This is a genomic window from Pseudomonas sp. PDM30, assembly GCF_019218985.1.
Lineage (GTDB): Bacteria > Pseudomonadota > Gammaproteobacteria > Pseudomonadales > Pseudomonadaceae > Aquipseudomonas > Aquipseudomonas jessenii.
This window is the reverse complement of record NZ_JAHUWM010000003.1, coordinates 401,292-631,977: the sequence shown is the minus strand read 5'-3', so window position 1 is coordinate 631,977 and position 230,686 is coordinate 401,292. Positions and strand designations below refer to the sequence as shown.

The following is a 230,686-nucleotide window of genomic DNA, read 5'->3' as shown; positions in this document are numbered from 1 at the left end:
GCGGGTGTGGCGTGGCAGACCCTCGCGGGTCCAGATGTCGCCCCAGGCGTGGCGGGTGATCATTTCCTGGAACTCCGAGTTGAACTCGGTCAGAGTGGTCAGGCTGCGGTCGACGTGAGCATCGCCCAGTACCGCGCGACGGACTTTCATGCCTTCGTCGTAACGTTGTTTCTCGTCCACGGAATATCCCTCAACGAGCCTTCAGAAAGGCCAGAACACATTCGCTGAAATCAGCGCCAGCCTGCACGTTGGACAAGTGCGCAGCGTAGAACTCGGCGTACTCGGCGCCCGGCACATGTTCCTGAATGAAGTGCCCACCCGACGGCGGCGTGACCGCATCCTCAGTGCCGGCGATCACCAGCAGCGGCGCCTTGATCGAGGACAACTGATCGCGGAAATCGGCATCGCGCACAGCTGCACAATTGGCCGCGTAACCTTCTGGCGAAGTCGCCGCCAGCATGTCGGTAATCTGCTTGGCCGCCGCCGGGTTGGCTTCGGAGAAATCCGGGGTGAACCAGCGGGCAATCGACGCATCGCGCAGGGCAACCATGGCCGCCTGACCATCGCGCAGCACCATTTCAATGCGCGGGTTCCACACCGACGGATCGCCGATTTTCGCTGCGGTGTTGCACACGATCAGCTTGTTCAGTCGATCGCCGGCGTTGATCCCCAGCCACTGGCCAATCAACCCGCCCATGGACAATCCGCAGAAATGCGCGCGTTCGATGTGCAAGGCATCCAGCAATGCGAGCACGTCGCGGCCCAGTTGCTCGATGCTGTAAGGCCCCGGTGTCACCAATGACTGGCCATGGCCGCGGGTGTCGAAACGCAGCACGCGAAAATGCTTGGAGAACGCCGGGATCTGCGCGTCCCACATGTGCAGGTCCGTGCCCAGGGAGTTGGACAGCACCAGCACCGGCGCATCGACCGGTCCATCGAGTTGGTAATGCAGTTCGCCCTCGGCGAGTTGTACAAAAGCCACAGCAAGTCTCCTTCAGGCAGTCAATGCAGAATGTTCAGCCACCGCCCTCTCGACCCAGGTTTTGGCCTGGCCGAGGTAATGGGCAGGGTCCAGCAGATGATCGAGCTCAGCCGCCGACAGTTCGGCGGTCACTTGTGGTTCGTCGCCGAGGACCGCACGCAGGTGACGTTGTTCGGCCACGGCGCGTTTGCAGCATTGCTCCAACAGATGATGCGCGGTATCGCGCCCAACCCGCTGCGCGAGGACGATGCTCACCGCTTCGGCGAGCACCAGGCCCTGGGTCAAATCGAGATTGCGCGCCATGCGCTCGGCATCCACTTCCAGCCCTTGGACGATCAACAATGCTTGATGCAGGCTGCCCGACACCAGGCAGCAGATTTCCGGCAGGGTTTCCCACTCGGCATGCCACAGACCGAGGCTGCGCTCGTGCTCCTGGGGCATGGCGCTGAACAGCGTCGAAAGCAAACCGGGTACGCGAGTCGCCGCGCCGATCAACACCGCCGCGCCCACCGGATTGCGTTTGTGCGGCATGGTCGAGGAACCGCCCTTGCCCGGCGCCGAAGGCTCGAACACTTCGGCGGCCTCGGTTTGCATCAACAGGCTGATATCACGCCCGAGTTTGCCGAGACTGCCGGCGATCAGGCCGAGCGCAGCGCCGAACTCCACCACGCGATCGCGCTGGGTGTGCCACGGTTGATCGGGCAAAGTCAGTTGCAGTTCTTCGGCCAGCGCCTGGGCAATCGGCATGGCCTGGTCGCCGAGGGCTGCGAGCGTTCCGGACGCGCCACCGAATTGCAGCACCAGCAGACGCGGTTTGAGTTCAACCAGTCGCTGACGGCTGCGCGTCACCGCCCCCAACCAACCGGCGATTTTCATGCCGAGGGTGACCGGAGTTGCGTGTTGTAACCAGGTACGCCCGGCCAACGGCGTAGCCGCATAACGCTGGGCCTGGTCAGCGAGGATTTGCCCCAATTGCGCCAGATCGTTTTCGATCAGTTCCAGCGCCTGCCGCAGTTGCAGCACCAGGCCGCTGTCCATCACGTCCTGACTGGTCGCGCCCAGATGCACATAGCGCTCGGCTTCGGCATCGGTGGCCGCGATCTGCTTGCCCAGCGCCTTGACCAACGGAATCGCCGAGTTACCCGCCGTGGCAATGGCCTCGCCCAACGTCGCAAAGTCATAAAGCCCGGCACGGCAAGCTGCTTCAATCGGCGCGACAGCACTCGACGGAATCATCCCGACCCGTGCTTCGGCCCGGGCCAATGCCGCTTCGAAATCGAGCATGGCCTGGACCCGACCCTGATCGCAGAACACCTCACGCATATCGCGGGCCGTGAAATAGGCATCGAACAATTGATTGCCCGGTCGCTGGTTCATAAACAATTCCTGGAGGCGCGGGCCTGCGGTCCGCGCGTGAAGATCAAAGGTCGTGATGCAGATACTTCGCCTGTTTCGGCAGACGCAGGCTGAACAGGAACGCTATCGCCATCATCACCGTCACGTACCAGTAGAAGGTGTTTTCCATGCCCACGGCCTTGAGGCTCAAGGCCACATACTCCGCCGAACCACCGAAAATCGCATTCGCCACCGCATACGCCAGGCCGACACCCAATGCACGCACCTCGGGCGGGAACATCTCGGCTTTCACCAGGCCACTGATGGAGGTGTAGAAACTGACGATTGCCAGCGCCAGGGTAATCAACACGAAGGCCAGAAACGGACTTGTCACGCTTTTCAGGCTCAACAGGATCGGCACGGTGCACAGCGTGCCGAGGGCGCCGAACCAGAGCATCGAGTTACGCCGGCCGATCTTGTCGGCGAGCATGCCGAAAATCGGCTGCATGCACATATAGAGGAACAGCGCGCCGGTCATGATGTAGCTGGCGGTCTTGGCCGGCATGCCGGCGGTGTTCACCAGGTACTTCTGCATGTACGTGGTGAAGGTGTAGAAGATCAGCGAACCACCGGCGGTGTAACCGAGTACGGTGATGAATGCGGTTTTATGGTCGCGAAACAGGGCACTGATGCTGCCGGCATCCTTGTTTTCGCGCATTGCCTTGCTGGTGGTTTCCTTGAGCGAACGACGCAGATACAGCGAAACCAGCGCCGCCATGGCACCCACCACGAAGGGTATCCGCCAGCCGTAGGCACGCAGGTCATCTTCAGTGAGGAACTGTTGCAGGACCACCACCAGCGACACCGCGAGCAATTGGCCGCCAATCAGGGTCACGTACTGGAACGAGGCGAAGAAACCGCGCTGGCCCTTGAGCGCCACTTCACTCATGTAGGTTGCGGTAGTGCCGTACTCACCGCCCACCGACAAGCCTTGCAGCAAACGGGCGAACAGCAACAGGATCGGCGCCCAGACCCCAATGCTGCTGTAGGTCGGCAGGCAGGCGATAAGCAGCGAGCCGAAGCACATCATCAGAATCGAGATCAACATCGAATTCTTGCGCCCGTGCTTGTCCGCCAAGCGCCCGAAAATCCAGCCACCAATCGGCCGCATCAGGAACCCGGCGGCGAACACGCCAGCGGTATTGACCAGCTGCACGGTGGGGTTATCGGACGGGAAAAAGGCCGGTGCGAAATAGATCGCACAGAAGGCGTAGACGTAGAAGTCGAACCATTCAACCAGGTTGCCGGACGAGGCACCGACAATGGCGAAGATCCGCTTGCTGCGTTCTTCGCCCGTATAAAGAGCTATAGGCGCTGTGGGTGTTGTCATTGTTTTTCACTCAATGGGGAAAGTGAGAGTCTAGACACACTTTGCAACACTCCCGTTCCGCAGATAAATCAGCAACACAAATCCCCTGTGGGAGCGAGCTTGCTCGCGATAGCGTCAGGTCAGTCACCATTTATGCTGGATGTGACTCAGTCATCGCGAGCAAGCTCGCTCCCACAGGTTTTGCAGTGCTCACTTAATAGTCGAAGAACACCGTCTCGGCATCGGTACCCTGCAGAATCACATTCCACTGATAAACACCCGACGCATCCTTCTTGGCCAGCAAGGTACTGCGGCGCTCGGCCGGCACGCACTCCAGCAACGGATCGTTGACGTTGGCCGCCTCGCCTTCAAAGTAGATCCGCGTCAGCAGGTGCTTCACCAAACCACGGGCAAACACCAGAACGACAAGGTGCGGTGCCTGGGTCGTGCCTTTGAGCCCCTCGACCGTACCGGGCTTGATGGTGGTAAAGCGAAAGCGTCCTTCGGCATCCACCGGCACCCGACCAAAGCCTTCGAAGTTCGGGTCCAGGGGTTTGTCCTGGTCGTCTTCCGGGTGGTCATACTTGCCGGCGGCGTTGGCCTGCCAGACTTCCAGCATCGCGTCGTTGACGATGTCGCCATTGCCGTCGACCACTTGCCCGGTGATCGCTACGCGCTCGCCCAGGGTTTGTTCGACGGTCAGGTTTTCGCGGTTCAGCCAGGTCAGGCCGATGTGGTAGTACGGCCCGACGGTGTGGGACGTGGTCGCAGTCAGCGTCATCTTATTTCTCCATCGGCGTGGCGTCGCGGCCGCGCAATACGATGTCCCAGCGATAACCGAGGGTATAGGAAGGGATGGTTTTTTCCAGATCGAACGTCGCGATCAAGCGCTCTTTGGCGCTGGTATCGGGTACGCAGTTGTAGATCGGGTCGTACGCCAGCAACGGGTCGCCCGGGAAATACATCTGCGTCACCAGGCGCGTCAGGATGCTCGGCCCGAACAGCGAGAAATGGATGTGCGCCGGGCGCCAGGCGTTGTGGTGGTTACCCCATGGATAGGCGCCGGGCTTGATGGTCTGGAACTGGTACCAGCCATCGGCGTCGGTCACGGTGCGGCCGGTGCCGGTGAAGTTCGGGTCCAGCGGTGCGTCGTGCAGGTCGCGGGCATGGGCGTAGCGACCGGCGGCGTTGGCCTGCCAGATCTCCACCAGAATCCCCGGCACCGGCAGACCGTTTTCATCCAGCACACGGCCGTGGATGATGATGCGCTCACCCTGAGGCTGCCCCTCGTGCTGGGCGGTCAGGTCGTTATCCTTCTCGTTGATGCGCTCGGCACCGACGGTAGGACCGGTGATTTCCGACAGCGAATGCGGCAGGAACACCAACGGCTTGGACGGCGAGCGCAGGTTGGTGGATTGATAGGTCGGGTGCAGGTACTCCGGCTGGGTGCCTTCCTGCGGGCGACGGTAACCAGGCTTGTCAGTCATGAAACATTCCTCAGTTCGTATAAGTCTTCAGAGCGCGTCAGACGCGCTCGATCGCCAGGGCCAGACCCTGACCGACACCGACGCACATGGTGGCCAGACCTTTCTTGCCACCGTTTTTTTCCAGCTGATGCAATGCGGTCAACACCAGCCGCGCGCCACTCATGCCCAACGGGTGACCCAACGCAATCGCACCACCGTTCGGGTTGACCTGGGCCGCGTCGTCCGCGATCCCCAGTTCACGCAGCACCGCCAGGCCTTGGCTGGCGAAGGCTTCGTTGAGCTCGATCACGTCGAAATCGCTGACCGCCACACCGAGGCGCTCGATCAGTTTACGCACCGCCGGCACCGGGCCAATGCCCATCACCCGCGGGGCAACACCGGCGCTGGCCATGCCCAGCACTTTGGCACGGGCAGTCAGGCCGTGTTTCTTCACCGCTTCGGCCGAAGCCAGGATCAACGCGGCGGCGCCGTCGTTTACACCCGAGGCATTGCCGGCGGTGACGGTCTTGTCGGGGCCGTTGACCGGTTTGAGTTTGGTCAGAGCTTCCAGGGTGGTGTCGGCGCGAGGATGCTCATCCTGGCTGACCACGGTTTCACCCTTCTTGTGGGCTATGCGCACTTCAACGATTTCTTCGGCGAAGAACCCGGCGGCTTGTGCGGCGGCCGTGCGTTGTTGACTGCGCAGGGCGAACGCGTCCTGATCGGCGCGGGACACCTTGTAATCGTCGGCCACGTTGTCAGCGGTCTGCGGCATCGCATCCACGCCGTACTGGGCCTTCATCAACGGGTTGATGAAGCGCCAGCCGATGGTGGTGTCTTCGAGCTTCATGTTGCGCGAAAAAGCGGCATCGGCCTTGCCCATCACGAACGGCGCACGGGACATCGACTCGACGCCGCCGGCAATCGCCAGCTCCATCTCGCCGCTGGCGATTGCGCGGAACGCGGTGCCGATGGCATCCATGCCCGAAGCGCAGAGGCGGTTGAGAGTCACGCCGGGAATGGTTTCCGGCAGGCCAGCCAGCAGCAGCGCCATGCGCGCCACGTTGCGGTTGTCTTCACCGGCCTGGTTGGCGCAGCCGAGGAACACCTCGTCCACCGCGTTCCAGTCCACCGACGGGTTGCGCTCCATCAAGGCCTTGATTGGCACGGCAGCCAGGTCGTCGGCACGCACCGTCGACAGGCCACCACCGAAACGGCCGATAGGGGTACGAATCGCGTCGCAGATATAAACGTCACGCATCACGCTTCTCCGGGGGCTTGGCCGTGTGCGGCAGCGGTACGGGCTTCGAGGTCGCGCAGCGCGGTCAGTTCGACTTCAGTCGGCTCGGTGGTTTGCTCAACCTGGTCGGCAAAGCGAATCGCCCAACCGGTGGCATCAACCACTTGCTCGCGGGTCACACCCGGATGCAGTGCAGTGACCACGAACTCATGGGTACCGGCTTCCGGCTCCATGATGCACAGATCGGTGATGATCCCCACCGGTCCGGCGCCTGGCAGACCGAGACGCTTGCGCGAATCGCCGCCCTCGCCGTGGCCGACCGAGGTAATGAAATCGAGTTTGTCGACAAAGGAGCGCGACGACTGCTTGAGGATGATCAACACGCTCTTGGCGGAACCGGCAATCTCCGGCGCGCCACCTGCACCCGGCAGACGGACTTTCGGCGCGTGGTAATCACCCACGACGGTGGTGTTGATGTTACCGAAACGGTCGACCTGCGCCGCGCCGAGGAAACCGACGTCAATGCGCCCGCCCTGCAGCCAGTAACGGAAAATCTCACCGGTCGGGACTACGGTGTCAGCGGTTTCCGCCAGTTCACCGTCACCGATCGACAGTGGCAATACACTTGGCTTGGCACCGATCGGGCCCGATTCGTAGATCAGCACCACATCAGGCGAGGAAGTCAGGCGCGCGAGGTTGGCCGCTTTCGACGGCAGGCCGATGCCGACGAAGCACACCGAGCCGTTCTTCAGGCGACGGGCAGCGGCAACGGTCATCATTTCATTGGTGGTGTAAGTCATTACTTCGCCTCCGAAGCGGCGGCCAGTTTGGCCTGGAACTCGCTGAAGTCAGCGCTGCCGTGGATGTATTCGTTGATCCACGCGGTGAAGGTTTCACGGTCGCGGGCAATCGGGTCCCAGGCCTGGTAGAAGCGGTTGTCGCGTTCGTTGTAACCGTGGGCGTAGGACGGATGCGCGCCGCCAGGTACGTGGCAAACCGCGCTCAAGGCCCAGGTTGGCAGCACACAGGAGTTCATCGGCGCATTGAGGTCGTCGACGATTTCCTCAACGGTGACGATGCAGCGCTTGGCCGCCAGCGCAGCTTCTTTCTGCACGCCGAGGATGCCCCACAGCAGCACGTTGCCCTTGCGGTCGGCTTTCTGCGCGTGAATCACGGTAATGTCCGGGCGCACCGAAGGCACGGCGGCCAACACTTCGCCGGTGAACGGGCAGGTCACGGATTTGATCAGCGGGTTGACCTTCGGCAAATCGGAACCGGCGTAGGCACGCAGCACCGCGAACGGCAGGCCGGATGCCCCGGCGACGTAGGCGTTGGCCAGGTCGGCGTGGCTGTGTTCTTCGATTTCCAGCGCGTGGGGCCACTGTTTCTCCACAGCGTCACGCAGGCGATGCAGGGAGCCGACACCCGGGTTGCCGCCCCAGGAGAAAATCAGCTTGCGGGCACAACCGGCACCGATCAACTGGTCGTAGATCAAGTCAGGGGTCATCCGCACCAGGGTCAGGTCTTTCTTGCCCTGGCGAATGATTTCGTGACCGGCGGCCGTCGGGATCAGGTGAGTAAAGCCTTCGAGCGCGACCGTATCGCCGTCGTTTACGAATTGCTTCACCGCGTCGTGCAGCGAAAGGATTTCAGCCATTGGGGCAGGCTCCCGTTTATTGTTAACCGACAGTGGAAGAAGGCGCCGATGCGCAGCGCCGGAATGACTGAAGGTTAAGCTTCTGAAAAAGGCCAAACAATCCGATAATCGACTGAGCGTTCGATTATCGAACACATTGTTGTCTGGCTACCTATCCCAAAATGCATCGCGAGCAGGGCTCGCTCCCACAGAGGATTGCAATCAACTGTGGGAGCGAGCCCTGCTCGCGAAGAGGCCATCTACATCACACGAGATTCCGGATCAGACTGTCAGGTCGCATCCGCATGACTGACCATGCCCTTGATCACCACCGCCGTCGTCGCCAGCGCCGCCGGAATCACCAGCGCCGTCAGCACTTGCTCGAAGTTCCAGCCCAGGCCCAGCAGCGTCGCGCCCATCCACGCCCCGAGGATGGCGCCGAAGCGGCCGATCCCGAGCATCCACGACACGCCGGTGGCCCGCCCCTGAGTCGGATAAAACCGCGCAGCCAGTGACGGCATTGCCGATTGCGCACCGTTGACACACATCCCGGCCACCAGCACCAGCGTCGCCAACAGCGCGATGTTGCCCAGGCTCTGCCCTACCGCGTAGGCAAACACCCCGGCCAGCAGGTAGAAAGTGCCGATGACCTTGTGCGGATTGAACCGATCCATTGCCCAGCCCACGCCCACCGCACTCAGCACGCCACCAAACTGGAACAGCGCGCCGATGAAGGCGGCCTGCTCCATGCTCGCGCCACTGTCACGCATCAGCGTCGGCAGCCAACTGGTCAGCAGGTAAACGATCACCAGGCCCATGAAGTAGGTCAGCCACAAGAGCAAGGTGCCGGTGCTGTAGGTGCCGGAGAAGATCACCGCGAACACATTGCGCGCCTTCACGGTTTTCTGTTCCGGCACACTGAAACTGGACGCCTGGGCCACCACCGTCGGGTCAATCGGCGCCAGTGCCTTGCGTACTTTTTCCGTACCGCGGTTGCGCACCACCAGGTAACGCGCCGACTCCGGCAGCCAGAACAGCAAAACGACGGCGAGGATCAGCGGCAGCACTCCACCGATCAGCAGCAGGCTGTGCCAGCCAAAGGCCGGAATGAGCTTGGCCGAGATAAATCCGCCGCCAGCCATGCCGAGGTTGAAGCCGCAGAACATGCTGGTCACCAGCAGGGACTTTTTGCGCTCAGGGGTGTATTCCGACAGCAGCGTGGTGGCGTTCGGCATGCCGGCGCCCAGACCCAGGCCGGTCAGGAAGCGCAACACCAACAGCTGATCGACATTGGTGCTGTAGGCCGAGGCCAGGCTGAAGGCACCGAACAACAGCACCGCGCCGACCAGTACGACTTTTCGCCCGAAGCGGTCAGCCAGAGGGCCGGAGCCCAGTGCGCCGAAGACCATGCCGATCAACGCCGCACTCATCACCGGGCCGAGACTGGCGCGGTCGATACCCCAGTCCTGGGACAGGGCCGGGGCGATGAAGCCCATGGCCGCGGTGTCGAGGCCATCGAGGAAGACAATCAGGAAACACAGGATCACCACGCGCCACTGGTAGCGCGAAATGGGTTGGGCATTGATGAAGGACTGCACGTCGAGGCAGTTACCTACAGCAGACTGAGGCTGGTTCATTATTTTTATCCCACGGATCGCGGTCGAACGATGTCAGCAGATGCCGACGAAGCCGCGACAGTAATGATCCGGAGGAAACAGCGTCAATTCGATAAACGCGACTCTGTGCGTTTATCGAACGGCTTAGGCAAACAACTGGGCGCTGAGGTCGCGGCTGGCGCTCAACAAACCGGGCAGGAACCGCTGTTCCAGTTCATTGCGGCTGACTCGCCCGGCGTGAGTGCTGACATTGAGGGCCGCAACCACCTGCCCGGAAGCGTCGTACACCGGGACGGCAATCGAACGCAGCCCTTGCTCGAGTTCCTGGTCGACGATGCACCAGCCTTGCTTTCGCACCTCTTGCAGGCATTCGAGCAACGCCTCGGGGGTGTGGATCGTGCGGCTGGTCTTGGCTTGCAATTCGGCGTGGTCGAGGTATTCGCCCAGCGAGGTGTCATCCAGCGCGGCCAGCAGGATCCTCCCCATCGAGGTGCAATAGGCCGGCAAGCGCCCGCCCACCGACAGGTCCACCGAAATCAGCCGCTGGGTGGTCGCGGAGCGCGCGATGTACAGAATGTCATCACCCTCCAGCGTGGCCATGTTGCAGGCCTCGTGCAGTTGCTCGCTCATGCGGTCCAGGTAAGGCTGGGCGGAAACCGCCAGCGGCGTAGATGACACATAGGCATGGCCGAGGGTCAGCACTTTGGGCAGCAGCGAATAGGTGCGGCCGTCAGTGGTGGCGTAGCCGAGCTTGATCAGGGTGTGCAGGCAACGGCGCACGGCGGCGCGGGGAATTTCCGTGCGGTGACTGATCTGGGCGATGGTCAGGTGTCGTTTGCGCTCCTGGAACGCTTGCACCACGGCCAGGCCGCGGGCCAGGGACGTCATGAAATCCGGGTCGCCGGTCAGTGCCTGGATCCGTTTGGCAGGTGAGGCAACGATGGGAGGCGCCACTGAAGCGAAGGAATTGCGCATTTGATCGTTCATACAAGGTCCTTTTACCCATTCGGATCAGCGACTATTACAAAGGGCGAGCCTGGCGCTCAAGCCCGGCCCGCCAACTCCGTGCGATTATCGAACGCTCGACCGATAATCGCAATCCGTCGTGTAAATCACATGCGCTGATGCCCGGTTTTCGCTGACTTGCGCCCCCATGTTTACGCCGACTCGACACAGGACTTAATGGGGCAATCCAATTACCGTAACTTGCCTGATTTAATGGCGTCAGAAAGGCATCGCAGCAATGCGGTATCCGTCGACGTTCTAGTTAATCGCAAAGTTTCGAGCAACAAAACGGTCACACACCAAGATTCACTTTTAACTCTTTGGAGATAGTGTTCTTCAAATCGGCCGCTATAATACAATTCAGTAGCGCTTCGGTTTTTTACTTGCCGAACCCGCTGCCCGGCCAGGCGATGTTCCATCGCCGTTGCCCGTTGCAAGCGCCAGATCCGCATTGCACAGCCTTGCCATCGCGCTTGCCGAAACAGGAAACTGAAGCTACGTCAGCTGTTTATCTCTGGTGTCGTGGCCGCCTGTGACATGGAAGTATTGATCACGTTGTTGCCAAAAAACGATGCCTTGACGGGCATTGCCCACTCGACGAACGTGATCAAACGATTTGATGCAGCGCGTTTTCACCAGAATTTATCCCAACTCAATCAGGTAGCACTGTGACGAAAGACGAACTGCGCGCGGAACTAGAGCGCCAGGAACAACGTTACAAGGAAGTTTACGGCGGAGAAGTCACCACTTACGCCGCTCAACCCGAACCGGAACGCAAACCCTGGCGTAAACGCGCCACCGTTCAGGATCAGGTTTTCCAGCAAGAACTTCAAAAAATGGAAAAGGAACTCAAAGCCGAAGAGCCGTGACTGCTTCGGCCTGATCCTTACAAGGGCCTGCCTCTGCACCCGTTAAAAGCGGGATGTATTGATGTTGCCTTTCGCGCCCGCTACGAGCGGGCAGCGGCCATCACCGTCGTCGAATCAGGCAGATTTCCGGTATCTGACCTATTTCTCAGATTTTTCTCACAACCGTTCAAGCCCCTCCTGCCGGGCGGTGAAGGTTTTGTGACAGTCTATTTTTTCAATAAAATCAATGACTTAAAAAACACAGCAAAACCGTGGGTTTTCAGGTCCTGCGGCAAAAAAATTCGTTGAAGAATGTTACCGATGAGCAGCTAGTGCATTGATTAGCAGTCTTTTCTGGCATAATCGCGCCCCCTTATGACCGGGTCAGAAAACCTTCATGATCGATTTATTCAGCGGACTGGATGCTTGGGTGCTTGTGAGCCTCTTGCTCGCCCTGGCCTTTGTCCTCGCCTTCGAGTTCATCAACGGCTTTCATGACACCGCTAACGCGGTGGCGACCGTTATCTACACCAAAGCCATGCCGCCTCACCTGGCAGTGTTCTTCTCCGGTGTGTTCAACTTCCTCGGCGTACTGCTGGGCGGGGTCGGCGTGGCGTATGCCATCGTCCACCTGCTGCCGGTAGAACTGCTGATCAATGTGAACACCGGTCACGGACTGGCCATGGTGTTCTCGTTGCTCGCCGCAGCCATCACCTGGAACCTGGGCACCTGGTACTTCGGTATCCCCGCCTCCAGTTCCCACACGCTGATCGGCTCGATCCTCGGCGTGGGCCTGGCCAACGCCCTGATCAACGAAATTCCGTTGGCCGACGGGGTGAACTGGCAAAAGGCGATCGATATCGGCATGTCGCTGGTATTCTCGCCAATGGCAGGCTTCCTGATCGCCGCGCTGATTCTGATCGGTCTTAAATGGTGGCGTCCGCTGTCGAAGATGCACAAGACGCCGGAACAGCGCCGCAAGATCGACGACAAGAAACACCCGCCGTTCTGGAATCGCCTGGTACTTGTGATCTCGGCCATGGCCGTGAGTTTCGTGCACGGTTCCAACGATGGCCAGAAAGGTATCGGCCTGATCATGCTGGTCCTGATCGGTATCGTGCCGGCCCAGTTCGTCCTCGACCTGAACAGCACGACCTACCAGATCGAACGGACTCGCGACGCTACGTTGCACCTGAGCCAGTTCTACCAGCGCAATTCCGAAACCCTGGGCGAGTTCCTGGCCCTGGGCAAGAGCTTGAACGGCGACTTGCCGGAGAAATTCCGTTGCAACCCGCAACAGACCGAACCGACCATCACCGCCCTGCTCGGCACCCTCAAGGGTGTAGCCGACTACCATTCGCTGTCGGCGGAAAGCCGCATCGAAGTACGTCGTTACCTGCTCTGCCTGGATGACACCGCGAAGAAAGTCAGCAAGTTGCCAACGCTCGGGGCCCGTGAAAAGGCTGACCTGGACAAGTTGCGCAAAGACCTGACCACCACCACTGAATACGCCCCGTTCTGGGTGATTCTGGCGGTAGCACTGGCCCTGGGCCTGGGCACCATGGTCGGCTGGAAACGCGTGGTACTGACCATTGGCGAGAAGATCGGCAAGCAAGGCATGACTTACTCCCAAGGCATGTCGGCGCAGATCACCACCGCCAGCCTGATCGGCATGGCCAACATCTTCAGCCTGCCGGTTTCCACCACCCACGTGCTGTCCTCGGGCGTGGCGGGCACCATGGTCGCCAACAAGAGCGGCCTGCAAGGCGGCACCGTCAGAACCATCCTGCTGGCCTGGGTATTGACCCTGCCAGCCACCGTGGCCCTGTCGGCCGGGTTGTTCTGGCTGGCCTCGAAGGCGCTGGGTAGCTGATACAGCGGCATCGAAAAAGGCGCGCTCCGCAAGGACCGCGCCTTTTTTATTGCCGCCAATCGCAAAAAATCACTGTAGGAGCGAGCTCTGCTCGCGATGACCGCAAGGACAACGCGTACATTCAGGCAGCCCGCGTCATCGCTGGCGTCCATCGCGAGCAGAGCTCGCTCCTACAGGGTTACGTGTTTACCGATAGTTTTTTACAGGCAAAAAAAAGGGCAACCGAAGTTGCCCAAAATGCCTTGCGTGCTCATTACATCCAGAAAGAACTACGGTTATTTCCGCTTGTGCGAATCCTTCCAGATAAAAAGTCCGAACCCTGCAAAAAATACAAACATGAGGCTGACAGTCAGCACTCCGGCGATCACCACGTTGTCGAAAAACATGACGCGTCTCCTGTACCTGCCCTGTTGCGATAGGGCTAAGTTAACCAAACGGGCAGGAGAGAATATTGACCGGGATCAATGTCGCCCGAGACTGGGCAAGAGGAAGGGAGAAGTTTGACCCGCATCAATGAATGCGGGGGATTTCAGCGCTTTTTCGGTTTGTTTTTCGGCTTTTTTTTGGCCTTGCCCAATGGCATGGCCTGCTCGAACGCCTGGCGAACTTCATTGAGCCGCTTGTCATTGAGGTCATGAACACGCTTGGCGCGCTCGGCATTGAGGTCAATCAGTTTGTCGTCTTGGCTCATGGCAGTCAGTGCATCGCTTGAAATGAGTTTAAGCCGCCGTAGCGTTCGGCAACCCTGCGCCAATAATGCGGCCTGACGGCCGTGCTGACCAGCCTGTGCTCAAATCTCGATATCGACCCACAACCCTTGTCGCGGCTGATCTTCCATCAGCGGCGCCACCGGCACGGTGTTGTCGGCATTGAGCTCATCCCCGGGAATCGCCAGGTGAGCCTGCGGGTCATTATCAGCTTCGTGGCGACGTCGTTCCTGCTCCTGCCTGCGGCGCTGTTCCTCGCGCAGCACCAGTCCATCCTCCTCAGGGTTGCGCTTTTGCAGGTCGATCGTGCTTTCACTGGAGCTTTCCTGCACCGGCACCACCGGAGGAATATCCGGACGCTGACGGATCGGGTCGGTCTGTGAAGTGATCGGCACGGCACTCAAGGGGAGCATCGGTGGCAGCATGGTTTTCAGTCTCCTGTCAGCAGGCTGTCGGCTGCGGGGATGGCGACTTGAGCCATCGGTCGCAAACTGTGACTCATTTGGCACTCATTAGTGCACCGGGCGGCGCGTCATGCACAGGTGGGCTAACGTATGACTGTGAGTTTTTCTGAGAGTCCTTTGGCCCTGAAGCCCTCATTCCGTTAAGATAGCCCGCTTTTTCAGGTGGGAGTCAGGCAGCATGGCGCAGCAGTATCAACCGGGGCAACGCTGGATCAGTGACAGCGAAGCCGAGCTGGGTTTAGGCACCGTTCTGGCACAGGACGGCCGCTTGTTGACCGTGCTCTATCCGGCCACTGGCGACACTCGCCAGTACGCGCTAAGGAATGCGCCCCTCACCCGTGTGCGGTTTTCGCCCGGTGACTCCATCACTCACTTCGAAGGCTGGAAGCTGACCGTTCGCGAAGTCGACGACGTCGATGGCCTGCTGGTTTACCACGGCCTCAACGGGCAGAACGAAGTGGTCACCCTGCCGGAAACCCAACTATCGAACTTCATCCAGTTCCGCCTGGCCAGCGACCGTCTGTTCGCCGGCCAGATCGACCCGCTGGCCTGGTTCTCCCTGCGTTACCACACACTGGAACACACCAGTCGCCAGTTGCAGTCCTCCCTTTGGGGTCTGGGTGGCGTACGTGCGCAACCGATCGCGCACCAGTTGCACATTGCCCGCGAAGTCGCCGACCGTATCGCACCACGGGTTCTGCTGGCCGACGAAGTAGGCCTGGGCAAAACCATCGAAGCCGGCCTGGTGATCCATCGCCAATTGCTCTCGGGCCGCGCCAACCGCGTGCTGATCCTGGTTCCGGAAAACCTGCAGCACCAGTGGCTGGTCGAGATGCGCCGCCGCTTTAATCTGCAGGTCGCGCTGTTCGACGAAGAACGCTTCATCGAAAGCGATGCCAGCAACCCTTTCGAAGACACCCAGCTCGCACTGGTCGCGCTTGAGTGGCTGGTGGACGACGAGAAAGCCCAGGACGCGCTGTTCGCGGCGGGCTGGGACTTGCTGGTGGTCGACGAGGCTCACCACCTGGTGTGGCACGAAGATCAGGTCAGCCCTGAGTATTCCCTGGTCGAGCAACTCGCCGAGACCATTCCCGGCGTGCTGCTGTTGACTGCCACCCCAGAACAACTGGGCCAGGACAGCCACTTCGCTCGTCTGCGTCTGCTCGACCCGAACCGTTTCCACGACCTGCAAGCCTTCCGCGCCGAGAGCGAAAACTATCGCCCGGTGGCTGAAGCCGTTCAGGAGTTGCTGGACAAGGGACGCCTGTCGCCGCAAGCCCACAAGACCATCCACGGCTTCCTCGGCAACGAAGGCGAAGCCCTGCTGGCCGCCGTCAACGATGGCGACACCGAAGCCAGCGCGCGTCTGGTGCGTGAATTGCTCGACCGCCACGGCACCGGCCGCGTGCTGTTCCGCAACACCCGCGCTGCCGTGCAGGGTTTCCCGGAGCGCAAGCTGCACCCGTACCCGCTGCCGTGCCCGGACGAATACCTCGAACTGCCATTGGGCGATCACGCCGAGCTGTACCCGGAAGTCAGCTTCCAGGCCCAACCGGACGCCAGTGAAGAAGAACGCTGGTGGAAATTCGACCCGCGCGTCGAATGGCTGATCGATCAACTGAAGATGCTCAAGCGCACCAAAGTGCTGGTGATCTGCGCCCACGCCGAAACCGCCATGGACCTGGAAGACGCCCTGCGCGTGCGCTCCGGCATCCCGGCCACGGTGTTCCACGAGGGCATGAACATCCTCGAGCGTGACCGCGCCGCCGCCTATTTCGCCGACGAAGAATTCGGCGCGCAGGTGCTGATCTGCTCGGAAATCGGCAGTGAAGGTCGCAACTTCCAGTTCTCCCATCACCTGGTGCTGTTCGATCTGCCGTCCCACCCGGACCTGCTGGAACAACGTATCGGTCGACTGGACCGGATCGGCCAGAAGCACATCATCGAACTGCACGTGCCGTATCTGGAAACCAGCCCGCAAGAGCGCCTGTTCCAGTGGTACCACGAAGCACTGAATGCGTTCCTCAACACCTGTCCGACCGGCAACGCCTTGCAGCACCAGTTCGGCCCGCGCCTGCTGCCGCTGCTCGAAGAAGCCGACGATGGCGAGTGGCAAACGCTGATCGACGAAGCCCGCACCGAGCGTGAACGTCTGGAAGCCGAGCTGCACACCGGCCGCGACCGTTTGCTGGAGCTCAACTCCGGTGGCGCTGGCGAAGGTGATGCACTGGTTGAAGACATCCTCGAGCAAGACGATCAGTTCGCCCTGCCGATCTACATGGAAACCCTGTTCGACGCCTTCGGCATCGACAGCGAAGACCATTCGGAAAACGCGCTGATCCTCAAGCCGAGCGAAAAAATGCTCGACGCCAGCTTCCCGCTGGGCGACGACGAAGGCGTGACCATCACCTACGACCGTAACCAGGCGCTGTCTCGCGAAGACATGCAGTTCATCACCTGGGAGCACCCGATGGTTCAGGGCGGCATGGACCTGGTGCTGTCCGGCTCCATGGGCAACACCGCCGTGGCGCTGATCAAGAACAAGGCGCTGAAACCTGGCACCGTGTTACTGGAACTGCTCTATGTCAGCGAAGTGGTTGCCCCGCGCTCGCTGCAACTGGGTCGTTACCTGCCGCCGGCCGCCCTGCGCTGCCTGCTCGATACCAACGGCAACGACCTGTCGGCCCGCGTGTCGTTCGAAACCTTGAACGACCAGCTTGAAAGCGTGCCACGTGCCAGCGCCAACAAGTTCATCCAGGCCCAGCGTGACCAACTGACGCCACGGATCAACGCCGGTGAAGCGAAGATCCTCCCGCGCCACACTGAACGTGTCGCCGAGGCGCAGCGTCGCCTGGCCGCCGATACCGACGAAGAACTGGCGCGCCTGACCGCCTTGCAAGCGGTCAACCCGACCGTGCGCGACAGCGAACTGGTGGCCCTGCGCAAACAACGCGAGCAAGGCCTGGCCATGCTCGACAAGGCTGCGCTGCGACTGGAAGCGATTCGGGTGCTGGTGGCGGGTTAACAACCCTCCTCCACCGCTATGAAAAGAAGGCCCGCAGCGATGCGGGCCTTTTTTGTTTACTTCAAATTCAGTAGTGCTGCTGATGACCTCATCGCGAGCAAGCTCGCTCCCACATTGGATCTTCAGTGCCTATGAGATACCTGTGGGAGCGAGCTTGCTCGCGATAGCGGTTAAGCAGTCACCGCAGAACTGTCAGGCTCAACCACCACCACCAACCCGTCCTTCATCCGCTTGGCGTCCCTCACAAAACACCGCGAAGCCAGGAACAGAAACACCACGGTGAGCAACAACGCCACCGGTATCAGGTACATCGCGTCATGCAGGCCGACCGCTTTAAACGCCTCAGTCATTTGCTCCGCGCCCGCCGCAAGCATCGCCGTGTGGGCGAAGTGATCCGACAATGCCCCGACCACCACCGGCCCCAGGCCACCGCCCAACAGGTACAGCCCGGCAAAGAACAGCGCCATCGCCGTTGCCCGCAACCGCGGCTCGACCACATCCTGAATCGCCGTGTACACGCAGGTGTAAAAGTTGTAGGCGAACAGCCAGCCCATACTGAATACCGCAACAAACACACCGATCTCGATTCGTCCGGAATGCAGCGCCCATGCGGTGCAGACCGTCGAAATCACCAGGCTGAAGGCGGCAAACAGGAGCCGCCCGTTGGCGATCCGCTGGTGAATCTTGTCCGCGATCCAGCCACCGAGGGTCAGGCCGACCAGCCCGGTCACACCGACAATAACCCCGGTCGCCACTGCGGCATCCTGCAACGGCATGAGGAAGTAGCGTTGCAGCATCGGCACCAGAAACGAGTTACAAGCATAGGTGGCGAAGTTGAAACACAGGCCGGCCATCACCAGCCACAGGAAGGTTGGCACTGCCAATACCCGACGGATCGGCCGATCGATTTTTTCCTGCGAAACCTGAACGCTCTCGGCAGCGCCGCGCTTCGGTTCCTTGATGAAAAACATGAAGACCGCCAGGATCAGCCCGGGCACCGCCGCGATAAAGAACGGTGCGCGCCAGCTATCGAAGGCCTTGACCATCGCGCCAATGGTGAAGAACGCCAGCAACAGCCCCAAGGGCAGCCCCAGCATGAAGATCCCCATGGCCCGCGCCCGACGGTGCGCCGGAAACAAGTCGCCGATCAGCGAGTTGGCGGCTGGCGCGTAACTGGCCTCGCCGATGCCGATGCCCATGCGCACGATCAGGAAGCTCCAGAAACTGCCCACCATGCCGTTGACGGCGGTCAACCCGCTCCATACCGCCAGCCCCCAACCCATCAGCTTGCTGCGCGATCCGGTATCGGCCATGCGCCCCAGCGGCAAGCCGGCAATGGCGTAGACGATGGTGAATGCCGTCCCGATGATCCCCAACTGGAAGTCACTGAGGTGCCATTCCATGCGAATGGGCTCGATGATGATGGCCGGGATGGTGCGGTCGAAAAAATTGAACAGATTGGCCAGGAACAACAGGAACAGAATGCGCCAGGCATTGGCCGCTTGGGTCGAGTTCTGCATGGGTCCGTCTCTTTTATTGTTTTTGGGGCGTCACTGCCCCCGGACTTTGCAATCTAGACAGGCCGGCCGCGCCTGTCTTTCATTATTCGCCAGGCTGATACCAACCCATGGGACGCAACCTGTAGGAGCTTTCGCGGGACGGGTATTTCGCAGTCCGTCCGACCGATGAAAAATACCTTTCAGCCCCCCTTCCCAAGCCGTTGGCGAAGCCTAGAATAGCGGCCTTGTTTCCCCCCTGTGTCTCCACTCCTCCTTAGATAATCGCCCATGTCCGAAGCCAGTCCGTGTCTGAATTGCGGTGCCTGCTGTTCTCATTTTCGCGTGTCATTTTTCTGGGGTGAATGCGCCTCGTCCGGGGGGACGGTACCCGATGAGCTTGTCGAGCAGATCAGCCCCAGTCGGGTCGCGATGCTCGGAACCGGCTGCAAACCCGTGCGCTGCACCAGCCTGGTCGGAGACGTGGGCAGTACGGTGCAGTGCTCCATTTACGAAAAACGCTCCAGCACTTGTCGGGAGTTCGACGCTTCGTGGGTCGATGGCCTGGCAAATCCCGATTGCGACGCGGCCCGTGCCGCTTTCGGCTTGCCGGCCCTGCAACCCGCGTTCGAGACGCCTCAGAAGCAAATCGCCTGAGTCATAGCACTAATCGCTATTAGGCTAATATCAAAAAAATTGGCATCAATGTGCCACTACCGCTTGCGCTCCATCCACGCCCTCTATACTCCACGACATTCGCCGACGCTCCTTGCGCCGACCTGAAGCTTAACGATGGGGCATGCTATGGAGTGGCTTGGTTTGCATTTCATTACCGAGCTACCAGAGACTGGGCAGGTCATACTTAATTGCACACATGACCCGTTTCTGGTGCTGCTGGCTTATCTGGTCGCCTGTGTCGGCGGTTTCGCGACACTGGACATGGCCGAACGGGTTGCTCACGCTGAAAAATCCGCGTCCCAAACGCTCTGGCGCTGGGTGGGCAGCGGATGCCTGGCCGGCGGCATCTGGGCCATGCATTTCGTCGGGATGCTGGCATTCCAGGCGCCTATCGATCTTCACTACCAACTGCCTGTCACGGTGTTCTCGCTAACCATCGCGCTGTTCGCCGCATGGCTGGCGATGCGTACCCTCAGCCTTCCTGAGCTGAGTTTTCGACAGTGCCTCACGTCATCGGTCGGGATCGGCCTGGGTATCGCGACCATGCATTACGTGGGCATGACGGCCATGCACTCCAATGCCTCGGTCTATTACCATCCGGGCCTGTTCGCCCTTTCCATCGCGATCGCGATCGGTGCCGCGCTGGCCGCCTTGTTGCTGGCATGGTATCTGCGCGACGGTGCAGGCATGCTGCATCAGCTTTTCAAATTCGGCGCCAGCCTGGTGCTCGGGGCGGGCATCCTCGGTATGCACCTCACTGCCATGGCCGCCTTCAACATGGTGATGCCCAGCGACAGCCTGCCAGCGCAAACCGGCGAACATCGCCATCTGCAACTGGCGCTGACCGTGACGGTCATCACCCTGCTGATCATCGGCAGCAGCATCAGCGCGGCACTGGCGGACAAGAAGCTGCAACACAAGGACCACGACCTGCAACGGGTCAACTCCCTGTTAAGCCAACTTGACCAGGCGCGCATGTCGCTGCAACAGCTGGCGAACTACGATGCGCTGACCAACCTGATCAACCGCCGCGGGTTCAACCAGGTCTTCGCTGAAAAACTCATCGAGAAAACCAACAAAGGCGGGATGCTGGCGGTCATGTTCCTGGACATCGACCATTTCAAGCGGATCAACGACAGCCTTGGCCACGATGCCGGTGACGAACTGCTCAAAGTGCTTGCCGGGCACATCAAGAGCTCTGTTCGCAGTCATGAGGATGTGGTCGCTCGCTTCGGCGGCGACGAGTTCTGCCTGCTCATCGACCTGCGTGATCGTGACGAAGCGCGGCAGATGGCCCAACGCATCATGCTGAAAATGAAGGAGCCCATCGAGTTGGCCGGCAGGCGCATGGTCATGACCACCAGCATCGGCATCAGCCTGTTTCCGGAAGACGGCAAGACCTGCGAGGAACTGTTGAAAAACGCCGATCTGGCGCTGTATCAGTCCAAGGGTGGCGGCCGGAACGGGCTGAGTTTTTTCAGTGCAGACCTGAAAACCCGCGCCACACTCGAGCTGCAACTGGAAGAAGAGTTGCGCCACGCCCTGCGTGAAGACACCGGCCTGATGCTCTATTACCAGCCCATCTATGACCTCAAGACCGGTCAGGTGAGCAAGCTCGAAGCCTTGATCCGCTGGCAACACCCGGTCCACGGTTTCCTCGTACCGGATCGTTTTATCGCCATCGCCGAAGCCAATGGCCTGATCGCCGAGCTGGACAACTGGGTGCTGCGCAAGGCCTGCGAGGATCTGGGCGAGTTGTCGCGCCAAGGCTGTGAAGACCTGAAGATCGCCGTGAACTGCTCGCCCCTGAACCTGGCGCGCGAAGAACTGGCCGATGAAATCGAGTACGCATTGCGGGCCTCCGGTGTGGAGCCCCACCGTCTGGAACTGGAGGTCACCGAAAACGCCTTGATGGGCAATATCGCCGACACCCTGGTGCTGCTGCGCCAGATACGCGCCCTCGGCGTTTCGCTGTCGATCGATGACTTCGGCACCGGCTATTCATCCCTGGCCTACCTCAAGCGCTTGCCGCTCAACACACTGAAAATCGACCGCTCGTTCATCCAGGACATTCCCAAGGCGACCCAGGATATGGAAATCGTCCAGGCGATTATCGTCATGGCCCATACCCTGCACCTGCAAGTGGTCACCGAAGGGGTCGAAACCTTCGAGCAATACCAGTTCCTGGAAGACCATGGCTGTGACTTCGTTCAGGGCTATCTGCTGAGTCGGCCGGTGCCACTGGCCGAACTGCATCCGGTGCTGAACGAAATCAACCAGCGCAAGCACGCCTACACCGTCACGACGCTGAGCCTGGTTCACGGTACATCTGTACTAATGTAGACGGGTCCTTTTCAAGAAACCCCTGACTCCCATGCAGGCGCATCAACTGCGCGGCCAGACCGCTGATCGGTGTCGCCGAGCCTTGTTCACGGGAAAACTTCACCGCTGTATCCAGATCCTTGAGTAACGTCCGTACGTGCCACTTGACCGGTTCGAATCGATTTTGCGCCATCTGCGGAGCCAGGATCTGCAAGGGTTTCGAATCGGCAAAGCCGCCGGCCAGCGCTTCGGCGATCAGGCTTGCATCTACCCCGGAACGTTCCGCCAGCGCCACCACTTCGGCAATCACCAATGCATTGCAGGCGACGATCATCTGATTGCACGCCTTGGTCACCTGCCCGGCCCCGACGCCGCCCATATGCGTCACACGCTGCCCCAGGCTCAACAGGACAGGCCGGACCCGCTCCAGATCCTGTAGCTCACCGCCGACCATGATCGCCAGGCTTCCAGCCTCGGCACCGACCACGCCACCGGACACCGGCGTATCGAGCCAGCCCATGCCGGTTTTAGCGGCAAGTTCTGCAGCCATTTCCCGCGTAGCGTTGGGCTCCAGGCTGGAGAAATCCACCAGCAGCTGGCCTTTTTTGGCACCCTCCACAACACCTGCCGGACCAAACACCACCTCGCGTACGACCGAGGTATCGGCCAGGCACAGCATCACCACATCAGCGTGCTGGCACAGTTCAGCCGGGCTGGCGACCTGGCGCGCGCCGGCCTCCACCAGCGGCTTGCACTTGTCCGGATTGCGATTCCATACCGCCAGCGGATAACCCGCGGCCAGCAGGCGCCGGCACATAGGCAGCCCCATCAGGCCGATCCCGGCAAACCCTAGCGAAGGTAGCGTTGACATCATTTTGCCTCTTCTTGATTAAAGATCACCGAATATTGGCCGATTCATCATGACTCAGGAAAGGATTCACTCCGAGCAATGCTCAGGCTAAAGACCAAGGCATGGTCCAAATACGCGCTGAAAAAAGACGCGATTGTATTCCGTGACGGTTCGACGACAGTGAGTCGGCCAACCAATCAGCCCAGGTAGATGGCGAACTATGACTTCTAAAAACAACCCGGCCACTGCGGTAACCGATCTGACGTTGAGCCCCGCGGCCAACAGCCCGTCATCACCTAAGCCATTGATTCAATCGCGCCCGTTGGCTACCCAGCAATACCTGTACTTCACCGAAACCAACACCGACCGCATCCTCGACAACCTCGACGGCCTGCGCGACATGGTGTTCCCTCGCGCACCGCACCTGGAAGGCGACAGCGAACAGCACAGCGATCAGGAGTTCCCGTCGGTATGCCTGATCGGCCTGGGCCGCTGTGGCTCGAACATTGCGCTGGACGTGGCGGAACTGGTGTACAACGCCCGCAAGTTCTACCTCAATGAATTCAATAACGAAGATCGCCTGTCGCCGGACAAGCGCTTTGCCGAAAAGGGTTACAGCCCGGCCCAGTGGATCCGCAACAACCTGCGCCTGGGCCAGAACAAAAACACCAAGCCGGTGTTTCTGGTCGAGCCGCTGGTGATGCTCGGCGACCTGGACAAGGACATCGCCGGGCGCATCCGTTTCTCGCGCAAGGGTGAAAAAAGCGGCTTTCTGCGCGACTACAGCAAGATGAAGATCATGGACCTGTCGGAAGTCCACGCCGGTGGCGCCGGTAACGCGCCGATCCTCGGCCAGTACCTGGCCAAGATCATCCTGAACAAGGACACCCAGCGCTTCTCCAGCCCCGACTGGAAAATGATTCACTCGTACCTGATCGACAGCTGCGGCATCAAGGCCAACCAGTCGCGCCTGTATTTCTCGATCTTCAGTGCCGGTGGCGGTACCGGCTCGGGCATGGCCTCGGAGTTCGGCCTGGCTCAGCAGCACTCGTACATGAACAAGACGTTCGACACCAAGCCGATGGACGAGCACGACAGCAAGAGCGGCCACTCCTTCGTCTTCGAACCGATCTTCACCAGTGGCATCTGTGTACTGCCGAACATTTCAGATCACCGCAGTGAAATGTCCGAGGCGCTGCACATCAACGCCGGTCGCCTGTTGTGCAAATACCTGTCGGAAGAGTGGGACTTCTCCTACAACTTCGCCAACGAAGACAGCAGCGAAGCCAGCGTCATGGGCCGCATCCGCCCATGGAACGCGATGATGCTGATCTCCAACGACATCATGCGTTACGCCGAAGAGAACGATGACGGCAATATCCAGAACATTGATGTCAATGCCATGGAAAAGCATGCCAACCAATACATCTCGCAGCAGATCTTCAACATTCTGACGGCCCAGGCGGTGACCACCGACTACGACCAGAACTATTTCCGTCGTGCCGGCATCGACATCGGCGAAACCATCCGCCTGGACGCCAACGACCTGTTCATGAGCCTGGCCGGCCCGGTGGCGATTGCCTACGCCGAGTCCGTGGTACCGGAAACCCCGGCACCGAGCAGCGACAAATTCAAGGTGTTCGAGAAAGAGCCGCAACGCCTGAACATCGACGACCTGTTCTTCCGCTCGATCGACCTGCCGCACTTCAACAAGGTCACCCAGGCCATCGAGGGCATTAGCCTGTTGCCGATCGAGTCCAAGCGCTATCGCGCGTCACTGGAGCAGTACAAGAACTCGGGTTACGACGCGGCGGCCCTGCATGACCTGCACTTCTTCAAGAATTGCTCGTCGGTGGTGTCGATCGTTTCGTTGCCGAAGGACTACAAACTGTCCTACATGGATTTGAACCGGTTGAAGACTCATCTCAACAGCCTGTTCCCCAACACCACGCTCAAGCGCTACGCGCTGGTGATCGGTGCTTCGGCCAACCTGTCGCTGACCACCCTGATCGCCAAGAGCCCGTGCCTGTCGGACGATTTCCTGACGCTGATCGTGGCCTTCATCAAGCGCTGCTTCGCGAAAAACCCGTACCGCTTCGACGAGACCCTGGACAACTCGATCCTGGACTTCATCATCAACGAACAGTTCGATGAAGACCGGATTGACGAACTACTCAACGAATTCGAGAACCCGGCGAAGATCCTCGATACCAACTGGTACGCGATCAAGCCGATGTACGAGAAGAAGTACCGTGAGCTGATCAACGACAAGGACAAGTTCGTCTCGATCAACGACATCCGCCTGTCCCGGGATTGCGTGAAGAAATCGATCAAGTACCTGCGCGAGATCTACCGTCACCGCATCGGCAAGACCAAGGTTATTTCGTTGAATAACCATACGGGCAAAACGGCTTAACAAGACGCGAAAACTCACCGTCCCTATCGCGAGCAAGCTCGCTCCCACAGTTGACCGCGTTCTATTTGAAAGAATGCGATCCCTGTGGGAGCGAGCTTGCTCGCGATGGCGGCCTTGAATTACTGCAAATCAACATTCAGAAACAATTGAGCAGACGTTCAGTTGCCCTCCCAACTGTTCCCGTTACGTTTACGTCACCGTGAGGCTGTGGCCTTTCTCTACGGCAACATGCCATCACGCTACTCGGCTACACACTTTTCCCTCAGAAATGAACGCACCAATCAGGTGCAACCTTTTAAGCCTGCGCCCTTTCCTGGATCAGAATCCACGGCGAAACAACCACGGCCCACAGCTGTGGATCACGTTCAAAAAGATCCAGCGCCCGCGTTTCAGAGAGCTTGCCGAGCTTGTCGGCGGCCAGCCAGGCAGCCACTTTCTCCCCTTCATCCTGGGCAACGGCCTCGGCGGCGGCGATCAGATCCAGGCCAGGATCGACCCACAATAGGGCACCCTTGGCGAAGAACGGCTCCAGCTCTTTCCAGGTAATAGATGCGGTTTCACCAAGCAGCTTGGCATAGAGGGTGCTAGGTTCTTGATTCATGGGACTGTCCGGAAAAGAAATCGACGCGAATGATAACGTCGGTGGACTGGCAGAAAAACCCGGATGCAATTGAGTGACCGAAATGAAAAGCGCAGGAAAGCCAGGGAATGCACTGAATACGGCTATAAGCCCCTCAACACCCCGCCGCAATTCTGTCTTTTACTTTCAATAAAGCGACACTTGCAGGTTTTGTCCCCCGGCGCTGCCTTCCCAGGCTGACAATCGGCGCTCTACACTGTACCGGTACAGTTGCCGAGGGACTTTTCCGGGGAATGTCGCAGATATCCGACCCGGTTCTGCTGCTTTCGGCGCCAGGACTATAAAAACTACAACAGTAAGAGTGGAGCACTATGACTAAGGCTACTAAGCAGATTTCCAAACTGTTTGCCGCTATGGTTCTGGCCGGGGTTGCCAGCCATTCGTTCGCAGCTGACACCATCAAGATCGGCATCGCCGGCCCTAAGACCGGCCCTGTAGCCCAATACGGCGACATGCAGTTCAGTGGCGCCAAAATGGCCATCGAGCAAATCAACGCCAAGGGCGGCGTGGACGGCAAGAAACTCGAAGCCGTTGAATACGATGACGCGTGTGATCCGAAACAAGCTGTGGCAGTCGCGAACAAGGTCGTCAACGACGGCGTCAAGTTCGTAGTCGGTCACTTGTGCTCCAGCTCCACTCAACCGGCTTCGGACATCTACGAAGACGAAGGCGTGATCATGATCACCCCGGCTGCCACCAGCCCGGACATCACCGCCCGTGGTTACAAAATGGTGTTCCGCACCATCGGTCTGGACAGCGCCCAGGGCCCTGCCGCCGGTAACTACATTGCCGACTTCGTAAAACCGAAGATCGTTGCTGTTCTGCACGACAAACAGCAATACGGTGAAGGCATCGCCTCTGCCGTGAAGAAAACCCTGGAAGGCAAAGGCGTCAAGGTTGCCGTGTTCGAAGGCGTCAACGCCGGCGACAAAGACTTCTCCTCGATGATCGCCAAGCTCAAGCAAGCCAACGTCGACTTCGTCTACTACGGCGGCTACCACCCGGAGCTGGGCCTGATCCTGCGTCAGTCTGCGGAAAAAGGCCTGAAAGCCAAGTTCATGGGTCCGGAAGGCGTGGGTAACGACTCCATTTCGCAGATCGCCAAGGACGCTTCCGAAGGCCTGCTGGTGACCCTGCCGAAATCCTTCGACCAGGATCCGGCCAACGTTGCCCTGGCTGATGCGTTCAAAGCCAAGAAAGAAGATCCAAGCGGTCCGTTCGTGTTCCCGGCCTACTCGGCTGTGACCGTGATCGCCGACGGCATCAAGGCTGCCAAGTCCGAAGACTCCGCCAAAGTGGCTGAAGCCATCCACGCCGGCACCTTCAAGACGCCTACCGGCGACCTGAGCTTCGACGAGAAAGGCGACCTGAAAGACTTCAAATTCGTGGTTTACGAGTGGCACTTCGGCAAACCAAAAACTGAAGCCAAGCCTCAGTAAGGCGTTGCCAGACTGACTGCCAATAAAGCCCACGGCGTGCCGTGGGCTTTGTTTTACGAACGTATCTGGGCCGCGCTGGCGTGATCCGCCAGTCTCCCCACCTGAAAATCTCAAAACCGTCATCAGCGGTTCGCTGGCAAACCCCGAATTCGAAGTGGATGCAGATCCACGGGGCTCGGGCGGGAAAATGACTCCACCAGTGAAATGCGTATCAGGTTTTTAGGAGCGCTGTAATGCCTGACATCTATCACTTCTTCCAACAGCTGGTTAATGGCCTGACCATTGGCAGCACGTATGCCCTGATCGCCATCGGCTATACGATGGTCTACGGCATCATTGGAATGATCAACTTCGCCCACGGCGAGGTGTACATGATTGGCTCCTACGTGGCGTTCATCGCCATCGCCGGGCTGGCCATGCTGGGACTCGACAGCGTGCCGCTGTTGATGACCGCCGCTTTTCTCGCAACCATCGTTGTAACCAGTGCCTACGGCTACAGCATCGAACGGATCGCCTACCGCCCCTTGCGCGGCAGCAACCGTCTGATCCCGCTGATCTCCGCCATCGGCATGTCGATCTTCCTGCAGAACACCGTTCTGCTGGCGCAAGACTCCAAGGACAAATCCATCCCCAACCTGATTCCGGGCAACTTTGCCTTTGGGCCAGGTGGCGCACATGAAGTGCTGATTTCCTACATGCAAATCGTGGTGTTCGTGGTGACTCTCGTCGCCATGCTCGGCCTGACCCTGTTCATCTCCCGCTCTCGCCTGGGCCGCGCCTGCCGTGCCTGTGCCGAAGACATCAAGATGGCCAACCTGCTGGGTATCAACACCAACAACATCATCGCCCTGACCTTCGTCATCGGTGCGGCTCTGGCAGCCATCGCCGCCGTGCTGCTGAGCATGCAATACGGCGTGATCAACCCGAACGCCGGTTTCCTCGTCGGCCTCAAGGCCTTCACCGCCGCGGTACTGGGCGGTATCGGCAGTATTCCGGGCGCCATGCTCGGCGGGCTGGTACTGGGTGTGGCGGAAGCCTTTGGTGCCGATATCTTCGGCGACCAGTACAAGGACGTCGTGGCGTTCGGCCTGCTGGTTCTGGTGCTGTTGTTCCGGCCAACCGGCCTGCTGGGCCGTCCGGAGGTTGAGAAGGTATGACTAGGAATCTTAAACAGGCGCTGTTCAGCGCTTTGCTGGTGTGGGCCGTGGCCTACCCGGTACTCGGTCTGAAGCTGACCATCGTCGGCATCAACCTCGAAGTTCATGGCACCAGCGACGCCACCCTGATCACCATCGCGGTGTGCTCGGTGCTGATGTTCCTGCGTGTGCTGTTCGACCAGCAGATCAGCTCGGCCTGGCGCTCTTCGCCGAGCATGCCGCTGATCCCGGCCAAGGCCAGCAACTTCCTGACCCTGCCGACCACTCAGCGCTGGATCATCATCGCGCTGATCGCCGGTGCCCTGGTCTGGCCGTTCTTCGGCTCTCGCGGTGCGGTCGATATCGCTACGCTGGTGCTGATCTACGTGATGCTCGGCCTCGGCCTGAACATCGTGGTCGGCCTGGCCGGTCTGCTCGACCTCGGTTACGTCGGTTTCTATGCCGTCGGCGCCTACAGCTACGCGCTGCTGTCGCACTACTACGGCCTGAGCTTCTGGATCTGCCTGCCGATCGCCGGCCTGATGGCGGCCACCTTCGGCTTCCTGCTCGGTTTCCCGGTGCTGCGTTTGCGTGGTGACTACCTGGCGATCGTGACCTTGGGCTTCGGTGAAATCATTCGTCTGTTCCTGCGTAACCTGACCGGCCTCACTGGCGGTCCGAACGGTATCAGCAACATCGAGAAGCCAACGTTCTTCGGCCTGACCTTCGAACGAAAAGCCGCGGAAGGCCTGCAAACCTTCCATGAGTATTTCGGCCTGGAATACAACTCGATCAACAAGGTGATCTTCCTCTACCTGGTTGCGCTGTTGCTTGCCCTGGGTGCGCTGTTCGTCATCAACCGTTTGCTGCGCATGCCCCTGGGCCGCGCCTGGGAAGCGTTGCGTGAAGACGAAATCGCCTGCCGTGCCCTGGGCCTGAACCCGACCGTCATCAAACTGTCGGCCTTCACCCTGGGTGCGAGCTTCGCCGGTTTCGCCGGTAGCTTCTTCGCTGCCCGTCAGGGTCTGGTGACGCCGGAGTCCTTCACCTTCATCGAGTCGGCGATCATCCTCGCCATCGTGGTGCTGGGTGGCATGGGCTCGCAGCTGGGCGTGATCCTCGCTGCCGTGGTGATGATCCTGCTGCCGGAAATGATGCGTGAGTTCAGTGAGTACCGCATGTTGATGTTCGGTGCCTTGATGGTACTGATGATGATCTGGCGCCCTCAGGGTCTGCTGCCCATGCAACGTCCTCACATGGAGCTGCGCAAATGAGCCGCGAGATCCTTAAAGTAGAAAACCTGAGCATGCGCTTCGGCGGCTTGCTGGCGGTCAACGGCGTAGCCTTGAGCGTGAAAGAGAAACAAGTGGTTGCGCTGATCGGCCCCAACGGCGCCGGCAAGACCACCGTGTTCAACTGCCTGACCGGCTTCTACAAGCCGAGTGGCGGCAGCATCCTGCTCGACGGCGAAGCGATCGAAGGCCTGCCGGGCCACAAGATTGCCCTCAAAGGCGTGGTGCGCACCTTCCAGAACGTGCGGTTGTTCAAGGACATGACGGCGGTCGAGAACCTCTTGATCGCCCAGCATCGTCACCTGAACACCAACTTCCTGTCCGGCCTGTTCAAGACCCCGTCGTTCCGCAAGAGCGAGCGCGAGGCCATGGATTTCGCCGAATTCTGGCTGGAAAAGGTCAATCTCAAGGAGTTCGCCAACCGTCCGGCCGGCACCCTGGCCTACGGTCAGCAACGTCGTCTGGAAATCGCCCGTTGCATGATGACCCGCCCGCGGATCCTCATGCTCGACGAACCGGCTGCCGGCCTGAACCCGAAGGAAACCGAGGACCTCAAGGCGCTGATCAGCATGCTGCGTGAAGAGCACAACGTCACCGTGCTGCTGATCGAACACGACATGAAGCTGGTCATGAGCATTTCCGACCACATTGTCGTGATCAACCAGGGCACGCCCCTGGCCAACGGCACGCCGGAACAGATCCGCGACAATCCTGAAGTGATCAAAGCCTACCTGGGGGAAGCGTAAATGCTGCAGTTCGAAAACGTTTCCACCTTCTATGGCAAGATCCAGGCCCTGCACAGCGTCAACGTCGAAGTCCGCCAGGGCGAGATCGTGACCCTGATCGGTGCCAACGGTGCCGGCAAGTCCACGCTGCTGATGACGCTTTGCGGTTCGCCGCGCGCCCACAGCGGCAGCATCCGCTACATGGGTGAGGAACTGGTCGGCCAGGACTCTTCGCAGATCATGCGCAAGAGCATCGCCGTGGTGCCGGAAGGTCGTCGGGTGTTTTCCCGACTGACCGTTGAAGAAAACCTGTCCATGGGGGGTTTCTTCACCGCCAAGGGCGACTATCAGGAACAGATGGACAAGGTTCTCGGACTTTTCCCACGCCTGAAAGAACGCTTCAACCAGCGCGGCGGCACCATGTCCGGCGGCGAACAGCAAATGCTCGCCATCGGCCGTGCGCTGATGAGCAAGCCCAAGCTGTTGCTGCTCGACGAGCCATCGCTGGGCCTGGCACCGATCATCATCCAGCAGATCTTCGACATCATCGAACAGCTGCGCAAGGACGGTGTGACAGTGTTCCTGGTCGAGCAGAACGCCAACCAGGCGCTGAAGATCGCTGACCGAGCCTACGTTCTGGAGAACGGCCGGGTGGTGATGACAGGCACCGGTGAAGCGCTGCTGACCGACCCGAAAGTGCGTGATGCGTACTTGGGCGGCTAAGCCTTATCGGTAAACAAAAAAACGGCCTTTGCGGGCCGTTTTTTTATGTCTGCCAACCTCCCTGACTACGCAAACCCTCTTCTGTAGGAGCGAGCTTGCTCGCGAAGAACTGGAGGGCGCCGCGTTCATTCAGACAGCCCTCGTCATCGTTAACGTCCATCGCGAGCAGGCTCGCTCCTACAGGACATGCGTGTGAAGACTTACAACCGATCCAACACCTCCCCACTGCGCTTGAACCACCCGATCAGATAATCCGCCAGTACCTGCGTGCGCTTGGGCAAACCACCCTGATATGGATGCACCAGATACATCGGCATGCTGCGGGTCTGATAATCGCGCAGCAGCCATCGCAAGCGCCCGTCCGCCAGCTCTGTTGGCAAACAGTAGGATGGCAGGCGCGCAATACCGGCGCCGACCAGTGCGGCTTTCTTCAACAGGTTGTAGTGGTTGCTGGCGAACGGCCCCGACACTCGCACCCGCAACAACTCGTGCTGCTGGTGATACAGCCACTCTTCGCGGCCGCTGTAATGACTGTTGAGCAGGCAGCGATGCTCGGCCAGCGCCTGGGGGGTTTGCGGTTCACCGTATTGCTCCAGATAAGCCGGGCTGGCACAGGTCAGTTCTTGCCACGCCAGCAGTGGACGCGCCACCAGTCGCTGGTCAATGGCCACGTCGGAACGAATCGCCAGATCGAAGCCGTCGCGAGACAGGTCGCGGTAGCTGTTGTTGAGCTCCAGCTCGATCTGCACCTGGGGATACCTGGCCGAGAACTCCAGCAACAGGCCATCGAAGAAGGTTTCCCCGAGCGACACCGGCACCGTCATCCGCACCGGGCCGGCCATGTCGTCCTTCAGGCGCGCCAGGGCCTGGCGCGCCCGCTCGACTTGCACCACCAGCGCCTGGGCCTGGGGCAACAACGCAGCACCGGCGGCCGTCAGGCTCAAGCGGCGGGTGGTACGTTGCAACAACACCACGGAAAACTGCGCTTCCAACTGGCTGATGCGCTTGGACAGCTGGCCTTTGCTGCAACCAAGCTGCTGCGCCGCCAGGGTAAAACTCCCCGCCTCGATCAACACCGCGAACGCCGCCAGGTCATCCATCTCGCTCATGGATTGTTTCCATTTGAAAACCAAAGGTTGCCTATTAGTGCGCTTATCCGGAGAAAAAACCACCCTAAACTGAAACCTCGTTCAACCCATACGAGGATCAGCTCCCATGAAAATTCTTTTGATCGGCGCAGGCGGCACCATCGGTTCGGCAGTCGACAAGGAACTGTCGCAACGCCACGAAATCATCCGCATCGGTCGCACCAGCGGCGACTTTCAGGTGGACATCAGTGACAGCACCTCGATTCGCAAGCTGTTCGAGCAGACCGGCAAATTCGATGCACTGGTGTGCGCGGCCGGTAACGTGACCTTCGCACCGCTCAACGAGATGACCGAAGAGAGCTTTGCCCTGGGCCTGAAAGACAAGCTCATGGGCCAGGTCAATTTGCTGCTGATCGGCCGCGACTTCGCCAATGACGGCGCTTCGTTCACCTTCACCACCGGCGTGCTCAGCCACGACCCGATTCGCAGTGGCGCCTCGGCGGCGCTGGTCAACGGTGCACTGGACAGCTTTGTCCGCGCCGCCGCCATCGAGCTACCGCGCGGCCTGCGGGTGAATTCGATCAGCCCGAACGTCCTGGTCGAAGCCATGGGCAAATACGCGCCGTACTTCCGTGGCTTCAAGCCGGTTCCTGCGGCGGATGTGGCCTTGGCCTACGCCAAGAGTGTGGAAGGCCTGCAAACGGGTCAGACCTTTCACATCTGAAGATGAAAAATCGCAACCTGCGTCCGCGCCAATACAAAGTGGAGACGATAACCGGTTGTGATGAACGGTCAGGCTGAGTAACGTGGCGGCACCTGTCAGGAGACCCCAAGATGCGTGTTGCCCGTTCCTTAGTCCTCGTTGCCCTGCTTCCGCTGTTCGCCGCTTGCCAGTTGTTCGAGGGTGAGCGGCAGAACGCCTCCCATGTCGGCCAGACACGCATGCAAGGCCAGTTGACCGCGGCGGACGGCAAACTGCTGTTCCAGCCGTGCAACCAGACAAACCGCTACGTGGTCAACGACACGGGCGGTACCAGCGTCCTGCAGCAGGCCGCAAACCTGGCGGACAAGCAGGGCAAGCTGTTTGCCGACGTGCGCGGGCGGGTTGTGGCCGGCGGCGGTGGTGACGGCCAGCTCGATCTGGAGCAGTTGTACCGCGTCGAGCGCTCGGGCACCGCGTGCGACGATCCGAATTTCAAGCTGCTGATCCTGCGCGCCGCCGGCCACACCCCGGAGTGGAGCGTGAAAGTCAGCGGCAAAGGCATGGTCCTCGACCGGGCCGGCCAGCCGCCGTTGGCCGTGCCTTACGTCGAGGAGCAACTGGGCGATGGCCGTTTCAACCTCAGCACCGAAGCCAACAACCAGCACATCGAACTGTGGGTTGCACCGCAACGTTGCGTCGACAGCAGCACCGGCAGCATCCAGCACATGAGCGCCGAGCTGCGCATCGACGGTCAGGTACAGCGCGGCTGCGGGTATTTCGGCGGATCGCGCGACGACTGATCGTTTAAGCCTCACGGGCCTGCGCCTTTGAGGCTTATAATCGCGGGTTTCAAACGCCCTGGCGCAGTTGTGCGCCCCGCGAACCGGATCCCGCCATGTTACGAATCACCGAACTCAAGTTGCCGATCGACCATCCCGAAGAAGACCTGCGCCCTGCCATCGTGCAGCGCTTAGGGCTTGCCAGCGATGACCTGCTCGATTTCACCTTGTTCAAGCGCAGCTACGATGCGCGCAAAAAGTCCTCCGAACTGTGCTTCATCTACACCATCGACCTTGAAGTTCGCGATGAGGCGGCGGTACTGCACAAGTTTGCCGATGACCGTAACGTCAACGTGGCACCGGATGTCAGCTACAAGGAAGTCGGCCAGGCGCCGGCCGATCTGAGCGTGCGGCCGATCGTCGTCGGCTTCGGCCCGTGCGGGATTTTCGCCGGGCTGCTGCTGGCGCAAATGGGCTTCAAGCCGATCATCCTCGAACGCGGCACCGAAGTACGCCAGCGCACCAAGGACACCTGGGGCCTGTGGCGCAAAAGCGTGCTCAACCCGGAATCCAACGTGCAGTTCGGTGAAGGCGGCGCGGGGACGTTCTCCGACGGCAAGCTCTACAGCCAGATCAAGGACCCGAAATTCCTCGGCCGTAAAGTCCTGCACGAATTCGTCAAGGCCGGTGCTCCGGAAGAAATCCTCTACGTCAGCAAACCGCACATCGGTACGTTCCGTCTGACCGGCGTGGTGGAAAACATGCGTGAGCAGATTCGCGCCCTGGGCGGTGAAGTGCGCTTCCAGCAGCGCGTCACCGACGTGTTGATCGAAGATGGCCAACTGGTCGGCGTCGAACTCAATGGCGGCGAACAGATCCACTCGAAACACGTGATCCTGGCCCTCGGCCACAGCGCCCGCGACACCTTCCGCATGCTTCACGGCCGTGGCGTGTTCATGGAAGCCAAGCCGTTCTCGGTGGGTTTCCGCATCGAGCACCCGCAGTCGCTGATCGACCGTGCGCGCCTGGGCAAGTACGCCGGCCACCCGAAACTGGGCGCCGCCGACTACAAGCTGGTGCACCACGCCAAGAACGGCCGTTCGGTCTACAGCTTCTGCATGTGCCCGGGCGGCACCGTGGTGGCGGCGACTTCCGAGCCAAACCGCGTGGTCACCAATGGCATGAGCCAGTACTCGCGTAACGAGCGCAATGCCAACTCCGGCATCGTCGTCGGCATCACGCCGGAAGTCGATTATCCGGGCGGCCCGCTGGCCGGTATCGAGCTGCAGGAACGCCTGGAGTCCCACGCATTCGTGCTGGGCGGCAGCAACTACGAAGCGCCGGCGCAACTGGTCGGCGATTTTATCGCGGGCAAACCGTCTACCGAACTGGGCAGCGTCGAGCCGTCCTACAAGCCGGGCGTTGCCCTGGGTGATCTGGCGCTGGCACTACCGGCATTCGCCATCGAAGCAATTCGCGAAGCCTTGCCGGCATTCGAGAAGCAGATTCGTGGTTACTCGCTGCACGACGCAGTGCTGACCGGGATCGAGACCCGCACTTCGTCGCCGCTGCGCATTACCCGTAACGAGTCGTTGCAGAGCCTGAACGTGAAGGGCTTGTTCCCGGCCGGTGAAGGGGCCGGTTATGCGGGCGGGATTCTGTCGGCGGGTGTTGACGGGATTCGCATTGCCGAGGCTGTGGCTCGGGATATCCTTGGCCTGGAAGCCTGATACGCGATCCCGGAAATAATGCAAAACCCTGTGGGAGCGAGCTTGCTCGCGATAGCGGTAAATCAGTCAACATAGGTGTTGAATGTTATGCCACCATCGCGAGCAAGCTCGCTCCCACAGGGGTATTCAATGTCTGAAAGATCTCAGATATTGGCGCGCAAAACCGAGTCCGGCAACGGCTCACCCCGCGCCACCGTCGCTGCCACCGCAGCCATCAAACCACTCAGCTCATACCCCTGAGCCTTGAGCCAGCCCTGATCGTAATAGGTCGTGGCATAGCGCTCGCCGCTGTCACACAGAATCGCCACCATCGACCCCGTCTCCCCCGCCGTCTTCATGTGCTGGGCGGCCATCAGTGCGCCGATCAGGTTGGTCCCGCTCGACCCGCCCACATGCCGTCCCAGACGCTCCGCCAGGTAGTGCATGGCCGCCAGCGACAAGGCATCCGGCACCTTGACCATCGCGTCGATCACCTTGGGCAGAAACGACGCTTCCACGCGCGGCCGGCCGATGCCTTCGATACGCGAGCCGTGGTCCAGTCGCAGGCTGGCATCGCCGGTCTGGTAGTAATCGAAGAACACCGAACGCTCGGCATCGGCACACAGCACGCGGGTGCCATGCTGGCGATAACGCACATATCGGCCCAGGGTGGCCGTGGTGCCGCCGGTACCGGGGCTGGAAATCAGCCAGCTCGGTTCGGGATGCTGCTCGAAACGCATCTGCTGAAAGATCGACTCGGCAATGTTGTTGTTCGCCCGCCAGTCGGTGGCGCGCTCGGCGTAGGTGAACTGGTCGATGAAGTGCCCGTCGTGTTCACGGGCCAGGCGCTCGGACTCGGCGTAGATCTGGGTCGGATCGTCCACCAGGTGGCTTTGGCCACCGTAGAAGGCGATCTGCGCAATCTTCTCCTTGGACGTGGTCGCCGGCATCACCGCAATGAACGGCAAGCCCAGCATGCGCGCGAAGTACGCTTCGGAAATCGCCGTCGAACCGCTGGATGCCTCAATCACCGGCGCACCGGGCTTGAGCCAGCCGTTACACAGCGCATACAGGAACAGCGAACGGGCCAGGCGGTGCTTGAGGCTACCCGTGGGGTGGCTGGACTCATCCTTGAAATACAACTCGATGCCTGGAAAACCCGGCAGCGGCAAGGGGATCAAGTGGGTGTCGGCGCTGCGCTGGAAATCGGCTTCGATGATCCGAATCGCTTCGCGGGACCACTGTCGGTTGTCGCTCATGATGGTTTTCTCGTTGTATCGGGCAGGAGTCGGCCTTTTGACAAGGCTCATCCAACAAGCTTAGGAAAAATCCTGCATCCAGCACAGGTACAGATGAAATCCAATACGCCCGGCAACTGCTAGGCTCAGGTCGGTGCCGAGGGATCACTCTGTAACGGTATATAACAAAAAAGAATATAACTTTTGTTTTAACAACTAACGGTACTTGTTAGGGTGTAACACCTTTTGAATTCATGGATGGAGAGCGACCTTGCCTCTGCGTAGCACTTTCACGCGTTTCTTTCAGTTGGAAGCTGCCAGCGGTCTGTTACTGATCGCCGCTGCCGTTCTGGCTCTGATCATCAACAACTCGCCGCTGTCGTGGCTGTACAACGGCCTGCTGGACACCCCCGTGGTGGCGCAGATCGGCGCACTGAAAATCGCCAAGCCCTTGCTGCTCTGGATCAACGACGGCCTGATGGCGCTGTTCTTCCTGCTGATCGGCCTGGAAGTGAAGCGCGAAGTCCTCGACGGCCAGTTGTCCAAACCGTCGCAGATCGTCCTGCCCGGTGCCGCCGCCATTGGTGGCATGGTGGTGCCGGCGCTGATCTACTGGTACCTCAATCGCGACACGCCAGCCGCCCTGAACGGCTGGGCAATCCCGACCGCCACCGACATCGCCTTCGCCCTTGGCGTACTGGCGCTGCTGGGCAAACGGGTTCCGGTTTCGCTGAAACTGTTCCTGATGACCCTGGCGATCATCGACGACCTTGGCGCGATCATCATCATTGCGATCTTCTATTCCGGCGCGCTGTCGACCCTGTCTCTGGCGCTGGCCGCGACCTGTATTGCGGCGCTGATCGGGATGAACCGGCTTGGCGTGGTCAAGCTCGGGCCGTACATGATCATTGGACTGATCCTCTGGGTCTGCGTGCTCAAGAGCGGTGTCCACGCCACCCTGGCCGGCGTGACCCTGGCATTCTGCATTCCGTTGCGCACGAAAAATGCCGAACCTTCGCCACTGCTTGCCCTGGAGCATGCCCTGCACCCGTGGGTCGCCTACGGCATCCTGCCACTGTTCGCCTTTGCCAATGCCGGCCTGTCCCTGAGCGGTGTCACCGTCGAGAGCTTCACTCACCACGTCCCCATGGGCATCGCCATCGGGCTGCTGCTGGGCAAGACCGTCGGTGTCTTCGGCCTGACCTGGCTGGCCGTGAAAACCGGTATCGCCGCCCTGCCCCAAGGTGCCAATTGGGGCCAGATACTGGGCGTGGCGATTCTCTGTGGCATCGGTTTCACGATGAGCCTGTTTGTCGGCTCGCTGGCCTTCGAGCCAGGCGTGAGTGATTTCGCCGGGATGGACCGCATGGGGATCTTGACCGGTTCGATTCTGGCTGCGCTGATCGGTTATGTGGTGACGGCGATGGCGAGCCGCAAGAACAGCGCGCTGGCTTCCTGATAAACCGCCATAACGGCCGGCATCAATCAGGACTCACCTGCTGAAAAACAAAAAACCCGATCAGTCACCTGATCGGGTTTTTTGTTTTTCAGCAGGTGTTTGCGCTTAGTGCGAAACGCGGCTGGTGCCATTCACACTTGCGATGCGCACACGTTCGCCAACACGGAACACTTCGTTCGGCTGAACTTCCTGAACGTAGGCGCGCATGCTGCCATCGTCTTCGCGCACGGTGATTTCCACACCCTGGGTGCGGGTCAGGCCTTCTTCAGCGGCTGAACCGAGCAGGCCACCGGCCACGGCACCAATAACCGCTGCAACGACGCTGCCTTTGCCGCCACCGATGGCACTGCCGCCAACGCCGCCGACCACTGCACCTGCAGCGCCGCCGATCGGGGTTTTGGTGCCTTCGATTTTCACCGGGCGCAATGCTTCGATGGTGCCCATGCGAACGGTCTGCACGCGACGCGCCTCGTCACGGGAGTAGGAGTCACCGGTCAGGCTCGATTGGCAACCAGTGAGCAACATCGCCATCGTGGAAAAGGAAGCAACCAGCAGAACAGACTTACGCATAGCATCAACTCCAAAAAAACAGTTGTTCATTAAACTCCGCTGCTTGACGCCTGTCACGGCATCGCCCGGGTAAAATTGGTTTGATTCAGGCTCCGTTAAGGCGCTTCCACGAACTCACACAGTAGCGGCAAATTCGCAAAGCCGCCCCACTGGCCAAGGATTTCCATGGATTACTTTATCATCGTCGTCACGACTGTTGCCGGTTTGTACTTCCATTAGTGGCTGTACGTGCGGATCAAACGCTGGATGGACCGCGACCTGGCGCTAGCGCTGGCGGGCAAGGACGAGCAGAAAAAAGCCTTCATGCTCGAACGATTGGCGAGTGCTCAGGCGCAGAAGATCAAGCGTCGAGACCTGCCGAAGTGGCTGGAGGCCGCTGCGGCAGGCTATCCCGATCGGTAGACTGCTCAGGGTGCCAGACGTTCAAGAATCCAGTCGGCGCCCTGCTGGCGGTAATTGAGGCGGTCGTGCAGGCGGCTTGGGCGACCCTGCCAGAATTCGATGCGTTCCGGCAGCAGGCGATAACCACCCCAGTGTTCCGGGCAATGGGGCTGGGTGTCGCTGAAACGTTGCTCGGTGTCCTTGAGCAGCGCTTCGAGCTCGCTACGATCGGCGATTACCTGGCTCTGCGGCGACGCCCAGGCTCCCAGGCGACTGCCCAGTGGACGAACCTGATAGTAGGCGTCGGACTCTTCAGGCGTCACCTTCACCACCCGCCCTTCGATGCGCACCTGACGCTCGAGCGCCGGCCAGAAAAACGTCATGGCCGCGAACGGATTCGCGGCCAGATGCTGGCCCTTGGCGCTTTCGTAGTTGGTGAAAAAGGTGAAGCCCAGTTCGTCCAGGCCCTTGAGCAACAGAATGCGACAGTGCGGTCGACCGTCCTGGTCAACGGTGGCCAGGGTCATGGCGTTGGCTTCCACCGGGACCTGTTCGGTTTTCACCGCGTCGGCGAACCATTGGTGGAACAACGCAAACGGCTCGGCCGGGGCTTGTGCCTCGGTCAAGCCATCACGGGTGTAGTCACGACGCATATCAGCCAGGCCCTGGGTCATGGCGCATTCCTTTTGGTTAACGAATCACTGCTTTGCAGTATCAGTGGCGGCGACTTTCTTGTCAGCCGTCGAGGCTTTGGCTGGCGTGGTCTTTTTTGCCGGTGTTGCGGTTTTCGCAGGTGTTTTCTTGGCCGGGGCTTTCTTCGCCGAAGCTTTTTTCACCGCTGGAACCGCAGCCTTTTTAGTCGCAGGGGCCGGTGTCACAGGCTTGGCGACCGGCTTGGCGTCCGCGGCAGCAACCATGCTTACCGGGGCGGGAGCCGGCATGTTGTACTTGCTCAGCAGCGCGACCATGGTGTTTTGAGGGGTCACCAGCAATTCCACGCGACGGTTCAACGCACGACCTTGCACGCTGTCGTTGGCGGCACGCGGCGCATCACCGCCCAGGCCACGCAGCATCAAGCGATCACGCTGCAAACCACTGAGACGGAAAATCGCCGCAACGGACTGGGCACGCTCCTGGCTCAGTTTGACGTTGGCAGGCACAGCGCCGGACGTATCGCTGTGGCCGAGGATCAACACAGCAGTCTTTGGATCGGCTTCAAGGATCTTGGCAACGCGGGTGAACGGACCGAGCGTGACCGGCAACAGCATGGCCGGACGATCAGGGTTGAACGAACCTTCGACCGGCGCAGTCACCACCAGCACGTTTTCGCGGCGCTCGAGTTGCATGTTGCTGCCCTTGACCGCCTCCCGCAGACGCGGTTCATAGTCGTCAAGCCAGGCCTGGGTGACTTTCGGGTCGGGCATCGGCACAGCCTTGGCGGCGCTCTGCTCGCTACCGCCGAACGGCCAGTACCACTTGGCCTTGGCCACCGCAACCGGTTTGACTTCAGGTTTCACCTCCGGCTTGACCACAGGCTTGCCGGCACTGTCGTCGGAACTGAACGGCCAGTACCAGTGGCTGCCGCTTTCAGTCTTGGCGACAGGTGCCGTCACGTCTTTCTGTGGAGTCTGTGCGCAACCGGTAATAGCGAAGCACAGGGCCAAGGCGAGGGTTTTATTGGATGACATTGGATATCCACAAGAATGAAGTCAAAAAAATCAGGCCGCATTGGCCGGTATAAACAAACACTTTGAAACTGAAAAGGTTATCGGGTTCCAGCCCTGGAACCCGATAGCCGTTTTTACAGACAAGTGGCCAGAGCCCGCACCAGCTTTTGCGCACGCGGGTCCATCAAGACGTACGGCCCCAGGGTATTTGTCACAAATCCGAAAGCCACGTCGTGCTCCGGGTCGGCAAAACCGATGGAACCGCCGGCACCCGGATGACCGAACGCCCGCGGGCCAAGGCCGAAGGTGGCATTGGCAACGTCCGGTTGATCGAGCATGCAGCCCAGACCGAAACGGGTCCGGGTCAGTAAAGTCTTGTCCTCGCCGAGGCTGTGCTCGCGGGTCAGTTCATCGAGCATTTCGCTTTCCAGCAGGCTGCCGTCGAGCAGGCCGGCATAGAACCCGGCCAGGCTGCGGGCATTGCCATGGCCATTGGCGGCCGGCTGTTGCATGCGTCGCCACTCGGGCTTGTTGGTGCTGGTCATGATCGACGGAGGGTTGGTGAACGCCCGGGTCGTCATGGCCGCTGGCTCACGCATGGTCACTTGCAGCAGGCGCTGGGCGGCGGCATCGCCGACATTGCCCTTGCCCCGCGCAATGTGGGCCACGCGATGGAACTCTTCGTCGGCCAAGCCCACATGGAAGTCCAGCCCCAACGGTTTGGCGACCCGCGCGACAATGGATTCACCCGGCCCACGACCGTCGGCACGGCGCAGCAATTCGCCGATCAGCCAGCCATAGGTGATCGCCGCGTAACCGTGGCCTTCGCCCGGCGTCCACCACGGCGTTTCGGCGGCCAGGGCGTCGACCATGGTTTGCCAGTCGTAAAGGGCTTCGGGGGCCAGTAACTCGCGCAATGCCGGAAGGCCGGCCTGATGGCAGAGCAGTTGACGCAAGGTGACGGACTCTTTGCCGGCAGCGGCAAATTCGGGCCAGTAGCGCGCGACCGGGGCATCCAGTTGCAGCTTGCCTTCGGCCACCAATTGCAGCGCGGTGACAGCGGTAAAGGTCTTGGTGCAGGAGAACAGATTGGCGATAGTGTCGCTGTGCCAGGCCTCGGTCCCGTCCTTGTCGGCAGTGCCGGCCCACAGATCGAGGACGGTTTCGCCGCCGACCTGAATGCACAACGCTGCGCCACGTTCCTGGGGATCGTCGAACAGCGCCGCGAACGCCTCTCGCACCGCTTCGAACTTAAGCTCGTAATGACCCTGAATCTGCACCCGCAACTCCCCCGGATTAACGCTCTACAAAGTGGCGGGCATTGTTCCAGCCCTTGAGGGTTTTGGGAACAGGATTGGGCCGGGCGGTTGTGGCGAGGGGGCAAGCCCCTCGCCACAGAGTTTCAGCTTTTAATGGCCTTTGCCGGAGTGCCCGCCAGCACCCTTCCCCGGCCCCTTGCCGGCGTCGGCCTTGCGGCCGCCCTCGGCGTCGTGGCTGGCTTTGTCGGCGGCGGCCGCAGCCTTCTCGGCCTCTTTGCCCAATTGCTCGACTGTCGCCAGGTTACTTTTGCGCACGTTGTCGACAAAACCCTGGAACGGCAGATCAGTGATGCCCACCAACCCGAAGTGACCGTTTTCGCCGTCAAGCAGGCGCCCGGTGACCGGTTGATCGAGGTACTGGAACCAATGCACGCCAACAATCGACGGCTCGCTCAATGCCTGCTTGAGGAAGTTGGCGTACGCCGGACCGCGGTCTTCCTCCTTCACCAAAGGCGTAACGCCGCCCCAGAACGGGCCACGATCAGCCGAGCCGAAATTGAACTCGGTGATCAGTACCGGTTTGTCGAGACTGCGCAGCCTGGTGAAGTCGTAACCATCCTGGGGTTGCAAGGTGTACATGTTGAAGCTCAACACGTCGCAATACTGGGCGCAGGACTCCACGGCCTCCGGCGTGCTGATGGCGAAACGGCCGCCGAGCAATAGCTGGTTCGGTGCGTGCCACTTGAGCGAGTCGGAGATGGTCTTGAAGTAAGTGTCGGCAAAGACCTTCTGGAAATATTTGAAGTCGGCTTCGATTTCCGGGTGCTCGGCGCTTGGCAACGGCGGCACGAATCCCGGATCTTCCATCAGTTCCCAGGCCGCCAGATCGATGCCCCAGGCTTTCGACAAGCCAGCCTGATTGCGGTACTTGTCACGCAGCTGCTTGAGGAATGCGCGCTTGGCCGGCACGTCGGTGGTCATTTTCAAGGTGCCGTAGGCCAAGGCATACCGGGCTTTCGGGTCATCCCCGGGACCGGCCCAGGCCAGTTCGTTGTCGGCGTAGTAACCGATCAACCACGGATCGTCACGATGATCGCGGGCGGCAATGGCCACGGCACGTTCGGTGGCCATGGCGAAACGCGGGTCGAAGGGGTCGGGCATGCCGCCCCACCAGTCGGTACCGGTGCTGATGCTGGCGTAGTCGCCGACGATCGACAGCGGCAAGGTGTAGGGCACGCGATCAGCGTCGCCCAATACGGGTGCGCTCCAGTTGCCAATGGTGTTGAAGCCCCAGGCCTGCAAGCGATCAAGGGTGTGACTGGCCCAACGCTGCTCGTCGAACAGCGGCTTGCACGGTTCGGCGGTTTTTTGCTCGGCGGCTTTCGCTACCGTCGCTTCAGTCCTGGCCGCTTCGGCGACACCAGACTCGGCAGTTGCTGGCACTACAGGTTGCTCCGCCGCCTTGGCCGCGGTCGCCTCAACTGCATCCGCCTTGGCCGCCGCGGCGACGCCCGCCTTGGTATCGCTGCCCTTCACACACGGGTCGCCATACAGGCGCTGCAGGTTGGCACCGTAGAAGTCGTACCAGCGACCGGCATTGTAGCCACGCCCTTGATCGGCACCGTTGCCGCCACGGTTGTCGCCTTCGCCGTAGTGGCTGGCGAGTGCGTCATCTGCTTTGGGCAGGGATTCGAACATCCACTCACGACCGGCAACGTAGGTCGGGTTGACGTCTGCAGCGACGGTGTTAACCCCGAGCGAATAAAACGGATGGCCTTGCGGCGTCACCAGATACCAGCGTCCATCGCGTTTCTCGGTGCGGAAAAAGCCACTGGCCTTGAAGGACGGGCCTTTGGTCAAACCACCGAACTTGTCCAGGGAGGACTTCTCGCGCTCGGCCAGCCAGGTTTTCAGTTGCTGCTGCTCCTTGCTGGCGGCGCTTTTCAGTTGTTCGTCACTGCTGATTTTTTCCGGCCATTTGTTTCGGGTCGACTGGCCGTAGGCATCCACCAACCCGCCATACACGGCGTGGGTTATCGATTCACCGTCCTGCACACCAAAGCGCTCCAGCAGGATGCTTTGCGCGGCTTTGGGCTGGTCCATCGACAGGCTCACCGACACCACCCGGCTGCGATCCAGCTCACCGGCGCTGCTGGCCAGCAACACTCGCTGCCCCTCAACGGTCATCGGCATCGGCGGGCCAGCCTTCATGCCCTGGCTCAGCGGTGATGTCGCTTGCAAAGGCACCAACAGGGTTTGCGCAGGCCCCGCCGGCAGATCGACGCGGCTGACCAGTGTCTTGCCGTCGTTGCTCTGGATGGTCACGTACAGGGTCAAGGCCCAGTTCATGGCGCTCTGGATCCGCAGGCTCATGACGCCCGACTGCGACCAGTCCCAGGCGCCGCTTTGCGGGGTCAGGCGCAACGTCGGCCGGGCGACCGGGTTGAATGTCACCCGGCGCAGCACTTCGCCCTCGGGAGTTTGCTCGGCGTTGGATTGCGGCAGGCTGGCGTCCTGAGTCGCCACCTGGACCACGTCGGCGGGGCGCACAAAGTTGAACAGCGTCTGCTGGCTGGCGGGGGCGGCCAACAGCGGTGTTGCGAACAGCAGGGTAAAAACAGCAGGCAACGAACGGCAAATCATGAGAACGAAATTCTCCCTAACGACCTTCAATGGGCCAGTGGAAAAGCGATGGCAGAGAGATAGACAACGCGGCGGGCAAAACTGCCCACCGGTGCTTCAGGAAATTTCTCGACGGAACGGCGGCAACGCGTTGAGGATGGCTTTGCCATAGCGCTGGGTCACCAGGCGCCGGTCGAGCAAGGTGATGGTGCCGCGGTCTTCTTCGGTGCGCAGCAAGCGACCGCAGGCCTGGACCAGTTTCAGCGAGGCGTCCGGCACGGAGATTTCCATGAACGGATTACCGCCCCTGGCTTCGATCCATTCGGCCAGCGCCGCTTCGACCGGATCATCGGGTACCGAGAAAGGAATCTTGGCAATGACCACGTGCTCGCAATAGGCGCCGGGCAAGTCGACCCCTTCGGCGAAGCTCGCCAGGCCGAACAACACGCTGGAATCGCCGCCATCTACCCGCGCCTTGTGCTTGTTCAGGGTTTCCTGTTTCGACAGGTTGCCCTGGATGAACACTTGCTTGCGCCAGTCGCGGTCCAGGCCGTCGAACACGTCCTGCATCTGTTTGCGCGAGGAAAACAGCACCAGCGTACCCCGCGAACCTTCGACCAGCTCAGGCAAGTCACGAATGATCGCGGCGGTATGCGCCGCTGCATCACGGGGATCGGCGTTCAGGTTCGGCACCCGCAACACACCGGCGTCGGCATGATGAAAGGGGCTTGGGACCACGGCGGTCACGGCTTTTTTCGGCAGGCCAGCGCGCATGCGAAAGCGATCGAAGGTGCCGAGGGCCGTCAAGGTCGCCGACGTCACCAGGCAGCCATACGCCACGTTCCACAGGTTGCGCCGGAGCATTTCCGCCGCGAGGATGGGGCTTGCATTGACCTCGATATCGAACAGCGAGCCGCTTTCGGCCAGGGTCAGCCAGCGCGCCATGGGCGGGTTGTCTTCCGGGTCTTCGACGGTGAAGGCGGTCCACAACTCCCAGTTGCCGGAAGAACGCGACAACAAGCTGCCGAACAGCGGATACCACTCCTCGGCCTGGTTGCTGGCGATGCCAATGTTGACCTCGCCGTCCATGCCTTCCTTGAGCAACTCGGTCAGACGGGTGAACAGATCGGTCAGCCGCGCGAAGCCTTTCTTCAGCTCGATGCCCATTTCACGCATGTGCTCGGGAATCACCCCGCCGACGAATCGGTGACGCGGGCGCTCGCGGCCTTCGACGTCTTCGCCGGGCTTGAAATCGGCAATCTGCTCGCACGCGGTGAACATGAACTGCTGCTGGGTCTTGATCTCCCGCGCCAGTTCCGGCACCTGCTCGATCAACTTGCCCAGGTCCCCCGGCAATGGATGCTGGGCCAGAAGTTTGGTGAGGTTCTTGGCGGTGGTTTCCAGCCAGTCGGCGGTGGAGCGCAGGCGCGTGTAATGGGCGAAGTGGCCGATGGCCTTGTCCGGCAGGTGATGGCCTTCGTCGAACACGTAGATGGTGTCGCGCGGGTCCGGCAGCACGGCGCCGCCGCCCAGGGCCAGGTCGGCCAGTACCATGTCGTGGTTAGTGACGATCACGTCGACCTTGCCCATGCCTTCGCGGGCCTTGTAGAAGGCGCACTGGCCGAAGTTCGGGCAATGACGGTTGGTGCACTGGCTGTGATCGGTGGTCAGGCGCGCCCAGTCGGCGTCTTCCAGGGCGGTGGACCAACTGTCGCGGTCGCCGTCCCACTTATTGCCGGCGAGTTTTTCGATCATGCTGGTGAACAGCTTCTGACTGGCCTCGTCGACCTCGATCTTGAAACCTTCTTCTTCGAACAACTGAGCGGTGGCGGTCTGCGCGTGGCCTTCCTGGAGCAACATGTCGAGCTTGGACAGGCACATGTAGCGCCCGCGCCCCTTGGCCAGGGCGAAGCTGAAATTCAGCCCGCTGTTGCGCATCAGGTCAGGCAAGTCCTTGTAGACGATCTGCTCTTGCAGGGCCACGGTGGCCGTCGCGATCACCAGGCGCTTGCCGGCGGCCTTCGCCGTGGGAATCGCCGCCAGGCTGTAGGCCACGGTCTTGCCGGTACCGGTGCCGGCTTCCACCGCGACAATTGCGGGGTCGCCACTGCGCCGGCCTTCGTCGTCGGTGTCGATGTCACCCAGGACCTTGGCGACTTCGGCGATCATCAGGCGTTGGCCGTAGCGCGGCTTGAGGCTCTTGGCTTCGAGAAAACGCGAGTAGGCGCCCTGGATCGTGGTTTTGAGTTCAGTGCTGATCATGGATTGTCGGGCGCAAAAAACGCTGGATAAATTTTCAGTAGTTCGGTTCGGTCGCTATCATACCCCGCTAATGAATCCCGCGCAGAACGGAGTAACCCAATGACACCTTTTAGCCTCATTTATAGCCTGCACCTACTGGCGGCCCTGGTCTGGGTCGGCGGCATGTTTTTCGCCTGGATGGTCCTGCGCCCCGCCGCGATCAAGGCACTTGAAGGCCCTGCCCGGCTGAAGCTGTGGGTTGAAGTGTTTCAAGGCTTTTTCCGCTGGGTCTGGGTGGCGGTGGTGCTGTTGCCGGTCAGCGGCGTGGGCATGCTGCACATGCAGTTCAATGGTTTTGAAGCCGCGCCGCGCTATGTGCAGGTAATGATGGGCTTGTATGTGGTAATGACCGCGCTGTTCATCCGCATTCAGGCGCTGATGCTGCCGGAACTGCGCACCGCCGTGGCCGAGCAGGATTGGCCAGCCGGTGCAGCAGTGCTGGGACGGATCCGCCGGTTGGTGGGGATCAATCTGCTGGTAGGGTTGGCTTTGGTGGTGATTGCCGCGGCCCGGCCTATGTTTTGATTCTGCCGAACTTTTGTGGCAAGGGGGCTCGCCCCCGTTCGGCTGCGAAGCAGTCGTAAACCAGACACCACTAACCTTCGCGAATGCCGGAAATGGGGCTGCTTCGCGGCCCAACGGGGGCAAGCCCCCTCGCCACAGGGCTTTCGGCGCTTCTTACAACCGCTGCACCGTCACCGAACCAGCGGCACCTTCTGGCCCAGGCTGACCATCAGCCCCGGGTTTACCGCTCTTGCCACCATCGGCCTTGTAAATCAGGCAGCCCTTGGCCTTGCCACCCGCGCCCGGTTTGCCGCCCGGGCCGGCCAGGCCACCGGCGCCGCCAGCCACCTGAACCTTGATCCGGTCTGCCGGGAAGTCGTGCGGCACTGCCAGTTTGACCAGCGCCCCCGGTGCTCCCGGCTGACCATTGCTGCCATCGCTGCCATCGGCACCGCGACCGGCCTGCCCCCATGTGCAGCCCGGTTCCTGGCCGTTACCCCCATCAAGACCAACGAACCCCGGTGCACCCGCACCACCGCGAGCATCAACGGTCAATTGCGCTGCGTTCAGTGTCTTGATCTGCAAATCAAGGCTGCGCCCGGATCGAGCGGCCTTCTGGTAGGTCCCGGGTGAGCCACGGGAGGTGATCTGGCTGCCTTCGGACAAATCAGCGCGACGGACCTTCAGCGCCAGCGCCTGTTCCCCCGGCACGATGGCAATGCGCGCTTCACGCCCCAGATGCAATTCACCCACAGTGACTTCGGTGACGTTCGAAGGAATCAGCAAGGTGCCGTAATCGGCCACTTCCAGGCGTTCCAGTTGCAGGGCGCTGGCGGTGTTGGGCAAGCGCATCAGCGAGTTGGGTTCGACACTCACCACCTGTGCGCAGGCCAATGGGCTGATGAGTGCGGCGAGCAGACAGAGTTTACGCATGGGAAGCCTTCGAAGCGGTGGGGGCTGGAATGGTTTGCAGGTGGAATACGCCGAAAATGACGATCTTCAGGCGGTCAAGCCAAGGATGGGCGCGACCTCGAAGGCTGCGATAGCACAGCAACGCTTCCAGAAGATGGATGAACCCCAACAGGCCGCAGGCCAGGTTGACCAACGGGTGCAGCGGAAAGACAAACGGTGTGAGCAGATTGACCAGCACTACCGCCCAGAACAGCAAGGTCAGTAATCGCCCCAGTCCCCATATGACTTTCATACGCGCCCCCGATGAGAATTATTGTTTGCGCGCACAGTAACGGCTTCCACGCGGGATAAGCCAGAGGGCAAGGGAAAATTCTTCATGGAGGCCGCCGAACGGCCGTCGCAGCGATCACACCAGTCGCTCGACGGCTCTATCTCTTGGCTCAGCGGTTTATATGCAGTTCCACGCGACGGTTTTTCGCACGGCCTTCTTCGGTTTCGTTGTCGGCAATCGGTTGGCTCTCGCCCTTGCCTTCGCTGGTGATTTTGTTCGGCGCCACACCCTGGCTCAACAGGTATTCCGCCACGCTGCTGGCGCGCCGCTCCGACAAGGCCTGGTTATAGGCATCCGAACCGACACTGTCGGTGTGGCCGACCACCTTGATGCTGACCACATCGGCATCCTCGAACTTGCTCATCAACGCATCCAGTTGACTCTTCGCCGTCGGGGTCAGCTCGGATTGATTGAAGACAAACAGTACATCGCTCAGAGTAATGACTTCGGATTGCGCAGGCTCGACCTGGACGCTGTCCGGGTACTGCGGCACCACGCAACCGCGATGGTCGACCGGGGTATTGGCAGGGGTATCAGCGCAACGGTCGCGTCGGTCGAAAACGCCGTCGCCATCTTCGTCGCCATCCTGGGCATAGCAGATCAAGCCGCCGGACAAGATACCCAGCGCCGCCCCACCCCCGGCCCAGGCACTACTCTCGATTGCGCCCAGACCACCACCGACCAGACCGCCGATGAGGCTGCAAATTGGCCAGGTGCGTTGATTGAGGGGGGCGGTGCCATCGCTGTGGGTCGCGCAGCCGGTCAAGAGGCTGCCAAGTAGCAGAACCGGCAAGACGGTCCTTGTGAGAACGATCATGTTGAAAGCTCCTGTGTCCCCGGCCAATACCGGTTACACAGGAGTAAAGACCCGCATCCGCGACTGCACAAGGCGCGGATGCGAGGGGGGCCTAACGCTGGATTTTGATTTCGGTACGACGGTTCTGTGCACGACCGTCAGCGGTTTTGTTGTCAGCAACCGGCTGGCTTTCACCGGCACCGACAACCGACACGAAGTTGCTGCGAGGTACGCCTTGATCGATGAGGTATTCAACCACCGAGTGGGCGCGTTTATCCGACAGTTTCTGGTTGTAGGCGTCGCTACCCACGCTGTCGGTATGGCCGGTTACGGTCAGTTGAGCAGTCGGGGCTTCGGCTTTCAGGCGAGTGGCAATCTTGTCGAGTACCAGTTTGTCGGACGAGGTAAGCGTGGCTTTATCAAACTGGAAGTGGACATCGCGAATGACGATGGTTTCTTCCTGGACCACAACCGCTTCTTCGACCACAGGCGCAGGTGGTGGGCAACCGTTGGCATCGACTTGAACGCCTTTAGGCGTGCCTGGGCACTTGTCGCGACTATCCGGCACACCGTCGCCGTCTTCGTCGCCATCACCGTGCACCCAGCAATAAGCCGCTGCCGTACCGCCGACGAGCAGAGCACCATACCCTGCCCATGCCGAGCTTTCGGTCGCTCCGAGGCCCGCACCCACGACACCACCAACAGCCGCACAGGTCGGCCAGTCGGTTTTCTGCAAACCTGCGCAACCAGTCAAGACACTGGTTAGCAGAACCAAGGGTAATGCTGTCCGAACTATGCTCATCTAGTTTTCTCCTGAAGGATCGGCTTAGAACCGATTCAGGTAGTAAAGACCCGAGTTTTAAACTCCGCCAGCAATAGGCCATGCTGTTTATTCGCGTATTAACGGCAGCTTGGCGCTTTTGTCGCCAAGGCGCTCTAGGCCCGAACGTAAGGGCAGGCTAGTCTTGGCAGATCTGATTGAGGATCTTCGATGACTGCAGGTATTTCTTCACGCACGCCACAACAGGCACTGGCCGCGTTACTCGACCGATATGCCCCCGCACGTCTGTTGTTGATCGGCGCCAGCGAGTTCCCGGCACTGGAGGCTTTCAAACTCGCTCACCCGGACAGCTGCGTCGCTTTCGCCGCCCCCGGGCCGTTGCCCGACGAGTTGGCGGCCCGCCGTTTCGACCTGGCCCTGGTGGTCGATTGCCTGGAGCATCTGCCCAAGCGCGACGGCCTGAACCTGCTGGGTGGCATCCGCAACCTCAACGCCAGCCGCATCGCGGTGCTGGCGGATCTGCCGGCCTGTGGCTGGCAGGAAACCGACTTTTTCTCCCTGGCCCTGCAAGCCAGTGAACGCTTCCAACGGGACGAACAGGTCCTGACCCTGTTTACCTACGATCTGCTTGAATACAAACAAGTCCCCGACTGGCTCAATTCGCGCTTCTGGGCCAATCCGGAAAACTTCGGGAAATACTGGTGGTAATGCAATGAGTACATCCATTTGCCCTTGCGGCAGCGGCACCCTGCTCGACGCCTGCTGCGGTCACTACCATGCCGGACACCCGGCGCCGTGCGCGCAAACCTTGATGCGCTCACGCTACAGCGCCTATGTGCTGGGGTTGGTCGACTATCTGGTGGCCACCACCCTGCCCGCCCAACAGGCCGGCCTGGACCGTCAATCGATCAGCGACTGGAGCGCGCAAAGTACGTGGCTGGGCCTTGAGGTGGAAAGCTCCGAAGTGCTGGGCGGCCAGCCTGAACACGCTTTCGTGACCTTCACCGCGCGCTGGCACGACAGCAATGGCGAGCACAGTCATCGAGAGCGCTCATCCTTCGTACAGAACGCCGGGCGCTGGTATTTCATCGACCCGACCGTGCAACTCAAACTCGGGCGCAATGACCCTTGCCCGTGCGCGAGTGGGCAGAAGTTCAAGAAGTGTTGTGCGGGGTACTTCAGCAGCTAGTACATGGAATGACTGACCACCACGCAGGAGCTGTCGAAGGCTGCGATCCTTTGGGTCTAGACTGGAGCTCAAGGGAGAAACACCACGATGATCATCCGCCGCTGCGCACTCTGTCTGCTCACCTTGTTCCTGACACTGGGACTCGGCGGCTGTGCCTCGTGGTTCGACGACGACTTGCCGGACCCCGAGGTCCATCTGGTGAAGATCGAGGTGGTCAACGCCAAACTGCTGGAACAGAAACTCCTCCTGCATTTTCGCATCGACAACCCCAACGACAGCGACCTGACCGTGCGCGGTCTGGAGTACCGCGTTCACTTGGGCGACATACTGCTGGCCGACGGCGAGTACGAACACTGGTTCACCATCAGCCCCAGGCACAGCGCTTACTTCAAGGTACCGATCCGCACCAACCTGTGGTCCAAGGTCCGTGATCTGGCCAAACTGCTGAAAAAATCCGATCAACCCATTCCCTATCGTCTGGAAGGTGAACTGGAAACCGGTATATTCATCACCCACTACGTGCACCTGACGCGCAATGGCGTGATAATCGCCGCCGATTTAATTCCGGAGCAACACCGATGACCCAGCAACCCCATGTCCACGGCCCTGACTGCAATCACGATCATGATCATGACCATCACCACCATGATCACGACCACGGCCATGTCCACGGTCCGAACTGCGGCCACGCTCACCAGGAACCGGTGCGCAATGCCCTGAAAGACGTCGGCCGCAACGATCCGTGCCCATGCGGCAACGGCAAGAAATTCAAGAAGTGCCACGGCGCTTGATGCTTCGGGCGAAGACTTGCTTCGCCTGTTGAATCGCAATCCTCTCCTGTGGGAGCGAGCTTGCTCGCGATGACGGCAGCACATCAACTATCAATGTGTCAGTCAGACCGCTATCGTCGGAACGCCGCCCGGAGCAAGCTCGCTCCTACAGGTTTTTCAGTCAGCCGTTAAGACACATGCGGTGCTGACCACCGTCGCATACTCGCCGTGCAAATTCCCCAGCGACATCGCATGCACCACTTCGGCGCTATGGGCTTGGCCAAAGAAATCAGCCTTGTCGAAGGTAAAGCACGCATCCTCGGCCACCCACGTATCAAACCCCAGGTTGCCCGCGGTACGCGCCGTGGACTCCACCGAGTTGTGGGTCGCGACACCGACGATGATCAACTGCCCGATCCCCGCCTCGCGCAACTGCGCCTCCAGCCCCGTCGAACAAAACGCATCCGGCACCTGCTTCTGGATCAAGCGTTCACCGGCCATTGGCTCAAACCGTTCCTGAAACTCCACCCCCGACTGCTGCGGCCAGAATACCGAGTCCTCCGAGCGGGACAGGTGCTGCACATGGATCACCGGCCTAGCGGTGCATCGCCAATGGCCAAGCAAGTCCAGCATGCGCGCTTCGGCCTCTGGATTATTCCTGCGGCCGAGCCTGGGATGCAGGATGCCTTTTTGTTGATCGATGATGATCAGTGCCGCGTTTGCCTTGAGCTCCATGCCGACTGTTCTCCTAGATTGTTGAGCGTTTCGCACTTCAACATCTCCCATTGCGACTGACAAGACTGCGATCTTTCCGGTTTATCAGACAAATCCTGAAATAACCTTGTACCCCGCTTGCGCGGCCACCTCCCGCTCACTAACGTAGCGCCTTTATTGCGCGCCGCCGCCTCTACCCCCGCAGGAGCTTTGCCATGGCCTCGCCAGCCCTTACTCATTTTCTACCCCGGTTCGGCGTTGCCGCAGCAGTGGCCGGTGTGTTGAGCCTGACCGGTTGTCAGAACTTCAACGCCCAGGACACCCTCCCGCCGACCTCCGGCGTACAACCACTCAAGGGCCTGGCGCAGAGCGTTTCGGTGCGCCGCAATGCCATGGGCATGCCGCTGATCGAAAGCAACAGCTTCCACGACGCGCTGTTCACCCTCGGTTACGTGCATGCCAGCGACCGCATCACCCAGATGGTCACCCTGCGCCTGCTGGCCCAGGGCCGTCTGGCCGAGATGCACGGTGCGGACCTGCTGGATGCCGACCGTTACATGCGGGCGGTCAACCTGAAGAAAAGTGCTGGCGAGCTGTACAAGGCCTCTTCACCGCGCCTCAAGCGTTTCTTCGAAGTCTATGCGCGCGGGGTCAACGCCTACCTGTTCCGCTACCGCGACAAACTGCCGACGGATCTGGCAGCCACCGGCTACAAGCCTGAGTACTGGCAGCCGGAGGATTCGGCGCTGATTTTCTGCCTGCTGAACTTCAGCCAGTCGACCAACCTGCCGGAAGAAATTTCCTCACTGGTACTGGCCCAGACCGTCACCACCGACAAACTTGCATGGCTGACGCCGTCGGCTCCCGACGAAAAACTGCCGGTCGCCGAAAGCGAAAAACTGCAAGGCCTCAAGCTCAACGGGCAAATACCGGGGCTGGCCGAACTCAGCAAAGCCACGGGCCAACTGTCGGACCTGAACCTGTTGGGCGCCACTTCGTCGAACAACTGGGCCATCGCTCCACAACGCAGCCGCAGCGGCAAGAGCCTGCTGGCCAGTGACAGTCATGGCCCGCTGGGCGTGCCTTCATTGTTCAGTTACGTGCAGATTCGCACGCCGAAGTATCAGGCATCCGGCGTGACCATCGCGGGTCTGCCGATGGTGCTTGGAGGTTTCAACGGCAAGGTGGCGTGGAGCATGACGTCCGTGATGGGCGACAACCAGGATCTGTTCCTGGAGAAGATCAAGCGCCAGAGCAACGGGCTTACCTACGAAAACGCCGGGAAGTGGCAGCCGGCGATCGTGCGCAACGAAACCTATTTCGTCAAAGGCCAGCGGCCGATTCGCGAAGCGGTGTACGAAACCCGCCATGGCCCGCTGCTCAACAGCGCCCAGGGCACCACGCTGGCCAATGGTTTCGGCCTGGCCTTGCAGACGCCGAACTTCACCGACGACAAGACCCTGGACGCGCTCTTCGACCTGTCCCGCGCCCAGAGTGTCGAGAAAGCTTCGGATGCCAGCCGCGAAATCCGCGCCATTGCGATGAACCTGGTGTTCGCCGATGTCAGCCACATCGGCTGGCAAGTCACCGGCCGCTACCCGAACCGTCGCGAAGGCGAAGGCTTGCTGCCCTCGCCGGGCTGGGAAGGTCGATACGATTGGGACGGTTACGCCGACCCAATGCTGCACCCGTACGATCAGGACCCGGCTCAGGGCTGGCTCGGCACCGCCAACCAGCGGGTCATTCCCCATGGCTACGGCATGCAGCTGTCCAATTCCTGGGCCGCTCCGGAGCGCGGCGAGCGCCTGGCCGAACTGGCCGGTGCAGGCAAACACGACAGCCGCAGCCTGATCGCCATGCAATACGACCAGACCACCACCTTCGCTGCCAAGCTGAAGAAAATGTTCGAAGCGCCGGGTATGGCCCAGCCACTCAAACAAGCCATGGACGCCTTGCCGGCGGCCGATCGCGCCAAGGCACACGAAGCCTACAGCCGCTTGATGGCGTTCGACGGCAAGCTCGGCCCGACCTCCACCGATGCGGCCATCTACGAACTGTTCCTGCAGGAAAGCACGCGGCAGATCTTCCTCGATGAACTGGGCCCGGAAAGCAGCCCGACGTGGAAAGCTTTTGTCGCCGACGGCAAGTTGTCCTACGCGGCCCAGGCCGATCACCTGCTCGGGCGTGAGGACAGCCCGTTCTGGGATGACGTGCGCACCGCACAGAAAGAGGACAAACCGGCCATCCTCGCCCGCAGCCTCGCCGCCGCGATCAGCGCCGGCGACAGTCAGTTGGGTGGCGATCACAAAGCCTGGCAATGGGGCAAACTGCATCGCTATGAATGGAAAAACAGCAGCGGCCAGACCGTACGCGGACCGTTGCCGGCCGGTGGCGATCACACCACTCTCAACACCGCCGCCTTCGCCTGGGGCCAGGACTTCAACACCACGCTGGCGCCAGCCATGCGCTTTATCGTCGACTTCGGCCAGTCCGAACCGCTGATGGCGCAGAACGGCACCGGCCAGTCCGGCAACCCGGCCAGCCCGAACTACCTCAACAGCATCGAGCCGTGGTTCAAGGGCCAGTACATGAGCCTGCCGATGCAGCCGCAGAACTTCGACAACACCTATGGCAAGGCGCGGTTGACGCTGACACCCGGTAAATAACCCAGCCCTTTACTTGCCCGCGATAGCGGTCTGACATTCAAAATAGAGGTTGAATGTTGAATCGTTATCGCGGTTGCGCTGACTCAAGGACAAGTCATGTAACGAGGTGGAGTGCCCGGCCCTGCGAAACCTGCTCGGTCAATCCGTTCTTTTGTGGCGAGTTGATTTGGTGCACCCATTTCCCTGCGCCCGTTTTCGTGCATAAATCTGTCTCCGGCCATTTCCAAGCACCTAAATAAAACGCTTGTTCGGCACTCTGGTTCGGAAATTGCTACTTTCAACAGGTCTTACGCTTTCCAGTAACAATAATTCTGCGCCACAAGCGCTCATATTGGTTTTTAGGGATTGAATAATGAAAAAAGCATTGCTGACCCTTTCTGCACTGGCGTTGTGCATGGCGGCTGGTTCCGCCATGGCGAAGGAGTACAAAGAACTGCGTTTCGGCGTTGACCCTTCCTACGCACCGTTCGAATCGAAAGCGGCCGATGGCAGCCTGGTAGGCTTTGACATCGATCTGGGGAACGCGATCTGCGCCGAACTGAAGGTCAAGTGCAAGTGGGTCGAGAGTGACTTCGATGGCATGATTCCGGGCCTGAAAGCCAATAAATTCGACGGCGTGATTTCGTCGATGACCGTTACCCCGGCCCGTGAAAAAGTCATCGACTTCTCCAGCGAGTTGTTCTCCGGCCCAACCGCCTACGTGTTCAAGAAAGGCTCCGGCCTGACCGAGGACGTCGCTTCGCTGAAGGGCAAAACCGTAGGCTACGAGCAAGGCACCATCCAGGAAGCCTACGCCAAAGCCGTTCTCGACAAGGCCGGCGTGAAAACCCAGGCCTATCAGAATCAGGATCAGGTGTATTCCGACCTGACTTCCGGCCGTCTCGACGCAGCGATCCAGGACATGCTGCAAGCCGAACTGGGCTTCTTGAAGTCACCAAAAGGTGAAGGCTACGAAGTCAGCAAGCCAGTCGACAGCGAACTGCTGCCTGCCAAAACCGCGGTCGGTATTAAGAAAGGTAACACCGAGCTGAAAGCACTTTTGGATAAAGGTATCAAAGCGTTACACGATGATGGCACCTACGCCACCATTCAGAAGAAACACTTTGGCGATCTGAATCTGTACAGCGGCAAATAATGCCCGGCGCCCATCTTTCGATGGGCGCTTTTTTCATCCGATCAGGTTGCTGATTTATGTTCGAAACCTTATTAGAAAATCTGGGGCTCTCTGCCTTCAGCCTCAAGGGCTTCGGTCCGCTGCTGATGCAAGGCACCTGGATGACGATCAAGCTGTCGGCGTTGTCGCTGTTGCTGGCCGTGCTGCTCGGGCTGCTCGGCGCCAGTGCCAAGCTGTCAAAAGTCAAACTGATGCGCGTGCCTGCCCAGCTCTACACCACACTCATTCGCGGCGTTCCGGACCTGGTCCTGATGCTGCTGATCTTCTACAGCCTGCAAACCTGGCTGACCTCGTTTACCGATTACATGGAATGGGAATACATCGAGATCAACCCGTTCAGTGCCGGGGTCATCACCCTGGGTTTCATCTACGGTGCGTATTTCACTGAAACCTTCCGGGGCGCGATTCTCGCCGTCCCACGGGGTCAGGTCGAAGCAGCCACCGCCTATGGTCTCAAGCGCGGCCAGCGTTTCTGGATCGTGGTGTTCCCGCAGATGATGCGTTATGCCCTGCCGGGTATCGGCAACAACTGGATGGTGATGCTCAAGGCCACGGCCCTGGTGTCGATCATCGGCCTCGCCGACCTGGTCAAGGCTGCCCAGGACGCCGGTAAAAGTACCTATCAGCTGTTTTATTTCCTGGTGCTTGCCGCGCTGATCTACCTGGTGATCACCAGCGCGTCCAACGTCATCCTGCGCTGGCTCGAACGTCGTTACTCCGCCGGGACCCGGGAGGCCGTACGATGATCGAACTCCTGCAGGAATACTGGAAACCCTTCCTCTATAGCGACGGCAACAACATCACCGGCCTGGCCATGACGATGTGGCTGCTCAGCGCTTCGATCTTCATCGGTTTTATCGTGTCGATCCCGCTGTCCATCGCCCGTGTATCGCCGCACTTCTACATCCGTTGGCCGGTGCAGTTCTATACCTACCTGTTCCGTGGCACGCCGCTCTATATCCAGCTATTGATCTGTTACACGGGGATCTACAGCCTGGCCGCCATTCGAGCCCAGCCCGTACTGGACGCGTTCTTTCGCGATGCGATGAACTGCACAATCCTGGCCTTCGCCCTGAACACCTGCGCCTACACCACGGAGATCTTCGCCGGGGCCATCCGCAGCATGAACCACGGCGAAGTCGAAGCGGCCAAGGCTTACGGCCTGACCGGCTGGAAACTGTATGCCTACGTGATCATGCCATCGGCCTTGCGTCGCTCGTTGCCGTACTACAGCAACGAAGTGATCCTGATGCTGCACTCGACCACCGTGGCCTTCACCGCGACCATCCCGGACGTGCTCAAAGTTGCTCGGGACGCCAACTCGGCGACCTTCCTGACCTTCCAGTCGTTCGGCATCGCCGCGCTGATCTACCTGACCGTCACTTTTGCGCTGGTCGGCCTGTTCCGCCTTGCCGAACGCCGATGGCTGGCCTTCCTCGGGCCGACCCACTAGGTCTCAACCTGCTTCAGGAACAACAGATGCGCCACCAGAAACATGACCTGCTGGCCCCGCTGCCGGGGACCGCGAGACAGATCCACAGCTTTCACTTCGGCCCTCAATCGGCCAACGGCAAGATCTACATCCAGGCCTCCCTGCACGCCGACGAAATGCCCGGCATGCTGGTGGCCTGGCACCTCAAGCAACGCCTGGCGGAGCTGGAAGCCGCCGGGCGCCTGCGCAGCGAAATCGTGCTGGTGCCCATCGCCAACCCGGTGGGCCTGGAACAGGTGCTGATGGATGTGCCGCTGGGTCGCTACGAGCTGGAAAGCGGCCAGAACTTCAACCGCTGGTTCGTCGACCTCAGCGAGGAAGTCGGCAACGCGATCGAAGGCAAGCTCGGTGACGATCCGCAGCACAACCTGCAATTGATCCGCAGCAACCTGCGCGACGCGCTGGCCCGGCAGACCGCCGGCACCCAATTGCAATCCCAGCGCCTGACCCTGCAGCGACTGGCCTGCGACGCCGACATGGTGCTCGACCTGCATTGCGATTTCGAAGCGGTCGCGCACCTCTACACCACACCTGAAGCCTGGCCGCAGGTCGAGCCGCTGGCCCGTTACATCGGCGCCCAAGCCAGCCTGCTGGCAACCGATTCCGGTGGCCAGTCGTTCGACGAATGCTTCACCCTGCTCTGGTGGCAATTGAAGGATCGCTTCGGCGAGGACTTCGACATTCCGCCGGGCAGTTTTTCGGTGACCGTCGAACTGCGCGGTCAAGGCGACGTCAATCACCCGCTGGCCAGCCTCGATTGCCAGGCACTGATCGATTACCTGATCCATTTCGGCGCGATCGCCGGCGAACCCGCGCCCCTGCCCGACCTGCCCTATCCGGCGACACCGCTGGCCGGTGTTGAGCCGGTGGCCACGCCCGTCGGCGGCCTGCTGGTGTTCACCGCGCGGCCGGGCCAGTACCTGGAAGCCGGGCAACTGATCGCCGAGATCATTGATCCGGTCAACGATCTGGTCACTCCCGTTCATTGCGCCACAGCCGGGCTGATGTACGCCCGCTCGCTGCGCCGCATGGCCACTGCCGGCATGGTGATCGCCCACGTCGCGGGCACCGAAGCCTATCGCAGCGGCTATCTACTTTCGCCTTGAGGATGCACGCCCCATGTACAAATTGACCATCGAAGGCCTGCATAAAAGCTACGGCGACCATGAAGTCCTCAAAGGTGTTTCGCTCAAGGCCAAAACCGGCGACGTCATCAGTCTTATCGGCGCCAGCGGCTCGGGTAAAAGTACCTTTCTGCGCTGCATCAACTTCCTGGAACAACCCAACGATGGCGCCATGAGCCTCGACGGGCAGAACATCCGCATGATCAAGGATCGTCACGGCATGCACGTGGCCGACGCCAATGAACTGCAGCGGATTCGCACCCGCCTGGCCATGGTGTTCCAGCATTTCAACCTGTGGAGCCACATGACGGTGCTGGAAAACATCACCATGGCGCCACGCCGGGTGCTGGGCTGTGACAGGAAAGAAGCCGAGGATCGCGCCCGGCGCTACCTCGACAAAGTGGGGCTGGCCCCCCGTGTGGCTGACCAATACCCGGCATTCCTGTCCGGCGGTCAGCAACAACGGGTAGCGATTGCCCGTGCACTGGCCATGGAGCCGGAAGTGATGCTGTTCGACGAACCGACTTCGGCGCTGGACCCGGAACTGGTGGGTGAAGTGCTCAAGGTGATCCAGGGCCTGGCCGAAGAAGGCCGGACCATGATCATGGTGACCCACGAAATGAGCTTCGCCCGCAAAGTGTCGAGCCAGGTGTTGTTTCTGCACCAGGGCCTGGTGGAGGAAGAAGGCGCACCGGAAGAAGTGCTGGGCAATCCGAAAAGCGAGCGGTTGAAGCAGTTCCTCAGCGGCAACCTGAAGTAACACCTGACAAAAAACCTGTGGGAGCGGGCTTGCTCGCGAATGCGGTCTGACATTCAACATTTGTGTTGTCTGGCACACCGCTTTCGCGAGCAAGCCCGCTCCCACATTTTTTGATCTGTAGTGTCTGGATTATCAGACTACTGGCGCAGGCGGCGGCTCATCCGGCAGCGTAGGCTCGCCCGGCTCATTAGGCTGCTCGTTCGGGGTATCAGGATCAGGCTGGCCGGGAATACCCCCTGCCATGCTGACGGGCGGGTGTGCCAACAAGGACCAGGCCAGAACGCCAACCTGATTGGGTTCAAGCCTTGCCAGTTCGGCACTGATTCGCGGATCGATCTTCATTCGGCACTCCTGAGCGATGACCCGACCCACCTTGCGCGGATCGGAACAGTACACCCCATAGAGTGTACGCCCGCTCAGGAATTCCCGGCATTTGCCAGACGGTTGACTCAGGTGCGAGGCAGGGTCACGCCACGCTGGCCCTGATACTTGCCGCCACGGTCCTTGTAGGACACTTCACACTCTTCGTCAGACTCAAGGAACAGCATCTGTGCCACGCCCTCGTTCGCGTAGATTTTCGCCGGCAGATTGGTGGTGTTGGAGAACTCGAGGGTCACGTGACCTTCCCACTCAGGCTCGAGCGGTGTGACGTTGACGATGATGCCGCAGCGCGCATAGGTGCTTTTACCCAGGCAAATGGTCAAAACATTACGCGGAATGCGGAAATATTCGACGGTGCTGGCCAGGGCGAAGGAGTTCGGCGGAATGATGCACACGTCGCTGTGGATGTCGACGAAGCTGCCGGCATCGAAGTTCTTCGGGTCGACGATGGCCGAATTGATGTTGGTGAACACCTTGAAATGATTGGTGCAACGCACATCGTAGCCGTAGCTCGACACGCCGTAGGAGATCACACGGCTATCGTCGCTGCCGCGCATCTGGCGCTCGACGAATGGCTCGATCATGCCGTGTTCCTGCGCCATGCGGCGAATCCACTTGTCCGATTTGATGCTCATGGCGGGTGTCCTGAATAGCGAGGTCGAAAAATTCTGTCCGGCATCTTACCGGGCGCGCCGCCGGGTTCAAAGTCCGCGGTGCAATTCTCGCCGAACAGGCGGGAATTACCTGCGCTGGCGACGAACCGTCACACCGCCGATCCTTAAAACAGAGAAACCTGTGCAAGAAGCATTGGCACGTTCCGGAAAAAGGGTTAAGGTGGCGTCACTGTGCTGCTTGTGTCACTGAGAATCTCTACACGATATGTTGAATTTCGATCCAACCATCTACAAGAATTTTTCCTGCTCTTTGCACTCAGTCTCGGCCAGGGTTCTTCCTGAGTCGCAGTTATCTTTGTTCAAGGAGTTACACCATGTCTAATCGCCAAACCGGTACCGTTAAGTGGTTCAACGATGAAAAAGGCTTCGGCTTCATCACTCCACAATCCGGTGACGACCTGTTCGTTCACTTCAAAGCTATCCAGTCCGACGGCTTCAAAAGCCTGAAAGAAGGCCAACAGGTTTCTTTCATCGCTACCCGCGGTCAGAAAGGCATGCAAGCTGAAGAAGTTCAAGTTATCTAACTTGTACTTGCTTTAGTAAAAAGCCCCGCCCTCAACAGCGGGGCTTTTTTGTGGGCGGGTGTTTTGTCCACACAAAAAAGATCGCCGCCTTCGACAGCTCCCGGGTTGCCCCTGCAGGCGCTGTCGAAGGCGGCGATCTTTTGATGCTGTTACCAGGTCACGCCAAACCCTGCGGTGTAGCGTGTCTTGTCCAGATCCGCATCGTCGGCGCCGCTGATGATATCGCGTTCCGCCTTCAGGTTCAGCGAAGCCCAGTCAGTCACCTTGTAGCGCAACCCCATCTCGGCATCGAGCGCGTAGTCGGCCACGCCCGACAGCGGCTTGCCGACCTCACCATTGGTGAAGAACTCGACACGTTTGCCGATCAGGTAGCGGTTGTAGTCCCACTTCATGGCCAAGGCGTAGAAATTTTCCTCGCTGCCATCGGAGAATTCATAGTCCGTGCGGTTGACCAGCGAGCCCAGGGAGAACGCCCCGAGTTCGTTATCCCAGAACTGATAGCCGGGACCGGTACCGACGGTGCGTTGACGGGAAAGGTCTTCGACCTTGTCGCGTTTGTAGACCAGGCGCCCCTGCCAGAACCATTGCTCGGTCAGGAATCGGTCGATGGAGTATTCCGCCCGCCAGTTGTCCGTGGTCACCACGTCGTCCTGGAACTCACGGTTGTACTCACCTTCAGCGGTGTGCCGCCAGCGCCCGTGTCGCGCACTGGTCTTGAAGTCGATGTCGTAGTCATCGGTGTCGTTTTCCGCCCGCTGATAATCCAGCGCGACATCGACGTTGCCTTTCCACACCAGATCCTCGACCACCGGTTTTGGCTTGAGAATCTGCTGGATGCTCGCCAGTTCGACCGTCTTCGGTCCCTCGCCGTTGGCCAGCGTGACCTTGCCGTCGTCCGCCGCTTTCAACGATTTGGCTTTCTCACCACTGTAGGCATCCTGCTTGACCAGCAACTCCTGATCGCTGTCCAGGGTCTTGACCTGTTTCCAGTCGATCGTCACCGCACCGGCGTACTCGGTCTGGATCAGCAGCTTTCCGCCATCGAACAGCGTGATCTTGCCGCTCAGCTTGTCACCGTTCTTCAACCACACGGTATCGGCCAGCAAGGGAGAGGATGCGCCAAGGACGGCGAGACACAGCAGGGATCTGGACAACATAAACAAAATACAGGCTCAGGCTTGCGAGAAAAGTCGGCATTATCCGTAGGAACAATGCCCTGACAAGGACTGACCCGACTATTTCTGTTGAGTTCATTTCTCAACTTCCTGCGCAGGAATTACTCTACAGATGGTAAGGCAAACTTCTTCAGGACTGACGGACGTGACCGATCCAACCGAAGACCCCGAGAGTGCAGCGCAAATCCGACGCACGGCGCTGTATTTGACACTGGCACAAGTACCCGAGGGCAAAGTCGTCAGCTACGGCCAGTTGGCCGAGCTCGCAGGACTGGGTCGCGCCGCCCGCTGGGTCGGGCGCACCCTCAGTCAACTGCCCGGCGACAGCAAGTTGCCCTGGCACCGTGTTCTGGGCGCAAACGGGCGTATCAGCCTGCCGGTCGGCAGCCCTTCGGGTGATGAGCAGCGCGCACGATTACGCATGGAGGGCATCAGTGTCCTGAATAATCGTGTTGATATTCAGCGCCATGGCTGGCGTCCGGTAGAGCACAGCGGTTAGAGTGCGCGCTTTGTTTCCGTATTTCTTGAGGCAGACTCCAGCCCATGCCCCGTAAAACCTGGCGCGCCGCGCTCGCCGCTTATGCCAGCCCCTCGACACTCGTGCTGTTGCTGCTTGGTTTCGCCGCCGGCCTGCCCTACATGCTGGTGTTTTCGACGCTTTCAGTCTGGCTGCGTGAAGCCGGCGTGGCGCGTGAAACCATTGGCTATGCAAGCCTGATCGGCCTGGCGTATGCCTTCAAATGGGTCTGGTCACCCCTGCTCGACCAATGGCGACTGCCATTGCTCGGCAAACTCGGTCGACGAAGGTCCTGGCTCGTGCTGTCCCAGGCACTGGTTATCCTTGGCCTGATCGGGATGGGTTTCTGCGACCCGCAAAAGCATTTGTCCTGGCTGATCGCCATTGCCGTCGTCGTCGCTTTCGCATCAGCGACGCAGGACATCGCGGTCGATGCCTACCGTCTGGAAATCGCCGAAGACAACCGCCAGGCCGCACTGGCCGCCAGTTACATGTCCGGTTACCGGGTCGCCGCGCTGCTGGCTACCGCAGGCGCGCTGTACTTCGCCGAAGGTTTTGGCTCCACCGGCTTCAACTACAAGCATTCGGCCTGGGCCGGCACTTACATCCTGTTCGGTGCCCTGATGGTCCCGGCACTGCTGACATCCCTGTTCATGCGCGAGCCGCCAGTACCATTGCGCACGCAACTGCAGGCCGGGCGCTACAGCTTCGTGCATCAACTGGCCTCGGTGTTCGTGCTGATCGTATTGCTGGTGTCCGTGCCGGCCATGTTCACCCAGCTCTACAACACCGACTTCGCCAGCGTACTGTTCGAAGGCGAGAGCCTGCTCGACCTGCTGCTGGAGGACCGCGCCTTCCTGCGCGCGATTCTCTATACCACCCTCACCGCCCTGTGCCTCTCGGCCATGGGCCGCCGCGGCCTGGCGCCAGTGCTGACACCTGTCAACGACTTCATCCTGCGATACCGCTGGCAAGCGCTGCTGCTGCTCGGCTTGATCGCCACCTATCGGATGTCCGATACGGTCATGGGCGTGATGGCCAACGTGTTCTACATCGACCAGGGCTTCACCAAGGACCAGATCGCCAGCGTCAGCAAAATCTTCGGCCTGATCATGACCCTGGTCGGCGCCGGCATGGGCGGCCTGCTGATCGTGCGTTTCGGCATCCTGCCGATCCTGTTCATCGGCGGTGTCGCCTCCGCGACGACCAACATCCTGTTCCTGATGCTCGCCGACATGGGCCCCAACCTGAACATGCTGGTGCTGACCATCTCCCTGGATAACTTCAGCTCGGGCCTGGCGACCTCGGCGTTCGTCGCCTACCTGTCGAGCCTGACCAACCTCAAATTCTCCGCCACCCAATACGCCCTGCTCAGCTCGATCATGCTGCTACTGCCACGCCTGATCGGCGGCTACTCAGGGGTCATGGTGGAGAAGTTCGGTTATCACGACTTCTTCCTGATTACCGCCCTGCTGGGCGTCCCGACCCTGCTGTTGATCGCCTTGCACTGGTTCCAGGAGAACCGCCGTGAAGGTCCGACACCTACACCGGAACCGGTGCACACCCCGGTCGCCGAAGAATCGTAGGTTCTTTACGCAGGAAGAATCGCGGAGGGCCGAGTGAATCGCGCCCTCCTGCCACACCACCGACCGCACGCCTGTACGCCAGCGGATCTCGCCCGTACAATGCTCCGTCATATCTCGTCATCAGCAATCGATAACGGCCAACCATGCGCACCAGTCAATTTTTGCTCGCCACACAAAAAGAAACGCCTTCCGACGCGGTCGTGATCAGCCACCAGCTGATGCTGCGCGCCGGCATGATCCGCAAACTCGCCTCAGGCCTGTACACCTGGCTGCCGATGGGCTTGCGGGTAATGCGCAAGGTCGAAGCCGTCGTTCGTGAAGAAATGAACGCTGCCGGCTCTCTCGAAGTGTTGATGCCAAGCACGCAACCGGCTGAGCTGTGGCAGGAATCCGGGCGCTGGGAAGAGTACGGCCCTGAATTGCTGCGCTTCAAGGATCGCCACGGTCGCGACTTCTGCGCCGGCCCGACCCACGAAGAAGTCATCACCGATCTGATGCGCAACGAATTGAGCAGCTACAAGCAGCTGCCGATCAACCTGTACCAGATCCAGACCAAATTCCGTGACGAAATCCGCCCACGCTTCGGCTTGATGCGCGGCCGCGAATTCATCATGAAGGACGCCTACTCCTTCCACGCCGACCAGCCTTCGCTGCAGGTCACCTACGACCGCATGCACCAGGCCTACTGCAACGTGTTCACCCGTCTGGGCCTGAAGTTCCGCCCTGTAGAAGCCGACAACGGCTCCATCGGCGGTGCCGGCTCCCACGAGTTCCACGTACTGGCCGAGTCCGGTGAAGACGACATCGTGTTCAGCAACGGCTCCGACTACGCCGCCAACATCGAAAAGGCCGAAGCCGTGCCTCGCGAAACCTCGCGTGCCGCTGCGACCGAAGAGCTGCGCCTGGTCGACACACCGAACGCCAAGACCATTGCGCAACTGGTCGAAGGCTTCAACCTGCCGATCGAGAAAACCATCAAGACCCTCGTGGTGCATGCTGAAGAGAAAGGCAAGCTGATTGCCCTGATCATCCGTGGCGACCATGAGCTGAACGAAATCAAGGCCGCCAACCAGCCAGGCGTTGCCAGCCCGCTGGTCATGGCCTCGGAAGGCGAACTGCGCGAGGCCATTGGCGCTGGTGCCGGTTCCCTCGGCCCGTTGAACCTGCCGCTGCCGATCATCATCGACCGTTCGGTCGAGCTGATGAGCGACTTCGGCATCGGTGCCAACATCGATGATAAACACTACTTCGGCGTGAACTGGGAACGCGACCTGCCTGTTCCGACCGTTGCCGACCTGCGCAACGTCGTGGCCGGCGACCCGAGCCCGGACGGCAAGGGCACCCTGGAGATCAAGCGCGGCATCGAAGTCGGGCACATCTTCCAGCTGGGCAACAAGTACAGCAAAGCGATGAAATGCGAAGTGCTGGGCGAGAACGGCAAGCCGGTCACCCTGGAAATGGGCTGCTACGGCATCGGTGTGTCTCGCGTGGTGGCGGCTGCCATCGAGCAGAACAACGACGAAAACGGGATCATCTGGAGCGACACCCTCGCGCCGTTCCAGATTGCCCTGGTGCCGCTGCGCTATGAAACCGAGCAGGTTCGCGAAGCCACCGACAAGCTGTACGCGCAACTTACCGCTGCCGGCTTCGAAGTGCTGCTGGATGACCGTGACAAGAAAACCAGCCCGGGCATCAAGTTCGCGGACATGGAGCTGATCGGCATTCCACACCGGATCGTGGTCAGCGACCGCGGCCTGGCCGAAGGCAACCTGGAATACAAGAGCCGTACCGAGGCCGACGCACAAGCGCTGCCGGTCGCCGACGTACTGTCCTTCCTTCAGGCCCGCATCCGCCGCTGATAGCAGATATAGAGACGTCATGTTCAAGCGAAACACCTTAGGCCTCGGTGGTGCCGCCTTGTGCGGCGCCCTGCTGGTCAGCGGCTGTGCCAATCAAATGTCACAACGCAGCGAGCACGAGGAACGTGTCGAGCGCAAATTGCTCGATCACAGCCTGCAGATCGATGTCGGTGAGCCCAAGGTGCTTGAGCTTCCGCAACGGCGGGTGAAAATCCACGAGCAGAAGACTTTCGAAGTCACCGAATACGAAGTCACGCGTCACTATGACCGCTATACGCCGTACCAACCCTGGCGGGAGATTTACGAAATCCCGCTGGGCGCGGTGGCCGTGGTAGCGGGTGTCGGTGCCAACGTGGTCAATGTGTTTGCCCTCGGCAATTTGCCGGACAGCGTGACCAAGGACTGGCTGAGCTACGGTTTCGCCGGGCTCAACCCGTTCATGAACGTGCAGTCCCATGGTCGCGCGCAGCAGAACCTGGCCGGCATTGATGAAGTCCAGCGCGACAAGCGCACGGAGTACTCAAGCCTGCCCTGGAGCGAGCGCCCGGTCGAGGTCAAGGCCGGCAAGGAAACCTTCGAACTGACCACCGACAAAAACGGCGTGTTGCGCCTGAATCTGTTGGACAACCCGTTCGCCGAACATGACATCAATCACCTGAGCCGATTGCTGATTCGTGTCGAGGATGCCAAGGACGACGTACACACCGACTCCTCGCTAGCCGTCAGCAGCACCTTACGCAGCAAGCTCTATGAGGCCCACGGGCTGATTTATGACGATCTCGAGGGCGACGAAGTCAATCAGTGGGTCCACCGGGTCAAGCGCCTGTCGGAGCTGGGTCTTGAAGAGGAAGCCAGTGAGCTGGAACAGAGCCTGATCGAACTGACGCGCAATGATCCCGAATTGCAGACTGAGTTCCTGAAGTCACTGGCCCGCAATGGCGAGCGACTGGTAGCGAATCCGGGGCTGAACTAAACGCGAGCAGGCTCGCTCCCACATAGGATTTCAGGTGTTCACAAATCCAATGTGGGAGCGGGCTTGCTCGCGAAGGGGCCCGCACATTCACCACAAAACTACCGCTCAAACAACTCCATCTGCTCGAACCCACCCCGCAAGTCCTCCAGCCGCACCCCGACACCCAACAACCGCACCGGCTTACCGCCGCGATTGAAGGCCTGGGTCAGCATCAACTGATAACTGCCCAGATCCCGCCCTGCCCCGGCCTGCTCCAATGTAGTCTGGGTGAAGTCGTGGAACTTCACTTTGACGAACGGCTTGCCCGGACGATAGCTGCTGTCGATCCGCGCCATGCGACCGGCCAGGGTCTCCAGCAGCTCGGGCAACTTGTCCAGGCAGCTCTTCAGGTCCGGAAGGTCAACGTCGTAGGTATTTTCAACGCTGATCGACTGACGACGACTGTCGTTGTGCACCACACGGTCGTCGATCCCACGGGCCAGGCTCCAGAGTCGCTCGCCAAAGCTGCCGAACTCACGCACCAGCGCCAACTTGTCCCACTCGCGCAATTGCAGGCAATCGGTGATACCCAGCTTGCCGAGCTTGTCGGCGGTGACTTTGCCGACCCCGTGCAATTTGCTCACCGGCAAACCACTGACAAAGTCCTCGACCTGGTCCGGCGTGATGACAAACAGGCCGTTGGGCTTTTTCCAGTCACTGGCAATCTTGGCCAGAAACTTGTTCGGCGCCACACCCGCCGACACGGTGATGTGCAACTGGTTGGAGACCCGGCGCCGGATGTCCTGGGCGATTCGCGTTGCACTGCCTGCGAAATGCGCGCTGTCCGACACATCGAGGTACGCCTCATCGAGCGAGAGCGGCTCGATGATCTCGGTGTAATCGCGAAAGATCGCATGAATTTCCCTGGACGCTTCTCTATAGGCATCCATGCGTGGCTTGACGATGGTCAGGTCCGGGCACAGCTTCAAGGCATGCCCGGAGGACATCGCCGAACGCACCCCGTACGCTCGCGCCTCATAATTGCAGGTGGCGATCACCCCGCGCCGGTCCGCCGACCCACCTACCGCCAGTGGTTTACCGGCCAGGCGTGGGTCGTCGCGCATCTCGATGGCTGCATAGAAGCAGTCACAATCGACGTGGATGATCTTGTGTTGGGTCATAGCAAAGCTGTGTTCATGGCAAGGAAAAGGCGTCATGGCGTGCCGGACAAACAGTATCTCACCGACACCTGTATATAGCACCAGTAGTCTGAATGTTCTTTTCCAATTGTAGGAAGAGTCGATTGTGAATTTATTTTTTCAATCGAAAAAATACTTTCAATAGACTCGCAGGCCTTGTCCTGCCTGCCTCACAGACCGGCCGACCTCCCCTTTTGAACGCTAAGCGATTGAACGGGAAGAGGTTTTATCGGAATTGGAGGTTGACACCCGAGCGCATCTCTATAGAATGAGCCACACAGACGCGGGATGGAGCAGTCTGGTAGCTCGTCGGGCTCATAACCCGAAGGTCGTCGGTTCAAATCCGGCTCCCGCAACCAAACATCAAAAAAGGCTACTCGAAAGAGTGGCCTTTTTTGTGCGCGCTCGTTTTGTAGCACCGAACGCAGGAACAAGACCTGGACGCTCAACGAAACCGAAACCGGAAATCGTTCTGATTCCGAAACTTAGGCCATCCCTGCGACCGTTTGCCGCGATTCAACATTTATTTGACCTGCTTCAGGATTAACGGTTGACACCCCGGCGCATCTCTATAGAATGCCGCCACACAGACGCGGGATGGAGCAGTCTGGTAGCTCGTCGGGCTCATAACCCGAAGGTCGTCGGTTCAAATCCGGCTCCCGCAACCAAACATCAAAAAAGGCTACTCGAAAGAGTGGCCTTTTTTGTATCTGTTGAAAAAGTCCTTTCGCAACAATGACCTGTCACTGTGTAGCAAGCCGCTTGGGGATCACCCATGCGCCGGGTTCAGACTATGCTCTATCACAGGCTGAAGCCTCCGCGACTGATAACGCGCCATCCCTGTTGCCGGGTGATAGGCGTTAAAATTTGTGATTATTTTTTTCTACAGGGATTGGTAACTTGGCTGGATACCTCCATCCTGTCGCGCACGATCCAAGAGGTGATTGATGCGCGCCAACTCGTCTGATTCACAAGACACTGTCACAGCGAAACAACCGATCAATGCCGAGCGCCTGCGCCTGCTTGATCGATTGAGCAAATACCGTCAACCCATTGGCCTGGCGGTCACCCTGCTGCTGTTCGCGATCGCGCTGATTGCCTGTCGCCACCTGTTGAGCGAACTCGACCTTAACGCCCTGCACGACTCGATCCTCGACGTTCCAAAACCTGCCTTGATGGGCGCGCTGGCTGCAACTGTGGTGGGCTTCATCATTCTGCTCGGCTACGAATGGTCAGCCAGCCGCTATGCCGGGGCGAGCCTGGCACCGCGCACCCTGGCCCTGGGCGGTTTCACGGCCTTTGCCATCGGCAACGCCATCGGTCTTTCAATGTTGTCGGGAGGCTCGGTTCGCTATCGCCTCTATGCTCGTCATGGCCTGGGAGCGGCAGAAGTCGCCCGCATGACTTTGTTCGCCAGCCTCTCGCTGGGTTGCGCCCTGCCACCGCTGGCTGCCCTGGCGACGCTCAGCGACCTGCCAGCGGCGTCCTCCGCCCTGGGACTCTCCGAGACGTTGCTGGGCGTGGTGGCGACTGCCGTGCTCGTGCTGTTTTCAGTGCTGGCCATCGGTATCTACCGTCGACGGCTGCCGGAACAGCCTTACCCGGACAACCTGCTGGTCAGGATCGGGCGCCGCACCTTGCGTCTGCCCGGGCGTCGCCTGACCTTCCTGCAATTGGTCATCACCGCCCTGGACGTAGCCGCCGCCGCGACCGTGCTCTATCTGCTGCTGCCGGAAACACCACCCTTCGGTGCGTTCCTTCTGGTTTACCTGCTGGCGCTGGCTGCCGGCGTGCTCAGCCATGTGCCGGGCGGTGTCGGGGTGTTCGAAGCCATTTTGCTGGCGGCGTTTTCCGACACCCTGGGTGCTGCGCCACTGGCGGCCGCCCTGCTGCTCTATCGCTTGATCTACGTGGTCCTGCCCTTGCTGGTGGCCTGCCTGTTGCTGCTGATCAACGAAGGCCAGCGCCTGTTCCAGACACGCCAGACGTTGCGCGCGGCCTCGGGTCTGGCGGCTCCGATACTGGCGGTGCTGGTGTTCCTGTCCGGTGTTGTCCTGCTGTTCTCCGGCGTCACTCCGGAAATCGATACGCGCCTGGAACACATCGGTTTTCTGATCCCCCATCGACTGGTCGATGCTTCGCACTTTGGCGCCAGCCTGGTCGGCGTGCTTTGCCTGTTGCTGGCCCAGGGGCTGCGCCGCCGGCTGTCGGCCGCGTGGATGCTGACCACCATTCTGTTACTGGTCGGCGCCCTGCTCTCGCTGCTCAAAGGCTTCGACTGGGAAGAAGCCAGCCTGATGGTGCTGACGGCAAGCCTGCTCGGGGTATTCCGCCGCTCGTTCTATCGCCCCAGCCGACTGACCGAAGTACCGTTCTCGCCGCTGTACCTGGTGGCCAGCCTGTGCGTGCTCGGCGCCTCGATCTGGTTGCTGTTGTTCGCCTACCAGGACGTTCCATACAGTCACCAACTCTGGTGGCAGTTCACTCTGGACGCCGATGCCCCTCGCGGCCTGCGCTCGCTGCTCGGGGCTGCCGTGCTGCTGGTGGTGGTGTCCCTGACCTGGCTGCTGCGCACCGAGCGCCCGGTCATTCACCTGCCCACCCCCGACGAACTGGAGCGCGCCAGCAAGATCCTCATGGCATCGGCCCAACCGGATGGCGGCCTGGCCCTGACCGGCGACAAGGCGCTGCTGTTCCACCCCAACGACGAGGCGTTCCTGATGTACGCCCGCCGTGGTCGCAGCCTGGTGGCGTTGTATGACCCGATCGGCCCGGGCCAGCAACGGGCGGAAATGATCTGGCAGTTCCGCGACCTTTGCGACATCCACCACGCCCGCCCCGTGTTCTATCAAGTGCGTGCAGAGAACCTGCCGTACTACATGGACATCGGCCTGACCGCGATCAAGCTCGGCGAAGAAGCCCGGGTCGACCTCAAGCGTTTTGATCTCGAAGCCAAGGGCAAAGAGATGAAGGACCTGCGCTACACCTGGAACCGTGGCACCCGCGACGGTCTGTCCCTGGAAATCCATGAACCCGGCCAGGCGCCGATGGATGAGCTCAAGGTAATTTCCGATGCCTGGCTGACCGGCAAGAACGTCCGGGAGAAAGGTTTTTCACTGGGTCGCTTCAGCGATGACTACCTCAAGCATTTTCGCATCGCGGTGATTCGTTTCGAAGGACGCCCGGTGGCGTTCGCAAACTTGCTCGAGACCTACGGCCATGACCTGGCCAGCCTCGACCTGATGCGCGCGCACCCGGATGCTCCGAAGCTGACCATGGAGTTCATGATGGTCGGCCTGATTCAACATTATAAAAATCATGGATACGCGCGTTTCAGCCTGGGCATGGTGCCGTTGTCGGGGTTGCAACCCCGTCGCGGCGCACCCTTGACCCAGCGCCTTGGCTCGATGGTATTCCGCCGTGGTGAGCAGCTGTACAACTTCCAGGGCTTGCGCCGCTTCAAAGACAAGTTCCAGCCTGATTGGGAACCCCGTTATATGGCCGTGCCCGCCGGACTCGATCCGCTGGTTGCGCTGGCCGACACCGCTGCCCTGATCGCGGGTGGCTTGACCGGATTGGTGAAACGCTGATGATTCAACGCTCCTTGCGGTATGTATTGGGCACACTGGTGATAGTGGCCCTGATTCTCGGTGGCGGTTTCTGGTACCTGAAACGCCCGGCACCGGAGCCGACCCTCGAATTGCTGACCCCGGCCGATGGTGCGGCGATGACCCGTGTCATCCCCGGCACAACGCCACGCGCCCAGGTGCTGGTGGCGGTCAACGAAGACCAGAAACTCAGCGACAAGCAATTGATGACCCTGAGCCGCAGTGGCGCGGCGCAAATTGTCCAGGTGATCCTGCCCAAGGATTGCCTGCTGCAAAGCCGCGCCCTCCAATCGGGCCTGCGCGAACTCAAAGGCCCGGCGACCCTGGTCAGCGGCATCGGCCCTGGCGCCGTGCTGGCCTGGCGCTGGTTGTCCGAGCAAAAGAACGACAAGGCCCAGGCCGTCTCGGTCGACCTGGCCCTGGAAAAGGGCGGCTGCACTCACCTGCTGCCCAAAAGCGCGGCCCACGGTCACTGGCTGGTCGCGTGGAACGACAACCCGGACGACACCAGTGCCGGCTTCGTGCGTGATCAACCGAACGCCGAAACCAGCATCAGCGACTACGACATCAACCTGCCGCAAGTGCTGAACAACGAACTGCGCAAGATCCTCGTCGGTGGCGACAAAGCCGCTGGCGGCCTGCAGATCCCGGTGGTCGAAGTGCCAGCGGGCCAGGCCAGTGACACCGTGACCCTGTTCCTGTCCGGCGACGGCGGCTGGCGCGACCTCGACCGCGACGTGGCGGGCGAGATGGCCAAGATCGGCTACCCGGTGGTCGGCATCGATACCCTGCGCTACTACTGGCAGCACAAGAGCCCGGAGCAAAGCGCGCTGGACCTGGCGGAACTGATGCAACACTACCGGCAGAAATGGGGCACCAAGCGCTTCATCCTGACCGGTTATTCGTTCGGCGCCGACGTACTGCCGGCGATCTACAACCGCCTGGCCGAATCGGAACAGCAACGCGTCGACGCGATCATCCTGCTGGCCTTCGCCCGTACCGGCAGCTTCGAGATCGAAGTCGAAGGCTGGCTCGGCAACGCCGGCAAGGAAGCCGCCACCGGCCCGGAAATGGCCAAGCTGCCAGCCGCCAAAGTGGTGTGCATCTACGGCGAAGAAGAAACCGACGAGAGTGGCTGCACCGACAAGACGGCGGTGGGCGAAGCCATCAAGCTGCCTGGCGGCCACCACTTCGACGAGAACTATCCGGCGCTGGCCAAGCGCCTGGTGGATGTGATCGAGAAGCGTCAAGCCAAAGAAGCAGAAGCTCAAGAGTGATCTGAGCCCCACAAAAAAGCCCCCGCTGCCGCAAGGTAACGGGGGCTTTTTCATTCAACACCACAACACACTGTAGGAGCGAGCCTGCTCGCGATGGACGTCAACGATGACGCGGAAATCCTGAATAAACGCGGTGCATTTGAGACCATCGCGAGCAAGCTCGCTCCTACAGGATCAGGTTTACATTTCGACCTGCGTCCCCAGCTCAATCACCCGGTTCAGCGGCAGATTGAAGAAACGCAGGTTGCCGTTGGCGTTCTGCAACATGAACGCAAACAGCGCCTCGCGCCAGCGCGACATGCCTTCGAGCTTGGAGGCGATGACCGTTTCGCGGCTGAGGAAGTACGTGGTGCGCATGGGGCTGAAGTCCAGCTCTTCGAGATGACACAGCTTCAGCGCCTGCGGTACGTCCGGCTCATCGGTGAAGCCGAAATGCAGGATGACCCGGAAGAACCCTTCGCCATAGGAGTCGACCTCGAAGCGCCGATTCGGCGGCACCCGCGGGATGTCTTCGTACACTACCGTCAGCAGCACCACTTGCTCGTGCAGTACCTGGTTATGCAGCAGGTTGTGCAACAGCGCGTGGGGCACGGCATCCGGCCGTGCCGTCAGGAACACGGCGGTGCCCTGAACACGATGGGGTGGTTGTACGGCAATGCTGCTGATGAAGATCGGCAGCGGCAATCCACCCTCATCGATACGCTCGACCAGCAACTGCTTGCCGCGCTTCCAGGTGGTCATCAGCACAAACAGCGCGAAACCCGCGATCACCGGGAATGCACCGCCCTGAACAATTTTCGGTACGTTGGCGGCGAAGTACAGACCATCGACCAACAGGAAGCCGAACAATATCGGAACCGCGAAGATTGGTGGCCACTTCCACAGCAGCAGCATCACCGCCGACACCAGGATGGTGGTCATCAGCATGGTGCCCGTTACTGCCACGCCATAGGCCGAGGCCAGGGCACCGGAGGATTCGAAACCGATCACCAGCAGGATCACGCCGACCATCAACGCCCAGTTCACCGCACCGATGTAGATCTGGCCCTGTTCGGCACTGGAAGTGTGTCGGATGTGCATGCGCGGAATGTAACCGAGCTGGATCGCCTGGCGGGTCAGGGAGAACGCACCGGAAATCACCGCTTGCGAGGCAATCACCGTGGCCAGGGTCGACAGGCCGACCAGCGGGATCAACGCCCAGCTCGGCGCCAGCAGGTAGAAGGGGTTACGGGCCGCTTCCGGATCACCTAGCAGCAGCGCGCCCTGGCCGAAGTAGTTCAGCACCAGCGCCGGCAGTACAAGGATGAACCACGCACGTGCGATCGGCTTGCGGCCGAAGTGGCCCATGTCCGCGTACAGCGCTTCGGCACCGGTCAATGCCAGCACCACGGCGCCGAGAATCGTCACGCCCATGCCCGGATGGACCATGAAGAAACGTACGCCCCACATCGGGTTCATCGCTTCCAGGACTTCCGGATGCTGGCTGATGCCATAGACGCCCAATGCACCCAGCACGAGGAACCAGGTGACCATGATCGGCCCGAACAGAATGCCGATTCGCGCCGTGCCGTGACGCTGGATCAGAAACAGCGCGACCAGCACCACCAGCGACAGCGGCACGACCCAATGGTCGATACCTTCGAACGCCAGCCCCAGGCCTTCAATCGCCGACAGTACGGAGATCGCCGGGGTGATCATGCTGTCGCCATAGAACAATGCCGCGCCGATCAGTCCGCAGACCACCAGCAACATGCGCAATTTGGCATGCCCCGCCGCCGCCCGCCGGGCCAGTGCGGTCAAGGCCATGATCCCGCCTTCGCCCTGGTTGTCGGCGCGCAGCACGAACATCATGTACTTGATCGACACGACCCAGATCAGCGACCAGAAAATGAGCGCAAGAATCCCCAGCACCCCGTCATGGTTGACCGGCACGCCATAGCCTCCGGAAAATACTTCCTTCAGGGTGTACAACGGACTGGTGCCGATATCGCCATAAACCACCCCGACTGCCGCGACCAGCATGCCGATCGGCTTCACCGCCGAATGCTCGGCATCGGTAGCCTGACTACTTGCCTGACCCATCCACCACTCCTACTTCTCAGACCCGGGCTTCTTTGAAAGAAGCACTATGCTTTGTCGTGCAGCATGCGCTGTTTTACTTCACGTTACAGACGTTTTGTTGACAGTAAAAAATCTGTAAGGCGTAACGGCGCGAAGCATAGCGCAGCACTCGTCGTATTTCCCCGCATAAAGCTGGTCAAGTGAACGACTCATCGCTAGAATTGCGCACTTTTTGATCAGAGGCGCAGTTCAAGCGCCCGTCCGTCGGTTTTGCCCTGCCCGGCAAGCGGCGTCACAAAATACCGAGGTTAGACATGTCCACCACTCCTGCGCCGGCCAATCCAAAGGTTGGCTTCGTATCCCTGGGTTGCCCCAAAGCACTGGTCGACTCCGAGCGCATCCTTACCCAGCTGCGCATGGAAGGCTATGACGTGGTGTCCACCTACCAGGACGCCGATGTCGTGGTAGTCAACACTTGCGGCTTCATCGATTCGGCCAAGGCCGAGTCCCTGGAAGTGATTGGCGAAGCCATCAAGGAAAACGGCAAGGTCATCGTGACCGGCTGCATGGGCGTCGAAGAAGGCAACATTCGCAACGTACACCCGAGCGTGCTGGCGGTGACCGGCCCGCAGCAGTACGAGCAAGTGGTCAATGCCGTGCACGAAGTCGTGCCGCCGCGCCAGGACCACAACCCGCTGATCGACCTGGTGCCGCCACAAGGCATCAAGCTGACCCCGCGCCACTACGCCTACCTGAAGATTTCCGAAGGCTGCAACCACAGCTGCAGCTTCTGCATCATCCCGTCGATGCGCGGCAAACTGGTCAGCCGCCCGGTGGGTGATGTGCTCGACGAGGCCCAGCGTCTGGTCAAGTCCGGCGTCAAAGAGCTGTTGGTGATCTCCCAGGACACCAGCGCCTACGGCGTCGACGTGAAATACCGCACCGGTTTCTGGAACGGCGCGCCGGTGAAAACCCGCATGACCGAACTCTGCGAAGCCCTGAGCACCCTCGGCGTCTGGGTTCGCCTGCACTACGTTTACCCGTACCCGCACGTTGACGAGCTGATCCCGTTGATGGCCGCCGGCAAGATCCTGCCGTACCTGGACATCCCGTTCCAGCACGCCAGCCCGAAAGTGCTCAAGTCGATGAAACGCCCGGCCTTCGAAGACAAGACCCTGGCGCGGATCAAGAACTGGCGCGAAATCTGCCCGGACCTGATCATCCGTTCGACCTTCATCGTCGGCTTCCCGGGCGAGACCGAAGAAGACTTCCAGTACCTGCTGAACTGGCTGACCGAAGCCCAGCTCGACCGCGTCGGCTGCTTCCAGTACTCGCCGGTTGAAGGCGCACCGGCCAATGACCTGGACCTGGAAGTCGTCCCGGACGACATCAAGCAGGACCGCTGGGAGCGCTTCATGGCGCACCAGCAGGCCATCAGCTCGGCGCGTCTGCAAATGCGCATCGGCCGTGAGATCGAAGTGCTGGTCGATGAAGTCGACGAGCAAGGCGCGGTCGGCCGCTGCTTCTTCGATGCCCCGGAAATCGACGGCAACGTATTCATCGACAACGGCAGCAACCTCAAGCCGGGCGACAAGGTCTGGTGCAAAGTGACCGACGCCGACGAATACGATCTGTGGGCTGAACAGATCTAAACGCAAAAAATACGCAAAGCCCCGCTCTCTTGACGAGATGCGGGGCTTTTTTACGGCTATCGTTTGCACATGGAAGGATTCCTATCAACCACTGCATAAGAGGCAGACGGGCATGCGTCAGCATTCGGTCATCCACACGCCGAAACTCGGCGACTACGAAGAATTGACCCGGGTCTGGGAGGCCTCGGTACGCGCCACCCACGACTTTCTGCCAGACAGCTACATCGAACTGCTGAAGAACCTGGTGCTGACCCGCTACCTCGACGCGGTGATGCTGATCTGCACCAAGGATTCGAACCAGCGCATCACCGGGTTCGCCGGCGTCGCGGCGGGCAAGATCGAAATGCTCTTCATCGACCCCGACCATCGCGGCCAGGGCCTGGGCAAGAAATTGTTGCACTATGCCCTGGAACACCTGAACGCCGACGAACTGGACGTCAACGAACAGAACCCGCAAGCCCTCGGCTTTTACTTCAAGCAAGGCTTCGAGGTCATCGGTCGTTCGGAGGTCGATGGCATGGGCCAGCCGTATCCGTTGTTGCACATGCGTTTGCGTCAGGACCAGCAAAAATCACGGCATGGATGACACAACACAGATCAAATGTGGGAGCGGGCTTGCTCGCGAAGGCGGTGTGTCAGCCAACATACATGTTGAGGCTGATGGCCCTTTCGTGAGCAAGCCCGCTCCCACAAAAAGCCTCACTGCGTAAATGGAACCGGGATTAACCGGCGCCAGGCAGGTACAATGCCCACCCCCTTTTTGTTACGGCCCTGACATGACTGACCCGATTCGTCTCTCCAAACGCCTCATCGAACTCGTCGGCTGTTCCCGTCGGGAGGCTGAGCTGTTCATCGAGGGCGGCTGGGTCACCGTCGACGGTGTGGTCATCGACGAGCCGCAATTCAAGGTCGACACCCAGAAAGTCGAGCTTGATCCAGAAGCCAAGGCCACTGCGCCGGAACCGGTGACCCTGCTGCTCAATGTGCCCGCAGGCATGGACGCAGACACCGCCTTGGCCACCCTCGGCGCCGAGACCCTGAGCGAAGAGCACCGCTACGGCAAGCGCCCGTTGCGCGGGCACTTCCTGCGCCTGACCGCCAGCACCGACCTGCAGGCCAACGCCAGCGGGCTGCTGGTGTTCACCCAGGACTGGAAAATCCTGCGCAAACTCACCGCCGACTCCAGCAAGATCGAGCAAGAGTATGTGGTCGAGGTTGAAGGCGAGATGGTGGCCCACGGCCTGAACCGCCTGAACCACGGCCTGACCTACAAGGGCAAGGAGTTGCCGGCGGTCAAGGCCAGCTGGCAGAACGAGAACCGTCTGCGCTTTGCCATGAAGAACCCGCAGCCGGGCATCATCGCCCTGCTCTGCCAGGCGGTCGGCCTCAAGGTCGTCGGTATCCGCCGTATTCGCATCGGTGGCGTGTCCATCGGCAAAGTGCCGGTGGGGCAATGGCGCTATCTGTCCGGCAAAGAGAAGTTCTAAGGCTTTTCTGGCCGCCATCCATTTCGGCGCCGCGCCTGGCCGCGACGCTCACAGCTGAATATCAGGACTGCACACATGATTCATAACGACGTACTGCGCAGCGTGCGCTACATGCTCGACATCAGCGACAAGAAAGTCATCGAGATCATCAAGCTCGGCGGCCTGGACGTGACCCTGCCGGACCTGTTGACCTACCTCGACAAGAAAGAGGAAGACGAGGAAGGTTTCGTACGCTGCCCGGACGAAGTCATGGCGCACTTCCTCGACGGTCTGGTGATCTTCAAGCGCGGCAAGGACGAAAGCCGCCCGCCGCAGCCGATCGAAGTGCCGGTGACCAATAACATCATCCTGAAAAAGCTGCGGGTAGCGTTCGAGCTGAAAGAAGACGACATGCACGCGATCCTCAAGGCTGCCGAGTTCCCGGTGTCCAAGCCTGAACTGAGCGCACTGTTCCGCAAGTTCGGTCACACCAACTATCGCCCGTGCGGCGACCAGCTGCTACGCAATTTCCTCAAGGGCCTGACCCTGCGAGTGCGCCCGCAGTAAGCTCGAGACACATCTGTTTTCTGTAGGAGCTGGCTTGCCAGCGATGGTCGCAAACGATAACGCGTGCTGACTGGATGAGCGCGGCGGTCTCTCATCCTTCGCTGGCAAGCCAGCTCCTACAGGACCGAATGCCTCCCTATTCCGCGCAAAAATAGTGGCTCCGCTTCTGGCGGCTGACGACTAGGGTGTAAAGACCTCAGTTCTCAGGATTCGCCATGCATCCCTACTTTTCCCTGCAAGGCCGCACCGCCCTGGTGACCGGCGGCACCCGTGGTATCGGCAAGATGATCGCCAAGGCCTACGTCGAGGCGGGCGCCACCGTATACGTCTGCGCCCGCGACGTCGAAGCCTGCCAGCAAACCGCTGACGAACTCGGTGCACTTGGCCGCTGCCGCGCCATCGCGGCGAACCTCGCCACCGAAGAGGGCGTCCTGCAACTGGCCACGCGCCTGGGCGAGCAGATCACTCATCTGGACATCCTGGTGAACAATGCCGGCACCACCTGGGGCGCACCGTTGGAGAGCTACCCGATCAAAGGCTGGGAAAAAGTCATGCAGCTCAACGTGACGTCGGTGTTCAACTGCATCCAGCAGTTCCTGCCCCTGCTGCGCAAGGCCGGTTCCGAAGCGAATCCGGCGCGGATCATCAACATAGGATCGGTGGCAGGGATTTCCTCCTTCGGCGAGCAGGCGTATGCCTACGGGCCGAGCAAGGCTGCGTTGCACCAACTGTCGAGGATTCTGGCGCGCGAACTGGTGAGCCAGCACATCAACGTCAACGTGATCGCCCCGGGGCGGTTTCCGAGCAAGATGACCCAGCACATCGGCAATGATGAACAGGCGCTGGCGCAGGATACGGCGTTGATCCCGATGAAGCGTTGGGGCCGCGAGGAGGAAATGGCGGCGCTGGCGATCAGCCTGGCGAGTACTGCCGGGGCTTATATGACCGGGAATATCATTCCGCTGGATGGTGGGTTCAGCCTGTAGATCGGCGGTGCGGCCATCGCGGGCAAGCCACGCTCCCACAGGTTTTGAGACGGACACAAATCTTGTGTGCGCTCGAGAACCCTGTGGGAGCGTGGCTTGCCCGCGATGACGGACTGATAGGCGCCACCGGGCCAAAGGCCGTGTGGGTTATCATGCCTGCCTTAAATTCCACCTCGACCCCAAACCATGACCTACAGCGTTTCCCCCATCGGCTTCGTGCGCTCCTGCTTCAAGGAGAAATTCGCCATTCCGCGCCAACCGCAACTGGCCCCGGCTGCCCGTGGCGTGCTGGAACTGGTGGCTCCGTTCGATCAAGGGGACGCGGTACAAGGCCTGGAGCAGGTCAGCCACGTGTGGCTGCTGTTCCTGTTCCACCAGGCCCTGGAAGAAAAACCTCGCTTGAAGGTCCGCCCACCGCGCCTCGGCGGCAACAAGTCCATGGGCGTGTTCGCCACCCGCGCCACCCACCGCCCCAATGGCATCGGTCAATCCGTGGTCAAGCTGGACAAGATCGAAGCCAATCGCCTGTGGATATCCGGTATTGACTTGCTGGACGGCACGCCGATTCTCGACATAAAACCCTACGTGCCTTACGCCGACATCATCGATACAGCCACCAACAGCATCGCCAGCGCTGCGCCGCTATTGATTCCCGTGCAGTGGACGGACGCAGCGCTGCAACAGGCTCACGAGCACGCTCAGCGTCTTGAAGAGCCTTTGGTTGAGTTGATCGAGCAATGCCTGGCGCAAGATCCACGCCCGGCCTATCAAATACCTGCACCCGAGCGGGAATACGGCGCGCAGTTCTGGGATCTGGATGTGCGTTGGCATTACCCGGAAACAAACGTGATCCGGGTCCTGGAAGTTATCCCGGTTAAATAAACCCGGCAACGAAAAAGCCCGCATGACCTTTTCAGGCCATGCGGGCTTTTCTTTGTGCTGCGTACCTACTGTAGGAGCTGGCTTGCCAGCGATGGGCTCGAACTCACCGCGTTAAACCAGAAAACGCGCGTTATCGTTAACGACCATCGCGAGCGAGCTCGCTCCTACAACGTGACCTGCGGTCACTTCTCGACGAACGCTCGCTCGATCAGGTAATCACCCGGCTCGCGCATCCGCGGCGAAACCTTCAGGCCGAAGCTGTTCAGCACTTCACTGGTCTCGTCGAGCATGCTCGGGCTGCCGCACAGCATGGCGCGGTCGTCCTGCGGGTTGATCGGTGGCAGACCGATGTCGCTGAACAGCTTGCCGCTGCGCATCAGGTCGGTCAGACGACCTTCGTTCTCGAACGGCTCACGGGTCACGGTCGGGTAGTAGATCAACTTGTCACGCAGCGCGTCACCGAAGAACTCGTTCTGCGGCAGGTGCTCGGTGATGAACTCGCGGTAAGCGACTTCGTTGACGTAACGAACGCCGTGGCACAGGATCACTTTTTCGAAGCGCTCGTAGGTTTCCGGGTCCTGGATGACGCTCATGAACGGCGCCAGACCGGTGCCGGTGCTGAGCAGGTACAAATGTTTGCCAGGCTTGAGGTCATCCAGTACCAGCGTGCCGGTAGGCTTCTTGCTGATGATGATCTCATCGCCTTCCTTCAGATGCTGTAACTGCGAAGTCAGCGGACCATCAGGCACCTTGATGCTGAAGAACTCGAGATGCTCTTCCCAGTTCGGGCTGGCAATCGAGTAAGCGCGCATAAGCGGGCGGCCGTTGGGCTGTTGCAGGCCGATCATCACGAACTGACCGTTCTCGAAGCGCAGGCCCGGATCACGGGTGCACTTGAAGCTGAACAGAGTGTCGTTCCAGTGGTGAACACTGAGGACACGCTCGTGGTTCATGTTGCTCATGTACGTGGGACTCCTGGAGATTTGTCTGCGCGTGTTCGGCGCCTGCTCTGCAAAAAAAGCCAGCTCTGCGCAATTGCATCGCATTCTAAAGGCAGAGACAATATCTGTTAAATGGATTATTAAGATAAGGGTTATCGGTTATATCGATATGCGATTTACTCTCCGTCAACTTCAAGTATTCGTCGCCGTCGCCCAGCAGGAAAGTGTGTCCCGTGCCGCGGGCCTGCTCAACCTCTCGCAATCGGCGGCGAGCACCTCGATCACCGAACTGGAGCGCCAGTGCAGCTGCCAGTTGTTCGACCGTGCCGGCAAACGGTTGAGCCTGAACGCCCTGGGCAAACAGCTGTTGCCACAAGCGGTGGCGCTGCTGGACCAGGCCAAGGAAATCGAGGACCTGCTCAATGGCAAATCCGGTTTCGGCTCGCTGGCCGTGGGTGCAACCCTGACCATCGGCAATTACCTGGCCACATTGTTGATCGGCAGCTTCATGCAGCGCCACCCGGAAAGCCAGGTGAAGCTGCATGTGCAGAACACTGCCAATATCGTGCAGCAAGTGGCCCACTATGAAATTGATCTGGGTCTAATCGAAGGCGACTGCAGTCATCCGGACATCGAAGTACAAAGCTGGGTCGAGGACGAACTGGTGGTGTTTTGCGCCCCTCAGCATCCGTTGGCCAAGCGTGGCACGGCCACCATGGAGGAGTTGAGCCACGAAGCCTGGATCCTGCGCGAACAGGGCTCGGGCACGCGGTTAACCTTCGATCAAGCCATGCGCCATCACCGCACTTCGTTAAACATCCGGCTCGAGCTTGAGCACACCGAAGCGATCAAACGCGCGGTGGAGTCTGGTTTGGGGATTGGCTGCATTTCCAGGCTGGCTTTGCGCGACGCATTTCGCCGCGGCAGCCTGGTGCCTGTCGAGACGCCGGATCTGGATCTGGCGCGACAGTTTTATTTCATCTGGCATAAACAGAAATATCAGACCTCGGCGATGCGCGAGTTCCTCGATCTGTGCCGCGCCTTCACCGCCGGGGTTCAGCGCAGCGACGAGATCGTGCTGCCGACGATCGCCTAGAGCAGAATTACCGCCCACACCAGGGCAATCATGCTCAATGCCACGGCCTGGGCGGCACTGCCCATGTCCTTGGCATTCTTGGACAGCGGGTGCCGCTCAAGGGAAATGCGGTCGATGGCCGCCTCCACGGCCGAGTTGAGCAACTCGACGATCAACGCCAACAGGCATACCGCGATCAACAACGCCTGTTCGACCCGGCTGACATTCAGGAAGAACGACAAAGGAATCAGGATGACGTTGAGCAATACCAATTGCCGAAAGGCAGCCTCACCGGTGAAGGCTGCGCGCAGGCCGTCCAGCGAATAACCGGAAGCATTGAGAATACGTTTCAGGCCGGTCTGGCCTTTGAAAGGTGACATAGAGTGGGCAACTGGCAAAAAAGAAGTGGGAAAGCTAGTTCAACCAAAGTCAAAAAAGCGTGAATTTGCCAGCCTTTAATGGCTGGAAATTGACTCAAGTTGTTGCAAGAGCAGCGCGGCCTGGGTCCGGGTCCGCACATTCAGTTTACGGAAAATCGCGGTCACGTGCGCCTTGATCGTCGCCTCGGAAACACTCAGCTCGTAGGCGATCTGCTTGTTCAGCAAGCCTTCGCAGACCATGGTCAGCACCCGGAATTGTTGCGGGGTGAGGCTGGCAAGCCCTTCGCTGGCCGCCTTGGCTTCATCCGAGACGCTGACCGCTTCGAACGCCTGTGGCGGCCAGAACACGTCGCCATCGAGGACCGCCCGCACGGCTTTCTGGATCACACTCAAGTCGCTGGATTTGGGAATGAAGCCACTGGCGCCGAATTCACGAGACTTGACCATGATGGTCGCCTCTTCCTGGGCCGAGACCATGACCACCGGAATCTGCGGGTACTGCCCCCGCAGCAGGACCAGCCCGGAAAAACCGTAGGCCCCCGGCATGTTCAGGTCCAGCAGCACCAGATCCCAGTCGGACTTTTCCGTCAGGCGGGCTTCCAGTTCGGCGATGCTCGCCACTTCCACCAGACGGACATCCGGGCCAAGGCCCAGGGTCAGCGCTTGATGCAAGGCACTACGAAAAAGTGGGTGGTCATCGGCAATCAGGATTTCGTATGTGGCCATTTTTCAAATGATCCTGTTTTTCATGGGACGCCCGATGCATTCGGACCTCGCCAAAGCACCTCAAGGCACAGCCACGCAGCTGCACTGACAAGGCACGTTCAGCGCAAAAAACGGCGCCGAAAACTCCGGCCGCACCCTAATCGGCGCCAAGCATGCCCAGCGAAGCCGGGGTGGTCAAGCAGCATGGCCGGTACACTTTATTGCAGTATGCGCGACAATCAGTCCATCAATGGGGCGGCCACCTGAACATAGGGCATCAATTCGGCGTGTGCAGGGGTCGAAACGTTCATGTCCAACTGATGCTTGGCATCGAGGTAATGCTGGCTGAACACATCGAAGTAGGCATCCAGCGCCGATGCCGCGGCGACATCACCTGCAAGGTCAAGGCATAGCGCCGCCACTTCCGCCGTGCACAGATGCTCGCTGCGGGTCGAGCGGCGCAATCGGTAGCGGGAGAGTTTCTCCGGCAACAGGCTGAGGATCGGCAGTCGATCGAAATAGGGGCTCTTGCGAAAGATCTTTCGCGCTTCAGTCCAGGTCGCATCCAACAGAATGAAAAGCGGGCGCTTCGTGCCATCGACGTCCACGCTGTTTGTCACGCGCTCAGGTTCGACGTACTCACCCGGAAACACCAGGTAAGGCTGCCATTGCGGGTCGGACAACAGCGCCAGCAACTTCGGATCAATCTCGGTACGGGACCAGATGAAGGCATGGTTGTCAGGCACCACGTCGGCAATCAGCCAACCGGTGTTGCTCGGTTTGAACACCTCCTTGTTGGTCATGATCAGGCACACGCCGGAGCGGGTAGCGACCTGCGGACGCCATGCACACAGACAGTGACTCTCGATCACCCGGCAGTCACGGCAGCGCGGCGCACGCCAGCCGCGGGCCTGAATCGGCTTGATGCCCTCCTCTTCGCGCTGATCGCGCAAGCGGGCCACGGCATTCAAGGCAAAGCGCGCGGGGGTATGACTCATCGCGGGCAACGCCCACAGAGAAGGGAAATCGACACGAAAAACACTCGACAGGGTAAAAAGTGCCAGCAGTTTACCAGACCGCCCGGCGCAAGCCTGTACCGTCCAGCTAGCCTCCCCTATAATTCGCCGCCACTGAACGCACAGTCACGTGACGGGTCAAACCCCGCATCACTGAACCAGGAGAGTTTCATGCTGCGCCTTATCGTTCCTACCGCGGCCATTTTGCTGGCGTCGTCCTTCAACGCCCAGGCTGCGTCCTTGAAAGACACGGAACTGAACAAAATGCTGCAAAACGTCGCCACCCAAAGCAGCGTCGGCACTCCTCGAGCGATCAACGAAGACATTCTCGATCAAGGCTACACCGTTGACGGCAAACAGCTGATCAACCATCTGAGCGTGCAGAGCAGCCACGCCGACAAGATGCGCGCAGATCCAAAAGCGGTTTACTTCCAGTTGGGAGCCTCAGTCTGCCGAAACGAAGGGTTTCGCAAGCTGATGGCCAAGGGCGCGATCATGCGTTACGACTTCACTGAGGTGAAGACCAACCGCCCGGTCGGTTCCGCAAGCTTCCAGGAATCGGACTGCCTGCAACCTGCCAAGAAGAAAAAGTAATCACCTGGAGTTGGCGCGCCGCTGTTCATCTTCGGCGCGCAGTTCCGCCAGCAGCGCCTGCAAGTAATGCGAACGACGCTCGCCACCGCGCAAACGTCGGCAGCACTCCTCTTCGAGACTCAAATGATGGGTCTCGGCCGATGACTTCAGCAATCGATACAGTTGCGTATCGATCTCCAGAACGACTCTGGCCATGGTTTCCCGCCTCCTTGCACTTCACTCATGTTTGAGCAAAAAATCCTTGAACCGCTTGTATTGCGCGCCTTGCCGTTGACGCAAAGTTGTCGTGTCGCACCTGTAACTTAGTAAATCAGAGTGCAGCACACGCGACGTGCGTTCAGACGAGCGGTGAAAGCACCTTGCAAATCGTCAATAAGCGGTTGCCAGGAAAGACTTTGAGGCGCAATGATCAAGGCAGCGCAAATCACTGTGAAGGTCTAGATTTCAGGTTATCCACGTTCATTTTTCAGGGCTGGAAAGGGGCTGCCCGTCGCCTGTCGTATTGTGCGAATGTTTCTTTCATCCAAGGGAAAAACAGAACCTGTTTGGATGATCCGGTGTTTTTCGGGTCAAGTAGATCGCCCAGGCATGGGCCGGGGCAGACAGCGACACATGAAGTGTCGTGGCACCGACGTACGTTGTCGGGCCGAGGGTTCTGTGCAGAAGGAGAAGTTGAATGCCTTACCAACCGAATGACCTCCTGAGCCGTCATTTTGAAGAAAGCGGCCACGACCTCATCAGCAAGGTCGAAGAACAGCTCAAGCTGATTTCACCCAACAGCCCGAACATCCCGATCTACCGCGATATGATCCTGACCGTGCTACGCATGGCCCAGGAAGACCACAACCGCTGGAATGCCAAAATCACCCTGCAGGCCCTGCGCGAACTGGAACAGGCTTTTCGCGTGCTCGAACAATTCAAGGGGCGGCGCAAGGTCACTGTTTTCGGCTCGGCCCGTACCCCCATGGAACACCCGCTCTACAGCATGGCCCGGGAACTCGGTGCCGCGCTGGCGCGCTCGGACATGATGGTCATCACTGGCGCCGGTGGCGGCATCATGGCCGCCGCCCATGAGGGCGCCGGACTGGCAAACAGCCTGGGGTTCAACATTACCCTGCCCTTCGAACAGCATGCCAACCCCACTGTCGACGGCACGACCAGCCTGCTGCCCTTCCACTTCTTCTTCACCCGCAAGCTGTTCTTCGTCAAGGAAGCCGATGCCCTCGTGCTGTGCCCGGGTGGCTTCGGTACCCTGGATGAAGCGCTGGAAGTACTGACACTGATCCAGACCGGCAAAAGCCCATTGGTACCAGTGGTGCTGCTCGACACGCCGGACGGCAAATTCTGGCAAGGCGCACTGGACTTCATTCACCAGCAACTGGAGGAAAACCACTACATCCTGCCCACTGACATGAAGCTGATGAAACTGGTCTACAACGTCGAAGAAGCGGTAGAGCACATCAACCAGTTCTACAGCAACTTCCACTCCAGTCGCTGGCTCAAGCATCAGTTCCTGATTCGCATGAATCACACACTCAGCGACCACGCACTCGAACACATGCAGGAGGCATTCGCCGACCTGTGCCTGAGCGATCATTTCCATCAGCACGCTTACAGCGGTGAAGAACACAACGAAGCCGAATTCAGCCATCTGGCGCGGCTGGTCTTCAACTTCAATGCCCGCAATCATGGCCGCCTGCGCGAGCTTGTGGACTACATCAACCTGCCGGAAAACTGGGCACAATCAAAACCCCAGGTACAACAACGCACGCGGGAGCCGTCAAAGGTTTCGTGAGGCATAAAAAAACGGCCCGCTATCTAAATAGCGGGCCGTTTCAGTTCAATCGTCCATCCCTCGACCGCTGAACAGGCGGTTGATCATTTCCATGGAGTATCCCCGATACGCCAGGAACCTGCCTTGTTTGGCTCGCTCCCGGGCGTCTGCTGGCAATTGCCCGGAGAACTTGCGTCGCCAGGTATCGATCAATTGCTCCTGCCAATCGATACCGCTCTCACGCAGGGCGAGTTCAATATCGGTGCGCTGCAGGCCACGCTGGCCCAACTCTTCACGAATGCGTAAAGGGCCATAACCGGAGCTGGCGCGGTAGGAAACGAAACTTTCCAGGTAACGGGTTTCGGACAACAGCCCCTCTTCCGTCAACCGGTCGAGTGCTGTTTCGATCATTTCAGGGAGGGCGCCGCGCTGACGCAGTTTACGCGTCAGCTCGACACGACCGTGCTCGCGTCGTGCGAGCAGGTCCATTGCGGTTCGCCGCACCGCGACGAGTGTATCGAGTACGGCGGTCATCGCTTCGATCAGATATCAGCGTCAGCCAGGTCGTCTTCGGTCTCTTTGACCGCAGAAGCTTTGGCGTCCGCAACCGATGCAGGCGACAGCAGCTTGTCACGCAGTTGCTTCTCCAGCTTTGCCGCGACTTCCGGATTGTCTGCCAGGAACTTGGCCGAGTTGGCCTTGCCCTGACCGATCTTGGTGCCTTCATAGGCATACCAGGCACCGGACTTCTCGACGAAACCGTGCAGAACACCCAGGTCGATCATCTCACCGTTGAGGTAGATGCCCTTGCCGTAAAGAATCTGGAACTCGGCCTGACGGAACGGCGAAGCCACCTTGTTCTTCACAACCTTGACGCGGGTTTCGCTACCGACGACCTCATCACCTTCTTTCACCGCACCCGTACGACGGATGTCCAGACGAACCGATGCGTAGAACTTCAGTGCGTTACCACCGGTGGTGGTTTCCGGGCTACCGAACATCACGCCAATTTTCATACGGATCTGGTTGATGAAGATCACCAGGCAGTTGGCGTTCTTGATGTTACCGGTGATTTTACGCAGTGCCTGGGACATCAGACGGGCTTGCAGGCCCACGTGCATGTCACCCATTTCGCCTTCGATTTCAGCCTTTGGCACCAGGGCGGCCACGGAGTCGACGATGATCACGTCAACCGCGTTGGAACGCACCAGCATGTCGGTGATTTCCAGGGCCTGCTCGCCGGTATCCGGCTGGGAAACCAGCAGGTCGTCGACGTTGACGCCCAGCTTGCCGGCGTACTCAGGGTCGAGGGCGTGTTCGGCGTCGACGAATGCGCAGGTCGCGCCGGCTTTTTGAGCCTGGGCGATCACGGACAAGGTCAGCGTGGTTTTACCGGAAGATTCAGGACCGTAGATTTCAACAATACGGCCTTTTGGCAGACCGCCGATGCCGAGAGCGATGTCCAGCCCCAGAGAGCCAGTGGAAATGGCCGGGATCGCCTGACGGTCCTGATCGCCCATACGCATTACGGCACCCTTGCCGAATTGACGTTCGATCTGACCCAAGGCCGCAGCCAAGGCTTTCTTCTTGTTGTCGTCCATTAAAGTCCTCACGTAATCAATAAGGCCTGACGGCCAACACCTGTATAAGTAGCCAGTATTATTCCACAGCGTTTCCGGATCGCCTACCCCTGATTTGAGATTTCTGCCGCGGCATAGCGCAGCAGCCCCTCTAGCGCGGCCTTCACCGTTTGTCGGCGGACGTCATCGCGATTACCCGGGAAGTGCTGCCGCTCGCAGAACACCTGATCTCCGACGCCCCAGGCCAGCCACACCGTGCCAACCGGCTTGTTCGCCGTTCCGCCATCCGGCCCGGCGATGCCACTGACCGCCACGGAGAAATACGCGCTATTTTTCTCTTGCGCCCCCCGGACCATCGCCTCGACCACCTCGCGGCTGACCGCGCCCACGGTGGTGAACAACTCCACCGGTACATTCAGTTGCAGGGTTTTCTGTCGGTTGGAGTAAGTGACATAACCGGCCTCGAACCAGGCCGAACTCCCGGGGATACGGGTAATTGCCTCGGCGATGCCTCCGCCGGTGCAGGACTCCGCCGTGGTGACATGGGCATTGAGAACCTGCAGGCGTCTGCCGAGTTCGGCGGCGAGCTGGGTGATTTCGTTCACGGTCATCTCCTGATCGGGCGGGATGAGGTTAACCGTACACGAGCAGACCGCACTTGCAAGCGACAGGAACGATCAAAATGTAAAGAACCGGAGGCTCTGGAAAAGGCCTGTCGGAGAATCAATCTTCCACGTCACCGGAGGGGGTATGGCCGATCCCCATGCGCTTGGCCAGCCAACGCTCATACAACCCCAGAACGACGTCTGTCCCGGCCATCGCCGCTAAACAACCACCCGCACAAGCAGCCCAGATGGAAACATTGGCAGCGTGCAGCAGCATGATGACCGAAGCGCCGCAGATCATGCTGGACCCAGACCGCAGGCTCAGGCGTCGGACAAGGGACCAGCCACGAACGCCCTCTTTTTCGGCACGCCACATTTCACCGGTAACGCCACCAAGTATTGGCAGGCTGATGACCAGCCACAGAGGCATGTCCAGCAACGCATATTGCTCAGCGGTCATTTCATGCCTCCTTGAGTAGTGATCACAGCGCATTCTTTAATAGTCAGGCAGCAACATTATGCACTTATGCATAATCAGTCAATGCACAAACGCATTATTAAAAGCATGCCCAATGCTTTCAGCACACGAAAAAAACCCGCTCGGGAAGCGGGTTTTATCTAAACGGATGAGTGTTAGCGGGCGTACATACCCCACCAGAAGACATGTCCGAGGATAACAATCGGCTCCTCCTGGATCTCCTGAAAGGTGTAATCTTCGTCCGGATGCTCGTCACGGTTGAAGCTGCGCAAGCGAATGCCGGTCGGCAGGCGATAGAGTTGCTTCACCCGCAATTGGCCGTTGTGATTGATTGCATAAAGGTCGCCGTCAACGATATCGCCAATGCCGCACTTGCCGGCATTGACCCCGACCGTGGCGCCGTCGCGTAGCACCGGCAACATGCTGTTGCCCCGCACTGTCACGCATTTGGCTTGGTCGAACTGCACGCCGTTATGGCGCAGGCTCCGCTTGCCGAAGCGCAGGCTAGAGCGCTCGCTCTCCTCGATAACGAATCTTCCCGATCCCGCAGCCAATTCAACCTCGCGAAGAAAGGGGACCGACACCTCGTCGTCATCGACCGGGGTATCGTCGTCCCACAGACTTATATCCTTGAGTTCCGAATGCATAGGAGCGCGCCCGGCATTGGCGGCAGACGAGACGTCCGCGCGGCCACGCAACTGGTCGGTGCTCAAGGCGAAATACTCGGCAATCTTCGAAACATGTTTATCCGAAGGATCGACGATCTTCCCGCTGAGAATGCGCGAGAGCGTGGATTGAGGCACGCCGGTGCGACGGTGAAGCTCCGTGGGGGAGATCCCGTGCTGATCGAGCAATGCCCTTAATACAGTAGATACGTTGCGCTTTTGCATAACGCGCATAGTGCTTGCACTTTTCGAAGAAGACAATGCCGATTTGCATAGTCGATGCATAACATGATTTTTGCATCGTAAAGGATGTCACCCGGCCGTGGCGCCTGCGTCGGGCAGACCGCCCATGGTAACCTTGCGCCCATCGCGGAAAAGCCCGGCCGTTGCCCTGCTTTTGCCCCACCTCTTTCAACGAGCTTCCTGACAATCCGATGAATAAAGCCGTCTCCGACCTGTCCTCCCACACCCCGATGATGCAGCAGTACTGGCGCCTGAAAAACCAGCACCCGGACCAGCTGATGTTCTACCGCATGGGCGACTTCTACGAGATCTTCTATGAAGACGCGAAGAAGGCCGCCAAGTTGCTGGACATCACCCTGACGGCCCGCGGGCAGTCGGCTGGCCAGGCGATTCCGATGTGCGGGATTCCTTACCACGCCGCCGAGGGTTACCTGGCAAAACTGGTGAAGCTTGGCGAATCGGTGGTGATCTGCGAGCAGGTCGGCGACCCGGCCACCAGCAAAGGGCCGGTGGAGCGGCAGGTGGTACGCATCATCACGCCTGGGACGGTGAGTGACGAGGCGCTGCTCGACGAGCGCAGGGACAACCTGATCGCCGCCGTCCTGGGCGATGAGCGCCTGTTCGGCCTGGCAGTGCTGGACATCACCAGCGGCAACTTCAGCGTGCTGGAGATCAAGGGTTGGGAAAACCTGCTGGCGGAACTGGAGCGGGTCAACCCGGTGGAATTACTGATCCCGGATGACTGGCCCAAGGACTTGCCGGCGGAAAAACGCCGCGGCGTGCGTCGCCGTGCGCCGTGGGATTTCGAGCGCGATTCGGCGCTCAAAAGCCTGTGCAAGCAATTCTCGACCCAGGATCTCAAGGGCTTTGGCTGCGAAAACCTGACCCTGGCGATCGGTGCCGCCGGTTGCCTGCTGGCCTACGCTAAGGAAACCCAGCGCACCGCCCTACCCCACTTGCGCAGTTTGCGTCATGAACGCCTGGACGACACCGTGGTGCTCGATGGCGCCAGCCGTCGCAACCTGGAGCTCGACACCAACCTGGCCGGGGGCCGCGACAACACCCTGCAATCGGTGGTGGACCGTTGCCAGACCGCCATGGGCAGCCGCCTGCTGACCCGCTGGCTGAATCGCCCATTGCGCGACTTGACGGTGCTGTTGGCACGCCAGAGCTCGATCACCTGCCTGCTCGACGGTTATCGCTTCGAAAGACTGCAACCGCAGCTCAAGGAAATCGGCGACATCGAGCGGATTCTTGCGCGGATCGGCCTGCGTAATGCCCGCCCCCGCGACCTCGCCCGCTTGCGTGACGCCCTCGGCGCACTACCCGAACTGCAAGTGGCAATGACGGAGCTCGAAGCCCCACACCTCCAGCAACTCGCCACCATCACCAGCACCTACCCGGAACTGGCGGCACTGCTGGAAAAAGCCATCATCGACAACCCGCCCGCGGTCATTCGTGATGGGGGCGTGCTAAAAACCGGCTACGACAGCGAACTCGACGAATTGCAGTCGCTGAGCGAAAACGCCGGACAATTCCTGATCGACCTCGAGGCACGGGAAAAGGCCCGCACCGGCCTGTCGCATCTGAAGGTTGGTTACAACCGCATCCACGGTTACTTCATCGAGCTGCCAAGCAAGCAGGCGGAATCGGCACCGGCCGACTATATTCGTCGCCAGACGCTCAAAGGCGCCGAGCGCTTCATTACGCCGGAACTCAAGGCATTCGAAGACAAGGCACTGTCAGCCAAGAGCCGCGCCCTGGCCCGCGAGAAGATGCTGTACGAAGCGTTGCTCGAAGATCTGATCAGCCAGCTGCCACCGTTGCAGGACACCGCCGGCGCCCTGGCCGAGCTGGACGTCTTGAGCAACCTGGCCGAACGTGCACTGAACCTCGATCTGAACTGCCCGCGCTTCGTCAGCGAGCCGTGCATGCGCATCAGCCAGGGTCGTCACCCGGTGGTCGAACAAGTGCTGACCACGCCGTTCGTGGCCAACGACCTGAGCCTGGACGACAACACCCGCATGCTGGTGATCACCGGTCCGAACATGGGCGGTAAATCCACCTACATGCGTCAGACCGCATTGATTGTGCTCTTGGCGCACATCGGCAGCTTCGTGCCAGCGGCCAGTTGCGAATTGTCGCTGGTCGACCGCATCTTCACCCGGATCGGCTCCAGCGATGACCTGGCCGGCGGGCGTTCGACCTTCATGGTGGAAATGAGCGAAACCGCGAACATCCTGCACAACGCCACCGAGCGCAGCCTGGTGCTGATGGACGAAGTCGGGCGCGGCACCAGCACCTTCGACGGTCTGTCCCTGGCATGGGCGGCGGCCGAGCGCCTGGCGCATCTGCGTGCCTACACGCTGTTCGCCACCCACTACTTTGAACTGACCGTCCTGCCGGAAGCCCAGCCGCTGGTGGCCAACGTGCACCTCAATGCCACCGAGCACAACGAACGCATCGTATTCCTGCACCACGTGCTGCCCGGGCCGGCCAGCCAGAGTTATGGCCTGGCCGTTGCGCAGCTGGCCGGCGTACCGAGCGAGGTCATCACCCGTGCTCGCGAGCATCTGAGTCGCCTGGAAGACACCGCCTTGCCCCACGAAACACCGGCACCGGCCAAAGGCAAACCGGCCGCGCCGCAGCAAAGCGACCTGTTCGCCAGCCTGCCGCACCCGGTGCTGGATGACCTAGCCAAGCTCGACCTGGACGACATGACGCCACGTCGTGCTCTCGAAATGCTCTATACACTAAAGACACGGATCTAACGCAGCGGCTTGCAAGCTGTTAGAATCTCGCGCGGTTTGGGATGCTGCTGGCTAATAGCCTGGCCAGCAGACTATCGCTCCCGAACCTGGCGACCCCTACGAGAAGGGGCGCAGCAAGCCGCGCCTGAGGAGAAAATTAGAAATGACCTTCGTCGTCACCGACAACTGCATCAAGTGCAAGTACACCGACTGCGTAGAAGTCTGTCCGGTGGACTGCTTTTACGAAGGCCCGAATTTCCTGGTGATCCACCCGGATGAGTGCATCGATTGCGCGCTGTGCGAACCTGAATGCCCTGCCGTGGCTATCTTCTCTGAAGATGAAGTTCCGGCCGGCATGGAAAACTTCATTGAGCTGAACGCTGAGTTGGCCGATATCTGGCCAAACATCACCGAACGCAAAGATCCAATGCCCGATTCCGCAGAATGGGACGGCAAGCCAGGCAAGATCGCAGACCTCGAACGCTGATTACCCCCGCGTTCGCGAAAAAGGCCCCACAAGGGCCTTTTTGCTTTTCTGCGGGCAAAAAAAGGGGCGGTTTGACCCGCCCACATTTTTTCCCTATTCCCTGTATTCCTTTTCATCGTCCTGATGAATCGCGTCCTGCGATATCCATATCCCTCATCCATGAAGGACGTGTCTGTCCGTCGACACAACCTCAATACTAGAGTGTTCCCCTCCGGGATCAATCGGCCCTTGGCGCGAGATTCAGGTGTCACACATCATTAATACTAAAAAATATTAATATAAATCAAAGATATATAGGCGGTCGACGCTCCGAATGGACGACTGCCGGGGTGTAAAAATAACGAACACTTACGCAAGAGTAAGCCTAGGCTTACAGCACGAAACCAAAATCCCGAGGGGACTCGGTCTCCTGGCCAGGCAATAAAAAACCCCGAGCCAGTCGGGGTTTTTCATGCCATCGCAGTAAGTGCCTTATTGGAACAGCGACTCGCTCGACAGACCATTTTTTTCCAGGATCTCGCGCAGCCGCTTCAAGCCTTCCACCTGAATCTGTCTGACCCGCTCCCGGGTCAGGCCGATTTCCAGGCCGACGTCTTCAAGGGTGCTGCTTTCATGGCCGCGCAGGCCGAAGCGGCGTACAACCACTTCGCGTTGCTTGTCGGTCAGTTCCGAGAGCCATTGATCGATGCTCTGGGACAGGTCGTCGTCCTGCAACAATTCGCATGGATCGGTTGGACGGTCGTCAGTCAGGGTGTCCAGCAGGGTTTTATCCGAATCCGGACCCAGCGAGACGTCGACCGAAGAAACCCGTTCGTTAAGGCCTAGCATACGCTTGACCTCTCCCACCGGTTTTTCCAGCAGGTTGGCGATTTCTTCGGGTGAGGGTTCATGGTCGAGTTTTTGCGTCAGCTCCCGCGCGGCCCGCAGGTACACATTCAGCTCCTTGACCACATGGATCGGCAACCGGATGGTCCGGGTCTGATTCATGATTGCGCGTTCGATGGTCTGGCGAATCCACCAGGTCGCGTAGGTCGAGAAGCGGAAACCGCGTTCCGGATCGAACTTCTCCACCGCCCGGATCAAGCCGAGGTTGCCCTCTTCGATCAGGTCCAGTAGCGACAACCCACGATTGACGTAGCGTCGGGCGATTTTCACCACCAGTCGCAGGTTGCTTTCAATCATGCGTTTGCGCCCGGCCGGATCGCCACTTTGCGACAGGCGCGCAAAATGAACTTCTTCTTCGGGTGATAGCAGGGGAGAGAAACCAATTTCATTGAGATACAACTGCGTGGCATCAAGTGCCCGCGTGTAGTCAATGTACTTGTGCTGTTTCAAGGATGCGGAGTGTTTGGATTTGGCACGAACGGAAGGTGGAGCCGCCCCTTCATCATTCGACATCGAATCCGTATCGATGCTGCTCTCCATCAGGAGAACCTCATCGTCGATGTCAAACTCCGGCACTTCTTTACTGAGAGCCATTGTTATAGTCCTTTGGTGAGTTCGACCTCAAGCTCAAGCGGCGCCTTTCTCCCTGGCAACGCTGGAGCCTGTCCCCTCTACGCGACGGAACAGGCTGGTAGCGATCAACGGCGTGGCAGGAATTGCAGCGGATCTACAGGTTTACCTTGGCGGCGAATCTCAAAATGCAGTTTCACCCGGTCTGTACCCGTTGACCCCATTTCGGCAATTGTCTGTCCGACCTTGACCTGCTGCCCCTCCCGAACCAACAGCCTGCGGTTATGTCCGTAGGCACTGACGTAGGTTTCACTGTGCTTGATGATCACTAATTCGCCGTAGCCCCTTAAGCCACTCCCGGCGTATACCACCGTCCCATCAGACGCAGCTAAAACAGGCTGTCCCAAATCTCCGGCGATATCAATTCCTTTATTCAAACTACCGTTTGAAGAGAATTTTCCAATCAGAATGCCATTAGATGGCCATCCCCAGCCGGTCGGGGCTGGCCCGGGAGGTGGCAAAGGAGCAGGGGCTGGCTTGCTCGCGACGGACGGTACAACCGTCGTTGTGCTGGTGGTCGTACCGTTTGCCGAACGACGGATGACCGTGGTTTTACTCGACGACGAAGGTGTTGAACTGGACGAGCTGACCACCGCCGTCGACGTTGAATTTGTACGACCATCAAAGCGAATCGTCTGACCCGGACGGATGGTGTAAGGCGCAGGAATGTTGTTGCGTGCCGCCAGGGCCTTGTAGTCCCAGCCGTAACGGAAGGCGATGGAGAACAGGGTGTCCTTGGGCCGAACAATGTATTGCCCGGTGGTCACGGCTGGACGCTGAGCCGCGGCATTGTTACGGTCCACGACACGAACATCGCTGGACTTGTTGCTGGAACAACCGACCAGCAAAGTGCTCAAGACAAGGCCAGTCACCAGGCGCTGAAAGCTCGTTTTACTCATACGCTGCGCAATGACTGTGAGACTCACCCGCCGCTCCCTCTGTGGTGGCTGAAAATGTGAAATGCCGGAGTCCGGCATGAACTGTCGCAAGTATAACGGGCCGTGCACGCTTTACCTTTAATGTGGCGAATCGGTGCCGCGCACACGTTTGCTGCCTGACGATGAATCCCGTTTAACACAACGATGCCGCTGTAAGACAAAGGCAATCGAAGAGAATTCAGCGTGCCGAAACAAATGCTCAGGCCAGTGGCCCATTGAGCAGTGGCACGAAGCGCACAGCCCCCAGGACATGCCTGGAAAAACCTTGTTCCTCGCGGATGATCAGCATCAATTGCTGGACTTCGCCGGCCCCGACCGGGATCACCATTCGGCCTCCCGGTGCCAACTGGTCAAGCAATGCCTGGGGCACGTCGGTTGCCACTGCGGTGACGATAATCCCGTTGTATGGTGCCAGTGCCGGCCAGCCCTCCCAGCCATCGCCCCAGCGGAACACCACGTTGCGCAGATTCAGTTCGACCAGGCGTTCCTTTGCCCGATCCTGCAGAACCTTGATGCGCTCGACCGAGAACACACGCTCGACCAGTTGCGACAGCACCGCCGTCTGATAGCCCGACCCGGTGCCGATCTCCAGCACCTTGTCGAGCGGACCGGCCTCCAGCAGCAGCTCGCTCATGCGCGCCACCATATAAGGCTGGGAGATGGTCTGGTTGTTGCCAATCGGCAGCGCGGTGTCTTCATAGGCACGGTGCGCCAGCGCTTCGTCGACGAACAGGTGGCGCGGGGTCCGGCGAATGACCTCCAGTACCCTGGCGTTGGAGATGCCTTCTTCGTACAGACGCTGGATCAGCCGCTCCCGGGTTCGCTGGGAGGTCATGCCGATGCCGCGACGCAGCATATCGTCTTGTTCGCGACCCATCAGCGCAGCCCCTCCAGCCAGCCGTCCAGACTTCTGAAGGCATCATTGAAGGTGCGATCCAGTTGCAGCGGCGTGATCGAAACATAACCCTGCATCACTGCATGGAAATCGGTACCCGGACCACCGTCTTCGGCATCCCCGGCCGCCGCGATCCAGTAACCGGACTTGCCCCGCGGATCCACCACTTTCATCGGTGCCGCGGCTCGGGCGCGATGGCCCAGGCGGGTCAGCTGGATACCGCGGATGCGGTCCAGCGGCAAATTGGGAATGTTCACGTTCAGTACCGTACGCGGTGGCAGATCCAGGTCAGCATGGGCTTCAACCAGTTTGCGCGCGAAATGGGCAGCTGTGGGAAGGTTCTCTACCTGGCGTGAGACCAGCGAAAAGGCAAACGAGGGGTGATTCAGGAAACGCCCCTCGAGGGCCGCCGCCACCGTGCCGGAATACAGGACATCGTCCCCCAGGTTCGCACCCAGGTTTATTCCGGAAACCACCATGTCCGCTTCGCGCTCCAGCAGGCCGTTGAGGCCCAGGTGCACACAATCGGTCGGCGTGCCGTTGAGGCTGATAAAGCCGTTGGCCAGGGTTTGCGGGTGCAACGGACGGTCGAGCGTCAGCGAACTGCTGGCGCCGCTCTTGTCCTGGTCCGGGGCGATAACCACGCACTCGGTGTAATCCGCCAGCGCAGCATAAAGCGCGGCGAGACCGGGTGCTGTTACCCCATCGTCGTTAGAAATCAGAATACGCATGGGCTGTCCGTCTGCCCCACCGGCACCAGATCAACAAGCTCGCGCACCAATACGGTGGCGAAGCATCCGGCCGGCAGGACGAATTCCAGTTGCAGAATGTCAGGCTCGGGATAATGCCACGTCAACCCGCCAATGGGCAGCCGCAGGATGCGACGTTCGTGGCTCATACCGGCGTTAATCAACCAATCGCGAAGGTCTGCTTCGCGCGCAGCGATTGCCTGCTCCAGTTCATGGACAACGCCCGTGGCCGGCGAGTCACCTTCGCCCCACTGCGGGCCGGTCGGGTGCAGATCGAGAATCGCCAGGCGCGGGTCGCTGCACTCGGCTTCGCCTGCCGGGAAAAAGCTGCGGCTGTCGGTGAACGCCAGCAGATCGCCCACCTGGGCACGCTGCCAGGTGCCATCGGCAACTCGTGCGGCCAGCACCTGATTGAACAGAAAACTGCGCGCCGTGGAGAGCAGACGCGAGCGCACGTTGCGCTGCTCCGGCAAGGCCTTGCGCGCGGCCCAGGCGCGAGCATCGACGACGTTGCCGCCGTCATGGCCGAAACGCTGGGCGCCGAAATAATTGGGGATGCCTTGTTTGGCGATCAGTTGCAGACGTTCTTCAAGCGCAGCCTTGTCGCCAGCGAATTGCGTCAGGCGCAACGTAAAACCGTTGGCCGAGTGGGCACCGCGTTGCAGTTTGCGCTTGTGGCGGGCGGTCTTGAGGATCTTCAGCGTATCGTTTTCCGCAGCCGACAGATCAGGGTCGGCCTTGCCCGGCAATTGCACGCTGAACCACTGGCGAGTCAACGCCTGACGGTCCTTGAGCCCGGCATAACTGACGGTGCGCAATGGCACGCCGGCAGCCTTGGCAATCCGTCGCGCCGCTTCTTCAGTATTCAGACCACGCTTTTCCACCCAGATCCACAGGTGTTCGCCCTCGCCGCTGAGGGGAATGTCGAGGACTTCGTCGACCTGGAAATCTTCGGCGATCGCTTTCAGGACCGCCGTGCCGAGGGCCTCACCGTAAGCCCGCGGGCCGAGCAATTGCAGTTCGTTCATGCGCGCAGCAACAAGGCAACGGAGTGCACGGCAATGCCTTCTTCGCGACCGACAAAGCCGAGCTTTTCGGTGGTGGTAGCTTTCACGTTCACTTGATCCAACTCTACTTGAAGATCCGCGGCGATCAGCGCGCGCATCGATTCGATATGCGGGGCCATTTTCGGCGCCTGGGCGACGATGGTGTTATCGACGTTGCCGACTTTCCAGCCTTTGGCATGGACCAGTGCGACGACGTGACGCAACAGCGCACGGCTGTCGGCGCCCTTGAATTGCGGGTCGGTATCCGGGAAATGCTTGCCGATGTCGCCCAGCGCCGCGGCGCCGAGCAAGGCATCGCTCAAGGCGTGCAAGAGGACGTCACCGTCAGAGTGGGCGAGCAGCCCGAAGCTGTGTGCAATGCGCACACCGCCCAGAGTGATGAAATCGCCTTCAGCGAAACGGTGCACATCATAGCCGTGGCCAATACGCATAAAAAAACGCCCCGATTTTTGTCAGGGCGTGATTCTACCTGCATTAGCCAACCAGAGCATGCGCGTGATGCCGCAAGTGCTCATCGATGAAACTGGCAATGAAGAAATAGCTGTGGTCATAGCCCGGCTGCAGGCGCAACGTCAGCGGGTGACCGGCCAGTTTGGCCGCCTGCTGCAAGGCTTCCGGCTTGAGCTGGTTGGCGAGGAAGTCGTCGCGATCACCCTGGTCGACCAACAGCGGCAGCTGCTCATCGGCCTCGGCAATCAACGCGCAGGCATCCCATTCGCGCCATTTCGAACGGTCCTCTCCCAGATAGCGGGAAAAGGCTTTCTGCCCCCACGGGCAATCCATCGGGTTGTTGATTGGCGAGAACGCCGACACCGACAGATAGTGCCCCGGATTGCGCAAGGCGCAGACCAGCGCACCGTGGCCGCCCATGGAATGGCCACTGATACCGCGCCTGTCCGACGCCGGGAAATGGGCTTCGACCAATGTCGGCAATTCCTGCACGACATAGTCATGCATCCGATAGTGCCGCGACCACGGTTCCTGAGTGGCATTCAGGTAAAACCCGGCGCCGAGGCCAAAGTCCCAGGCGCCATCCGGATCGCCCGGCACTTCAGGACCGCGAGGGCTGGTGTCCGGTGCGACGATGATCAGACCGAGCTCCGCGGCCATGCGCATGGCGCCGGCCTTTTGCATGAAGTTCTCGTCGGTGCAGGTCAGGCCGGACAACCAGTACAACACCGGCAGCTTGCCGCCCTGCTCCGCTTGCGGTGGCAGGTAGACGGCGAACACCATGTCGCAGCCGAGCACTTCCGAGCGATGGCGATAGCGTTTGTGCCAGCCGCCGAAGCTTTTCTGGCAGGAGATGTTTTCCAGGCTCATGGCGGACCTCAGAAATGGATGACGGAGCGAATGCTTTTCCCTTCGTGCATCAGGTCAAACGCCTTGTTGATATCTTCCAGGCCCATGGTGTGGGTGATGAAGGTATCCAGCGGAATCTCGCCGGTTTCGGCCATTTCCACATAGCTTGGCAACTCGGTACGGCCACGCACGCCGCCGAACGCCGAACCCCGCCAGACGCGACCGGTGACCAGCTGGAACGGACGGGTCGAGATTTCCTGGCCGGCACCGGCAACGCCGATGATCACCGACTCGCCCCAACCCTTGTGGCAGCACTCCAGTGCGGCGCGCATCAGTTGCACGTTACCGATGCACTCGAAGGAAAAATCCACGCCGCCATCGGTCATGTCGACGATGACTTCCTGGATCGGACGATCGAAGTCTTTCGGGTTCACGCAGTCGGTTGCACCCAGCTGCTTGGCGATCTCGAATTTGGCCGGGTTGATGTCGATGGCGATGATGCGGGCAGCCTTGGCTTTTACGGCGCCGATAACAGCCGACAGACCGATGCCGCCAAGACCGAAAATGGCGACCGTATCACCCGGTTTCACCTTGGCGGTGTTGAGCACTGCACCGATACCGGTAGTGACACCGCAGCCCAGCAGGCAGACTTTTTCCAGTGGCGCTTCCTTGGCGATTTTCGCAACGGAAATCTCCGGAAGCACGGTGTACTCGGAGAACGTGGAAGTACCCATGTAGTGGAAAATCGTTTCGCCCTTGTAGGAAAAACGCGAAGTACCGTCGGGCATCAAGCCTTTGCCCTGGGTCGCGCGAATCGCCTGGCAGAGGTTGGTTTTTCCCGACAGGCAGAATTTGCACTGACGGCATTCCGGGGTGTACAGCGGGATCACATGATCACCGACTGCAACGGAGGTCACGCCCTCGCCGATCGCTTCCACGATCGCACCACCTTCATGGCCGAGGATCGACGGGAAGATGCCTTCCGGATCAGCGCCGGACAAGGTGTAGGCATCGGTATGGCAAACACCGGAGGCCACCACGCGCAGCAAGACTTCGCCGGCCTTGGGCATGGCGACATCGACTTCAACGATTTCGAGGGGCTTCTTGGCCTCGAAGGCAACGGCGGCGCGCGACTTGATCATGGTGATTCTCCAGTGAATTAAAACGAGACAACGAGTGTAATACATGGCTCAACGATGAATAATCGATGCAAATGCAAAATATTATTGCCACACAGGGATAATCATTGATGTCCGAAAATCGCTGGGAAGGGATCGACGAGTTTGTCGCCGTTGCCGAATGCAGCCAGTTCACCGCTGCCGCGCAACGCCTGGGGGTTTCTTCCTCCCATATCAGTCGACAAATCGTACGCCTCGAAGAGCGCCTGCAAACCCGCCTGCTCTACCGCAGCACCCGCCGGGTCACGCTGACCGAGGCCGGGCAAACCTTCCTGCAACATTGCCAGCGCTTGCAGGATGGCCGCGAAGAGGCGTTGCGCGCGGTGGGCGATTTGACCAGCGAACCCAAGGGCATGCTGCGCATGACCTGCGCCGTGGCTTACGGCGAGCGCTTCATCGTGCCGCTGGTGACCCGCTTCATGGGGTTGTATCCGCAACTGCGGATCGACATCGAACTGAGCAATCGCCAGCTTGACCTGGTGCACGAAGGCCTCGACCTGGCGATTCGCCTCGGGCGCTTGCAGGACTCACGGCTGGTCGCCACCCGCCTCGCGCCGCGACGCATGTTTCTCTGTGCCTCTCCGTCCTACCTTGAACGGTACGGTCGCCCACACAGTTTGTCGGAACTGAGCCGCCACAACTGCCTCATCGGCAGCTCGGACCTCTGGCAACTGGAACAGAACGGGAGGGAGTTTTCGCAAAGAGTGCAAGGAAACTGGCGCTGCAACAGTGGGCAAGCCGTACTGGATGCTGCGCTACAAGGCGTAGGGCTGTGTCAGTTGCCGGACTATTACGTGCTGGAACATTTGAATAGCGGCGCGTTGATTTCGTTACTGGAGGCGCATCAACCACCGAACACGGCGGTTTGGGCGCTGTATCCGCAGCAGCGGCATCTGTCGCCGAAGGTGCGCAAGTTGGTGGATTTTTTAAAAGAGGGATTGGCTGAAAGGCCGGAATACCGAAGCTAGCTGGCGTGTCAGCAAGATATCGGTGACCGGACTACCGCTATCGCGAGCAAGCTCGCTCCCACAGTGGGCGGGGTCGAACACAAATCTTGTAAACGCCAGCAAACCCTGTGGGAGCGAGCTCGCTCGCGATTGGGGGCAGCACGAAACCAATGTCAATCAGTGACGATTGGCCCAACGCTGCCGCAACCACTCAAGGTCTTCTGGACGCGTAACCTTGAGGTTATCGGACCGCCCTTCGACCAGTCGCGGTGCCGAACCGGCCCACTCCATCGCCGAAGCTTCGTCAGTAACAACGGCATCTGCCACCAGGCTGTCAGCCAGTGCGCGATGCAACGCCCCAAGGCGGAACATCTGCGGCGTGTAGGCCTGCCAGATCACACTGCGATCCACGGTTTCGACCACACGACCGTGCTTGTCGACCCGCTTGAGCGTATCCCGCGCCGGAACCGCCAGCAGCCCGCCGACAGGATCGTCAGCCAGCTCAGCCAGCAGCTTGTCCAGATCGTCACGGCTGAGGTTCGGCCGTGCGGCATCGTGAACCAGTACCCAATCCTCATCATCAGCGCCCTGCGCATGCAAGTGCAGCAAGGCGTTGAGCACCGACCCGGAACGTTCGGCGCCGCCCTCGACCCGGGCAATACGCGGATCACTGGCACACGCCAGGTTCGGCCAATAAGGATCGTCCACAGCAACACTGACCACCAGACCTTTCAGGCATGGATGATCAAGGAAACAGCCAAGGCTGTGTTCGAGAATAGTGCGCCCGCCCAGTTGCAGATACTGCTTGGGACGGTCCGCGGCCATACGGGCACCGACGCCCGCGGCAGGAATCACGGCCCAGAAGGCCGGTAACGAATTAATCATTGGGCCAACTGGTAAAGGGTTTCACCGTCCTTGACCATACCCAACTCATGACGAGCCCGTTCTTCGACGGTCTCCATGCCCTTTTTCAACTCACTGACCTCGGCGTCCATCACCCGGTTGCGTTCCAGCAATGCCTGGTTCTCAGCCTGCTGATCCGCAATCTGCTGAGTCAACTCGGCCACTTGCGCCAGACTGCCATTTCCCACCCACAGGCGGTACTGCAGGCCAGCCAGCAACAAAAGCAGGATGAGGAACAACCAATTGGGACTGCGCATCGAATATCAGGTATCCAGTGAAAAAAGACAGCCATGCCAAACGTGAAGCTTCTGATAGCACGAAGCCTGGAAGAACCAGGCTTGTGCATATAAGGCATCAGATTAGTGGCAAAAACGTCGCTGTAGCGATTTTTCCGACACAATCCGGTGTCTTTTTACCAGTTACCGCTTAACCGCGGAACTCGCCGCGACCGTTGTACTTGGCTTTGCCGTTCAACTGCTCTTCGATACGCAGCAGTTGGTTGTACTTGGAAACGCGGTCGGAACGGCACAGGGAGCCGGTCTTGATCTGGCCAGCCGAGGTGCCCACGGCCAGGTCGGCAATGGTCGAATCTTCGGTTTCGCCGGAGCGGTGCGAAATCACGGCAGTGTAACCGGCAGCCTTGGCCATCTGGATGGCTTCCAGGGTTTCGGTCAGGGTGCCGATCTGGTTGAACTTGATCAGGATCGAGTTGGCGATCTTCTTGTCGATGCCTTCTTTCAGGATCTTGGTGTTGGTGACGAACAGGTCGTCGCCTACCAGCTGAGTCTTCTCGCCGATCTTGTCGGTGAGGATCTTCCAGCCAGCCCAGTCGGACTCGTCCAGGCCATCTTCGATGGAGATGATCGGGTAACGCTCGGTCAGGCCTTTGAGGTAGTCAGCGAAACCTTCGGCGGTGAACACCTGGCCTTCGCCGGACAGGTTGTACTTGCCGTCTTCGTAGAACTCGCTGGCTGCGCAGTCCAGGGCCAGGGTCACGTCGGTGCCCAGCTTGTAACCGGCGTTGGCCACGGCTTCGGAGATCACTTTCAAAGCGTCTTCGTTGGAGGCCAGGTTCGGCGCGAAACCACCTTCGTCACCGACGGCAGTGCTCAGGCCACGGGCCTTCAGCACGGCTTTGAGGTGGTGGAAAATCTCGGTGCCCATGCGCAGACCTTCCGAGAAAGACTTGGCGCCAACCGGCTGAACCATGAATTCCTGGATGTCGACGTTGTTATCGGCGTGCTCGCCGCCGTTGATGATGTTCATCATCGGAACCGGCATCGAGTAGACACCCGGGGTGCCGTTCAGGTTGGCGATGTGAGCGTACAGCGGCAGGTCCTGGTCCTGTGCTGCTGCCTTGGCCGCGGCCAGGGAAACGGCGAGGATCGCGTTGGCGCCCAGGGAACCTTTGTTTTCAGTACCGTCGAGCTTGATCATTGCCTGATCGAGCGCTTTCTGGTCGCTTGGGTCCATGCCTTTCAACAGGTCGCGGATCGGACCGTTGATGTTGGCTACGGCCTTCAGAACGCCCTTGCCCAGGTAACGGCTCTTGTCGCCATCGCGCAGCTCGAGCGCCTCACGCGAGCCAGTGGAAGCACCGGACGGCGCGCAGGCACTGCCGATGATGCCGTTGTCGAGAAGCACGTCCGCTTCCACGGTGGGATTGCCACGGGAGTCGAGAACTTCACGACCTTTGATGTCGACGATTTTAGCCATTGTTGTAAACACTCCAAAGTTGACGAAAACGACGCAGCTGTAGGAAATCTTTGATCGTCGGCAAGTGAGGTGCAGCGGGCAGTCTTGCAGACGACAAGGCTCAGGCCCGAGGGCCTGAGCGTTAAATCGTGCGGTACTTTACCGGAGAATTGAGGATTACGCGGTTTCTACCGTCGGAAAACTCTTCACCAGTTCGTCCAAAGCTTTGAGCTGGGCCAGGAATGGCTCCAGTTTGTCCAGGCGCAAGGCGCAAGGACCGTCGCACTTGGCGTTGTCCGGATCCGGGTGGGCTTCCAGGAACAGGCCGGCCAGCGACTGGCTCATACCGGCTTTTGCCAGGTCGGTGACCTGGGCGCGACGACCGCCGGCGGAATCGGAGCGACCACCAGGCATTTGCAGCGCGTGGGTCACATCGAAGAACACCGGGTATTCGAACTGCTTCATGATGCCGAAGCCGAGCATGTCGACGACGAGGTTGTTGTAGCCGAAGCTCGAACCACGCTCGCAGAGGATCAACTGATCGTTACCCGCTTCCACGCACTTGTTCAGGATGTGCTTCATTTCCTGGGGGGCGAGGAACTGGGCTTTCTTGATGTTGATCACGGCGCCCGTTTTGGCCATCGCGACCACGAGGTCGGTCTGGCGCGACAGGAATGCCGGCAACTGGATGATGTCGCAGACTTCAGCGACGACCGCGGCCTGGTCAGGCTCGTGGACGTCGGTGATGATCGGCACGCCGAAGGCTTGCTTGATGTCCTGGAAGATGCGCATGCCTTCTTCCAGGCCAGGACCACGATAGGAGGTCACAGAAGACCGGTTGGCCTTGTCGAAACTGGCCTTGAACACGTAAGGGATACCGAGCTTTTCGGTGACCTTCACATACTCTTCGCAAACCTGCATGGCCATGTCACGGCTTTCCAGCACGTTCATGCCGCCGAACAGCACCATGGGCTTGTCGTTGGCAATCTCGATGTCGCCGACGCGGATGATCTTCTGTGCCATCGGGGTTACGCCTTCTTCTGGTGTTGAGCCAACGCGGCCTTGACGAAACCGCTGAACAGCGGGTGACCGTCGCGTGGCGTCGAGGTGAACTCAGGGTGGAACTGGCAAGCGACGAACCATGGGTGATCCGGAGCTTCAACCACTTCAACCAGTGCGCCATCACCGGAACGACCGGAGATTTTCAAACCGGCTTCCATGATTTGCGGCAGCAGGTTGTTGTTCACTTCGTAGCGATGACGATGACGCTCGACAATCACGTCTTTGCCGTAGCAACCGTGGACCAGGGAACCCGGCTCCAGCAGGCAATCCTGCGCGCCCAGGCGCATGGTGCCGCCCAGGTCGGAGGTTTCGGTACGGGTTTCGACGGCGCCGGTGGCATCTTCCCACTCGGTGATCAGGCCCACGACCGGGTGGCCGCTTGCACGATCGAACTCGGTGGAGTTGGCGTCTTTCCAGCCCATCACGTTACGTGCGAACTCGATAACGGCCACTTGCATGCCCAGGCAGATACCCAGGTACGGAACCTTGTTTTCGCGAGCGTATTGAACGGCAGTGATCTTGCCTTCGACACCACGCAGACCGAAGCCGCCCGGTACCAGGATGGCATCGACGCCTTCGAGCAGCGCGGTGCCCTGGTTCTCGATGTCTTCGGAATCGATGTAGCGCAGGTTGACCTTGGTACGGTTGCTGATGCCCGCGTGACTCATCGCTTCGATCAGCGACTTGTAGGCGTCCAGCAGCTCCATGTACTTGCCGACCATGGCGATGGTGACTTCGTGCTCAGGGTTGAGCTTGGCGTCGACCACGGCTTCCCACTCGGACAGATCGGCACCGCCGCATTGCAGGCCGAAACGCTCGACGACGAAATCGTCCAGGCCCTGGGAGTGCAGGATGCCCGGGATCTTGTAGATGGTATCGGCGTCTTCCAGCGCGATTACCGCACGTTCTTCGACATTGGTGAACTGCGCGATCTTGCGACGCGACGACACATCGATCGGGTGGTCGGAGCGGCAGACCAGCACGTCTGGTTGCAGGCCGATGGAACGCAGTTCCTTCACCGAGTGCTGGGTAGGCTTGGTCTTGGTTTCGCCGGCAGTGGCGATGTACGGCACCAGTGTCAGGTGCATCAGCATCGCGCGCTTGGCGCCGACTTCGAAACGCAGTTGGCGGATCGCCTCGAGGAACGGTTGCGACTCGATGTCACCCACGGTGCCACCGATCTCGACCATTGCCACGTCAGCGTCGCCGGCACCCTTGATGATGCGGCGCTTGATTTCGTCGGTGATGTGCGGGATCACCTGGATGGTTGCACCCAGGTAGTCACCACGGCGCTCCTTGCGCAGGACGTGTTCGTAGACACGGCCCGTGGTGAAGTTGTTGTTCTGGGTCATGGTCGTGCGGATGAACCGCTCGTAGTGACCCAGGTCCAGGTCGGTCTCGGCGCCGTCGTGAGTGACGAACACTTCACCGTGCTGGAACGGGCTCATCGTGCCCGGGTCGACGTTGATGTACGGGTCCAGCTTCAGCATGGTGACCTTAAGTCCCCGCGCCTCCAGGATGGCCGCCAATGATGCCGATGCAATGCCTTTCCCCAATGAAGAAACAACACCGCCCGTGACGAATATGTAGCGCGTCATGAAAAACCCTAGAAGTCTGCGTTAAAGCGGTCCGAGCCGCCGGGGAAAGCGAAGGAAGGCCGAAGCCCCCGATCACCTGCATTAATCACAGTGCACCTTTCGAAAAAACCGCCGCGTTGGGACAGACCGGAAAATGAAACACCGGTTCGTTGCTCGCTACACATTTTTTGGAATCGCCCAGCAAAGACTGCTTGGTAATCGGCAACTCCTGCAATTCAGGCGAATCCACAGAAGTTGTATCAAGAAGGGAGCGTAGTCTACCGGAAAGCCCCTTTCAGCTCAAACCTTGATCTTCGTTCAGTGGCTGCCAATGCAAATGCCAGTCGCCGAGTGCACCACCATCGAGCCCCTTGAGGTTCGCTACCGCCAGCAGTTGCCCGTCTTTGTAGAGCAGCGGCAATCTGCCGCGTACGAAGGACGGTACAGCACTTTCATTGAGCAAACGTTTCAGGTCCCTATGGCCGCGGCCTGACAATGCCATGACCTCTCCCCCTTCACGATAGCGGATATGCAGCGGGCCATCGGGGATTTGCCCGGTCAGCAAAAGCACGCCGTTGCCCGGGATAGCCAGCGGTAAAGCCGGGTCCAGCCACACCCCGGCGCCGGACAGAGGCCTCAGCCAGTGGCCGGACAGCCACCAGATCCGTCCGCCCGCCCGATGCAGTTCGCCATCGGCCAGCCGCCACACCGGGCAGGCATCGCCGGTGGCATCGCGCAAATCCTCCCAACCCGACCAATGGTCAGTGTCCGGCAAGCGGGTCAGCGGTTCGAGCCAATGACTCAAGGCATTGCGCTGCCGGGCATCAGACAATTGCGCAAGCGGCGCCAGCTCAAGCGACCGCAAGCCCAGCCAGGCAAACTCACTGGCAGAGCTGGCCTCACGCAAATCCATGTCCGCCAGTTCTTCGAGCAGTCCCTGCGCCTCACTCAAATGCGTCGCGCTGCGGGCCATGGTCGCCACCGCTTGCGGCCAGCGCTGGATCAGCACGGGCAAGACTTGATGCCTAAGGTAATTGCGCGAGTACTGCCGATCCTGGTTCGAGGGATCTTCGATCCAGCTCAAGCCATGCGCACTGGCATAAGCCTCCAACTCAGCCCGCGTGACATCAAGCATTGGCCGCAGCAAATGCCCCTTGCCCAAAGGGCGCTGACGCGGCATCCCGGACAATCCGCGCACGCCCGCTCCGCGCAACAAGCGAAACAGCAGCGTTTCCGCCTGATCGTCGCGATGCTGAGCCGTCAGCAGCACTTCGTTGGCCTGAAGGGCTTCAGTGAAGGCGTGATACCGCGCATCCCGGGCTGCTCGTTCAAGGCTGGCACCCGGTTGCACCTGCACGCGAACCACTTGCAGCGGCACGCCCAGCGCAGCGCACACGGCACGACAATGTTCCGGCCACGTATCGGCTACGGCTTGAAGGCCGTGATGAACATGGATGGCGTTGAGCGCCGGCAGGGATTCGGTTTTGGAGAGTGTTGCCAGAAGGTGCAGCAGGACAGTGGAGTCGAGGCCGCCGGAGAAGGCGATGCGCCAGGTCGCAGCATTGCGCCACGAGGCAAGATTCAACAAGAGTCTGGCGGGCAGATCAATATTGGACCGACTCATATCCATCACCTTGCATAAATCAAATGTGGGAGCGAGCTTGCTCGCGATAGCGGCCTGACATTCAACAGATTCGTCGACTGTCATACCCTCATCGCGAGCAAGCTCGCTCCCACATGGGCACTGCGTGTACGGCTTAGAGACCGTAGCTCATCAGTCGATCGTAGCGGCGCTTGAGCAGCGCGTCGTTATCGAACTTCTTCAGCATCGCCAGTTGCGAGCTCAGCTCGGCGCGGATCGATGCGGCTGCGGCGGCCGGGTCGCGGTGCGCGCCGCCCAGTGGCTCTCCAATCACCTTGTCCACGATGCCCAGGCCTTTGAGGCGCTCGGCGGTGATGCCCATCGCTTCTGCGGCATCCGGTGCCTTCTCGGAGGTTTTCCACAGAATCGAAGCGCAACCTTCCGGCGAAATCACCGCGTAGGTGGAGTATTGCAGCATGTTCAACTGGTCGCAGACGCCGATCGCCAGCGCACCACCGGAACCACCCTCACCGATCACGGTGGCGATGATTGGGGTTTTCAGGCGGGCCATCACTCGCAGGTTCCAGGCAATCGCTTCGCTCTGGTTGCGCTCCTCAGCGTCAATGCCAGGGTAAGCGCCCGGAGTGTCGATGAAGGTCAGGATCGGCATTTTGAAACGTTCGGCCATTTCCATCAGGCGGCAAGCCTTGCGGTAGCCTTCCGGACGCGGCATGCCGAAATTGCGGCGAACTTTCTCGCGCACTTCACGGCCTTTCTGGTGGCCGATGATCATCACCGGCTTGTCGTCCAGACGGGCAATACCGCCAACGATGGCAGCGTCGTCCGAGAAGTGACGGTCACCATGCAGTTCGTCGAACTCGGTGAAGATGTGTTCGATGTAGTCCAGGGTATACGGACGTTTCGGGTGACGCGCCAGACGTGCGATCTGCCAGCTGGTCAGCTTGCCGAAGATGTCTTCGGTCAGCGTTTTGCTCTTGTCCTGCAGGCGGGAGATCTCATCGCCGATATTCAGCGAATTGTCATTACCGACCAAGCGCAACTCTTCGATCTTGGCTTGCAGGTCGGCGATCGGCTGTTCGAAATCTAGAAAATTCGGGTTCATAGGCGTCCGTCTTGGGTCGAGTCCCAAGGGTTCTTGGGCCGGCCGGTTGTCTATTCGCGCCCTACCTTAAGGGACAGGCGCGTTGAGGTCGAGATTAAAAATTCAGGTCAAGGTCAGGGCAATCTAATAGCACTGACCGTCAACGGTATTGGAGGAAGACGTTGTCTCGCCCGAACTGGTCACGCAGGGCTTGAATCAACGCATCCGCCGGATCGATTCGCCAGCCTTCGCCGAACTGCAACAAGGCCTTCGCATCGGGGCTGGTGTAGTCCAAGGTGATCGGGCACGCGCCGCGGTGACGCTTCAACAGTTCACCCAGCCAGCGTAGCTGATCGCCCTTGAGGTCCTTGGTATGCAACTTCAGGCGCAGGCTTTCGGCCAGATTGGTGCGCGCATCCTCCATGCTCATCACCCGCTTGACCCGCAACTTCAGGCCACCGGAGAAATCGTCGTTGCTGACCTCGCCTTCGACCACCACCATCGCGTCGGTCTGCAACAGTGACTGCGCGGAATGGAACGCCTCGGAAAACAGCGAGGCCTCGATCCGTCCGGAGCGGTCGTCGAGGGTGATGAACCCCATCTTGTCGCCCTTTTTGTTCTTCATCACCCGCAAGGCGATGATCATCCCGGCAACGGTCTGGGTATCACGCGCCGGTTTCAGGTCGATGATGCGCTGGCGGGCGAAGCGACGGATTTCACCTTCGTATTCGTCGATCGGGTGACCGGTCAGGTACAGGCCGAGGGTATCTTTCTCCCCCTTCAGGCGCTCCTTGAGGGTCAGCTCCTTGGCCTTGCGGTGATTGGCGTAGACGTCGGCGTCTTCTTCGACAAACAGACCGCCAAACAGGTCGGAGTGACCGCTGTCCTGGGTTCGCGCGGTCTGTTCGGCCGCCTTGATCGCTTCTTCCATGGCGGTCAGCAGCACCGCGCGATTGCGGTCGATGTTGGCCTGGTAGGCTTTCTGCTCGTCGTGGAAATACGGCCCGAGGCGATCCAGGGCACCGCTGCGGATCAAACCGTCGAGGGTGCGCTTGTTGATGCGCTTGAGGTCGACCCGTGCGCAGAAATCGAACAGATCCTTGAACGGACCGGCCAGACGCGCTTCGGTGATCGCCTCGACGGGGCCTTCACCCACGCCCTTGATGGCGCCCAGGCCGTAAATGATCCGGCCTTCGTCGTTCACCGTGAACTTGAATTCGGACGTGTTCACGTCCGGCGCGTCGAGACGCAGCTTCATCGTCCGCACTTCTTCGATCAAGGTCACGACCTTGTCGGTGTTGTGCATATCCGCCGAGAGTACCGCGGCCATGAACGGCGCCGGGTAGTGCGCCTTCAGCCATGCGGTCTGGTAAGACACCAGGCCATAGGCGGCGGAGTGGGATTTGTTGAAACCGTAACCGGCGAACTTTTCCACCAGGTCGAAGATGTTACCGGCGAGGTCCGCGTCGATGTTGTTGGTGGCGCAACCTTCAATGAAGCCACCGCGCTGCTTGGCCATTTCCTCGGGTTTTTTCTTACCCATGGCTCGACGCAGCATGTCCGCACCACCGAGGGTGTAACCGGCCATGACCTGGGCAATCTGCATCACCTGTTCCTGGTACAGGATGATGCCGTAAGTCGGTGCCAGTACCGGCTTGAGGCCTTCGTACTGGTAGTCCGAGTGCGGATACGCCAGCTCGGCGCGACCGTGCTTACGGTTGATGAAGTCGTCCACCATGCCTGATTGCAGCGGGCCCGGACGGAACAGTGCCACCAGTGCGATCAAGTCTTCCAGGCAGTCGGGCTTGAGCTTTTTGATCAGCTCCTTCATGCCCCGGGATTCAAGCTGGAACACCGCCGTGGTTTCGGCTTTTTGCAGCAAGGTGTAGGTCGGTTTGTCATCCAGCGGGATGAACGCGATATCCAGCGGCGGTTCGTTGACCTTGGCACGGTCGCGGTTGATCGTTTTCAGCGCCCAGTCGATGATCGTCAGGGTCCGCAGGCCGAGGAAGTCGAACTTCACCAGGCCGGCCGCCTCGACGTCATCCTTGTCGAACTGGGTTACCAGGCCATCACCGGCTTCGTCGCAATAGATCGGCGAGAAGTCGGTCAGCTTGGTCGGGGCGATTACCACACCACCGGCGTGCTTGCCGACGTTACGCACAACGCCTTCGAGCTTGCGGGCCATCTCCCAGATTTCCGCGGCCTCTTCATCGACCTTGATGAAATCGCGCAGGATCTCTTCCTGCTCATAGGCCTTTTCCAGGGTCATGCCGACTTCGAACGGAATCATCTTCGACAGACGATCCGCCAGGCCATAGGACTTGCCCTGCACCCGCGCCACGTCGCGGACCACGGCCTTTGCCGCCATGGAACCGAAGGTGATGATCTGGCTCACGGCGTTGCGGCCGTACTTCTCGGCTACGTAGTCGATTACCCGGTCGCGACCGTCCATGCAGAAGTCGACGTCGAAGTCGGGCATGGATACCCGTTCCGGGTTGAGGAATCGTTCGAACAGCAGGTCATATTCCAGCGGGTCGAGGTCGGTGATCTTCTGCACATAGGCCACCAGCGACCCGGCACCCGATCCACGGCCAGGACCCACCGGTACGCCGTTGTTCTTGGCCCACTGGATAAAGTCCATCACGATCAGGAAGTAACCGGGGAACCCCATCTGGATGATGATATCCAGCTCGAAATTCAGCCGGTCGACATAGACCTGGCGCTTGGCCTCGTAGTCTTCGGTGGTGTCCTTGGGCAGCAGAACGGCAAGGCGCTCTTCCAGGCCGTCGAAGGACACCTTGCGGAAGTATTCGTCGATGGTCATGCCATCAGGGATCGGGAAGTTGGGCAGGAAGTGCGTGCCCAGCTTCACTTCAATGTTGCAGCGCTTGGCGATCTCGACGGTGTTTTCCAGCGCTTCGGGAATGTCGCTGAACAGCTCGGCCATTTCCTCGGCGCTTTTGAGATACTGCTGATCGCTGTAATTCTTCGAACGCCGCGGATCGTCGAGGGCGCGGCCCTCACCGATGCAAACGCGGGTTTCGTGGGCAGCGAAGTCTTCCTGCTTGATGAAGCGCACGTCGTTGGTCGCCACCAGCGGCGCACCGAGCTTCTCGGCCAGGGCCACGGCACCGTGCAGTTGTTCTTCATCGTTGGGGCGGTTGGTGCGCTGGATTTCCAGATAGAAACGATCCGGAAACACGTCCATCCACTCGCGGGCCAGGGTTTCGGCCTCGACGGGGTTGCCGCTGAGCATGGCCTGGCCGATCTCGCCTTCTTTGGCCGCCGACAGCATGATCAAGCCCGAGTTGGCTTCAGCAACCCATTCGCGCTCGATGATGATCGCGCCGTTGCGCTGACCATCGATAAAGCCGCGGGAAATCAGCTCGGTGAGGTTGCGATAGCCTTCGGCGTTCATCACCAGCAGGCTGATCCGGCTCAGGGGGTTGTCCGGATCCTTGTTCGACAGCCACAGGTCGGCGCCGCAGATCGGCTTGATCCCGGCACCCATGGCGTTTTTATAGAATTTGACCAGGGAACACATGTTGTTCTGGTCGGTGACCGCCACGGCAGGCATGTTCATGCCCACCAGGGTCTTGACCAGCGGTTTGATCCGCACCAGACCGTCGACCAGGGAGTATTCAGTGTGCAGGCGTAGGTGAACGAATGAAGCCGGCATAGTGATCCTGTCTATAAACATGAAGACAACAAGGCCCGGATTGTACCGGGCCTTGGTAAAAAAAATCAGCCTTGCGACTAACTCTCTACGGCGCTCTCTAGCGCCTCATACGCCAGCCGCACCGGGGCAAACGAACGCCGGTGAATCGGGGTCGGCCCAAGCCGTGCCAGCGCCTCCAGATGAACAGGCGTCGGGTAGCCTTTGTGCCCGCCGATGCCGTAACCCGGGTAGATCAATTCAAACGCGGCCATTTCACGATCACGGCTGACCTTGGCCAGAATCGATGCGGCGGCGATGGCTGGAACCTTGCTATCGCCCTTGACCACGGCTTCGGAGCGCATCGGCAGTTTCGGGCAACGATTGCCGTCGATCATCGCCAGCTTCGGCTGAACGTGCAGCCCGGCGACCGCGCGCTGCATGGCCAACATGGTGGCGTGCAGGATATTCAGTTCGTCGATTTCTTCGACTTCGGCGCGAGCGATGCACCAGCTCAGGGCTTTTTCGCAGATTTCGTCGTAGAGCTTTTCGCGACGGGCTTCGGTGAGTTTCTTCGAGTCATTCAGGCCGAGGATCGGGCGGTTCGGATCGAGGATCACCGCCGCTGTCACCACCGCACCACAGAGCGGACCGCGACCCACCTCATCGACACCGGCAACCAACTCTTCGATTTCAGCGACCAAGGTGAAATCCAGCCCCATCTGCATATTCGTTTTACTCATTTTACTTGGCCGATCAGGTTCAGCACTGCGTCCGCAGCCTGGTTGGAGGCATCCAGACGCAGGGTCCGGTGAATCTCGTCAAAACCGCGGGTCTGCTCTTCCCCATCCTCGATCAGTGGCGACAAGGTCTGGGCCAGCGCTTCGACCGTGGCATCGTCCTGCAACAACTCGGGCACCAACAGACGTTGGGCCAACAGGTTCGGCAACGAAATGTAGGGGCTTTTCACCATGCGCTTGAGAATCCAGAACGTCAGCGGCGCCAGGCGATAGGCGACCACCATCGGTCGCTTGTACAGCAACGCTTCAAGCGTCGCGGTACCGGAGGCGATCAACACCGCATCACACGCTGCCAGGGCCAGATGAGATTGCCCGTCGAGCAGGGTCAGCGGCAGATCGCGACCGGCCAACAGTTCTTCGAGCTGTGCGCGACGTTGCGCACTGGCGCACGGCATGACAAACCGCACCCCCGGGCGCAACGCCCGCAGGCGTTGCGCCGTATCGAGAAACAATGAACCGAGCCGGCCAACTTCACCGCCACGGCTGCCTGGCATCAACGCCACCAGCGGCCCGTCAGGCAAGCCGAGTTCGGCCCGCGCAGCAGCGCGATCGGCCTGCAGTGGAATGGCATCGGCCAGGGTATGGCCGACGAAACGCACCGGCACGCCTTTCTCTTCGTAGAATCTGGCTTCGAACGGGAACAGCGTGAGCATCAGGTCGCAGCCTTCGCGAATCTTCAGCACGCGTTTCTGCCGCCAGGCCCAGACCGACGGGCTGACGTAGTGCACGGTCTTGATCCCGGCCTGGCGCAGTTTGAGTTCGATATTGAGGTTGAAGTCCGGCGCGTCGATACCAATGAATACATCGGGTTTCGCGTCGATCAGGTCGGCGACCAGCTTCTTGCGCCGAGCCAGCAACTCGCGCAACCGCCCCAGCACTTCCACCAGGCCCATGACGGACAGACGCTCCATCGGGAAATACGAGGTCAGGCCTTCAGCCTGCATCAACGGACCACCGACACCGATGAACTCGACCGCCGGGTGGCGAGCCTTGAGCGCGCGCATGAGACCCGCACCCAGAATGTCACCGGAAGCCTCACCCGCTACCAGCGCAATACGCAGATTGGCCATGGTTAGCGGGTGATGCCGCGGGTCGAAGACTGGATGGAGTCACGGAACACCGCTACTTCCGGGAACTGCGCAGAAGGCTCCGCCAGTTCGGCGAGCGCCTGCTCCACGGTCAGGCCCTGGCGGTACACCACCTTGTAGGCACGACGCAGCGCGTGGATCGCATCTTCGCTGAAGCCCCGACGGCGCATGCCCTCGAAGTTCATGCTCCGGGCTTCGGCAGGGTTGCCGAACACCGTGACATACGCAGGAACATCCTTGCCGATCGCTGTACCCATACCTGAAAAGCTGTGGGCGCCAATGTGGCAATACTGGTGAACCAGGGTAAAACCGGAAAGGATCGCCCAGTCTTCCACATGCACATGGCCCGCCAGTGCGGTGTTGTTCACCAGGATGCAATGGTTGCCGATAACGCTGTCGTGGCCTATGTGGGCATAGGCCATGATCAGGTTGTGGTCGCCCAGGGTCGTTTCCGAGCGGTCCTGGATGGTGCCACGGTGAATCGTCACGCCTTCACGGATGACGTTATGGTCACCGATCACCAGGCGGGTTTCCTCGCCCTTGTACTTCAGGTCGGGTGTGTCTTCGCCCACCGAGGAAAACTGGTAGATGCGATTGTGCTTACCGATTCGGGTCGGGCCCTTGAGAATCACGTGCGGCCCGATGACTGTCCCCTCGCCGATTTCCACACCTGCGCCGACGATCGACCACGGGCCGACCTCGACGCCGTCAGCCAGAACGGCTGTCGGATCGATGATTGCACGAGGGTCAATCAAACTCATAGCTTGCGTTCCGCACAGATGATTTCAGCCGAGCAGACAGGCTTGCCATCGACCGAAGCCTGGCACTCGAACTTCCAGATCTGACGCTTGCAGCTGATGAACTTGGCCTCAAGGATCAGCTGATCGCCCGGCAAAACCGGCTGGCGGAAGCGCAGCTTGTCGGACCCGACGAAGTAATAGAGCGTGCCGTCAGCCGGTTTCACGTCAAGCATTTTGAAACCAAGGATCCCGGCAGCCTGAGCCATTGCCTCGATGATCAGTACGCCCGGCATGATTGGATGCGCAGGGAAGTGACCATTGAAGAACGGTTCGTTGATGCTGACATTCTTGTAGGCGCGAATGCGCTTGCCTTCAACATCCAGCTCCACTACCCGGTCCACCAGCAGGAACGGGTAACGGTGAGGCAGGTATTCGCGAATCTCGTTGATGTCCATCATTTCGGGGGGAAGCCTATGTAAAGATTGGGAGCGCGCGACTGACACACGCCCCTCTAGCAAATCAAGCAGGCCGTCTAACGGCTGTGCACACTTGATATGGAAATGGTATCAGCCATCTGATGAAGCATTACCGTCAGGGGTCACTTCCCCTACACGCTTTTCCAGCTGTCGCAGGCGCCGCGCGATGTCATCGAGCTGACGGATGCGAGCCGCGCTTTTGCGCCATTCGGCTGCTGGCTGCATTGCCGTTCCGGAAGAATAGGAACCCTTTTCGGTAATCGAGTGGGTCACCATGGTCATCCCGGTGATGAAAACGTTGTCGCAAATTTCGATATGCCCCACCAGCCCTACACCGCCAGCGAGCATGCAATGCTTGCCGATTTTGGTGCTGCCGGAGATCCCGACGCAGGCGGCCATGGCGGTGTGATCACCGACCTGAACGTTGTGGGCGATCTGGATCTGGTTGTCGAGCTTCACACCATTACCGAGAACGGTATCGGCCAATGCGCCGCGGTCGATAGCGGTATTCACGCCAATCTCCACATCGTCACCGACCAACACACCACCGATCTGGGCGATTTTCTGCCAGACACCTTTCTCATTGGCGAAACCGAAACCTTCGCCGCCGAGCACGGCACCTGACTGAATGACCACACGCTTGCCGATACGCACGTCGTGGTACAGCGTGACCCGCGGGGCCAGCCAGCCGCCTTCGCCAATTTCGCAACGGGCACCGATGAAGCAATGCGCACCGATGGTCACACCCGCAGCAATACGTGCCGCGCTTTCGATCACCGCAAAGGCACCAATACTCGCAGCCGGGTCAACCACCGCGTCCTCGGCCACAACGGCTGTCGGGTGAATGCCGGCAGCCGCTTTCGGCTTTGGATCGAACAGGTGGGAAACGCGCGCGTAGGCCAGATACGGATCAGGCACCATCAGCGCATTACCGGCAAAACCTTCAGCATCAGCAGCCTTCAGTAACAGAGCTGCGGCCTGACTATCTGCCAGGTACTTACGGTATTGAGGGTTTGCGAGAAAGCTCAACTGAGCTGGGCCAGCCTCTTGCAAAGTGGCTAGCCCAGTAATTTCTTTCTCCGGGTCGCCACGTAGCGTGGCGCCGAGGAACTCGGCCAATTGGCCGAGCTTTATAATCGCTGTCATAGTTACTTCAGCTGATTCATGCGCTCGATAACCTGGCGAGTGATGTCGTACTGAGGCTTGACATCAATCACTGCGCCACGCTCGAAGACCAGGTCAAAAGCACCTTTCTTGATGACTTCTTCCACAGCGCTGTCCAGTTTCGGCTTGAGCTGCTTCAGCATTTCACGGTCGGCAACGGCTTTGGCTTCATTCAGTTCCTTGGACTGGAACTGGAAGTCACGGGCCTTTTGCTTGAATTCAAGCTCCAGACGCTCGCGCTCGCCCTGCTGCATTTTGTCGCCACCGGCCATCAGGCGGTCCTGAATGCCCTTGGCGCTGCTTTCCAGCGTCTTGAGCTTGGTCAGCTGAGGACCGAACTTCTTCTCGGCATCCACGGCGTATTTCTTGGCCGCATCGGACTCCAGCAGAGCCATCTGATAGTTCAGAACAGCAATTTTCATGTCGGCGAACGCCGGACCAGCGACCAGTACGCTGGCCAGGAGAACCAATTGAGTCAACTTACGCACGATGCACCCCTACAAAATTCATTGTCGTTATCTTGGGTCAGACGCTTAGAACGTCTGGCCGAGAGAGAATTGGAACACTTGAGTTTCAGCGTCATCCGGTTTCTTGACTGGCATGGCCAAGGCGAAACTCAGAGGACCCAGTGCGGTGACCCAGGTCACACCCACACCGACGGAACTGGCCATGTTGCTCAGACTGATATCGTTGCACTTGGTGTTGGACTTCGAGCCATCCGCGTTTGTGGTATCCGAGCAAGATGAATCGAACACGTTACCCACATCCCAGAATACCGAGGTCCGCAGGGAGCGTTGATCCTTGATGAACGGCAGCGGGAACAGAACCTCCACACCACCCTGGATCAGGACGTTACCACCGAACGGCAGCGGATCCTGGTCCGGGTCGACCGCTGTACCAGGGTTCTTGCCGGTACTTGGTGTACTGCGAGGCCCCAGGGTGCTGTCCTTGAAGCCACGAACCGAGTTGAAACCACCAGCATAGTAGTTTTCATAGAATGGCAAGCCATCCGTCGACCCGTAGCCATCGCCATAACCCAGCTCGGTGTGCAGGCGCATGGTGTAGTTCTCGCTCAATGGCTGGAACAACTGGCCACGGTAGTCGAGCTTGAAGAACGACAGGTCGCTGCCTGGAATCGTGGATTCCAGCACCAGGCTCTGGGAATGACCACGGGTAGCGAGCACACCCTTGTTCAGGGTGGACTCGGACCAACCGGCCGAAGCCTTGAAGTTCAGGTACTTGTCGCCTTCCTTGTTAACGAAGTCGAAGATCTCGTCAACGGTGTACACACCTGTCTTGATCTCGTCCTGCTGAGCCGTCAGGCCAAAGGTCAGACGCGAAGTCTCGCTGATCGGGTAGCCAACGCTCACGCCTGCACCCAGGCTGTCTACGGCGTAGCTGGCGATGTCAGTATCGAGCTCGTCATAGTCAGTCGTGCGGTAGAACGCGTTGTAACCCAGGCTCACGCCGTCGGCGGTCCAGTAGGGGTCGACAAAGCCGAAGTTATAGCGGGTCTGGTATTCGCTTTTGGTCAAGCCGACGCTGACCTTGTTACCGGTACCCAGGAAGTTGTTCTGGGTGATCGAACCACCGAGGATCAGACCGGCGCTCTGGGCGAAACCGACGCTGGCGGTAATCGAACCGGAGGCTTGTTCTTCAACGCTGTAGTTGACGTCCACCTGGTCATCGACACCCGGCACGGCCGGGGTCTCAACGTTGACTTCCTTGAAGAAGCCCAGACGTTCAAGACGGGTCTTGGATTGGTCGATCAGGTAAGTGGAAGCCCAGCCGCCTTCCATCTGACGCATTTCACGACGCAGCACTTCGTCTTCGGACTTGGTGTTGCCACGGAAGTTGATGCGGTTCACGTAGGCACGCTTGCCCGGATCGACCGCGAACAGGATGTCTACGGTGTGATCTTCGTCGTGCGGTTGAGGCACACCGTTGACGTTGGCGAAGGTGTAACCCTCGTTACCCAGGCGACGGGTGATCAGTTCGGAGGTGGTGGTCATCAGCTTGCGCGAGAACACCTGGCCTTTTTGCACCAGCAACAGGGACTTGATCTGGTCTTCAGGGACTTTCAGGTCACCGCTGAGCTTGACGTCACGAACGGTGTACTTCTCGCCTTCGTTGACGTTGACGGTGATGTAGACGTGTTTCTTGTCTGGCGTAATGGAGACCTGAGTCGAAGCGATATCCATGTTGATGTAGCCACGGTCCAGATAGTAGGAACGCAGGCGCTCCAGGTCACCGGACAGCTTTTCACGGGCGTACTTGTCGTCGTTCTTGAAGAACGACAACCAGTTGGTGGTCTTGAGTTCGAACAGGTCGATCAGGTCTTCGTCAGGGAAGACCGTGTTGCCCACCACGTTGATGTGCTGGATAGCCGCAACGGTGCCTTCGTTGATGTTGACCTTCAGGCCGACGCGGTTACGCGGCTGCGGCACCACTTCGGTGTCGACGGTAGCCGAGTAGCGACCCTGGGCGACGTACTGACGTTGCAGCTCGTTACGCACACCTTCGAGGGTGGCACGCTGGAAGATCTCGCCTTCGGCCAGACCGGATTGCTTGAGGCCTTTCATCAGGTCTTCGGTAGAGATCGCCTTGTTGCCTTCGATCTCGATACTGGCGACCGACGGGCGCTCGACTACCGTGATGACCAGGACGTTGCCATCGCGGCCCAGCTGGATATCTTGAAAGAAACCGGTTTTGAACAACGCACGAGTGGATTCCACCAGGCGACGATCATCCGCCTGTTCACCGACGTTCAACGGCAAAGCACCAAAGACGCTACCCGCGGAGACCCGCTGGAGGCCATTGACGCGAATATCAGAGATAGTGAAGGACTCGGCGTGAACTTCGGCGATCATCAATACGGTGAGAACCGCAGTTAGCAGCAGACGTTTCATGAAGTCCTTTCTTATTCCAACTGGCAATAAACAAACTGCCGCAAAATGCGGCAGATTCGCAATTCAGCGAAGCGTTACAGTCGACCCAGATCATTAACCAGAGCAAGCAACATCACCCCGATCACCAAACTGATACCGATCTGTATCCCCCAACCTTGCACCCGATCTGACAAGGGACGACCACGCACCCACTCGATCAGATAAAACAACAAATGCCCCCCATCCAGTACCGGAATGGGCAACAAATTCAGAACGCCCAAGCTAATACTCAGATAAGCAAGGAAATTCAGGAAATCAGCAACACCCGACTGGGCCGAAGCGCCCGCCACTTTAGCAATGGTTATCGGTCCACTCAAGTTTTTTACCGAGAGCTCGCCGAACAACATTTTCTTCAGTGAATCGAGGGTCAGCACGCTCATGGTCCAGGTGCGTCGAGCCCCCTCGCCAATTGCTGCCAATGGCCCGTAGCTGACCTCGCGGATCATCTCCGGCGGCCAGTCGATCGCTTTCACCCCTGCCCCCAAATAACCGCTGGGTGACTTGCTCTCGCCGCGAGCGGCAAGTGTTACCGGGACGTCGATCTGAGCACCGTCGCGCTCAACCCGCAGCATGATTTTGGTATCAGGATGCATACGGACGGTATCGACAACCTGCTGCCAGTCATCGAGCGTACGACCATCGAGCGCGAGCAAGCGGTCACCGGTCTTCAGGCCGGCAGCCTTGGCCGGCCCCTTTGGATCGAGCTCGGCCAGGACAGGCGGCAATGCCGGACGCCATGGACGAATCCCCAAAGAATGGATAGGGTCGGGCTCGTCAGCCCCTTTGAGCCACTTGTCCAGCACAAGTTCACGAGGAGAGTCGGCCGTGGAACCCTGTTCGCGCACCACTACCTGCAACGAACCGCTTTCGCCCAGGCGACGCACCAGCTGCAGGTTCACCGCCGCCCAGCCGGAAGTCGCCTCACCATCAATGGCCACGATTTCCTGGCCGGGGCTCAAACCTGCCTTGGCCGCAATACTCCCGGACTCGACAGCGCCGATGACCGGACGCACCTGCTCGCTGCCGAGCATTGCCAATACCCAGAAGAACGTAAATGCCAGCAGGAAGTTGGCAATCGGCCCCGCCGCTACGATGGCAATGCGCTGACGAACGGATTTACGATTGAAGGATTGATCAAGCTGATCGAGCGGTACTTCACCTTCGCGCTCGTCGAGCATTTTGACGTAGCCGCCCAACGGGATGGCGGCGACGACAAATTCGGTGCCCTGCTTGTCGTGCCACCGCAGCAAAGGCATGCCGAAGCCTACGGAGAAACGCAGCACTTTGACCCCACAGCGACGCGCGACCCAAAAATGGCCGAACTCGTGGAAGGTAACCAGCACACCCAGAGCGACCAGGGTGCCGACAATCATATAGAGCGCGCTCATCTACTTTCTCCGCATTCCTATCCGCTGCTGCCTGGGCCAACTATCCGCAGCATTTACCGCCCGTGACGGCTCAACCATTGTCCGGCCAGCAATCGGGCCTTCGCGTCTGCCGTGAACACTGCATCGAGATCATCCACCGCCACTACGGGCTCCAGATTCAGTACTTCCTCGATGATACTCGCGATTTCCGGGTAACGAACCCGTTCGTCGAGAAATGCCGCTACCGCCACTTCGTTCGCCGCATTGAGCATGGCTGGCGCGCTGTTACCCGCTTCGGCCGCCTGACGAGCCAGACGCAGGCACGGGAAACGTTTTTCATCGGGCGCCTGGAAGTCCAACCGCGCAATGGCAAACAGGTCCAGCGGCGCCACGCCCGAGTCAATCCGCTCCGGCCAGGCCAGGGCATTGGCGATGGGCGTGCGCATGTCCGGATTACCGAGCTGTGCCAGAACAGAACCATCAACGTAATCGACCAGCGAATGGATCACACTTTGCGGGTGAATCACCACCTCGACCTGCGAAGGCTTGGCATCGAACAGCCAGCAGGCTTCGATCAACTCAAGCCCCTTGTTCATCATGCTGGCCGAGTCAACGGAGATTTTTCGCCCCATGGACCAGTTCGGATGAGCACACGCCTGATCGGGAGAAACATTCGCCAGCTCCGCCATGGGCGTCTGTCGAAACGGACCGCCGGAAGCCGTCAGCAGAATCCGACGTACGCCAACCACCTCAAGGCCACGGGCATAATCGAGCGGCATGCACTGGAAAATGGCGTTGTGCTCGCTATCGATCGGCAGCAACACCGAACCGCTCTTGCGCACGGCCTGCATGAACAGCGCGCCGGACATGACCAGCGCCTCTTTATTGGCCAGCAGAATTTTCTTGCCGGTCTCCACCGCCGCCAGTGTCGGGCGCAAACCCGCCGCACCGACGATGGCCGCCATGACCGTATCGACTTCCGGATCGGAAGCGACCTGACACAAACCTTCCTCACCCACCAGAACACGGGTCGAGAGACCCGCCGCGCGCAAATCATCTTGCAGGGTGCGGGCAGCTGCGATCTCAGGCACCACGGCAAATCGCGGGACATGGCGCACGCAGAGCGCCAGCAATTCACTCAAGCGGCTGAAGCCAGTCAAGGCAAAGACCTGATATCGATCAGGGTGACGAGCGATGACGTCGAGCGTGCTCAGGCCAATCGAGCCGGTCGCCCCCAGAACGGTAATCTGTTGTGGGCGGCTCATGGTGCAGCCATCCACAGCAGCACCGCAAACACCGGAATCGCTGCCGTCAGGCTGTCGATACGATCCAGCACACCGCCGTGACCCGGAAGCAGATTACTGCTGTCCTTGATCCCGGACTGACGCTTGAACATGCTTTCAGTGAGATCACCCACCACCGAAATGAACACGATCAGCGCGGCACCGATCAACCCTTTGAGCAGCTCGGCCACCGTCCAGTCGCGTACCAGACCAACGATTGTGGTAATCACCAGGCTCAGCGCCAGACCACCGTACACGCCCTCCCAGCTTTTGCCCGGACTGACCTGTGGTGCGAGCTTGCGTTTGCCGAAAGCGCGACCGGAGAAGTAGGCGCCAATATCGGCACCCCACACCAACACCATCACCGCCATGATCAGCCAGTTACCCAGCGGGTATTGCTTGATCTGCACCAGACCTTGCCAGGCCGGCAGCAGAATCAACAGGCCGATCACCAACTTGGTCGCCGCACTGGACCATTGCTCGCTCGAGCGCGGATAGGTCAGCACCAGATACGTCGCCACTGCCCACCACAGCACTGAAGCACCCAATACCCAAGGCGCGAGGCCGGGCAGGATGTACATGAGGAACAGCACCAGAGCGACCACAGCGGCATAGCCAACGCGGTACGCTTGAGCGGCAAAACCCGCCAGACGCGCCCATTCCCAGGCACCAAGGGTCACGACCAGCCCGATGAACAGTGCAAAACCGGAACCTTCAAGCAGAAAGAATCCGCACAAGGCAATCGGCAGCAGGATCAGTGCGGTGATGATTCGTTGTTTAAGCATTAAACCCGGGCTCCAGCCTCGACCTGCTCGCTCGTTTTACCGAAGCGGCGCTGGCGGGAAGCGAAATCGGCCAGCGCATTGCGCATGGCATCGTGTTTGAAGTCCGGCCAGAACAGGTCGGAGAAATACAACTCGGCATAGGCCAGTTGCCAGAGCAGGAAGTTGCTGATGCGGTGCTCGCCACCGGTGCGGATGCACAGGTCCGGCAACGGCAGATCGCCCGTGACCAGGCAGGTCTGCAGCAGATCAGGCGTGATGTCTTCCGGACGCAAGTGCCCGGCCTGAACTTCTCGCGCCAGTCGTTGCGCAGCTTGCGCGATATCCCACTGACCGCCGTAATTGGCGGCGATCTGCAGGACAAAACGATTGGCACCAACCGTCATGGCCTCGGCTTCACGCATGGCAGCCTGCAGCTCTGGATGAAAACGCGAGCGGTCACCAATGATGCGCAGGCTGATGTTGTTGTCGTTGAGGCGCTTGGCCTCACGACGCAGCGCCTTGAAGAACAGATCCATCAAAGCGCTGACCTCATCGGCCGGACGTTGCCAGTTCTCGCTGGAGAAGGCGAACAGGGTCAGCACTTCGACCTTGGCCTCGGCGCAGACTTCAATGACTGCACGTACCGCATCCACGCCCGCTTTATGCCCGGCGACACCTGGCATAAAGCGTTTTTTCGCCCAGCGATTGTTACCATCCATGATGATCGCGACATGGCGCGGCACCGCGGACGGTGCAGTCTGCTTAGTCTTTTCCATGAAAACGCGACCCTTATACGGCCATCAGGTCTTTTTCTTTCTCTGCCAGCTTCGCGTCGATTTCAGCCACGAATTTCTTGGTCAGGTCGTCGATCTCGCCAGTGGCGCGACGCTCTTCGTCTTCACTGATCTCTTTTTCTTTGACCAGGTCTTTCAACGAGCTGTTGGCATCGCGACGGATGTTGCGCACGGCAACACGAGCGTCTTCAGCCACGTCACGGGCCTGCTTGGTGAAACCGCGGCGGGTTTCTTCGGTCAGGGCCGGCATGCTGATCAGCAGCAGCTCGCCGAGGTTGGTCGGGTTCAAGTTCAGACCTGCACTGCCGATAGCCTTGTCGACTGCGCCGAGCATGTTGCGCTCGAAGGCAACGACTTGCAGGGTGCGGGCGTCCTTGACGGTGATGTTGGCCACTTGCTTGATCGGGGTGTCAGCGCCGTAGTACGGCACCATCACGCCTTCCAGGATGCTCGGGTGCGCCTGGCCGGTACGGATGCGGCCGAAGTTGTGCGACAGGGACTCCACAGACTTCTGCATGCGCTCTTTAGCGTCTTTCTTGATTTCGTTGATCATTGTTCGCCTTCCTCGATCAGGGTCCCTTCAGCGCCGCCGTGTACGATATTCAGCAGGGCGCCGGGCTTGTTCATGTTAAATACGCGTAGTGGCATCTTGTGGTCGCGGCACAGGCAAATGGCCGTCAGATCCATCACACCCAGCTTGCGATCCAGCACTTCATCATAAGTCAGATGATCGAACTTCTCGGCATGCGGGTCTTTGAACGGGTCAGCGGTGTAGACACCATCGACCTTGGTCGCCTTGAGCACGACATCGGCATCGATTTCGATTGCACGCAGGCAGGCTGCCGAATCCGTCGTAAAGAACGGGTTGCCGGTACCGGCCGCGAAAATCACCACGTCCTTGGAATTCAGGTGACGCATGGCCTTGCGACGATCGTAGTGATCGGTCACGCCAACCATGGAAATAGCGGACATCACGATGGCCGAGATGTTGGCGCGCTCAAGGGCGTCGCGCATCGCCAGGGCGTTCATCACAGTGGCCAGCATGCCCATGTGGTCGCCGGTGACCCGGTCCATGCCAGCCTTGCTCAGCGCTTCACCGCGGAACAGGTTGCCACCACCGATAACCAGACCAACCTGAACGCCGATGCCGACCAGCTGGCCAACTTCCAATGCCATGCGATCCAGAACTTTCGGATCGATCCCGAACTCTTCCGAGCCCATCAGGGCCTCGCCGCTAAGCTTGAGTAGAATGCGTTTATAGCGAGCCTGATAACCACTGCCCTGCTGAGCCATTGCGAATCTCTCCTGCGGCGTATTTTAAAAAAAATTCTTTGCGAGCTGTTTTACAGCTGACGCTCACTCTAGCTTGGCACTGCTTCAGCGCCATCGGAACATGGCTTTGTAAGCCAGTTCCAAAGGGAAACCAAATAAAAATTGATACCCCATCTGAAAAGAGGCTGCGCGCGTGAGCGGGCAGCCTCTTCTGGGCGACAGTTAAAAAACCGTCTTATTGCTTGGCGGCAGCCAGCTGAGCAGCAACTTCTTCTGCGAAGTTGTCCACTGGCTTCTCGATGCCTTCGCCTACTTTGAAGTAAGTGAAGGAAACGATTTCAGCGCCGGCTTTCTTGGCCAGGGCACCAACGGTGACTTCCGGGTTCATCACGAAAGCTTGCTCTACCAGGCTGGCTTCAGCCAGGAACTTGGTGATACGGCCGGCGATCATCTTCTCGACGATTTCAGCTGGCTTGCCTTTCATCTTGTCTTCGTTCAGGGTCAGGAAAACGCCCTTCTCGCGCTCGATGGCTTCTGGCGAAACCTGCGATGGCAGCAGGAACTCAGGGTTGCTCGCCGCCACGTGCATGGCGATCTCTTTGGCCAGCTGAACATCGCCGCCCTTGAGAACAACAGCAACTCCGATCTTGTTGCCGTGCAGGTAGGTGCCGACAACGTCGCCCTCTACGCGTACCAGGCGACGAATGTTGACGTTCTCGCCTACTTTGGCGACCAGAGCTTCACGAGCCGATTCCTGAGCGGCGATCAGCGGAGCTGCGTCGGTCAGTTTTTCGTCGAAGGCTTTTTCTACGCAGGCAGCAACGAAGTTCTTGAAGTCGTCTTGCAGGGCCAGGAAGTCGGTCTGCGAGTTAACTTCCAGCAGCACGGCTGCCTTGTCGTCAGCCTTGATGGCGATAGCGCCTTCAGCGGCAACGTTGCCGGCTTTCTTGGCAGCCTTGATGGCGCCCGAAGCACGCATGTCATCAATGGCTTTCTCGATGTCGCCGCCAGCCTTGGTCAAGGCCTTTTTGCAGTCCATCATGCCTTCGCCAGTACGCTCGCGCAGTTCTTTGACCAACGCTGCAGTAATCTCTGCCATTTCAAAATCCTCTTGGATAGGTTTTCAACCATTCCACCCGATCGAACGGGCGATCAATTCTTCCCGAACCACCCTTGTTAGCTGCCGCACGTTACAGATAGAGCAGTGGGCGCCGACAAATGGTTTTCGAGGTGGCAAAAAGGGGGCCAAGCCCCCTTTTTGCTTACTGAGTCAACGCCAAGGCGTCAATTACTCAGCTGCTGCTACCGGAGCTTCTTCAACGAAAACTTCGGTGCCGCCGGCAACATTGTTGCGACCGCGGATGACAGCGTCAGCCATCGAACCCATGTACAGCTGGATAGCGCGGATTGCGTCATCGTTGCCTGGGATGATGTAGTCAACGCCTTCCGGGCTGCTGTTGGTATCGACTACGCCGATAACCGGGATGCCCAGCTTGTTGGCTTCGGTGATCGCGATGCGCTCGTGATCAACGTCGATAACGAACAGAGCGTCTGGCAGACCGCCCATGTCCTTGATACCACCCAGGGAACGATCCAGCTTTTCCAGGTCACGAGTGCGCATCAGCGCTTCTTTCTTGGTCAGCTTGGCGAAAGTACCGTCTTCGGCTTGTACTTCAAGGTCACGCAGACGCTTGATGGAAGCACGGATGGTCTTGAAGTTGGTCAGCATGCCGCCCAACCAGCGGTGATCGACGTACGGCGAACCGCAACGTGCTGCTTCTTCAGCAACGATCTTGCCAGCGGAACGCTTGGTGCCGACGAACAGAATCTTGTTTTTGCCCTGGGCCAGACGTTCTACGAAAGTCAGAGCTTCGTTGAACATTGGCAGGGTTTTTTCAAGGTTGATGATGTGGATCTTGTTACGCGCACCGAAAATGTACTTGCCCATTTTCGGGTTCCAGTAACGGGTCTGGTGACCGAAGTGCACACCGGCCTTCAGCATATCGCGCATGTTGACTTGGGACATGATAGTTCCTTAATAAGTCGGGTTTGGCCTCCACGTATCCCAATGACCAACCAGCAGCATCAGCTGAAGGCACCCAGGTCATCGTGTCGACACGTGTGTGGATTTAAGCTTCCCGAGACATCCCCGGAAAGCGGCGCATTTTATATCACAAGACAGGGCAAAACGGAACCCGGATTCTGAAATCCTGGCGAGCGTTTTGTTCCACCCCTTGGAATCCGCCAAGAATGCACCATTCTATAGAGAGAAGCGATGCACACAGCCGCAGATTTGCGCTGATCGTCTGGTAGAATCGTATTTTTCAGGGCCGCGAAGTTCGATCGCGCATTGCCCCCTCCGTCTAGAAAGCGCCGCCTGGCGCAGAGAGAGCCTGTATGACCGTCACCCTCAAAACCCCCGAGGATATCGCCAAAATGCGTATCGCCGGCAAACTGGCCGCCGATGTGCTGGAAATGATTGCCGAATACGTCAAGCCGGGCGTTACCACCGATCAACTGAACCAGATCTGCCACGACTACATCGTCAATGAGCAGAAAGCCATCCCTGCCCCGCTCAATTACAAGGGCTATCCAAAGTCGATCTGCACGTCGATCAACCATGTGGTCTGCCATGGCATTCCAAACGACAAGCCGCTCAAAGATGGCGACACCCTGAACATCGACGTCACCGTCATCAAGGACGGTTTCCACGGTGACACCAGCCGGATGTTCCACGTCGGCAACGTACCGGTCTGGGCCGAGCGCCTGTCCCAGGTGACCCAGGAATGCATGTACAAGGCGATCGAGATCGTCAAACCCGGCTGCCGCTTGGGCGACATCGGCGAAATTATCCAGAAGCATGCGGAAAAGAACGGCTTCTCGGTGGTTCGCGAATTCTGCGGCCATGGTATCGGCAAGGTATTCCACGAAGAACCGCAGATCCTGCACTACGGCCGCGCTGGCACCGGCATGGAACTCAAGGCCGGCATGACCTTCACCATCGAGCCGATGATCAACCAGGGCCGCGCCGACACCAAGGTACTGGGCGACGGCTGGACCGCGATCACCAAGGACCGCAAGCTCTCGGCACAGTGGGAACACACCCTGCTGGTGACCGAAACCGGTTACGAGATCTTCACCCTGCGCAGTGATGACACCATCCCTCGCGTTTCGGCCTGATCCCGCTACCGTACATCGCCTATAGAAAGGAAAGCCAATCGATGCCGCAGGTGGATCCCGAACTCTTCGACCGCGGCCAGTTCCAGGCTGAACTGGCCCTGAAGGCAAGCCCGATCGCGGCCTTCAAGAAGGCGATCCGCCAGGCCCGCGAAGTGCTCGACACGCGTTTTCGCAATGGCCGGGACATTCGCCGGCTGATCGAGGATCGCGCCTGGTTCGTCGATAACATCCTGCAAAAGGCCTGGGAGCAGTTCAGCTGGAGCGAGGACGCCGACATCGCGCTGGTCGCGGTCGGCGGCTACGGCCGTGGCGAATTGCACCCTTATTCCGATATCGACTTGCTGATCCTTCTGGACAGCGCCGACCACGAGGTTTTCCGCGATTCCATCGAGCGTTTTCTGACGCTGTTGTGGGACATCGGCCTGGAGGTCGGCCAGAGCGTTCGCTCGGTCGACGAATGCGCCGTCGAGGCCCGCGCCGACCTGACGGTCGTCACCAACCTGATGGAAAGCCGCACCATCGCCGGCCCCGAGCGTTTGCGCCAACGCATGCTGGACGTCACCAGCACCGGGCATATGTGGCCGAGCAAGGACTTCTTCCTGGCCAAGCATGCCGAACAAAAGGCTCGCCACCACAAGTACAACGACACCGAATACAACCTGGAACCCAACGTCAAAGGCTCACCCGGCGGCCTGCGGGATATCCAGACGATTCTGTGGGTGGCCCGTCGCGAGTACGGCACCCTGAACCTGCGGGCACTGGCAGGCGAAGGATTCCTGGTAGAGAGCGAAAACGCCCTGCTCGCCTCCTCCCAGGAGTTCCTGTGGAAGGTTCGCTATGCCCTGCACATGCTGGCCGGCCGCGCCGAAGACCGCCTGCTGTTCGATCACCAGCGCACCATTGCCGGGCTGCTGGGCTTCAAAGGCGACGACGCCAAGCAAGCCATCGAAAACTTCATGCAACAGTATTATCGGGTGGTCATGAGCATCGCCCAACTCAGCGACCTGATCATCCAGCACTTCGAGGAAGTCATCCTCGCACCGGAAGACGAAGCGCCACCGCAGCCGATCAACTCGCGTTTCCAGTTGCATGACGGCTACATCGAGGCACGCAACGACAACGTCTTTCGCCGCACGCCGTTCGCCATGCTCGAAATCTTCGTGCTGATGGCCCAGCAGCCCGAAATCAAGGGTGTGCGCGCCGACACCATTCGCCTGCTGCGGGAACACCGCCACCTGATCGACGACGACTTCCGCAACGATATTCGCAACACCAGCCTGTTTATCGAATTGTTCAAATGCAAGATCGGCATCCACCGCAACCTGCGGCGAATGAACCGTTACGGCATCCTTGGGCGTTATCTGCCCGAATTCGGCTTTATCGTCGGGCAGATGCAACACGACCTGTTCCACATCTATACGGTCGATGCCCACACCCTGAACCTGATCAAACACCTGCGTAAGTTGCAGTACACCCAGGTGTCGGAAAAATTCCCGCTGGCCAGCAAAGTCATGGGCAAGCTGCCCAAGCCCGAGCTGATCTACATGGCCGGCCTGTACCACGACATCGGCAAAGGCCGGCATGGCGATCACTCGGACATCGGTGCCGTGGATGCCGAGGCCTTTTGCCAGCGTCATCAACTGCCCACGTGGGACAGTCGCCTGATCGTGTGGCTGGTGCAAAACCACCTGGTGATGTCGACCACCGCCCAGCGCAAGGATTTGTCCGACCCGCAGGTGATCCACGATTTCGCCCAGATCGTTGGCGACGAAACCCGCCTCGACTACCTGTATGTGCTGACTGTCGCAGACATCAACGCCACCAACCCGACCCTGTGGAACTCCTGGCGCGCCAGCCTGCTGCGCCAGCTCTACACCGAGACCAAGCGCGCCTTGCGCCGTGGCCTGGAGAACCCGGTGGATCGCGAAGAGCAGATCCGCCAGACCCAGAGCGCCGCCCTGGATATCCTGGTGCGCGGCGGCACCGACCCGGACGATGTCGAGCAATTGTGGGCGCAGTTGGGTGATGACTATTTCCTGCGCCACACCGCCGGCGACGTGGCCTGGCACAGCGACGCGATACTCCAGCAACCGGCCGACGGCGGACCACTGGTGCTGATCAAGGAAACCACCCAGCGCGAGTTCGAAGGTGGCACGCAGATCTTCATTTATGCCCCGGACCAGCACGACTTCTTTGCCGTGACCGTGGCAACGATGGACCAGCTCAACCTGAACATTCACGACGCCCGGGTCATCACCTCCAGCAGCCAGTTCACCCTCGACACCTATATCGTGCTCGACACCGACGGCGACTCGATTGGCGATAATCCGGCGCGGGTCAAACAGATCCGCGAGGGTCTGACCGAAGCCCTGCGTAACCCGGACAACTACCCGACCATCATCCAGCGCCGGGTGCCACGTCAGCTCAAGCATTTCGCCTTTGCACCACAAGTGACGATCCACAACGACGCCCAACGCCCGGTGACGGTGCTGGAACTCACCGCGCCCGACCGCCCGGGCCTGCTGGCGCGGATCGGCACGATCTTCCTGGAGTTCGATCTGTCGTTGCAGAACGCCAAGATCGCCACCCTCGGCGAACGCGTGGAAGACGTGTTCTTCATCACCGACGCCAACAATCAGCCGTTGTCCGACCCGTTGCTGTGCAGCCGCCTGCAGGATGCGATCGTCGAACAACTGAGCGTCAACCAGGAACCTGATATCAAACTGTCGCGCATCAGCATCTGACTTAACAACGGCCCGCCTTTTGTAGGAGCGAGCTTGCTCGCGATGAACTCAAATACGCCGCGTTATTCTGGCAAGAACGCGTTATCGTTGACGACCATCGCGAGCAAGCTCGCTCCTACAGGGACCAGCGCCGCTCCAACACCGAACGAGATTTATCGATGAACAACGCTCTGTCCCAGCTCCAGCCCTACCCGTTCGAGAAACTCCGCGCTCTGCTCGGCAGCGTGACGCCCAATCCGGACAAGCGTCCGATCGCGCTGTCCATCGGCGAGCCGAAACACCGTTCGCCAAGCTTTGTCGCCGAGGCCCTGGCCAGCAATCTGGAAAAAATGGCTGTGTACCCGACCACACTCGGTATCCCGGAGCTGCGTGAAGCCATCGCGGCATGGTGCGAGCGTCGCTTCGATGTGCCCAAGGGCTGGATCGACCCGGCGCGCAACGTGCTGCCGGTCAACGGTACCCGCGAAGCGCTGTTCGCCTTCACCCAGACCGTAGTCAACCGTGGCGATGACGCGCTGGTGGTCAGCCCGAACCCCTTCTACCAGATCTACGAAGGCGCGGCGTTCCTCGCCGGGGCCAAGCCGCATTACCTGCCATGCCTGGACGAAAACGGCTTCAACCCGGATTTCGACGCCGTATCTCCGGACATCTGGCAACGCTGCCAGATCCTGTTCCTGTGCTCGCCTGGCAATCCGACCGGCGCCCTGATCCCGGTCGAGACCCTGAAAAAGCTGATTGCCCTGGCCGACGAATACGACTTCGTGATTGCCGCCGATGAGTGCTACAGCGAGCTGTACTTCGACGAACAAACGCCGCCGCCAGGCCTGCTCAGCGCTTGCGCGGAACTGGGTCGCAAGGACTTCAAGCGTTGCGTGGTGTTCCACAGCCTGTCCAAGCGTTCGAACCTGCCAGGCCTGCGCTCGGGCTTTGTGGCCGGTGATGCCGACGTCCTCAAGGGCTTCCTGCTCTATCGCACCTACCATGGCTGTGCGATGCCGGTTCAAACCCAACTGGCCAGCGTTGCCGCGTGGAATGACGAAGTGCACGTGCGCGCCAACCGGGCGCTGTATCGCGAGAAGTTCGATGCGGTGCTGGAAATCCTCAGCCCGGTGCTGGACGTACAGCGTCCGGATGGCAGTTTCTACCTGTGGCCGAATGTCGCCGGTGACGACGCTGCGTTCTGCCGAGACCTGTTCGAGCAGGAGCACGTGACCGTGGTGCCGGGTTCTTACCTGTCGCGGGACGTCGATGGCGTCAATCCGGGGGCCGGGCGTGTGCGCATGGCGCTGGTTGCGCCGCTGGCAGAGTGTGTTGAAGCAGCCGAGCGGATTCGCGATTTCATCCAGCGCCGCAAATAACCCCCCACGGGGGGCAGGTGTTACTTCACCTGACCGAGTTTGGCCTCGCTCAGATCCAGTTCCCCCAACACCTCACGCAACACGTCATCACCAATCTGGTGATGACGACTGAGGCTGTACAACTCCAGGCGCTGCGCCCGTAGCGCCTTCAAGCGCAAACGCCGTTCCAGCAAGTCCATCTGAAACGCCAGGGCTTGCGCCTCAGCGGAGTCGTTGAACACCTCCAACTGATGTCGGTACTCGGACATGATCCGCGCCTTGAGCTCGACGGCCAGTGCGGACTGGGCGGCGTCCTGTGGATTGACCTCTTCTGTCTCAAGCGCATGAATGGCCGCCTCGGCGGTCTTGCGCCAGGCGTCGCGCACTTCGTTGCGCCGCTTGTCGTCCGGACTGGCTTCGATGCCACGCAACAACAGTGGCAGCGCGATGCAGGCCGCAATCAACGACAGCAGAATCACCCCGGCGGCGATGAAAATCAGCAGGTCGCGCTCGGGAAATGCGCTCCCTCCCATGAGCATCGGCACCGACATCACACCCGCCAGCGTCACGGCCCCGCGCACGCCGCCCACGGTCAGCAACCAACAGGATCGCGCCGTCGGCACCCGGGTCACTTCACCCTTGCCGCGCAATCGCCGCAGCAGTACCGACAATCGCCAGATGCTTTGCACCCAGACGAACCGCAAAACCAGCAGCACCAGGAAAATCGCCACCACGTCGAGCCCGCGATACAACAACGTCGGCCATAACGAAGTTTCGTGACTGGCCACCGCCTTGATGATGTCCGGCAACTGCAAACCCAACAGCAGGAAGATCAAACCGTTGAACGCGAACTCCAGCAGCGACCAGACACTTCGGTTGAGCAAGCGCGTGTTGGTCTGGCGCGGCAACAGGTCGAGCCAGCTCTGCATCATTCCCGCCGCCACCGCCGAGAGGATGCCCGACACTTCCATGCGCTCGGCCAGCACGTAGGCCGCAAACGGCAGCAGCAACATGAACACCACATGCGTCGCCGGATCATCCCAGCCCCGCTCGATCATCCACGCTCGCAGACGGCCGACCAGCCAACTCAAGGCCACCCCGACCGCCAGGCCACCGACAGCGACCAGCACGAACGTCAGGCTGGCATTGGCCAGCGAGAACACACCGGTCACCGCCGCCACCAGGGCAAACTTGAATGTCACCAGGCCCGAGGCGTCGTTCATCAGCGCCTCGCCCTGCAAGATGTGCATCAAGGGGGTCGGCAGTCTGTTGCGGGAAATGGCCGACACCGCCACCGCATCCGTCGGTGACAGCACCGCCGCCAGGGCGAACGCCACCGGCAACGGCACACCGGGCAGCAACCAGTGAATGAAATACCCGGCGCCGACCACGGTGAACAGCACCAGGCCCACTGCCAGGGTCAGGGTCAGGATCGGGCCGCGCAAGTGCCAGAATTCGCGCTTGGGCATGCGCCAGCCGTCGGAGAACAACAGTGGTGGCAGGAACAGAAACAGGAACAGTTCGGGATCGAGGGCTACATGGAGGCCGAGCGTCGGCCAGGCGAGCAAGGCCCCAGCGGCAATCTGCACCAACGGCAACGGCAGCGGAACCACCCGTCCGATCAGGCGCGAAACGCCAACCAGCATCAACAGGATCAGGACGGTATAAGCGGTTTGCATAAAGCGTGGTTCCCGGACGATCAACAGCATTGAAGTGCCATATTAGCCGCTTAGACTTCGGGCGACCCTTGCACCTATGTCGCACGCAGGTCACCGAAGCACCGTATTCCCGCAGGATTTGCGCTTCCATGGCATAATCCGTCACCTTTTATTTACGGCACCTGCAAAGGGGGCAATTCCTTGACCGTTTCAAGCAAAACGTTGCACCTTTTCGGCATCAAAGCCTGCGACACCATGAAAAAGGCGCGCACCTGGCTCGATGAACACGCTGTCAGCTATGACTTTCATGATTACAAGGCGGTCGGTATCGACCGTGAACACCTGACCCAATGGTGCAACGAGCACGGCTGGGAAGTGGTGTTGAACCGTGCAGGCACGACCTTTCGCAAGCTCGACGACGAACGCAAAGCCGATCTCGACCAGACGAAAGCCATCGAACTGATGCTCGCACAACCCTCGATGATCAAGCGTCCGGTGCTTGATCTCGGTGACCGAACCCTGATTGGCTTCAAGCCAGATATCTACGCGGCCGCGCTCAAGTAAGCAGCCCGTTTCAATTTGCTAGAGGTATCAACATGTCTACTACCCTGTTCAGCCTGGCCTTTGGTGTCGGCACTCAAAACCGTCAAGGCGCATGGCTGGAAGTGTTCTACGCCCAGCCACTGCTCAACCCGCCCGCCGAACTGGTCGCCGCCATTGCGCCGATCCTCGGTTACAGCGAAGGCAACCAGGCCATCACCTTCACCACCGCGCAGGCCGCGCAACTGGCTGAAGCCGTGAAAGGCATCGACGCGGTACAAGGCAAACTGCTGACCCGCCTGGCCGAGAGCCACAAGCCGCTGGTTGCCACCTTGCTGGCCGAAGACGCCCAGCTGTCGTCCACCCCTGAGGCCTACCTCAAGCTGCACCTGCTGAGCCATCGCCTGGTCAAGCCACACGGCCTGAACCTGGCCGGGATCTTCCCGCTGCTGCCGAACGTGGCCTGGACCAGCCAGGGCGCTGTCGACCTGAGCGAACTGGCCGAACTGCAACTCGAAGCCCGCCTGCGCGGCGAACTGCTGGAAGTGTTCTCGGTGGACAAGTTCCCGAAAATGACCGACTACGTGGTTCCGGCCGGCGTGCGTATCGCTGACGCCGCGCGTCTGCGCCTGGGCGCTTACGTGGGCGAAGGCACCACCGTGATGCACGAAGGTTTCATCAACTTCAACGCCGGCACCGAAGGCCCGGGCATGATCGAAGGCCGCGTATCCGCTGGCGTATTCGTCGGCAAGGGTTCGGACCTGGGCGGCGGCTGCTCGACCATGGGCACCCTGTCGGGCGGCGGCAACATCGTGATCAAGGTCGGCGAAGGCTGCCTGATCGGCGCCAACGCCGGTATCGGTATCCCGTTGGGCGACCGCAACACCGTCGAGTCGGGCCTGTACGTGACCGCTGGTACCAAAGTCGCGCTGCTGGACGAGAACAATCAACTGGTCAAAGTGGTCAAGGCCCGTGAACTGGCCGGCCAGCCAGACCTGCTGTTCCGTCGCAATTCGGAGACCGGTGCCGTGGAATGCAAAACCCACAAATCGGCCATCGAGCTGAACGAAGCGCTGCACGCTCACAACTAAGCCACACGATCCCTGTTCCTGTAGGAGCGAGCCTGCTCGCGATGGACGTCAACGATAACGCGGGGCATCAGACAGCCCGTGTCGTCCAAGCGATCATCGCGAGCCAGCTCGCTCCCACAGGGATCAAGTGCATAGGCCGAACAGCATGATGATTCTCTCCCCCTGGCGTGTCGATTTTCCGGCCATCGCCACCCTGCAACGGCAAGACCAGACCTATCTGGACAACGCCGCCACTACGCAAAAACCTCAAGCCCTGCTCGATGCCCTGGCGCACTACTACGCCAACGGCGCGGCCAACGTGCATCGGGCGCAGCATTTGCCCGGCGCCCACGCCACCCAGGCGTTCGAGGACAGCCGCCGCAAAGTCGCGCAATGGCTCAATACTGGCGATTGCGGGCAGATCATATTTACCCACGGCGCGACGTCCGCGCTGAATCTCCTGGCCTATGGCCTGGAACATCTTTTCAATCCGGGCGACGAGATTGTCATCAGCGCCCTGGAGCATCACGCCAACCTGCTGCCGTGGCAGCAACTGGCGCACCGTCGCGACCTGAAACTGGTGATCCTGCCGCTGGATGCCGACGGCGTGATCGACCTTGAAGCCGCCGCCGGTTTGATCGGCCCACGCACGCGTCTGTTGGCGGTCAGCCAGTTGTCCAACGTGATTGGCGCATGGCAGCCGCTGTCTGAATTGCTGGCACTGGCCAAGGCGCACAACGCCCTGACCGTGATCGACGGCGCCCAGGGCGTGGTCCATGGTCGCCACGACGTGCAGGCGCTGGGCTGTGATTTCTATGTGTTCTCCAGCCACAAGCTCTACGGCCCCGATGGCCTGGGTGTGCTGTTCGGGCGCAACACAGCACTGCAACAACTGCGTCCCTGGCAGTTCGGTGGTGAAATGGTGCTCGATGCCAATTATCACGACGCACGCTTTCGCCCGGCACCGCTGGGTTTCGAGGCCGGGACGCCGCCGATTGCCAGCGTGATCGGCCTGGGAGCGACCCTGGACTACCTCGCCGGGCTCGATCAGGACGCCGTGTCTGCCCATGAAGCCGCGTTGCATGCCTGTCTGCTCAAGGGCCTGGAGGCGCGCAACGGCATTCGCCTGCTGGGCAAGCCGCAAGTGGCACTGGCCAGTTTCACCGTCGAGGGTGTGCATAACTCCGATCTCGCGCATTTGCTGACCGAACAAGGGATCGCGGTGCGTGCCGGCCACCACTGCGCGATGCCGCTGCTCAAACGCTTCGAACTGGCCGGAGCGATTCGGGTGTCGTTGGCGCTGTACAACGATTCCGAAGACCTGGAGCGGTTCTTTGAAGCCCTGGATCAGGCGCTGGAGCTATTGCGATGAACCTGCCTGCCGATGCCGTGACGGCACTCGATATCTTTCAGAAAGCGGCAGGCTGGGAACAACGCGCACGCCTGCTGATGCAATGGGGCGAGCGCCTGCCCGCGTTGAGCGACACGCAAATGTGCGACGCCAATCGGGTACACGGCTGTGAAAGCCAGGTGTGGCTGGTGGGCGAGTTGCGCGACGGTCATTGGCAGTTCAGCGCCAACAGTGATGCACGGTTGATTCGCGGGTTGGTGGCGTTGCTGCTGGCGCGGGTCAACGGCTTGTCCGCGGCCGAGTTGCAGCAGGTGGATTTGCCGGACTGGTTCAATCAGCTGGGGTTGGGGCGGCAGTTGTCCGAGTCCCGCAGCAATGGCTTGAATGCGGTGCTTCAGCGGATGCGGGAGTTGGCTCAATAAGAGGGCTGCTTCGCAGCCCATCGCGGGCAAGCCCGCTCCCACAGGAGGAACGCATTCCAATGTGGGAGCGAGCTTGCTCGCGATGAGGCCTTCAGCCACACCGACTAAACCTGCGGTTTGACCCGCTCCGCCGGCCGCCGCACACCCGCGACAATCTTGTCCACAGCCTTGGTCGCCGCGACCATGCCGAAGGTCGCCGTCACCATCATCACCGCGCCAAACCCGCCGGCGCAGTCGAGCTTCACCCCATCACCGACAAAACTCTTCTGCAGGCAAATGCTGCCGTCCGGTTTCGGGTAGCGCAGTTGCTCGGTGGAAAACACGCACGGCACGCTGTAGTGGCGGGTCACGGTGCGTGAGAAGCCGTAGTCGCGGCGCAGCGTGGAGCGCACCTTCGACGCCAATGGATCATTGAACGTGCGATTGAGGTCGCAGACCTGGATCAACGTCGGGTCAATCTGCCCGCCCGCGCCGCCGGTGGTGATGATCTGGATCTTGCGCCGCTTGCACCAGGCGATCAGCGCGGCCTTGGCATTGACGCTGTCGATGCAGTCGATCACGCAGTCGATGTTCGGCGTGATGTACTCGGCCATGGTGTCGCGGGTAACGAAGTCAGGCACCGCATGCACCGTGCAATCCGGGTTGATCCCGCGCAGACGCTCGGCCATCACCTCGACCTTGGGCTTGCCCACCGTGCTGTCCAGCGCGTGCAACTGGCGGTTGGCGTTGCTGACGCAGACGTCATCGAGGTCGAACAGCGAAATTTCGCCAACACCACAACGGGCCATGGCTTCCGCCGCCCAGGAACCGACGCCACCGACGCCCACGATCGCCACATGGGCCGCTTTCAGGCGCTCAAGGCCTTCAATGCCATACAAGCGGGCGATGCCAGCAAACCGCGGATCTTCTGTACTCATGACCATTACCCCAAAAACCGGCGCGCATTATAGGGCCGTCGGCGCCCAAGAGCATCATTGCGCTATGAACGGGCAACATCCACGAAAAATACATCGAACAAAGATTCGTCCTACACGCTCTAAAGAAAGAACTTAAACCGACTTGGATTGCCCAATGTCCGGCAATTCCCTGTCCGCTGTACGACCAGAGAATGCCCGGTGTAGGATGCGCGCCCCTTGGCGACCGCCAACCGTTCCTTCGTTCCACAGTCTTTGGAACCCGAAATAACTATGTCATCGCGTAAATTTGGACTCAACCTGGTCGTGGTGCTCGCCATCGCAGCCTTGTTTACCGGCTTCTGGGCGCTGATCAACCGCCCGGTCACCGCCCCCAACTGGCCTGAACAGATCTCCGGCTTCTCGTACTCGCCATTCCAGCAGGGCCAGTTCCCGCAGAAAGACCAGTACCCGACCGACGATCAAATGCGTCGCGACCTGGAGATCATGAGCAAGCTGACGGACAACATCCGCATCTACTCGGTCGACGGCACGCTGCAGAACATCCCGAAACTGGCGGAAGAGTTCGGCTTGCGGGTGACCCTGGGGATCTGGATCAGCCCGGACCTGGAACGCAACGAACGGGAAATCACCCGTGCCATTGAAATCGCCAACTCCTCGCGCAGCGTGGTTCGTGTGGTGGTCGGCAACGAGGCCATTTACCGCAAGGAAATCACCGCCCAGGAACTCAGCGTCATGCTCGATCGCGTGCGTGCCGCCGTGAAAGTGCCGGTGACCACGTCCGAACAGTGGCACGTGTGGGAAGAACACCCGGAACTGGCCAAGCACGTCGACCTGATTGCCGCGCACGTCCTGCCTTACTGGGAGTTCGTCCCGATGGACAAGGCCGGGCAGTTCGTCCTCGACCGCGCCCGCGACCTGAAAAAGATGTTCCCGAAAAAACCACTGCTGCTGTCCGAGGTGGGCTGGCCGAGCAACGGCCGCATGCGTGGTGGCGCCGACGCCTCCCCGGCGGACCAGGCGATTTATCTGCGAACCCTGGTCAACAAGCTCAATCGCCAGGGCTTCAACTACTTCGTGATCGAAGCGTTTGACCAGCCGTGGAAAGCCAGCGACGAAGGTTCCGTCGGCGCCTACTGGGGCGTGTTCAACGCCGCGCGCCAGCAGAAGTTCAACTTCGAAGGCCCGGTGGTAGCGATTCCGCAATGGCGCGTGTTGGCCATTGGTTCGGTGGTTTTGGCGCTGTTGTCGCTGACCCTGCTGATGATCGACGGCTCGGCCCTGCGCCAGCGTGGCCGTACCTTCCTGACCTTCATTGCGTTCCTGTGTGGTTCGGTGCTGGTGTGGATCGGTTACGACTACAGCCAGCAATACAGCACCTGGTTCAGCCTGACGGTGGGCTTCTTGCTCGCCCTCGGTGCGCTCGGGGTGTTTATCGTGCTGCTGACCGAAGCCCATGAACTGGCCGAAGCGGTGTGGGTGCACAAGCGCCGGCGCGAGTTCCTGCCGGTGGAAGGCGACTCCAGCTACCGCCCGAAAGTGTCGATTCACGTGCCCTGCTATAACGAGCCGCCGGAGATGGTCAAACAGACCCTCAACGCCCTGGCCAACCTCGACTATCCGGACTTCGAAGTCCTGATCATCGACAACAACACCAAGGACCCGGCGGTCTGGGAACCGGTGCGCGATTATTGCGAAACCCTCGGCCCGCGCTTCAAGTTCTTCCACGTGGCACCGCTGGCCGGCTTCAAGGGCGGCGCGCTGAACTACCTGATCCCGCACACCGCCAAGGACGCCGAAGTGATCGCAGTGATCGACTCCGATTACTGCGTGCACCCGAACTGGCTCAAGCACATGGTGCCTCACTTCGCCGATCCGAAAATCGCCGTGGTGCAGTCGCCGCAGGATTACCGCGACCAGAACGAAAGCACCTTCAAGAAGCTCTGCTACGCGGAATACAAAGGCTTCTTCCACATCGGCATGGTCACCCGCAACGACCGCGACGCGATCATCCAGCACGGCACCATGACCATGACCCGTCGCTCGGTGCTCGAAGAGCTGGGCTGGGCCGACTGGTGCATCTGTGAAGACGCCGAACTGGGCCTGCGGGTATTCGAAAAAGGCCTGTCGGCAGCGTATTACCACACCAGCTACGGTAAGGGCCTGATGCCCGATACCTTCATCGACTTCAAGAAACAGCGTTTCCGCTGGGCCTACGGAGCGATCCAGATCATCAAGCGCCACACCGCCAGCCTGCTGCGCGGCAAGGACACCGAGCTGACCCGTGGCCAGCGCTACCACTTCCTCGCGGGCTGGTTGCCATGGGTGGCGGACGGCATGAACATCTTCTTCACCGTCGGCGCGCTGTTGTGGTCGGCGGCGATGATCATCGTGCCGCAACGGGTCGATCCGCCGCTGCTGATCTTCGCAATCCCGCCATTGGCGTTGTTCGTGTTCAAGGTCGCCAAGATCATCTTCCTCTACCGTCGTGCGGTCGGGGTGAATCTGAAGGACGCCTTCTGCGCGGCGCTGGCCGGTCTGGCGTTGTCCCACACCATCGCCAAAGCGGTGCTGTACGGCTTCTTCACCAGCAGCATTCCGTTCTTCCGTACGCCGAAGAATGCCGACAACCACGGCTTCTGGGTGGCGATTTCCGAAGCCCGGGAAGAGATGTTCATCATGTTGCTGTTGTGGAGCGCGGCCCTGGGGATCTACCTGGTGAACGGCATGCCGAGCAACGACATGCGCTTCTGGGTCATCATGCTGCTGGTGCAGTCGCTGCCGTACGTCGCGGCGCTGATCATGGCGTTCCTGTCGTCGCTGCCGAAACCGGCCACCGAGCCTGAAACGGCACCTGTCGTCTAAATCTGCGCGGATGCACTAAACGGCGGCCAATGGTCGCCGTTTTGCTTTAAGATAAGCGCCATTTTGCGGGGCCTGGCGTGTCGGGGTTTACAGAACGAACCCGATACCTGTGGGAGCGAGCTTGCTCGCGATTGCGATGTAACAATCAAAGTTTATGTTGACTGACACAACGCCATCGCGAGCAAGCTCGCTCCCACATTTAGCCCGCGCCCACATTCATGATTTTCGGAGTTTTCCATGACGGCCCACGCCGACCTTTCGCCGACCCTCCAACTCGCCATCGACCTGATCCGCCGTCCGTCCGTGACGCCGATCGACGCCGATTGCCAGAAGCAGATGATGCAGCGCCTGGGCGATGCCGGTTTCACCCTGGAACCGATGCGCATCGAAGATGTGGATAACTTCTGGGCCACCCACGGCCAGGACGACGGTCCGGTGCTGTGCTTCGCCGGCCACACCGACGTGGTCCCGACCGGCCCGGTGGCGGCCTGGCAGATCGAACCGTTCAACGCGCTGATCGACGAACACGGCATGCTCTGCGGTCGTGGCGCCGCCGACATGAAAGGCAGCCTCGCCGCCATGACCGTCGCCTCCGAGCGTTTTGTCACCGACTACCCGAATCACAAGGGCAAAGTCGCCTTCCTGATCACCAGCGACGAAGAAGGCCCGGCGCACCACGGCACCAAGGCCGTGGTCGAACGCCTCGCCGCGCGCAAGGAACGTCTGGACTGGTGCATCGTCGGCGAACCGTCGAGCACCACCCTGGTGGGTGACGTGGTCAAGAACGGTCGTCGCGGCTCCCTCGGCGCCAAGCTGACCGTGCACGGTGTGCAAGGCCACGTGGCCTACCCGCACCTGGCCAAGAACCCGATCCACCTCGCTGCCCCGGCCCTGGCCGAACTGGCAGCCGAGCACTGGGACCACGGTAACGATTTCTTCCCGCCGACCAGTTTCCAGATCTCCAACGTCAACTCCGGCACCGGTGCGACCAACGTGATCCCGGGTGACCTGGTGGCGGTGTTCAACTTCCGTTTCTCCACCGAATCGACGGTCGAAGGCCTGCAAAAGCGCGTCGCCGACATCCTCGACAAGCATGGCCTGGACTGGCACATCGACTGGGCGCTGTCCGGCCTGCCGTTCCTCACCGAACCTGGCGCGCTGCTCGACGCGGTGTCGGCGAGCATCAAGGACATCACCGGTCGCGAAACAAAAGCGTCCACCAGCGGTGGTACCTCCGATGGCCGCTTCATCGCGACCATGGGTACCCAGGTTGTTGAGCTGGGCCCGGTCAACGCGACCATCCACCAGGTCAACGAACGCGTGCTGGCAGCCGATCTCGACGTGCTGACCGAAATCTACTACCAGACCCTGATCAAGTTGCTCGCCTGATGCTTGCGTGCCCGATCTGCAGTGAGCCGCTCAATGCGGTGGACAACGGCGTAGCCTGCCCTGCCGGGCATCGTTTCGACCGTGCGCGCCAGGGTTACCTGAACCTGTTGCCGGTGCAGCACAAGAACAGCCGTGACCCTGGGGATAACCAGGCGATGGTCGAAGCCCGCCGCGACTTCCTGAATGCCGGGCACTACGCCCCGGTGGCCAAGCGTCTGGCGGAGCTGGCTGCCAGTTATGCACCGCAGCACTGGCTGGACATCGGTTGTGGCGAGGGTTACTACACCGCGCAAATCGCCGAGGCCCTGCCAGATGCCGAAGGTTATGCCCTGGACATCTCCCGCGAAGCAGTCAAACGCGCCTGCAAACGCAACCCACAGCTGACCTGGTTGATCGCCAGCATGGCGCGGGTGCCGTTGGCTTCCGGCAGTTGCCAGTTCCTGGCCAGCGTCTTCAGCCCGCTGGATTGGGAAGAAGCCAAGCGCCTGCTCAGTGTTGGCGGCGGCCTGATGAAAGTCGGGCCGACCAGCGGCCACCTGATGGAACTGCGCGAGCGGCTGTACGACGAAGTCCGTGAATACACTGACGACAAGCACCTGGCCCTGGTGCCGGAAGGCATGGCGCTGGCCCACAGCGAAACCCTGGAATTCAAACTGACGCTGGAAAGCGGTCAGGACCGGGCGAACCTGCTGGCCATGACGCCCCACGGCTGGCGCGCCAGTGCCGAGCGCCGTGCTGCCGTTATCGAGCAGGCCGAGCCGTTCGAGGTCACCGTGTCGATGCGCTACGATTATTTCGTACTTCAATAACCTTAATTTTTGGTCTCGGGCAAATGCTCAAGACCGGCTAAATCCGCGAATGGATTTTTCAGACCCGCAGTGAGGACATCCATGCGCCAACCCGATATCGAGATTTACCTGAAAGACGCCGACGTCGACCACAAAGCCATTGCCGCCTGGCTCGGTGCGGCATTGGGTCCGTGCACCGATTGGGTCCAGAAGGGCCAGACCTACAAGTGCAAGGCTGGCAACGTGCCGGTGACCTGGCTGCCAAAAGCCGTCGGCAAGTGGAACAGCCTGTACCTGGAAAGCGACCAGACCCCATGGGACGACGACATCGCCTGCGCCCGCGCCGCGTTTGCCGCGCTCAACGTGGAAGTGCGTTGTGCACCGGGCACCTGGGTCGAGGAAGAAGGTGAAGAGACGGCGGACCGCTGGATCCGCATCAGCGCCGATGGTGAAGAAGAAATCACCTGGAAAACCGCGTAAAAACCTACACACCAAACCTGTGGGAGCGAGCTTGCTCGCGATGAGGCCCTTTCAGTCAACATCCATGTTGAATGTCAGACCGCTATCGCGAGCAAGCTCGCTCCCACAGTGTTTTTGGGCGTTCTGAAGATTCTGGTTACAGACCTACAACATCCTCAGCCTGCAACCCTTTCTGCCCTTCCACCACCGCATATTCAACCTGCTGGCCTTCGGTCAGCGAACGGTGGCCTTCACCGCGAATCGCGCGGTAATGCACGAACACGTCCACCCCGTCCTCGCGCTGAATGAAGCCGTAGCCCTTGGCGTCGTTGAACCACTTCACGTTGCCGGTTTCGCGTGTTGCCATTTGTTCATACTCCCTTTTTATTATTGGTCGGGCTTTTCGCAGGAAAGCCTCGGGAACGTCAGCCTGCGCATACCGGTCCCATGAGGGCAACGGCGACAGAGCGCCGAGTATATGACAGACGTTAAAACTCTCAACAAGAGTTTACTTTCGCGCTTTTTTGCCGATTTTCAGCGAATCCGGCACACTAGGGGGTCTTCTCAATTAGTTTCCGCGCCGCGCCGGGTCTGCTGTTTTGCAGGGCAAGGCGCGAGAAGCGTGGTTTGGTCATTCCAAATAAGCTTCGAGCAACGCAGCCCTGCAAAACAGCAGGCCCGGCCCTTCGGGTTGTGCCTTAAAGCGGGCCAGGCTGCGTTACAGGCCTTGGAAAGGGAACAACCATTCCCAGCGGCCTGCGCCTTGCCTGGCCCGCTTTAAGGCGACAACGCGGCGCGGAAACTAATTGAGAAGGCCCCCTACGACCTCCCGAGCAAACGCTCGGTTTTATTCACTCACGCAGAAGCCGTATGACCCGCTCCCCGTTCCGCCGTCTTGTGTTTGGCACCCTGCGCCGACTGTTGTACCTCTGGGTTCGCTCCGAGACGATCAACCAGTCGTCGTTCACCCTCAACCTCGACCGCAGTCGTCCGGTGTTCTACGTCCTGCAAAACCCTTCGCTGACCGACCTCGCCGTGGTCGACACCGAATGCAGCAAGGCCGGCCTGCCACGCCCGGTACTGCCGGTATCGGTGGGCAACCTGCTGGAACCTGCCGCGTTCTTCTACCTGACGCCGGACCCGGACTGGCTCGGCCGCCAGGACAAGCGCGGAGCGCCGCCGACACTGACCCGCCTGGTCAGCGCCCTGAGCCAGAACGCCGCCGAAGATGCGCAGATCATCCCGGTCAGCGTGTTCTGGGGGCAGTCGCCGGACAGCGAAAACAGCCCATGGAAACTCCTGTTCGCCGATAGCTGGGCCGTTACCGGGCGTCTGCGTCGGTTACTGAGCGTCATCGTCCTGGGACGCAAGACCCGCGTGCAGTTCTCCGCGCCGATCCACCTGCGCGAACTGATCGAGCACGACAAGGGCCACGAACGCACCGTGCGCATGGCCCAGCGCATCCTGCGGGTTCACTTTCGCAACCTGAAGGCTGCGGTGATCGGCCCGGACATTTCCCACCGCCGCAACCTGGTCAAAGGCTTGCTGAACCAGCCACAGGTCAAACAAGCGATCCTCGACGAAGCCGAGCGCGAGAACATCTCGCCGGAGAAAGCCAAAGCTCAAGCGCTACGCTACGGCAACGAAATCGCCTCGGACTACACCTACACTGCGATCCGTTTTATGGAAGTGGTGCTCAGCTGGTTCTGGAACAAGATCTACGACGGTATCAAGGTCAACCACATCGAAGGCGTGCAGAAGGTCGCCCAGGGTCACGAAGTGATCTACGTGCCGTGCCATCGCAGCCACATCGACTATCTTCTGCTGTCCTATCTATTGTTCCGCAACGGTCTGACCCCGCCGCACATTGCCGCGGGCATCAACCTGAACATGCCGGTGATCGGCGGCCTGCTGCGTCGCGGCGGTGCGTTCTTCATGCGCCGCACCTTCAAGGGCAACCCGCTGTACACCTCGGTGTTCAACGAATACCTGCATACCCTGTTCACCAAGGGTTTCCCGGTGGAGTATTTCGTCGAGGGTGGCCGTTCGCGCACCGGGCGCATGCTGCAACCGAAAACCGGAATGCTGGCGATCACCCTGCGCAGCTTCCTGCGCTCATCGCGCATGCCCATCGTCTTCGTGCCGGTGTACATCGGCTATGAGCGTGTGCTGGAAGGCCGGACCTACCTCGGCGAACTGCGCGGTGCGGCCAAGAAGAAAGAGTCGATCTTCGATATTTTCAAAGTCATTGGCGCGCTCAAGCAGCGCTTCGGCCAGGTGGCGGTGAACTTCGGTGAGCCGATCAAACTGGCGGAATTCCTCGACAGCGAACAGCCGGACTGGCGCCAACAGGAACTCGGCCCGCAGTTCAGACCGGCCTGGCTCAACGAAACCACCAACCGCCTCGGCGAGAAAGTCGCACAACATCTCAACGAAGCGGCGGCGATCAACCCGGTCAACCTGGTGGCACTGGCGCTGCTGTCGACCACCCGACTGGCGCTGGATGACCGGGCCATGGCGCGTGTGCTGGATCTGTACCTGGCGCTGCTACGCAAGGTCCCCTATTCGCCACACACCACCTTGCCGGAAGGCGATGGCCGGGCGTTGATCGAGCATGTAAAGGACATGGACCTGCTGTCCGAGCAAAGCGATGCCCTGGGCAAGATTCTCTATCTGGACGAACAAAACGCCGTCCTGATGACCTACTACCGCAACAACGTACTGCACATCTTCGCGCTGCCGGCGTTGCTGGCGAGCTTCTTCCAGAGCGCCTCGCGCATGAGTCGCGAACAGATCCTGCGCTACACCCGCGCGTTGTATCCCTACCTGCAAGCGGAGCTGTTCATTCGCTGGTCGCTGGACGAACTGGATGCGGTGATCGATCAATGGCTGGAGGCGTTCGTCGAGCAAGGCCTGCTGCGCTTCGAGAACGACGTGTACTTGCGCCCGGCGCCAAGCTCGCGGCATTTCGTGCTGCTGACCTTGCTGTCGAAAAGCATCGCCCAGACCTTGCAGCGTTTCTACATGACCGTGTCCCTGCTGCTCAACAGCGGCCAGAACAGCATCAGCGCCGAAGAACTGGAAGACCTGTGCACGGTCATGGCCCAACGCCTGTCGATCCTGCATGGCCTGAACGCCCCGGAATTCTTCGACAAGAGCCTGTTTCGCCACTTCATCCAGACGATGCTCGACCTTGACGTGCTCAAGCGCGATGAAGCGGGCAAGCTGAGCTATCACGAACTGCTCGGTGAACTGGCCGAAGGCGCGGCCAAGCGCGTATTGCCGGCGGAGATTCGTTTGTCGATCCGTCAGGTGGCGTTGCATCGCAGTGAAGATGCCGCCGACGCCACCTCACCTTTGTAAACCGTCTAGATTGATCAGGGCGCCAGTCGGTTCTGGCGCCCTCGATACGGAGATTGACCGATGAAAAAACTGCCACTGATCGCAGCCGCCATCCTGCTGACAGCCTGCCAGCACCCGACACCGGCGCCCAAGGCTTCCCTTGATGGAGAAGTCTTCTACCTGCAACGCATCGCCCTGCCACCGACGGCGGTCCTGAGTGTCAGCCTGCAGGACATTTCACTCGCCGATGCCCCGGCGAAGGTCATCGACGAACAGCGCGGCCAGATCAAAGGGCAGGTGCCGCTGGCCTTCCATCTCAGCTACGACCCGCTGAAGATAGAGCCCAACCACCGTTACTCGGTGAACGCGCGCATCGAAGTCGACGGCAAACTGATGTTCATCACCACCGAGAATCATGCCGTGCGCCTGGACGGCACCGATCCACAACCGCTGAAGGTCCGTGTCGACCCGGCCCGCTAAGTGTCTTTTTCGAAAAAGGAAGTTGCCATGTTCCGCCCTACCCTCCGCTTTGCCGGCCTGTGCGCAGGCTTGATGATCTGTGCCAACGCCCTGGCGCTATCCCTCACCGACCTGTCGCAGAAAGACGCCACCGGCGGCCTCAAGGACGCACTGACCCAGGGCGCGCAACTGGCCGTCAAACAACTCGGCACCCCGGGTGGTTTCAGCAACAATCCCGATGTGAAAATCGAACTGCCGGGCAAGCTGGGCAAAGTCGCGAGCAAGATGAAACAGTTCGGCATGGGTGACCAGGTCGATGAGCTGGAAGCCAGCATGAACAAAGCGGCGGAAACCGCCGTGACCCAGGCCCAGCCAATCCTCGTCGATGCCGTGAAGAAAATGACCGTGGAAGATGCCAAGGGCATCCTCAGCGGCGGCAACGACTCGGCCACCCAATACCTGAACAAGACCAGCCGCGAACAGATCCGCGCCAAATTCCTGCCCATCGTCAAGCAAGCCACCGACAAGGTTGGCCTGGCCCAGCAGTACAACTCGTTCGCCGGGCAAGCGGCGACAATGGGCGTAGTGGATGCGAAAAACGCCAACGTCGAAAACTACGTCACCGAGCAAGCGTTGAATGGCTTGTTCGAGATGATCGGCAAACAGGAAGAAACCATCCGCCAGAACCCGGCGGCTGCGGCGACCAGTTTGGCGAAGAAGGTGTTTGGTACGTTGTAATTCTTAGCTGACGGCAACACCAGAAAGCCCGCTGACCTTCACAGGTTCAGCGGGCTTTTTCGTTGTGCTATTGAGGTGAATCGAGTTGATCCAGCACGCGATTCACCGATAGCTGCGCCAATACGATCATCTGCTGAATGCCGAGTGCCAGATTGGAGGTGGGGCCGGTCAGGATGGATGACAGTTCGGTTGCCATTACATTCGCTGAGGCAAGGGTTTCGTAGGCATGGACCAGCAGGGTTTCGGAATTGATGCCGGGGCGGATGGTGAAAATTGGGCAGTGGCGACTTGAAGCGCCGATATGTTCTGCGGTTTCTGAAGCCGGGGGGTTTGGGCTGGGTTTGATCATTGTGAAGCTCCTAACGAAAGTTGGAGCAGCCAGCATCACTTGCAGATGATGGGTGGCAGCTGTGTGCAGGTCTGCAAGACCGAGTCGTTAGGCAACCTCGGCAGACCCGAAGATCTCCCGCACACAGCCACCATAAATCGGTGGTCGCTAAAAAAGCGCCACGATTATAGGTGCGCCAGTGGGCGCCTAACAAACTATTGGCGGGCTTGCAGTCCCGGTCACTGAATTGGCAGCGACGGGCGAAGGCTAGAGATCGTGCTTCCGACGGGCAACCTGAAAGTCTTGTGGGAATGGTCTGAATGGTTGGCTTGGGCGAAAAACATTGTTGACTGTTGGGCGGCCATCGCGAGCAAGCTCGCTCCCACAATTGAGTCGGGTACATCCGTGAGGGATTGGTTGGCTGGCAGGCCGCCATCGCAGGCAAGCCAGCTCCCACAATTTGACCGAGTACATTCGGTAGAAACAGGTCGGCTGTCAGGCCGCCTTCGCGAGCAGGCAGCTCCCACAATGGGTCGGCGTACACCCACTGATATTCACCACTCATCAGGTCGAGCGTTAGCTCGCCTGCAGCTTTTGATCTTGATCCACCCGCCCCCTCGGGAGGCTGAGTGGAGGTGTTCATCCGGGGATTGGCGCGCAGCGCCGTTCGACGCAGTCGAACTCATTGCATGTAGGTCGAAGCGAAGCCGACCGGAGGGCAATGCCCCCGGATGAATACCGGAGCGAAGGAACCCCGAGCCTAGGCGAGGGGCCGGACGTTCGGGGCGAGCGCTTTTGGTTACTTTTAAGGCGCTTGTTAAAAGTGACTCGCCGTAAGGGCGAAACCGCCAGCCGCCGTTACCGCAACAACGGATATGTACACAGTCAACAAAATACAGGTCGACTGTCAGGCCGCCATCGCGAGCAAGCTCGCTCCCACAGGGGATCGCATTCACCCGCAAAAGTCTGGTCGGCCCGAAGGCCGCCAAGGTCACCCCCTCAAACCGACTCTTTGCGAACCCGAAACCAGGCGGCATAAAGGGCAGGCAAAAACAGCAGCGTCAACGCCGTAGCAACGATCAACCCCCCCATGATCGCCACCGCCATCGGCCCAAAGAACACACTGCGCGACAGAGGAATCATCGCCAACACCGCTGCCAGCGCCGTCAGCACAATCGGTCGGAACCGCCGCACCGTCGCCTCGATGATCGCCTGCCAAGGCTTGAGCCCCGCCGCAATATCCTGCTCGATCTGATCCACCAGAATCACCGAGTTACGCATGATCATCCCGGACAAGGCGATAGTCCCCAACATGGCCACGAAACCAAAGGGCTGGCGGAACACCAACAGAAACAGCGTCACCCCGATCAACCCCAGCGGCGCCGTCAGGAACACCATCGCCGTGCGCGAAAAACTTCGCAGCTGCAGCATCAGCAAGGTCAACACCACCACGATGAACAACGGCACGCCGGCCTTCACCGAGTTCTGTCCGCGCGCCGAGTCTTCCACCGTGCCGCCGACATCCAGCAAGTAACCATCCGGCAGTTCAGCGCGAATCGGATCGAGGGTCGGCATGATCTGCTGCACCAGCGTCGCCGGTTGCTCCTTGCCATAGATGTCGGCGCGAACCGTCACGTTGGGCAGGCGGTTGCGGTGCCAGATGATGCCCTCCTCGAAGCCGTACTCCAGGGTCGCGATCTGCGATAGCGCGACACTGCGACCGTTATCGGTCGGTACCGCCAGGCTCGGCAGCAATGACAACTCGGTGCGCTCATGCACGGTGCCGCGCAACAGGATCTCGATCAACTCGTTGTCTTCACGGTACTGGCTGACACTGGAACCGGTCAGGGAGCTTTGCAGGAACCTCGACAGGTTGGCCGTGCTCACGCCCAGCGCCCGCGCACGGTCCTGATCGATGTTCAGGTACACCACCTTGCTCGGCTCTTCCCAATCCAGGTGGACATTGACCACATGCGGGTTCTCGCGAACCTTGGCCGCGACCTTGCGTGCCAGCGCCCGCACCTCCTCGATGTGCTCCCCGGTCACGCGGAACTGCACCGGATAGCCAACCGGCGGACCGTTTTCCAGGCGCGTGACCCGCGAACGCAGAGCGGGAAATTGCTCATTAAGGGTTGAGATCAACCAGGTGCGCAGGGCTTCCCGTTCTTCGATGGTTTTTGCCAGGACGACAAACTGGGCGAAGCTCGCAGCCGGCAGTTGCTGATCCAGCGGCAGGTAGAATCGTGGCGAACCGGTACCGACATAGGCCACGTAATTGTCGATCCCGGCCTTGTCCTTGAGCAGCGCTTCAAGGCGTTTGACCTCGTCGGCGGTATTGCTCAGCGAAGCGCCTTCGGCCAGTTTCAGATCGACCATCAGCTCCAGGCGACCCGATGCCGGGAAGAACTGCTGCGGCACAAACTTGAACAGCACGATGGAAGCGATGAACAACAGCACGGTCGCCAGGATCACGGTTTTGCGCCAGCGCACGCACCATTCCACCAGACGCCGGACGCGCTGATAAAACGGCGTGGCATAGGGATCGGGCTGGCCGGCACCGTGTTTGGCGGCATGAATCTTCGCCAGGTCCGGCAGGAGTTTTTCCCCGAGGTACGGCACGAAGACCACCGCGGCCACCCACGACGCCAACAGCGCGATGGTGACCACCTCGAAGATCGAGCGGGTGTATTCGCCAGTGCCCGATTGCGCCGTGGCAATCGGCAGGAAACCGGCCGCGGTGATCAGCGTACCGGTGAGCATCGGGAACGCGGTACTGGTCCAGGCATAACTCGCCGCTTTGACCCGGTCGAAGCCCTGCTCCATTTTGATCGCCATCATTTCCACGGCGATGATCGCGTCGTCCACCAGCAAACCCAGGGCCAGTACCAGCGCGCCGAGAGAGATCTTGTGCAGGCCGATGCCCAGGTAATACATGCACGCGAAGGTCATCGCCAACACCAGCGGAATCGCCAGGGCCACCACCATGCCGGTGCGCACGCCAAGGGAGAAGAAGCTCACCAGCAACACAATGGCCAGCGCCTCGACCAACACTTGCACGAACTCACCAACACCGGTTTTCACCGCCGCCGGTTGGTCGGAGACTTTGCGCAACTCCATGCCGGCCGGGAGGTTTTTCTGTATGCGGGCGAACTCGATTTCCAGCGCCTTGCCCAGTACCAGGATGTCACCGCCGTTCTTCATTGCCACCGCCAGGCCGATGGCGTCTTGCGCCATGAAGCGCATGCGCGGCGCCGGTGGATCGTTGAAACCACGGCGCACGTCAGCCACGTCGGAGATGCGGAAGGTGCGATCACCGACCCGGATCGGGAAGTTCTTGATCTCGTCGACCGTTTGAAAATTCCCCGTCACCCGTAGCTGCAAGCGCTCGCTGCTGGTTTCGAAGAAACCTGCCGTCGATACCGCGTTCTGTTCTTCAAGGGCTTGCTGGACGACCGCCAGCGGCAAGCCGAGGGTGGCGAGCTTGACGTTGGAGAGTTCGATCCAGATTTTCTCGTCCTGCAATCCCAGCAGCTCGACCTTGCCCACATCCTTGACCCGTTGCAGCTGGATCTGGATGCGGTCGGCGTAATCCTTGAGCACGGCGTAGTCGAAGCCCTCGCCGCTCAGGGCGTAAATATTGCCGAAAGTGGTGCCGAATTCATCGTTGAAAAACGGTCCCTGAATCCCCGGCGGCAGGGTATGACGGATGTCGTTGATCTTCTTGCGCACCTGATACCAGAGCTCCGGGATCTCCACCGAGTGCATGGAGTCGCGCGCAATGAAGGTCACCTGGGATTCGCCGGGGCGGGAGAACGACACGATGCGTTCGTATTCGCCGGTTTCCATCAGTTTCTTTTCGATGCGTTCGGTGACCTGGCGCGAGACTTCCTCGGCGGTCGCCCCCGGCCAGTTGGTGCGAATCACCATGGCCTTGAAGGTGAACGGCGGGTCCTCACTCTGGCCGAGCTTGGTGTAGGAAAGTGCGCCGACGATGGCCAGCAACAGCATCAGGAACAGGACGATCTGGCGATTACGCAGCGCCCATTCGGAAACGTTGAAGCGCATCGGGGCTTACTCCTTGTCCGCCAGATTGACCACGCGATTGGAGCGATCCACCGGGCGCACCTGCTGCCCTTCGAGAAGCACATGAACACCGGCGGCCACCACCCAGTCGCTGGCGCTGAGCCCTTCAAGTACCGGTACGGTTTTCTCGCCGAAGGCACCGACCCGCACCGGGGTCCTTTGCAAGGTGTTGTTGGCGCGGACGACCCAGACATAAGTCACGCCGTTTTCCGCCGTCAGCGCAGACAGCGGAACGGACAGTGGAACCACGTCGGCGGCCTGCACGAACACTCGGGCGCTCTGGCCCAGTTCGACAGGCACAGTGCCGGTCTTGAAGGCGATACGCGCCGCGAAGGTACGCGACTTGGGGTCGGCTGAGGGCGACAATTCACGGATGCGCCCGGCGAGACGCTGGTCGGGCTGGGTCCAGAGTTCCACCGACACCGGTTCACCGACCTTGAAGCGGCCGAAATTCTGCTCCGGCAGGCTGATCAAGACCTCACGCTCGCCATCGGTGGCCAGTGTGAACACCGTTTGCCCGGCTGCCACGACTTGCCCGACTTCCACCAGGCGCTTGGCCACGACGCCGTCCTGCGGCGCACGCAACACGGCGTAGCTGGCCTGGTTATTGGAAACGTTGAATTCGGCTTTGATTTGCTTGAGGCGCGCTTCACCGGAACGATAGAGGTTTTCGGCGTTGTCGTATTGCGAACGACTGACCAGTTGACGCTCCATCAGGGTCTTGTAGCGATCACGCTCGGATCGCACCAGGTTCAGATTGGCTTCGGCGGCTGCGACCTGGGCGCGAGTGGCCTCCAGTTGCAGGCGCACGTCCTGGGGATCGAGCTCCGCCAAGGGTTGATCGGCCTTGACCCGCTGCCCCTCCTCGACCAGTCGTCGGCTGACTTTGCCGCCGATGCGGAACGCCAGATCCGGCTCATACCGCGCGCGAACTTCACCGGGATAGCTTTCCATGGCCTGTGCCGAAGGCTCTGGCTGGACCACCATGGCCGGGCGCACGCTGACTTGCGGCGCCTCTTCATGACCACACGCAGACAATAAAAAAGCCAGGGTGACTGGCAACGCGAGGGACAAGGCATAGCGGAACATGGTGAAGGACCTTTCGCTAATGGTGCTTTGAATAATTATACTGAGCAGTATGTTATTAATAGCAAACTCACCAGTCCAGTAATAAAAACGAATATGCCAAACAATCTTTCAGCACCCAATGGCCCAGGCAGACCCAAGGACCTGGTCAAGCGCCAGGCAATTCTCGATGCAGCGAAAGTGCTGTTTCTGAGTAAGGGTTATGCCAATACCAGCATGGATGCCGTCGCGGCCGAGGCCGGCGTGTCGAAGCTGACGGTCTATAGCCACTTCAACGACAAGGAGACGCTGTTCTCCTCCGCCGTGATGGCCAAGTGCGAGGAACAGTTGCCACCGCTGTTCTTCGAACTGCCGGAAGGCGTGGCCGTGGAAACCGTGCTGCTGAACATCGCGCGCGGTTTTCATCAACTGATCAACAGTGATGAATCAGTGAACCTGCACCGCTTGATGATGACCCTGGGCAGCCAGGATCCGAAACTCGCGCAAATCTTCTTCGAGGCCGGGCCGCAGCGCATGCTGCATGGCATGGAGCGCCTGCTGAGCAAGATCGACGAAAGTGGCGTGCTGCGTATCGACAAGCCGCACAACGCGGCCGAGCACTTCTTCTGCCTGCTCAAGGGCGCCGGAAATTTCCGTTTGCTGTATGGCTGCGGCGAGCCGCCGGTTGGCGAAGAGGCGGAGAGCCATGTGCGGGAGGTGGTGGGGTTGTTTATGCGGGCTTATCGGCCTGAGTGAGCCTGATGGATTGTTGGTGTCTGGACTGACGCCATCGCGAGCAAGCTCGCTCCCACAAGGTTTTCACCGTACCTGTGGGAGCGAGCTTGCTCGCGATTGGGGCGACTCGGTCCTACGGCTTGAGCGCCTTCTTCGGATAGATGTCATACCGACTGGACTTGCCATCCAGCGCATGACTCGGCTTCGGCCCTTCAATGCACGGTGCCTTGCGCGGACGCTTGACCACCACCCGGTGGCTGGCCAGGGCCAACGCGGCTTCGAGCAATGCCGGCGCATCCGGGTCATCGCCCACCAGCGGCCGGAACAGGCGCATTTCCTTCTTCACCAGCGCGGTTTTCTCGCGGTGCGGGAACATCGGGTCGAGGTAGATCACCTGGGGTGGTTCGCCCTCCCAGTTGCGCATGACCTCGATCGAATTGCCCTTGAGCAAGCGCATGCGCGCCACGATCGGCGCCACGTCGAAATCTTCCGCGCCACGGGCCAGGCCGTCTTCCAGCAAGGCACCGATCAGCGGCTGACGCTCGATCAGGCTCATCTCGCAACCGAGACTGGCCAGCACGAACGCATCCTTGCCCAGCCCCGCCGTGGCATCCAGCACCCGCGGGCGCACGCCTTGGGCGACGCCAACAGCCTTGGCGATCATCTGCCCGCTGCCGCCGCCGTACAGTCGGCGATGGGCCGCACCACCCTCGACGAAGTCCACCCGCACCGGCCCCGGCGCATCCGGCCCCAGCTGTTGCAGCTGCAAGCCCATGTCACCCACCTGCAAGGCAAATTCGCCGTCCGCTACTTGCATTGGCAGGCCCAGGCGCTCGGCCCATTGCTCGGCTTGTGGCTCGAAAGCCGCGTCGAGGGCCTGGACATGGATGCGGCAGGCCGCAGGTTGATCAATCATCGGAAAACACGCTCAAAAAATTAATGATCGGCAAAAACTGCCGATAACAAAACTATCGAGCATTTTGCCAGAGCTGAGCGTCTACCGAGAGAAATGTCAGACATTCAACCCACAATCACAGGTTTTATCTCGCCCTACGGCGACTACAACCTGCGAAACACCCAGGCACTGAGCGGCGTCAGCCACATCTGGCAGGATTTCTTTGCCCGAGCGCTGGCCGAACAGTCGGGTGAAGTGCTACCTGAGTCTCTGAATTTTCCACCGGTCGATCTCGAAAGTCCTGTTGAACCCACGGTCGGCAGCGACCTGCTGGCCCACATCGTGTCCCAGCGTGAATGCGACGTGAAGGACAACGTAATCCGCCCGCCCGAGCCGCTGTTCCTGCCGATTGCCGAATTCGAAATGGACCTGGCGGACAAGCCATTCCCACCGTTCCCGGCGGACGAAATCGTCGCCCAGCAAAAACAGCAGGACTTCGAAAGCGGCTGGGTTCGCCCGATCGTATTGAACGCCGGTCAACCGCTGCCAGAAACCGGCCCTGCCCCGCAACCGCGTCCGCTGCACCTGCCCATCGCCGAGTTCGAACTCGATCTGCTCGACAAGCCGTTCCCGCCGTTCTCGCCAGAAGAACGGGTGGAGCAGCAGAAACAACTCGATTTCGACAATGGTTGGGCGCGCCCGATCATCCTGCAGAACCTGCGCATCGCCGCCTGATCCTCAGCCGCGCCCTCTTCCCTCAACCTTTGAAAAACTGATTCGCCTTCTGATACGGCATCGACCGGGACGTGAAACCGAACGTGCCTGAGGACTGGATTTCTTCGGCGGCGCGGAAGAATTCGCCATAGGCCGCCAATGCCAGCGCCGAACCGACGCTGATACGTTTGACGCCCATTTCCCCCAACTGCGCGACCGTCAGCTTCAAGCCGCCCGACATCAACACATTCACCGGTTTTGGCGCCACGGCGCGCACCACCGCCAGCACATCCTCGGCACTGCGCAGGCCCGGTGCGTAGAGCACATCGGCACCGGCCTCGGCGAATGCCTGCAAACGGCGGATGGTGTCGGCCAGATCGGGATTGCCGTGCAGAAAGTTTTCCGCCCGGGCAGTCAATGTAAAGTCGAACGGCAGACTGCGAGCGGCAGCCACAGCGGCTTCGATGCGCGCCACGGCATGTTCGAAACAATAGATCGGGCCTTCTTCGCGGCCGGTGGCATCTTCGATCGAACCACCGACGGCGCCGGCCTCTGCCGCGCGCAAGATACTTTTGGCGCAATCAGCCGGGTTGTCGGCAAAGCCGTTTTCCAGGTCCACGGCAACCGGCAGGTCGGTGGCGGCGACAATCGCCTGAACGTTCATCAGGGTATCGTCGAGGGTCAATCCGCCATCGGCACGCCCCTGGGAAAAGGCATAACCGGCACTGGTAGTCGCCAGCGCCTCGAAGCCGAGGCTGGCAAGCATTTTTGCCGAACCGGCATCCCACGGATTGGGAATCACAAATGCCCCGGGGCGTTCGTGAAGGGCTTTGAACGCCTGGGCTCGAAGGGTTTGCGCATCCATTGGGCAGGCTCCTGAAGAGGGGAAAGAATCCGCCTCAGAGCAGGCCAAGTTGCTCGGCGACGGGTTCTCTGTATAGCTCAGGCAGCGCCGGCAAGCCAGGCAAACGCAGCATCAGCCGGGCGTGAAAACGCTGCGCCAGTTTCGCGGCCAGCAGGTTGTCGGCAGTGTGCAGGAAGATATACGGCGTGCGACCTTCTTCGATCCATAGCGCGATCTTCTCGACCCATGGTTCCAGGAACGTATCGTTGGCCTCGAGCGTCGGATGGCCGATAAAACGCACCTGCGGAAATTGCGTGAATGCCGCCGGCCGCGGTGGCACACGGGGTTTCTTCGACTGGGCGTGGAGCACCGAAGGCTCGGTCGAGGTGCAACTGAACAGCGCACGGGGATCGAGACAGATGCGTTCGACACCGCGATCCAGCAGCAGCCGGTTGAGCATTCGTTCGCTGTCACCCTTGGCGAAAAACTCGTCATGCCGCACTTCAACGGCCAGTGGTCGCTGCAGGGCATCGATAAATCCGGCCAGCTCAGGCAAACGTTGGGGCGTGAAGCTTTTCGACAACTGCAACCAAAGTGGCGACACCCGTTCACCCAGAGGGCTGAGCAATTGCAGGAAGGTTTCGGCGGCGGTCAGTTGCTCGCGCAGATCGCCACCGTGGCTGATCTCGCCGGGAAACTTGGCGGTGAAGCGAAAATGTTCGGGCATGGTTTCGGCCCAACGCTGCACGGTGCTGGCAGCCGGGCTCGCGTAGAAGGTCGTGTTGCCTTCCACTGCATTGAAAACCTGGCAATAGAGATCAAGAAAATCGGCGGGTTTAGCGTCGGGCGGATACAGGTAGTCGCGCCAGGCGTTCTCGCTCCAGGAGGGGCAACCGAGGTAATACGGCAGCACCATCAGATGTACAGGTCGAGACCCAGCACATCCGCTTCCCAATCGACGAAACCGGCGGTGCTCAGGTAGCTGGCCAGGGCTGTCGCTACGCTTTTGCTCATGGCACGGTGGTAAATCATGTCTTGCTGACGGGCGGGAAGATTGCTCAGTTTTTGCGCAGAGGCTTTGGCGGCGCGGGCAGCCAGTTGCTCTTCAGTCGGGAATTCCAGCTCGCCTTCGATATCAATGGCGTCGTCTTCCACCACGCGGCCTTTGCGGGGTTTGCGCTTGATGGGGTAGGACTGAGAGGAAACGCCGTCTATACGCATAAGTGCATACTCGGAATCAGTGATGGCAGTTTAGTGGCGCAAAATCCACTTCGCAAACCGCCGAGTGATAACTAGAACACATAAAAGGCAAAAGGTTTAAAAGCCGGATTAGAAAATGACGATTGGCTGCGTCCGATAGATCGCCATCGCGGGCAAGCCCGCTCCCACAGGGTCTTCGGTGCTCCAAACATTGAGTCCAACACAAAACCTGTGGGAGCGAGCTTGCTCGCGATGGGAGCACCCCGGTCCAGTAGATTACCGCGCCTTGGGTGTCGCCACTTTATCGCGCAGATACACCGGCTGCGCCTCATCGGCCACGATCGCCTCGCCGCGCGCCCAGGCAAATCGCGCCAGTGTCAGCAAGTCTTGCGCGTGGGGCAACATACCCGCGTCCTGCCCGCTCAGGCTGACGGCGATACGCTCGCCATAGCCCCAACCGGTGCCTGCGCCGAACCATTCGCCGCCGGCATCGGCCGGCAATGCAGCAGACTCCGGCGGCAGTACCGCTTCCGCCCCCACCAGGCGCATTTCCCCGGCCGTTTCGCGGTAGCAACCCCAATACACTTCATCCATGCGCGCATCGATGGCGGCGGCGACCTGCGTGGCGCCGTGTTCGCGCAGCGCACGTTGCGCCAGCACGGCCAGGTTCGACACCGGCAGCACCGGGCGATCCAGGGCAAACGCCAGGCCTTGCACCACGCCGATGGCGATACGCACACCGGTGAAGGCGCCCGGGCCACGGCCGAAGGCAATGGCATCGACCGCTTGCAGCGTGGTGCCTGCATCGGCCAGCAATTGCTTGATCATCGGCAACAGCTTCTGCGCGTGCAGGCGCGGGATCACCTCGTAATGGCTCGTGACCTTGCCGTCATGCAGCAAGGCAACGGAGCAAGCTTCAGTCGCGGTGTCCAGGGCCAGCAAGGTGCTCATCGATGTATCCACAAGAGAGATCGGAAAAAAGTGCGTCAGTATAAACAACTACGGCCCGCAAGCGGGCCGTGGATGATGCAGCGGGTCAGACTTTTCAGCTCAGGGCTGCAAGCACCTTGGCGGTGATCGCTTCAACCGAACCGACGCCTTCGATGTGGCTGTACTTCGGCTTGCCATTGGCAGCCGACAGCTTCTGGTAGAAGTCCACCAGCGGCTTGGTCTGGGAGTGGTAGACCGACAGGCGATGACGCACGGTTTCTTCGGTGTCGTCCTTGCGCTGCACCAGCTCTTCACCGGTGACGTCGTCAATGCCAGCCACTTTCGGCGGGTTGTAGACGATGTGGTACACGCGGCCGCTGGCCTCGTGAACACGGCGACCGGCGATACGCTGGACGATTTCTTCGTCTTCAACGGCGATTTCAACCACGGCATCGAGCTCGACGCCTGCAGTCACCAGGGCTTCAGCCTGGGGAATGGTGCGCGGGAAGCCATCGAACAGGAAACCGTTGGCGCAGTCGGACTGGGCGATGCGGTCCTTGACCAGTGCAATGATCAGGTCATCGGACACCAGGCCACCGGCATCCATGATGCTCTTGGCCTTGATGCCCAGCTCGGTGCCGGCCTTGACCGCTGCACGCAACATGTCGCCGGTGGAGATTTGCGGAATGCCGAATTTTTCGGTGATGAACTGTGCCTGAGTACCTTTACCGGCCCCGGGAGCTCCCAGCAGAATGACGCGCATCGATGTGCTCCTCAATTTTTTATATGGATAACGTCAGATTCGCCTCGTGGGGCCAATCTCAAAAATAGGGTCGTGACCGCCCAAACGGTCAAAGGCTGATCAAGATACACAGCAGGCTGCGCCCACACAAGACGCCAAAAGTCGGAGAAACCGCTGCCTCCTGCGACCATTGCGCACAGTTTCCCAAGTCGCAACCCCGTCATTAACTGTCGCCTGGCAGCACTTTTGCACCCGTCAAACGGCGGCATCCGGCTCACCTGCCGGATGCCTGACCCCATGGCAAAGACCTTAGCCGGTGTTGCGCAAACCGGCGGCAATCCCCGCCACAGACACCAGCAAGGCCTGTTCTACCGGGCTGCCCTGCGCCACGTCCTGCACTCTTGAACGGGCCAGCAACTCGGCCTGCAATAGATGAAGCGGGTCGAGGTAGGTGTTGCGCAAGCGGATGAACTCAAGGGTCGCTGGGCTATGTGCCAGCAGCTGCGACTGCCCGGTCAGGCCGAGAACGATGGTGCACGCCTGCGACAATAGGTCGCGTAAGTGCGCACCCAATGGCAACAGATTCGGCTCTACCAGACGCTCATCGTAGGACCGTGCAATGTCGGCATCGGCCTTGGCCAGGACCATTTCCAGCATGTCGATGCGGGTGCGGAAGAACGGCCACTGCTCGCGCATTTGCCCCAGCAGTTCGCCTTCGCCACGCTCCAGCGCCTTGCTCAGGGCCGCTTCCCAACCCAGCCAGGCCGGCAGCATCAGGCGCGTCTGGGTCCAGCCGAAAATCCATGGGATCGCCCGCAGGCTTTCGATCCCCCCAGCCCGGCGCTTGGCCGGACGACTGCCCAGCGGCAAACGGCCGAGCTCCTGCTCCGGCGTGGACTGGCGGAAGTACTCCACGAACTGCGGGTTTTCCCGCACCACGGCGCGGTAGGCGCTGACACCATCCGCAGCCAGTTCGTCCATCAAATGGCGCCACTCGGGCGTAGGTGGCGGCGGAGGCAGCAAGGTCGCCTCAAGCACGGCGGCCAGGTACAGATTGAGGTTTTGCTCGGCGATGTCCGGCAGGCCGAATTTGAATCGAATCATTTCTCCCTGTTCGGTGGTGCGGAAACGCCCCGCCACCGAACCCGGTGGCTGCGACAGGATCGCCGCGTGCGCCGGGCCGCCGCCACGCCCCACCGTGCCGCCGCGACCGTGGAACAACAGCAGCTCGACTTGTTGCTCGCGGCAGATATCCACCAGTCGCTCCTGCGCCCGGTACTGCGCCCAGGCCGCCGCGGTGGTGCCGGCGTCCTTGGCCGAATCCGAGTAGCCGATCATCACTTCCTGCGGCCCTTGCAGGCGCGCGCGATAGCCAGGCAACAGCAGAAGCTTCTCGATCACCGGACCTGCGTTGTCGAGGTCGGCCAGGGTTTCGAACAGTGGCACCACACGCATCGGCCGCAACACGCCGGACTCTTTGAGCAGCAATTGCACGGCGAGTACATCGGAAGCCGCACCGGCCATGGAAATCACATAGGAACCGAGGGATGCCGGCGGCGCAGCGGCGATTTCCCGGCAGGTCGCCAGCACCTCGGCGGTGTCGGCGCAAGGTTTGAAGTAGTTCGGCAACAAGGGCCGACGATTGCTCAATTCGCGCATCAGGAAGGCGATGCGCTCCTCCTCGCTCCAGTCCTCGTAGCGTCCCAGGCCGAGATAGTCGGTGATTTCGGTCATTGCGGCAGTGTGTCGCGACGAGTCCTGGCGCACATCCAGACGAACCAGGAACAGACCGAATGTCACTGCCCGACGCAGGCAATCGAGCAACGGCCCATCGGCGATCACGCCCATGCCGCACTCGTGCAGGGAGTGGTAGCAAAGCTCCAGTGGATCGAGCAGTTCGCGGTTGTCCTGCAGCACATCGATCGGTGCCGGCGCAGGCGTCGACAAGGCGGCATGTGCCCAGTTACGCGTTGCCCGCAGGCGTTCGCGCAGGTGTTTGAGCACTGCCCGGTACGGCTCGGCGCTGTCTCCCGCCCTGGCTTTCAATTCATCGCTGGCCTGCTGCATCGACAGCTCAGCGGCCAGGCGATCGACATCGCGCAGGTACAAATCGGCCGCCATCCAGCGCGCCAACAGTAAAACCTCTCGGGTCACCGCCGCCGTCACGTTCGGGTTGCCGTCGCGGTCGCCGCCCATCCACGAGGCAAAGCGAATCGGTGCCGCCTCCAGTGGCAGGCGCAGGCCGGTGGCGGCGTACAGGGCCTGATCGGCCTTGCGCAGATAATTGGGAATGGCCTGCCACAGCGAATGCTCGATCACCGCGAAACCCCACTTGGCTTCGTCCACCGGCGTCGGGCGCGTGCGGCGGATCTCCTCGGTGTGCCAGGCTTCGGCGATCAGGCGTTGCAAGGTGGTCTTGATCTGCTCGCGCTCGGCACTGGTCAGGTCACGGTGATCCTGAGCCGCCAGTTGCGCGGCGATGGCGTCGTACTTCTGGATCAGTGTGCGGCGTGCGACTTCGGTAGGGTGCGCCGTGAGTACCAGCTCGATCTCCAGCCGACCCAGTTGCCGGGCCAGCGCGTCGGCGCCATGCCCTTCGGCGCGCAGGCGCGCGAGCAACTCCGGCAGCACCCGGGCTTCGAACGGCGCCTCCCGGGATTCCTCGCGACGGTGAATCAACTGATATTGCTCGGCGATGTTGGCCAGGTTGAGGAACTGGTTGAACGCCCGCGCCACCGGCAGCAACTCGTCTTCGGTCAACTGGTTGAGGCTGGCGCTGAGCTCGGCGTCCATGGAGCCGCGCCGGTCAGCCTTGGCGCCTTTGCGGATCTGCTCGATCTTGTCGAGAAAACCGTCACCATATTGTTCACGAATGGTGTTGCCCAACAGCTCACCCAACAGGTGAACGTCCTCGCGCAAGCGTGCATCAATATCGGTCATCAGCAGGTCTCCAGCAAAAATCCGGGCGGCTAAGAAACAAGAGAGTGCCGCCCCAGACAGGTTCTTACAAGCAAGACGACGAAGGGACTGTAAACCTTGCCTGTTGAGGCTAGTCTGAACGGTAAGCCGTACAACGGTTGTCGCCGGCCAATGCCGGACACTCACTCTGCCTGCCACGAGCGGGAGCGCAATGAGGTCAATATGAAAATCCGCGAGCTTGCCCACCACTGGGAAGAAAACGCCAAGGGTCGCCTGACCGACACCGGCTACTCGATTCATCTGGACGTGGAGTCTGCCGCACGCCTGGCCGCGCTCGTCGAGATGTATCCCAAGCGGCATCCTGAAGAACTGCTCGGCGATCTGATCGGCGCCGCACTGGAAGAGCTGGAAAGAAGCTTCCCGTACGTCAAGGGCACAACCGTGGTCGCCACCGATGAAGAAGGCGATCCCCTGTACGAAGACATTGGGCCGACCCCGCGCTTTCTGGCGCTGTCCCGTCGGCATTTGCACGATTTGTCGGTGCCCGACGACAAACAGAAACACTGATTTACTCCCCGCACTCCTCCCTATGTGGGAGCGAGCCTGCTCGCGATGGGCGTTAACGAAACCGCGTGATGACTGATTAAACGCGGCGTAGTGAAGTCCATCGCGAGCAGGCTCGCTCCCACAAGTATGCGATTTAGAGCCCTGTCGATTCGTTCACGGTTTTTTCAATAGCTGACTAATTTCTCTGAACTTTCAAAAAAAGCCTCGGGTCAACCCAAGTAACCACGCCTGGGACGAGCGTTTCAAAATACCCCGCAATTGATGGTTTCAGCGCCCTGCCCAGGGTGGACTTCGACGTTTTTCAGGAACTGGCCCAATGGAGTTGAAGACCATGAAAACCCGAATCGGAAGTCTCTCATTCACCTGTTCGCGTAGCCTCAGACTGGCGGCGTTGGCCCTGGGCAGCAGCCTGGTCCTGGCCGGCTGCGCCGGTAACCCGCCGACCGAGCAGTACGCTGTCACCCAATCGGCCGTCAACGACGCCGTGAGCGCCGGCGGCACCGAGTTCGCCGCCGTGGAAATGAAGTCGGCCCAGGACAAGCTCAAGCAAGCCGAAATTGCCATGCACGACAAGCAATACGGCCAGGCCCGGATGCTCGCCGAACAGGCCGAGTGGGACGCTCGCGTGGCCGGGCGCAAGGCCCAGGCGATGAAGGCCGAACAATCAGTGAAGGACGCGCAGAAAGGCGTTCAGGAATTGCGTCAGGAAAGCCAGCGCACCGTTCAGTAAGCGGCGCGGCACCACGCATTCCCACTCGACTAAAAGGACGAAATCATGAAATCCAATCAATTGATGATCCCTGCCCTGCTGGCTGTCACCGTAACCCTGGCAGCCTGCTCCACACCACCGAACGCCAACCTCGAACAGGCCCGCACCAACTACACCGGCCTGCAAACCGATCCGCAAGCGGCCAAGGTTGCGGCCCTGGAAACCAAGGAAGCCAGCGACTATCTGGACAAGGCCGATAAGGCCTACAGGGACAAGGAGGACGTGACCACGGTCGACCAGCTTGCCTATTTGACCAACCAGCGCGTCGAAGTGGCCAAGCAGACCATCGCCCTGCGCACCGCCGAGGCCAGCCTGAAAGATGCCTCGGCGCAACGGGCTCAGGCGCGCCTCGACGCCCGTGATCAGCAGATCAAACAGTTGAAGGACAGCCTCAACGCCAGACAGACCGATCGCGGGACACTGGTGACCTTCGGTGATGTGCTGTTCGCCACCGACAAGGCCGAGCTGAAATCCAACGGTCTGGCGAACATCAACAAACTGGCCCAGTACCTACAGGAAAACCCCGAGCGCAAAGTGATTGTCGAGGGCTATACCGACAGCACCGGTACGGCGTCGCACAACCAGTCGCTGTCGGAACGTCGCGCGGGCTCCGTGCGTGCGGCACTGGTGAAGATGGGCGTTGATCCTGCGCGTATCGTCGCCCAGGGTTACGGCAAGGAATATCCGGTGGCGGATAACAGCAGCACATCGGGCCGGGCGATGAACCGTCGGGTGGAGGTGACCATCTCCAATGACAATCAGCCGGTAATGCCGCGTTCGGTGGTGAGTTCTTACCAGCGATAGTTCTTTTCCTAAATTAAATATGAGCCCAGCCTAACGTTATCAGGTTGGGCTCATAGCACCTGTCATTTATGACAGTAGATAAGCTGTTACATCGGGTTTAATTTTGTTCCCAGCACAAATCGAGTGCAAAAGGAGCAATTGCGATGCGAAAGACCGCGCTGATCTGCATACCATTCATCCTGTCGGGTTGCTCGTTAACCGACGAATCCACAGTTCCCCCCCCTTCTCTCAACGACAACTTCGCGTATGACGAGCGGGACGCCATACCCAATGACACGCCTTTACCCAAACCGGGCATCAATCAACGTCCGGTCGTTGGAACAAAGAAAATGTTGGTAAGTGTTATCAAGTGGCAGGATGGAGACATCCTGAACAAACCCTTGATCGAGCGGCATACTCTTTCATCCGATCCGGACTCGCTGAAGTCCTACATTCTGGCTGCCTCACATGGAAAGTTGACATTAGCGGGCCAAGTGATTTCCTACACCTCTGGACCTCGCCCCGAACAATGCAAAAGCGGACAACCTATGCCACTGTCCCTCGCAACTTCGGAGGGTCGCAAAGCGGCCGAAGCAAATGGGCTCAATCCGGGTAACTTTGATTACTTGATCAACGTCATTGATTGTGGGGGAGCCGCCTCTGCGTATATGCCTGGACGCATCATAGGTGTTTACGGTCAGAGCGCCAGCCCTCATGTATACAAACACGAGTTCGGTCATAGCCTTGGGTATTCTCATGGAAAAACGTACACCAAATGCCCCCAAGACGGAGAAACTGTAAGAGCCCCGAACGAATGCACAACGATCGGATATGGCGATACGGGAGATTCGGTATCAGGGGGTGGAACACTTTACCCCGCTAACAATCGCTGGTACTCCGGTTGGCTGGATCAATCACAGTCTGCTGTAATCGAGCGTTCTGGTCTATATCGCCTAGGCGTGTTGGGTCAGGGTGGACCGCAACTTTATCGCATCAATCGTACCGGTTTGACTCCTAGTCAAATCGCACTGGAGTACCGAAAGCCGACTATCTACGATGATTTCCCACCTACCGACAATCGGGTGAACGGTGTTTGGGTGAGATTCACAACCATGGGAAATAATGTAAGTAACATTCAGCTCGATGCGACTCCAGAATCAGCCACGACAGTTGACCCTGCCATGCAACCCGGTAGAGTTCTGAAGGATGACACAGCAGGAATTACTGTCCGTGTGTGCACAACATCGGTAGATGGGGCGACAGTTGCCATTGCAATCAATGGCGAGACAAGTCCACCTTGCCCCGTAATTGGACTACCGTTACTACCACCAGGTATTCAAACTCCTGCCTTCGGAGCACCAGCCACTCCAAATCCCGTTACATTTCAAGGCACCAGTATCCCAGGGGCTAAGATAACCCTTTCCTATACAATGAGTTCTAAAAACAGCAAGTCGAGTATTGAAACAACTACTGCAGACGCTACTGGAGTTTGGCGGATAACGTTACCGTCACTTCCGCCTGGAATATTTAACGCGGGTGTAATCCAAGAAGCTGGCAATAGCGCATCGCTGATAAACTTTCGCTGGTTTGAAGTAGCGCGATGACTATTTTACTTTTCTCACCGGCACCGGGTTGATGGCGCTGAAGGAGGACGGTGTTGATTTAACCTGCACCGTCACCCAGCACCTCGAACCGGCGATGCACCGTCGGGTGGAAGTGACGATTTCCAACGATAACCAACCGGTGATTCCGCGTTCGGCGGTTAGCTCTTACACCCAGTAATTTGCCTCAATGCAAAACCTGTGGGAGCGAGCTTGCTCGCGATGAGGCCATAACATTCAACATCCATGTTGACTGCTACACCGCCATCGCGAGCAAGCTCACTCCCACATTGGTTCTTTATTGCCAGCCAGAATCGCGTTACTGCTCCAGCTTCTGCGGCGTCTCCTGCCCCATGCAGCGCACGGCTTTTTTCTTGCTGTCGACCAGCACGCCGGTCAGGCCTTTCTGTTCGGTGTCGAACAGCACCAGCACACCATCGATGCACTGGGCCACTTGGGCCGCCGGCGCCAGGGAAACCCTGTAGTCCTCGCCCGGCACGGTCTTGAGCATGGTGAAGTCGCTGAGCAGCAACGCATCCTCGGGCTTGGCGAAGTGCAGGTAGCCGTACCACCACAGGGCACCGACGGTGCCGAGGATGCTGCAGATACCGGTGATGATCAGCGGGATGGCGTTGCGTTCTTCACTCATTGCGGACTCTCTGGTGGTTCATCTTCTGAATTCGGGGGCGCCGGGTAATTGGGGATTTCACCCAGGCGGCGCAGGCCGTTGAAATGTTGCGGGTCATCGAGATAACGCAGCATGACCTTGCGCCAGACCGGGTCGGCGAACGTCTGCACATGACCGCCACGGGTCAGTTGCAGCACCCGCGGCGGCGGCGCAGCTTGATACAGTCGGATGCCGTTGGAAAGAGGCACGATAGGATCGTCGATGCTGTGGTAGATCAGTTTCGGCACGTCCTTGAGTTGCGTCATGGAGTTGATCGCGCTGTCGCCGTCCGGCACCAGCCACGACAGCGGCACCTGGAACGTCCAGAACACCCATGAATTACTCAGCGCATACCGGCCGACACTGCGATAACTGGCGGGCACGCCGTCGAGGACAAAAGCCTTGAGTTGTTTCTGCCGCTCGGGGTGTTGAACGAGGTAGTGGACAGCCATCGAACCGCCAAGGCTTTGGCCGAGCAGGATCAGCGGCTTGCCCTTGACCTCGGGGGCCTGGTCGAGCCATTTGAACGCCGCATCGATGTCCTGATAGATCGCCGGCAGGCTGGGTTTGCCTTCGGACAAGCCATAACCGCGATAGTCCACCAGCAGCACTTGATAGCCCTGTTCCGGCAACCACCAACTCCCGCCCAGATGCATTGGCAGATTGCCGCCGTTACCGTGCAGGTGCAGCACCGTGCCTTTGACCTCGACACCCTGCTTCACCGGCAGCCACCACGCGTTCAGCTTGAGGCCATCGGCGGTGTTCAAGGTGACGGTGCGGTATTCGAGCCCGGCCTTTTCCGGCGTGAACAACTGGCCGGGTTCGGGGTAGAACAGCAGCGAACTGCAGCCGTTCAGGGCCAGGAGAAGGCAGACGATGCCGAGGATTCTCATCCGGTGAAACCTCGCGAAATAATGGATTGGAACACAATCCCCTGTGGGAGCGAGCTTGCTCGCGATTGCGATCTGTCAGCTTGCACCCATGTTGAATGTAAAGCCGTCATCGCGAGCAGGCTCGCTCCCACAGGGGGATTCTTTGTTCACAAGATGTTCGAGTAATCCGCCTCGATCCGGTCCAGGCTCAGGTGGTTGAGGAAGTTGGAGAAGCACATCCACGCCGACAGCGCGTTCATGTCGCGGAACTGTTCCGGCAGGTACTTGGGCGGAACCACCAGACCTTCATCCACCAACTGGCGCAAGGTACGCATGTCTTCCAGGGTGGTCTTGCCGCAGAACAACAGCGGTATCTGCTCCAGCTTGCCTTTACGCACGGCCAGTTGAATGTAGTTGTAAATCATGATGAAGCCCTTGAGGTAGGACAAGTCTTTGGTAAATGGCAGACCTGTCGGCACCGAGCCGCGGAAAACGCGACTGGCGTTGCTGTAGCTCTCGGGCATTTCGAAGCCTTGCTCGCGGAAGAACTCGAACACCTGCAGGAAGTCGGCACCCTCCTCCACCATATGAATGGCCCGCGTGCGGTTGGTCAGTTTGCGCAGGCGACTGGGGTACGAGGCGAAGGTGATGATTTCCATCAGGATCGCCAGGCCTTCCTGGGTCACCGTCGACGAGGGCGGCCCCTTGGAGAGGAAGGTGCAGATCGGCTGGTTCAGGCCGTTGAGGGTGGTGCCGACATGCACCAGCCCTTCGTGGACCTCCAGGGCGCGCACATCGCGCTGATTGAACATCGCATCGGAGCGGATCTTGATGTAGTCGGCGCCGGCCGCCGCATCGGCGACGATGCCGTCGGACTCGAACACCCGGATGGTTTCCTCGGCTTCGCCAAATACCTTGTTCAAGCGATGCTGCAACAGGTCGACCGCATCCTTGGCCGTCAGCGTCTTCGGCTCGTCCTTGAGATCGCCACGGCCGTCGATGTTGTTCAGGTATTCGGACAACATCATGCCCAGGTCGGACAGCGTCGGGTCGCCGGCGTGGAACGCGTCGGAGGCGGCACCGTACAACTCCTGCGAGATCAGGCCGAAATCCTCTGTGCCGCGCGCTTCGAGCATGCGCACCACCATGCGGTATTCCTTGCACATGCGACGCATGATCTGGCCGACCGGGTTGAACTGGCCGAGCTGGCGGGTGATGTCGCGCTCGATGTTCTGGAACTCCAGCTTCACTTTGCTGGAATCGAACGCCAGCGGCCGGTTGAGGTAGTAGTCGCGGTCCACCGCCGGCATTTCCTTGCCTTTGGCCTTGAGGAAGCCCTTACGAATGTTGTCGTCCCACTTGACCGCATCGAGGACGCGGATCGGCGTCTGCGCGAGCACGATGCGATCGGACAAAATGCGTATCGACTGTTGGTAATCGTCCACCCGAAACTCCTGTAGAAACCTGATTGTGCTGCTTATTTGGCTTTGGCCTGACGCTGGTAGCGTACGGCTTCGACGAACACATCGGTATTGGCCGGGTCGTCGAGGTAGGCGGCGACTTGATCCATGGAGCTGTTGATCAGCACGCCTGCGCCGTCGTCAGTCTGAAACGCTTCTCCGCTCAGGGCGTTTTGCTTCAGCGCCTGGTTGATCTGTTCAGGGTCGAGGTTGTACAGCACCAGTTCACGCTGGTCGGTCAGCTCGAAGCCGCCGATGATGAAATACCCGCCGAACTGCGCCGGCACCTTCGCCGACAAGTACCAACGGTTGCCATGGCGCGACACGGTGAAGGGGTAGGCTTCACGCTCCTTGGGTTTGGCCTTGAAGTAGCTGACGGCCTGGTAGCGATTGTCGGCGATGCGGGTCAACTCCAGATTGACGGGCTCGCCCCAGGCGCTGGTGCTGGTCCACTTGCCGAGCAACCCTTTGGGCGCGGGCTCGCTCGTGGGCAGCGGTTCCTTGAAGGTCACCAGACAGCCACTGAGCAGCAGGAACGACAAGGCGATCACAACGACACGCCAGGCTTTCATTCAATACTCCCTATGAACATACGCCGCCCTGAAGTGGACACCTTCCCCTGTGGGAGCAAGCTTGTGTGGTGAGGGGGCTTGCCCCCGTTCGGCTGCGAAGCAGTCGTAAAACCTGCGCATCTGAACTGACTGTCTCACCGCGGCCGCAGATTTTGGGGTGGCTTTGCCACCCAACGGGGGCAAGCCCCCTCGCCACAAAAGCTCGCTCCCACAGGGTGAAGAGCCAGCCGGACTACACCGACGCCAGCACCAGGTGCATGTAGCGCGTCAGGATGCCGAGCATTTCCTCTTCGGCGGCAGGCTCGTCTACGTTGAGCAGGCCCTGATATTCCATCCGGCCGATAATCGCCGTCAACACCTTGGCATCCTGATGCGGCTCGCGCGAGCCCAATACCTGGAACAGCTGGCAAGAGCCCTGCAACAGGATTTGCTGATGCGAGCGCACCAGTTCGGCCAGGCGCGGGTTGAGCAACGCCTCCTGACGGAACGCCTGCTCGGCCATCAAATGTTCGCGACGATTGACCAATTGCCGGTGAACGTAATCGGTCATCAGCCGCGCAATGTCGTCCGCCAGTTTCGAGCGCGCCTGCGGGCTGCCATCGCCACTGTCGATCATCTCGCGCAGCAGGCCCTCGTTGTTCACCCACAGCTTGCCCATGTACGCCGCACTGCGTTCCACGTATTGGGCGAAGGTATCGGTGAGCAGGTCATCGATATCCTTGAAATAGTAAGTGGTCGCCGACAACGGCACTTGCGCCTCGGCGGCCACCGCGCGGTGTCGGACGGCACGCACGCCGTCACGCACGACAATGCGCATGGCGGCGTCGAGAATGTCCTGTCGACGCTGCTCACTGCCCTGTCGGCTGGCCTTGCGGCCCTGGTACTGAACGCTTTCAGCGACCGCAGTGGCGATACCCGCTGCACCTTCTTGAGCTATTGCACGAATCACGACAGGTATTTCCTCTCAGATGAAACTAACAAGTTGATACGTTTGTACCAGACAGGCAATAAAAAGCCGCCTCAAAGGCGGCTTTTTATTTGAAACACTTACGCTTGCGGCCGCATGTGCGGGAACAGGATCACGTCGCGGATCGACGGGGAGTTGGTCAGCAGCATCACCAGACGGTCGATACCGATGCCTTCACCCGCCGTTGGCGGCATGCCGTACTCCAGCGCACGAACGAAGTCGGCGTCGTAGTGCATGGCTTCGTCGTCGCCGGCGTCCTTGTCGGCCACCTGGGCCATGAAGCGCTCGGCCTGGTCTTCCGCGTCGTTCAACTCGGAGTAGGCGTTGGCAATTTCACGACCACCGATGAACAGTTCGAAACGGTCGGTGACGTTCGGGTTGTCGTCGTTACGACGGGCCAGCGGCGACACTTCGAACGGGTACTGGGTAATGAAATGCGGCTGCTCCAGCTTGTGCTCGACCAGCTCTTCGAAAATCATCACCTGCAGCTTGCCCAGGCCTTCGAAGCCCAGCACCTTGGCGCCGGCCTTCTTGGCGATGGCGCGAGCCTTGTCGATGTCGTTCAGATCATCGGCGGTCAGCTCAGGGTTGTACTTGAGGATCGAGTCGAACACCGACAGACGCACGAACGGCTCGCCGAAGTGGAACACCTTGTCGCCGTACGGCACGTCGGTGCTGCCCAGAACCAGCTGCGCCAGTTCTCGGAACAGTTCTTCGGTCAGGTCCATGTTGTCTTCGTAGTCGGCGTAGGCCTGGTAGAACTCCAACATGGTGAATTCAGGGTTGTGACGAGTCGAAACGCCTTCGTTACGGAAGTTGCGGTTGATCTCGAACACTTTCTCGAACCCGCCAACAACCAGGCGCTTGAGGTACAGCTCCGGCGCGATACGCAGGAACATGCCCATGTCCAGCGCATTGTGGTGGGTTTCGAACGGCTTGGCCGCCGCGCCGCCAGGAATGGTCTGCAGCATCGGCGTTTCCACTTCCAGGAAGTCACGCTTCATCAGGAAGCTGCGGATGTGGGCGATGACTTGCGAACGCACGCGGAACGTCTGGCGCACGTCTTCGTTGACGATCAGGTCGACGTAACGCTGGCGGTAGCGCTGTTCGGTGTCGGTCAGGCCGTGGTGCTTGTCCGGCAGCGGGCGCAGGGATTTGGTCAGCAGGCGCACGCTGGTCATTTCGACGTACAGGTCGCCCTTGCCGGAACGGGCCAGGGTGCCTTCGGCGGCAATGATGTCGCCCATGTCCCAGGTTTTCACCGCGGCCAGGGTTTCTTCGGACAGGGTCTTGCGGTTGACGTAGACCTGGATACGACCGGTCATGTCCTGGATCACCATGAACGAGCCACGGTTGAGCATGATACGACCGGCAACCTTGACCGGGATCGCAGCCTCTGCCAGCTCTTCCTTGGTCTTGTCCGCGTACTGTTTCTGCAGTTGTTCGCAGTAGTTTTCGCGGCGGAAGTCGTTCGGGAAGGCATTGCCCTTGGCGCGCTCGGCAGCAAGCTTTTCCTTGCGCAGGGCGATCAGGGAGTTTTCTTCCTGTTGCAGGGCTTGCGGGTCGAGTTCTAGGTCGCTCATGTCTTTAAATATTCCATCACAGGTTCGTTGCCCCCAGGCCTGCGGCCTGGGGATCGCCAGCAAGCTGGCTCCTACAAGGATCGCGCCGGGTCAGCCGATCCTGTATTGCATTGCTTACAGCCCGGACTTCAGGCTCGCTTCCAGGTATTCGTCGATGTCGCCGTCGAGCACCTTGTCGCAGTCGCTGCGCTCGATGTTGGTGCGCAGATCCTTGATCCGCGAGGCATCGAGTACATAAGAACGGATCTGATGACCCCAGCCGATATCGGACTTGGTGTCTTCCAGCGCCTGGGACGCCGCATTGCGCTTCTGCATTTCCTGCTCGTACAACTTGGCCCGCAGCATTTTCATGGCGGTGTCCTTGTTGGCGTGCTGGGAACGTTCGTTCTGGCAGCTGACCACGGTGTTGGTCGGTACGTGGGTGATACGTACGGCCGAGTCGGTGGTGTTTACGTGCTGACCACCGGCACCGGAGGAGCGATAGGTGTCGATCCGCAGGTCTGCCGGATTGATCTCGATTTCCACCTTGTCATCGATCTCTGGCGAGACGAACACCGCGGAGAACGAGGTGTGGCGACGGTTGCCGGAGTCGAACGGGCTCTTGCGCACCAGACGGTGCACGCCGATTTCGGTCCGCAACCAGCCAAACGCGTATTCGCCCTTGATGTGCACGGTCGCGCCCTTGATCCCGGCGACTTCACCGGCGGACAGTTCCATGATGGTCGCGTCGAAGCCGCGCTTGTCGGCCCAGCGCAGGTACATGCGCAGCAGAATGTTGGCCCAGTCCTGGGCTTCGGTGCCGCCGGAACCGGCCTGGATGTCCAGGTAGGCGTTGTTCGGGTCCATTTCGTGGCTGAACATGCGGCGGAATTCCAGCTTGGCCAGACTTTCCTCGAGACGGGCCAGCTCGGCGACGACATCGCCCACTGCGCCTTCGTCGTTCTCTTCGACGGCCATGTCCAGCAGGTCGCGGCAATCGGCCAGACCCGTGTTCAATTCGTCCAGGGTATCGACGATCTGCGCCAGCGCAGCGCGCTCGCGGCCCAGTTCCTGGGCGTATTCAGGTTTGTTCCAGACACTCGGATCTTCAAGCTCGCGATTGACTTCGGTCAGACGCTCATGCTTTTGATCGTAGTCAAAGATACCCCCGAATAGTTTCGGAGCGCTCGGACAGGTCCTTGATGGTGTTCAGGATCGGGTTGATTTCCATGACGGGCAGCACTCGTTGGCGAACTTTTGAAAGCCGGCGAGTATACCGGGAAACAGCCGAAAACGGCAGTCCGCCTGGCCGAAAAGCCAAGCCCTTGTAGGAGCGAGCTCGCTCGCGAAAAACGCTCAGGCACCGCGTTTATTCAGATAGCCATCGTCATCGTTGACGACCATCGCGAGCAGGCTCGCTCCTACAGGGGGGAGGCTGTTCAGCCGACCCCCACCTGATTACGCCCATTGTTCTTCGCCGAATACAGCCCCTTGTCCGCCGCCAGGATCAGGTCGCGGCAGTTGCTGCCCGCTTTCGGGGTAATAGTCGACAGGCCGATGCTGATGGTCAGGCTCGAACCTTCGGCCGGCGAGTTATGCGGGATCTTCAGGGCTGCCACGGTCTGGCGCAGCTTCTCGGCCACCAACCGTGCACCGCCCTGGGAGGTGTTGGGCAGCACCAGGGCGAACTCTTCGCCGCCGTAGCGGGCCGGCAGGTCCGAAGGCCGGGCACTGGCGTCCTTGATCGCCGCGGCGACCTTGCGCAGGGCTTCATCGCCTTCCAGGTGGCCGAAGCTGTCGTTGTAGGCCTTGAAGTAGTCGACATCGATCATCAGCAACGACAACTGGCTCTGCTCACGCAGCGAACGGCGCCACTCCAGTTCCAGGTATTCATCGAAGTGCCGACGGTTCGACAACCCCGTCAGGCCATCGGAGTTCATCAGGCGTTGCAGCACCAGGTTGGTGTCGAGCAGTTGCTGCTGGCTGACCCGCAACGCGCGGTACGCCGCATCCCGTTGCAGCAGGGTCATGTAGGAGCGCGAGTGATAGCGGATGCGCGCGACCAGTTCGATATTGTCCGGCAGCTTGACCAGATAATCGTTGGCCCCGGCCGCAAAGGCCGCGCTCTTGATCAGCGGATCTTCCTTGGTCGACAGAACGATGATCGGAATGTCCTTGGTCGCCGGGTGATTGCGGTATTCGCGCACCAGGCTCAGACCGTCAAGACCGGGCATGACCAGATCCTGCAGGATCACTGTCGGCTTGATGCGCACAGCGTGGGCGATGGCCTGGTGCGGGTCGGAGCAGAAGTGGAAATCAATGTTCTCTTCGTTCGACAGGCCGCGACGCACGGCTTCGCCGATCATGGCCTGATCGTCCACCAGCAACACCATGGCGGCGTTTTCGTCGGTCTTGAAGTCGTCGAGCTGTAATTCAGTCATGTGCGGTCACCTGAGTACTACCTGAGCCAGGAATGAGGGAAAAGGTGCTCATTTGGCGAAAATCTCCAGCAATCGTGGCGCTATCTTGTCCAGCGGGCGAATCTCCACGGCAGCGTCGATGGCTGCGGCCGCCTTCGGCATGCCGTACACCGCACTGCTGTTTTGGTCTTGTGCGATGGTCAGGTAGCCCTGTTGGCGCATGAGTTTAAGCCCTTGGGCGCCATCACGCCCCATGCCGGTGAGCAAAACCCCCACGGCATCACCGCTCCAGTTATTGGCCACGCTCTCGAAGAACACATCGATGGAGGGCCGGTAGATCTCGTTGACCGGTTCGGCGGTGTAGGCCAGCGTGCCGTTTTTCAACAAGCGAATATGGTGATTGGTGCCGGCCAGCAATACCGTGCCGCTTTGCGGCGGCTCGCCCTCCTGGGCCAGGCGCACATCAAGGCCGCTGGCAGTGCCGAGCCATTCAGCCATGCCGGCGGCAAACACCTGGTCAACGTGTTGCACCAGCACGATGGCCGGAGAGAAATCACGCGGCAGCCCCTTGAGCAAGGCTTCCAGCGCTGCCGGCCCACCGGCGGATGAGCCAATGGCGATCAGGCCCTGGCGTGAGCCCGAACAGCGCAAGGGTGCCGGTGCCGAGCGCGGGCGGTTACCCTTGTCGCCGATCAGCCAGACGATGTTCAAGATCTTGCGCAACAACGGCGCCGCCGCTTCCTGGGCATTGCCGGCGCCGAGGGCCGGGGTGTCGACCACGTCCAGCGCACCGTGGCCCATGGCCTCGAACACCCGGTGCACGTTCTGCTGGCGATCCACGGTGACGATGACGATGGCACACGGGGTCTCGGCCATGATCCGCCGCGTGGCCTCGACGCCATCCATCACCGGCATGATCAGGTCCATCAGAATCAGGTCCGGCGTGTCCAGCGCGCACTGGCGCACCGCCTCGGCACCATTGCCGGCGACCCAGACCACCTCGTGGGCCGGCTCGAATGCCAGGGCGCGGCGCAGGGCCTCCACCGCCATGGGCATGTCATTGACGATTGCGATCCTCATGCCCGCGCTCCTCCGATGAGCTCGACCACTGCATCGAGCAAGGCGTCGTCATGAAAACTGGCCTTGGCTAGATAATAGTCGGCCCCGGCATCCAGTCCACGGCGCCGGTCCTCTTCACGATCCTTGTAGGACACCACCATCACCGGCAGCGATTGCAGGCGATTGTCCCGACGCAGCAGCGTGACCAGTTCGATGCCGTCCATGCGCGGCATATCAATGTCGGTGATCAGCAGATCGAAATCCTCCGAACGCAGCGCGTTCCAGCCATCCATGCCGTCCACCGCAACCGCCACGTCATAGCCGCGATTGAGCAACAGCTTGCGCTGCAACTCTCGCACGGTCAGGGAATCATCCACCACCAGAATTCGTTTGCGGGCCGCCTCGACCACCTGATTGCTGTGACGGGCAATGCGCTCCAGACGCCCGGTGTTGAGCAGTTTTTCCACCGAACGCAGCATGTCTTCGACATCGACTATCAGCACCACCGAACCGTCGTCGAGCAGGGCCCCGGCGGAGATGTCCTGCACCTTGCCCAGACGCTCATCCAGCGGCAGCACCACCAAGGTCCGCTCACCGATGAACCGCTCCACGGCCACGCCGTAGATGGCATCGCGCTCGCGAATCACCACGACCTTCAGGGTTTGCCCGCTGTTCTGGCTGGCCGGACGTTGCAACAGCTGACTGGCCGCCACCAGACCGACATGCCGGCCTTCGTGCCAGAAATGCTGGCGGCCTTCGACCTGCACGATATCCGCCGGCTCCAGGTCGCACATGCGCTCAATGTGCGCCAGCGGGAAGGCATAGGCTTCGTCGCCGACTTCCACCACCAGGCTGCGCACCACCGACAGGGTCAGCGGCACCTCAAGGTGGAAACGACTGCCCTCGCCCGCCGTCTGCTCCAACACCACCGCGCCGCGCAGCTGCCGGACCATGTGCTGCACCGCATCCAGGCCGACGCCGCGACCGGACACCTCGGTGACCCTGTCGCGCAGACTGAAACCGGGCAGGAACAGGAACGTCAGCAACTCCTCTTCGCTCAACTGAGCGGCGGTTTCCGCGAGGGACAAATTTCGTTCAACGATGCTGCGACGGAGCTTTTCCAGGTCCACGCCGTTACCGTCGTCGCTCAGTTCAAGCACCAGCAGACCGGCCTGATGGGACGCGCGCAGGCGAATCAAACCTTCCGCCGGCTTGCCGGCCAGCAGGCGCTGCTCCGGGGTTTCGATGCCGTGGTCGACCGCGTTGCGCAACAGGTGAGTCAGCGGCGCTTCGAGCTTTTCCAGTACGTCGCGATCGACCTGGGTCTTTTCGCCTTCAATTTCCAGGCGCACCTGTTTGCCCAGATCGCGCCCTAGATCCCGGACCATCCGCACTTGCCCGGTCAGCACATCGGCAAAGGGCCGCATGCGACAGGCCAGCGCCGTGTCGTACAACACCTGCGCCCGTTGGCTGGCATGCCAGGCGAACTCGTCGAGTTCGGCGTTCTTTTCCATGAGCAGTTGCTGGGATTGCGCGAGCAAGCGCCGCGCATCCTCAAGGGCTTCCTGGGCCTCCAGGCTCAAGGCGTGATCCTTGAGATGCACATTGAGGTTCTCCAGTGCGCGCAGGCTGTTGCTCTGCATGCGCTTGAGTCGCTGCATGGTCGCCAGGTGCGGTTTGAGCCGCAGGGTTTCCACCAGGGATTTGCTCGACAGATCGAGCAGGCTGTTCAGGCGCTCGGCGGTGACACGCAGCACACGTTCGCCGTTTTCGGTGGTGCGTTTGGTCTTGCGTGGAGCTGGCGGCGATGGCGGTTCGACGACAGGCGCCGGCGACTCGACCTTCGGCGCGGGTGCTTCGAGCTGAAGTTCGGCCATCACCGGTGCGGCAGGCACAACCAGCGGGGCCGCCGGGTCCAGCAACCGCGCCATTAACGCCACATAGGCCTCGATGTCCGAGACTTCCGGGTTGTTGCTCGGTGTGGCGATGCGCATCAGCAGATCGGTGCCTTGCAGCAACGCATCGATATGCTCGGGGCGCAGCAACAGACGGCCTTCCTGGGCGCTGACCAGACAATCTTCCATCACATGGGCAACGCTGACCCCGGCATCAACACCGACGATCCGCGCCGCACCCTTGAGCGAGTGCGCGGCACGCATGCACGATTCAAGTTGATCGGCCAGGGTCGGGTCGCGCTCAAGCGCCAGCAGGCCGGCGCTCAAGACTTGGGTCTGGGCTTCGGCCTCCAGGCTGAACAGCTCCAGCAAAGAAGCGTCGCGCATTTGCTCGGGGGTCATGTGAGGCTCCGGGTCACGGCGCACAACAGCTGTTCTTCATCCAGCCAACGCAGGCTGCGACCTTTGAATTGCAACACGCCACGGGTGTATTTGGCGCTGGCCTGAGCACCTGAGCGCGATGCGGTATCGAGGATGTGCTCGTCGATGGCGTGAATCCCGTCGACTTCGTCCACCGGCACCACCACCGGCCCGCCGTCGGCGGCGATGATCAGCATGCGTGGCATGACCCGTGCACCGGTGGCCACGCTGCTGGCGCCGTCGAGCCCGAGCAGTTCCACCAGCGACAGGCAGGCAACCAGCGCTCCGCGTACATTCGCCACGCCGAGCAAGGCCCGGGAACGTTGATGCGGCAACGAGTGAATCGCTTGCAACGGCGCCACCTCTACCAGGCTACGGGTCGCGAGCCCCAGCCACTCCTCACCCAGACGGAACATCAACAGCGAGCGGGTTTTCACCTCGCTCTCGACCGCGACGGACACAGTCCCGCGATCTTCCTGCTGCAATGCATAACGATCGAGCAAGCGTGTGGCGGCCGCCGAATACACCGCACAATTGCGGCAATGAATATGGTCGCTGAGCAGCGGGCAGGACTTGTCACCGTGGATACCAATGCGGTTCCAGCAATCGTCGATGGCCTGGGCATCTCGGGTGACGCTGAAGGTATCGGAGGCGATCATCGTTTACGCTCACTGTCGACGGAACGTGCGCTGCGGACGGCACGCTCCTGCAATCGTCTGGCTCCCATCGCGTCGCCCTGGGCCTGCAGCAAGCCGGCCAGGTGCATCAACGCTTCAGGATGTTGCGGTTCCAGGTACAACGCCTTGCGGTAAAAACCCTGCGCTTCAAGGGTATTGCCGGCCACATCGCTGAGCAGTCCCAACCAGTAAAAGACCTGAGCCACCGGCTCATGGCTGCGCAAGTAGCTTTCACACGCTGCTCGCGCCTCGGCGCTTTTGCCTTCATCGGCCAGCACGGCGATATTGGCCAGCAGCGCGGCAGTGTCGGAGCCGGAGGTTGCAGGCGCAGGCGCAGGCCGCAGCGGCGCAACCCGGGCAAACGGACGGCTGCGCACTGGCGCAGGCGGTGGATTGCGCAACGGTTGCGGCACTGGCAATGGCGCAGGAACGAACGTCGGCAAGGAATCAGGGTCCGCAGTTCCCTGTCGACTGAACGCGAAGGACTGCGCGATACCAATCGAGCGCATCCCCAAACGCCCCAGCAGACCGCCTTCGGCCGGGCCGATAAACAGCACGCCGTCAACGTGGGTCAGGCACTTGAGCACTTCGAAGACTAGCTTCTGGGTCGGCTGGTCGAAGTAGATCAGCAGGTTGCGACAAAACACGAAATCGAATGGCGGTTCACCGGCCAGCAAGGCCGGATCCAGCAGATTGCCTACCTGCAGGCGCACTTGCTCGAGCACCCGCTGATCGAGGCGATAGCTCTCGCCTTCGGCGATGAAATGACGGTCGCGAAACGCAATGTCGTCACCCCGAAAGGAATTCTTGCCGTACAACGCCCGACGGGCTTTTTCCACTGACAACGGGCTGACGTCCAGGCCGTCGACCTTGAACTGGTGCGGTTTGAGCCCGGCATCGAGCAACGCCATGGCGATCGAGTACGGTTCTTCGCCCGTGGAACATGGCAGGCTGAGAATTCGCAGTGCGCGCAGGTTGTTGATCTCGGCCAGACGCTTGCTCGCCAGTTTCGCCAGGGTGACGAAGGACTCCGGATAGCGGAAGAACCAGGTTTCCGGAACGATCACCGCCTCGATCAAGGCCTGCTGCTCGTCCCGCGAGCCCTGCAAGGTGTGCCAATACTCATCGGCCGACACTGCTTGCGAAACGATGCTGCGCTGGCGCACCGCTCGCTCGATGATCGCAGGCCCTACCGAGGTCACGTCGAGTCCGATAGTTTCCTTGAGAAAGTCGAAAAAACGCTGGTCGCTGTTCATGGCCGCTCCTGCAGCAGTGCCGGATCCATTGGCGGCGAGGGAAACAACAATGCGCGCACCTGATCGTCCAGCAGATCGCCGACCCGCACCCATTGCAGCAACCCCCGCTCGTCCTTGCGCACCGGCCCGAGGTAAGGCGTCTGGCGATTGTCCAGGCCATAGGGCTGAAAATCCGCCGGATCGCAGCGCAAGGTGTCAGTCGCCTGTTCCAGAATCAGCCCGAGCAGTTGTGTCTCGGCGGTTTCATCCGGGCGATAGTTGACCAGCACCAGTCGCGTGCTGGTACGGGCCTGTGCAGGCATGCCAAAGGTCAGTGCGCTCAAGTCGATCACCGGCACCACGGTGCCCCGATAGGCGAACACCCCGGCGACCCAGGCGGGGGCATGGGGAATGGGCTTCAACGGCAGGCGCGGCAGCACTTCAGCCACTTCGATAGCCTTCAAGGCATAGCGCTCGTTGCCGACGCGAAACACCAGAAACAAGGCATGCAGCGCCTGCTTCACGGCAGAGCGTTTGGCCGTGATTTCGCTCATCAGACTTTGAATCGCGAAACGCCGCTGCGCAGCCCGACGGCCACCTGGCTCAGTTCATCGATGGCGAAACTGGCCTGGCGCAGAGACTCGACCGTCTGGCTGCTGGCATCACCCAACTGCACCAGCGCATGGTTGATCTGCTCGGCACCGGTGGCCTGGGCCTGCATGCCTTCGTTGACCATCAGCACCCGCGGCGCCAGCGCCTGGACCTGATGGATGATCTGCGACAACTGCTCGCCGACCTGCTGCACCTCGGACATCCCGCGACGCACCTCTTCGGAAAACTTGTCCATGCCCATGACCCCGGCCGACACCGCCGACTGGATCTCGCGCACCATTTGCTCGATGTCGTAGGTGGCGACAGCGGTCTGGTCCGCCAGGCGCCGCACTTCGGTGGCGACCACGGCAAAGCCGCGCCCGTATTCCCCGGCCTTCTCGGCCTCGATGGCGGCGTTGAGCGACAACAGGTTGGTCTGGTCGGCGACCTTGACGATGGTCACCACCACCTGATTGATGTTGCCGGCCTTCTCGTTGAGGATCGCCAGCTTGGCGTTGACCAGATCGGCCGCGCCCATCACCGAGTGCATGGTTTCTTCCATGCGCGCCAGGCCCTGCTGGCCGGAACCGGCAGCCACGGAAGCCTGATCGGCGGCGGTGGAAACCTCGGTCATGGTGCGCACCAGATCCCGGGAAGTGGCGGCAATCTCACGGGAGGTCGCGCCAATTTCCGTGGTGGTGGCGGCAGTTTCGGTGGCGGTGGCTTGTTGCTGCTTGGACGTCGCGGCGATCTCGGTCACCGACGTGGTCACCTGCACCGACGAGCGCTGGGCCTGGGACACCAGAGAAGTGAGCTCGGTCATCATGTCGTTGAACCCGGTCTCTACCGCGCCGAATTCGTCCTTGCGCTCCAGGTTCAGGCGGCTGCTGAGGTCGCCGGTGCGCATGATTTCGAGGATTCTCACGATGCGGTTCATCGGCGCCATGATGGCGCGCATCAGCAACAGACCACAGAGAGCGGCCGCCAGCACCGCGATCACCAGGGAAATACCCATGATGCCTTTGGCGCTGAGCACTGCATCGTCAATGGCCGCGATGTCTGCGTCCGCCACAGACTTGTTGTGACGCAGGATTTCATTGACCTTCATTCGACCCGCTGTCCAGGTCGGGGTCAGTTCACCCTTGAACATGTTGACGGCCTCGGCGTTCTGGTTGTGTTTATACAACTCGATCACCGCGGCCAGAATCCGGTGGTAGTCTTCATGAAGCTTTTCGAACGCTGCGAACTCGACCCTGTCTTCTTCGTCGGCAATCGTTCCACGGTAGAGGCCCATCTGCTCTTTCAACCGCTCGGCGTAGCCCTTGAAGTTCGCGGCATCCTCGGCAGTGAAGCCCTGCCCTTCCTCCAGGCCGAGCATGGCCTGAATGCGTACATAACTGTCGGACCACGCGCCACGAATCATCGAACTGTAATACAACCCCGGCAGAGCGTCCTCACGCACGCTGGCTTCGCTGATTTCGATCTTCAGCAGGCGCGAATACGAGACAACCACCATCAGCAACATGATGGCGATAATTACCGCAAAGCTCGCCAAAATGCGTTGGCGTAACGTCCAGTTCTTCACAGTCATTCCTCGGAGCCGATTCGAAATGCGGGGAGTATAGCCGAGGGCGGTGTTTCATTTATAAGACGGTTGCGCGCTACTTCTCATCCCGCCAAAAAAGGCGGGATGGGTGCCTGGGGTGATTAGGCAGAAAGGGACCGTAGAATGGTCATTGGGGATGTGGGGCGGACTGAAGGTTTACAAGGAAGCCTGGCGAACCTGCTTCTCAAGCTCGGCCTTCAACCCCGGCTCCAACTTGAGCTGCCGCGCCAGCTCATCGAGATAGGCCTTCTCCATGAAGTTTTCCTCGTCCACCATCATCACGCTGGCGATGTACATCTCGGCGGCGATTTCCGGGGAGCGGGCGGCGCGGGCGACATCGCTCGGGTCCAGTGGCTTGTTGAGCTCGGCGTGCAGCCAGTGTTGCAGCTCCTGATCGCTGTCGAGCCGGGTGAATTCGCCTTCGATCAAGGCACGCTCACGCTCATCCACATGACCGTCAGCCTTGGCCGCGGCCACCAGCGCCTTGAGAATCGCCTGACTGTGCAGCTCGACTTGCGCGTCCGGTACGCGGTCCAGGGTTTGCGGTTGCGCACCGGCCGCACCGCCCTGCTGCGCCTGCCAGTTTCCGTAGGCTTTATAGGCCAGCACGCCCAACGCGGCGAGACCGCCGTAGACCGCGACCTTGCCCCCGACTTTACGGGCCTTTTTGCTGCCGAGCAGCAAGCCCATGGCGCCTGCCGCCAATGCCCCGCCACTCGCGCCGGAGAGCAAACTGCCGAGGCCTCCGTTGCCACCGCTCGCACCCTTTTGCTGCGGGCTGCCGGCCTTGTTCTGCAATAGGTCCTGGCCGGACTTGAGTAGTTGATCGAGCAATCCACGGGTATTCATTTACCGCCTCCACAAGACGTTTAACCTGAAACCAAGACCACCAGCCTAAAACGAAAGTGCCCACGCCCCGTGGGCGAGAGTGCTTCCAGATGTTGCACTCCCCTCAATGCGCCCATTGCCGCTTGCGCCGCCCCATCAGAAAAAACGATATACACTCTCGCCAATCGATAAAAACAGCCCACCGGGTGCTTCCCCATGATGACCTTGCGTCAGATCCGTCACTTCATCGCCGTGGCCGAGACCGGTTCGATCTCGGCCGCCGCGCAAACTGCGTTCATTTCCCAGTCGACCCTGACCCTGGCGATCCAGCAACTGGAGGAGGAAATCGGCGTCAGCCTGTTCAGCCGCCATGCCAAGGGCATGACCCTGACCCACCAGGGGCATCAATTCCTGCGTCAGGCGCACTTGATCCTGGCCACGGTGGATAACGCCAAGCGCAGCCTGCAACAGAGCACCGACCAGGTCGCCGGGCAACTGATCGTCGGCGTGACCAGTCTGGTGGCCGGTTATTACCTGGCGGATTTGCTCACCCGTTTCCAGCGCGCCTACCCCAACGTGGAAATCCGCGTGATGGAGGATGAGCGCCCGTACATCGAGCATTTGCTGGTCAGCGGCGAGATCGATGTCGGCGTGTTGATCCTGTCCAACCTCGAAGACCGCCACGCATTGCAGACCGAAGTGTTGACCCGCTCGCCGCACCGGCTATGGCTGCCGGCCCAGCACCCGCTGCTGGAACACGACAGCATCAACCTCGCCGACGTGGCCCGCGAGCCATTGATTCAACTGAACGTCGATGAAATGGACCGCAATGCCCAACGTATGTGGTCCGCCGCCTCCCTGCAACCGCGCATCACCCTGCGCACGGCCTCGACCGAAGCGGTGCGAAGCCTTGTGGCCGCTGGCCTGGGCGTATCTATCCAGCCCGACATGACCTATCGCCCGTGGTCACTGGAGGGCGACATCATCGAAGCGCGGCCGATCGCCGACCTCAGCCAGACCCTGGATGTCGGCCTGGCCTGGCGTCGCGGCACCGCACGGCCGGCGCTGGTGGACCCGTTCCTCACGGTCGCGCGTGAACAACCCCACGGCGGGCGCAAGCCATCTATTTAATCGAACGCTACCTTCAGTATTTAGTATTTGTTGTCCTCGGGTCCGCGAACTAGTCTTGTTGCATCCAATAAAGACGGCCGGGCCCCAGTCACAGGGAGCGCTGCCATGTCTACACAACAAGCCACACAAAAAACGAGAACCCGAAAAATGGCTGGCGCGCAGACCCCGTTGTTCACCGCCTTGTTGATCGATGGTGAATCAGTCGCAGGGCAAGGCTGTGCCGAACCCATCATCAATCCGGCCACTGGCGAAATCCTGACGCAGATCGCCGAAGCCGGCACCGAACAAGTCGAAGCAGCCATCCTCGCCGCCCACCGCGCCTTTGCCGGTTGGTCGCGCACCACGCCACAACAGCGCTCGAACCTGCTGTTGGACATCGCCAACGCCATCGAAAAAAACGCCGACCATCTCGCCCGTCTCGAAGCCCTGAATTGCGGCAAGCCGTTGCACCTGGCCCGTCAGGATGACCTCAATGCCACGGTCGACGTGTTCCGCTTCTTCGCCGGTGCCGTGCGTTGCCAGACCGGCCAGCTCAGCGGCGAATACCTGCCGGGTTACACCAGCATGGTCCGGCGCGATCCTATCGGGGTCGTGGCGTCGATTGCGCCGTGGAACTACCCGATCATGATGGCCGCGTGGAAAATCGCCCCGGCCCTCGCCGCCGGCAACACCCTGGTGTTCAAGCCGTCGGAACACACGCCGCTGTCGATCCTGGCCCTGGCGCCAGCGCTGGCCGAGATCCTGCCGCGCGGTGTAATCAACATTATTTGCGGTGGCGGCGAAGGCGTCGGCAGCCACCTGGTGAGCCACCCTAAAGTGCGCATGGTGTCGCTGACCGGCGATATCGTCACCGGCCAAAAGATTCTCCAGGCCGCGTCGAAGACACTCAAACGCACCCACCTCGAACTCGGTGGCAAGGCCCCGGTGATCGTCTGCAACGATGCCGACATTCAGGCCGTGGTCGAAGGCGTACGCACCTACGGCTACTACAACGCCGGACAGGATTGCACCGCCGCTTGCCGCATTTACGCCCAGGCCGGGATTCATGACCGCCTGGTGGCCGAGCTCGGTGCGGCCGTCAGTAGTCTGCGTTTCGCCGGCAAGCGCGATGCCGACAACGAAATCGGCCCGCTGATCAGTACCCGCCAACGCGACCGCGTAGCCAGTTTCGTCGAACGTGCCTTGGGTCAGCCACACATCGAGCGGGTGACCGGTGCCGCGGTGCACTCCGGCGCCGGCTTCTATTACCAGCCGACCCTGCTCGCCGGTTGCAAGCAAAGTGACGAGATCGTCCAGCGCGAAGTGTTCGGGCCGGTGGTTACCGTGACCCGCTTCGATGAGCTGGGACAAGCGGTGGACTGGGCCAACGATTCGGAATACGGCCTGGCCTCGTCGGTCTGGACCCAGAACCTCGACAAGGCCATGCAGGTCGCGGCGCGCTTGCAGTACGGCTGCACCTGGATCAACAGCCACTTCATGCTGGTCAGCGAAATGCCCCATGGTGGCCTGAAACGTTCGGGCTACGGCAAGGACCTGTCCAGCGATTCGCTTCAGGACTACAGCGTGGTGCGGCACATCATGGCCCGCCATGGCGAGCATCTCTGACTAAGCTAATAACAAGCCGCCAACGGCATGCTTCACCACGTTCACAACTGCCCCGACCATAATTTAAAGAAGAGGGAATTCCCATGTTCGTGCACAAGACCGCACTGCTCAGTGCAATCACCACCGCGCTGCTGGCCAGCGCCAGTGTCCAGGCCGCCGAGCCGCTCAAAGCTGTCGGGGCGGGCGAAGGCCAACTGGATATTGTGGCCTGGCCCGGCTACATCGAACGTGGCGAGAGCGACAAGGCCTACGACTGGGTGACCGGTTTCGAGAAGGAAACCGGCTGCAAGGTCAACGTCAAGACCGCCGCCACCTCCGATGAAATGGTCAGCCTGATGGCCAAGGGCGGTTACGACCTGGTCACGGCGTCCGGCGACGCCTCCCTGCGCCTGATCGTTGGCAAGCGTGTGCAACCGATCAACACCGCGTTGATCCCGAACTGGAAGAACCTCGACCCGCGCCTCAAGGATGCACCCTGGTACGTGGTCAACAAGCAGACCTACGGCACCCCGTACCAATGGGGCCCGAACGTGCTGATGTACAACACCAACGTGTTCAAGACTGCGCCCACCAGCTGGGGCGTGTTGTTCAACGCGGAAAACCTGCCGGACGGCAAGCCGAACAAGGGTCGCGTGCAGGCCTATGACGGCCCGATCTACATCGCCGACGCGGCGCTGTACCTGAAGTCCGCCAAGCCGGAACTGGGCATCCAGAGCCCGTACGAACTGACCGAAGCCCAGTACAAGGCCGTGCTCGATCTGCTGCGCGCCCAGCAGCCGTTGATCCACCGCTACTGGCACGACACCACCGTGCAAATGAGCGACTTCAAGAACGAAGGCGTGGTCGCCTCCGGTGCCTGGCCGTATCAGGTCAACGGCCTGATGAACGAGAAGCAGCCAATTGCCTCGACCATCCCGAAAGAAGGCGCCACCGGGTGGGCCGACACCACCATGCTGCATGCCGAAGCCAAGCACCCCAATTGTGCCTACAAATGGATGGACTGGTCGCTGCAACCGAAAGTCCAGGGTGACGTAGCGGCCTGGTTCGGTTCGTTGCCAGCGGTGCCGGCAGCGTGCAAGGGCAGTGAATTGCTCGGCGCCGAAGGCTGCAAGACCAACGGTTTCGACAATTTCGACAAGATCGCCTTCTGGAAAACCCCGCAGGCTGAAGGCGGCAAGTTCGTGCCGTACAGCCGCTGGACCCAAGACTACATCGCGATCATGGGCGGCAGGTAACACACCGTTTCTGTGGCAAAAACGCTTTTGTGGCGAGGGGGCTTGCCCCCGTTGGAGGGCGAAGCCCTCCCCTAGTCCGTCACTGCGGTCTGGCAGACCGCGCCCACCGTTTTCAGGGCTGCTGCGCAGCCCAACGGGGGCAAGCCCCCTCGCCACAGTCAGTATTCCAGCCACACATGCGCGAACACGATTCAGTTTTTTCAGAAGTCCAGGCAGGGCCGCTGCGACGGCCTTCGCCTTTTTGGAGCATCGCACCATGACGCTTGCAGTCCAGTTCACCAACGTTTCCCGTCAATTCGGCGAAGTGAAAGCCGTAGACCGGGTTTCCATCGACATCCAGGACGGCGAGTTTTTCTCCATGCTGGGGCCGTCCGGCTCGGGCAAGACCACCTGTTTGCGCCTGATTGCCGGTTTTGAACAACCGAGCGCGGGCTCCATCCGTATTCATGGCGAGGAGGCCGCCGGCCTGCCGCCGTACCAGCGCGACGTGAACACCGTGTTCCAGGATTACGCGTTGTTCCCGCACATGAACGTTCGCGACAACGTCGCCTACGGCTTGAAAGTCAAAGGCGTCGGCAAGGCCGAACGCCTCAAGCGCGCCGAAGAATCCCTCGACATGGTCGCCCTCGGTGGCTACGGCGAGCGTAAGCCGGTGCAACTCTCCGGCGGTCAGCGCCAGCGTGTGGCCCTAGCCCGCGCTTTGGTCAACCGTCCACGGGTGCTGCTGCTCGACGAACCCCTCGGCGCCCTCGACCTGAAGTTGCGCGAGCAAATGCAGGGCGAGCTGAAGAAGCTGCAACGCCAGCTCGGCATCACCTTCATTTTCGTCACCCACGACCAGACCGAAGCCTTGTCGATGTCCGACCGCGTGGCGGTGTTCAACAAGGGGCGCATCGAACAAGTCGATAGCCCGCGCAACCTGTACATGAAACCGGCCACCACCTTCGTGGCGGAATTCGTTGGCACCTCCAACGTGATTCGCGGTGACCTGGCCTGGCAGCTCAGTGGCAATCCACAGCCGTTTTCGATTCGCCCGGAACACGTGCGATTCGCCGAAGGTCCGCTGGCCAGCCACGAGATTGAAGTCAGCGGTTTGCTGCATGACATCCAGTACCAGGGCAGTGCGACTCGCTATGAGCTGAAACTGGAAAACGGCCAGACCCTGAACATCAGCAAGGCCAACAACCAGTGGCTGGACACCAGTGCACAGCACCAGACCGGGCAACGCATCAGCGCACGCTGGGCGCGCGAGGCAATGATTCCGTTGCACGATACCGTTGCAGGCGGGGTGTGAGATGAGCACCTTGGCTATTTCTCAAACCTCGTCAGGCGGCTCGCCGTTGCGCAGGTTTTCCAACCTGCTGTATCGCCGGCCGAACCTGTACTTGTCGATGCTGCTGGTGCCGCCGTTGCTGTGGTTCGGCGCGATCTACCTGGGTTCATTGCTGGTCCTGCTGTGGCAAGGTTTCTACACCTTCGATGACTTCACCATGGCGGTCACCCCTGACCTGACCCTGGCGAACTTTACCGCGCTGTTCCAGCCGTCGAACTTCGACATCATCCTGCGCACCCTGGGCATGGCGATTGCCGTATCGATTGCCAGCGCCATCGTCGCGTTCCCGATTGCCTACTACATGGCGCGCTACACCACTGGCAAGACCAAGGCGTTTTTCTACATCGCAGTGATGATGCCGATGTGGGCCAGTTACATCGTCAAGGCCTACGCCTGGACACTGCTGCTGGCCAAGGGCGGCGTGGCGCAGTGGTTCGTGCAGCACCTGGGGCTGGAGCCGGTCCTGCAGTTCGTACTGGGCATTCCGGGAGTTGGCGGCAGCACCTTGTCGACCTCGCACCTGGGGCGTTTCATGGTGTTCGTCTACATCTGGCTGCCGTTCATGATCCTGCCGATCCAGGCCTCGCTGGAACGCCTGCCGCCTTCGCTGCTGCAAGCCTCCGCCGACCTCGGCGCCAAGCCGCGCCAGACCTTCATGCAAGTGATTCTGCCGCTGTCGATCCCGGGCATTGCCGCCGGTTCCATCTTCACCTTCTCGCTGACCCTGGGCGACTTCATCGTGCCGCAACTGGTCGGCCCGCCCGGCTACTTCGTCGGCAGCATGGTGTACGCCCAGCAAGGCGCGATCGGCAACATGCCGATGGCCGCTGCTTTCACCCTGGTGCCGATCGTGCTGATCGCCATTTACCTGTCCATCGTCAAACGACTGGGGGCCTTCGATGCACTCTGACAAAGCTTCCCTGGGCCTGCGCCTCGCCGCCTGGGGCGGGTTGGTGTTCCTGCACTTCCCGATCCTGATCATCTTCCTGTACGCCTTCAACACCGAAGACGCAGCGTTCAGCTTTCCGCCCAAGGGTTTCACCTGGAAGTGGATCGGCGTGGCGTTCTCGCGGCCGGACGTGCTCGAGGCCATCAAGCTGTCGTTGCAGATCGCCTCGATTGCCACCCTGATCGCCATGGTCCTTGGCACATTGGCTTCGGCCGCGTTGTACCGCCGGGACTTCTTCGGCAAACAAGGCATCTCGCTGATGCTGATACTGCCGATTGCCCTGCCGGGGATCATCACCGGGATCGCGTTGCTGGCGACCTTCAAGACACTGGGAATCGAGCCGGGGATGTTCACCATCATCGTCGGCCACGCGACCTTCTGTGTGGTGATCGTCTACAACAACGTCATCGCCCGCTTGCGCCGCACCTCACACAGTTTGATCGAGGCCTCGATGGACCTCGGCGCCGACGGCTGGCAGACCTTCCGCTACATCATCCTGCCGAACCTCGGCTCGGCATTGCTGGCCGGCGGCATGCTGGCGTTTGCCCTGTCGTTTGACGAAATCATCGTCACCACCTTCACCGCCGGCCATGAACGCACCCTGCCGCTGTGGCTGCTCAACCAGCTCAGCCGCCCACGGGACGTGCCGGTGACCAACGTCGTGGCGATGCTGGTGATGTTGGTGACCATGCTGCCGATCCTCGGCGCCTATTACCTGACCCGTGGTGGCGAAAGCGTGGCCGGCAGCGGTGGTAAGTAACTGACAACTCAATTCCCAATGTGGAAACCGGAACCTGTGGGAGCGAGCTTGCTCGCGATGGCTGACTGACATTCAACATTGATATTGCCTGACACACCGCTATCGCGAGCAAGCTCGCTCCCACAGGGGGTCGGTTTCCACCGAGAAAAAACAACAGTTCCGAAGAGGACAAAGCCATGCAAACCAAACTCCTGATCAACGGCCAACTGCAAAGCGGCGAAGGCCCCGCCCAACCTGTGTTCAACCCGGCGCTGGGTAGTGTGCTGGTGGAAATCAACGAAGCCAGCGAAGCCCAGGTCGATGCCGCCGTGCGCGCCGCCGACGCTGCGTTCGACAGCTGGTCGCATACCCCGCCGAAAGACCGCTCGCTGCTGCTGCTCAAACTCGCCGATGCCATCGAAGCCCACGGCGAAGAACTGGCCAAACTGGAATCGGACAACTGCGGCAAGCCTTACAGCGCTGCGCTGAACGACGAGATCCCGGCAATTGCCGACGTGTTCCGGTTCTTCGCCGGCGCCAGCCGCTGCATGAGTGGTTCAACCGGTGGCGAGTACTTGCCGGGTCACACCTCGATGATCCGCCGAGATCCGGTGGGCGTGATCGCCTCCATTGCGCCGTGGAACTACCCATTGATGATGGTCGCCTGGAAAATCGCCCCGGCCCTCGCCGCCGGTAATACCGTGGTGCTCAAACCGTCGGAACAGACTCCGCTGACAGCCCTGCGCCTGGCTGAACTGGCGTCGGATATCTTCCCGGCCGGCGTACTCAACCTGGTGTTCGGCCGTGGTCCTACCGTCGGCAGCCCATTGGTCACTCACCCGAAAGTGCGCATGGTGTCGCTGACCGGTTCGATTGCGACCGGCTCGAACATCATTTCCAGCACCGCCGACACCGTCAAACGCATGCACATGGAACTGGGCGGCAAAGCCCCGGTGATCATCTTCGACGACGCCGACATCGATGCCGCCGTCGAAGGCATCCGCACCTTCGGTTTCTACAACGCAGGCCAGGACTGCACCGCCGCCTGCCGCATCTATGCCCAGGAAGGCATTTACGACAAGTTCGTGGAGAAGCTCGGCGCCGCCGTCAGCAGCATCAAGTACGGCTTGCAGGATGATCCGTCGACCGAACTCGGCCCGCTGATCACCGCACAACACCGCGACCGCGTTGCCGGCTTCGTCGAGCGCGCCATCGCCCAGCCACACATTCGTTTGATCACTGGCGGCAAGGCGGTTGAGGGCGATGGTTTCTTCTTCGAACCGACCGTGTTGGCCGACGCACAACAGGACGACGAAATCGTGCGCCGCGAAGTGTTCGGGCCAGTGGTGTCGGTAACCAAATTCACCGATGAAGCCCAAGTGCTGGGCTGGGCCAACGATTCGGACTACGGCCTGGCCTCCTCCGTGTGGACCGCCGACGTCGGCCGCGCCCATCGCCTGTCGGCCCGTTTGCAGTACGGCTGCACCTGGGTGAATACGCACTTCATGCTGGTTAGCGAAATGCCCCACGGCGGTCAGAAACTGTCCGGCTATGGCAAGGACATGTCCATGTATGGGCTGGAGGACTACACCGTTGTGCGGCATGTGATGTTCAAGCACTAAAGCATCGCGAGCAGGCTCGCTCCCACGTTTGGAACGCATTCCCCTGTAGGAGCGAGCCTGCTCGCGATGGCGCCACCGCAACACTGCAAGCAGTAAATTCCTACAGATTCAGCCTGCCTGAAAAACCCTCGATTCCTACAACACGCGTCGCCAGAGTAGACTTGGCGCCGCGAGCGCCTGACCGATAGGCTTTGTTCCGTCGCTGCCAAATCAGCGGCCCGGAGTCGAAGCCGGAACAAGTCAAAACGGTGCTCGTGTGCCCCCATAGAACTGTGGCTGTTTTATGCCTTCAGTTCTGCATTATGGCGGGCCGTGTGGCGCGGGCCTTTCGGCTTCCGTTTTGACTTGGAAGTGTCCCGACTTCGAACGCCATTCGGTCCGCCACCCAACCTGTCGAAGGGTTGGTGGCGACTTTCCAGGCCAAAACGGAAATCACGCCATGCCAATGCATCCTCAAAGCTCGCCTCTTCCCTATTTCGATCCCACCGTCTTCACCCGCCACAACCGCTTCCTCCACGCCTTCATGCAAGACAACCAAGCCTGGTTCTGCGTTCAGGACCTTGGGCGCCTGATGGGTAAACCCCTGAATGAACGGCTCACCCTGAAACTCGACTCCGACCAACGTCGCACCGTCTGGCTGCGCAAAGACGGCAAAACGGTCGAAACCCTGATGGTCAGCGAATCAGGCGTGTACACCTTGCTGGTTCACCACTTCGTCCCGGAAAACCGCAATCTGCGCCAGTGGTTGAGCAACGAGGCCATACCCTCGCTGCGTGATGCGAAATCGGAGCCTGTGGAAAACCTGCCAAGCCTGAGCTCCTTGAATTGGGCGGGAGTTTCGGTGCCCTTGCTGCATTACCAGCACCACGCCTGGATCAAGTGGCGAGACATGCCTGAGTTGATGCAGGTGCAGCGCCCCTTCCCAATCGCTGGCACTTGCCGTTGAAGGGATAAATCGAGCCGATCAAAAAGGGAAACTGTAGGAGCGAGCTTGCTCGCGATGGACTCAAAGACACCGCGTACATCCAGAACGGACGCGTCATCGTTAACGACCATCGCGAGCAGGCTCGCTCCTACATTACTGCTCCAGGTCCACTCAAAACCGCGAAACACTCCTCATCGCGTCCACCAGATACCTCATCGCAATCCTGTCGCTCTCCGACAGCTCCCGATAGCGTTCCACCAGTTTCATTTCCTCGCTGTTGAGCCGGCGTCTTCGTCGCCCCAGGGCCAGACACGGAAAGATTCCCAACATTTCGGTGATGCCTTGTACTTTCGACATGGACGATGTCCTTCTAAACGTCAAAGAAAACTGCAAAAAACCGCATCGCCCTACCCCTTTTCGGCAGCCGCATCGTGCCGACTGAACCGCACCGGTCTTTCGGGCTTAAACCGGTCATGTGCACAGAATAGAAATAATCCGGGCGCTGAAAAGCGGTTTTTAGAGTAATTAGTCGAAAAAAGCAGAAATGCCCTCTAAATCAGAAACCCCTGTCGGATTTGTTTCCCGACATGTCTTGTTTCATTGCCGAGCCAGCGCATTGCCATCAATCAATTTTGCTCCGCATTCGAACGGTTTAAGCTGTCGGGCATCTGTTTATAAGTCCGTTGCGTTTGGCCGAAGGCATGTCCGAACCGATATTTCTGATCCAGCACGTGCCAGGAACGGCGCGGGATTGCTCACGACAGGTTGTATTTATGCACCGCAGGAACTTGCTCAAAGCCTCCATGGCCATCGCGGCCTACACCGGTTTGTCCGCCACGGGCCTGTTGGCCGCCAAGGCCTGGGCCGCCAGCGGTGGCACCGCTGATGGCGAGGCCACCGCGTTCGATTTCGAGGCGCTGAAGCTCCAGGCCAAACAGCTCGCCAGCAATCGCTACCAGGACACCAAGCAACAGTTGCCGCCGACCCTGGCGACCATGACCCCGCAGAACTTCAATGCGATTCGCTACGACGGCAATCATTCGTTGTGGAAAGAAAACAAGGGGCAGCTGGACGTGCAGTTCTTCCACGTCGGCATGGGGTTCAAGCAGCCGGTGCGCATGTACAGCGTCGATCCGAAAACCCGGATGGCCCGCGAAGTGCATTTCCGCCCGTCGCTGTTCAACTATGAAAACACCACGGTCGACACCGCACAGCTCAAGGGCGACCTGGGTTTCTCCGGCTTCAAGTTGTTCAAGGCCCCGGAACTGGACAAGCACGACGTCGTGTCCTTCCTCGGCGCCAGTTACTTCCGTGCGGTAGACGCCACCGGCCAGTACGGTTTGTCGGCCCGCGGTCTGGCGATCGACACCTACGCCAAGAAACGCGAAGAATTTCCCGACTTCACCAAGTTCTGGTTCGAGACTCCGAACAAGGACAGCACCCGCTTCGTGGTCTACGCCCTGCTCGACTCGCCGAGCGCCACCGGCGCCTACCGCTTCGATATCGACTGCCAGGCCGAGCGCGTGGTGATGGAGGTCGATGCCCACGTCAACGCACGCACCGCCATCGACCAGCTGGGCATCGCGCCGATGACCAGCATGTTCAGTTGCGGCACCCACGAGCGCCGGATGTGCGACACCATTCACCCGCAAATCCACGACTCCGACCGCCTGGCCATGTGGCGCGGTAACGGCGAGTGGATCTGCCGCCCGCTGAACAACCCGGCCACCCTGCAATTCAATGCCTTCGCCGATACCGACCCGAAGGGCTTCGGCCTGGTGCAGACCGACCACGAGTTCGCCAGCTATCAGGACACCGTCGACTGGTACAGCCGTCGCCCGAGCCTGTGGGTAGAACCGACCACGGCGTGGGGCGAAGGCTCGGTCGATCTGCTGGAGATCCCGACAACCGGCGAGACCATGGACAACATCGTCGCCTTCTGGACGCCGAAGAAACCGGTGGCGGCCGGCGACTCGCTGAATTACGGCTACAAGCTGTACTGGAGCGCATTGCCGCCGGTCGGAACGCCGCTGGCACGGGTCAATGCGACCCGCTCCGGGATGGGCGGCTTCACCGAGGGCTGGGCGCCGGGCGAACACTATCCGCCAGTCTGGGCCCGTCGTTTTGCCGTGGACTTCACCGGCGGCGGCCTGGACCGCTTGCCTGAAGGCACGGGCATCGAGCCTGTAGTCACTTGCTCGAACGGCGAGGTCAAGGATTTCAGCGTTCTCAAGCTTGATGACATCAAGGGCTACCGCATCCTGTTTGACTGGTACCCAACCAATGACAGCGTCGAGCCTGTCGAGCTGCGCCTGTTCATCCGCACCAACGACCGCACGCTGAGTGAAACCTGGTTGTACCAGTACTTCCCGCCAGCACCGGACAAGCGCAAATACATTTGATGATCGGGTAGCACCCTGCCACCATTCGGTTTTCCGAACGCGACCTGCGGGTCGGTTCGGTTAACCGGATCATCTCAGTGAAATCCCAACGCAAAAAATATTTAATTTCCTTATAAATCAATGCTTTGACCAATTCACACTGGTCTGGCACGAGTCATGCTCTACACTTCATCGACGAATGTCCTTTGCGCCGACTCATCGTAGCGCTCAGGTGTTTTGCAGCACAAAAGGGCCGGTGAACTGGCTCCATAAAAAAAACAATGTCGAGGAAAATTTGATGCGCATCGTTCCCCATATCCTGGGCGCAGCCATTGCTGCCGCTCTGATCAGCACGCCAGTTTTCGCCGCCGAACTCACCGGCACCCTGAAGAAGATCAAAGAGTCCGGCACCATCACCCTGGGCCATCGCGACGCTTCCATTCCGTTTTCCTATATCGCGGATGCTTCCGGCAAACCGGTCGGCTACTCCCACGACATCCAGCTGAAAGTCGTCGAAGCGCTGAAAAAAGACCTCGACATGCCGAACCTCCAGGTCAAGTACAACCTGGTGACTTCGCAAACCCGTATCCCGCTGGTGCAAAACGGCACCGTGGACCTCGAGTGCGGCTCCACCACCAACAACGTCGAGCGTCAGCAGCAAGTTGACTTCTCCGTTGGCATCTTCGAAATCGGTACTCGCCTGCTGTCCAAGGCAGACTCCAAGTACAAGGATTTCCCTGATCTGGCCGGCAAGAACGTTGTGACCACCGCAGGCACCACGTCCGAGCGCATCCTCAAGGCGATGAACGCCGACAAGCAGATGGGCATGAACGTCATCTCCGCCAAAGACCACGGCGAGTCGTTCCAGATGCTGGAAACCGGCCGCGCAGTGGCCTTCATGATGGACGACGCCCTGCTGGCCGGTGAAGCAGCCAAGGCCAAGAAGGCAAGTGACTGGGCCGTTACCGGCACTCCACAGTCCTACGAAATCTACGGCTGCATGGTGCGCAAAGGCGACGAGCCGTTCAAAAAGGCTGTGGATGACGCCATCAAGGCCACCTACGCATCGGGCGAGATCAACAAGATCTACGAAAAATGGTTCATGCAACCGATCCCGCCAAAAGGCCTGAACCTGAACTTCCCGATGAGCGACGAACTCAAGGCCCTGATCGCCAAGCCGACTGATAAAGCGGCTGACGACAAGAAGTCCTGATTTCTGACTAACCTTATCTCCTGAGAGGGCCCTGGCCCTTTCAGGAGGTGGTCACTTCCTGCTGGCATTTTTTGGAAACACTCGAACCGGTGGCTGTCGAGCCGGGAGCGTGTGCCTGATCGTAAAGGTCGGGCGGGAACGGAGCTTCCCCCAAGCGGGCACTTGTACATTGATTGAACTGAGGGGAGACCCTAATGAATTACAACTGGGACTGGGGCGTGTTCTTCAAGTCCACCGGCGTGGGCAGCGAGACCTATTTCGACTGGTACGTGACCGGTCTGGCCTGGACCATCGGCATCGCCATCGCGGCCTGGATCATCGCCCTGACACTGGGCTCGATCCTGGGCGTCATGCGTACCGTGCCGAACCGTATCGTATCGGGCATCGCCACCTGCTACGTCGAACTCTTCCGTAACGTGCCGCTGCTGGTTCAGCTGTTCATCTGGTACTTCCTGGTACCCGACCTGCTGCCGGCCGACCTGCAAGAGTGGTACAAGCAGGATCTGAACCCGACCACCTCGGCCTTCCTCAGCGTCGTCGTGTGCCTGGGCCTGTTCACTACCGCCCGGGTTTGCGAACAGGTGCGCACCGGTATCCAGGCCCTGCCAAAAGGCCAGGAATCCGCCGCCCGCGCCATGGGTTTCAAGCTGCCGCAGATCTACTGGAACGTGCTGCTGCCCCAGGCCTACCGGATCATCATTCCGCCGCTTACCTCGGAATTCCTGAACGTCTTCAAGAATACCTCCGTGGCCTCGCTGATCGGTTTGATGGAGCTGCTCGCGCAGACCAAGCAGACCGCCGAGTTCTCCGCCAACCTGTTCGAAGCCTTCACCCTGGCAACGCTGATCTACTTCACCCTGAACATGAGCCTGATGTTGCTGATGCGCGTGGTCGAGAAGAAAGTCGCCGTACCGGGCCTGATTTCCGTAGGGGGTAAATGATGGAATTCGACTTCTCGGGCATCATCCCGTCCCTGCCGGGCCTGTGGAACGGCATGATCATGACCCTCAAGCTGATGGCCATGGGCGTGATCGGCGGCATCATCCTCGGCACCATCCTTGCCTTGATGCGCCTGTCCCACAACAAAGTGCTGTCGAACATCGCCGGCGCGTACGTTAACTATTTCCGCTCGATCCCCTTGCTGCTGGTGATCACCTGGTTCTACCTGGCGGTACCGTTCGTGCTGCGCTGGATCACCGGCGAAGACACGCCGATCGGCGCGTTCGCCTCGTGCATCGTGGCGTTCATGATGTTCGAAGCGGCGTACTTCTGCGAAATCGTCCGCGCCGGTGTGCAGTCGATTCCCAAGGGCCAGATGGGCGCTGCCCAAGCGCTGGGCATGAGTTACGGGCAGATGATGCGCCTGATCATCCTGCCGCAAGCGTTCCGCAAGATGACGCCACTGTTGCTGCAACAGAGCATCATCCTGTTTCAGGACACCTCGCTGGTCTACGCCGTCGGCCTGGTGGACTTCCTCAATGCTTCGCGCGCCAGTGGCGACATCATTGGCCGCTCCAATGAGTTCCTGATTTTCGCGGGTCTCGTGTACTTCATCATCAGCTTTGCCGCCTCGCAGCTGGTCAAGCGTCTGCAAAAAAGGTTCGCCGTATGATCTCTATCAAAAGCATCAACAAGTGGTATGGGGACTTCCAGGTACTGACTGATTGCAGCACCGAGGTCAAGAAAGGCGAAGTGATCGTGGTGTGCGGGCCATCCGGTTCCGGCAAGTCGACCCTGATCAAGTGCGTCAACGCCCTGGAACCGTTCCAGAAAGGCGACATCGTGGTCGACGGCACCTCCATCGCCGACCCGAAGACCAACCTGCCGAAACTGCGTTCGCGCGTGGGCATGGTGTTCCAGCATTTCGAGCTGTTCCCGCACCTGACCATCACCGAAAACCTGACCATCGCGCAGATCAAGGTGTTGGGCCGCAGCAAGGAAGAGGCCACCAAGAAAGGCCTGCAACTGCTCGAGCGTGTCGGTCTCTCGGCCCACGCCCACAAGCACCCGGGCCAACTGTCCGGCGGTCAGCAGCAGCGTGTGGCGATTGCCCGTGCGCTGGCGATGGACCCGATCGTCATGCTGTTCGACGAACCGACCTCGGCGCTCGACCCGGAAATGGTCAACGAAGTGCTCGACGTGATGGTGCAACTGGCCCACGAAGGCATGACCATGATGTGCGTGACCCACGAAATGGGCTTCGCCCGTAAAGTGGCCGACCGCGTGATTTTCATGGACCAGGGCAAGATCATCGAAGACTGCAAGAAAGAAGAGTTCTTCGGTGACATCAATGCCCGCGCGGAGCGTACGCAGCACTTCCTCAACAAGATTCTGCAGCACTAAGAGCTGTACGCCCCTCCCCTGTAGGAGCGAGCTTGCTCGCGATGTACTCAAAGGCACCGCGTACATCCAGGATGAACGCGTCATCGTTGACGACCATCGCGAGCAAGCTCGCTCCTACAGATAGGCGGGCAAGCGCTGGTTGACCCAAGGCATCTGTGATGAAATGCGACCCCACTCTTTATCGCGCCACGTCGCCATCACTCGCCGTGAAACCCCGTCTGGTTCGTCATTTGTTCCTGCCGCCACTGATCATCGCCATGATGATCGGCCTGGGCTATATCGGCTTCTGGATCAGTGAGCACTACGGCATCCGCAGCCTCAGCGAAAACGGCCAGCGCCAGCTGGAACTGCACGCGCGCGCCGTCGAAAGCGAAATCAGCAAATACACCTACTTGCCCAGCCTGCTGGAACTCGAAACCAGCGTTTCGCAGTTGCTGGCCGACCCGACTCCGGAATACCGGCAGACGGTCAACGATTACCTTGAAGGCCTGAACCGGCGCAGCCGCAGTCGGGCCATCTACGTGATGGACACCACCGGTCGCGTCATGGCCACCAGCAACTGGCGCGATGTCGACAGTTACCTGGGTGAAGACCTGTCCTTTCGCGCCTATTTCCAGAACGCCGTGCGCGGTCAGCCGGGGCGCTTCTATGGCATCGGCAGCACCAACGGCGAACCCGGTTACTACCTGGCCCATGGCCTGGAAGAACACGGCAAGATCATCGGCGTCGCCGTGGTCAAGGTCCGCCTGGAAGCCATGGAAGAACGCTGGCAACGGGCTCGCCTGGAAGCCTTCGTCAGCGACGAAAACGGCATCATCATTCTTTCCAGCGATCCGGCACGGCGCTTGAAATCGGTGGTGCCGCTGAGCGAAGAAACCAAGGAAAAACTCGCCCGCAGCCTGCAGTACTACTGGTTCCCGCTCAATGAACTGCAACCGCTGGCCCGGGAAACCCTGTCCGAAGGCGTGGAAAAACTCACGTTCCCGGCCAACAGCGAGCTGGTGTCCGACGATGAAAACATCAGCTATCTGGCGCAAACCCGGCCGTTGAGCGATACACCGTGGAATTTCACCCTGCTCACGCCACTCCAGGACTTGCGCCGCGAAGCGATCAACCAGGGGATCCTGGTGGCCGTGGCGTTTGCCCTCCTGGCGTTCCTTTTGATCGCCTGGAACGAGCGGCGCAAGGTGATCGCCACCCGCCTCGCAGCCCGGGAAGCCTTGCAGGAAGCCAACAATCAGCTGGAGCGTCGGATTACCGAACGCACCACCGACCTGCGCGCCAGCAACGAACGGCTCAAGGGCCAGATCCGCGAACGCCGGCTCGCCGAAGAGACTTTGCGCCGTGCCCAGGATGAACTGGTGCAGGCCGGAAAACTCGCGGCCATCGGCCAGATGTCCACCAGCATCGCCCACGAACTGAACCAGCCGCTGGCGGCGTTGCGCACCTTGTCCGGCAATACCGTGCGCTTCCTCGAACGCGGCCAGCTCGACGTGGCCAGCACCAACCTCAAGACCATCAACGAATTGATCGACCGCATGGGCCGGATCACTGCCAGCCTGCGTTCGTTCGCCCGGCGCGGAGACGACAAAGGCCAGGCATGCCTCGGCAAAGCGGTGGACGCGGCCCTGCAATTGCTAGGCGCCCGGGTGGAAAATATTCAGCTGCAATTACACCGCGACTTCACCGATGTGCAGGTGCAGATCGACCAGACCCGCCTGGAGCAGATTCTGGTCAACCTGATCGGTAACGCCCTCGACGCCATGCAAGCGCAGCCGCAACCCGAGTTGTGGCTCGAAGGCGAAACGTTCGATGGCAAATACCGCCTGCGGGTGCGTGACAACGGCCACGGCATCGACGCCGAAGCGCGCAAGCACCTGTTCGAACCGTTTTTCACCACCAAACCCGGCGAACAGGGCCTGGGCCTGGGCCTGACCCTTTCCGCCAGCCTCGCCGCCGCCACCGGCGGTCACTTGGGTGTCGAGCACCCGGCCAGCGGTGGTACTGCATTCGTCCTCAGTTTACCGTTGGTAAGCCCCACTCTCGCCGAGCCAATATGAACAACGACCTTAGTGTATTGATTGTCGAAGACGACCCCCATGTGCTGCTCGGCTGCCAACAGGCGCTGACCCTGGAAGACATTCCCTGCATTGGCGTGGGCAGCGCCGAAGAAGCCCTGGAGCGGGTCGGCGACAACTTCGCCGGCATCGTCGTCAGCGACATTCGCCTGCCGGGCATCGATGGCCTGGAACTGCTGACACGACTCAAGGAGCGCGACCGCAGCCTGCCGGTGGTGCTGATCACCGGTCACGGCGACATCTCCATGGCCGTCGGCGCGATGCAGAAAGGCGCCTACGACTTCATGGAAAAGCCGTTTTCCCCGGAGCGCCTGGTGGACGTGGCCCGCCGCGCACTGGAGCAACGCAGCCTGGCGCGAGAAGTCTCCTCGTTACGTCGGCAACTGGCCGAGCGTGACTCCCTCGAAGGGCGGATCATCGGCCGTTCGCCAGCCATGCAGAACTTGCGCGAACTGATCGCCAACGTCGCCGACACCTCGGCCAACGTGCTGATCGAGGGCGAAACCGGCACTGGCAAAGAACTGGTCGCTCGTTGCCTGCATGATTTCAGTCGGCGCCACACCAAACAGTTCGTCGCACTGAACTGCGGCGGCCTGCCGGAAAACCTGTTCGAAAGCGAAATTTTCGGCCACGAGGCCAACGCCTTTACCGGCGCGGGCAAACGGCGGATCGGCAAGATCGAACACGCCGACGGCGGCACGCTGTTCCTCGACGAAGTGGAAAGCATGCCCCTGCCCTTGCAGATCAAACTGCTGCGGGTATTACAGGAGCGCACCCTCGAACGCCTCGGCTCGAACCAGAGCGTGGCGGTGGATTGCCGTGTCATCGCAGCGACCAAATCCGACCTCGTCGAGTCGAGCAAGGCCGGCGAGTTCCGCAGTGACCTGTATTACCGCCTCAATGTGGTGACCTTGGAACTGCCGCCGCTGCGCGAGCGCCGCGAAGACATCCTGCAACTGTTCGAACACTTTTTGCAGCAGTCGTCCCTACGCTTCGATCGCACGGTGCCGGAGCTGGACAACCAGACCGTTTCGAACCTGATGAGCCACGATTGGCCGGGTAACGTGCGTGAATTGCGCAACGTTGCCGAGCGCTTTGCCCTGGGCCTGCCGGCGTTCAAGAAAACCGGTGCCAGTGGCGGCAATCAGGGGCTGGCCTTTGCCGAAGCGGTGGAAGCGTTCGAGCGCAATCTGCTCAGCGACGCCTTGCAACGCAGCGGCGGCAACCTGACCCAGGCCAGCCAGGAACTGGGCATGGCCAAGACCACTCTGTTCGACAAAGTGAAAAAGTACGGCCTGAGTCATTAGGGGGCTTGCTCAAAGCGACCCGATCACCTGTGGGAGCGAGCTTGCTCGCGATGGCGCCGGGCCAGTCGACATCATCGTTGGCTGAAACACCGCAATCGCGAGCAAGCTCGCTCCCACAGGTGATCGGGGGGTTACAGGAGGTTGCGATCGGCCACAGGCTCGATTTGCGCCCAATGTGAAGTGTCTTCTCGGTGCTCGCGCAAGTACGGCAACACCGCCGCCAGCAACGGCGCCTTGAACGCCTCTTGGAAACGATGGGCCAGGCCCGGAATCAAGATCAACTGACTGCCGCGCAGATGCGCCGCCAGATGCACCCCGTGCATCACCGGCAACAGCGGGTCGGCGGTGCCATGCACCACCAGCGCCGGCACCCGCAACTGATTGAGCAGGGTCACCCGGCTCGGCTCGGCGAGAATGGCCATGATCTGGCGTTTCACGCCCTCGGGATTGAACGCCCGGTCATAGGACTGCGCCGCCTGATGCAGCAACGCCTGGCGATCGTCGGTCACTATCGGGCTGCCCAGCGCCGCCAGCAGGTCGGCCTGTTGCTCCAGGGCCACTTCGCGGTTCGGTGCGCCGCGCCGCGCCAACAACTGCACCAGCGCCGCACTCGGGGCCGGCAAGCCTTCGGCGCCGGAGGTGGTCATGATCAGGGTCAGACTCTCGACCCGTTGCGGTGCCATGGCAGCCATGTGCTGGGCAATCATGCCGCCCATGCTGGCGCCCAACACGTGGAATTGATCGATGTGCAAGGCGTCCATCAAGCCCAGGCCATCGTCGGCCATGTCGGTCAGCGAGTACGGTGACGACACCGGCAATCCGAGTTTGTAGCGCAGCACTTCGAAGGTCAGGTTGGCATCGGCCGGTGCTTGCCGCCAGGTCGACAGGCCGACATCGCGATTGTCATAGCGGATCACCCGGAACCCCTGCTGGCACAGGGCGACAACCACTTCGTCCGGCCAGTGAATCAATTGCCCGCCCAGCCCCATCACCAGCAGCAATGCAGGATCCGACGCACGGCCAATGCTCTGGTACGCCAGGCTTACCTGGGCCAGATCCACCCGTTCGGTCGGAACATTGACATCGCAACGAGACGCCGCCAATGACGGCAGGCCGAATAAAAAGGCGGCCAAAAAAACAAATCTTGATAAGAAAACACGCATGAAGAAACACCGAAACGCAGAACCCCAGTAGAGCGCGAGTCTGATGAAGTTTGTTCAAGCGCGCTGCCACAGTTACGTGACAGTTTGATGAAGAGTGCCGGACGGTCATCAGACCAGACAGCGGCACGCGATAACTATGTACCACCATGCCGCTTCTCGAACGAACTTTAATGGCCCCGATTTTTCACCCATCGGAGTCCTTCTTCATGCACGAATCACCTGCCGCACCGCTGGCCGACTTCGGCCTCGTCTCCTCATTGGCCCAAGACACGGATGAAAACCTGTACATGAGCGCCTCGGCGCGCTGGAACGACTGCCGCGATCAATGGCTGACCCTCATGGCACAGAACCCGCAAGTTCCCTTGACCACGAACTGGTGGCAGGCACGCGCACGCGGTACCGACGTTTCACGCCAGGCACAGGCCCTTCGCTTGTATCGCCAGCATTTCGAAGCGTCGTGCCAATTGGCATTTGCCCAAGGCACCTTGAATGCCGAGCAGCTCGGCGTACTGCTGGATCTCGTCAACCCGGCAGCGCAGACAACCTCCGCCGAGATCCTGATTTACGTCGAGACCCTGTCGCTCAGGGGCAACAGCGGTCTGACTGACGAACTGGCGGGTGCCCTGGTCATTACCCGCAATACCGACCAACCGGTTACCCAGTTGCTGTATCTGCCGTCTCGGCAAGCGCCCTGGATGACCTTTGAAAATCGCAACAGTCTGGAACGCTGGTTGACCCAGCAGCAACCTGAACCCGAGGGTAGCCGCGTCACGGTCGATTACACCGTATTGGACACCCCGCAGCTGACGAAAAGTGGGGAGTCCCTTTTAGCGGGATTGGCCGCAGCCCCTGCCGAGCGGCAACGCAACGACCGTGTTTTTGCCTCGCCCACCGACCTGCCCCTGCCGGATACAAGCAACGACATCGCCCCGTTCGGGCAACTGAGCCCCGACGTTCCCTTCAGCCTGCGTCACAGCGCTTTAGTGCAACAGCAAACGGCACTGCAAAACTTTCTGGGGCCGGACTTTGCAGGCACCACCGACGACCCGCGCATGCAGCGGCTGCAACAGCAATTCGACGCTCTGCGCGCCGCCGAACAGGCCAGCAGCGAGGCCGCAAGTGCCCTGTTAAGCGCCAACGATGCACCGCAACTGCTGGAACTGCGCCACTCGTCGGGCACACATTACAAGGCCCTGTACCAGGCGCGCCTGAGTGGCCTGCGTGCCGAAGCCGACCTGCAATTGAACCTGAATCAGATCAGCAGCGATGAATATCAGTGGCTGACGGCCGTGCTCGACGCGCCCGAAAAACCTCGACCGGCCGATGTGGTGGTCGCCCGACTGGTGTTGACCGCGACTGACAGCGAAGGCGACACCCTCCGCACGCAGACCCAGGAGCTCGACGGTGTACTGCTGTTTGCCCGGCCATCGGCATTGCTGCCGTCCGCCAGCGACAGCGTGTTGCTCTACTGGCCCGGACATTTCGGCGGCCTGCAACGGTTCGCCTCCCGCCATGCCCTGGAGCAGAAGATGTTCAGGCAGCCGGCCAACGACGACACGCAAGCGCTGCAGTTTTTGCCGCTGGCCGGCAACCCGTTCGAGTACGCCCTGCAAACCCAGCTTCACAGCTGTGAACAGCATGCGACGCGGCTGATGACCGCCAACCCCGTGCCCTCCCATGCTGGTCAACGCACGGCGGAACTGGAAAAACTGCGTGAACAGACGCTCGCCCGCCTGACCGTCCCCACTGTCTCCGCGCGGGAGCTGGCCTTCGCACAAATCGTCGAGCAAAACCGCAGCGCCACGCTGGCAACACGCTTGCCGTCGTCCCTCAGCGCACTGTCCGCGGCCGAACGCGATCGGCTCAAGGCGTTGTTCACCGCCTACATCGCGGCGATGAAGCGCTCCCATCAACTGCTTGAACGGGAACTGCCACTGCGCGAGTCATTCAGCAAAAAGGCCATCGACGCCCGCCTGCGTAAAGACTTCGCCCTGACGCAAACCGCTGAAGTGATGCTGGACATCCCCGACACCACCACGTGGCGCAAGGTGCTGATCGAGGGCGCAGCGCCGGGAACACCGCAAAAGAATGTACTGACCGGCAGCGAGCAGCGCAGCTTGTTGTCCCTCGCCGAACTGGCGCAAGGCAATATCGATCAGTCGATGTGGTATCGGGTGTCGTTGATGCGGGTCCAGATCAGCGGCGCCGACGAGGCGCAACGGCAGAAACTGAAAACCGGCATCACCCAGGACTACCTGCGCAACATGGTCACCGAGCTGGATCTGGCCGGAAAATACGAAACGCTGATTCGCGAAACCTTCCTCGGCGCCCCGGGCGCCTCGGCCTTCAGCAGTGAATTTCGTCGTGAATGCCTGGGCGAACCGTGGCGGCTGATGCTCCAGTTGCACGGCGAATTCGCCGTGCTGGCCAAGGACATCGACGTCTCGGGCCAGCGCGTGCTGCAGATCGCCATCGACGCCAACAGTCGTGAAGCCTTTGCGGTCGACGGCAAGCGCATCGTGTTGTTGCCTGCGCACCTGACCGTTGGCGGCACGGACACGCCGGGCGAGGGGCCGAGCACCCTGGCCGGGGTGACCTTTATCGTCGAGCAGATCAGCGGCCTGACCCTGCTCTATCGGCCTGACTGCCCCGATGGGGTGTTTGTGCGTCAGTTCGACAGCCTTGAACAGGCGCGGACGTTCCTCTTCAACCAATGCCTGAACAGCACGATGGTCAACTACCTGGCCGGTCGCGCCCTGACCGGGGAATTTGCCTCGCACGTCAGCCGGATCAACCAGGCCCGGGTGAAAAACTTCGATGCCCTGATCGGCGTCGGCACCGCTTGGCCAGCCAGTACATCCCTGGCAGCGCATCTGCTCAATGTGCACATGGGCCGTTTGCTGGAGGCGCATCGGTCGACATCGCGCTCCAACGATGCCTTGTATCTGGAGCACGTCGCGCTGCGCTCCGGGGCCATGTTCAACTACTTGAAAATGGCGCTGGGCGTCGTGCCTTTCATCGGTACCGCCATTGCCCTGTACGACGCCTGGAACAGCGCCAACCAGGCAGCGGCGGCCTTCCTGCGCGGTGATGTCGGCCATGGCCTGGCCGAGGTGGAAGCCGTGTTGCTGTCGTTGATCGACGCTGCCATGGATGTGCTGCCCGTTGTTGGCGCCACTTCCAGTGCCGCGCGCGCCGCCACTCGCGGGCGACAATTGCGCGCCCTGACCAGACAACCGGGCGCCTTGCAGGTCTCGACCCCGCAGCACGTCCGACGCACCCTCGAACGCTTCAGGGGCTATGAGTACGAACACGAGATTTCCTTCGCCGGCCTGCAACCGGGCACCGAAGGGATTTATCGCAACGTTTATCGCCACGCCGACGGCGACTTCATGGTCAGCCAGGGTCGTATCTATCGCATCGAATTGACCGACAACCCACCGCAATGGCGCTTGAGTGCAACCAGCACCCGAACCTACAAACAACCCATCGCCCTGGATGAAACCGGCAACTGGAAAACCCATTACGCGGTGTACGGCACCGTGACGGCAGGAGGCGGTGCCGGTGGCGGCGCGGTGCTCGGTCATATGGCTGACGGCCTCGACCCGCTCTGGCCCGCCGCCATTCGCCGCTGGCTGCCACGCTGGTGGACGGATCGGGCGTTGCGACGCCAGTTGACGCTGACCAACACTGCCGATGCCTACTCCCGGCGCATCGGGACCCAGACCCGCAGTTCCAACACTGTGCTGGAACATTACTTCAGCCTTGACCGGGAGCAGCGCCAACCGCTTCGAGCCAATGCCGACATTCTTTGCGTGAACGACATCGAACTGGCGCAGGCCCAGTACCTGAACCTTGAAGAACTGATGCTGATCAGCCACGGCCGCAGACGCATGCTGGTCGAAGATGCTCAAAGCCGCTGCGCCTGGGTCATCGTCGACCGATGGGTACGGCGGATCGCTTTGGTCAAGGAGCGCCTGGTGGAACACCTCAACCGCATCGATCAAATGATTGCCCGTTCGGAGGCCACGCCGTTCAGCAATACCACCGCACACATTCAACTGATGGCGCAACGCAAGGAAATCCGAATCGAGTTTCTCAAGGACTTCGACCGGCTTCACACTCAGGTCGCAGAAGCCAATCGATGGAACGGACGGATCACCAACCGCGTGCAAAAATCAAAGATGGCCCCGGATATGGCCACGGTTAACGAAAAATTCAGCGATGCCAACTACTACTATCTGAAAACGGCAAATGAGCTGGAGATCATCACTCACTACAACGCCGTCACCGACCAGTCCTGGGTCTACTTTCACGTACAGTTGAAACAGGCCCGCGACAAGGTCGGGCGAGCGCTGCTGACCCAACATCAATTGCCTGAAGTACAGGCCACGTTTACCCAGCGCAACAAGGTGCTCGAAGATTGCCTGGCGACCTATGCCGAATTTCGTCGCAACCTCGGGGCCTGGTCCCTGGGTTATCCGCAGCATCTGGATCTGGAGCAGGTCACGGCGTTTCTCGACAATCTGGCAGAAGTCGAAGCGGCGGCTCGTCATGCCATCAAGACTCGCCCGTCCAAAAGTGCGAAAGCGGTAAATGCGTCAAAGCAGCTGTTCGAGACGGAAGACAATCAGTTGCTCATCGGCATCGCCAGCACGGATACCGCAACCCGCCAACAGCGCTTCACCGTCGAGGGTGCAAATGGGTTCAGGGAAACCTGGCTACCCCGTTCCTCCAGCGGCAAATATCACCTCAGTGAACCCGTGGCGGCAGCGCCAACGGAACTTGTGACCGATATCATGCCGTTGCTGGTGGAGGCCAGGAAAAGGCTCGGCACCGTGGACGCCTACAAAAGCAAAGTCGAAGGCCACGCCCGTCAGGACATGTTGCCGGTCGATCTGGAACACATGATGATCAGTGAAGCCGAGGAACTGAACATGCGAGCCCGGGCCATCGAACGCCTGTCGCCCACGGAGACGGTCGCGCTGCAATTGCGCAATCGCGCGAATGAATTGACCCGTGCCGGCCGCACGTTGCGTATTGAGCAGACCCTGAACAGCAAAACCCCCACCGAGGGCTATCTGGACTATCTGCTTGAACAACGCGTGGTGGACATCAGCAAGGAGGGCGGCCTGCGCGATCTGGGTAAACGCACGGATGGACGCAGGGATTTCCTCCAGGAGTACGAGGTGCGCGACCTGCGAAGCGAACCGGCGCAACCCCTGTGGTACGCACACTTCCACTACACCTCGGCCAAGCCCCAGTTCAGCGACTTCGTCAAAGGCCATCTGAAACTGCCGGAACAACGCAACCTGGGCCTGCAATGGCAGAAGGACGTGGCCGCCAGTGGCGGTACGGTCGAGGCGATCTGGCGCGGAGACATTGGCAAACCGCTGGGCAACAAACACTTTTCCTCGCTGTAAAGTAACAACGGCGGAGCATGCCATGTGCTCCGCCGTGCTTGTGGTCGACAGCGGCATCAACATGAGACAAACTCAACCTTTTCGATTTATCGACAAGTTTTCCTCATGGAGCCTCCGGTGCTTGAAATCCGTCACCTCAAGACCCTGCACGCCTTGCGCGAAGCCGACAGCCTGGTGGATGCGGCCGATCGCCTGCACCTGACCCAGTCAGCCCTGTCCCACCAGTTCAAGGAACTGGAGGAGCGCATGGGCATGCCGCTGTTCGTGCGCAAGACCAAACCGGTGCGCTTCACCAGCGCCGGTTTGCGCCTGCTGCAACTGGCCGACGCTACCTTGCCGCTGCTGCGCGCCGCCGAGCGCGACATCAGTCGCCTGGCCGGTGGCACCGCCGGTCGTCTGCACATGGCGATCGAGTGCCACAGTTGCTTCCAGTGGCTGATGCCGACCATCGACCAGTTCCGCGACGCCTGGCCGGAGGTCGAACTGGACCTGGCCTCAGGGTTTTCCTTCGCCCCGTTGCCTGCCCTGGCCCGTGGCGACCTGGACCTGGTGGTGACCTCCGATCCGGTGGACCTGGCCGGGATCACCTATGTCCCCCTGTTCACTTATGAAGCGATGCTCGCGGTGGCCAACCAGCACCGCCTGGCCAGCAAGGCTTATATCGTCCCCGAAGACCTGCTCCCGGAAACCTTGATCACCTACCCGGTGGAACGGGACCGGCTGGACATCTTCACCCGCTTCCTCGAACCCGCCGACATCGAGCCGGCCCAGGTCCGCACCTCGGAACTGACAGTGATGATGATGCAACTGGTGGCCAGCGGTCGCGGCGTGTGCGGCATGCCCCATTGGGCACTGCATGAATACAGCTCGCGAGGCTATGTGAAAGCCAAGCGGCTGGGTGAGAAAGGTTTGTTCGCCACACTGTATGCGGCGATCCGCGCCGACATGCTCGATGCGCCGTACATGCGCGACTTCTTGCTGACGGCCAAGGACACGTCGTTTTCGACGCTGGATGGGGTCAGCGCCGTTCGCTAGAACAATCAGACGATGCGGTCTTTGTGGCGAGGGGGCTTGCCCCCGTTCGGCTGAGAAGCAGTCGCGAAAACTGCAAGCGCAATGTGTCTGAAGAAATGCTGGGGAGCGCTTCGCACTCCAACGGGGGCAAGCCCCCTCGCCACAAAAGCTCGCTCCTACAGGGGATCTATGTGATGGTTATATCTCACGCCACATGTGGATCTTGTCGAAGTAATCCTCACCCACCCGCACGGCCATCGGCTCCAGGCCAAACTGGATGAAGCCGCAGCGCTGGTAGAGGTTGAACGCGGCATCGTTGCCGGCGGTGATGGTCAACTGGATCAGGCGCAAACCCGCATGGTTCTGCGCCTCGGCCAATGCCGCCTGAACCAGTTGATAGCCGAGCCCACGCTGGCGAACCTTGGCGGTCACGTACATGCCAAACAGTGTCACCTTGTGCCGGGCCTTTTCCCGAGGCTCGAACGCGAGGCCGACAATGCCAGCCAACCGGCCCTCTTCGAACGCCCCGAGCACCACGTCCAGCTTGCCGGTCAGGCGCGACTCCCACCAACTCAGCGGCATCGCTGCCCGCTCACGCACGCTCGAGGTAAAGGCCTGCGGGTGCAGGTCGTAGGCTTCGAGCATCAGTGCCCGGTAGTCCAGGGCATGGCTGGCATCAAGTCGTTCGATCCACATCCTCAGGCCATCCGTTTTTGCTCAAGCATCAGCCGCAGCGCCAGCCCCGACAATACAAAGCCCATGAAGTAGCGCTGCATCGCCAGCCAGGTCGGATTGTTGACGAACCACGAGGCGATGCCTGCGGCAAACATGGCGATCAGCAGGTTGACGCAGAAACTGACGCTGATCTGGGTCAGGCCGAGGATGATGCTCTGGGTGAACACCGAACCGTGCTCCGGCGTGATGAACTGCGGAAACACCGACAGATAGAACACCGCGATTTTCGGGTTCAGGGCGCTGGTCAGAAAGCCCATGGTGATCAGCTTGCGCGACGAATCCGGGGGCAACTGCTGTGCCTCGAACGGCGAGCGCGCACCGGGTTTGACCGCCTGCCAGGCCAGCCACAACAGGTACAGCGCACCGGCCCACTTCAACACCTCATAAGCCATCGGCACCGCCAGGAACACTGCAGTCAAACCCGCAGCGGCGGCAAACAGGTGCACGAAGAATCCGGCGACCACCCCAAGCAGCGAGATCACCCCGGCCTTGCGCCCCTGGCAGATCGAACGGGAGATCAGGTAGATCATGTTCGGCCCCGGTGTCACTACCATCAGCAACGCGGCAGCAGCAAAAATCAGCAGGTCTTGAAGCGGGATCATGGGCGAGGTCCTTTGCGTGATGATCAGGCGATCGCGGTCAGCGATGCTCGATAAAACGGCAGAATCAGGTCCCGTGTCAATGGCGCCAGGCTGACATCGCCGTCGGTGGCCGGGTCGATCCAGAGCACCTCTTCGATCTCCGCCGCCGGGGTGACGTCGCAATGAATATTCAGTTGAAAGAGCTCAGCATGTACGACAAAACCCGGCTCGTTGGCGGCCGGTGCCGAAAAGTGACCGAGGTAAACGGCCTGCGCCGGGTCGATGTCCAGACCCAGCTCTTCTTCCAGCTCCCGGGCCAGGGCGTGGACCGGCAATTCATGGGGCTCGATCTTGCCACCCGGCTGCATGAACGCCGTGGTGCCGCGCTTGCGCACCAGCAACGTGCGGCCGTCAGGGCCGATCAACAGGGCGGCGGCGATGCGGATAATCCCGGAGGCAGGCATGGAAAACGTCGACATAAACAGAAGGCCCTTGACTCAAAAACGCTAAGGATCACATGTCCGCCCTGTAGGAGCGAGCTTGCTCGCGATGGTCGGGAACGAAAACGCGTAAAACCAGATGCCCATCGGCGCCCTCAGGTTTATCGCGAGCAAGCTCGCTCCTACAGTTTCCTTTATGCGGCTTCCTGGAAATCCATCTCCGGCGGCTGCCGACGGAAACCACCGGTCAATACCGCCAGGTACACCACGCCAATCGCCAGCCAGCTCAACCCCAGATAAACCGCCAGATGATCGAGGCTGACCATCAACCACAAATCCGCTGACAGGCCGATGAACGGAAACAGCAGGAACAGCACGAATTCGCGCGGGCCCTTTTTCTCGCCACCGATCCAGTAATGGAAGATCACCGACAGGTTCACCAGACTGAAGGCCAGGAACGCGCCGAAGTTGATGAACGAGGTCGAGGTGGTGACGTCCAGTTTCAGTGCCAGCAACGCCACCACCGCGCACAGCAGAATGCTGTTGATCGGCGTACCGAAGCGTTCGTGCAAGGTCCCGAAAAACGACTTCGGCAACACGCCGTCGCGGCCCATGGCGTACAGCAGCCGCGAACCGCTGGCCTGGGCTGACAGCCCCGAGGCGAACTGACCGACGATCAGGCCGATCAGAAAGATCGACACGAACAGGTCACCACCGATGTTGCGGGCAATTTCATAGGCCGCCGAGTCGACGCTGTCGAACTGGAACGACGGATGAGCGATCTGCACGAAGTACGACACGCCGACGAAAATCAGCCCGCCGATCAGGGTGATCAGCATGATCGCCCGGGGAATGGTGCGGCGTGGATCGCGGGTTTCTTCGGTCAGGGTGCTGACCGCGTCGAAGCCCAGGAACGAGTAACAGGCGATGGCCGCGCCGCTCATGATCAACGGCATCTGCATGTCGCCATTGAGAACGGCTTGATCGACCACAACGGCGTGCTTGCATCACCGCCGACGTAATGCACGCACAGCGCGACGAAGGCGATCAGCACCAGGAACTGCACCAGCATCAACAGGGCATTGATGCCGTTGGCCAGCTTCAGGCCGACGATGTTGATCGCGCTGGTGATGCTGATGAACGCCAGTACCCAGACCCACTGCGGCACCGCCGGGAATGCGGAGTTGAGGTAGGCCGCGCCGATCAGCCAGATCGCCATGGGCAGGAACAGATAATCGAGCAGCACCGCCCAACCGGCGATGAACCCGAGTTTCGGGCTGATTGCCTTGCGCACATAGCTGTAGGCCGAGCCGGCCACCGGGAACGCCGAAGCCATCCGCCCATAGCTCATGGCAGTGAAGAACATCGCCACCAGCGCCGCGAGGTACGCGGCCGGCACCATGCCGGCGGTGGATTGAGCGAGGATGCCAAAGGTGCCGAGCACAATGATCGGCGTCATGTAGGCGATGCCAAACAGCACCACCGAGCCTAATGACAGGGTGCGTTGCAAACGAGCCATGAGCGACTACTCCGGATTTTATTGGATTTATGGCAGAGCCGAGTTCGGCGCAAATTACGGGTGTTGCGTTGTTGTTCTTGGGTGAATGGTCAATCAGGTGTGTCGTTTGTCAGGGCCTCATCGCGAGCAAGCTCGCACCCACAGGATTTGTGTCGATTACAAAATCCGAATCCACTGGAGCCCGCCCCTGTGGGAGCGAGCTTGCTCGCGATGGCGTCAGCCCAGCCAGCACAGGGCCCAGATCAGCGCACAGGAATCAGCAGCTCCCGCAGCCCACCCGCCTGCTCAACCACCTCCCCCGGCAACCTCAGCCGCTGATCATCCAGATACCGATAATCCTGGCGCGCCGCCGTCAGCTGGTTCAGGTCCAGCTCGACCGCAAACTGCCCTTCCTCGCGTCCGGCTTCGAACAACAAGGTGCCCAGCGGATCGACCAATGCGCTGCCGCCGGCAAACAACAAACCGCCATCGCCCTCTTCCACCCGGTTGACCATCAGCGCAAACGCCTGGTTTTCCTGGGCGCGGGCCATGATCGCGGTGCGATGGGTCGGACCGTAGGGGTCCATGTTGCCGTTGGTGACGATCAACAGTTCAGCCCCCAGTTGCGCCAGGGCGCGGGCGCTCTCGGGGAATTCGATGTCGTAGCAAATCAGCAGGCCCACACGCACGCCGTTCCACAGGCAGGTGGTGTAGCGATCGCCCGCCTCGTAGACACCGCGATCCGAGGCCCACAAGTGAGTCTTGCGGTACTTCAGCGCGATGCCTTCAGGAGTGATCAGCAGCGTGGTGTTGTAGAAGCGGCCGTTGTCGTTTTCGGCCATGCCGATGGCCACGGAGATATTGTGCTGGCGGGCAGCGGCGATCACTGCACTGACGGACGGGCCGTCCAGCGGCTCGGCCACCTCGGCCACGGACTCGGCCGAAGGGAAGCCCATCAAGTGGCCTTCGGGGAACAGGATCAGCTGCGTATCGGCTGCGCATGCAGCCATTGCCGCCAGGGTGCGTTCGAGGTTGTAGGCCGTGTCGTTGTCACGGCCTGCCAATTGGGCGAGTTCGACCTTCATGGGTATTCCTTGTTATGCGCCGGGCGGCAGAAAGATTGCCCGGTCGGTGTCTGTGCGCCAGTATGCGCAGCAAGCAACCGGGCGGGGAATTACGCCGCCGGGGTAACACGATAGGGGTAGATGCATGACACTCTCGTTGGACGACATCGCCTGGCACCGCTCGGTGGGGCAACTGATCGACGCCCTGGACAAGCCCAATTTCTGGACCCAGCTTGTGCGCCTGCTGGACCAGTACGTGCCCTTCGACAGCTGGGTGGCGCTGCTTTTCAGCGCCGATCAGCGCCCCCAGGTGTTCGCCGAATGCCCCGGCGAAGACGGCAGCCCTGACCAGTTGTTCCAGGACTACCTGCGCGGCCTGTACCTGCTCGACCCCTTCTACATCGCCTGTCGCGAGCAATCGCGCACCGGACTGTATCGCCTGTCGGAAGTGGCCCCGGAGCATTTTGAGCTGACTGAGTATTACCAGCGCTACTTTCGTCTGAATGTGGTGGCCGACGAAATCCAGTTCAATTGCCAGCTCGAAGGCGACCGCACGCTGTGCCTGTCCCTGGGCAGCACCCAGCGTTTCAGCGGCCAGCAGATCGCCTTGCTGTCGTTGATCCAGCCGTGGGTGCTCGGCCTGTTGCGCCAGCGTCTACCCTATGAAATCAACGAAGTCGTGGCCCTGGCCCCCGCACCGCCGCAAGCTGATTGGCGGGTACAACTGGAAGCCTCGGTGCAGCAACTCAAAGGCGCGCAGTTGACGGCCCGGGAGCTGGATGTCGGGCGTTTGATGCTCAGCGGTTGCTCCAGTAAAGAAATCGCCCGCAAGCTGGAAATCTCGGTCGAAACCGTGAAAGTCCACAAGAAACACATGTACAGCAAGCTGGGGATCAAATCCCAGTCCGAGCTGTTTTCGATATTTCTCCAGGCACAAAATGCCTGAATGACCTGTGGAGCACTTTGCTTTTATGTGGGAGCGAGCTTGCTCGCGAAAGCGGTTTCATATTCAGCATTGATGTTGACTGACCCGCCGCCATCGCGAGCAAGCTCGCTCCCACAGTGTTTTGTGTTTTGTCCAAATATTGAGTCCGAACCCAAGGAAACCGTATGAGCCTGTCACTCCTGAGCCGCTACGCCTTCTTTGTCGTCTGCGTGATCTTCACCCTCGCCAGCCTGCCGTTTCTTGAATACGACTGGCTCTGGCCGATTACCGCTGTCACCGCCGTCCTCAGCCTGATCGGCCTGTTCGATCTACTGCAAAGTCCGCATGCCGTGCGGCGTAATTACCCGATCCTCGGCAATATCCGTTATCTGGTCGAAGGCATCCGCCCGGAAATCCGCCAGTACCTGCTCGAATCCGACAGCGACGCCCTGCCCTTCTCCCGGGCCCAGCGCTCGCTGGTCTACTCCCGGGCCAAGAATGAAACCGCCGACAAACCCTTCGGCACGCTGATTGACGTGTATCAATCGGGTTTCGAATTCATCGGCCACTCCATGCGCCCCGCTCCCTTGAGCGACCCGAGCAGTTTCCGGGTGACGGTCGGCGGCCCGCAATGCACCCAGCCGTATTCGGCGTCGGTATTCAATATCTCGGCCATGAGTTTCGGCTCCCTCAGTGCCAACGCCATCCGTGCCTTGAACCAGGGTGCCAAGCTCGGCAATTTCGCCCATGACACCGGCGAAGGCAGCATCAGCCCCTATCACCGGGAAAACGGCGGCGACCTGACCTGGGAACTGGGCAGCGGTTACTTCGGCTGTCGCACCAGCGACGGCCGCTTCGACCCGGAACGCTTCGCGGCGCAAGCCCGGACGCCACAGGTACGGATGATCGAAATCAAGATGAGCCAGGGCGCCAAGCCCGGCCACGGCGGCATCCTGCCCAAACACAAGGTCACCAAAGAAATCGCCGAAACCCGCGGTATCCTGATGGGCGAGGACTGCGTGTCACCGTCGCGCCACACCGCGTTTTCCACGCCGATAGAAATGATGCATTTCATCGCGCAACTGCGTGAGTTGTCCGGCGGTAAACCGGTGGGCTTCAAGTTCTGCCTTGGCCATCCGTGGGAGTTCATGGGCATCGCCAAGGCCATGCTGGAAACCGGCATCCTCCCGGATTTCATCGTGGTGGACGGCAAGGAAGGCGGCACTGGCGCCGCGCCCGTGGAGTTCACCGACCACATCGGCGTGCCGATGCGCGAGGGCCTGCTGTTCGTGCACAACACCCTCGTGGGCCTGAACCTGCGGGACAAGATCAAACTCGGCGCCAGCGGCAAGATCGTCAGCGCCTTCGACATCGCCAGCGTGCTGGCCATCGGCGCCGACTGGGCCAACTCGGCGCGCGGCTTCATGTTCGCCATCGGCTGCATCCAGTCGCAGAGCTGCCACACCAACAAATGCCCGACTGGCGTCGCCACCCAGGACACCCTGCGCCAGCGCGCGCTGGTGGTACCGGACAAAGCCCAACGCGTGTTCAACTTCCACCGCAACACCCTCAAGGCCCTGGCGGAAATGCTCGCCGCCGCCGGCCTCGAACATCCATCGCAGTTGTCCGCCAAGCATCTGGTGCGACGTATGTCGGCGACCGAGATCAAGCTGTTCTCGCAGTTGCACGTGTTCCTCAAACCGGGTGAGTTGCTGACCGGTGAAGTGAACGGCGAGTTCTACTCGCGGATGTGGCAGATGGCCCGGGCCGATAGTTTCGAGCCCAGTGAAATAGCGGCGGCATGACCTCGCCACCCCGAGCAGAATCGCGCGTCACCAGCGCAGTGTTTTGCTCGGGGCCGGTTCTTTCATCACGATAAAACCGTAATCGCCGATCAGGTAAATCCGGTAGAACCGGCTTTCGACCAACGCCGGATAGCCCTGATAGCCGACCCGCGTCGCATTACGCCGCTCCTGCTCCGCCACCACGTTGGTGATGCCTGCTTTCGGCAGATTTTCGGCCAGCATGTAAAAGTCGGTATTGAGCAAGTAGTGCAGCACTGGCAGCTGTTTGAATGAGCCTGCCGCCGCCACCAACCAATAGTCGGAGTAACTCACCGAGAGGTAGATCCGCCTGGCCTCGCGCAGCGACTGATGGCTGGCGATGTCGTACGCAAGACCGGCCAGTGCCGTGGACGCAAAGGTTTTCTGCACCGTCAGCACCCGGCCATAAGCGAACGACAACGACAACATGGCCAGCAGGGGAATCATCAACAGCAGCGGCAACCGCTCATGGATCGACGCCAGCGCCAGATGCCCCAGGTAGAACAGCAACACCAGCAGCACGGCGAAGCCCATCAAGGTGCGGGCACCTTCGTTGAAGTCGCGGAAAAACAACGCGACACCGGACACCAGCAGCGTCACGACGGGCAAAGTCAGCAAACACATCAGGCCGATCAACAGCTTCTTCGGCCCGCTGTCCTGGCGCGCCGCTACGTTCAATCCCAACCGCACCGCCCCGGCTATCGCGAGCAACAGCAACCCGCCGGACACCCAGAGCCATCCGCCATGGAACAGCAGCACGACTTTTTCCAGGACCCGGCCAATGTTGATCTGGATCTGCAATGAGGGATGCGCCGTCCAATCGAGCAGCAATGTGCGATTGGAGCCCATGAATGGATAAGCACTGACGCTGTAGATCAACCCGCCGAGGATGACCTGAGCGGCTTTCCAGCCCAGCAGGTCACGCCATGGTACCGGGGTGGTTTTATCGTTGGCGGCCCTGAGCAACTCCAGGCAACACAGACCCAGGAACACATTCAGGCTGACTTGATACAGCCCCAGCGCCAAGGCAATCAGGAACGACGGCACCAGCCACTGCACGCCGCGCCAAGGGTGGCGAAAGGTGATCGCGTAGATCACCGCCACCAGGCTCAGGGTCGTGGTGGGACCGTCGTATTGATAAGACAGGTTCTGCAGGAAGAACGGGTTGTACCAGAGCGGCAACAGCACCAGGCAGCAAGCAACGGTGGGCTGACGGAAGTAATGGAACGTCAGGCTTGTCAGCGCCGACGCCATGGCCAGCGTGGCGATCAACAAGGGCAAGGGAAAGATGTTCGGCGCGGCATGGCTGAAGGTCAGCGCGTTGTAGAAAAGCTGGGCGAAGAGTCGGCCCTGTTCGGCCCAGGCCATGCCCGCCGCCAGCGAGCGCCAGTTGTCATCGATGTAGGGATAATCGGCGAGGATCAACGGCAGGACATACACCAGAGTGGCGGCCAGAAAAAACCGCCAGACCTGATGCCGGCTAAGCTCGCGAACGAAGACGTCGCTGAACCGCCCCATTTAACGCCCGCCCCGGTCTTTACCGCCGACGATGTCCTTGATCACATAACGCGGCCGGTGCTTGGCCTCGATATAGATGCGACCGATGTACTCGCCGAGGATGCCGATGCCGATCAGTTGCACGCCGCCGAGAAACAGGATCGCAGTCATCAGCGACGGATAACCGGGAACGCTGTTGCCGAAGAAAATCTTGTCCAGCACCATGTACACCGCATAGAGCACCGCGAAAATCGAAATGCCGCCACCGACGTAAGTCCACAAGCGCAGCGGTACGGTACTGAACGAGGTCACGCCTTCCAGTGCCAGGTTCCACAGCTTCCAGACATTGAACTTGCTGCTCCCCACCACCCTTCCCGGCCGCTCGAACTCCACCACCACGGTGTTGAACCCGGCCCACGACAGCACGCCTTTCATGAATAACTGGTGCTCCGGCAAGGAACGGATCACATCGACCACCTTGCGATCCATCAGCCGGAAGTCCCCAACGTTTTCCTCGATGCGGGTGTAGGCGATGCGATTGAGCACATGGTAGAAAATCGACGCGCTGTGGCGCCTGAGGTAGCCGTCGGCGGCCCGGCTGCGGCGCTTGGCGAGTACTACGTCGGCACCCTTTTGCCATTGCTCGATCAACAACGGAATGACGTTGATCGGGTCCTGCAGGTCGACATCCATGGGAATCACGGCATCGCCGCTGGCATGCTCCAGGCCGGCAAACAGTGCCGGTTCCTTGCCGAAGTTGCGCGAGAAATTGATCAGCATGACCTGATCATCCGCCTGGGCAAGTGCCGTAGCCTGTTCGGCCGTGTTGTCGGAGCTGCCGTCGTTGATGAATACGATCTCGACTTCGGTGTCGCCTAATCTCAACTCCCTTCGCACCGCCTGATAAAACAGGTTGATGGACTGCTCTTCGTTGAAGACCGGGACAATGAGCGAGATTTTCATTGATCACGTCCGCGAAACACCACGTATTTGGAATATAGAAAACCGAACACCAGGCTCAACGCCGAAAACAGGACCACCGTGAGCAAGCCGTGCAACCGCCAGAGGTCACCCAGATGGCCGATACCCAGGCTCAGTGCCCCCATGCCCAAAAGAAACAGCAGATAACCCGCGACCGTGGCACTGGCGGCGAAAGTAAATTGCGCGTTCATGTAGAAGGAAAATGACGCGGCCACGCAGAAGGCGGCCAGGTTGCTGATCGCCTGACTGAGGCCGGCTGCCACGCTCAACAGGAAAAAGATCTGCCAGTGAATCAGGGTGTTGGCGACCCCGATCACCGTGTAACTGGACAGCCCTTTCCACAACAGTCTCATGTGAGGCTCCCGTTTCAAGAACGTTGCACTTATTGATATTTGAGCCTGTTTACTGTCATAAATCGCAGGTCAAGCGGTCTTTCAGACCAGCGGTTGAGCCTTGGGGCAATGCCCGAGACATCCGGTAATATCCCGGTTTTGCAATTGCCCGCGAATCAGTCCACCCTGCGCGCCGCCGATTGGGCGCGTGGCCTTTGCGCCAGCGACCAATCCCATTTTTACCCGCTGTTACGAGCCTGCTGTCATGACCTTAGCGCGCGATCACCGGATCGACTTTTTTCGTGGTCTGGCACTGATCTTCATCTTTTGGGATCACGTGCCCCACAACCCTTTGGGGCAAATCACCCTGCGTAACTTCGGTTTCAGCGATGCAGCCGAGGTCTTCGTGTTTCTGGCAGGTTTCGCATCCGTATTGGCGTACGGCAAAGTCCTGGCGCGCGAAGGCTTTCTGATCGCCTGCGTAAAAATCCTGCGCCGGGCGTGGGTGCTCTACGTGGTGCATATCTTCCTGCTGGCGATGCTGATGGGCATTGTGTTTTTCGCCAACAGCCACGTGGAAACACGGGATCTGGTGGAAGAAATGGGCATGCATCACTTCATCAGCAACCCGCAGCAGGCCCTGATCGATGAACTGCTGTTGCGCTTCAAGCCGAACCTGATGGACCCGTTGCCGCTGTACATCGTGCTGTTGGCGGGCCTGCCCCTGGTGCTGCCGCTGCTGGTGCGCAAGGCCTGGGTGGTGGTCTCGATGTCATTGGCGCTGTACCTGATGGTGCCGCTGGCTGGCTGGAACCTGGCGGCCATCAAGGACGGCGTGTGGTATTTCAACCCGGTCGCCTGGCAGCTGCTGTTCGTACTCGGCGGTGCCGCTGCGATTCACGGCCAGCGCCCGCGCCTGCCCCAGACCCGCCCATTGGTTCGCCAGCCGTTTTTTGTCGGTGCGGCGCTGTATGTCGTGGTCGCGGGTGTGTTGACCGTGCTGTGGCGTTGGCCGGAGCTGCACGATGCCGTGGTGCCGGCGAGCCTGCAAACCATCCTGTACCCCATCAGCAAGACCGACCTTTCCCCCGTGCGCCTGCTGCACTTCCTGGCACTGGCCTACGTCACGGCGAAACTGATTCCCGACAGCGGATGGACACAAAACTGGCTCGCGCAGCAAAGTTGCCGCATGGGCCGTTTCTCGCTGGAGATTTTCTGTCTGGGCGTTCTGCTGGCGCCATTGGCGGACATGGTCAATGCGTTGACCGACGATGCTTTTGCCATGCAGATCTTCACGGCGTTGGTGGGTGCCGGGTTGATGGCGTTGCTGGCGACCTGGCTTGAGTTCAACAAGCGGTTGACTGGTCCAAAGCAGGTGGTAGTCGCTTGACTGATACCTGTGGCGAGGGGGCTTGTCGGATCGCCGCACCGCCCCGTTCGGCTGCGAAGCAGTCGCAAATCCGATATTTGCGGTGTGTCTGGCACAACTTTAGGGCCTGATCTAGGGACTGCTTTGCAGTCCAACGGGGGCAAGCCCCCTCGCCACAAAAGCCCCGGTTCGCAGATAAATGACTTTCAACAAAAAGCCCCGGCCAATCGACCGGGGCTTTGGCTTTTCAAGCGTTACAACTTACGAAACCGAACGCGCCGCACCTTGCGAAACATTGGTCGGTTGCAGCTTGAACACGTAGAACAGCACCGTCAGCAGCACCAGGAACGCAGGCCCCACATACAGCGCCACGCGGGTGTCCGGGAAGTACGCCATCAGGCCGACCACCAGCACCAGGAACGCCAACGCCAGGTACGAACTGACCGGGTACAGCCACATGCGATATTTCAGGCCGGCCGCTTCGCTGGCGCTCAGGCCTTTGCGGAACTTCAGCTGGGCCAGCAGGATCATCACCCAGGTCCAGATCGCGCCGAAGGTGGCAATTGCCGTCACCCAGACAAACACCTTTTCCGGCACCAGATAGTTCAGCAGTACGCCCAACAGCAACGCGCCAATCGACAGCAGCAATGCACGACGCGGCACGCCGTTGTTCGAGGTCTTGGCAAAGCCCGCCGGAGCCTGGCCGTTCTGCGCCAGGCTGTAGAGCATGCGACCGGTGCTGAAGATGCCACCGTTGCAGGACGACAACGCCGCGGTGATCACCACGAAGTTGATGATGCCGGCGGCGGTCTTGATGCCCAGCCGCTCGAACGTCATCACGAACGGGCTGCCCTGGGTGCCGATTTCGTTCCAAGGGTAGATCGACAGGATCACGAACAGCGCACCGACGTAGAACAGCAGGATGCGCCAGAACACCGAGCCGATCGCGTTCGGAATGGTCTTCTGCGGGTTCTTCGCTTCACCGGCGGTCAGGCCGATCATCTCCACGCCCAGGTAGGCGAACATCACCATTTGCAGCGACATCAACACCCCCTGTACACCGTTGGGCATGAAGCCGCCGTGGGTCCACAGGTTGGAAATACCCAGGGCCACGCCGTCGTTGCCGAAACCGAAGGCGATGATGCCGATACCGCCGAGCACCATCGCAATGATGGTGACGATCTTGATCAAGGCAAACCAGAACTCGAACTCACCGAAGGCCTTGACCGCGATCAGGTTGATCGAGCCCATGCTGATCAACGCAGCGAGCGCCCAGATCCAGCGTGGTACATCGGGGAACCAGATACCCATGTACACCGCCACGGCAGTGATTTCCGCGACGCAGGTCACCAGCCACAGGAACCAGTAGTTCCAGCCGGTCAGGAAGCCCGCCAGCGGGCCGAGGTAGTCTTGGGCGTAACGGCTGAACGAGCCGGCGACGGGATTGTGCACGGCCATCTCACCGAGAGCGCGCATGATCACCAGGATCGCCAGACCGCCAATGATGTAAGACAGCATGATGGCCGGACCGGCCATTTCAATGGCCTTGGCCGAGCCCAGGAACAGGCCGACGCCGATACAGGCACCGAGTGCCATCAGGCGAATATGCCGCTCGCCGAGTTCACGTTTGAGCGGACCGCCCTGAGCGGTCTCGCCTTGGGGCAGGTGATTGCCTACGGGCATGGGGGACAACCTCGTCTTGTTATTGGATATGACCACCGAGTGGCGAAGCGCTGACCGATAAGCCATCGCGTCCCGAACCGGTTCTGCTTCGTGGGCAGAGTCGTCTTGTAGGAAAAACCCGCAAGATCAGTGGGAAAAACGGCGCCGAGTATTGCACAACAATGGTGCATCGTCATGCCCCTGCCAAAGTCGTACTTACCCTCGAAAAGGCTCTACTTCAGCCATTACAGACCGCCCCCTTTCTCCAGGTGCGATCACAACTGTGGCGAGGGGGCTCGCCCCCGTTCGGCTGCGCAGCAGTCGAAAAACAGGAAAACGCTGTGTGCCAGACAACCACCAGTCGCAGGTTTTAGCGCCGCTTCGCAGCGCAACGGGGGCAAGCCCCCTCGCCACAAAAACAACAACAGGTTTCTCACGCCGTCATTCCTTCACAGGTATCAGAGCTTTCACTCAACACATGCAGATCTACCCTGGACAACCGGGTACTAGCCTTGAAGGTGCAATTGATCCCCTCAAGGGAAGCAATGGAATGCCAACTCAACCCAACTCCCACCGCTTGCGTCTGGGCCGATATTCCGAGAGCGGTCGGGCATATCTCGTCACCGCCGTTGTTCATGGTCGCCAACCGATCTTTTCGGATTGGCATTTGGGACGCTTACTTGTTTCAGAACTACGTCGAGCTCATGAAACCAACGTAGTGAACTCCATCGCATGGGTGGTCATGCCCGATCACTTTCATTGGCTGATGCAGTTGGAGGAAGGCAATCTTGGGCGTGTCATCGGAGCCATCAAGTCACGTTGCACCCGTGAAGTGAACGAAATCACTGGCCGCCGTGGCCCACTCTGGCAAACCGGCTACCACGACCGGGCCATTCGCGATGGAGAAGATCTTCTGCCGTTCGCTCGCTACATCGTTGCCAATCCACTCAGGGCGGGACTTGTGGATAAAATTGGCGACTACCCGCTCTGGGATGCGTGCTGGCTGTAAACAGGCAGTCCATACGCCGAGCGTTTTGTGGCGAGGGGGCTTGCCCCCGTTGGACTGCGAAGCAGGCCCCTCAATCAGGCAACCCCTGTTGTATCAGACACACCGCAAATACCGGATTTGCGACTGCTTCGCAGCCGAACGGGGGCAAGCCCCCTCGCCACGAGTGCTTCAATCCGCCTGATTATCGGTGCGTCCGTGCATCATTTTGCCCTTCACATTTTCTTCACCCTCGCCAACCACCGTCTAAGCTTGAGTCAAGTCCGATCAATCTGCGTGAATGGATCAGTCGACTATGGGCGCTTTGTGGCAAACAGATTCGAGTAAAACCGTGGTTCCGAATGAAAGTGAGGATGAAGCGCCGTTACCTGAAAAACCCCGTCGTTCCAGACACGGATGGGGTGCGTTCTGGCTATTGCTGTTGATTATCGCGATTGTCGTGGGGCTGGCCGCCATGAGGGAGATGCGCACCTCGAAGTTCCAGGCCCAGGAAGTCAGCAAATACGCCGCGTCACTGAGCTATGAGCTCAAACCCGGCCCCAGCGATGCGATTCGCTATCCGGGGGAAGGTCCATTCGATCGGCGCCTGGGCTACAGCTCATTGGGTGAGTTCCTGCCGCGCCTGATCAAGCGCAATTTCATCGTTGAGGCGCAAACCCGCTTTTCTCCGGCGTTGCTGAAGTACAGCGACAAGGGCCTGTTCGTGCCTTATGCCGAGAAAATCCAGGCCGGGCTGTCGATCACCGACTGCCGCGCAGCGCCGCTGTACCAGTACCACTATCCGCAGCAGCTTTATTCAACCTTTGCCTCGATCCCGCCGGTGGTGGTCAACAGCCTGCTGTTCATCGAAAACCGCTTCCTGCTCGACCCCAGGCAACCGCTGGCCAACCCGGCGGTGGACTGGCCGCGGTTCGGCATGGCGGCGTGGTCCCAGTTGGCGAAGATGTTGCACGTGCCCGGCCAATCCGCCGGTGGCAGTACCCTGGCCACGCAGTTGGAGAAGTACCGGCATTCCCCCGATGGCTTGACGGTCAATGGCGCGGAAAAGATTCGCCAGATGGTTTCCGCCACCGTACGCGCCTATCAGGCCGGGCCACAAACCCTCGAAATCCGGCAGAACGTGGTTCGTGACTACCTCAACAGCGTGCCGTTGTCAGCGGTACCGGGCCACGGTGAAGTGCACGGCATGGCTGAAGGGTTGCGCGTGTGGTACGGCTCCGACTTCAAACAGGCCAACGAAGCGCTGTCCAGCACCGCTACGGATCCAAAAACCATGGCGGAAAAAGGCCTGGCCCTGCGTGAAATGCTGTCGTTGATGATTGCCCAGCGCCGCCCGTCGCACTACCTGACCAAGGGTCACGATGAACTGGCCGACCTCACCGACAGCCATATACGTCTGCTGGCACAAAACCATGTGATCGACGCCGAGTTCGCCGCCGCCGCCCTGGCCAGCAAAGTGATCTACCGCGACTGGGCCACCCAGCCGACCATTCAACCGATTGAAACCAACAAGGGCATCAGTGTCGCGCGCAGCCGTCTGGCCGGCATGCTCAATCGCCCGCTGTATGACCTCGACCGCCTTGACCTCTCCGCCACCAGCACCCTGCAAGGCCAGTTGCAAAGCGAGGCCACCGAGTACCTGAAAAAACTGGCCGACCCTGAGTTTGCCACGCAAATCGGCCTGATCGGCGAACGCCTCCTGACCACCACCAGCACCACCCAGGTACGCTACAGCTTCACCTTGTTCGAACTGACCCCGGACGGCTCGCGGGTGCGGGTGCAGACCGACAGCACCGACCAGCCATTCGACATCAACGAAGGCAGCAAACTGGAACTGGGCTCCACCGCGAAAATGCGCGTGCTGACCACCTACCTGCAAATCATCGCCGAGTTGCACGACAAATACGCCGGCATGGCCGTTCCGGAACTGAAGAAAGTTGACGTGCCGGATCAGGATCGCCTGAGCCGCTGGGCGGTCGACTACCTGATCGAAAACAAGGACCGCGACCTGCAAAAAATGCTCGGCGCCGCCCTGGACCGCAAATACTCCGCCGGCCCCGGCGAGGCGTTTTTCACCGGGGGTGGCCTGCACACGTTCCACAACTTCCGCAAGGAAGACAACGGCCGGATACCGCCCCTGCGCGACGCTCTGCGCGAATCGATCAACCTGCCGTTCATTCGCCTGATGCGTGATCTGGTGCGCTACACCACCTACTCCGGCCCGAACAGCAGTGCCGAACTGCTCAAGGATGACCGCAACCCGCGGCGTCAGGAGTACCTGGCCGAATTCGCCGACCGCGAGGGCACTTCGTTCCTGCTCAAGTTCTGGAAGAAGTACAAGAACAAGGACACCCAGGACCGCCTCGACACCTTCCTCGACAGCATGCGCCCGACCCCGATCCGCATGGCCGCCGTGCACCGCTACCTGCTGCCGCAGGCCAGCCAGGAAAGCTTCAACGCCTTTGTGCGCTCGCACCTCAAAGGCGCCAAGCTCACGGAAAAGCTCACCGACGAACGTCTTGTGCGGCTCTACGAGGCCTACGGTCCAGGCTCCTACGACTTGCCGGACCAGGGCTTCATCGCCAAGGTCCACCCCCTGGACCTGTGGCTGATGGGCTACCTGCTCAATCACCCCGACGCCAAGTGGAGCGACATCGTCAAAGCCAGCCAGTTCGAGCGCCAGGAGGTCTATAGCTGGCTGTTCAAAAGCCGGCACAAGGGCGCCCGCGACAGTCGCATCCGCACCATGCTGGAGATCGAAGCGTTCCTCGACATCCACCAGCGCTGGCAGAAAGTCGGCTATCCGTTCGACCACCTGGTACCGTCGCTGGCCACCGCCATCGGCAGCTCCGGCGACCGTCCCGCAGCCCTGGCCGAATTGATCGGCACCATCCTCAATGATGGCGTGCGCATGCCGACCCTGCGCATTGACAGCCTGCATTTTGCCGCGAACACCCCCTTTGAAACCCAACTGATCAATGACCCGGACGTCGGCAAACGGGTGATGCCGTCCGAAGTAGCCACCGCCATGCGCGAGGCCCTGTCGCAAGTGGTCGACGCCGGTACCGCCAAACGCGTGGCCGGCAGTTTCAAACTGCCCGACGGCAGCCCGCTGGCGATGGGAGGCAAGACCGGTACCGGTGACAACCGCATCGAGGCCATCGGGTCCGGTGGGCGAATCTTGAGTTCCAAATCGCTCAACCGCACGGCGACCTTCGTGTTCTACATAGGCGATCACCATTTCGGCACCCTGACGGCGTTCGTGCCAGGCCGCTCGGCGGAAAGCTTTACCTTCACCTCGGCGTTGCCGGTGCAGGTGCTCAAGGGCATGGCACCGATCCTCACGCCTTACCTGCAACCGGGCACCCACACGATGTGCCAGCCAACCGAGGTGGCGGCGAGCCGCTAAGCCCGACTCAACGAAATGGAACGATGGCGGTACATATGTATTTTTCACTCTTTGATTTTTGGAGAATCGAGTCGCACCCGGCACCTTTAACAACCAATCTTTGCGCTTTTTTTAGGCTACATGCTTACCTAGTCTGGTCGTCCCCGGTACTGATCAAAGGACGATCAAACAATGCCCATTACCCCCTCGGCGATTCAAGGATCAGACCCGATCGCCATCGCCCCATTCGATAAAAGCATCCACTTCCATCAGGTCAGAAAGGCGATTCCGTCCTGGCTGTTGAACACCTCCCCATCTCGTGTCGATGCGCTGAAATCTGTCAGGCTGACGCTGCCCGACTGGCACAGGACCGCGTCGACAACCGCTCACCGCAAGTTGAAAAAAGCCAACCAGCTTAACTGGACCTCGCAGAACACCGTGGATCAGGCCCTGCGCGATCTGCTGGATATTTCAGCCTTTGCCAAACCCCTGCTGCAGCAAAAACTGAGGGACCGCTTCGGCGTCGAAGACGATGTCGAGGAAACATGGCTGCGCCTGTATGCCCCGGTTAAGACGGCCTGGTGGGTCCATGACTTTTCCGCAGGAACCACCAGTCGCACCATCTCGCTGCTTGATGCCGCGCTGCACAACTTTTCCCAAGACGAGGCGTTCACCCAAGATTCCGAATTCATCACCCGCCCCGACGCACGCGGGCATTTCAACGTCAAACAGCTCAAGCACAAACTGAGCATCGAGCAGTTCAAGTCCGTGTGTCGCGAACTGGACATCGGCGCCCGCTATCAGCAGCACCTGCAAGACACTTTAAAGCCGAGCGACAAGGCAGCGAGCAATGTCCTGCGCCAAAAAG

202 protein-coding genes, 2 tRNA genes and 2 pseudogenes (2 of these 206 only partly in view) are annotated in these 230,686 nt (G+C 60.2%); 91 read left to right on the top strand and 115 right to left on the bottom strand.

The window, feature by feature from the left end:
• The 11 genes from pcaC to pcaR all read right to left on the bottom strand — a co-directional run.
• Positions 1-180, bottom strand: the beginning of a protein-coding gene (pcaC, locus tag KW840_RS10210; protein ID WP_008016493.1) for a 4-carboxymuconolactone decarboxylase. It extends 213 nt beyond the left edge of the window; 180 of the gene's 393 nt are visible here — the first part of the coding sequence; its start codon is at positions 178-180; its stop codon lies off the left edge, out of view.
• A 10-nt stretch (positions 181-190) separates the two neighbouring features.
• Positions 191-982, bottom strand: a complete 792-nt coding sequence (gene pcaD, locus KW840_RS10205; RefSeq protein ID WP_154909668.1) for a 3-oxoadipate enol-lactonase — start codon at positions 980-982, stop codon at positions 191-193.
• Positions 983-994: 12 nt separating this feature from the next.
• A complete protein-coding gene (locus tag KW840_RS10200) occupies positions 995-2,359 on the bottom strand; it encodes a 3-carboxy-cis,cis-muconate cycloisomerase (RefSeq protein ID WP_218495070.1) in 1,365 nt (454 codons plus the stop codon).
• Positions 2,360-2,402: 43 nt separating this feature from the next.
• The gene (locus KW840_RS10195) at positions 2,403-3,707 is read right to left on the bottom strand and encodes an MFS family transporter (protein ID WP_218495069.1); all 1,305 of its coding nucleotides are present in this window, start codon (positions 3,705-3,707) and stop codon (positions 2,403-2,405) included.
• A gap of 193 nt (positions 3,708-3,900) precedes the next feature.
• Positions 3,901-4,467 carry a protocatechuate 3,4-dioxygenase subunit alpha gene (gene pcaG / locus KW840_RS10190; protein ID WP_102672182.1) on the bottom strand — a complete coding sequence of 189 codons (567 nt, stop codon included), beginning with the start codon at positions 4,465-4,467 and terminating at the stop codon, positions 3,901-3,903.
• 1 nt (position 4,468) lies between these two features.
• A complete protein-coding gene (pcaH, locus tag KW840_RS10185; RefSeq protein ID WP_218495068.1) occupies positions 4,469-5,173 on the bottom strand; it encodes a protocatechuate 3,4-dioxygenase subunit beta in 705 nt (234 codons plus the stop codon).
• A 37-nt stretch (positions 5,174-5,210) separates the two neighbouring features.
• Positions 5,211-6,416 (bottom strand): 3-oxoadipyl-CoA thiolase, encoded by a 1,206-nt coding sequence (gene pcaF / locus KW840_RS10180; protein WP_218495067.1) that lies wholly within the window; start codon positions 6,414-6,416, stop codon positions 5,211-5,213.
• Positions 6,413-7,192 carry a CoA-transferase subunit beta gene (locus tag KW840_RS10175; protein WP_218495066.1) on the bottom strand — a complete coding sequence of 260 codons (780 nt, stop codon included), beginning with the start codon at positions 7,190-7,192 and terminating at the stop codon, positions 6,413-6,415. The genes pcaF and KW840_RS10175 overlap by 4 nt, the downstream gene beginning before the upstream one ends.
• On the bottom strand, positions 7,192-8,049 hold the full coding sequence (locus tag KW840_RS10170) for a CoA transferase subunit A (protein WP_008054173.1): 858 nt from the start codon (positions 8,047-8,049) through the stop codon (positions 7,192-7,194). Before KW840_RS10170 ends, KW840_RS10175 begins: the two co-directional genes overlap by 1 nt.
• A 269-nt stretch (positions 8,050-8,318) precedes the next feature.
• Positions 8,319-9,665, bottom strand: a complete 1,347-nt coding sequence (locus KW840_RS10165) for an MFS transporter (RefSeq protein ID WP_218495065.1) — start codon at positions 9,663-9,665, stop codon at positions 8,319-8,321.
• Between the two features lie 123 nt (positions 9,666-9,788).
• On the bottom strand, positions 9,789-10,631 hold the full coding sequence (gene pcaR, locus KW840_RS10160; protein WP_090453552.1) for a pca regulon transcriptional regulator PcaR: 843 nt from the start codon (positions 10,629-10,631) through the stop codon (positions 9,789-9,791).
• Between the two features lie 686 nt (positions 10,632-11,317).
• On the opposite strand from pcaR, the gene KW840_RS10155 reads away from it, so the two are divergent.
• Positions 11,318-11,518, top strand: a complete 201-nt coding sequence (locus KW840_RS10155; RefSeq protein WP_007986337.1) for a hypothetical protein — start codon at positions 11,318-11,320, stop codon at positions 11,516-11,518.
• Positions 11,519-11,894: 376 nt separating this feature from the next.
• On the top strand, positions 11,895-13,370 hold the full coding sequence (locus KW840_RS10150; protein WP_057716094.1) for an inorganic phosphate transporter: 1,476 nt from the start codon (positions 11,895-11,897) through the stop codon (positions 13,368-13,370).
• Positions 13,371-13,645: 275 nt separating this feature from the next.
• Here KW840_RS10150 and ccoM read toward each other — a convergent pair whose 3' ends face one another.
• The 3 genes from ccoM to KW840_RS10140 all read right to left on the bottom strand — a co-directional run bounded on the left by ccoM (position 13,646) and on the right by KW840_RS10140 (position 14,502).
• Entirely contained in the window at positions 13,646-13,756 is a 111-nt protein-coding gene (gene ccoM, locus KW840_RS28820) for a cytochrome c oxidase subunit CcoM (RefSeq protein WP_007976669.1), read from the bottom strand.
• Positions 13,757-13,899: 143 nt separating this feature from the next.
• The gene (locus KW840_RS10145; RefSeq protein WP_008016476.1) at positions 13,900-14,061 is read right to left on the bottom strand and encodes a hypothetical protein; all 162 of its coding nucleotides are present in this window, start codon (positions 14,059-14,061) and stop codon (positions 13,900-13,902) included.
• Positions 14,062-14,160: 99 nt separating this feature from the next.
• Positions 14,161-14,502, bottom strand: coding sequence for a hypothetical protein (locus KW840_RS10140; protein WP_057716095.1), 342 nt, complete (start codon positions 14,500-14,502; stop codon positions 14,161-14,163).
• A gap of 217 nt (positions 14,503-14,719) precedes the next feature.
• Between KW840_RS10140 and rapA the strand changes: the two genes are divergently transcribed.
• Positions 14,720-17,566: an RNA polymerase-associated protein RapA gene (gene rapA, locus KW840_RS10135; protein WP_218495064.1), complete on the top strand. Its 2,847-nt coding sequence runs from the start codon at positions 14,720-14,722 to the stop codon at positions 17,564-17,566.
• A gap of 170 nt (positions 17,567-17,736) precedes the next feature.
• On the opposite strand, the gene KW840_RS10130 is transcribed toward rapA, so the two are convergent.
• Entirely contained in the window at positions 17,737-19,086 is a 1,350-nt protein-coding gene (locus tag KW840_RS10130; RefSeq protein ID WP_218495063.1) for an MFS transporter, read from the bottom strand.
• A 267-nt stretch (positions 19,087-19,353) separates the two neighbouring features.
• Between KW840_RS10130 and KW840_RS10125 the strand changes: the two genes are divergently transcribed.
• Together KW840_RS10125 and KW840_RS10120 are read left to right on the top strand one after the other, a co-directional pair.
• A complete protein-coding gene (locus KW840_RS10125; RefSeq protein WP_046043993.1) occupies positions 19,354-19,719 on the top strand; it encodes a YkgJ family cysteine cluster protein in 366 nt (121 codons plus the stop codon).
• Positions 19,720-19,866: 147 nt separating this feature from the next.
• On the top strand, positions 19,867-22,083 hold the full coding sequence (locus KW840_RS10120; protein WP_371318450.1) for a putative bifunctional diguanylate cyclase/phosphodiesterase: 2,217 nt from the start codon (positions 19,867-19,869) through the stop codon (positions 22,081-22,083).
• Here KW840_RS10120 and KW840_RS10115 read toward each other — a convergent pair.
• Complete coding sequence (locus tag KW840_RS10115; RefSeq protein WP_090453546.1) at positions 22,040-22,936, bottom strand: NAD(P)-dependent oxidoreductase; 897 nt, start codon at positions 22,934-22,936, stop codon at positions 22,040-22,042. The two genes, KW840_RS10120 and KW840_RS10115, sit on opposite strands and share 44 nt — an antisense overlap.
• Before the next feature lie 196 nt (positions 22,937-23,132).
• Between KW840_RS10115 and KW840_RS10110 the strand changes: the two genes are divergently transcribed.
• The gene (locus KW840_RS10110; RefSeq protein ID WP_057716101.1) at positions 23,133-25,328 is read left to right on the top strand and encodes a hypothetical protein; all 2,196 of its coding nucleotides are present in this window, start codon (positions 23,133-23,135) and stop codon (positions 25,326-25,328) included.
• A gap of 295 nt (positions 25,329-25,623) precedes the next feature.
• Here KW840_RS10110 and KW840_RS10105 read toward each other — a convergent pair whose 3' ends face one another.
• Positions 25,624-25,929, bottom strand: a complete 306-nt coding sequence (locus KW840_RS10105) for a DUF2288 domain-containing protein (protein WP_008052913.1) — start codon at positions 25,927-25,929, stop codon at positions 25,624-25,626.
• Between the two features lie 350 nt (positions 25,930-26,279).
• On the opposite strand from KW840_RS10105, the gene KW840_RS10100 reads away from it, so the two are divergent.
• The 5 genes from KW840_RS10100 (at position 26,280) to KW840_RS10080 (ending at position 31,283) form a co-directional block, all read left to right on the top strand.
• A complete protein-coding gene (locus tag KW840_RS10100) occupies positions 26,280-27,407 on the top strand; it encodes a branched-chain amino acid ABC transporter substrate-binding protein (RefSeq protein WP_046816661.1) in 1,128 nt (375 codons plus the stop codon).
• 233 nt (positions 27,408-27,640) lie between these two features.
• The gene (livH, locus tag KW840_RS10095; RefSeq protein ID WP_007947264.1) at positions 27,641-28,564 is read left to right on the top strand and encodes a high-affinity branched-chain amino acid ABC transporter permease LivH; all 924 of its coding nucleotides are present in this window, start codon (positions 27,641-27,643) and stop codon (positions 28,562-28,564) included.
• On the top strand, positions 28,561-29,817 hold the full coding sequence (locus KW840_RS10090; protein WP_057716102.1) for a high-affinity branched-chain amino acid ABC transporter permease LivM: 1,257 nt from the start codon (positions 28,561-28,563) through the stop codon (positions 29,815-29,817). Before livH ends, KW840_RS10090 begins: the two co-directional genes overlap by 4 nt.
• Entirely contained in the window at positions 29,814-30,581 is a 768-nt protein-coding gene (gene livG, locus KW840_RS10085) for a high-affinity branched-chain amino acid ABC transporter ATP-binding protein LivG (protein ID WP_057716103.1), read from the top strand. The genes KW840_RS10090 and livG overlap by 4 nt, the downstream gene beginning before the upstream one ends.
• Positions 30,582-31,283 (top strand): ABC transporter ATP-binding protein, encoded by a 702-nt coding sequence (locus tag KW840_RS10080; RefSeq protein WP_057716104.1) that lies wholly within the window; start codon positions 30,582-30,584, stop codon positions 31,281-31,283.
• A gap of 200 nt (positions 31,284-31,483) precedes the next feature.
• Here the strand turns inward: KW840_RS10080 and KW840_RS10075 are convergent, their stop codons facing one another.
• Positions 31,484-32,392 carry a LysR family transcriptional regulator gene (locus KW840_RS10075; RefSeq protein WP_218495061.1) on the bottom strand — a complete coding sequence of 303 codons (909 nt, stop codon included), beginning with the start codon at positions 32,390-32,392 and terminating at the stop codon, positions 31,484-31,486.
• A 106-nt stretch (positions 32,393-32,498) separates the two neighbouring features.
• Here KW840_RS10075 and KW840_RS10070 point away from each other — a divergent pair, with 106 nt between their 5' ends.
• The 3 genes from KW840_RS10070 (at position 32,499) to KW840_RS10060 (ending at position 35,583) form a co-directional block, all read left to right on the top strand.
• Positions 32,499-33,095, top strand: coding sequence for a short chain dehydrogenase (locus KW840_RS10070; protein WP_218495060.1), 597 nt, complete (start codon positions 32,499-32,501; stop codon positions 33,093-33,095).
• 110 nt (positions 33,096-33,205) lie between these two features.
• Positions 33,206-33,874: a COG3650 family protein gene (locus KW840_RS10065; RefSeq protein WP_090453540.1), complete on the top strand. Its 669-nt coding sequence runs from the start codon at positions 33,206-33,208 to the stop codon at positions 33,872-33,874.
• 95 nt (positions 33,875-33,969) lie between these two features.
• Positions 33,970-35,583, top strand: coding sequence for an NAD(P)/FAD-dependent oxidoreductase (locus tag KW840_RS10060; RefSeq protein WP_090453539.1), 1,614 nt, complete (start codon positions 33,970-33,972; stop codon positions 35,581-35,583).
• 143 nt (positions 35,584-35,726) lie between these two features.
• Here KW840_RS10060 and KW840_RS10055 read toward each other — a convergent pair whose 3' ends face one another.
• Positions 35,727-36,824, bottom strand: a complete 1,098-nt coding sequence (locus tag KW840_RS10055) for a PLP-dependent cysteine synthase family protein (RefSeq protein WP_218495121.1) — start codon at positions 36,822-36,824, stop codon at positions 35,727-35,729.
• Positions 36,825-37,071: 247 nt separating this feature from the next.
• Here KW840_RS10055 and nhaA point away from each other — a divergent pair, with 247 nt between their 5' ends.
• The gene (nhaA, locus tag KW840_RS10050) at positions 37,072-38,259 is read left to right on the top strand and encodes a Na+/H+ antiporter NhaA (RefSeq protein WP_057716110.1); all 1,188 of its coding nucleotides are present in this window, start codon (positions 37,072-37,074) and stop codon (positions 38,257-38,259) included.
• A 105-nt stretch (positions 38,260-38,364) separates the two neighbouring features.
• Here the strand turns inward: nhaA and KW840_RS10045 are convergent, their stop codons facing one another.
• The gene (locus KW840_RS10045; protein WP_057716111.1) at positions 38,365-38,829 is read right to left on the bottom strand and encodes a glycine zipper 2TM domain-containing protein; all 465 of its coding nucleotides are present in this window, start codon (positions 38,827-38,829) and stop codon (positions 38,365-38,367) included.
• A gap of 222 nt (positions 38,830-39,051) precedes the next feature.
• Between KW840_RS10045 and KW840_RS10040 the strand changes: the two genes are divergently transcribed.
• The gene (locus tag KW840_RS10040) at positions 39,052-39,231 is read left to right on the top strand and encodes a hypothetical protein (RefSeq protein WP_256353246.1); all 180 of its coding nucleotides are present in this window, start codon (positions 39,052-39,054) and stop codon (positions 39,229-39,231) included.
• Positions 39,232-39,236: 5 nt separating this feature from the next.
• Here KW840_RS10040 and pdxH read toward each other — a convergent pair whose 3' ends face one another.
• The 5 genes from pdxH to dinG form a co-directional block, all read right to left on the bottom strand.
• On the bottom strand, positions 39,237-39,884 hold the full coding sequence (pdxH, locus tag KW840_RS10035) for a pyridoxamine 5'-phosphate oxidase (RefSeq protein ID WP_057716113.1): 648 nt from the start codon (positions 39,882-39,884) through the stop codon (positions 39,237-39,239).
• A 24-nt stretch (positions 39,885-39,908) separates the two neighbouring features.
• Complete coding sequence (locus tag KW840_RS10030) at positions 39,909-40,898, bottom strand: OmpA family protein (protein ID WP_218495059.1); 990 nt, start codon at positions 40,896-40,898, stop codon at positions 39,909-39,911.
• Positions 40,899-41,011: 113 nt separating this feature from the next.
• Positions 41,012-42,157, bottom strand: coding sequence for a serine hydrolase domain-containing protein (locus tag KW840_RS10025; protein ID WP_057716115.1), 1,146 nt, complete (start codon positions 42,155-42,157; stop codon positions 41,012-41,014).
• A gap of 129 nt (positions 42,158-42,286) precedes the next feature.
• Positions 42,287-44,779, bottom strand: a complete 2,493-nt coding sequence (locus KW840_RS10020) for a beta-galactosidase (RefSeq protein WP_218495058.1) — start codon at positions 44,777-44,779, stop codon at positions 42,287-42,289.
• A gap of 96 nt (positions 44,780-44,875) precedes the next feature.
• Positions 44,876-47,020 (bottom strand): ATP-dependent DNA helicase DinG, encoded by a 2,145-nt coding sequence (gene dinG, locus KW840_RS10015; protein WP_007992389.1) that lies wholly within the window; start codon positions 47,018-47,020, stop codon positions 44,876-44,878.
• A gap of 99 nt (positions 47,021-47,119) precedes the next feature.
• Here dinG and KW840_RS10010 point away from each other — a divergent pair, with 99 nt between their 5' ends.
• Complete coding sequence (locus KW840_RS10010; protein ID WP_218495057.1) at positions 47,120-47,584, top strand: CopD family protein; 465 nt, start codon at positions 47,120-47,122, stop codon at positions 47,582-47,584.
• A gap of 153 nt (positions 47,585-47,737) precedes the next feature.
• Here KW840_RS10010 and KW840_RS10005 read toward each other — a convergent pair whose 3' ends face one another.
• The 4 genes from KW840_RS10005 to KW840_RS09990 form a co-directional block, all read right to left on the bottom strand.
• Complete coding sequence (locus KW840_RS10005) at positions 47,738-48,496, bottom strand: hypothetical protein (protein WP_090453531.1); 759 nt, start codon at positions 48,494-48,496, stop codon at positions 47,738-47,740.
• The gene (locus tag KW840_RS10000) at positions 48,489-48,767 is read right to left on the bottom strand and encodes a DUF1145 domain-containing protein (protein WP_218495056.1); all 279 of its coding nucleotides are present in this window, start codon (positions 48,765-48,767) and stop codon (positions 48,489-48,491) included. Before KW840_RS10000 ends, KW840_RS10005 begins: the two co-directional genes overlap by 8 nt.
• 148 nt (positions 48,768-48,915) lie before the next feature.
• Positions 48,916-49,623: an OmpA family protein gene (locus tag KW840_RS09995; RefSeq protein WP_218495055.1), complete on the bottom strand. Its 708-nt coding sequence runs from the start codon at positions 49,621-49,623 to the stop codon at positions 48,916-48,918.
• Positions 49,624-49,714: 91 nt separating this feature from the next.
• Positions 49,715-50,404 (bottom strand): OmpA family protein, encoded by a 690-nt coding sequence (locus tag KW840_RS09990; protein WP_057716121.1) that lies wholly within the window; start codon positions 50,402-50,404, stop codon positions 49,715-49,717.
• Between the two features lie 189 nt (positions 50,405-50,593).
• On the opposite strand from KW840_RS09990, the gene KW840_RS09985 reads away from it, so the two are divergent.
• The 4 genes from KW840_RS09985 to KW840_RS09970 all read left to right on the top strand — a co-directional run bounded on the left by KW840_RS09985 (position 50,594) and on the right by KW840_RS09970 (position 52,363).
• Positions 50,594-51,091: a DUF6231 family protein gene (locus KW840_RS09985; protein ID WP_090453527.1), complete on the top strand. Its 498-nt coding sequence runs from the start codon at positions 50,594-50,596 to the stop codon at positions 51,089-51,091.
• A gap of 4 nt (positions 51,092-51,095) precedes the next feature.
• Entirely contained in the window at positions 51,096-51,572 is a 477-nt protein-coding gene (locus tag KW840_RS09980) for a YchJ family protein (protein ID WP_057716123.1), read from the top strand.
• An 87-nt stretch (positions 51,573-51,659) separates the two neighbouring features.
• Positions 51,660-52,154 carry an LEA type 2 family protein gene (locus KW840_RS09975; RefSeq protein WP_090453523.1) on the top strand — a complete coding sequence of 165 codons (495 nt, stop codon included), beginning with the start codon at positions 51,660-51,662 and terminating at the stop codon, positions 52,152-52,154.
• Positions 52,151-52,363: an SEC-C metal-binding domain-containing protein gene (locus tag KW840_RS09970; protein WP_015093814.1), complete on the top strand. Its 213-nt coding sequence runs from the start codon at positions 52,151-52,153 to the stop codon at positions 52,361-52,363. Before KW840_RS09975 ends, KW840_RS09970 begins: the two co-directional genes overlap by 4 nt.
• A gap of 156 nt (positions 52,364-52,519) precedes the next feature.
• On the opposite strand, the gene KW840_RS09965 is transcribed toward KW840_RS09970, so the two are convergent.
• Positions 52,520-53,077 (bottom strand): cysteine hydrolase family protein, encoded by a 558-nt coding sequence (locus KW840_RS09965; RefSeq protein WP_150812934.1) that lies wholly within the window; start codon positions 53,075-53,077, stop codon positions 52,520-52,522.
• Between the two features lie 194 nt (positions 53,078-53,271).
• Here KW840_RS09965 and KW840_RS09960 point away from each other — a divergent pair, with 194 nt between their 5' ends.
• The 6 genes from KW840_RS09960 to KW840_RS09935 all read left to right on the top strand — a co-directional run bounded on the left by KW840_RS09960 (position 53,272) and on the right by KW840_RS09935 (position 60,272).
• A complete protein-coding gene (locus KW840_RS09960) occupies positions 53,272-55,722 on the top strand; it encodes a penicillin acylase family protein (RefSeq protein ID WP_218495054.1) in 2,451 nt (816 codons plus the stop codon).
• Between the two features lie 352 nt (positions 55,723-56,074).
• On the top strand, positions 56,075-56,857 hold the full coding sequence (locus KW840_RS09955; RefSeq protein ID WP_057716127.1) for a transporter substrate-binding domain-containing protein: 783 nt from the start codon (positions 56,075-56,077) through the stop codon (positions 56,855-56,857).
• A gap of 56 nt (positions 56,858-56,913) precedes the next feature.
• Positions 56,914-57,642 (top strand): ABC transporter permease, encoded by a 729-nt coding sequence (locus KW840_RS09950; RefSeq protein ID WP_057716128.1) that lies wholly within the window; start codon positions 56,914-56,916, stop codon positions 57,640-57,642.
• Positions 57,639-58,349, top strand: a complete 711-nt coding sequence (locus KW840_RS09945; protein WP_057716129.1) for an ABC transporter permease — start codon at positions 57,639-57,641, stop codon at positions 58,347-58,349. Before KW840_RS09950 ends, KW840_RS09945 begins: the two co-directional genes overlap by 4 nt.
• 26 nt (positions 58,350-58,375) lie before the next feature.
• Positions 58,376-59,494: a succinylglutamate desuccinylase/aspartoacylase family protein gene (locus KW840_RS09940; RefSeq protein WP_218495053.1), complete on the top strand. Its 1,119-nt coding sequence runs from the start codon at positions 58,376-58,378 to the stop codon at positions 59,492-59,494.
• A 13-nt stretch (positions 59,495-59,507) separates the two neighbouring features.
• Positions 59,508-60,272, top strand: coding sequence for an ABC transporter ATP-binding protein (locus KW840_RS09935; RefSeq protein ID WP_057716131.1), 765 nt, complete (start codon positions 59,508-59,510; stop codon positions 60,270-60,272).
• Positions 60,273-60,404: 132 nt separating this feature from the next.
• Here KW840_RS09935 and KW840_RS09930 read toward each other — a convergent pair whose 3' ends face one another.
• Positions 60,405-60,614 carry a hypothetical protein gene (locus KW840_RS09930; RefSeq protein ID WP_008052149.1) on the bottom strand — a complete coding sequence of 70 codons (210 nt, stop codon included), beginning with the start codon at positions 60,612-60,614 and terminating at the stop codon, positions 60,405-60,407.
• A gap of 107 nt (positions 60,615-60,721) precedes the next feature.
• Positions 60,722-61,288, bottom strand: coding sequence for a dCTP deaminase (gene dcd, locus KW840_RS09925; protein ID WP_007940589.1), 567 nt, complete (start codon positions 61,286-61,288; stop codon positions 60,722-60,724).
• Between the two features lie 353 nt (positions 61,289-61,641).
• Here dcd and KW840_RS09920 point away from each other — a divergent pair, with 353 nt between their 5' ends.
• Entirely contained in the window at positions 61,642-61,851 is a 210-nt protein-coding gene (locus KW840_RS09920) for a cold-shock protein (protein WP_002554837.1), read from the top strand.
• Between the two features lie 149 nt (positions 61,852-62,000).
• Here the strand turns inward: KW840_RS09920 and KW840_RS09915 are convergent, their stop codons facing one another.
• On the bottom strand, positions 62,001-63,008 hold the full coding sequence (locus tag KW840_RS09915) for a DUF481 domain-containing protein (protein ID WP_090453513.1): 1,008 nt from the start codon (positions 63,006-63,008) through the stop codon (positions 62,001-62,003).
• A 130-nt stretch (positions 63,009-63,138) separates the two neighbouring features.
• Between KW840_RS09915 and KW840_RS09910 the strand changes: the two genes are divergently transcribed.
• The 4 genes from KW840_RS09910 (at position 63,139) to KW840_RS09895 (ending at position 67,961) form a co-directional block, all read left to right on the top strand.
• The gene (locus KW840_RS09910) at positions 63,139-63,525 is read left to right on the top strand and encodes an MGMT family protein (protein WP_219733057.1); all 387 of its coding nucleotides are present in this window, start codon (positions 63,139-63,141) and stop codon (positions 63,523-63,525) included.
• 44 nt (positions 63,526-63,569) lie between these two features.
• The gene (locus KW840_RS09905; RefSeq protein WP_218495052.1) at positions 63,570-65,129 is read left to right on the top strand and encodes an AmpG family muropeptide MFS transporter; all 1,560 of its coding nucleotides are present in this window, start codon (positions 63,570-63,572) and stop codon (positions 65,127-65,129) included.
• A gap of 143 nt (positions 65,130-65,272) precedes the next feature.
• Positions 65,273-66,988, top strand: coding sequence for a proline--tRNA ligase (locus KW840_RS09900; protein WP_057716136.1), 1,716 nt, complete (start codon positions 65,273-65,275; stop codon positions 66,986-66,988).
• Positions 66,989-67,007: 19 nt separating this feature from the next.
• Positions 67,008-67,961, top strand: coding sequence for a hypothetical protein (locus KW840_RS09895; RefSeq protein ID WP_057716137.1), 954 nt, complete (start codon positions 67,008-67,010; stop codon positions 67,959-67,961).
• A 98-nt stretch (positions 67,962-68,059) separates the two neighbouring features.
• Here KW840_RS09895 and dinB read toward each other — a convergent pair whose 3' ends face one another.
• Entirely contained in the window at positions 68,060-69,121 is a 1,062-nt protein-coding gene (gene dinB / locus KW840_RS09890) for a DNA polymerase IV (protein WP_218495051.1), read from the bottom strand.
• Positions 69,122-69,421: 300 nt separating this feature from the next.
• Here dinB and KW840_RS09885 point away from each other — a divergent pair.
• The 4 genes from KW840_RS09885 (at position 69,422) to KW840_RS09870 (ending at position 74,024) form a co-directional block, all read left to right on the top strand.
• Positions 69,422-69,498 (top strand) — tRNA-Met (locus KW840_RS09885).
• Positions 69,499-69,730: 232 nt separating this feature from the next.
• Positions 69,731-69,807: transfer RNA gene (locus KW840_RS09880), tRNA-Met, on the top strand.
• 279 nt (positions 69,808-70,086) lie between these two features.
• Positions 70,087-72,729: a bifunctional lysylphosphatidylglycerol flippase/synthetase MprF gene (mprF, locus tag KW840_RS09875; protein WP_218495050.1), complete on the top strand. Its 2,643-nt coding sequence runs from the start codon at positions 70,087-70,089 to the stop codon at positions 72,727-72,729.
• Entirely contained in the window at positions 72,729-74,024 is a 1,296-nt protein-coding gene (locus KW840_RS09870) for a virulence factor family protein (RefSeq protein ID WP_218495049.1), read from the top strand. Before mprF ends, KW840_RS09870 begins: the two co-directional genes overlap by 1 nt.
• A 180-nt stretch (positions 74,025-74,204) precedes the next feature.
• Here KW840_RS09870 and KW840_RS09865 read toward each other — a convergent pair whose 3' ends face one another.
• Positions 74,205-76,106, bottom strand: coding sequence for a potassium transporter Kup (locus KW840_RS09865; protein WP_218495048.1), 1,902 nt, complete (start codon positions 76,104-76,106; stop codon positions 74,205-74,207).
• Between the two features lie 293 nt (positions 76,107-76,399).
• Here KW840_RS09865 and rimO point away from each other — a divergent pair, with 293 nt between their 5' ends.
• From rimO to tsaA, 6 genes are all read left to right on the top strand, one after another.
• Positions 76,400-77,737 carry a 30S ribosomal protein S12 methylthiotransferase RimO gene (gene rimO / locus KW840_RS09860; RefSeq protein WP_057716142.1) on the top strand — a complete coding sequence of 446 codons (1,338 nt, stop codon included), beginning with the start codon at positions 76,400-76,402 and terminating at the stop codon, positions 77,735-77,737.
• A 112-nt stretch (positions 77,738-77,849) separates the two neighbouring features.
• Complete coding sequence (locus tag KW840_RS09855) at positions 77,850-78,323, top strand: GNAT family N-acetyltransferase (RefSeq protein ID WP_150812923.1); 474 nt, start codon at positions 77,850-77,852, stop codon at positions 78,321-78,323.
• 190 nt (positions 78,324-78,513) lie between these two features.
• Positions 78,514-79,224, top strand: coding sequence for an rRNA pseudouridine synthase (locus KW840_RS09850; RefSeq protein ID WP_057716144.1), 711 nt, complete (start codon positions 78,514-78,516; stop codon positions 79,222-79,224).
• A gap of 75 nt (positions 79,225-79,299) precedes the next feature.
• Positions 79,300-79,770 carry a DUF1456 family protein gene (locus KW840_RS09845; RefSeq protein ID WP_046041186.1) on the top strand — a complete coding sequence of 157 codons (471 nt, stop codon included), beginning with the start codon at positions 79,300-79,302 and terminating at the stop codon, positions 79,768-79,770.
• Between the two features lie 215 nt (positions 79,771-79,985).
• Positions 79,986-80,756 carry an SDR family oxidoreductase gene (locus KW840_RS09840; RefSeq protein ID WP_057716145.1) on the top strand — a complete coding sequence of 257 codons (771 nt, stop codon included), beginning with the start codon at positions 79,986-79,988 and terminating at the stop codon, positions 80,754-80,756.
• A 186-nt stretch (positions 80,757-80,942) separates the two neighbouring features.
• The gene (gene tsaA, locus KW840_RS09835; RefSeq protein ID WP_218495047.1) at positions 80,943-81,638 is read left to right on the top strand and encodes a tRNA (N6-threonylcarbamoyladenosine(37)-N6)-methyltransferase TrmO; all 696 of its coding nucleotides are present in this window, start codon (positions 80,943-80,945) and stop codon (positions 81,636-81,638) included.
• A gap of 182 nt (positions 81,639-81,820) precedes the next feature.
• Here the strand turns inward: tsaA and fpr are convergent, their stop codons facing one another.
• On the bottom strand, positions 81,821-82,600 hold the full coding sequence (gene fpr, locus KW840_RS09830) for a ferredoxin-NADP reductase (RefSeq protein WP_008054100.1): 780 nt from the start codon (positions 82,598-82,600) through the stop codon (positions 81,821-81,823).
• A gap of 148 nt (positions 82,601-82,748) precedes the next feature.
• Between fpr and KW840_RS09825 the strand changes: the two genes are divergently transcribed.
• A complete protein-coding gene (locus tag KW840_RS09825; protein WP_043302480.1) occupies positions 82,749-83,675 on the top strand; it encodes a LysR family transcriptional regulator in 927 nt (308 codons plus the stop codon).
• On the opposite strand, the gene KW840_RS09820 is transcribed toward KW840_RS09825, so the two are convergent.
• The 3 genes from KW840_RS09820 to KW840_RS09810 form a co-directional block, all read right to left on the bottom strand.
• Positions 83,672-84,034, bottom strand: coding sequence for a diacylglycerol kinase (locus KW840_RS09820; protein WP_057716147.1), 363 nt, complete (start codon positions 84,032-84,034; stop codon positions 83,672-83,674). The genes KW840_RS09825 and KW840_RS09820 overlap by 4 nt on opposite strands.
• A 75-nt stretch (positions 84,035-84,109) precedes the next feature.
• Positions 84,110-84,760 carry a response regulator transcription factor ErdR gene (erdR, locus tag KW840_RS09815; RefSeq protein WP_057716148.1) on the bottom strand — a complete coding sequence of 217 codons (651 nt, stop codon included), beginning with the start codon at positions 84,758-84,760 and terminating at the stop codon, positions 84,110-84,112.
• A gap of 218 nt (positions 84,761-84,978) precedes the next feature.
• On the bottom strand, positions 84,979-85,737 hold the full coding sequence (locus KW840_RS09810; protein ID WP_218495046.1) for a tRNA-uridine aminocarboxypropyltransferase: 759 nt from the start codon (positions 85,735-85,737) through the stop codon (positions 84,979-84,981).
• 189 nt (positions 85,738-85,926) lie between these two features.
• On the opposite strand from KW840_RS09810, the gene KW840_RS09805 reads away from it, so the two are divergent.
• Positions 85,927-86,349, top strand: coding sequence for a PA3611 family quorum-sensing-regulated virulence factor (locus KW840_RS09805; RefSeq protein ID WP_057716150.1), 423 nt, complete (start codon positions 85,927-85,929; stop codon positions 86,347-86,349).
• Here the strand turns inward: KW840_RS09805 and KW840_RS09800 are convergent, their stop codons facing one another.
• The gene (locus KW840_RS09800; RefSeq protein ID WP_057716151.1) at positions 86,350-86,544 is read right to left on the bottom strand and encodes a hypothetical protein; all 195 of its coding nucleotides are present in this window, start codon (positions 86,542-86,544) and stop codon (positions 86,350-86,352) included.
• Positions 86,545-87,025: 481 nt separating this feature from the next.
• On the opposite strand from KW840_RS09800, the gene KW840_RS09795 reads away from it, so the two are divergent.
• Positions 87,026-88,144 carry a TIGR00730 family Rossman fold protein gene (locus KW840_RS09795; RefSeq protein ID WP_057716152.1) on the top strand — a complete coding sequence of 373 codons (1,119 nt, stop codon included), beginning with the start codon at positions 87,026-87,028 and terminating at the stop codon, positions 88,142-88,144.
• A gap of 45 nt (positions 88,145-88,189) precedes the next feature.
• On the opposite strand, the gene recX is transcribed toward KW840_RS09795, so the two are convergent.
• From recX to KW840_RS09770, 5 genes are all read right to left on the bottom strand, one after another.
• Complete coding sequence (gene recX, locus KW840_RS09790) at positions 88,190-88,657, bottom strand: recombination regulator RecX (protein WP_218495045.1); 468 nt, start codon at positions 88,655-88,657, stop codon at positions 88,190-88,192.
• An 8-nt stretch (positions 88,658-88,665) separates the two neighbouring features.
• Positions 88,666-89,724: a recombinase RecA gene (gene recA / locus KW840_RS09785; RefSeq protein WP_007996915.1), complete on the bottom strand. Its 1,059-nt coding sequence runs from the start codon at positions 89,722-89,724 to the stop codon at positions 88,666-88,668.
• Positions 89,725-89,807: 83 nt separating this feature from the next.
• The gene (locus KW840_RS09780) at positions 89,808-90,308 is read right to left on the bottom strand and encodes a CinA family protein (RefSeq protein WP_057716659.1); all 501 of its coding nucleotides are present in this window, start codon (positions 90,306-90,308) and stop codon (positions 89,808-89,810) included.
• Between the two features lie 118 nt (positions 90,309-90,426).
• Positions 90,427-90,768 (bottom strand): phage holin family protein, encoded by a 342-nt coding sequence (locus KW840_RS09775; protein ID WP_150812918.1) that lies wholly within the window; start codon positions 90,766-90,768, stop codon positions 90,427-90,429.
• Between the two features lie 173 nt (positions 90,769-90,941).
• Complete coding sequence (locus KW840_RS09770; RefSeq protein WP_090457764.1) at positions 90,942-91,676, bottom strand: XRE family transcriptional regulator; 735 nt, start codon at positions 91,674-91,676, stop codon at positions 90,942-90,944.
• 209 nt (positions 91,677-91,885) lie between these two features.
• Here KW840_RS09770 and mutS point away from each other — a divergent pair, with 209 nt between their 5' ends.
• Entirely contained in the window at positions 91,886-94,465 is a 2,580-nt protein-coding gene (gene mutS / locus KW840_RS09765) for a DNA mismatch repair protein MutS (RefSeq protein ID WP_218495044.1), read from the top strand.
• A 142-nt stretch (positions 94,466-94,607) separates the two neighbouring features.
• Entirely contained in the window at positions 94,608-94,931 is a 324-nt protein-coding gene (fdxA, locus tag KW840_RS09760; protein ID WP_007970729.1) for a ferredoxin FdxA, read from the top strand.
• Positions 94,932-95,402: 471 nt separating this feature from the next.
• Here the strand turns inward: fdxA and rpoS are convergent, their stop codons facing one another.
• The 8 genes from rpoS to KW840_RS09720 all read right to left on the bottom strand — a co-directional run bounded on the left by rpoS (position 95,403) and on the right by KW840_RS09720 (position 102,536).
• On the bottom strand, positions 95,403-96,410 hold the full coding sequence (gene rpoS, locus KW840_RS09755) for an RNA polymerase sigma factor RpoS (RefSeq protein WP_007990225.1): 1,008 nt from the start codon (positions 96,408-96,410) through the stop codon (positions 95,403-95,405).
• Between the two features lie 104 nt (positions 96,411-96,514).
• Entirely contained in the window at positions 96,515-97,372 is an 858-nt protein-coding gene (locus KW840_RS09750) for a peptidoglycan DD-metalloendopeptidase family protein (protein ID WP_090453404.1), read from the bottom strand.
• Positions 97,373-97,583: 211 nt separating this feature from the next.
• A complete protein-coding gene (locus tag KW840_RS09745; protein ID WP_172435346.1) occupies positions 97,584-98,219 on the bottom strand; it encodes a protein-L-isoaspartate(D-aspartate) O-methyltransferase in 636 nt (211 codons plus the stop codon).
• A 41-nt stretch (positions 98,220-98,260) separates the two neighbouring features.
• Positions 98,261-99,010 (bottom strand): 5'/3'-nucleotidase SurE, encoded by a 750-nt coding sequence (surE, locus tag KW840_RS09740; RefSeq protein ID WP_057716156.1) that lies wholly within the window; start codon positions 99,008-99,010, stop codon positions 98,261-98,263.
• Positions 98,998-100,056, bottom strand: coding sequence for a tRNA pseudouridine(13) synthase TruD (truD, locus tag KW840_RS09735; protein WP_090453402.1), 1,059 nt, complete (start codon positions 100,054-100,056; stop codon positions 98,998-99,000). The genes surE and truD overlap by 13 nt, the downstream gene beginning before the upstream one ends.
• Positions 100,053-100,526, bottom strand: coding sequence for a 2-C-methyl-D-erythritol 2,4-cyclodiphosphate synthase (gene ispF, locus KW840_RS09730; protein WP_007970721.1), 474 nt, complete (start codon positions 100,524-100,526; stop codon positions 100,053-100,055). The genes truD and ispF overlap by 4 nt, the downstream gene beginning before the upstream one ends.
• A gap of 43 nt (positions 100,527-100,569) precedes the next feature.
• The gene (fghA, locus tag KW840_RS09725) at positions 100,570-101,415 is read right to left on the bottom strand and encodes an S-formylglutathione hydrolase (protein ID WP_218495043.1); all 846 of its coding nucleotides are present in this window, start codon (positions 101,413-101,415) and stop codon (positions 100,570-100,572) included.
• Positions 101,416-101,423: 8 nt separating this feature from the next.
• Positions 101,424-102,536 carry an S-(hydroxymethyl)glutathione dehydrogenase/class III alcohol dehydrogenase gene (locus KW840_RS09720; protein WP_015093777.1) on the bottom strand — a complete coding sequence of 371 codons (1,113 nt, stop codon included), beginning with the start codon at positions 102,534-102,536 and terminating at the stop codon, positions 101,424-101,426.
• A gap of 107 nt (positions 102,537-102,643) precedes the next feature.
• Between KW840_RS09720 and KW840_RS09715 the strand changes: the two genes are divergently transcribed.
• Positions 102,644-103,540: a LysR substrate-binding domain-containing protein gene (locus tag KW840_RS09715; RefSeq protein ID WP_150727674.1), complete on the top strand. Its 897-nt coding sequence runs from the start codon at positions 102,644-102,646 to the stop codon at positions 103,538-103,540.
• Positions 103,541-103,696: 156 nt separating this feature from the next.
• On the opposite strand, the gene ispD is transcribed toward KW840_RS09715, so the two are convergent.
• The 23 genes from ispD to rpsB form a co-directional block, all read right to left on the bottom strand.
• Positions 103,697-104,404 carry a 2-C-methyl-D-erythritol 4-phosphate cytidylyltransferase gene (gene ispD / locus KW840_RS09710; protein WP_057716160.1) on the bottom strand — a complete coding sequence of 236 codons (708 nt, stop codon included), beginning with the start codon at positions 104,402-104,404 and terminating at the stop codon, positions 103,697-103,699.
• The gene (gene ftsB, locus KW840_RS09705; RefSeq protein WP_007970710.1) at positions 104,401-104,679 is read right to left on the bottom strand and encodes a cell division protein FtsB; all 279 of its coding nucleotides are present in this window, start codon (positions 104,677-104,679) and stop codon (positions 104,401-104,403) included. The genes ispD and ftsB overlap by 4 nt, the downstream gene beginning before the upstream one ends.
• 169 nt (positions 104,680-104,848) lie before the next feature.
• On the bottom strand, positions 104,849-106,138 hold the full coding sequence (gene eno / locus KW840_RS09700; protein ID WP_218495042.1) for a phosphopyruvate hydratase: 1,290 nt from the start codon (positions 106,136-106,138) through the stop codon (positions 104,849-104,851).
• Positions 106,139-106,294: 156 nt separating this feature from the next.
• Positions 106,295-107,140 carry a 3-deoxy-8-phosphooctulonate synthase gene (gene kdsA, locus KW840_RS09695; protein ID WP_015093773.1) on the bottom strand — a complete coding sequence of 282 codons (846 nt, stop codon included), beginning with the start codon at positions 107,138-107,140 and terminating at the stop codon, positions 106,295-106,297.
• Between the two features lie 5 nt (positions 107,141-107,145).
• Positions 107,146-108,777: a CTP synthase gene (locus KW840_RS09690; RefSeq protein WP_057716161.1), complete on the bottom strand. Its 1,632-nt coding sequence runs from the start codon at positions 108,775-108,777 to the stop codon at positions 107,146-107,148.
• Between the two features lie 274 nt (positions 108,778-109,051).
• Entirely contained in the window at positions 109,052-110,380 is a 1,329-nt protein-coding gene (gene tilS, locus KW840_RS09685) for a tRNA lysidine(34) synthetase TilS (RefSeq protein ID WP_218495041.1), read from the bottom strand.
• 133 nt (positions 110,381-110,513) lie between these two features.
• Positions 110,514-111,461 carry an acetyl-CoA carboxylase carboxyltransferase subunit alpha gene (locus KW840_RS09680; RefSeq protein ID WP_057716163.1) on the bottom strand — a complete coding sequence of 316 codons (948 nt, stop codon included), beginning with the start codon at positions 111,459-111,461 and terminating at the stop codon, positions 110,514-110,516.
• A gap of 139 nt (positions 111,462-111,600) precedes the next feature.
• Positions 111,601-115,122: a DNA polymerase III subunit alpha gene (gene dnaE, locus KW840_RS09675; RefSeq protein WP_218495040.1), complete on the bottom strand. Its 3,522-nt coding sequence runs from the start codon at positions 115,120-115,122 to the stop codon at positions 111,601-111,603.
• Positions 115,123-115,199: 77 nt separating this feature from the next.
• Positions 115,200-115,826, bottom strand: coding sequence for a ribonuclease HII (gene rnhB / locus KW840_RS09670; RefSeq protein WP_150812975.1), 627 nt, complete (start codon positions 115,824-115,826; stop codon positions 115,200-115,202).
• Between the two features lie 11 nt (positions 115,827-115,837).
• The gene (gene lpxB / locus KW840_RS09665) at positions 115,838-116,968 is read right to left on the bottom strand and encodes a lipid-A-disaccharide synthase (protein WP_090453390.1); all 1,131 of its coding nucleotides are present in this window, start codon (positions 116,966-116,968) and stop codon (positions 115,838-115,840) included.
• 2 nt (positions 116,969-116,970) lie between these two features.
• A complete protein-coding gene (gene lpxA, locus KW840_RS09660; RefSeq protein ID WP_057716167.1) occupies positions 116,971-117,747 on the bottom strand; it encodes an acyl-ACP--UDP-N-acetylglucosamine O-acyltransferase in 777 nt (258 codons plus the stop codon).
• Positions 117,744-118,184 carry a 3-hydroxyacyl-ACP dehydratase FabZ gene (fabZ, locus tag KW840_RS09655; RefSeq protein WP_007978374.1) on the bottom strand — a complete coding sequence of 147 codons (441 nt, stop codon included), beginning with the start codon at positions 118,182-118,184 and terminating at the stop codon, positions 117,744-117,746. Before fabZ ends, lpxA begins: the two co-directional genes overlap by 4 nt.
• Before the next feature lie 108 nt (positions 118,185-118,292).
• A complete protein-coding gene (gene lpxD, locus KW840_RS09650) occupies positions 118,293-119,348 on the bottom strand; it encodes a UDP-3-O-(3-hydroxymyristoyl)glucosamine N-acyltransferase (RefSeq protein WP_218495039.1) in 1,056 nt (351 codons plus the stop codon).
• Positions 119,349-119,350: 2 nt separating this feature from the next.
• On the bottom strand, positions 119,351-119,854 hold the full coding sequence (locus tag KW840_RS09645) for an OmpH family outer membrane protein (protein ID WP_007990260.1): 504 nt from the start codon (positions 119,852-119,854) through the stop codon (positions 119,351-119,353).
• A 45-nt stretch (positions 119,855-119,899) separates the two neighbouring features.
• Positions 119,900-122,275, bottom strand: coding sequence for an outer membrane protein assembly factor BamA (gene bamA, locus KW840_RS09640; protein ID WP_057716169.1), 2,376 nt, complete (start codon positions 122,273-122,275; stop codon positions 119,900-119,902).
• Positions 122,276-122,349: 74 nt separating this feature from the next.
• Positions 122,350-123,702, bottom strand: coding sequence for a sigma E protease regulator RseP (gene rseP / locus KW840_RS09635; protein ID WP_218495038.1), 1,353 nt, complete (start codon positions 123,700-123,702; stop codon positions 122,350-122,352).
• 53 nt (positions 123,703-123,755) lie between these two features.
• The gene (ispC, locus tag KW840_RS09630) at positions 123,756-124,946 is read right to left on the bottom strand and encodes a 1-deoxy-D-xylulose-5-phosphate reductoisomerase (protein ID WP_218495037.1); all 1,191 of its coding nucleotides are present in this window, start codon (positions 124,944-124,946) and stop codon (positions 123,756-123,758) included.
• Positions 124,943-125,749 (bottom strand): phosphatidate cytidylyltransferase, encoded by an 807-nt coding sequence (locus KW840_RS09625; protein WP_057716172.1) that lies wholly within the window; start codon positions 125,747-125,749, stop codon positions 124,943-124,945. Before KW840_RS09625 ends, ispC begins: the two co-directional genes overlap by 4 nt.
• Positions 125,749-126,504 carry a polyprenyl diphosphate synthase gene (uppS, locus tag KW840_RS09620; protein ID WP_057716173.1) on the bottom strand — a complete coding sequence of 252 codons (756 nt, stop codon included), beginning with the start codon at positions 126,502-126,504 and terminating at the stop codon, positions 125,749-125,751. The genes KW840_RS09625 and uppS overlap by 1 nt, the downstream gene beginning before the upstream one ends.
• A gap of 13 nt (positions 126,505-126,517) precedes the next feature.
• Positions 126,518-127,075: a ribosome recycling factor gene (gene frr / locus KW840_RS09615; protein ID WP_008019552.1), complete on the bottom strand. Its 558-nt coding sequence runs from the start codon at positions 127,073-127,075 to the stop codon at positions 126,518-126,520.
• Complete coding sequence (gene pyrH / locus KW840_RS09610) at positions 127,072-127,815, bottom strand: UMP kinase (RefSeq protein ID WP_008000043.1); 744 nt, start codon at positions 127,813-127,815, stop codon at positions 127,072-127,074. Before pyrH ends, frr begins: the two co-directional genes overlap by 4 nt.
• Before the next feature lie 214 nt (positions 127,816-128,029).
• The gene (tsf, locus tag KW840_RS09605; RefSeq protein ID WP_008052779.1) at positions 128,030-128,893 is read right to left on the bottom strand and encodes a translation elongation factor Ts; all 864 of its coding nucleotides are present in this window, start codon (positions 128,891-128,893) and stop codon (positions 128,030-128,032) included.
• A gap of 189 nt (positions 128,894-129,082) precedes the next feature.
• The gene (rpsB, locus tag KW840_RS09600) at positions 129,083-129,820 is read right to left on the bottom strand and encodes a 30S ribosomal protein S2 (protein ID WP_007978390.1); all 738 of its coding nucleotides are present in this window, start codon (positions 129,818-129,820) and stop codon (positions 129,083-129,085) included.
• Between the two features lie 371 nt (positions 129,821-130,191).
• Here rpsB and map point away from each other — a divergent pair, with 371 nt between their 5' ends.
• The 3 genes from map to dapC all read left to right on the top strand — a co-directional run bounded on the left by map (position 130,192) and on the right by dapC (position 135,076).
• Positions 130,192-130,974 carry a type I methionyl aminopeptidase gene (gene map / locus KW840_RS09595; RefSeq protein WP_057716174.1) on the top strand — a complete coding sequence of 261 codons (783 nt, stop codon included), beginning with the start codon at positions 130,192-130,194 and terminating at the stop codon, positions 130,972-130,974.
• Positions 130,975-131,015: 41 nt separating this feature from the next.
• On the top strand, positions 131,016-133,718 hold the full coding sequence (locus KW840_RS09590; RefSeq protein ID WP_057716175.1) for a [protein-PII] uridylyltransferase: 2,703 nt from the start codon (positions 131,016-131,018) through the stop codon (positions 133,716-133,718).
• 158 nt (positions 133,719-133,876) lie between these two features.
• Positions 133,877-135,076, top strand: coding sequence for a succinyldiaminopimelate transaminase (dapC, locus tag KW840_RS09585; protein ID WP_218495036.1), 1,200 nt, complete (start codon positions 133,877-133,879; stop codon positions 135,074-135,076).
• A 20-nt stretch (positions 135,077-135,096) separates the two neighbouring features.
• Here dapC and KW840_RS09580 read toward each other — a convergent pair whose 3' ends face one another.
• Complete coding sequence (locus KW840_RS09580) at positions 135,097-136,734, bottom strand: Na+/H+ antiporter (protein ID WP_218495035.1); 1,638 nt, start codon at positions 136,732-136,734, stop codon at positions 135,097-135,099.
• A 180-nt stretch (positions 136,735-136,914) separates the two neighbouring features.
• Between KW840_RS09580 and KW840_RS09575 the strand changes: the two genes are divergently transcribed.
• The 4 genes from KW840_RS09575 to KW840_RS09560 all read left to right on the top strand — a co-directional run bounded on the left by KW840_RS09575 (position 136,915) and on the right by KW840_RS09560 (position 140,096).
• The gene (locus tag KW840_RS09575) at positions 136,915-137,277 is read left to right on the top strand and encodes an ArsC family reductase (protein WP_008052792.1); all 363 of its coding nucleotides are present in this window, start codon (positions 136,915-136,917) and stop codon (positions 137,275-137,277) included.
• Positions 137,278-137,309: 32 nt separating this feature from the next.
• Complete coding sequence (dapD, locus tag KW840_RS09570; protein WP_102669823.1) at positions 137,310-138,344, top strand: 2,3,4,5-tetrahydropyridine-2,6-dicarboxylate N-succinyltransferase; 1,035 nt, start codon at positions 137,310-137,312, stop codon at positions 138,342-138,344.
• A gap of 145 nt (positions 138,345-138,489) precedes the next feature.
• Entirely contained in the window at positions 138,490-139,695 is a 1,206-nt protein-coding gene (locus tag KW840_RS09565; protein ID WP_218495034.1) for an aminotransferase class V-fold PLP-dependent enzyme, read from the top strand.
• On the top strand, positions 139,692-140,096 hold the full coding sequence (locus KW840_RS09560) for a SufE family protein (RefSeq protein ID WP_057716179.1): 405 nt from the start codon (positions 139,692-139,694) through the stop codon (positions 140,094-140,096). Before KW840_RS09565 ends, KW840_RS09560 begins: the two co-directional genes overlap by 4 nt.
• Before the next feature lie 104 nt (positions 140,097-140,200).
• Here KW840_RS09560 and tcdA read toward each other — a convergent pair whose 3' ends face one another.
• On the bottom strand, positions 140,201-141,019 hold the full coding sequence (gene tcdA, locus KW840_RS09555; RefSeq protein ID WP_046041104.1) for a tRNA cyclic N6-threonylcarbamoyladenosine(37) synthase TcdA: 819 nt from the start codon (positions 141,017-141,019) through the stop codon (positions 140,201-140,203).
• Positions 141,020-141,283: 264 nt separating this feature from the next.
• Between tcdA and KW840_RS09550 the strand changes: the two genes are divergently transcribed.
• From KW840_RS09550 to KW840_RS09535, 4 genes are all read left to right on the top strand, one after another.
• Positions 141,284-143,875 carry a glycosyltransferase gene (locus KW840_RS09550; protein ID WP_218495033.1) on the top strand — a complete coding sequence of 864 codons (2,592 nt, stop codon included), beginning with the start codon at positions 141,284-141,286 and terminating at the stop codon, positions 143,873-143,875.
• Positions 143,876-144,112: 237 nt separating this feature from the next.
• Positions 144,113-145,264 (top strand): succinyl-diaminopimelate desuccinylase, encoded by a 1,152-nt coding sequence (gene dapE, locus KW840_RS09545; RefSeq protein WP_218495032.1) that lies wholly within the window; start codon positions 144,113-144,115, stop codon positions 145,262-145,264.
• Positions 145,264-146,073, top strand: coding sequence for a putative RNA methyltransferase (locus tag KW840_RS09540; protein ID WP_057716182.1), 810 nt, complete (start codon positions 145,264-145,266; stop codon positions 146,071-146,073). Before dapE ends, KW840_RS09540 begins: the two co-directional genes overlap by 1 nt.
• Before the next feature lie 81 nt (positions 146,074-146,154).
• A complete protein-coding gene (locus KW840_RS09535; RefSeq protein ID WP_057716183.1) occupies positions 146,155-146,532 on the top strand; it encodes a hypothetical protein in 378 nt (125 codons plus the stop codon).
• A 136-nt stretch (positions 146,533-146,668) separates the two neighbouring features.
• On the opposite strand, the gene KW840_RS09530 is transcribed toward KW840_RS09535, so the two are convergent.
• Positions 146,669-146,878 (bottom strand): cold shock domain-containing protein, encoded by a 210-nt coding sequence (locus KW840_RS09530; protein ID WP_007954750.1) that lies wholly within the window; start codon positions 146,876-146,878, stop codon positions 146,669-146,671.
• Between the two features lie 503 nt (positions 146,879-147,381).
• On the opposite strand from KW840_RS09530, the gene plsB reads away from it, so the two are divergent.
• The 3 genes from plsB to KW840_RS09515 are packed head-to-tail and all read left to right on the top strand — an operon-like array spanning position 147,382 to position 151,050.
• Positions 147,382-149,874, top strand: coding sequence for a glycerol-3-phosphate 1-O-acyltransferase PlsB (gene plsB, locus KW840_RS09525; RefSeq protein ID WP_218495031.1), 2,493 nt, complete (start codon positions 147,382-147,384; stop codon positions 149,872-149,874).
• Positions 149,875-149,934: 60 nt separating this feature from the next.
• Positions 149,935-150,333 (top strand): YbaY family lipoprotein, encoded by a 399-nt coding sequence (locus tag KW840_RS09520; RefSeq protein ID WP_090453364.1) that lies wholly within the window; start codon positions 149,935-149,937, stop codon positions 150,331-150,333.
• A gap of 27 nt (positions 150,334-150,360) precedes the next feature.
• Complete coding sequence (locus KW840_RS09515; RefSeq protein WP_057716186.1) at positions 150,361-151,050, top strand: DUF4197 domain-containing protein; 690 nt, start codon at positions 150,361-150,363, stop codon at positions 151,048-151,050.
• Between the two features lie 67 nt (positions 151,051-151,117).
• On the opposite strand, the gene KW840_RS09510 is transcribed toward KW840_RS09515, so the two are convergent.
• The 3 genes from KW840_RS09510 to KW840_RS09500 all read right to left on the bottom strand — a co-directional run bounded on the left by KW840_RS09510 (position 151,118) and on the right by KW840_RS09500 (position 156,550).
• A complete protein-coding gene (locus KW840_RS09510) occupies positions 151,118-151,399 on the bottom strand; it encodes a DUF6124 family protein (protein ID WP_218495030.1) in 282 nt (93 codons plus the stop codon).
• 978 nt (positions 151,400-152,377) lie between these two features.
• Positions 152,378-155,443 (bottom strand): efflux RND transporter permease subunit, encoded by a 3,066-nt coding sequence (locus tag KW840_RS09505; protein WP_057716189.1) that lies wholly within the window; start codon positions 155,441-155,443, stop codon positions 152,378-152,380.
• A 6-nt stretch (positions 155,444-155,449) separates the two neighbouring features.
• Positions 155,450-156,550: an efflux RND transporter periplasmic adaptor subunit gene (locus tag KW840_RS09500; protein ID WP_057716190.1), complete on the bottom strand. Its 1,101-nt coding sequence runs from the start codon at positions 156,548-156,550 to the stop codon at positions 155,450-155,452.
• A gap of 93 nt (positions 156,551-156,643) precedes the next feature.
• Here KW840_RS09500 and KW840_RS09495 point away from each other — a divergent pair, with 93 nt between their 5' ends.
• Positions 156,644-157,282, top strand: coding sequence for a TetR/AcrR family transcriptional regulator (locus tag KW840_RS09495; protein ID WP_057716191.1), 639 nt, complete (start codon positions 156,644-156,646; stop codon positions 157,280-157,282).
• Positions 157,283-157,394: 112 nt separating this feature from the next.
• Here KW840_RS09495 and KW840_RS09490 read toward each other — a convergent pair whose 3' ends face one another.
• On the bottom strand, positions 157,395-158,177 hold the full coding sequence (locus tag KW840_RS09490) for a class I SAM-dependent methyltransferase (protein ID WP_057716192.1): 783 nt from the start codon (positions 158,175-158,177) through the stop codon (positions 157,395-157,397).
• A gap of 93 nt (positions 158,178-158,270) precedes the next feature.
• Between KW840_RS09490 and KW840_RS09485 the strand changes: the two genes are divergently transcribed.
• A complete protein-coding gene (locus KW840_RS09485) occupies positions 158,271-158,891 on the top strand; it encodes a hypothetical protein (protein WP_057716193.1) in 621 nt (206 codons plus the stop codon).
• 22 nt (positions 158,892-158,913) lie between these two features.
• Here KW840_RS09485 and KW840_RS09480 read toward each other — a convergent pair whose 3' ends face one another.
• From KW840_RS09480 to ppc, 6 genes are all read right to left on the bottom strand, one after another.
• The gene (locus KW840_RS09480; RefSeq protein ID WP_057716194.1) at positions 158,914-159,735 is read right to left on the bottom strand and encodes an isocitrate lyase/phosphoenolpyruvate mutase family protein; all 822 of its coding nucleotides are present in this window, start codon (positions 159,733-159,735) and stop codon (positions 158,914-158,916) included.
• Between the two features lie 34 nt (positions 159,736-159,769).
• Complete coding sequence (locus KW840_RS09475) at positions 159,770-160,630, bottom strand: DUF72 domain-containing protein (protein ID WP_057716195.1); 861 nt, start codon at positions 160,628-160,630, stop codon at positions 159,770-159,772.
• On the bottom strand, positions 160,630-160,935 hold the full coding sequence (locus KW840_RS09470) for a hypothetical protein (protein WP_057716196.1): 306 nt from the start codon (positions 160,933-160,935) through the stop codon (positions 160,630-160,632). Before KW840_RS09470 ends, KW840_RS09475 begins: the two co-directional genes overlap by 1 nt.
• Before the next feature lie 255 nt (positions 160,936-161,190).
• Positions 161,191-161,865, bottom strand: coding sequence for a tRNA (adenosine(37)-N6)-threonylcarbamoyltransferase complex dimerization subunit type 1 TsaB (tsaB, locus tag KW840_RS09465; RefSeq protein WP_057716197.1), 675 nt, complete (start codon positions 161,863-161,865; stop codon positions 161,191-161,193).
• A 94-nt stretch (positions 161,866-161,959) separates the two neighbouring features.
• Complete coding sequence (gene adk, locus KW840_RS09460; RefSeq protein ID WP_057716198.1) at positions 161,960-162,607, bottom strand: adenylate kinase; 648 nt, start codon at positions 162,605-162,607, stop codon at positions 161,960-161,962.
• A 288-nt stretch (positions 162,608-162,895) separates the two neighbouring features.
• Entirely contained in the window at positions 162,896-165,526 is a 2,631-nt protein-coding gene (gene ppc, locus KW840_RS09455) for a phosphoenolpyruvate carboxylase (protein ID WP_218495029.1), read from the bottom strand.
• A gap of 201 nt (positions 165,527-165,727) precedes the next feature.
• On the opposite strand from ppc, the gene KW840_RS09450 reads away from it, so the two are divergent.
• The 4 genes from KW840_RS09450 to KW840_RS09435 all read left to right on the top strand — a co-directional run bounded on the left by KW840_RS09450 (position 165,728) and on the right by KW840_RS09435 (position 169,228).
• A complete protein-coding gene (locus KW840_RS09450) occupies positions 165,728-166,072 on the top strand; it encodes a hypothetical protein (RefSeq protein ID WP_008051389.1) in 345 nt (114 codons plus the stop codon).
• 316 nt (positions 166,073-166,388) lie between these two features.
• A complete protein-coding gene (locus tag KW840_RS09445) occupies positions 166,389-166,802 on the top strand; it encodes a DUF4398 domain-containing protein (RefSeq protein WP_218495028.1) in 414 nt (137 codons plus the stop codon).
• Positions 166,803-166,847: 45 nt separating this feature from the next.
• Positions 166,848-167,645, top strand: a complete 798-nt coding sequence (locus KW840_RS09440) for an OmpA family protein (protein ID WP_218495027.1) — start codon at positions 166,848-166,850, stop codon at positions 167,643-167,645.
• Between the two features lie 143 nt (positions 167,646-167,788).
• The gene (locus KW840_RS09435) at positions 167,789-169,228 is read left to right on the top strand and encodes a transposase (RefSeq protein ID WP_218495026.1); all 1,440 of its coding nucleotides are present in this window, start codon (positions 167,789-167,791) and stop codon (positions 169,226-169,228) included.
• A gap of 316 nt (positions 169,229-169,544) precedes the next feature.
• Here the strand turns inward: KW840_RS09435 and KW840_RS09430 are convergent, their stop codons facing one another.
• The 15 genes from KW840_RS09430 to KW840_RS09360 all read right to left on the bottom strand — a co-directional run bounded on the left by KW840_RS09430 (position 169,545) and on the right by KW840_RS09360 (position 186,077).
• Complete coding sequence (locus KW840_RS09430; RefSeq protein ID WP_218495025.1) at positions 169,545-169,874, bottom strand: hypothetical protein; 330 nt, start codon at positions 169,872-169,874, stop codon at positions 169,545-169,547.
• Entirely contained in the window at positions 169,871-170,785 is a 915-nt protein-coding gene (locus tag KW840_RS09425) for an alpha/beta hydrolase (protein ID WP_218495024.1), read from the bottom strand. Before KW840_RS09425 ends, KW840_RS09430 begins: the two co-directional genes overlap by 4 nt.
• Positions 170,786-170,931: 146 nt before the next feature.
• Positions 170,932-172,209, bottom strand: coding sequence for a flavohemoglobin expression-modulating QEGLA motif protein (locus KW840_RS09420; protein WP_057716204.1), 1,278 nt, complete (start codon positions 172,207-172,209; stop codon positions 170,932-170,934).
• A 32-nt stretch (positions 172,210-172,241) separates the two neighbouring features.
• The gene (locus KW840_RS09415; protein WP_218495023.1) at positions 172,242-172,796 is read right to left on the bottom strand and encodes a hypothetical protein; all 555 of its coding nucleotides are present in this window, start codon (positions 172,794-172,796) and stop codon (positions 172,242-172,244) included.
• A 232-nt stretch (positions 172,797-173,028) separates the two neighbouring features.
• Positions 173,029-173,745, bottom strand: a complete 717-nt coding sequence (locus KW840_RS09410) for a TetR/AcrR family transcriptional regulator (RefSeq protein ID WP_090453336.1) — start codon at positions 173,743-173,745, stop codon at positions 173,029-173,031.
• Positions 173,746-173,843: 98 nt separating this feature from the next.
• Positions 173,844-175,346, bottom strand: coding sequence for a lysine--tRNA ligase (gene lysS, locus KW840_RS09405; protein ID WP_057716207.1), 1,503 nt, complete (start codon positions 175,344-175,346; stop codon positions 173,844-173,846).
• 114 nt (positions 175,347-175,460) lie between these two features.
• Positions 175,461-176,556 (bottom strand): peptide chain release factor 2 gene (gene prfB / locus KW840_RS09400; protein WP_109790603.1). Its coding sequence is split into 2 segments (ribosomal slippage): positions 175,461-176,483 and positions 176,485-176,556, totalling 1,095 coding nucleotides; the frame shifts between segments, so codons are not numbered across the junction.
• Positions 176,557-176,764: 208 nt separating this feature from the next.
• Positions 176,765-177,766 carry a PleD family two-component system response regulator gene (locus KW840_RS09395; RefSeq protein ID WP_218495022.1) on the bottom strand — a complete coding sequence of 334 codons (1,002 nt, stop codon included), beginning with the start codon at positions 177,764-177,766 and terminating at the stop codon, positions 176,765-176,767.
• A gap of 48 nt (positions 177,767-177,814) precedes the next feature.
• Positions 177,815-178,825, bottom strand: coding sequence for a chemotaxis response regulator protein-glutamate methylesterase (locus KW840_RS09390; RefSeq protein ID WP_218495021.1), 1,011 nt, complete (start codon positions 178,823-178,825; stop codon positions 177,815-177,817).
• Positions 178,822-181,101 carry a hybrid sensor histidine kinase/response regulator gene (locus KW840_RS09385; RefSeq protein ID WP_218495020.1) on the bottom strand — a complete coding sequence of 760 codons (2,280 nt, stop codon included), beginning with the start codon at positions 181,099-181,101 and terminating at the stop codon, positions 178,822-178,824. The genes KW840_RS09390 and KW840_RS09385 overlap by 4 nt, the downstream gene beginning before the upstream one ends.
• Entirely contained in the window at positions 181,098-181,778 is a 681-nt protein-coding gene (locus KW840_RS09380) for a chemotaxis protein CheW (RefSeq protein WP_090453333.1), read from the bottom strand. Before KW840_RS09380 ends, KW840_RS09385 begins: the two co-directional genes overlap by 4 nt.
• Positions 181,775-183,052, bottom strand: a complete 1,278-nt coding sequence (locus KW840_RS09375) for a protein-glutamate O-methyltransferase CheR (protein WP_218495019.1) — start codon at positions 183,050-183,052, stop codon at positions 181,775-181,777. Before KW840_RS09375 ends, KW840_RS09380 begins: the two co-directional genes overlap by 4 nt.
• Positions 183,049-183,585 carry a chemotaxis protein CheW gene (locus KW840_RS09370; RefSeq protein WP_090453329.1) on the bottom strand — a complete coding sequence of 179 codons (537 nt, stop codon included), beginning with the start codon at positions 183,583-183,585 and terminating at the stop codon, positions 183,049-183,051. Before KW840_RS09370 ends, KW840_RS09375 begins: the two co-directional genes overlap by 4 nt.
• Positions 183,585-185,207 carry a methyl-accepting chemotaxis protein gene (locus KW840_RS09365; protein ID WP_218495018.1) on the bottom strand — a complete coding sequence of 541 codons (1,623 nt, stop codon included), beginning with the start codon at positions 185,205-185,207 and terminating at the stop codon, positions 183,585-183,587. The genes KW840_RS09370 and KW840_RS09365 overlap by 1 nt, the downstream gene beginning before the upstream one ends.
• Before the next feature lie 177 nt (positions 185,208-185,384).
• Positions 185,385-186,077: a tellurite resistance TerB family protein gene (locus KW840_RS09360; RefSeq protein WP_057716215.1), complete on the bottom strand. Its 693-nt coding sequence runs from the start codon at positions 186,075-186,077 to the stop codon at positions 185,385-185,387.
• A 195-nt stretch (positions 186,078-186,272) separates the two neighbouring features.
• Here KW840_RS09360 and KW840_RS09355 point away from each other — a divergent pair, with 195 nt between their 5' ends.
• The 8 genes from KW840_RS09355 (at position 186,273) to KW840_RS09320 (ending at position 195,616) form a co-directional block, all read left to right on the top strand.
• Complete coding sequence (locus KW840_RS09355) at positions 186,273-187,187, top strand: LysR family transcriptional regulator (protein ID WP_057716216.1); 915 nt, start codon at positions 186,273-186,275, stop codon at positions 187,185-187,187.
• Positions 187,188-187,292: 105 nt separating this feature from the next.
• A complete protein-coding gene (locus KW840_RS09350) occupies positions 187,293-188,792 on the top strand; it encodes a gamma-aminobutyraldehyde dehydrogenase (RefSeq protein WP_218495017.1) in 1,500 nt (499 codons plus the stop codon).
• Positions 188,793-188,875: 83 nt separating this feature from the next.
• Positions 188,876-190,027, top strand: a complete 1,152-nt coding sequence (gene ydcS, locus KW840_RS09345) for a putative ABC transporter substrate-binding protein YdcS (RefSeq protein ID WP_057716218.1) — start codon at positions 188,876-188,878, stop codon at positions 190,025-190,027.
• A gap of 256 nt (positions 190,028-190,283) precedes the next feature.
• A complete protein-coding gene (locus KW840_RS09340; protein WP_218495016.1) occupies positions 190,284-191,321 on the top strand; it encodes an ABC transporter ATP-binding protein in 1,038 nt (345 codons plus the stop codon).
• Position 191,322: 1 nt separating this feature from the next.
• Positions 191,323-192,270: an ABC transporter permease gene (locus KW840_RS09335; RefSeq protein ID WP_154909578.1), complete on the top strand. Its 948-nt coding sequence runs from the start codon at positions 191,323-191,325 to the stop codon at positions 192,268-192,270.
• Positions 192,260-193,069: an ABC transporter permease gene (locus KW840_RS09330; RefSeq protein ID WP_057716221.1), complete on the top strand. Its 810-nt coding sequence runs from the start codon at positions 192,260-192,262 to the stop codon at positions 193,067-193,069. Before KW840_RS09335 ends, KW840_RS09330 begins: the two co-directional genes overlap by 11 nt.
• A 176-nt stretch (positions 193,070-193,245) precedes the next feature.
• Positions 193,246-194,670: a gamma-aminobutyraldehyde dehydrogenase gene (locus KW840_RS09325; protein ID WP_150815320.1), complete on the top strand. Its 1,425-nt coding sequence runs from the start codon at positions 193,246-193,248 to the stop codon at positions 194,668-194,670.
• Positions 194,671-195,109: 439 nt separating this feature from the next.
• The gene (locus tag KW840_RS09320; protein ID WP_218495015.1) at positions 195,110-195,616 is read left to right on the top strand and encodes a Bro-N domain-containing protein; all 507 of its coding nucleotides are present in this window, start codon (positions 195,110-195,112) and stop codon (positions 195,614-195,616) included.
• A gap of 150 nt (positions 195,617-195,766) precedes the next feature.
• Here the strand turns inward: KW840_RS09320 and KW840_RS09315 are convergent, their stop codons facing one another.
• Positions 195,767-195,952: a hypothetical protein gene (locus KW840_RS09315; protein WP_046041279.1), complete on the bottom strand. Its 186-nt coding sequence runs from the start codon at positions 195,950-195,952 to the stop codon at positions 195,767-195,769.
• 416 nt (positions 195,953-196,368) lie between these two features.
• Here KW840_RS09315 and KW840_RS09310 point away from each other — a divergent pair, with 416 nt between their 5' ends.
• From KW840_RS09310 to KW840_RS09280, 7 genes are all read left to right on the top strand, one after another.
• The gene (locus tag KW840_RS09310; RefSeq protein ID WP_057716224.1) at positions 196,369-197,997 is read left to right on the top strand and encodes a glucan biosynthesis protein D; all 1,629 of its coding nucleotides are present in this window, start codon (positions 196,369-196,371) and stop codon (positions 197,995-197,997) included.
• 277 nt (positions 197,998-198,274) lie between these two features.
• Complete coding sequence (locus KW840_RS09305; RefSeq protein WP_046041277.1) at positions 198,275-199,189, top strand: glutamate/aspartate ABC transporter substrate-binding protein; 915 nt, start codon at positions 198,275-198,277, stop codon at positions 199,187-199,189.
• 194 nt (positions 199,190-199,383) lie between these two features.
• Entirely contained in the window at positions 199,384-200,130 is a 747-nt protein-coding gene (locus KW840_RS09300) for an amino acid ABC transporter permease (RefSeq protein WP_057716225.1), read from the top strand.
• Positions 200,130-200,801, top strand: coding sequence for an amino acid ABC transporter permease (locus KW840_RS09295; RefSeq protein WP_057716226.1), 672 nt, complete (start codon positions 200,130-200,132; stop codon positions 200,799-200,801). The genes KW840_RS09300 and KW840_RS09295 overlap by 1 nt, the downstream gene beginning before the upstream one ends.
• A complete protein-coding gene (locus KW840_RS09290; protein ID WP_057716227.1) occupies positions 200,798-201,532 on the top strand; it encodes an amino acid ABC transporter ATP-binding protein in 735 nt (244 codons plus the stop codon). Before KW840_RS09295 ends, KW840_RS09290 begins: the two co-directional genes overlap by 4 nt.
• A gap of 158 nt (positions 201,533-201,690) precedes the next feature.
• On the top strand, positions 201,691-203,592 hold the full coding sequence (locus KW840_RS09285) for a sensor histidine kinase (protein ID WP_090453313.1): 1,902 nt from the start codon (positions 201,691-201,693) through the stop codon (positions 203,590-203,592).
• Positions 203,589-204,917 carry a sigma-54 dependent transcriptional regulator gene (locus KW840_RS09280; RefSeq protein ID WP_057716229.1) on the top strand — a complete coding sequence of 443 codons (1,329 nt, stop codon included), beginning with the start codon at positions 203,589-203,591 and terminating at the stop codon, positions 204,915-204,917. Before KW840_RS09285 ends, KW840_RS09280 begins: the two co-directional genes overlap by 4 nt.
• A 131-nt stretch (positions 204,918-205,048) precedes the next feature.
• Here the strand turns inward: KW840_RS09280 and KW840_RS09275 are convergent, their stop codons facing one another.
• A complete protein-coding gene (locus KW840_RS09275) occupies positions 205,049-206,080 on the bottom strand; it encodes an alpha/beta fold hydrolase (protein ID WP_218495014.1) in 1,032 nt (343 codons plus the stop codon).
• A 206-nt stretch (positions 206,081-206,286) separates the two neighbouring features.
• Between KW840_RS09275 and KW840_RS09270 the strand changes: the two genes are divergently transcribed.
• A complete protein-coding gene (locus KW840_RS09270; protein WP_218495013.1) occupies positions 206,287-211,503 on the top strand; it encodes a dermonecrotic toxin domain-containing protein in 5,217 nt (1,738 codons plus the stop codon).
• Positions 211,504-211,620: 117 nt separating this feature from the next.
• Positions 211,621-212,538: a transcriptional regulator MetR gene (gene metR, locus KW840_RS09265; RefSeq protein ID WP_007985733.1), complete on the top strand. Its 918-nt coding sequence runs from the start codon at positions 211,621-211,623 to the stop codon at positions 212,536-212,538.
• A gap of 177 nt (positions 212,539-212,715) precedes the next feature.
• Here metR and KW840_RS09260 read toward each other — a convergent pair whose 3' ends face one another.
• The 5 genes and pseudogenes from KW840_RS09260 to KW840_RS09240 all read right to left on the bottom strand — a co-directional run bounded on the left by KW840_RS09260 (position 212,716) and on the right by KW840_RS09240 (position 216,856).
• Entirely contained in the window at positions 212,716-213,213 is a 498-nt protein-coding gene (locus KW840_RS09260; RefSeq protein WP_090453308.1) for a GNAT family N-acetyltransferase, read from the bottom strand.
• Between the two features lie 2 nt (positions 213,214-213,215).
• Positions 213,216-213,854: a LysE family translocator gene (locus KW840_RS09255; RefSeq protein WP_057716232.1), complete on the bottom strand. Its 639-nt coding sequence runs from the start codon at positions 213,852-213,854 to the stop codon at positions 213,216-213,218.
• 23 nt (positions 213,855-213,877) lie between these two features.
• Positions 213,878-214,312 (bottom strand): NUDIX domain-containing protein, encoded by a 435-nt coding sequence (locus tag KW840_RS09250; RefSeq protein WP_057716233.1) that lies wholly within the window; start codon positions 214,310-214,312, stop codon positions 213,878-213,880.
• A gap of 155 nt (positions 214,313-214,467) precedes the next feature.
• Positions 214,468-215,792, bottom strand: a pseudogene (locus KW840_RS09245) (APC family permease).
• A gap of 242 nt (positions 215,793-216,034) precedes the next feature.
• On the bottom strand, positions 216,035-216,856 hold the full coding sequence (locus KW840_RS09240) for a carbon-nitrogen hydrolase family protein (RefSeq protein WP_218495012.1): 822 nt from the start codon (positions 216,854-216,856) through the stop codon (positions 216,035-216,037).
• A gap of 124 nt (positions 216,857-216,980) precedes the next feature.
• Between KW840_RS09240 and KW840_RS09235 the strand changes: the two genes are divergently transcribed.
• Positions 216,981-217,781: a LuxR C-terminal-related transcriptional regulator gene (locus KW840_RS09235; protein WP_057716236.1), complete on the top strand. Its 801-nt coding sequence runs from the start codon at positions 216,981-216,983 to the stop codon at positions 217,779-217,781.
• A 164-nt stretch (positions 217,782-217,945) separates the two neighbouring features.
• Complete coding sequence (locus tag KW840_RS09230) at positions 217,946-219,565, top strand: FMN-binding glutamate synthase family protein (protein WP_218495011.1); 1,620 nt, start codon at positions 217,946-217,948, stop codon at positions 219,563-219,565.
• 27 nt (positions 219,566-219,592) lie between these two features.
• On the opposite strand, the gene KW840_RS09225 is transcribed toward KW840_RS09230, so the two are convergent.
• From KW840_RS09225 to KW840_RS09215, 3 genes are read right to left on the bottom strand one after another with little or no spacing between them, the layout of a single operon-like run.
• The gene (locus tag KW840_RS09225) at positions 219,593-221,101 is read right to left on the bottom strand and encodes a glucosyltransferase domain-containing protein (RefSeq protein WP_218495010.1); all 1,509 of its coding nucleotides are present in this window, start codon (positions 221,099-221,101) and stop codon (positions 219,593-219,595) included.
• On the bottom strand, positions 221,102-222,043 hold the full coding sequence (locus KW840_RS09220) for a glycosyltransferase family 2 protein (protein ID WP_218495009.1): 942 nt from the start codon (positions 222,041-222,043) through the stop codon (positions 221,102-221,104).
• On the bottom strand, positions 222,040-222,414 hold the full coding sequence (locus tag KW840_RS09215) for a GtrA family protein (protein WP_057716240.1): 375 nt from the start codon (positions 222,412-222,414) through the stop codon (positions 222,040-222,042). The genes KW840_RS09220 and KW840_RS09215 overlap by 4 nt, the downstream gene beginning before the upstream one ends.
• A gap of 244 nt (positions 222,415-222,658) precedes the next feature.
• On the opposite strand from KW840_RS09215, the gene KW840_RS09210 reads away from it, so the two are divergent.
• Entirely contained in the window at positions 222,659-223,783 is a 1,125-nt protein-coding gene (locus tag KW840_RS09210; RefSeq protein WP_218495008.1) for an OpgC family protein, read from the top strand.
• Between the two features lie 240 nt (positions 223,784-224,023).
• Here KW840_RS09210 and KW840_RS09205 read toward each other — a convergent pair whose 3' ends face one another.
• Positions 224,024-225,445 (bottom strand): amino acid permease, encoded by a 1,422-nt coding sequence (locus KW840_RS09205; RefSeq protein ID WP_057716242.1) that lies wholly within the window; start codon positions 225,443-225,445, stop codon positions 224,024-224,026.
• A 529-nt stretch (positions 225,446-225,974) separates the two neighbouring features.
• On the opposite strand from KW840_RS09205, the gene KW840_RS09200 reads away from it, so the two are divergent.
• The 3 genes and pseudogenes from KW840_RS09200 to KW840_RS09190 all read left to right on the top strand — a co-directional run.
• Positions 225,975-226,433, top strand: coding sequence for a transposase (locus KW840_RS09200; RefSeq protein ID WP_218495120.1), 459 nt, complete (start codon positions 225,975-225,977; stop codon positions 226,431-226,433).
• Positions 226,434-226,725: 292 nt separating this feature from the next.
• Positions 226,726-229,839 (top strand): transglycosylase domain-containing protein, encoded by a 3,114-nt coding sequence (locus KW840_RS09195; RefSeq protein ID WP_057716244.1) that lies wholly within the window; start codon positions 226,726-226,728, stop codon positions 229,837-229,839.
• Positions 229,840-230,010: 171 nt separating this feature from the next.
• Positions 230,011-230,686, top strand: a pseudogene (locus tag KW840_RS09190) (dermonecrotic toxin domain-containing protein); it runs 3,999 nt beyond the window's last position.

Coding starts and splice junctions, on each gene's coding strand:
- KW840_RS10200 (WP_218495070.1), bottom strand. CDS start 2,359: ATGAACCAGCGACCGGGCAATCAATTGTTCGATGCCTATTTCACGGCC.
- KW840_RS10195 (WP_218495069.1), bottom strand. CDS start 3,707: ATGACAACACCCACAGCGCCTATAGCTCTTTATACGGGCGAAGAACGC.
- pcaG (WP_102672182.1), bottom strand. CDS start 4,467: ATGACGCTGACTGCGACCACGTCCCACACCGTCGGGCCGTACTACCAC.
- pcaH (WP_218495068.1), bottom strand. CDS start 5,173: ATGACTGACAAGCCTGGTTACCGTCGCCCGCAGGAAGGCACCCAGCCG.
- KW840_RS10175 (WP_218495066.1), bottom strand. CDS start 7,192: ATGACTTACACCACCAATGAAATGATGACCGTTGCCGCTGCCCGTCGC.
- KW840_RS10170 (WP_008054173.1), bottom strand. CDS start 8,049: ATGGCTGAAATCCTTTCGCTGCACGACGCGGTGAAGCAATTCGTAAAC.
- KW840_RS10165 (WP_218495065.1), bottom strand. CDS start 9,665: ATGAACCAGCCTCAGTCTGCTGTAGGTAACTGCCTCGACGTGCAGTCC.
- pcaR (WP_090453552.1), bottom strand. CDS start 10,631: ATGAACGATCAAATGCGCAATTCCTTCGCTTCAGTGGCGCCTCCCATC.
- KW840_RS10150 (WP_057716094.1), top strand. CDS start 11,895: ATGATCGATTTATTCAGCGGACTGGATGCTTGGGTGCTTGTGAGCCTC.
- ccoM (WP_007976669.1), bottom strand. CDS start 13,756: ATGTTTTTCGACAACGTGGTGATCGCCGGAGTGCTGACTGTCAGCCTC.
- KW840_RS10145 (WP_008016476.1), bottom strand. CDS start 14,061: ATGAGCCAAGACGACAAACTGATTGACCTCAATGCCGAGCGCGCCAAG.
- KW840_RS10140 (WP_057716095.1), bottom strand. CDS start 14,502: ATGCTGCCACCGATGCTCCCCTTGAGTGCCGTGCCGATCACTTCACAG.
- rapA (WP_218495064.1), top strand. CDS start 14,720: ATGGCGCAGCAGTATCAACCGGGGCAACGCTGGATCAGTGACAGCGAA.
- KW840_RS10130 (WP_218495063.1), bottom strand. CDS start 19,086: ATGCAGAACTCGACCCAAGCGGCCAATGCCTGGCGCATTCTGTTCCTG.
- KW840_RS10125 (WP_046043993.1), top strand. CDS start 19,354: ATGTCCGAAGCCAGTCCGTGTCTGAATTGCGGTGCCTGCTGTTCTCAT.
- KW840_RS10120 (WP_371318450.1), top strand. CDS start 19,867: ATGGAGTGGCTTGGTTTGCATTTCATTACCGAGCTACCAGAGACTGGG.
- KW840_RS10115 (WP_090453546.1), bottom strand. CDS start 22,936: ATGATGTCAACGCTACCTTCGCTAGGGTTTGCCGGGATCGGCCTGATG.
- KW840_RS10110 (WP_057716101.1), top strand. CDS start 23,133: ATGACTTCTAAAAACAACCCGGCCACTGCGGTAACCGATCTGACGTTG.
- KW840_RS10105 (WP_008052913.1), bottom strand. CDS start 25,929: ATGAATCAAGAACCTAGCACCCTCTATGCCAAGCTGCTTGGTGAAACC.
- KW840_RS10100 (WP_046816661.1), top strand. CDS start 26,280: ATGACTAAGGCTACTAAGCAGATTTCCAAACTGTTTGCCGCTATGGTT.
- livH (WP_007947264.1), top strand. CDS start 27,641: ATGCCTGACATCTATCACTTCTTCCAACAGCTGGTTAATGGCCTGACC.
- KW840_RS10090 (WP_057716102.1), top strand. CDS start 28,561: ATGACTAGGAATCTTAAACAGGCGCTGTTCAGCGCTTTGCTGGTGTGG.
- livG (WP_057716103.1), top strand. CDS start 29,814: ATGAGCCGCGAGATCCTTAAAGTAGAAAACCTGAGCATGCGCTTCGGC.
- KW840_RS10080 (WP_057716104.1), top strand. CDS start 30,582: ATGCTGCAGTTCGAAAACGTTTCCACCTTCTATGGCAAGATCCAGGCC.
- KW840_RS10075 (WP_218495061.1), bottom strand. CDS start 32,392: ATGAGCGAGATGGATGACCTGGCGGCGTTCGCGGTGTTGATCGAGGCG.
- KW840_RS10070 (WP_218495060.1), top strand. CDS start 32,499: ATGAAAATTCTTTTGATCGGCGCAGGCGGCACCATCGGTTCGGCAGTC.
- KW840_RS10065 (WP_090453540.1), top strand. CDS start 33,206: ATGCGTGTTGCCCGTTCCTTAGTCCTCGTTGCCCTGCTTCCGCTGTTC.
- KW840_RS10060 (WP_090453539.1), top strand. CDS start 33,970: ATGTTACGAATCACCGAACTCAAGTTGCCGATCGACCATCCCGAAGAA.
- KW840_RS10045 (WP_057716111.1), bottom strand. CDS start 38,829: ATGCGTAAGTCTGTTCTGCTGGTTGCTTCCTTTTCCACGATGGCGATG.
- pdxH (WP_057716113.1), bottom strand. CDS start 39,884: ATGACCCAGGGCCTGGCTGATATGCGTCGTGACTACACCCGTGATGGC.
- KW840_RS10030 (WP_218495059.1), bottom strand. CDS start 40,898: ATGTCATCCAATAAAACCCTCGCCTTGGCCCTGTGCTTCGCTATTACC.
- KW840_RS10020 (WP_218495058.1), bottom strand. CDS start 44,779: ATGATTTGCCGTTCGTTGCCTGCTGTTTTTACCCTGCTGTTCGCAACA.
- dinG (WP_007992389.1), bottom strand. CDS start 47,020: ATGATCAGCACTGAACTCAAAACCACGATCCAGGGCGCCTACTCGCGT.
- KW840_RS10010 (WP_218495057.1), top strand. CDS start 47,120: ATGACACCTTTTAGCCTCATTTATAGCCTGCACCTACTGGCGGCCCTG.
- KW840_RS10005 (WP_090453531.1), bottom strand. CDS start 48,496: ATGCGTAAACTCTGTCTGCTCGCCGCACTCATCAGCCCATTGGCCTGC.
- KW840_RS10000 (WP_218495056.1), bottom strand. CDS start 48,767: ATGAAAGTCATATGGGGACTGGGGCGATTACTGACCTTGCTGTTCTGG.
- KW840_RS09995 (WP_218495055.1), bottom strand. CDS start 49,623: ATGATCGTTCTCACAAGGACCGTCTTGCCGGTTCTGCTACTTGGCAGC.
- KW840_RS09990 (WP_057716121.1), bottom strand. CDS start 50,404: ATGAGCATAGTTCGGACAGCATTACCCTTGGTTCTGCTAACCAGTGTC.
- KW840_RS09985 (WP_090453527.1), top strand. CDS start 50,594: ATGACTGCAGGTATTTCTTCACGCACGCCACAACAGGCACTGGCCGCG.
- KW840_RS09980 (WP_057716123.1), top strand. CDS start 51,096: ATGAGTACATCCATTTGCCCTTGCGGCAGCGGCACCCTGCTCGACGCC.
- KW840_RS09975 (WP_090453523.1), top strand. CDS start 51,660: ATGATCATCCGCCGCTGCGCACTCTGTCTGCTCACCTTGTTCCTGACA.
- KW840_RS09970 (WP_015093814.1), top strand. CDS start 52,151: ATGACCCAGCAACCCCATGTCCACGGCCCTGACTGCAATCACGATCAT.
- KW840_RS09965 (WP_150812934.1), bottom strand. CDS start 53,077: ATGGAGCTCAAGGCAAACGCGGCACTGATCATCATCGATCAACAAAAA.
- KW840_RS09960 (WP_218495054.1), top strand. CDS start 53,272: ATGGCCTCGCCAGCCCTTACTCATTTTCTACCCCGGTTCGGCGTTGCC.
- KW840_RS09955 (WP_057716127.1), top strand. CDS start 56,075: ATGAAAAAAGCATTGCTGACCCTTTCTGCACTGGCGTTGTGCATGGCG.
- KW840_RS09950 (WP_057716128.1), top strand. CDS start 56,914: ATGTTCGAAACCTTATTAGAAAATCTGGGGCTCTCTGCCTTCAGCCTC.
- KW840_RS09945 (WP_057716129.1), top strand. CDS start 57,639: ATGATCGAACTCCTGCAGGAATACTGGAAACCCTTCCTCTATAGCGAC.
- KW840_RS09940 (WP_218495053.1), top strand. CDS start 58,376: ATGCGCCACCAGAAACATGACCTGCTGGCCCCGCTGCCGGGGACCGCG.
- KW840_RS09935 (WP_057716131.1), top strand. CDS start 59,508: ATGTACAAATTGACCATCGAAGGCCTGCATAAAAGCTACGGCGACCAT.
- KW840_RS09930 (WP_008052149.1), bottom strand. CDS start 60,614: ATGAAGATCGATCCGCGAATCAGTGCCGAACTGGCAAGGCTTGAACCC.
- dcd (WP_007940589.1), bottom strand. CDS start 61,288: ATGAGCATCAAATCGGACAAGTGGATTCGCCGCATGGCGCAGGAACAC.
- KW840_RS09920 (WP_002554837.1), top strand. CDS start 61,642: ATGTCTAATCGCCAAACCGGTACCGTTAAGTGGTTCAACGATGAAAAA.
- KW840_RS09915 (WP_090453513.1), bottom strand. CDS start 63,008: ATGTTGTCCAGATCCCTGCTGTGTCTCGCCGTCCTTGGCGCATCCTCT.
- KW840_RS09910 (WP_219733057.1), top strand. CDS start 63,139: ATGGTAAGGCAAACTTCTTCAGGACTGACGGACGTGACCGATCCAACC.
- KW840_RS09905 (WP_218495052.1), top strand. CDS start 63,570: ATGCCCCGTAAAACCTGGCGCGCCGCGCTCGCCGCTTATGCCAGCCCC.
- KW840_RS09900 (WP_057716136.1), top strand. CDS start 65,273: ATGCGCACCAGTCAATTTTTGCTCGCCACACAAAAAGAAACGCCTTCC.
- KW840_RS09895 (WP_057716137.1), top strand. CDS start 67,008: ATGTTCAAGCGAAACACCTTAGGCCTCGGTGGTGCCGCCTTGTGCGGC.
- dinB (WP_218495051.1), bottom strand. CDS start 69,121: ATGACCCAACACAAGATCATCCACGTCGATTGTGACTGCTTCTATGCA.
- mprF (WP_218495050.1), top strand. CDS start 70,087: ATGCGCGCCAACTCGTCTGATTCACAAGACACTGTCACAGCGAAACAA.
- KW840_RS09870 (WP_218495049.1), top strand. CDS start 72,729: ATGATTCAACGCTCCTTGCGGTATGTATTGGGCACACTGGTGATAGTG.
- KW840_RS09865 (WP_218495048.1), bottom strand. CDS start 76,106: ATGGGTCAGGCAAGTAGTCAGGCTACCGATGCCGAGCATTCGGCGGTG.
- rimO (WP_057716142.1), top strand. CDS start 76,400: ATGTCCACCACTCCTGCGCCGGCCAATCCAAAGGTTGGCTTCGTATCC.
- KW840_RS09855 (WP_150812923.1), top strand. CDS start 77,850: ATGCGTCAGCATTCGGTCATCCACACGCCGAAACTCGGCGACTACGAA.
- KW840_RS09850 (WP_057716144.1), top strand. CDS start 78,514: ATGACTGACCCGATTCGTCTCTCCAAACGCCTCATCGAACTCGTCGGC.
- KW840_RS09845 (WP_046041186.1), top strand. CDS start 79,300: ATGATTCATAACGACGTACTGCGCAGCGTGCGCTACATGCTCGACATC.
- KW840_RS09840 (WP_057716145.1), top strand. CDS start 79,986: ATGCATCCCTACTTTTCCCTGCAAGGCCGCACCGCCCTGGTGACCGGC.
- tsaA (WP_218495047.1), top strand. CDS start 80,943: ATGACCTACAGCGTTTCCCCCATCGGCTTCGTGCGCTCCTGCTTCAAG.
- fpr (WP_008054100.1), bottom strand. CDS start 82,600: ATGAGCAACATGAACCACGAGCGTGTCCTCAGTGTTCACCACTGGAAC.
- KW840_RS09825 (WP_043302480.1), top strand. CDS start 82,749: ATGCGATTTACTCTCCGTCAACTTCAAGTATTCGTCGCCGTCGCCCAG.
- KW840_RS09820 (WP_057716147.1), bottom strand. CDS start 84,034: ATGTCACCTTTCAAAGGCCAGACCGGCCTGAAACGTATTCTCAATGCT.
- erdR (WP_057716148.1), bottom strand. CDS start 84,760: ATGGCCACATACGAAATCCTGATTGCCGATGACCACCCACTTTTTCGT.
- KW840_RS09810 (WP_218495046.1), bottom strand. CDS start 85,737: ATGAGTCATACCCCCGCGCGCTTTGCCTTGAATGCCGTGGCCCGCTTG.
- KW840_RS09805 (WP_057716150.1), top strand. CDS start 85,927: ATGCTGCGCCTTATCGTTCCTACCGCGGCCATTTTGCTGGCGTCGTCC.
- KW840_RS09800 (WP_057716151.1), bottom strand. CDS start 86,544: ATGGCCAGAGTCGTTCTGGAGATCGATACGCAACTGTATCGATTGCTG.
- KW840_RS09795 (WP_057716152.1), top strand. CDS start 87,026: ATGCCTTACCAACCGAATGACCTCCTGAGCCGTCATTTTGAAGAAAGC.
- recX (WP_218495045.1), bottom strand. CDS start 88,657: ATGACCGCCGTACTCGATACACTCGTCGCGGTGCGGCGAACCGCAATG.
- recA (WP_007996915.1), bottom strand. CDS start 89,724: ATGGACGACAACAAGAAGAAAGCCTTGGCTGCGGCCTTGGGTCAGATC.
- KW840_RS09775 (WP_150812918.1), bottom strand. CDS start 90,768: ATGACCGCTGAGCAATATGCGTTGCTGGACATGCCTCTGTGGCTGGTC.
- KW840_RS09770 (WP_090457764.1), bottom strand. CDS start 91,676: ATGCAAAAGCGCAACGTATCTACTGTATTAAGGGCATTGCTCGATCAG.
- mutS (WP_218495044.1), top strand. CDS start 91,886: ATGAATAAAGCCGTCTCCGACCTGTCCTCCCACACCCCGATGATGCAG.
- fdxA (WP_007970729.1), top strand. CDS start 94,608: ATGACCTTCGTCGTCACCGACAACTGCATCAAGTGCAAGTACACCGAC.
- rpoS (WP_007990225.1), bottom strand. CDS start 96,410: ATGGCTCTCAGTAAAGAAGTGCCGGAGTTTGACATCGACGATGAGGTT.
- KW840_RS09745 (WP_172435346.1), bottom strand. CDS start 98,219: ATGACCTCCCAGCGAACCCGGGAGCGGCTGATCCAGCGTCTGTACGAA.
- surE (WP_057716156.1), bottom strand. CDS start 99,010: ATGCGTATTCTGATTTCTAACGACGATGGGGTAACAGCACCCGGTCTC.
- truD (WP_090453402.1), bottom strand. CDS start 100,056: ATGAACGAACTGCAATTGCTCGGCCCGCGGGCTTACGGTGAGGCCCTC.
- ispF (WP_007970721.1), bottom strand. CDS start 100,526: ATGCGTATTGGCCACGGCTATGATGTGCACCGTTTCGCTGAAGGCGAT.
- fghA (WP_218495043.1), bottom strand. CDS start 101,415: ATGAGCCTGGAAAACATCTCCTGCCAGAAAAGCTTCGGCGGCTGGCAC.
- KW840_RS09720 (WP_015093777.1), bottom strand. CDS start 102,536: ATGATCAAGTCGCGCGCCGCCGTTGCCTTCGAGGCCAAGAAGCCCCTC.
- KW840_RS09715 (WP_150727674.1), top strand. CDS start 102,644: ATGTCCGAAAATCGCTGGGAAGGGATCGACGAGTTTGTCGCCGTTGCC.
- ispD (WP_057716160.1), bottom strand. CDS start 104,404: ATGATTAATTCGTTACCGGCCTTCTGGGCCGTGATTCCTGCCGCGGGC.
- ftsB (WP_007970710.1), bottom strand. CDS start 104,679: ATGCGCAGTCCCAATTGGTTGTTCCTCATCCTGCTTTTGTTGCTGGCT.
- eno (WP_218495042.1), bottom strand. CDS start 106,138: ATGGCTAAAATCGTCGACATCAAAGGTCGTGAAGTTCTCGACTCCCGT.
- kdsA (WP_015093773.1), bottom strand. CDS start 107,140: ATGGCACAGAAGATCATCCGCGTCGGCGACATCGAGATTGCCAACGAC.
- KW840_RS09690 (WP_057716161.1), bottom strand. CDS start 108,777: ATGACGCGCTACATATTCGTCACGGGCGGTGTTGTTTCTTCATTGGGG.
- tilS (WP_218495041.1), bottom strand. CDS start 110,380: ATGAGTCGGTCCAATATTGATCTGCCCGCCAGACTCTTGTTGAATCTT.
- KW840_RS09680 (WP_057716163.1), bottom strand. CDS start 111,461: ATGAACCCGAATTTTCTAGATTTCGAACAGCCGATCGCCGACCTGCAA.
- dnaE (WP_218495040.1), bottom strand. CDS start 115,122: ATGCCGGCTTCATTCGTTCACCTACGCCTGCACACTGAATACTCCCTG.
- rnhB (WP_150812975.1), bottom strand. CDS start 115,826: ATGCAGATGGGGCTGGATTTCACCTTGGTCGCTGAAATCGAAGAGTTG.
- lpxB (WP_090453390.1), bottom strand. CDS start 116,968: ATGGCCAATCTGCGTATTGCGCTGGTAGCGGGTGAGGCTTCCGGTGAC.
- lpxA (WP_057716167.1), bottom strand. CDS start 117,747: ATGAGTTTGATTGACCCTCGTGCAATCATCGATCCGACAGCCGTTCTG.
- fabZ (WP_007978374.1), bottom strand. CDS start 118,184: ATGATGGACATCAACGAGATTCGCGAATACCTGCCTCACCGTTACCCG.
- lpxD (WP_218495039.1), bottom strand. CDS start 119,348: ATGACAGCGATTATAAAGCTCGGCCAATTGGCCGAGTTCCTCGGCGCC.
- bamA (WP_057716169.1), bottom strand. CDS start 122,275: ATGAAACGTCTGCTGCTAACTGCGGTTCTCACCGTATTGATGATCGCC.
- rseP (WP_218495038.1), bottom strand. CDS start 123,702: ATGAGCGCGCTCTATATGATTGTCGGCACCCTGGTCGCTCTGGGTGTG.
- ispC (WP_218495037.1), bottom strand. CDS start 124,946: ATGAGCCGCCCACAACAGATTACCGTTCTGGGGGCGACCGGCTCGATT.
- KW840_RS09625 (WP_057716172.1), bottom strand. CDS start 125,749: ATGCTTAAACAACGAATCATCACCGCACTGATCCTGCTGCCGATTGCC.
- uppS (WP_057716173.1), bottom strand. CDS start 126,504: ATGGAAAAGACTAAGCAGACTGCACCGTCCGCGGTGCCGCGCCATGTC.
- frr (WP_008019552.1), bottom strand. CDS start 127,075: ATGATCAACGAAATCAAGAAAGACGCTAAAGAGCGCATGCAGAAGTCT.
- pyrH (WP_008000043.1), bottom strand. CDS start 127,815: ATGGCTCAGCAGGGCAGTGGTTATCAGGCTCGCTATAAACGCATTCTA.
- tsf (WP_008052779.1), bottom strand. CDS start 128,893: ATGGCAGAGATTACTGCAGCGTTGGTCAAAGAACTGCGCGAGCGTACT.
- rpsB (WP_007978390.1), bottom strand. CDS start 129,820: ATGTCCCAAGTCAACATGCGCGATATGCTGAAGGCCGGTGTGCACTTC.
- map (WP_057716174.1), top strand. CDS start 130,192: ATGACCGTCACCCTCAAAACCCCCGAGGATATCGCCAAAATGCGTATC.
- KW840_RS09590 (WP_057716175.1), top strand. CDS start 131,016: ATGCCGCAGGTGGATCCCGAACTCTTCGACCGCGGCCAGTTCCAGGCT.
- dapC (WP_218495036.1), top strand. CDS start 133,877: ATGAACAACGCTCTGTCCCAGCTCCAGCCCTACCCGTTCGAGAAACTC.
- KW840_RS09580 (WP_218495035.1), bottom strand. CDS start 136,734: ATGCAAACCGCTTATACCGTCCTGATCCTGTTGATGCTGGTTGGCGTT.
- dapD (WP_102669823.1), top strand. CDS start 137,310: ATGTCTACTACCCTGTTCAGCCTGGCCTTTGGTGTCGGCACTCAAAAC.
- KW840_RS09565 (WP_218495034.1), top strand. CDS start 138,490: ATGATGATTCTCTCCCCCTGGCGTGTCGATTTTCCGGCCATCGCCACC.
- KW840_RS09560 (WP_057716179.1), top strand. CDS start 139,692: ATGAACCTGCCTGCCGATGCCGTGACGGCACTCGATATCTTTCAGAAA.
- tcdA (WP_046041104.1), bottom strand. CDS start 141,019: ATGGTCATGAGTACAGAAGATCCGCGGTTTGCTGGCATCGCCCGCTTG.
- KW840_RS09550 (WP_218495033.1), top strand. CDS start 141,284: ATGTCATCGCGTAAATTTGGACTCAACCTGGTCGTGGTGCTCGCCATC.
- dapE (WP_218495032.1), top strand. CDS start 144,113: ATGACGGCCCACGCCGACCTTTCGCCGACCCTCCAACTCGCCATCGAC.
- KW840_RS09540 (WP_057716182.1), top strand. CDS start 145,264: ATGCTTGCGTGCCCGATCTGCAGTGAGCCGCTCAATGCGGTGGACAAC.
- KW840_RS09535 (WP_057716183.1), top strand. CDS start 146,155: ATGCGCCAACCCGATATCGAGATTTACCTGAAAGACGCCGACGTCGAC.
- KW840_RS09530 (WP_007954750.1), bottom strand. CDS start 146,878: ATGGCAACACGCGAAACCGGCAACGTGAAGTGGTTCAACGACGCCAAG.
- plsB (WP_218495031.1), top strand. CDS start 147,382: ATGACCCGCTCCCCGTTCCGCCGTCTTGTGTTTGGCACCCTGCGCCGA.
- KW840_RS09520 (WP_090453364.1), top strand. CDS start 149,935: ATGAAAAAACTGCCACTGATCGCAGCCGCCATCCTGCTGACAGCCTGC.
- KW840_RS09515 (WP_057716186.1), top strand. CDS start 150,361: ATGTTCCGCCCTACCCTCCGCTTTGCCGGCCTGTGCGCAGGCTTGATG.
- KW840_RS09510 (WP_218495030.1), bottom strand. CDS start 151,399: ATGATCAAACCCAGCCCAAACCCCCCGGCTTCAGAAACCGCAGAACAT.
- KW840_RS09505 (WP_057716189.1), bottom strand. CDS start 155,443: ATGCGCTTCAACGTTTCCGAATGGGCGCTGCGTAATCGCCAGATCGTC.
- KW840_RS09500 (WP_057716190.1), bottom strand. CDS start 156,550: ATGTTCCGCTATGCCTTGTCCCTCGCGTTGCCAGTCACCCTGGCTTTT.
- KW840_RS09495 (WP_057716191.1), top strand. CDS start 156,644: ATGCCAAACAATCTTTCAGCACCCAATGGCCCAGGCAGACCCAAGGAC.
- KW840_RS09490 (WP_057716192.1), bottom strand. CDS start 158,177: ATGATTGATCAACCTGCGGCCTGCCGCATCCATGTCCAGGCCCTCGAC.
- KW840_RS09485 (WP_057716193.1), top strand. CDS start 158,271: ATGTCAGACATTCAACCCACAATCACAGGTTTTATCTCGCCCTACGGC.
- KW840_RS09480 (WP_057716194.1), bottom strand. CDS start 159,735: ATGGATGCGCAAACCCTTCGAGCCCAGGCGTTCAAAGCCCTTCACGAA.
- KW840_RS09475 (WP_057716195.1), bottom strand. CDS start 160,630: ATGGTGCTGCCGTATTACCTCGGTTGCCCCTCCTGGAGCGAGAACGCC.
- KW840_RS09470 (WP_057716196.1), bottom strand. CDS start 160,935: ATGCGTATAGACGGCGTTTCCTCTCAGTCCTACCCCATCAAGCGCAAA.
- tsaB (WP_057716197.1), bottom strand. CDS start 161,865: ATGAGCACCTTGCTGGCCCTGGACACCGCGACTGAAGCTTGCTCCGTT.
- adk (WP_057716198.1), bottom strand. CDS start 162,607: ATGCGCGTCATTCTGCTGGGAGCTCCCGGGGCCGGTAAAGGTACTCAG.
- ppc (WP_218495029.1), bottom strand. CDS start 165,526: ATGACCGATATTGATGCACGCTTGCGCGAGGACGTTCACCTGTTGGGT.
- KW840_RS09450 (WP_008051389.1), top strand. CDS start 165,728: ATGAAAATCCGCGAGCTTGCCCACCACTGGGAAGAAAACGCCAAGGGT.
- KW840_RS09445 (WP_218495028.1), top strand. CDS start 166,389: ATGGAGTTGAAGACCATGAAAACCCGAATCGGAAGTCTCTCATTCACC.
- KW840_RS09440 (WP_218495027.1), top strand. CDS start 166,848: ATGAAATCCAATCAATTGATGATCCCTGCCCTGCTGGCTGTCACCGTA.
- KW840_RS09435 (WP_218495026.1), top strand. CDS start 167,789: ATGCGAAAGACCGCGCTGATCTGCATACCATTCATCCTGTCGGGTTGC.
- KW840_RS09430 (WP_218495025.1), bottom strand. CDS start 169,874: ATGAGTGAAGAACGCAACGCCATCCCGCTGATCATCACCGGTATCTGC.
- KW840_RS09425 (WP_218495024.1), bottom strand. CDS start 170,785: ATGAGAATCCTCGGCATCGTCTGCCTTCTCCTGGCCCTGAACGGCTGC.
- KW840_RS09415 (WP_218495023.1), bottom strand. CDS start 172,796: ATGAAAGCCTGGCGTGTCGTTGTGATCGCCTTGTCGTTCCTGCTGCTC.
- lysS (WP_057716207.1), bottom strand. CDS start 175,346: ATGAGCGACCTAGAACTCGACCCGCAAGCCCTGCAACAGGAAGAAAAC.
- KW840_RS09395 (WP_218495022.1), bottom strand. CDS start 177,766: ATGACTGAATTACAGCTCGACGACTTCAAGACCGACGAAAACGCCGCC.
- KW840_RS09390 (WP_218495021.1), bottom strand. CDS start 178,825: ATGAGGATCGCAATCGTCAATGACATGCCCATGGCGGTGGAGGCCCTG.
- KW840_RS09385 (WP_218495020.1), bottom strand. CDS start 181,101: ATGACCCCCGAGCAAATGCGCGACGCTTCTTTGCTGGAGCTGTTCAGC.
- KW840_RS09380 (WP_090453333.1), bottom strand. CDS start 181,778: ATGATCGCCTCCGATACCTTCAGCGTCACCCGAGATGCCCAGGCCATC.
- KW840_RS09375 (WP_218495019.1), bottom strand. CDS start 183,052: ATGAACAGCGACCAGCGTTTTTTCGACTTTCTCAAGGAAACTATCGGA.
- KW840_RS09370 (WP_090453329.1), bottom strand. CDS start 183,585: ATGAGCGAAATCACGGCCAAACGCTCTGCCGTGAAGCAGGCGCTGCAT.
- KW840_RS09360 (WP_057716215.1), bottom strand. CDS start 186,077: ATGAATACCCGTGGATTGCTCGATCAACTACTCAAGTCCGGCCAGGAC.
- KW840_RS09355 (WP_057716216.1), top strand. CDS start 186,273: ATGATGACCTTGCGTCAGATCCGTCACTTCATCGCCGTGGCCGAGACC.
- KW840_RS09350 (WP_218495017.1), top strand. CDS start 187,293: ATGTCTACACAACAAGCCACACAAAAAACGAGAACCCGAAAAATGGCT.
- ydcS (WP_057716218.1), top strand. CDS start 188,876: ATGTTCGTGCACAAGACCGCACTGCTCAGTGCAATCACCACCGCGCTG.
- KW840_RS09340 (WP_218495016.1), top strand. CDS start 190,284: ATGACGCTTGCAGTCCAGTTCACCAACGTTTCCCGTCAATTCGGCGAA.
- KW840_RS09335 (WP_154909578.1), top strand. CDS start 191,323: ATGAGCACCTTGGCTATTTCTCAAACCTCGTCAGGCGGCTCGCCGTTG.
- KW840_RS09330 (WP_057716221.1), top strand. CDS start 192,260: ATGCACTCTGACAAAGCTTCCCTGGGCCTGCGCCTCGCCGCCTGGGGC.
- KW840_RS09325 (WP_150815320.1), top strand. CDS start 193,246: ATGCAAACCAAACTCCTGATCAACGGCCAACTGCAAAGCGGCGAAGGC.
- KW840_RS09320 (WP_218495015.1), top strand. CDS start 195,110: ATGCCAATGCATCCTCAAAGCTCGCCTCTTCCCTATTTCGATCCCACC.
- KW840_RS09315 (WP_046041279.1), bottom strand. CDS start 195,952: ATGTCGAAAGTACAAGGCATCACCGAAATGTTGGGAATCTTTCCGTGT.
- KW840_RS09310 (WP_057716224.1), top strand. CDS start 196,369: ATGCACCGCAGGAACTTGCTCAAAGCCTCCATGGCCATCGCGGCCTAC.
- KW840_RS09305 (WP_046041277.1), top strand. CDS start 198,275: ATGCGCATCGTTCCCCATATCCTGGGCGCAGCCATTGCTGCCGCTCTG.
- KW840_RS09300 (WP_057716225.1), top strand. CDS start 199,384: ATGAATTACAACTGGGACTGGGGCGTGTTCTTCAAGTCCACCGGCGTG.
- KW840_RS09295 (WP_057716226.1), top strand. CDS start 200,130: ATGGAATTCGACTTCTCGGGCATCATCCCGTCCCTGCCGGGCCTGTGG.
- KW840_RS09290 (WP_057716227.1), top strand. CDS start 200,798: ATGATCTCTATCAAAAGCATCAACAAGTGGTATGGGGACTTCCAGGTA.
- KW840_RS09285 (WP_090453313.1), top strand. CDS start 201,691: ATGAAATGCGACCCCACTCTTTATCGCGCCACGTCGCCATCACTCGCC.
- KW840_RS09280 (WP_057716229.1), top strand. CDS start 203,589: ATGAACAACGACCTTAGTGTATTGATTGTCGAAGACGACCCCCATGTG.
- KW840_RS09275 (WP_218495014.1), bottom strand. CDS start 206,080: ATGCGTGTTTTCTTATCAAGATTTGTTTTTTTGGCCGCCTTTTTATTC.
- KW840_RS09270 (WP_218495013.1), top strand. CDS start 206,287: ATGCACGAATCACCTGCCGCACCGCTGGCCGACTTCGGCCTCGTCTCC.
- KW840_RS09260 (WP_090453308.1), bottom strand. CDS start 213,213: ATGTGGATCGAACGACTTGATGCCAGCCATGCCCTGGACTACCGGGCA.
- KW840_RS09255 (WP_057716232.1), bottom strand. CDS start 213,854: ATGATCCCGCTTCAAGACCTGCTGATTTTTGCTGCTGCCGCGTTGCTG.
- KW840_RS09250 (WP_057716233.1), bottom strand. CDS start 214,312: ATGTCGACGTTTTCCATGCCTGCCTCCGGGATTATCCGCATCGCCGCC.
- KW840_RS09240 (WP_218495012.1), bottom strand. CDS start 216,856: ATGAAGGTCGAACTCGCCCAATTGGCAGGCCGTGACAACGACACGGCC.
- KW840_RS09235 (WP_057716236.1), top strand. CDS start 216,981: ATGACACTCTCGTTGGACGACATCGCCTGGCACCGCTCGGTGGGGCAA.
- KW840_RS09230 (WP_218495011.1), top strand. CDS start 217,946: ATGAGCCTGTCACTCCTGAGCCGCTACGCCTTCTTTGTCGTCTGCGTG.
- KW840_RS09225 (WP_218495010.1), bottom strand. CDS start 221,101: ATGGGGCGGTTCAGCGACGTCTTCGTTCGCGAGCTTAGCCGGCATCAG.
- KW840_RS09220 (WP_218495009.1), bottom strand. CDS start 222,043: ATGAAAATCTCGCTCATTGTCCCGGTCTTCAACGAAGAGCAGTCCATC.
- KW840_RS09215 (WP_057716240.1), bottom strand. CDS start 222,414: ATGAGACTGTTGTGGAAAGGGCTGTCCAGTTACACGGTGATCGGGGTC.
- KW840_RS09210 (WP_218495008.1), top strand. CDS start 222,659: ATGACCTTAGCGCGCGATCACCGGATCGACTTTTTTCGTGGTCTGGCA.
- KW840_RS09205 (WP_057716242.1), bottom strand. CDS start 225,445: ATGCCCGTAGGCAATCACCTGCCCCAAGGCGAGACCGCTCAGGGCGGT.
- KW840_RS09200 (WP_218495120.1), top strand. CDS start 225,975: ATGCCAACTCAACCCAACTCCCACCGCTTGCGTCTGGGCCGATATTCC.
- KW840_RS09195 (WP_057716244.1), top strand. CDS start 226,726: ATGGGCGCTTTGTGGCAAACAGATTCGAGTAAAACCGTGGTTCCGAAT.